General features: G+C 69.1%; 186 protein-coding genes, 5 tRNA genes, 3 rRNA genes and 1 other RNA gene (1 of these 195 running past the window's edge). 77 read left to right on the top strand and 118 right to left on the bottom strand.

Annotated features, from left to right (window positions below):
* Nucleotides 1-32: 32 nt before the first annotated feature.
* The 4 genes from EOV43_RS04835 to EOV43_RS04820 all read right to left on the bottom strand — a co-directional run bounded on the left by EOV43_RS04835 (nt 33) and on the right by EOV43_RS04820 (nt 3390).
* Complete coding sequence (locus EOV43_RS04835) at nt 33-746, bottom strand: SDR family oxidoreductase (RefSeq protein ID WP_239022237.1); 714 nt, start codon at nt 744-746, stop codon at nt 33-35.
* Nucleotides 743-1720 carry a zinc-binding dehydrogenase gene (locus EOV43_RS04830; protein WP_128219927.1) on the bottom strand — a complete coding sequence of 326 codons (978 nt, stop codon included), beginning with the start codon at nt 1718-1720 and terminating at the stop codon, nt 743-745. Before EOV43_RS04830 ends, EOV43_RS04835 begins: the two co-directional genes overlap by 4 nt.
* Nucleotides 1721-1741: 21 nt before the next feature.
* Nucleotides 1742-2929 (bottom strand): NAD(P)-dependent malic enzyme, encoded by a 1188-nt coding sequence (locus EOV43_RS04825; RefSeq protein WP_128219926.1) that lies wholly within the window; start codon nt 2927-2929, stop codon nt 1742-1744.
* A gap of 86 nt (nt 2930-3015) precedes the next feature.
* Complete coding sequence (locus EOV43_RS04820; protein ID WP_239022236.1) at nt 3016-3390, bottom strand: S24/S26 family peptidase; 375 nt, start codon at nt 3388-3390, stop codon at nt 3016-3018.
* Nucleotides 3391-3443: 53 nt separating this feature from the next.
* On the opposite strand from EOV43_RS04820, the gene sodN reads away from it, so the two are divergent.
* Nucleotides 3444-3845 (top strand): superoxide dismutase, Ni, encoded by a 402-nt coding sequence (gene sodN / locus EOV43_RS04815; RefSeq protein WP_128219925.1) that lies wholly within the window; start codon nt 3444-3446, stop codon nt 3843-3845.
* A gap of 316 nt (nt 3846-4161) precedes the next feature.
* On the opposite strand, the gene EOV43_RS04810 is transcribed toward sodN, so the two are convergent.
* Nucleotides 4162-9639, bottom strand: coding sequence for an ExeM/NucH family extracellular endonuclease (locus EOV43_RS04810; RefSeq protein ID WP_164878725.1), 5478 nt, complete (start codon nt 9637-9639; stop codon nt 4162-4164).
* Between the two features lie 256 nt (nt 9640-9895).
* Here EOV43_RS04810 and EOV43_RS04805 point away from each other — a divergent pair, with 256 nt between their 5' ends.
* Entirely contained in the window at nt 9896-10312 is a 417-nt protein-coding gene (locus EOV43_RS04805) for an ATP-binding protein (protein ID WP_128219923.1), read from the top strand.
* The gene (locus tag EOV43_RS04800) at nt 10309-11142 is read left to right on the top strand and encodes an RNA polymerase sigma factor SigF (protein WP_128219922.1); all 834 of its coding nucleotides are present in this window, start codon (nt 10309-10311) and stop codon (nt 11140-11142) included. The genes EOV43_RS04805 and EOV43_RS04800 overlap by 4 nt, the downstream gene beginning before the upstream one ends.
* Nucleotides 11143-11206: 64 nt before the next feature.
* Here EOV43_RS04800 and EOV43_RS04795 read toward each other — a convergent pair whose 3' ends face one another.
* On the bottom strand, nt 11207-11596 hold the full coding sequence (locus EOV43_RS04795) for a hypothetical protein (RefSeq protein ID WP_128219921.1): 390 nt from the start codon (nt 11594-11596) through the stop codon (nt 11207-11209).
* Nucleotides 11597-11812: 216 nt separating this feature from the next.
* On the opposite strand from EOV43_RS04795, the gene EOV43_RS04790 reads away from it, so the two are divergent.
* Nucleotides 11813-12064: a WhiB family transcriptional regulator gene (locus EOV43_RS04790; RefSeq protein ID WP_128219920.1), complete on the top strand. Its 252-nt coding sequence runs from the start codon at nt 11813-11815 to the stop codon at nt 12062-12064.
* Nucleotides 12065-12099: 35 nt separating this feature from the next.
* Here EOV43_RS04790 and EOV43_RS04785 read toward each other — a convergent pair whose 3' ends face one another.
* From EOV43_RS04785 to EOV43_RS04760, 7 genes are all read right to left on the bottom strand, one after another.
* Nucleotides 12100-13638: a sensor histidine kinase gene (locus EOV43_RS04785; protein ID WP_128219919.1), complete on the bottom strand. Its 1539-nt coding sequence runs from the start codon at nt 13636-13638 to the stop codon at nt 12100-12102.
* A gap of 140 nt (nt 13639-13778) precedes the next feature.
* On the bottom strand, nt 13779-13853 hold the full coding sequence (locus EOV43_RS15940; protein WP_369759046.1) for a 50S ribosomal protein bL37: 75 nt from the start codon (nt 13851-13853) through the stop codon (nt 13779-13781).
* A gap of 136 nt (nt 13854-13989) precedes the next feature.
* On the bottom strand, nt 13990-14250 hold the full coding sequence (gene rsrA / locus EOV43_RS04780) for a mycothiol system anti-sigma-R factor (RefSeq protein ID WP_128219918.1): 261 nt from the start codon (nt 14248-14250) through the stop codon (nt 13990-13992).
* Nucleotides 14247-14885, bottom strand: a complete 639-nt coding sequence (locus EOV43_RS04775) for a sigma-70 family RNA polymerase sigma factor (RefSeq protein ID WP_128222152.1) — start codon at nt 14883-14885, stop codon at nt 14247-14249. The genes rsrA and EOV43_RS04775 overlap by 4 nt, the downstream gene beginning before the upstream one ends.
* Before the next feature lie 218 nt (nt 14886-15103).
* Complete coding sequence (locus EOV43_RS04770) at nt 15104-15778, bottom strand: alpha/beta hydrolase family protein (RefSeq protein WP_239022235.1); 675 nt, start codon at nt 15776-15778, stop codon at nt 15104-15106.
* Complete coding sequence (locus EOV43_RS04765) at nt 15775-16590, bottom strand: SOS response-associated peptidase (RefSeq protein WP_128219917.1); 816 nt, start codon at nt 16588-16590, stop codon at nt 15775-15777. Before EOV43_RS04765 ends, EOV43_RS04770 begins: the two co-directional genes overlap by 4 nt.
* Nucleotides 16591-16636: 46 nt before the next feature.
* The gene (locus EOV43_RS04760; RefSeq protein ID WP_128219916.1) at nt 16637-17392 is read right to left on the bottom strand and encodes a nucleotidyl cyclase domain-containing protein; all 756 of its coding nucleotides are present in this window, start codon (nt 17390-17392) and stop codon (nt 16637-16639) included.
* A 272-nt stretch (nt 17393-17664) separates the two neighbouring features.
* Between EOV43_RS04760 and EOV43_RS04755 the strand changes: the two genes are divergently transcribed.
* The 5 genes from EOV43_RS04755 (at nt 17665) to EOV43_RS04735 (ending at nt 23377) form a co-directional block, all read left to right on the top strand.
* Nucleotides 17665-19485 (top strand): sigma-70 family RNA polymerase sigma factor, encoded by a 1821-nt coding sequence (locus EOV43_RS04755; protein ID WP_164878724.1) that lies wholly within the window; start codon nt 17665-17667, stop codon nt 19483-19485.
* A 60-nt stretch (nt 19486-19545) separates the two neighbouring features.
* Complete coding sequence (gene aroA / locus EOV43_RS04750; protein ID WP_128219914.1) at nt 19546-20862, top strand: 3-phosphoshikimate 1-carboxyvinyltransferase; 1317 nt, start codon at nt 19546-19548, stop codon at nt 20860-20862.
* Entirely contained in the window at nt 20859-21863 is a 1005-nt protein-coding gene (gene rsgA, locus EOV43_RS04745) for a ribosome small subunit-dependent GTPase A (RefSeq protein ID WP_128219913.1), read from the top strand. The genes aroA and rsgA overlap by 4 nt, the downstream gene beginning before the upstream one ends.
* Nucleotides 21864-21919: 56 nt before the next feature.
* On the top strand, nt 21920-22795 hold the full coding sequence (locus EOV43_RS04740; RefSeq protein WP_128219912.1) for an inositol monophosphatase family protein: 876 nt from the start codon (nt 21920-21922) through the stop codon (nt 22793-22795).
* 162 nt (nt 22796-22957) lie between these two features.
* Nucleotides 22958-23377 carry a CBS domain-containing protein gene (locus EOV43_RS04735; protein ID WP_128219911.1) on the top strand — a complete coding sequence of 140 codons (420 nt, stop codon included), beginning with the start codon at nt 22958-22960 and terminating at the stop codon, nt 23375-23377.
* A gap of 77 nt (nt 23378-23454) precedes the next feature.
* On the opposite strand, the gene EOV43_RS04730 is transcribed toward EOV43_RS04735, so the two are convergent.
* The gene (locus EOV43_RS04730) at nt 23455-24816 is read right to left on the bottom strand and encodes a TrpB-like pyridoxal phosphate-dependent enzyme (RefSeq protein ID WP_128219910.1); all 1362 of its coding nucleotides are present in this window, start codon (nt 24814-24816) and stop codon (nt 23455-23457) included.
* Nucleotides 24817-24996: 180 nt separating this feature from the next.
* Between EOV43_RS04730 and EOV43_RS04725 the strand changes: the two genes are divergently transcribed.
* The gene (locus tag EOV43_RS04725) at nt 24997-25365 is read left to right on the top strand and encodes an FKBP-type peptidyl-prolyl cis-trans isomerase (RefSeq protein WP_128219909.1); all 369 of its coding nucleotides are present in this window, start codon (nt 24997-24999) and stop codon (nt 25363-25365) included.
* 82 nt (nt 25366-25447) lie between these two features.
* On the opposite strand, the gene EOV43_RS04720 is transcribed toward EOV43_RS04725, so the two are convergent.
* Nucleotides 25448-25693: an RNA-binding S4 domain-containing protein gene (locus EOV43_RS04720; protein ID WP_128219908.1), complete on the bottom strand. Its 246-nt coding sequence runs from the start codon at nt 25691-25693 to the stop codon at nt 25448-25450.
* Nucleotides 25694-25762: 69 nt separating this feature from the next.
* Nucleotides 25763-27064 carry a DUF445 domain-containing protein gene (locus tag EOV43_RS04715; RefSeq protein WP_206611394.1) on the bottom strand — a complete coding sequence of 434 codons (1302 nt, stop codon included), beginning with the start codon at nt 27062-27064 and terminating at the stop codon, nt 25763-25765.
* A gap of 36 nt (nt 27065-27100) precedes the next feature.
* On the opposite strand from EOV43_RS04715, the gene EOV43_RS04710 reads away from it, so the two are divergent.
* Nucleotides 27101-28456 carry an MXAN_6640 family putative metalloprotease gene (locus EOV43_RS04710; RefSeq protein ID WP_128219907.1) on the top strand — a complete coding sequence of 452 codons (1356 nt, stop codon included), beginning with the start codon at nt 27101-27103 and terminating at the stop codon, nt 28454-28456.
* A gap of 28 nt (nt 28457-28484) precedes the next feature.
* Here the strand turns inward: EOV43_RS04710 and EOV43_RS04705 are convergent, their stop codons facing one another.
* Nucleotides 28485-30164, bottom strand: a complete 1680-nt coding sequence (locus EOV43_RS04705; RefSeq protein ID WP_128219906.1) for a long-chain-fatty-acid--CoA ligase — start codon at nt 30162-30164, stop codon at nt 28485-28487.
* A 110-nt stretch (nt 30165-30274) separates the two neighbouring features.
* Here EOV43_RS04705 and EOV43_RS04700 point away from each other — a divergent pair, with 110 nt between their 5' ends.
* A complete protein-coding gene (locus EOV43_RS04700; protein WP_128219905.1) occupies nt 30275-31309 on the top strand; it encodes a patatin-like phospholipase family protein in 1035 nt (344 codons plus the stop codon).
* Nucleotides 31310-31339: 30 nt separating this feature from the next.
* Here the strand turns inward: EOV43_RS04700 and EOV43_RS04695 are convergent, their stop codons facing one another.
* The 3 genes from EOV43_RS04695 to EOV43_RS04685 all read right to left on the bottom strand — a co-directional run bounded on the left by EOV43_RS04695 (nt 31340) and on the right by EOV43_RS04685 (nt 34180).
* On the bottom strand, nt 31340-32473 hold the full coding sequence (locus EOV43_RS04695) for a sensor histidine kinase (protein WP_128219904.1): 1134 nt from the start codon (nt 32471-32473) through the stop codon (nt 31340-31342).
* A gap of 271 nt (nt 32474-32744) precedes the next feature.
* Entirely contained in the window at nt 32745-33038 is a 294-nt protein-coding gene (locus tag EOV43_RS04690; RefSeq protein ID WP_128219903.1) for a chorismate mutase, read from the bottom strand.
* Between the two features lie 107 nt (nt 33039-33145).
* Nucleotides 33146-34180 carry a MaoC family dehydratase gene (locus tag EOV43_RS04685; protein ID WP_128219902.1) on the bottom strand — a complete coding sequence of 345 codons (1035 nt, stop codon included), beginning with the start codon at nt 34178-34180 and terminating at the stop codon, nt 33146-33148.
* Nucleotides 34181-34340: 160 nt separating this feature from the next.
* Here EOV43_RS04685 and EOV43_RS15340 point away from each other — a divergent pair, with 160 nt between their 5' ends.
* From EOV43_RS15340 to EOV43_RS04675, 3 genes are read left to right on the top strand one after another with little or no spacing between them, the layout of a single operon-like run.
* On the top strand, nt 34341-35699 hold the full coding sequence (locus EOV43_RS15340; RefSeq protein WP_164878723.1) for a MurL-like N-terminal domain-containing: 1359 nt from the start codon (nt 34341-34343) through the stop codon (nt 35697-35699).
* Nucleotides 35686-37023, top strand: a complete 1338-nt coding sequence (murD, locus tag EOV43_RS04680) for a UDP-N-acetylmuramoyl-L-alanine--D-glutamate ligase (protein ID WP_164878722.1) — start codon at nt 35686-35688, stop codon at nt 37021-37023. The genes EOV43_RS15340 and murD overlap by 14 nt, the downstream gene beginning before the upstream one ends.
* An 8-nt stretch (nt 37024-37031) precedes the next feature.
* On the top strand, nt 37032-37808 hold the full coding sequence (locus EOV43_RS04675; protein ID WP_128219900.1) for a hypothetical protein: 777 nt from the start codon (nt 37032-37034) through the stop codon (nt 37806-37808).
* Nucleotides 37809-37820: 12 nt separating this feature from the next.
* On the opposite strand, the gene EOV43_RS04670 is transcribed toward EOV43_RS04675, so the two are convergent.
* A complete protein-coding gene (locus tag EOV43_RS04670; RefSeq protein WP_206611393.1) occupies nt 37821-39053 on the bottom strand; it encodes a YibE/F family protein in 1233 nt (410 codons plus the stop codon).
* Between the two features lie 208 nt (nt 39054-39261).
* Between EOV43_RS04670 and EOV43_RS04665 the strand changes: the two genes are divergently transcribed.
* The 3 genes from EOV43_RS04665 (at nt 39262) to EOV43_RS04655 (ending at nt 42489) form a co-directional block, all read left to right on the top strand.
* Nucleotides 39262-40269: an AraC family transcriptional regulator gene (locus EOV43_RS04665; RefSeq protein WP_128219899.1), complete on the top strand. Its 1008-nt coding sequence runs from the start codon at nt 39262-39264 to the stop codon at nt 40267-40269.
* A 151-nt stretch (nt 40270-40420) separates the two neighbouring features.
* Complete coding sequence (locus EOV43_RS04660; protein WP_128219898.1) at nt 40421-41749, top strand: lipase family protein; 1329 nt, start codon at nt 40421-40423, stop codon at nt 41747-41749.
* Between the two features lie 101 nt (nt 41750-41850).
* Complete coding sequence (locus tag EOV43_RS04655; protein ID WP_128222148.1) at nt 41851-42489, top strand: GTP pyrophosphokinase; 639 nt, start codon at nt 41851-41853, stop codon at nt 42487-42489.
* 8 nt (nt 42490-42497) lie between these two features.
* Here the strand turns inward: EOV43_RS04655 and EOV43_RS04650 are convergent, their stop codons facing one another.
* The 4 genes from EOV43_RS04650 to EOV43_RS04635 form a co-directional block, all read right to left on the bottom strand.
* Nucleotides 42498-43046, bottom strand: a complete 549-nt coding sequence (locus tag EOV43_RS04650; RefSeq protein WP_128219897.1) for a MarR family winged helix-turn-helix transcriptional regulator — start codon at nt 43044-43046, stop codon at nt 42498-42500.
* The gene (locus tag EOV43_RS04645) at nt 43043-44665 is read right to left on the bottom strand and encodes an FUSC family protein (RefSeq protein WP_128219896.1); all 1623 of its coding nucleotides are present in this window, start codon (nt 44663-44665) and stop codon (nt 43043-43045) included. The genes EOV43_RS04650 and EOV43_RS04645 overlap by 4 nt, the downstream gene beginning before the upstream one ends.
* A gap of 125 nt (nt 44666-44790) precedes the next feature.
* Nucleotides 44791-44864: transfer RNA gene (locus tag EOV43_RS04640), tRNA-Met, on the bottom strand.
* 83 nt (nt 44865-44947) lie between these two features.
* On the bottom strand, nt 44948-46144 hold the full coding sequence (locus EOV43_RS04635; protein WP_128219895.1) for a helix-turn-helix domain-containing protein: 1197 nt from the start codon (nt 46142-46144) through the stop codon (nt 44948-44950).
* Nucleotides 46145-46309: 165 nt separating this feature from the next.
* On the opposite strand from EOV43_RS04635, the gene EOV43_RS04630 reads away from it, so the two are divergent.
* Genes EOV43_RS04630 through EOV43_RS04615 form a run of 4 tightly spaced genes read left to right on the top strand, consistent with a single transcriptional unit; the run spans nt 46310 to nt 50638 of the window.
* Nucleotides 46310-47689 carry a flavin-containing monooxygenase gene (locus tag EOV43_RS04630; protein WP_128219894.1) on the top strand — a complete coding sequence of 460 codons (1380 nt, stop codon included), beginning with the start codon at nt 46310-46312 and terminating at the stop codon, nt 47687-47689.
* Nucleotides 47686-48549 (top strand): SDR family NAD(P)-dependent oxidoreductase, encoded by an 864-nt coding sequence (locus tag EOV43_RS04625; protein ID WP_128219893.1) that lies wholly within the window; start codon nt 47686-47688, stop codon nt 48547-48549. The genes EOV43_RS04630 and EOV43_RS04625 overlap by 4 nt, the downstream gene beginning before the upstream one ends.
* Nucleotides 48546-49937 (top strand): MFS transporter, encoded by a 1392-nt coding sequence (locus tag EOV43_RS04620; protein WP_128219892.1) that lies wholly within the window; start codon nt 48546-48548, stop codon nt 49935-49937. Before EOV43_RS04625 ends, EOV43_RS04620 begins: the two co-directional genes overlap by 4 nt.
* On the top strand, nt 49934-50638 hold the full coding sequence (locus tag EOV43_RS04615) for a TSUP family transporter (RefSeq protein ID WP_128219891.1): 705 nt from the start codon (nt 49934-49936) through the stop codon (nt 50636-50638). Before EOV43_RS04620 ends, EOV43_RS04615 begins: the two co-directional genes overlap by 4 nt.
* Nucleotides 50639-50772: 134 nt before the next feature.
* On the opposite strand, the gene EOV43_RS04610 is transcribed toward EOV43_RS04615, so the two are convergent.
* Nucleotides 50773-50846, bottom strand: a tRNA-Met gene (locus EOV43_RS04610).
* Nucleotides 50847-50928: 82 nt separating this feature from the next.
* Nucleotides 50929-51864 carry a LysR family transcriptional regulator gene (locus EOV43_RS04605; RefSeq protein ID WP_128219890.1) on the bottom strand — a complete coding sequence of 312 codons (936 nt, stop codon included), beginning with the start codon at nt 51862-51864 and terminating at the stop codon, nt 50929-50931.
* A 76-nt stretch (nt 51865-51940) separates the two neighbouring features.
* Here EOV43_RS04605 and EOV43_RS04600 point away from each other — a divergent pair, with 76 nt between their 5' ends.
* Nucleotides 51941-53278 (top strand): FAD-dependent oxidoreductase, encoded by a 1338-nt coding sequence (locus EOV43_RS04600; RefSeq protein ID WP_128219889.1) that lies wholly within the window; start codon nt 51941-51943, stop codon nt 53276-53278.
* Nucleotides 53279-53342: 64 nt separating this feature from the next.
* Here EOV43_RS04600 and EOV43_RS04595 read toward each other — a convergent pair whose 3' ends face one another.
* The 3 genes from EOV43_RS04595 to EOV43_RS04585 all read right to left on the bottom strand — a co-directional run bounded on the left by EOV43_RS04595 (nt 53343) and on the right by EOV43_RS04585 (nt 54452).
* Complete coding sequence (locus EOV43_RS04595) at nt 53343-53975, bottom strand: trimeric intracellular cation channel family protein (protein ID WP_128219888.1); 633 nt, start codon at nt 53973-53975, stop codon at nt 53343-53345.
* 165 nt (nt 53976-54140) lie between these two features.
* Nucleotides 54141-54214 (bottom strand) — tRNA-Met (locus EOV43_RS04590).
* A gap of 164 nt (nt 54215-54378) precedes the next feature.
* Nucleotides 54379-54452: transfer RNA gene (locus tag EOV43_RS04585), tRNA-Met, on the bottom strand.
* A 111-nt stretch (nt 54453-54563) separates the two neighbouring features.
* Here EOV43_RS04585 and EOV43_RS04580 point away from each other — a divergent pair.
* Nucleotides 54564-55430, top strand: a complete 867-nt coding sequence (locus tag EOV43_RS04580; RefSeq protein ID WP_128219887.1) for an SDR family oxidoreductase — start codon at nt 54564-54566, stop codon at nt 55428-55430.
* A gap of 91 nt (nt 55431-55521) precedes the next feature.
* On the opposite strand, the gene EOV43_RS04575 is transcribed toward EOV43_RS04580, so the two are convergent.
* The 4 genes from EOV43_RS04575 to EOV43_RS04560 are packed head-to-tail and all read right to left on the bottom strand — an operon-like array spanning nt 55522 to nt 60534.
* Nucleotides 55522-58524 (bottom strand): UPF0182 family membrane protein, encoded by a 3003-nt coding sequence (locus EOV43_RS04575; protein WP_128219886.1) that lies wholly within the window; start codon nt 58522-58524, stop codon nt 55522-55524.
* On the bottom strand, nt 58521-59132 hold the full coding sequence (locus EOV43_RS04570; RefSeq protein WP_239022234.1) for a PPA1309 family protein: 612 nt from the start codon (nt 59130-59132) through the stop codon (nt 58521-58523). Before EOV43_RS04570 ends, EOV43_RS04575 begins: the two co-directional genes overlap by 4 nt.
* Before the next feature lie 3 nt (nt 59133-59135).
* On the bottom strand, nt 59136-60182 hold the full coding sequence (locus tag EOV43_RS04565) for a YlbL family protein (RefSeq protein WP_128219885.1): 1047 nt from the start codon (nt 60180-60182) through the stop codon (nt 59136-59138).
* Nucleotides 60183-60213: 31 nt separating this feature from the next.
* The gene (locus EOV43_RS04560; protein WP_206611392.1) at nt 60214-60534 is read right to left on the bottom strand and encodes a hypothetical protein; all 321 of its coding nucleotides are present in this window, start codon (nt 60532-60534) and stop codon (nt 60214-60216) included.
* Nucleotides 60535-60599: 65 nt separating this feature from the next.
* Between EOV43_RS04560 and EOV43_RS04555 the strand changes: the two genes are divergently transcribed.
* Together EOV43_RS04555 and EOV43_RS04550 are read left to right on the top strand one after the other, a co-directional pair.
* The gene (locus tag EOV43_RS04555; RefSeq protein ID WP_128219884.1) at nt 60600-61928 is read left to right on the top strand and encodes a zinc-dependent metalloprotease; all 1329 of its coding nucleotides are present in this window, start codon (nt 60600-60602) and stop codon (nt 61926-61928) included.
* Complete coding sequence (locus tag EOV43_RS04550; protein ID WP_239022233.1) at nt 61925-62515, top strand: NUDIX hydrolase; 591 nt, start codon at nt 61925-61927, stop codon at nt 62513-62515. The genes EOV43_RS04555 and EOV43_RS04550 overlap by 4 nt, the downstream gene beginning before the upstream one ends.
* 33 nt (nt 62516-62548) lie before the next feature.
* On the opposite strand, the gene EOV43_RS04545 is transcribed toward EOV43_RS04550, so the two are convergent.
* The 3 genes from EOV43_RS04545 to EOV43_RS04535 are packed head-to-tail and all read right to left on the bottom strand — an operon-like array spanning nt 62549 to nt 65015.
* Complete coding sequence (locus EOV43_RS04545) at nt 62549-63055, bottom strand: M48 metallopeptidase family protein (RefSeq protein ID WP_239022232.1); 507 nt, start codon at nt 63053-63055, stop codon at nt 62549-62551.
* Nucleotides 63056-63098: 43 nt separating this feature from the next.
* The gene (locus tag EOV43_RS04540; RefSeq protein WP_128219882.1) at nt 63099-64160 is read right to left on the bottom strand and encodes a PHP domain-containing protein; all 1062 of its coding nucleotides are present in this window, start codon (nt 64158-64160) and stop codon (nt 63099-63101) included.
* 6 nt (nt 64161-64166) lie between these two features.
* Nucleotides 64167-65015, bottom strand: coding sequence for an enoyl-CoA hydratase/isomerase family protein (locus EOV43_RS04535; RefSeq protein ID WP_128219881.1), 849 nt, complete (start codon nt 65013-65015; stop codon nt 64167-64169).
* 192 nt (nt 65016-65207) lie between these two features.
* Here EOV43_RS04535 and EOV43_RS15335 point away from each other — a divergent pair, with 192 nt between their 5' ends.
* Together EOV43_RS15335 and EOV43_RS04530 are read left to right on the top strand one after the other, a co-directional pair.
* Nucleotides 65208-65366, top strand: a complete 159-nt coding sequence (locus EOV43_RS15335; protein ID WP_164878721.1) for a DUF5679 domain-containing protein — start codon at nt 65208-65210, stop codon at nt 65364-65366.
* 176 nt (nt 65367-65542) lie between these two features.
* A complete protein-coding gene (locus tag EOV43_RS04530) occupies nt 65543-66442 on the top strand; it encodes a hypothetical protein (RefSeq protein ID WP_128219880.1) in 900 nt (299 codons plus the stop codon).
* Between the two features lie 8 nt (nt 66443-66450).
* On the opposite strand, the gene EOV43_RS04525 is transcribed toward EOV43_RS04530, so the two are convergent.
* From EOV43_RS04525 to EOV43_RS04515, 3 genes are all read right to left on the bottom strand, one after another.
* Nucleotides 66451-68496 carry an ATP-dependent DNA helicase UvrD2 gene (locus EOV43_RS04525; protein ID WP_128219879.1) on the bottom strand — a complete coding sequence of 682 codons (2046 nt, stop codon included), beginning with the start codon at nt 68494-68496 and terminating at the stop codon, nt 66451-66453.
* Between the two features lie 111 nt (nt 68497-68607).
* Nucleotides 68608-69864 (bottom strand): MFS transporter, encoded by a 1257-nt coding sequence (locus EOV43_RS04520; RefSeq protein ID WP_128219878.1) that lies wholly within the window; start codon nt 69862-69864, stop codon nt 68608-68610.
* Nucleotides 69865-69888: 24 nt separating this feature from the next.
* A complete protein-coding gene (locus tag EOV43_RS04515) occupies nt 69889-70431 on the bottom strand; it encodes a hypothetical protein (protein ID WP_128219877.1) in 543 nt (180 codons plus the stop codon).
* Nucleotides 70432-70565: 134 nt separating this feature from the next.
* On the opposite strand from EOV43_RS04515, the gene EOV43_RS04510 reads away from it, so the two are divergent.
* On the top strand, nt 70566-70820 hold the full coding sequence (locus EOV43_RS04510; RefSeq protein WP_128219876.1) for a mycoredoxin: 255 nt from the start codon (nt 70566-70568) through the stop codon (nt 70818-70820).
* 33 nt (nt 70821-70853) lie between these two features.
* Here the strand turns inward: EOV43_RS04510 and EOV43_RS04505 are convergent, their stop codons facing one another.
* The 6 genes from EOV43_RS04505 to moeZ all read right to left on the bottom strand — a co-directional run bounded on the left by EOV43_RS04505 (nt 70854) and on the right by moeZ (nt 81451).
* Entirely contained in the window at nt 70854-71540 is a 687-nt protein-coding gene (locus EOV43_RS04505) for a hypothetical protein (protein ID WP_128219875.1), read from the bottom strand.
* 35 nt (nt 71541-71575) lie between these two features.
* Nucleotides 71576-72559, bottom strand: coding sequence for an NAD(+) diphosphatase (gene nudC / locus EOV43_RS04500; RefSeq protein WP_239022231.1), 984 nt, complete (start codon nt 72557-72559; stop codon nt 71576-71578).
* Complete coding sequence (locus tag EOV43_RS04495; RefSeq protein ID WP_239022230.1) at nt 72556-75987, bottom strand: ATP-dependent DNA helicase; 3432 nt, start codon at nt 75985-75987, stop codon at nt 72556-72558. The genes nudC and EOV43_RS04495 overlap by 4 nt, the downstream gene beginning before the upstream one ends.
* Nucleotides 75984-79304 carry an ATP-dependent helicase gene (locus tag EOV43_RS04490; protein WP_128219874.1) on the bottom strand — a complete coding sequence of 1107 codons (3321 nt, stop codon included), beginning with the start codon at nt 79302-79304 and terminating at the stop codon, nt 75984-75986. Before EOV43_RS04490 ends, EOV43_RS04495 begins: the two co-directional genes overlap by 4 nt.
* 76 nt (nt 79305-79380) lie before the next feature.
* Nucleotides 79381-80049, bottom strand: a complete 669-nt coding sequence (locus tag EOV43_RS04485; protein ID WP_128219873.1) for a lysophospholipid acyltransferase family protein — start codon at nt 80047-80049, stop codon at nt 79381-79383.
* Between the two features lie 202 nt (nt 80050-80251).
* On the bottom strand, nt 80252-81451 hold the full coding sequence (gene moeZ / locus EOV43_RS04480) for an adenylyltransferase/sulfurtransferase MoeZ (RefSeq protein ID WP_128219872.1): 1200 nt from the start codon (nt 81449-81451) through the stop codon (nt 80252-80254).
* Between the two features lie 201 nt (nt 81452-81652).
* Between moeZ and EOV43_RS04475 the strand changes: the two genes are divergently transcribed.
* Nucleotides 81653-82294 carry a TetR/AcrR family transcriptional regulator gene (locus tag EOV43_RS04475; protein WP_465263384.1) on the top strand — a complete coding sequence of 214 codons (642 nt, stop codon included), beginning with the start codon at nt 81653-81655 and terminating at the stop codon, nt 82292-82294.
* Between the two features lie 115 nt (nt 82295-82409).
* Nucleotides 82410-82625 (top strand): DUF3107 domain-containing protein, encoded by a 216-nt coding sequence (locus EOV43_RS04470; RefSeq protein ID WP_128219871.1) that lies wholly within the window; start codon nt 82410-82412, stop codon nt 82623-82625.
* Between the two features lie 110 nt (nt 82626-82735).
* Here EOV43_RS04470 and EOV43_RS04465 read toward each other — a convergent pair whose 3' ends face one another.
* Nucleotides 82736-83437, bottom strand: a complete 702-nt coding sequence (locus EOV43_RS04465) for a ferritin-like fold-containing protein (RefSeq protein WP_128219870.1) — start codon at nt 83435-83437, stop codon at nt 82736-82738.
* 241 nt (nt 83438-83678) lie between these two features.
* Here EOV43_RS04465 and EOV43_RS04460 point away from each other — a divergent pair, with 241 nt between their 5' ends.
* The gene (locus tag EOV43_RS04460) at nt 83679-85088 is read left to right on the top strand and encodes a DEAD/DEAH box helicase (protein ID WP_417626680.1); all 1410 of its coding nucleotides are present in this window, start codon (nt 83679-83681) and stop codon (nt 85086-85088) included.
* Nucleotides 85089-85243: 155 nt separating this feature from the next.
* The gene (locus tag EOV43_RS04455; protein WP_128219868.1) at nt 85244-86047 is read left to right on the top strand and encodes an SDR family NAD(P)-dependent oxidoreductase; all 804 of its coding nucleotides are present in this window, start codon (nt 85244-85246) and stop codon (nt 86045-86047) included.
* Nucleotides 86048-86096: 49 nt separating this feature from the next.
* Here EOV43_RS04455 and EOV43_RS04450 read toward each other — a convergent pair whose 3' ends face one another.
* The 5 genes from EOV43_RS04450 to EOV43_RS04435 all read right to left on the bottom strand — a co-directional run bounded on the left by EOV43_RS04450 (nt 86097) and on the right by EOV43_RS04435 (nt 93705).
* Nucleotides 86097-87176, bottom strand: coding sequence for a hypothetical protein (locus tag EOV43_RS04450; protein WP_128219867.1), 1080 nt, complete (start codon nt 87174-87176; stop codon nt 86097-86099).
* 378 nt (nt 87177-87554) lie between these two features.
* Nucleotides 87555-87731 carry a DUF5302 domain-containing protein gene (locus EOV43_RS15330; RefSeq protein WP_164878720.1) on the bottom strand — a complete coding sequence of 59 codons (177 nt, stop codon included), beginning with the start codon at nt 87729-87731 and terminating at the stop codon, nt 87555-87557.
* A gap of 144 nt (nt 87732-87875) precedes the next feature.
* Nucleotides 87876-89072, bottom strand: coding sequence for an acyl-CoA dehydrogenase family protein (locus EOV43_RS04445; RefSeq protein ID WP_128219866.1), 1197 nt, complete (start codon nt 89070-89072; stop codon nt 87876-87878).
* A 142-nt stretch (nt 89073-89214) separates the two neighbouring features.
* Nucleotides 89215-91395 (bottom strand): acyltransferase family protein, encoded by a 2181-nt coding sequence (locus EOV43_RS04440; RefSeq protein WP_164878719.1) that lies wholly within the window; start codon nt 91393-91395, stop codon nt 89215-89217.
* Nucleotides 91396-91551: 156 nt separating this feature from the next.
* The gene (locus EOV43_RS04435) at nt 91552-93705 is read right to left on the bottom strand and encodes an acyltransferase family protein (RefSeq protein WP_164878718.1); all 2154 of its coding nucleotides are present in this window, start codon (nt 93703-93705) and stop codon (nt 91552-91554) included.
* A gap of 243 nt (nt 93706-93948) precedes the next feature.
* On the opposite strand from EOV43_RS04435, the gene EOV43_RS04430 reads away from it, so the two are divergent.
* The 4 genes from EOV43_RS04430 to EOV43_RS04415 are packed head-to-tail and all read left to right on the top strand — an operon-like array spanning nt 93949 to nt 97302.
* Nucleotides 93949-95205 carry a magnesium transporter MgtE N-terminal domain-containing protein gene (locus EOV43_RS04430; protein WP_128219863.1) on the top strand — a complete coding sequence of 419 codons (1257 nt, stop codon included), beginning with the start codon at nt 93949-93951 and terminating at the stop codon, nt 95203-95205.
* On the top strand, nt 95202-95744 hold the full coding sequence (locus EOV43_RS04425) for a DUF1003 domain-containing protein (protein WP_128219862.1): 543 nt from the start codon (nt 95202-95204) through the stop codon (nt 95742-95744). The genes EOV43_RS04430 and EOV43_RS04425 overlap by 4 nt, the downstream gene beginning before the upstream one ends.
* A gap of 31 nt (nt 95745-95775) precedes the next feature.
* Nucleotides 95776-96939, top strand: a complete 1164-nt coding sequence (locus EOV43_RS04420) for an Mrp/NBP35 family ATP-binding protein (protein ID WP_128219861.1) — start codon at nt 95776-95778, stop codon at nt 96937-96939.
* Nucleotides 96940-96942: 3 nt separating this feature from the next.
* Entirely contained in the window at nt 96943-97302 is a 360-nt protein-coding gene (locus EOV43_RS04415; protein WP_128219860.1) for a sec-independent translocase, read from the top strand.
* A gap of 97 nt (nt 97303-97399) precedes the next feature.
* Here EOV43_RS04415 and EOV43_RS04410 read toward each other — a convergent pair whose 3' ends face one another.
* Nucleotides 97400-97963 carry a hypothetical protein gene (locus EOV43_RS04410; protein ID WP_128219859.1) on the bottom strand — a complete coding sequence of 188 codons (564 nt, stop codon included), beginning with the start codon at nt 97961-97963 and terminating at the stop codon, nt 97400-97402.
* Between the two features lie 205 nt (nt 97964-98168).
* On the opposite strand from EOV43_RS04410, the gene EOV43_RS04405 reads away from it, so the two are divergent.
* A complete protein-coding gene (locus EOV43_RS04405) occupies nt 98169-99215 on the top strand; it encodes a LysM peptidoglycan-binding domain-containing protein (protein WP_128219858.1) in 1047 nt (348 codons plus the stop codon).
* On the top strand, nt 99212-99736 hold the full coding sequence (locus tag EOV43_RS04400) for an Rv3235 family protein (protein ID WP_128219857.1): 525 nt from the start codon (nt 99212-99214) through the stop codon (nt 99734-99736). Before EOV43_RS04405 ends, EOV43_RS04400 begins: the two co-directional genes overlap by 4 nt.
* 129 nt (nt 99737-99865) lie before the next feature.
* Here the strand turns inward: EOV43_RS04400 and secA are convergent, their stop codons facing one another.
* The 12 genes from secA to EOV43_RS04335 all read right to left on the bottom strand — a co-directional run bounded on the left by secA (nt 99866) and on the right by EOV43_RS04335 (nt 115364).
* Nucleotides 99866-102661, bottom strand: coding sequence for a preprotein translocase subunit SecA (secA, locus tag EOV43_RS04395; protein ID WP_128219856.1), 2796 nt, complete (start codon nt 102659-102661; stop codon nt 99866-99868).
* A gap of 148 nt (nt 102662-102809) precedes the next feature.
* Complete coding sequence (locus EOV43_RS04390; RefSeq protein WP_239022229.1) at nt 102810-103490, bottom strand: response regulator; 681 nt, start codon at nt 103488-103490, stop codon at nt 102810-102812.
* Between the two features lie 117 nt (nt 103491-103607).
* A complete protein-coding gene (gene hpf / locus EOV43_RS04385) occupies nt 103608-104222 on the bottom strand; it encodes a ribosome hibernation-promoting factor, HPF/YfiA family (RefSeq protein WP_128219855.1) in 615 nt (204 codons plus the stop codon).
* Nucleotides 104223-104553: 331 nt separating this feature from the next.
* Complete coding sequence (locus EOV43_RS04380; protein WP_128219854.1) at nt 104554-105306, bottom strand: ComF family protein; 753 nt, start codon at nt 105304-105306, stop codon at nt 104554-104556.
* A 100-nt stretch (nt 105307-105406) separates the two neighbouring features.
* Nucleotides 105407-108700 carry an MtrAB system histidine kinase MtrB gene (gene mtrB / locus EOV43_RS15935; protein WP_422386151.1) on the bottom strand — a complete coding sequence of 1098 codons (3294 nt, stop codon included), beginning with the start codon at nt 108698-108700 and terminating at the stop codon, nt 105407-105409.
* Nucleotides 108701-108809: 109 nt separating this feature from the next.
* Nucleotides 108810-109517 (bottom strand): MtrAB system response regulator MtrA, encoded by a 708-nt coding sequence (gene mtrA / locus EOV43_RS04365; RefSeq protein ID WP_128219852.1) that lies wholly within the window; start codon nt 109515-109517, stop codon nt 108810-108812.
* A gap of 51 nt (nt 109518-109568) precedes the next feature.
* Nucleotides 109569-111014 carry an adenosylhomocysteinase gene (ahcY, locus tag EOV43_RS04360; RefSeq protein WP_128219851.1) on the bottom strand — a complete coding sequence of 482 codons (1446 nt, stop codon included), beginning with the start codon at nt 111012-111014 and terminating at the stop codon, nt 109569-109571.
* A gap of 179 nt (nt 111015-111193) precedes the next feature.
* Complete coding sequence (locus tag EOV43_RS04355) at nt 111194-112207, bottom strand: DUF808 domain-containing protein (RefSeq protein WP_128219850.1); 1014 nt, start codon at nt 112205-112207, stop codon at nt 111194-111196.
* Nucleotides 112208-112210: 3 nt separating this feature from the next.
* Nucleotides 112211-113266: an SIS domain-containing protein gene (locus EOV43_RS04350; protein ID WP_128219849.1), complete on the bottom strand. Its 1056-nt coding sequence runs from the start codon at nt 113264-113266 to the stop codon at nt 112211-112213.
* Between the two features lie 87 nt (nt 113267-113353).
* The gene (locus EOV43_RS04345; protein ID WP_128219848.1) at nt 113354-113524 is read right to left on the bottom strand and encodes a Trm112 family protein; all 171 of its coding nucleotides are present in this window, start codon (nt 113522-113524) and stop codon (nt 113354-113356) included.
* Nucleotides 113524-114903, bottom strand: a complete 1380-nt coding sequence (locus EOV43_RS04340) for a phosphomannomutase/phosphoglucomutase (RefSeq protein WP_128219847.1) — start codon at nt 114901-114903, stop codon at nt 113524-113526. Before EOV43_RS04340 ends, EOV43_RS04345 begins: the two co-directional genes overlap by 1 nt.
* A gap of 101 nt (nt 114904-115004) precedes the next feature.
* Nucleotides 115005-115364 carry a DUF3499 domain-containing protein gene (locus tag EOV43_RS04335; RefSeq protein ID WP_128219846.1) on the bottom strand — a complete coding sequence of 120 codons (360 nt, stop codon included), beginning with the start codon at nt 115362-115364 and terminating at the stop codon, nt 115005-115007.
* A 49-nt stretch (nt 115365-115413) separates the two neighbouring features.
* Between EOV43_RS04335 and EOV43_RS04330 the strand changes: the two genes are divergently transcribed.
* Nucleotides 115414-115881 (top strand): metallopeptidase family protein, encoded by a 468-nt coding sequence (locus EOV43_RS04330; protein WP_239022228.1) that lies wholly within the window; start codon nt 115414-115416, stop codon nt 115879-115881.
* A 34-nt stretch (nt 115882-115915) separates the two neighbouring features.
* Here the strand turns inward: EOV43_RS04330 and EOV43_RS04325 are convergent, their stop codons facing one another.
* The 3 genes from EOV43_RS04325 to EOV43_RS04315 form a co-directional block, all read right to left on the bottom strand.
* A complete protein-coding gene (locus tag EOV43_RS04325; protein WP_128219845.1) occupies nt 115916-117613 on the bottom strand; it encodes a DUF5719 family protein in 1698 nt (565 codons plus the stop codon).
* On the bottom strand, nt 117610-120525 hold the full coding sequence (locus EOV43_RS04320; protein WP_128219844.1) for a glycosyltransferase family 2 protein: 2916 nt from the start codon (nt 120523-120525) through the stop codon (nt 117610-117612). Before EOV43_RS04320 ends, EOV43_RS04325 begins: the two co-directional genes overlap by 4 nt.
* A 224-nt stretch (nt 120526-120749) precedes the next feature.
* Nucleotides 120750-121004, bottom strand: a complete 255-nt coding sequence (locus EOV43_RS04315; RefSeq protein ID WP_128219843.1) for a WhiB family transcriptional regulator — start codon at nt 121002-121004, stop codon at nt 120750-120752.
* A gap of 189 nt (nt 121005-121193) precedes the next feature.
* Between EOV43_RS04315 and cofD the strand changes: the two genes are divergently transcribed.
* The 3 genes from cofD to EOV43_RS04300 are packed head-to-tail and all read left to right on the top strand — an operon-like array spanning nt 121194 to nt 123979.
* On the top strand, nt 121194-122192 hold the full coding sequence (cofD, locus tag EOV43_RS04310; protein WP_128219842.1) for a 2-phospho-L-lactate transferase: 999 nt from the start codon (nt 121194-121196) through the stop codon (nt 122190-122192).
* Nucleotides 122189-123184: a coenzyme F420-0:L-glutamate ligase gene (gene cofE / locus EOV43_RS04305; RefSeq protein WP_128219841.1), complete on the top strand. Its 996-nt coding sequence runs from the start codon at nt 122189-122191 to the stop codon at nt 123182-123184. Before cofD ends, cofE begins: the two co-directional genes overlap by 4 nt.
* Nucleotides 123185-123241: 57 nt before the next feature.
* Entirely contained in the window at nt 123242-123979 is a 738-nt protein-coding gene (locus EOV43_RS04300) for a DUF3105 domain-containing protein (protein WP_128219840.1), read from the top strand.
* Between the two features lie 92 nt (nt 123980-124071).
* On the opposite strand, the gene EOV43_RS04295 is transcribed toward EOV43_RS04300, so the two are convergent.
* Entirely contained in the window at nt 124072-125178 is a 1107-nt protein-coding gene (locus EOV43_RS04295) for a mannose-1-phosphate guanylyltransferase (protein WP_128219839.1), read from the bottom strand.
* A gap of 57 nt (nt 125179-125235) precedes the next feature.
* Here EOV43_RS04295 and EOV43_RS04290 point away from each other — a divergent pair, with 57 nt between their 5' ends.
* Entirely contained in the window at nt 125236-125994 is a 759-nt protein-coding gene (locus EOV43_RS04290) for a TIGR03089 family protein (RefSeq protein WP_128219838.1), read from the top strand.
* An 83-nt stretch (nt 125995-126077) separates the two neighbouring features.
* On the opposite strand, the gene EOV43_RS04285 is transcribed toward EOV43_RS04290, so the two are convergent.
* The 8 genes from EOV43_RS04285 to EOV43_RS04250 all read right to left on the bottom strand — a co-directional run bounded on the left by EOV43_RS04285 (nt 126078) and on the right by EOV43_RS04250 (nt 137707).
* Nucleotides 126078-128948 carry an FG-GAP-like repeat-containing protein gene (locus EOV43_RS04285; protein ID WP_128219837.1) on the bottom strand — a complete coding sequence of 957 codons (2871 nt, stop codon included), beginning with the start codon at nt 128946-128948 and terminating at the stop codon, nt 126078-126080.
* A 339-nt stretch (nt 128949-129287) separates the two neighbouring features.
* Nucleotides 129288-130094 (bottom strand): ABC transporter ATP-binding protein, encoded by an 807-nt coding sequence (locus EOV43_RS04280; protein WP_128219836.1) that lies wholly within the window; start codon nt 130092-130094, stop codon nt 129288-129290.
* Nucleotides 130094-130984, bottom strand: coding sequence for an ABC transporter permease (locus EOV43_RS04275; protein ID WP_128219835.1), 891 nt, complete (start codon nt 130982-130984; stop codon nt 130094-130096). The genes EOV43_RS04280 and EOV43_RS04275 overlap by 1 nt, the downstream gene beginning before the upstream one ends.
* Nucleotides 130984-133038 carry a glycosyltransferase gene (locus EOV43_RS04270; RefSeq protein ID WP_128219834.1) on the bottom strand — a complete coding sequence of 685 codons (2055 nt, stop codon included), beginning with the start codon at nt 133036-133038 and terminating at the stop codon, nt 130984-130986. The genes EOV43_RS04275 and EOV43_RS04270 overlap by 1 nt, the downstream gene beginning before the upstream one ends.
* Entirely contained in the window at nt 133035-134246 is a 1212-nt protein-coding gene (gene glf, locus EOV43_RS04265; RefSeq protein WP_239022227.1) for a UDP-galactopyranose mutase, read from the bottom strand. Before glf ends, EOV43_RS04270 begins: the two co-directional genes overlap by 4 nt.
* Nucleotides 134247-134291: 45 nt before the next feature.
* The gene (locus EOV43_RS04260) at nt 134292-135245 is read right to left on the bottom strand and encodes a glycosyltransferase family 2 protein (RefSeq protein WP_128219832.1); all 954 of its coding nucleotides are present in this window, start codon (nt 135243-135245) and stop codon (nt 134292-134294) included.
* On the bottom strand, nt 135242-136174 hold the full coding sequence (locus EOV43_RS04255; protein ID WP_128219831.1) for a glycosyltransferase family 2 protein: 933 nt from the start codon (nt 136172-136174) through the stop codon (nt 135242-135244). The genes EOV43_RS04260 and EOV43_RS04255 overlap by 4 nt, the downstream gene beginning before the upstream one ends.
* A 75-nt stretch (nt 136175-136249) precedes the next feature.
* Complete coding sequence (locus EOV43_RS04250) at nt 136250-137707, bottom strand: LCP family protein (RefSeq protein WP_239022226.1); 1458 nt, start codon at nt 137705-137707, stop codon at nt 136250-136252.
* A gap of 145 nt (nt 137708-137852) precedes the next feature.
* Between EOV43_RS04250 and EOV43_RS04245 the strand changes: the two genes are divergently transcribed.
* Complete coding sequence (locus EOV43_RS04245) at nt 137853-139079, top strand: LCP family protein (RefSeq protein WP_128219829.1); 1227 nt, start codon at nt 137853-137855, stop codon at nt 139077-139079.
* Nucleotides 139080-139168: 89 nt separating this feature from the next.
* Here EOV43_RS04245 and EOV43_RS04240 read toward each other — a convergent pair whose 3' ends face one another.
* The 5 genes from EOV43_RS04240 to EOV43_RS04220 all read right to left on the bottom strand — a co-directional run bounded on the left by EOV43_RS04240 (nt 139169) and on the right by EOV43_RS04220 (nt 144375).
* Entirely contained in the window at nt 139169-140398 is a 1230-nt protein-coding gene (locus tag EOV43_RS04240) for a Dyp-type peroxidase (protein WP_128219828.1), read from the bottom strand.
* A gap of 1 nt (nt 140399) precedes the next feature.
* Complete coding sequence (locus tag EOV43_RS04235) at nt 140400-140984, bottom strand: copper chaperone PCu(A)C (RefSeq protein WP_128219827.1); 585 nt, start codon at nt 140982-140984, stop codon at nt 140400-140402.
* A 78-nt stretch (nt 140985-141062) separates the two neighbouring features.
* Complete coding sequence (locus EOV43_RS04230; protein ID WP_128219826.1) at nt 141063-141794, bottom strand: hypothetical protein; 732 nt, start codon at nt 141792-141794, stop codon at nt 141063-141065.
* Between the two features lie 107 nt (nt 141795-141901).
* Nucleotides 141902-142915, bottom strand: coding sequence for a hemolysin family protein (locus EOV43_RS04225; RefSeq protein WP_128219825.1), 1014 nt, complete (start codon nt 142913-142915; stop codon nt 141902-141904).
* On the bottom strand, nt 142915-144375 hold the full coding sequence (locus EOV43_RS04220; protein WP_128219824.1) for a hemolysin family protein: 1461 nt from the start codon (nt 144373-144375) through the stop codon (nt 142915-142917). Before EOV43_RS04220 ends, EOV43_RS04225 begins: the two co-directional genes overlap by 1 nt.
* Before the next feature lie 571 nt (nt 144376-144946).
* On the opposite strand from EOV43_RS04220, the gene EOV43_RS04215 reads away from it, so the two are divergent.
* From EOV43_RS04215 to EOV43_RS15540, 3 genes are read left to right on the top strand one after another with little or no spacing between them, the layout of a single operon-like run.
* Complete coding sequence (locus EOV43_RS04215) at nt 144947-146128, top strand: RCC1 domain-containing protein (RefSeq protein WP_164878717.1); 1182 nt, start codon at nt 144947-144949, stop codon at nt 146126-146128.
* The gene (locus EOV43_RS15325) at nt 146125-155145 is read left to right on the top strand and encodes a hypothetical protein (protein ID WP_164878716.1); all 9021 of its coding nucleotides are present in this window, start codon (nt 146125-146127) and stop codon (nt 155143-155145) included. Before EOV43_RS04215 ends, EOV43_RS15325 begins: the two co-directional genes overlap by 4 nt.
* 52 nt (nt 155146-155197) lie before the next feature.
* Entirely contained in the window at nt 155198-158932 is a 3735-nt protein-coding gene (locus tag EOV43_RS15540; RefSeq protein ID WP_128219822.1) for a hypothetical protein, read from the top strand.
* A gap of 237 nt (nt 158933-159169) precedes the next feature.
* On the opposite strand, the gene EOV43_RS04200 is transcribed toward EOV43_RS15540, so the two are convergent.
* On the bottom strand, nt 159170-160348 hold the full coding sequence (locus EOV43_RS04200) for an acyl-CoA dehydrogenase family protein (RefSeq protein ID WP_128219821.1): 1179 nt from the start codon (nt 160346-160348) through the stop codon (nt 159170-159172).
* Between the two features lie 156 nt (nt 160349-160504).
* Here EOV43_RS04200 and EOV43_RS04195 point away from each other — a divergent pair, with 156 nt between their 5' ends.
* A complete protein-coding gene (locus tag EOV43_RS04195) occupies nt 160505-160921 on the top strand; it encodes a CoA-binding protein (protein ID WP_206611391.1) in 417 nt (138 codons plus the stop codon).
* A gap of 7 nt (nt 160922-160928) precedes the next feature.
* Complete coding sequence (locus EOV43_RS04190) at nt 160929-161762, top strand: serine aminopeptidase domain-containing protein (protein WP_128219820.1); 834 nt, start codon at nt 160929-160931, stop codon at nt 161760-161762.
* Nucleotides 161763-161822: 60 nt separating this feature from the next.
* Here EOV43_RS04190 and purE read toward each other — a convergent pair whose 3' ends face one another.
* The 6 genes from purE to EOV43_RS04160 all read right to left on the bottom strand — a co-directional run bounded on the left by purE (nt 161823) and on the right by EOV43_RS04160 (nt 166460).
* Nucleotides 161823-162371, bottom strand: a complete 549-nt coding sequence (gene purE, locus EOV43_RS04185) for a 5-(carboxyamino)imidazole ribonucleotide mutase (protein WP_277745788.1) — start codon at nt 162369-162371, stop codon at nt 161823-161825.
* A 54-nt stretch (nt 162372-162425) separates the two neighbouring features.
* Nucleotides 162426-163580, bottom strand: a complete 1155-nt coding sequence (locus EOV43_RS04180; protein ID WP_128219819.1) for a 5-(carboxyamino)imidazole ribonucleotide synthase — start codon at nt 163578-163580, stop codon at nt 162426-162428.
* 10 nt (nt 163581-163590) lie between these two features.
* Complete coding sequence (locus EOV43_RS04175) at nt 163591-163917, bottom strand: winged helix-turn-helix domain-containing protein (RefSeq protein WP_239022225.1); 327 nt, start codon at nt 163915-163917, stop codon at nt 163591-163593.
* Nucleotides 163918-164044: 127 nt separating this feature from the next.
* Nucleotides 164045-165022, bottom strand: a complete 978-nt coding sequence (locus EOV43_RS04170) for an adenylate/guanylate cyclase domain-containing protein (protein ID WP_128219818.1) — start codon at nt 165020-165022, stop codon at nt 164045-164047.
* Nucleotides 165009-165536, bottom strand: a complete 528-nt coding sequence (locus EOV43_RS04165) for a PH domain-containing protein (protein WP_128219817.1) — start codon at nt 165534-165536, stop codon at nt 165009-165011. Before EOV43_RS04165 ends, EOV43_RS04170 begins: the two co-directional genes overlap by 14 nt.
* 135 nt (nt 165537-165671) lie before the next feature.
* Nucleotides 165672-166460: a biotin--[acetyl-CoA-carboxylase] ligase gene (locus EOV43_RS04160; protein WP_164878715.1), complete on the bottom strand. Its 789-nt coding sequence runs from the start codon at nt 166458-166460 to the stop codon at nt 165672-165674.
* A gap of 109 nt (nt 166461-166569) precedes the next feature.
* Here EOV43_RS04160 and EOV43_RS04155 point away from each other — a divergent pair, with 109 nt between their 5' ends.
* From EOV43_RS04155 to EOV43_RS04130, 6 genes are all read left to right on the top strand, one after another.
* A complete protein-coding gene (locus tag EOV43_RS04155) occupies nt 166570-168177 on the top strand; it encodes an acyl-CoA carboxylase subunit beta (protein ID WP_128219815.1) in 1608 nt (535 codons plus the stop codon).
* Between the two features lie 16 nt (nt 168178-168193).
* Nucleotides 168194-168445: an acyl-CoA carboxylase subunit epsilon gene (locus EOV43_RS04150; RefSeq protein WP_128219814.1), complete on the top strand. Its 252-nt coding sequence runs from the start codon at nt 168194-168196 to the stop codon at nt 168443-168445.
* 206 nt (nt 168446-168651) lie between these two features.
* Entirely contained in the window at nt 168652-169326 is a 675-nt protein-coding gene (locus EOV43_RS04145; protein ID WP_128219813.1) for a CDP-alcohol phosphatidyltransferase family protein, read from the top strand.
* Nucleotides 169326-169787: a hypothetical protein gene (locus tag EOV43_RS04140; RefSeq protein WP_128219812.1), complete on the top strand. Its 462-nt coding sequence runs from the start codon at nt 169326-169328 to the stop codon at nt 169785-169787. The genes EOV43_RS04145 and EOV43_RS04140 overlap by 1 nt, the downstream gene beginning before the upstream one ends.
* A 52-nt stretch (nt 169788-169839) precedes the next feature.
* Nucleotides 169840-171588, top strand: a complete 1749-nt coding sequence (locus EOV43_RS04135; RefSeq protein ID WP_239022223.1) for a DUF885 domain-containing protein — start codon at nt 169840-169842, stop codon at nt 171586-171588.
* Entirely contained in the window at nt 171585-172232 is a 648-nt protein-coding gene (locus EOV43_RS04130) for a Maf family protein (protein WP_239022222.1), read from the top strand. Before EOV43_RS04135 ends, EOV43_RS04130 begins: the two co-directional genes overlap by 4 nt.
* Before the next feature lie 30 nt (nt 172233-172262).
* Here the strand turns inward: EOV43_RS04130 and EOV43_RS04125 are convergent, their stop codons facing one another.
* Both EOV43_RS04125 and EOV43_RS04120 read right to left on the bottom strand, forming a co-directional pair.
* Nucleotides 172263-172802, bottom strand: a complete 540-nt coding sequence (locus tag EOV43_RS04125) for a GtrA family protein (protein ID WP_128219811.1) — start codon at nt 172800-172802, stop codon at nt 172263-172265.
* 121 nt (nt 172803-172923) lie between these two features.
* Nucleotides 172924-174141 (bottom strand): acyl-CoA dehydrogenase family protein, encoded by a 1218-nt coding sequence (locus tag EOV43_RS04120; protein ID WP_128219810.1) that lies wholly within the window; start codon nt 174139-174141, stop codon nt 172924-172926.
* Nucleotides 174142-174319: 178 nt separating this feature from the next.
* Here EOV43_RS04120 and EOV43_RS04115 point away from each other — a divergent pair, with 178 nt between their 5' ends.
* The 3 genes from EOV43_RS04115 (at nt 174320) to EOV43_RS04105 (ending at nt 178304) form a co-directional block, all read left to right on the top strand.
* Complete coding sequence (locus tag EOV43_RS04115; RefSeq protein WP_128219809.1) at nt 174320-176140, top strand: acetyl/propionyl/methylcrotonyl-CoA carboxylase subunit alpha; 1821 nt, start codon at nt 174320-174322, stop codon at nt 176138-176140.
* A gap of 108 nt (nt 176141-176248) precedes the next feature.
* Nucleotides 176249-177238 carry a hypothetical protein gene (locus tag EOV43_RS04110; protein WP_128219808.1) on the top strand — a complete coding sequence of 330 codons (990 nt, stop codon included), beginning with the start codon at nt 176249-176251 and terminating at the stop codon, nt 177236-177238.
* A gap of 55 nt (nt 177239-177293) precedes the next feature.
* Nucleotides 177294-178304: a hypothetical protein gene (locus EOV43_RS04105; protein WP_128219807.1), complete on the top strand. Its 1011-nt coding sequence runs from the start codon at nt 177294-177296 to the stop codon at nt 178302-178304.
* Nucleotides 178305-178388: 84 nt separating this feature from the next.
* On the opposite strand, the gene EOV43_RS04100 is transcribed toward EOV43_RS04105, so the two are convergent.
* On the bottom strand, nt 178389-179603 hold the full coding sequence (locus tag EOV43_RS04100; protein WP_128219806.1) for a SpoIID/LytB domain-containing protein: 1215 nt from the start codon (nt 179601-179603) through the stop codon (nt 178389-178391).
* 198 nt (nt 179604-179801) lie between these two features.
* Between EOV43_RS04100 and EOV43_RS04095 the strand changes: the two genes are divergently transcribed.
* A complete protein-coding gene (locus tag EOV43_RS04095) occupies nt 179802-180059 on the top strand; it encodes a biotin/lipoyl-containing protein (protein WP_128219805.1) in 258 nt (85 codons plus the stop codon).
* Nucleotides 180060-180160: 101 nt separating this feature from the next.
* Here the strand turns inward: EOV43_RS04095 and EOV43_RS04090 are convergent, their stop codons facing one another.
* On the bottom strand, nt 180161-181606 hold the full coding sequence (locus tag EOV43_RS04090; protein WP_277745793.1) for an NAD(P)H-quinone dehydrogenase: 1446 nt from the start codon (nt 181604-181606) through the stop codon (nt 180161-180163).
* Nucleotides 181607-181849: 243 nt separating this feature from the next.
* Nucleotides 181850-183256 carry a dihydrolipoyl dehydrogenase gene (gene lpdA, locus EOV43_RS04085; protein ID WP_128219803.1) on the bottom strand — a complete coding sequence of 469 codons (1407 nt, stop codon included), beginning with the start codon at nt 183254-183256 and terminating at the stop codon, nt 181850-181852.
* Between the two features lie 173 nt (nt 183257-183429).
* On the opposite strand from lpdA, the gene EOV43_RS04080 reads away from it, so the two are divergent.
* Nucleotides 183430-183882 (top strand): gamma-glutamylcyclotransferase family protein, encoded by a 453-nt coding sequence (locus EOV43_RS04080; RefSeq protein ID WP_128219802.1) that lies wholly within the window; start codon nt 183430-183432, stop codon nt 183880-183882.
* Between the two features lie 32 nt (nt 183883-183914).
* Here EOV43_RS04080 and EOV43_RS04075 read toward each other — a convergent pair whose 3' ends face one another.
* Nucleotides 183915-185024 (bottom strand): FUSC family protein, encoded by a 1110-nt coding sequence (locus tag EOV43_RS04075; protein ID WP_164878714.1) that lies wholly within the window; start codon nt 185022-185024, stop codon nt 183915-183917.
* A 247-nt stretch (nt 185025-185271) separates the two neighbouring features.
* Between EOV43_RS04075 and EOV43_RS04070 the strand changes: the two genes are divergently transcribed.
* The gene (locus EOV43_RS04070) at nt 185272-186072 is read left to right on the top strand and encodes a purine-nucleoside phosphorylase (RefSeq protein WP_239022220.1); all 801 of its coding nucleotides are present in this window, start codon (nt 185272-185274) and stop codon (nt 186070-186072) included.
* Nucleotides 186072-186881 carry an NAD-dependent epimerase/dehydratase family protein gene (locus EOV43_RS04065; protein WP_128219799.1) on the top strand — a complete coding sequence of 270 codons (810 nt, stop codon included), beginning with the start codon at nt 186072-186074 and terminating at the stop codon, nt 186879-186881. Before EOV43_RS04070 ends, EOV43_RS04065 begins: the two co-directional genes overlap by 1 nt.
* Nucleotides 186882-186988: 107 nt before the next feature.
* On the opposite strand, the gene EOV43_RS04060 is transcribed toward EOV43_RS04065, so the two are convergent.
* The 6 genes from EOV43_RS04060 to EOV43_RS04035 all read right to left on the bottom strand — a co-directional run bounded on the left by EOV43_RS04060 (nt 186989) and on the right by EOV43_RS04035 (nt 194368).
* Nucleotides 186989-188641: an Ig-like domain repeat protein gene (locus EOV43_RS04060; protein WP_128219798.1), complete on the bottom strand. Its 1653-nt coding sequence runs from the start codon at nt 188639-188641 to the stop codon at nt 186989-186991.
* A 110-nt stretch (nt 188642-188751) separates the two neighbouring features.
* A complete protein-coding gene (locus EOV43_RS04055) occupies nt 188752-190197 on the bottom strand; it encodes a hypothetical protein (protein WP_128219797.1) in 1446 nt (481 codons plus the stop codon).
* Complete coding sequence (locus EOV43_RS04050; RefSeq protein WP_128219796.1) at nt 190181-191347, bottom strand: hypothetical protein; 1167 nt, start codon at nt 191345-191347, stop codon at nt 190181-190183. Before EOV43_RS04050 ends, EOV43_RS04055 begins: the two co-directional genes overlap by 17 nt.
* Entirely contained in the window at nt 191329-192210 is an 882-nt protein-coding gene (locus EOV43_RS04045; protein ID WP_128219795.1) for a heme ABC transporter ATP-binding protein, read from the bottom strand. The genes EOV43_RS04050 and EOV43_RS04045 overlap by 19 nt, the downstream gene beginning before the upstream one ends.
* The gene (locus EOV43_RS04040) at nt 192210-193271 is read right to left on the bottom strand and encodes a FecCD family ABC transporter permease (RefSeq protein ID WP_239022219.1); all 1062 of its coding nucleotides are present in this window, start codon (nt 193269-193271) and stop codon (nt 192210-192212) included. Before EOV43_RS04040 ends, EOV43_RS04045 begins: the two co-directional genes overlap by 1 nt.
* Nucleotides 193268-194368 carry a heme/hemin ABC transporter substrate-binding protein gene (locus tag EOV43_RS04035; protein ID WP_128219793.1) on the bottom strand — a complete coding sequence of 367 codons (1101 nt, stop codon included), beginning with the start codon at nt 194366-194368 and terminating at the stop codon, nt 193268-193270. The genes EOV43_RS04040 and EOV43_RS04035 overlap by 4 nt, the downstream gene beginning before the upstream one ends.
* Nucleotides 194369-194553: 185 nt before the next feature.
* Between EOV43_RS04035 and EOV43_RS04030 the strand changes: the two genes are divergently transcribed.
* From EOV43_RS04030 to EOV43_RS04000, 7 genes are all read left to right on the top strand, one after another.
* Nucleotides 194554-195228 carry a biliverdin-producing heme oxygenase gene (locus tag EOV43_RS04030; RefSeq protein WP_128219792.1) on the top strand — a complete coding sequence of 225 codons (675 nt, stop codon included), beginning with the start codon at nt 194554-194556 and terminating at the stop codon, nt 195226-195228.
* A gap of 103 nt (nt 195229-195331) precedes the next feature.
* The gene (gene tpx / locus EOV43_RS04025; RefSeq protein WP_128219791.1) at nt 195332-195829 is read left to right on the top strand and encodes a thiol peroxidase; all 498 of its coding nucleotides are present in this window, start codon (nt 195332-195334) and stop codon (nt 195827-195829) included.
* Between the two features lie 123 nt (nt 195830-195952).
* Entirely contained in the window at nt 195953-197617 is a 1665-nt protein-coding gene (locus EOV43_RS04020) for a phospho-sugar mutase (protein WP_128219790.1), read from the top strand.
* A gap of 134 nt (nt 197618-197751) precedes the next feature.
* A complete protein-coding gene (deoC, locus tag EOV43_RS04015; protein WP_128219789.1) occupies nt 197752-198771 on the top strand; it encodes a deoxyribose-phosphate aldolase in 1020 nt (339 codons plus the stop codon).
* Nucleotides 198772-198781: 10 nt separating this feature from the next.
* On the top strand, nt 198782-200248 hold the full coding sequence (locus tag EOV43_RS04010; protein ID WP_206611390.1) for an aldehyde dehydrogenase family protein: 1467 nt from the start codon (nt 198782-198784) through the stop codon (nt 200246-200248).
* Nucleotides 200245-201132: an aldehyde dehydrogenase family protein gene (locus EOV43_RS04005; RefSeq protein WP_128219788.1), complete on the top strand. Its 888-nt coding sequence runs from the start codon at nt 200245-200247 to the stop codon at nt 201130-201132. Before EOV43_RS04010 ends, EOV43_RS04005 begins: the two co-directional genes overlap by 4 nt.
* Before the next feature lie 260 nt (nt 201133-201392).
* Nucleotides 201393-201467: transfer RNA gene (locus tag EOV43_RS04000), tRNA-Thr, on the top strand.
* 626 nt (nt 201468-202093) lie between these two features.
* On the opposite strand, the gene rrf is transcribed toward EOV43_RS04000, so the two are convergent.
* The 3 genes from rrf to EOV43_RS03985 all read right to left on the bottom strand — a co-directional run bounded on the left by rrf (nt 202094) and on the right by EOV43_RS03985 (nt 207387).
* A 5S ribosomal RNA gene (rrf, locus tag EOV43_RS03995) occupies nt 202094-202210 on the bottom strand.
* A 162-nt stretch (nt 202211-202372) separates the two neighbouring features.
* Nucleotides 202373-205475: ribosomal RNA gene (locus tag EOV43_RS03990) — 23S ribosomal RNA — on the bottom strand.
* 395 nt (nt 205476-205870) lie between these two features.
* A 16S ribosomal RNA gene (locus EOV43_RS03985) occupies nt 205871-207387 on the bottom strand.
* Together the 16S, 23S and 5S rRNA genes form the textbook arrangement of a ribosomal RNA operon.
* A 578-nt stretch (nt 207388-207965) precedes the next feature.
* Between EOV43_RS03985 and EOV43_RS03980 the strand changes: the two genes are divergently transcribed.
* Entirely contained in the window at nt 207966-208550 is a 585-nt protein-coding gene (locus tag EOV43_RS03980) for a hypothetical protein (RefSeq protein ID WP_128219787.1), read from the top strand.
* Here EOV43_RS03980 and EOV43_RS03975 read toward each other — a convergent pair.
* Together EOV43_RS03975 and EOV43_RS03970 are read right to left on the bottom strand one after the other, a co-directional pair.
* Nucleotides 208532-209581 carry a YihY/virulence factor BrkB family protein gene (locus tag EOV43_RS03975; RefSeq protein WP_206611389.1) on the bottom strand — a complete coding sequence of 350 codons (1050 nt, stop codon included), beginning with the start codon at nt 209579-209581 and terminating at the stop codon, nt 208532-208534. The two genes, EOV43_RS03980 and EOV43_RS03975, sit on opposite strands and share 19 nt — an antisense overlap.
* Nucleotides 209582-209662: 81 nt before the next feature.
* The gene (locus EOV43_RS03970) at nt 209663-210658 is read right to left on the bottom strand and encodes a glycoside hydrolase family 6 protein (protein ID WP_128219786.1); all 996 of its coding nucleotides are present in this window, start codon (nt 210656-210658) and stop codon (nt 209663-209665) included.
* A 72-nt stretch (nt 210659-210730) separates the two neighbouring features.
* Between EOV43_RS03970 and EOV43_RS03965 the strand changes: the two genes are divergently transcribed.
* Together EOV43_RS03965 and EOV43_RS03960 are read left to right on the top strand one after the other, a co-directional pair.
* Nucleotides 210731-211609, top strand: coding sequence for a mechanosensitive ion channel family protein (locus EOV43_RS03965; protein WP_239022218.1), 879 nt, complete (start codon nt 210731-210733; stop codon nt 211607-211609).
* Nucleotides 211602-212093, top strand: a complete 492-nt coding sequence (locus EOV43_RS03960) for an Rv3103c transmembrane domain-containing protein (protein ID WP_128219784.1) — start codon at nt 211602-211604, stop codon at nt 212091-212093. The genes EOV43_RS03965 and EOV43_RS03960 overlap by 8 nt, the downstream gene beginning before the upstream one ends.
* Before the next feature lie 75 nt (nt 212094-212168).
* Here EOV43_RS03960 and EOV43_RS03955 read toward each other — a convergent pair whose 3' ends face one another.
* Nucleotides 212169-213383, bottom strand: a complete 1215-nt coding sequence (locus tag EOV43_RS03955) for a PucR family transcriptional regulator (protein WP_128219783.1) — start codon at nt 213381-213383, stop codon at nt 212169-212171.
* A gap of 150 nt (nt 213384-213533) precedes the next feature.
* On the opposite strand from EOV43_RS03955, the gene EOV43_RS03950 reads away from it, so the two are divergent.
* Complete coding sequence (locus EOV43_RS03950; protein ID WP_128219782.1) at nt 213534-214379, top strand: esterase/lipase family protein; 846 nt, start codon at nt 213534-213536, stop codon at nt 214377-214379.
* A 79-nt stretch (nt 214380-214458) separates the two neighbouring features.
* Here the strand turns inward: EOV43_RS03950 and EOV43_RS03945 are convergent, their stop codons facing one another.
* The 4 genes from EOV43_RS03945 to EOV43_RS03930 all read right to left on the bottom strand — a co-directional run bounded on the left by EOV43_RS03945 (nt 214459) and on the right by EOV43_RS03930 (nt 219912).
* A complete protein-coding gene (locus EOV43_RS03945; RefSeq protein ID WP_128219781.1) occupies nt 214459-217224 on the bottom strand; it encodes a zinc-dependent metalloprotease family protein in 2766 nt (921 codons plus the stop codon).
* A 141-nt stretch (nt 217225-217365) separates the two neighbouring features.
* Nucleotides 217366-217806 carry a hypothetical protein gene (locus EOV43_RS03940; protein ID WP_128219780.1) on the bottom strand — a complete coding sequence of 147 codons (441 nt, stop codon included), beginning with the start codon at nt 217804-217806 and terminating at the stop codon, nt 217366-217368.
* 86 nt (nt 217807-217892) lie between these two features.
* Nucleotides 217893-218258, bottom strand: a complete 366-nt coding sequence (locus tag EOV43_RS03935; RefSeq protein ID WP_128219779.1) for a hypothetical protein — start codon at nt 218256-218258, stop codon at nt 217893-217895.
* 28 nt (nt 218259-218286) lie between these two features.
* The gene (locus EOV43_RS03930) at nt 218287-219912 is read right to left on the bottom strand and encodes a CpaE/TadZ family protein (protein ID WP_128219778.1); all 1626 of its coding nucleotides are present in this window, start codon (nt 219910-219912) and stop codon (nt 218287-218289) included.
* A gap of 288 nt (nt 219913-220200) precedes the next feature.
* On the opposite strand from EOV43_RS03930, the gene EOV43_RS15315 reads away from it, so the two are divergent.
* Entirely contained in the window at nt 220201-222366 is a 2166-nt protein-coding gene (locus EOV43_RS15315) for a CAP domain-containing protein (RefSeq protein ID WP_164878648.1), read from the top strand.
* Nucleotides 222367-222430: 64 nt separating this feature from the next.
* On the top strand, nt 222431-222583 hold the full coding sequence (locus EOV43_RS15310; RefSeq protein WP_164878647.1) for a hypothetical protein: 153 nt from the start codon (nt 222431-222433) through the stop codon (nt 222581-222583).
* 126 nt (nt 222584-222709) lie between these two features.
* Here EOV43_RS15310 and ssrA read toward each other — a convergent pair.
* The 7 genes from ssrA to ftsE form a co-directional block, all read right to left on the bottom strand.
* Nucleotides 222710-223080: a transfer-messenger RNA gene (gene ssrA, locus EOV43_RS03920) on the bottom strand.
* Nucleotides 223081-223143: 63 nt separating this feature from the next.
* Nucleotides 223144-224136: a hypothetical protein gene (locus EOV43_RS03915; RefSeq protein ID WP_128219776.1), complete on the bottom strand. Its 993-nt coding sequence runs from the start codon at nt 224134-224136 to the stop codon at nt 223144-223146.
* Between the two features lie 335 nt (nt 224137-224471).
* Nucleotides 224472-225437 (bottom strand): amidohydrolase family protein, encoded by a 966-nt coding sequence (locus EOV43_RS03910; RefSeq protein ID WP_239022217.1) that lies wholly within the window; start codon nt 225435-225437, stop codon nt 224472-224474.
* A 63-nt stretch (nt 225438-225500) separates the two neighbouring features.
* A complete protein-coding gene (gene smpB / locus EOV43_RS03905; RefSeq protein WP_128219775.1) occupies nt 225501-225980 on the bottom strand; it encodes an SsrA-binding protein SmpB in 480 nt (159 codons plus the stop codon).
* Nucleotides 225981-226060: 80 nt separating this feature from the next.
* Entirely contained in the window at nt 226061-227341 is a 1281-nt protein-coding gene (locus tag EOV43_RS03900; protein WP_128219774.1) for a M23 family metallopeptidase, read from the bottom strand.
* A gap of 69 nt (nt 227342-227410) precedes the next feature.
* Nucleotides 227411-228322 (bottom strand): permease-like cell division protein FtsX, encoded by a 912-nt coding sequence (ftsX, locus tag EOV43_RS03895; protein ID WP_128219773.1) that lies wholly within the window; start codon nt 228320-228322, stop codon nt 227411-227413.
* Nucleotides 228323-228376: 54 nt separating this feature from the next.
* Entirely contained in the window at nt 228377-229066 is a 690-nt protein-coding gene (ftsE, locus tag EOV43_RS03890) for a cell division ATP-binding protein FtsE (RefSeq protein WP_128219772.1), read from the bottom strand.
* A 143-nt stretch (nt 229067-229209) separates the two neighbouring features.
* Between ftsE and EOV43_RS03885 the strand changes: the two genes are divergently transcribed.
* Nucleotides 229210-230686: the 5' portion of a zinc-dependent metalloprotease family protein gene (locus tag EOV43_RS03885; protein ID WP_128219771.1), read on the top strand. Its footprint extends 1295 nt past the window's final position; the window shows 1477 of its 2772 coding nt (coding positions 1-1477); the start codon lies at nt 229210-229212; the stop codon falls past the right edge of the window.

Genomic DNA, 230686 nt, shown 5'->3' with positions numbered 1-230686 from the left:
CCGTTGACGTCTCTCCGCTTGTCCCAGGACGGCTACGTCGACGTCCTGATCGTGAGGTCCGGGATCGTTGCGTCGACCGGGAGGTCGAGCACGTGAAGCACGGACGCTGCCACCGAGCTCGGCTGCATCCAGTCGGCCGCCCGGTAGGGGCGACCTTCCTGCAGGTGGACCTTCGCCTGCATGTCTGTTGCTGTGCGCGAGGGGTACACCGAGGTGACCCTCACGCCTGTTCCTGCCTCCTCGGCGCGGAGTGCGTCGGCCAGAGCCCGCAACCCGTGCTTGGAGGCGGCGTATCCGGCCCAGTCAGGGTTTGCGACCCTGCCTGCCCCGGAATTCACCATGACCACGGTTGCATGGGCCAATCGGAGGTTGGTCATCAGGTCCCGACAAAGCAACGCGGGTGCGGTGAGATTCACATTCAGTTGACTCAGCCACGATGCTGTGTCGAGGTCCGCGACCCGTCCGAGTTCAACGACGCCGGCGCAGTGGACGAGCGAGTCGATGCGCGGATGGGCCTGGGCGATCTCAGCACCCAGACGCTCCACCTGCGCGACGTCGCCGAGGTCGGCGACCTCGACGACCAACTCCCCCGGCCCAGCGTCCGCGAGGTCTGCTCGGACCTCGTCGGCACGGGCTGCGGACCGAGCCACCGTGACGACGGTGTCGCCACGGCTCAGCAGCATGGCGGCGAGAGCGCGGCCGATGCCCGCTCCCGCCCCGGTGAGGACGTGGATGCGGGGCGTCACTGGGTGAAGACGATCTTCCCGAAGACGTCGCCGGCAGCCATCGCCGCGAAGCCCTCCCGGGCGTCGGCGAGCGGGATCTCGCGGTCGATCAGCGGGCGAGTCCCTGTGGCGTCGAGGAGTCGCACCAGGGCAGCAAGTTCCTCGCGGGTGCCCATCGTGGAGCCGATGACCTGCAACTGCAGGAAGAAGATGCGGGTCAGCTCGGCGTCGTCGAGGTTGGGCCCGGACGTGGTGCCGGAGATGACGATCTTGCCGCCGGGACGCAGCGCACGAATCGAGTGCGACCAGGTCGCGCGTCCGACGGTCTCCATCACGGCGTCCACCTTGACCGGAAGACGGGCGCCGGACTCGAAGACCTGGTGCGCGCCGATCTCGACGGCGCGCTGGCGCTTGGCCTCGTCGCGGGAGGTCGCCAGGACGGTGAGCCCGCCCGCGCGCGCGAGGGTGATGAGCGCGGTGGCGACACCGCCGCCGGCGCCTTGTACGAGCACCGTGTCACCGGGCTTGAGGCCACCTTGGGTGAACAGCATCCGGTAGGCGGTCAGCCAGGCCGTCGGCAGGCAGGCTGCTTCAGCGAAGGAGAGCCCGGCCGGCTTCGCGACGACGTTGCGTCGCGGCACCACGACCTTCTCGGCGAACGTTCCCTGGTGACGCTCCGAGAGCAACGAACGCTTCGGGTCGAGGGTCTCGTCGCCGCTCCAGGACGGGTCGGAGATGACGGCGTGGACGACCACCTCGTTGCCGTCCTCGTCGATGCCTGCAGCGTCGCAGCCCAAGATCATCGGCAGCGCTTCCTCGCGCAGCCCAACGCCGCGCAGCGACCACAGGTCGTGGTGGTTGAGGGAGGCGGCCTTGACCGTGACGGTCGTCCAGCCTTCGGGGGCGACCGGGTCAGGGCGCTCCCCCAGGACGAGACCACTCAGCGGGTCGACAGCGTCGCGGGCGGCGAACGACGAGGCGTAGACGGCGAACATGGCGCCGAGACTATCTGGTGCCTACTTTCGCGCGACCCCGTCCCGACGGGCAGCCTCGGCGACCGCGGCAGCGACCGCAGGTCCGACACGGGGATCGAAGGGCGAGGGGATGATGTGATTTGCCCTGAGGTCGTCGCCCACGAGCCCGGCGAGCGCCTCGGCGGCCGCGAGCTTCATGCCCTCGGTGATGGAACGCGCGCCGACGTCGAAGGTGCCCCGGAAGATGCCGGGGAACGCCAGCACGTTGTTGATCTGGTTGGGGAAGTCGGAGCGTCCGGTCGCGACCACGGCTGCGTACTTGTGCGCGAGGTCGGGGTGGACCTCCGGGGTCGGGTTGGCCAGGCCGAAGATGATCGCGTTCTCTGCCATCGAAGCGACGACCTCCTCGGGAACGGAACCGCCGGAGACGCCGATGTAGACGTCGGCCCCCTTCATCACGTCGGCGAGCGAGCCGCAGCGCAGGAAGTTGTCGGCGGTGGCACGTGCGATCTCGGACTTGATCGGCGTCAGGTCAGATCGCTCAGAACTGAGCACGCCCTGACGGTCCAGGACGGCAATGTCGGCGTACCCGGCGCCGAGCAGGATCTTCGCGACCGCGACGCCGGCGGCTCCGGCCCCTGAGATCACGACGCGGGTCTCGGCCGGGGTGCGGCCGGTGACCGTGAGGGCGTTGGTCAGGGCGGCGAGGGCGACCACTGCGGTGCCGTGCTGGTCGTCGTGGAAGACGGGGATGTCGAGGGACTCCTTGAGGCGCGCCTCGATCTCGAAGCAGCGCGGCGCGGAGATGTCCTCCAGGTTGATGCCACCGAAGGAGGGAGCCATCCGCTCGACGGTCTCGACGATCTCGTCGACGTCGGTGGTGGCCAGACAGATCGGGACGGAGTCGACGCCGCCGAACTCCTTGAACAGGACTGCCTTGCCCTCCATGACCGGCATCGCTGCGGCCGGGCCGATGTCGCCCAGGCCGAGCACGGCGGTGCCGTCGGTGACGACGGCGACGACGTTGGGGACCCACGTGTACTCCTGCGTCAGCGCAGGGTTCTCGGCGATCGCGGTGCAGACCCGGGCCACACCGGGGGTGTAGGCCAGCGACAGTTCGTCGGCTCCTGCGAGCCTGACCCGGGAGACGGTCTCGAGCTTTCCACCGACGTGGAGGTCGAAGACCGGGTCACCGGCCAGGGGGTGCGTGGACAGTTCAGGGCTCACCATGCCGGCGAGTCTCACACGATCCTGCAGCCTTCAACAGAGCGTCCGGATGCGGGACAAGGGGTGCCGAAACCAGCCCTGACCTGTGATCATGTGCGCGCGTCCGCCCCCGGCGCAGCCAGTCCACGGGCGGTCCGCGGGCTCGGCCAGACTCGACACAGAACGCGCGCCAGGACGTCGGCGGACGGGACGACGCCCCGGTGACGGGAGTCGATGCCCTCGGCGGGGTTGTCGCTCAGCACCCACCAGCCCGGCTCCCCACGACGATCGATCCGCACCTCGACCGCACGCTTGACCGCGAGGGTCCCGTCGACGAAACGCACGACGACGACGTCGCCGGGTCGGACGTCACAGCCGTACCGGACCACCAGGCGGTCTCCGGCGTGCAGAGTCGGCTCCATCGAACGCCCCACGACGCGGGCGAATCCGAACACGTGGCCTCCCCCGCTTCCCTGTGCGCTCACGCCGAGTAGTCTCACAGGAACCAGTCAATGCATCACCACCGAGAGGAAAACGGATGTTCTCCCGTCTCTTCGCTCCGACCGTCGAGGTCTCCGCCCACTGCGACCTGCCCTGCGGCGTCTACGACCCCGCCCAGGCTCGCATCGAGGCTGAGTCGATCAAGGCTCTCATCGCCAAGGTCGAGGCCTCCGACGACGCCGACTTCCGCACCCGCGCCATCCTGATCAAGGAGCAGCGCTCGGAGGAGGTCAAGAAGCACCTGTGGATCCTGTGGACCGACTACTTCAAGGCTCCGCACTTCGAGAAGTACCCGAACCTGCACACCCTCATCAACGACGCCACCAAGCTTGCTGGCGCCGGTGGCACCAAGGGTGGCCTGAACGCCGAGGTCGCCGACCAGCTCCTCGCCAAGATCGACGAGATCGCTGAGATCTTCTGGGAGACGAAGAAGGCCTGAGCCTGAGTGGCGAGCCCGCTCGTCACTGAGCCGAGGCTGGCAGGTCACTGACCCGCCGTTCTCTCCACGAACGCCGTCCCGGTCGCAGCACGTGCTGCGACGGGGCGGCGTTTGTGCTTCGGGAACTGCTCAGGAGCAACTGAGCCGTAACTGTGCGCTCAGAGGGCTCCGAGAGCCTCCCACGACGCGCAACTGCACAGTTACGGCCACTTCTCGACCCAGGCGTCGGCGCGGGGTGGAGACGACGAGCAGGGCCCGCCCCGGAGTGATCCGGGACGGGCCCTGCTGCGTTGGGTGGTGCGTGTGGCGTGTCGGGTCAGCGCACGGCGCGGACGACCTTCACGACCTTCTTCTTCGACGTCAGCGCGTCACCGCGGTAGGTGATGACGACGCGCTTCTTGCCTGCGTTCGCGAAGGGCTTGAGCTTCAGCGTGACGGTGCCGCGCTTCAGCTTCACGACGCGTGCCTTCTGGCCCGGCGCCTTGACGACGACGGAACCGGTGGCTCGGGCCCCTCCGGCACGGGTCACGGTGACACGCACGGTGGCCTTGCCCGAACCGAGGGTGACCTTCTTCGGAGCGGTCACCTTGACCTTGGCCGCAGCCTTCTTCACGGTCAGCGTGATCGAGGCGCGGGCGGCCGTGTGGCCGGCGTCGCCGGCATAGACGACCGTCAGCACGGACTTGCCCGGGCGGACCTTGCCGGCCGGGACGGTGATGGTTGCGCGGCCCTTGACGATGGCGGCCGAACCGAGCACCTGGGTGCCCCGACGCAGCTCGACGCGGCCGGTGGCACCGGACGTGACGGTCACCGGGACGGTGATCTTCGCGCCGTAGACGGCCGTGACGGCCTTCGCGGTGAGACGGGTGGCCACGGGCTTCGGCGTCGGCGTCGGCGTCGGCGTCGGCGTCGGCGTCGGCGTCGGGGTCGGGGTCGGGGTGACCGGCGTCGGCATCGGGACGACGAGCGGCACCGTGGTGCCGGTGCTGTCGCCGACCAGGGTCAGGCCCTCGACGTTCGCCGGGAGCTCGAAGGAGACCGCAGCGGTTCCTGCGGTGTCGTACGGCGCGGTGGCGCGGTCGTTGGTGAGGGCGAAGCGCCCCAACTCGACGTCGCCGTTCTTGACGACGACCTCGGAGTCGACCAGGTCGCCGTCGGCCGTCATGGCCCAGGACTTGATGCCGAAGGCGACGGTGTCGCCAGACTTGTACTCAGCCGGGGCGTCGGCCGGGAACTGGACCTGGACACCGCGCTGGGAACGGTCGACCTTCAGCGGCTTGGACGCGTCGTGCGCAGCCATGAAGTCGACCATCGCGGCGAGGTCGACCTTGCCGGTGTCGACGACGTTCTTGGCGTCGGCGAACGCCCAGAAGTTGTCTCCACCCGCTCCGAGGAACGAGTTGGCGGTGACCGAGTAGGTCTTGTCCGCCTCGATCGCGACGCCGTTGAGCCACATGCCCGTCACGGCGCCGACGAAGGTGTCGACCGGTGCAGCGTTGGCGACGGCCACGCGCTGCGGGGTCTCGGAGTAGGTGTAGACGAAACCGTTCGAGACACCGAGGCGCTGGAACGGACGGCTCGGAACGCCACCGAGGGCGTTGCGCTGCCACTGCTGCTCGAGCAGCGTCTTGATCTGAGCACCCGTCAGGTCCATGTTGACCAGCGTGTTCGCGAACGGCTGGACGTCGGCGGCCTCGCGGTAGGAGAGCTCACGCAGGTCGCCCTTGGCGGTGCCGGGCATGTCCGCGCGCAGACCGCCGGGGTTCATGAATGCGATGTCGGTCGTGAAACCGGCCTCGGCCGTCGCCCACCGCTGGGCCTCGGCGACGAGGTTGCCCAGGACGGACTCTCCGCCACGGTTCTCCACGGCCGCACCGCCTGCGGTGTAGACGGCGCGGTTGGCCTCGGCGTCCATGACACCGAGGACCTCGGCACCGGCGACGTCGGCGTGGGCGACGGCAGCGTCCACGATCTCGGCGACGTCGGCACGCGGGGCGTGGCCGACACCGGCAGCAGCGATGACCTCGGAGTCGACGCCCACCAGGGCGTCGGTCTCGGTGTCGAAGGTGAACACGATCTCGTTGAGGTTCGTGCCGTACTGACCGGCCGAGACGACGGGACGCTTGGTCACGTCACGCTTCTCGTCCGCCCACTTCTCGACGGGGAAGCGGCAGTTGTAGGCCAGGTGCGTGTGGCCCGAGACGATCGCGTCGACGTCGGCGGACGTGTTGGCGACGATGTTGCCGAAGGCAGTGGCGCTGTCGGTGAACGTCGGCGACAGGCAGGACGACGACGACGAACCCTCGTGGACGAGCAGGACGACGATGTCAGCGCCGTCCGCCTTGAGCTTCGCGGCAGCCGCGTTGGTGGCCTCGACGACGTCAGTGACCTGGACGCCCTCGATCAGGTCGGGGTTGACCAGCGAGGGAAGGTCCTCGGTGACGGCACCGACGAAACCGATCTTCACGCCGTCGCGGACCGTGGTCCAGGTCTCGGCGAGCTCGTCGCGGCCCTCGGGCTCGACGACGTTGGCGGCGATGTACTCCCAGTCGGCGCGGTCCTTGATGCGACCGACGAGGTCCTCGTAGCCGCGGTCGAACTCGTGGTTACCGGCAGCCGAGACCTCGAGGCCCATGGCGTTGAGGGCGTCGATGGTCGGCTCGTCCTTCTGGATGAAGGACTCGAACGTCGAAGCGCCCACGAGGTCACCGGCAGCGACGAAGACGCTGTTCGGGTTCTGCTCGCGCAGCTCGTCCACCGCAGTAGCGAACGGAGCGGCCCCGGCGGCGCTGCCCGCGTCGGGCAGGAGACGGCCGTGGAAGTCGTTGGTGGCGAGCACCGCGACCTTCTTGTGGCTCGTGGACGCGAACTCGGGGACCTTGATGCCGATCACGTGCGGGTTGTGGTCCGACGTGGCGAACGGCAGCTCGGGCTGGAAGAAGTCGACGACGTTGTAGTTGTGACGGCTGTACTGGAACGCAGCCGACTCGTTGGCGTTGATCTGCCAGACGTCGGATCCGGTGACCATCTTCATGGCCTCGGCGTTGCCCAGGACGTGGTCGAGCGAACCGGAGAGACCGTCGTAGGAGTAGGAGTGGTCGTTCTCCTCGTCGGAGGCGATCGGCGTGAAGCCACCCTCGGCGAGCTTCTCCAGCGGCTCCTCCTTGGCGTAGGCGTTGAAGTCGCCAGCCAGGAAGACGGGGCCGATGCCGCGCTCGGCGGCGAAGTCGTCGGCGAACTTCACCAGGCGGGCAGCCGCCCGGACGCGGTCGCCGTTGAAGGCGCCGACACCGGTGAGCTCGTCGGCAGCGTTGTCGCCGCTGGCCTTGGGAGCGCCGGGAGCGGAGTTGTCGCCCTTGGACTTGAAGTGGTTGCCGATGACGGCGAACGCGTCGGAATCCGGAGCACCCTTGGCCTTGAAGGCCTGGGCCAGCGGCTCGCGGGCGTTGGCGAACTCGTCGGTGAAGAGCAACAGGTCGGACTGACCGACCGTCTCCACGAACTCCTTCTTGTAGATGAACGCCGAACGGATGACGTCCTGCTCGGCGATCGCCGCAGAGGTCAGCGCGGAGCCCGGGCTGCGGACGTACGCCCAGGTGCCCGGGTTCGCCTCGTTGAGGAGGCGCACGAGGTTGGCCAGTGCCGCGTCACGGTTGGTGCCGCCGGGCAGCTTGATCGAGTTCTCGACCTCCTCGAGCGCGATCACGTCGGCGTCGAGGGTGTTGATGGTGTTGACCAGCTTGGCTTCCTGACGCGCACGCGACGCCTCGGTCGCGGCGCCGCGGGGACCGCGGCCGTCATTGGGGTTGCTGCTGGTGTAGGTCTCACCGGGCTGCTTCACACCACAGGAGTTGTTGGTGATGCGGTTGCCACCGCGGTCGGTGTAGTAGGTGCAGTGCGTGTCCTGGGACGGCTTCTGCTCCTTGCCGCTGGCCGCGTAGGCCTCACCGGTGGTCTGGAAGTAGTTCAGGACGTTGAAGGAGGCGATCTTGAGGTCGCCACCGACGTTGCGCGGCGCCAGGTTCGTGGCGCGCTCGTCGGAGAAGGCCACCACGTCGGCACCGTTGGTGGTGACCGGACGGGTCGGCTGGAACTTCCACGCACTGTTGCGCCAGTCCAGGATGACCGGCTGCTTGAACGTGACCTGGGCACCGACACGGACGTTGCCCTCGACCGAACCGTCGGCCTTGGTCAGGTACGGCAGCGGCTTGGACTTGTTCTCGGCGTTGCCCAGGTAGTTGAGCGACGAGCCGTCGTCGAGACCGATCCGACGGGCCTCGTTCTCGGCCCGGACGGCCTTGACGGCCTCGGTGTCCTTCGGCGAGACGTGCTCGGTGGGCTGCTTCAGCGGCTCAGTGCCCGCGGCGAGGCCGATCTCGGCGTACTGGTTGGCGCTGTAGGCGTTGGTGACGGTGTAGGCGCCGCGCGGGTCGAGGAGCATGCCCTCGAGCGTCTCGCGCTCCTCGTCCGTCGCGGGCCAGACGGTCTGCAGCGGGGTGACGGGGGCCAGCGGTGCGTCGAGTTCGACGACGCCGCCGTCCAGCGCGCTGATCTGGGTGTGGTCGTAGTACTCAGCGACCCGGCCGGTCACGCGGACGGAGTCACCGATGGTGATTCCGGCGGCGGCGAAGTCGCGGGAGTAGACGAAGATCGCGTCCGAGGCGTCGGCAGTCTTCGAGGTGCCACCGGTGCCGGCGGTCTGGACGAAGAGTCCGTTGAACCCTCCGGTGGAGTAGTCGGCAGTGACGACGCCCTCGACCGCAACGATCTGGGAACCGGTGTCATTGCCGGACTTCGGTGCGAACGGCGAGCGGGCGCCGGTGCCCTGGATCTCGGCGATGGTCGTGACGACCGCGGCCGGGAAGACTCGGAAGGTGAACTCCGAGGTGACGCTCGCTGCCGGCTCGGCAGCGTCGGTCACGGTGACGGTCACGTTCATGTCGCCGGCGGCGGTGGGGGTGCCGGAGAGCTGACCGGTCGCTGCGTCGAACACGATGCCGTCGGGCAGCGTCGACGTTGAGATCGTGTACGGGGCGGTCCCACCGGCGGGCGTCAGCGCAACGGGACCGAAGGGGAGGCCGACGTTGCTGTTGAGCGTCTTGGTCTCCAGCGTGAGCGGCTGGGCCACGGCGTCAGCCGCAAGCGGGGTCGGCTCGGCGGCGGGCGCGAAGTCAGCAGCGTTGTCGTCGGTGTCGACGACGACGCCGCCCACGATCTTGCGCGAGATCGAGAGGCTGTTGCTGGGTGCGTTGGCCGGACCGGTGCCCTCGAAGCTGCTCGCGGTGCCGAAGCCCACGTAGTCGACGACGTCGGCGTGGCTCACCGCACGGGGACCACCGGGGTTGACCGGCGTGGTGACGCGGGCCAGGTAGATCGAGCCGTTGGAGCCGGCCAGGTTCATGGCGGTGCCGCTCGACGCCGCGTCCGGCTTCGGCAGGGCCGGCAGGGAGGCGTTGTTGCCCGGCGACAGCTGGACCAGGAACGATCCGCCGGGAGCGACGGTGGCGTCGGGGAGCGCGAAGACGCCGGAAGCGCCGGGCGCGGAGACGCTGGTCGCGGCGCGGTACTGCAGGCTCATTCCGGCCAGGCTGAGCGGCTTGGCGGTCGGGTTGTAGAGCTCCACGAAGTCGTGGGTGTAGACGGCACCGCTGTTGCCGCCACCTCCGTAGACCTCGTTGATCACCAGGTGCGTGGGCGAGTCTGCCAGGGCGGGCGCCGCGGGCAGCGTGAGGGCACCTGCGGCAGCGACGGCGGTCGCCAACGCTGCGGGCAGGCGCCGTGAGGAACGTTGCATGAAGTCGTTTCTCCAACGATTGAGGGGGAAGTGGTCCCGCCGCAGGCGGGCCGCGACCATCGTATGTTCCCCAACCGTTACAACTACCCTTCAGTAGGTCTCGGACCCGTAACAGCGTGGTGTCGGTGCTCACACTCTTCCCCCGGCACCCCGGAGCCCGCGAGCCCGCGCTCGGCCCGGCCGAGCTCAGGGCAAGATCAGCGGGACCGCGCCGATCGCATAGTGTCGCGGTGAGCACGCACCCGAGGAGCGCCCGATGACCGACGTCCAGCACACCCCTGACGCTGAGCCCGCCCGGGTGACCCTGAGCGTTCCGGCCAAGAGCGCCTTCGCCTCCGTGGTGCGTTCGACCGCGACCGGGCTCGCGGCACGCCTCGACTTCACGATCGACGAGGTCGAGGACCTTCGGATCGCGGTCGGCGAGGCCGACGCACTCATGCTCGAGGTTGCGGCGCCCCGGGCGTCGCTCGACACCGTCTTCACGCTGGCGCCCGGCTTCATCCAGGCCCAACTCACCGTCGCCACGGTCCCCGGGGCCGAACTCGACATCAACTCGTTCGCCTGGCAGGTGCTCAACACCCTGGCGGACACCTGCACCCACGACACCGTGGACGACACCATCACCCTCACCCTCACCGTCACCTCTGCCCTCTCGGACCTGCTGGAGCGATGACCCTCCCCGACAACGAGCCGGACGCCACCCACGGCGACCCCGCTCCCCCCCAGCCACCCACCCGTTCCACCGGCGAGGCGGTACGAGCCGCCAGCGCCGCCCTGTTCGCCCGCCTGGAGTCGCTCTCCCCCACCGACCCCGCGCATGCCGCCGTCCGCGAAGAACTGGTCCACCTCCACCTCCCCCTGGTGGAGCACTGTGCCCGGCGTTTCCGCAACCGTGGCGAGCCGCTCGAGGACCTCACCCAGGTCGGCACCATCGGCCTGCTCAAGTCCATCGACCGGTTCGAGACGGCCCGCGGCGTGGAGTTCGCCTCCTACGCCACCCCGACCGTCATCGGCGAGATCAAACGGCACTTCCGCGACCGCGGCTGGGCCATCCGGGTTCCGCGTCGCCTGCAGGAACTGCGCCTGCAGATCACCTCGGCCACCGCCGAGATCTCCCAGACCCTGGGCCGCTCCCCCACGCCGCGTGAGCTCGCCGAGCACATCGGGTGCAGCGTCGACGAGGTCGTGGAGGGCATCGCCTCGGGCAACGCCTACGCGACCCTCTCCCTCGACGCCACCGACAGCGACGACGAGCGCGGCTCGTCGCTGGCCGACGTACTCAGCGCCGACGACGACGCCCTCGAGCACGTCGAGATCCGGGAGTCGGTGATGCCCCTCCTGGACCGCCTCGGCCCCCGCGAGCGGCAGATCCTGGTGCTGCGCTTCTTCCGCAACATGACCCAGTCCCAGATCGCGGCCGAGGTCGGCATCTCCCAGATGCACGTCTCACGACTGCTGGCCCGCACCCTGGAACAGATGAGGCACATCCTCGAGGACGTCTGAGCGACGTCTCCGGCGACGTGCCTCCTCGGTGGATCCCCGGGCGACCCGGGGGTTCGGGTGGGGCTCAGTCCTCCTCGAACCAGGCCAGGCTGCTACGCCAGAAGACGCCGATCAGCACGACCAGCGCGGTCGCGCCCAGCGCCCCGGCGAGGTCAGGGGTCGAGTCGCGGTAGCTCCAGGCAAGGCCCAGTTGGATCAGCTGCCCCAGGACGACGAGGCTGCGCCCCGATGAGTTCTGCTTCCACATCAGGACGCTGCAGGCCGCCAGGACCGCACCCCAGCCGAGGAAGAAGAGCGCGGTGGTGAGGCCCATCGCCAAGCGGTCGGAGTTCAGCGAGAGCAGCTCTGCCACCCCGAGCACGACCAGGGCGACGACTTCGACGAGGACGATCGCCAGGGCCACACGGAGCGGCCACGGCACGCCCGTGGGGCGCTTGCCGAGAGGGGCGATCACATTTTCTCCAGATGCGGGGCTCACATCACCAACTGTAGTTGTGACTCACGTGACGCCCCGAAAGGGTTGTGAAACGTCCGATATCTTGGGAGATTGGTATGCACTCTGTGGCGGACGACTCGGTGTCCCGCCCAGTTCTCATGCCCCGACAGGGGGTCCACCGACCCCCAACTCGGCCTTCTCCCCCCAAACCCCAGGAATGAGGAACCCTCAGCCATGGATTGGCGTCACCGTTCTGCCTGCCTCGACGAGGACCCGGAGCTGTTCTTCCCGATCGGTAACACCGGACCTGCGATCCTCCAGATCGAGGAGGCCAAGCAGGTCTGCCGCCGGTGCGACGTACGCGAACTGTGCCTCTCGTGGGCACTCGAGGCTGGCCAGGACCACGGTGTCTGGGGCGGCCTCTCCGAGGACGAGCGTCGCGCGCTGAAGCGCCGCAACGCCCGCGCTCGCGTCCGCACCGCCTGAACCACCCGTCGACGTCCGTGGCCTGAGCCGGGGGGTCAGTCCACCGGAACGTCGACAGCCACCCGGGTCCCCACGCCCTGCGGGCCTTCTCCCATCTGGAGGTGGCCCCCCAACTCGGACTCCACCAGAGTCCGGACGATGGAGAGACCCAGGTTGGTCGAACCGTCCAGGCTGAATCCGTCAGGCAGACCCACACCGTCGTCCACGACCTCGATGTGAAGTCGCTGGCCGGCCTTGACCGCCGACAGCACGATGCGTCCGTGATCACCCTCGGACAGCAGGTCGACACCGCTCGCCGCCCCCGTTGCGCCCTCGGCGCCGGGGGCGGAGTCGGTGGTGAGGTCGGGATACCCGTGCTCCACTGCGTTCTGCAGCACCTCGGTGACCACCATCGCGAGCGCCGTCGCGCGCTCCGAGGTCAGACGACCGAACGTGCCCTGGCGCTGGATCCGCACCGGAGTGTCGACGGCCGACACGTCGGAGACCATCCGCGCCAAGCGGTCGGCGATCTCGTCGAAGTCGACGTGTTCCTCCACGGCCTGACTGAGCGTCTCGTGGACGATCGCGATGGAGCCGACACGTCGGACGGCCTCGGTGAGCGCTGCACGGGCCTCAGGGCTTTCGATACGACGCGCCTGGAGGCGCAGCAGGGCCGCGACGGTCTGCAGGTTGTTCTTCACCCGGTGGTGGATCTCGCGGATCGTGGCGTCCTTGGTGACCAGCTCACGTTCACGACGACGCAGGTCGGTGACGTCGCGCAGCAGCACCAGGGCACCGATGTGCTCACCCCGAGGACGCAGCGGAACAGCCCGTACGATCACGGAGACCTCGTCGGTGACGATCTCCGCGTCCCGATGCCACTTGCCGCTCAGGACGGCGCTGAACGTCTCCTCGTCGTTGCGACGGTTCGACGGCACCAGAGAACGTGTCAAGTCGCCCAGCAGCATCCCCGCCAGGTCTCCCTGGAGGCCGATGCGGCGGTAGACCGACAGGGCGTTGGGGCTGGCGTAGGTGACGCGCCCAGCGGCGTCGACGCGCATGAAACCGTCACCCACGCGTGGGGTGTCGGCGGCGTCGCTGCGCTGGGCGTCGGTCGGGAAGTGACCGCGCGAGATCATCTGCGCGAGGTCGGAGGCCGTCTGCACGTAGGCGAGTTCCAGGCGAGACGGGGTGCGGACACCGAGGAGGTTGGTGCTGCGCGCGATCAGCGCGATCACGCGGTCTCCACGGCGCACCGGGATCACCTCGACCCGGACCGGGACGTCCTCGCTCCAGTCGGGGTCACCCTCACGGATCAACCGCTGCTGCTCCCACGCCTGGTCGAGCATCTTGCGACGTCCCACGGGCAGGAAGGTTCCCACCACGTCGTCGAAGAGCGCGGTGGGACCGGTGGTGGGGCGCATCTGGGCCGCGGCCCAGTAGCCGCGGTCCTCGTGGTCACGCAGCCACAGCACCAGGTCCGCGAAGGACAGGTCGGCGATGATCTGCCAGTCCGCCATGAGGCGGTCCAGCCAGTTCACGTCGTCGGCGTCCAGCGTCGTGTGGGCTCGTACCAGTTCGTTCAGCGAGGGCACACTTCACACACTAGGCCCCCACCTCGTCCCCCTCTGCGTCAGGGACTCCCTCGGCTGACCGACGGCACGGAATGGCGCGGAATGGCGCGGAAATGCAGAGGACCCCCGGCCGAAGCTGGGGGTCCGATGCTCTTACGCGCTCAGGCGTTGGGGCGCTTACCGTGGTTAGCGCCCTTCTTCTTACGAGCGCGGCGCTTGCGGCCGGTCTTGCCCATGGTGTTCCTCCTGGAATGTCAGAGGTACCCATCCTCTCAAACGAGAGGTGGGGGACGCTAATCAGCCCCGGGAAACGGACACCCGGAACCTCACGCCCGACCCGTCACGACGACGCACCAGACGTCGTCGAACGGCTCATTCGTTGGTGATGCGGACCTGGACCTGACGGATCTCCACCAGCAGTCGGTCCCGCAGCGAACGCGGAGCGACCTCGGAGCACGACCGCGCGACGACCGACTTCACGGTCTTCTGCAGGTCGTACTTGCTCAGGCACGGACCGCACTCCTCCAGGTGGCTCCGGACGGCGTCGCAGTCGGCGTCGTCGAGCTCGTTGTCGAGGAAGTACACGATGCGCTCGAGGTAGTCGGCGCAGCCTTCGGTGTGGTCGTGACTCATGCCTTCTCGTCCTTCTTGGAGGCCTTGGCGGCGGCCTTGTCCACCGTCGAGGTGGGCAACAGGTCGTTCTCTCGGACGTAGTCGCTGAGCAGGTCGCGCAGCTGACGACGGCCACGGTGGAGTCGCGACATCACGGTCCCGATGGGGGTGTCCATGATCTCGGCGATCTCCTTGTAGGCGAAGCCCTCGACGTCGGCCAGGTAGACGGCCAGCCGGAACTCCTCGGGGAGACGCTGCAGCGCCTGCTTCACCTCGGAGTCAGGGAGGTGCTCGAGCGCCTCGGTCTCGGCGGACTTGAGACCGCCCGAGGTGTGCGACTCGGCCCGCGCGAGCTGCCAGTCCTCGACGTCCTCGGCCATCGACTGCTGGGGCGCGCGCTGCTTCTTGCGGTACGTGTTGATGAACGTGTTGGTGAGGATGCGGTACATCCACGCCTTCAGGTTCGTGCCCGGCTTGAACTGGTGGAACGCCTGGAACGCCTTGGCGAAGGTCTCCTGGACCAGGTCCTCGGCATCGGCAGGGTTGCGGGTGAGCCGGAGCGCAGCCGAGTACAGCTGGTCGAGGTGCTGCAGGGCGTCACGCTCGAACCGCTCGGCGCGCTGGGTGTCGGTCTCTTCGACCACGGAGTCACTCATCGGGTCCCACACTAGCGTCGAACCGGTGGACTGGGAGTCCTGTCGCGTCGGCGGGGCGGGCTGGACGGTGGTGCCGTCGAGCTCTGCTGCGAGGTCGACGACGCCGGGCTGGGGCGCGGTCATCGTGGTCACGTCTGCACAACACGTCCCCGGCCCGGGTTCATTCCCACCGCCGTCCGCGGACGCGGCGAGACATGGGTCTCAGCGCACGAGTCCGATCAGGCCCCGGCGGCCTCGCGCGTCAACCACTCCAGGGTGGCCTCCACGATCACGGCCAGCGCCTCGTCGGCAGAGACACCCGATCGCTTGGTCACCCGGAAGGAGTGGTCACCGTCGGGGACGACGGCGAGGTCGACGTCGTCGGGGAACTCCTCGGGACGGCCGAAGGTGTCGCGCTCCCCCTGCAGCACCAGCGTCGGCAGACCAGCGGCGCTGGGCAGACGCAGTTCGTCCAGGCGCGACTTCTCCGGTCGGCCCGGCGGGTGCAGCGGGAAGGCGAGCGGGAGCGCCGCGACGGCACCGACCTGGTCGGCCGTGCGGCAGGCCGAGCGGGCACCGGCGGACCGGCCACCCACCACCAGCGGCACGTCGGCGAAGCGTTCCCGGAGCGCTGCGGCCGCGGCCACGAAGGCGACGTCGAGGGTCGCGGGTGGGGTGGCGAGTTTGCGCCCCGCCACTCGCCAGGGCTGTTCGAAGAGTGCGACGACGACGTTCTGCGCCGGGAGCGCGAGGGCGAGGGCCTGCAGGTCTGCGGTCTCGACACCGTTGCCGGCGCCGTGGCTGAGCAGCAGCACTGCCTCGGGCGCAGCACCGCCGGGCACGAGGTGCAGGTGCAGGCGGCCCTCGCCCTGCGGGGTCTCGACCCGCATCGCCTCGGGGGCGTTCGTGTTCACAGGTCCTCCTCCAGCAGCGACAACTGTTCCCCGGGCACCGCGGCCCGGCCGTTCTCCACCGGGAGCGGTGCGAGCAGGTCGGGGCCGTTGTTGCGGACGCTGTTGACGGTCCGGGCGACGGGGTGAGCCGTCATCGTGCCCGCTCCTGCCGGCCTGACCAACGCCACCACCTCGTCGACATCGGTGAGCGCCGGGTCGAGCCAGGCGTCACGGAGGTCATCGGGAACCGTCAACGGCATCCGGTCGTGGACGTGGGCGAGGTCGGGGGTCGCCTGCGTGGTCAGCACCGTGCAGGTCCACACGAAGGGGTCCGGGTGGTCCGACGGCAGGGCCGGATCGCGCCAGATCTCGAAGAGGCCGGCCATCGTCAACGGAGATCCGTCGGCCGGGCGGACGAACCACGGCTGCTTCGGCACCTTCGCCCCAGCCGTGCCAGCCCCGTCCCTGCTGAGGTCCTGCCACTCGTAGTACCCGTCAGCAGGCACGAGGCAGCGTCGGGCGCTGAACGCACGCCGGAAGGCCGGCTTGGTCGCAGCGCTCTCACTGCGCGCGTTCACCATCCGCGCGCCGACGCTGACGTCCTCGGCCCACCCGGGGACCAGCCCCCAGCGCAGGGTCCGCAACTGACGCGCCCCGGGGACGTGGAGACCCTCGGAGGTGACGCGGTCGGGACGCTCGAGGACGACCGGGACCTGCGTCGTCGGGGCAACGTTGTAGTTGGGGTGCAGCGGTGTCCGCACCAGGTTCTCGACGACCTCGTACTCATCGACGAGGTCCTCGGCACTGCTCGAGGACGCATACCGGCCGCACATGGCGCCCAACCTACGCCCACGCGCCGACACTGATGGGCGGGGAGAGTCAGCCGCGGGAGAGTTCGTCGACGAGGAAGGCGCAACTGCTCTCGGTGGCCGGCAGGCCCTCGATCCAGATCCGGACGTCGCTCGCACCGGGTCCGAGCGCACCGGGGATCAACGTGCGCAACACCTTGACCCGACGCCCCAACCGGTCGTCGCGTTCGACGAGGGCGATCAGCCGGGCACGACGGACCCGCACCACCACCTCGTCACCACCGAAGACGGAACGGATGACCTCGCCGGTGGTCGTCACGCGGAGAGTCACCGCGAACGGGTCCACGGCCTGGCCCGTCAGCTCGGGGAGATCCACCACGACGAGCGCGTGGCTCTCACGCGGATGCACTCCCCCGGCCCGATGGCGACGGAACGAGGTGTCGAGCAGGGTCCGCAGGTGGGCACGGGAGGCGAGTCCGGTGAGCGGGTCCTCGCAACTGATGGTGTTGACCGCCGACAGCGTCGTCTCGCTCCACGCCACGACCAGGGACCGCACGGCGTCGAAAGGAGGTGGGGTGCCGACGGTCTCCATGAACGCGGCGTGAATACCGGAGAGTGCCTCCGCTGCGGAGACGCCGTCCAGGGCCAGTTCACGTCCCAACGACTCGCAGGCTGCCAACGGGCTCTCGCACGCCACCAGAGCTTCGCGCACCGCCTCCGTCGCACGGGGTGCGACCGGGCTCGGATCTGGAGGGACCTGCCCTGAGGTGCTCCGGGGAGCGGGCGAGGTCGGCTCTCCGTCGACGCCGCGGGCGAAGAATCGCATCTCGCACCTCCTGCGGGTCTGTGGGTTCGTCCGGAATTGAATCCGGGGCCGAACACGCTGTCATCGAGGGGACGGGCGCACCGGGCGACCATGACGCGGTTCGAGGGGAGAATCTTCTCCCGCCCCGCTGACTCCCCCCGTTGCGGGGTGCGCCGATAGGCTGGAGAGCAGCGGCTCTCACCCGAGAGCCTCGCGCCGCCACCAGCACGCCCACACCCCCATTCGGGGGCGTGCTCCACGGCCTCATCGCTCGAGCAGTCCGCAGGAGAACCGTGAGCAGTACCTCGCAGGTCGTCGGCGAACCCAGCGACGCCGAACTGATCGCCGCCGTCCGCGGTGGCGACCTGGCCGGGTACGGCCTGCTGTACGAACGTCACGTGGAGGCGGCCCGTCGGCTGGCCCGCCAACTCTCCCCCGGCCCCGACGCGGACGACCTCGTCGCGGACGCCTTCGCCAAGGTGCTGGGCACCTTGCAGCGTGGCGGCGGACCGGACGTGTCGTTCCGTGCCTACCTGCTGACTGCGGTGCGCAGCGTCAAGGTCGACGGCATCCGTGCCTCCTCGAAGGTGCAACCCACCGACGAGATCGAGGCGTTCGACCCGGGCGTGCCGTTCCGTGACACCGCCGTGGAGGGCTTCGAGAACGCTGCCGCGGCAGCCGCCTTCGCGTCGCTGCCCGAGCGGTGGCAGCTGGTGCTGTGGCACACCGAGGTCGAGGGCCAGAAGCCCGCCGAGGTCGCGCCACTGCTCGGCATGAGCGCCAACTCCGTCGCCGCGCTGGCCTACCGCGCCCGCGAGGGTCTGCGTCAGGCGTTCCTGACCCAGCACGCAGCCGAGGCCGACGACGACACCTGCCGCTGGGCACACCAGACGATGGGTGCCTACGTCCGCAAGGCCACGTCGAAGCGCGACACCGCACGGATGGACGAGCACCTCAAGGACTGCGTCAGCTGTGCCGGCATCTACGCCGAGCTGGCCGAGGTGAACTCCAACCTCGCCGCGATCCTCGCTCCCCTGCTCCTGGGCGGTCTCGCCACCGGCTACCTCGCCACTGCCGGCGCCGCCTCAGCTGCCTCCGGTGGCGTGCTCGCCATGCTCTTCGGTCGAGTCCGGGACGCCGCCACGTCCAACGTGCCGGCCACCGTCGCGGTGGGCGTCGCGGGCGTCGCGACTGCAGGCATCGCGGCCGCTGCTGCCGCGGGCTTCATGCCCTTCCTCGGCTTGTCCGGCGGCCCCGAACCCGACCAGTCCTCGGTCGCGGCTCCTCAGGCGCCTGCGACGTCGTCATCCCCTGCGTCCCCGTCGTCCCCGTCCTCTGCTGCTCCCTCGCCCGGAGCCACTGCTCCCGCGCCCAGCGCCACGACCACGGAGAAGGCAGAGACCCCGACGCCGGTGGCGGCCCCCGAGCCGATCCTGCCCGACGCCGTGGTGCCGAGCCCGGACTTCACCGCGCCGGTCGCACCGCAGGCCACGCCCCGACCGACGCCGACCTCGCGCCCCACCCCGCCCCAGCGCCCCGAGCCCTCGGCGCAGCCGTCACCGCGCCCGAGCGCCACCCCCACTCCTTCGCGTCCGACACCGACCCGGGTCCCGACGCCGACGCCGACGCCCACCCCCATCCCGACCCCGACGGTCACGCCCACGCCCACAGTCACTCCCACCCCGACGCCGACGCCGACGCCGACGCCGACGGTCACGCCCACGCCCACGCCGACGGTCACGCCCACGGTCACTCCCACCCCGACCCCGACGCCGACGCCCGAGCCCGCTGCGGACCTCGCGATCACGGCGACCTCGGTCTCCGACGGCTCCCTGGGTCACGAGGTGACCGTGACCGTGACCGGTCTCCGAGTGGGCGCCGAGGCTGAGGTCCACTTCAGCCTGGACAGGTTCCTGACCACCATCACGGCCGACACCCCCGGCTGCAGCACGTCGGGCTCCACCGCGGTGTGTCGTCTCCAGGGCACCGGTACCGACATTCGGGTCGTCTTCAGCGTGACCACCCTGATCGGCGCCACCGCGAGCATCAGGATCGTCGGCGCCGACGACCCCAACCCTGACAACGACGTCGTCCACCTGACCCTGGCTCGCTGACGCCTGTTCCCGAGCCACGCGGGCTCACGCCTGCGCGCGAGCGCCAACTAGGGTGGTGGGGTGAGCCTGAGCACGGAAACCCTCCTGGACCCTTGGCCCGCTCCGCGCGCCGTCACGCCTGTCGACGTCACGGTCGCGCTGCCGGGCAGCAAGTCGCTGACCAACCGCGCCCTGCTGCTGGCTGCGATCGCTGACGGACCCAGCACCGTGCGCCGTGCTCTGCGTTCGCGCGACACCCTGCTCATGGCCCGGGCGCTGACCGCCCTGGGGTGCGAGGTCGACACCTCCGGCGCCGACTGGCGCGTCACTCCCGGACTCGACGCCGCGGGCCCCGCCGAGCGCAGCATCGACTGCGGTCTGGCCGGCACCGTCATGCGTTTCGTCCCGCCGGTGGCAGCCCTGGCCGCCGGATCCACGGCCTTCGACGGCGACGCCCACATGCGCAACCGTCCCGTCGGAGCGATGCTCGAGGGTCTGCGTGCCCTCGGTGTCACCGTCGAGGACGACGGCCGTGGCGCCCTGCCGTTCACCGTGTGCGGTGACGGCACCGTCCAGGGTGGCCACGTCGTCATCGACGCCTCCGCCTCCTCGCAGTTCGTCTCCGCGCTGCTGCTCGCCGGCGCCCGCTACGAGAACGGCGTCGACGTCGAGCACCGCGGTGCCCCGGTCCCCTCGCTGCCGCACATCGAGATGACCGTCGAGATGCTGCGCGAGCACGGCGTCGTCGTCGACGACTCCGTCAAGGACCGCTGGACCGTCTCCCCCGGCACCGTGAAGGCCATGGACCACGAGGTCGAGCCCGACCTCTCCAACGCTGCCCCCTTCCTGGCCCTGGCCGCCGTCTCCGGCGGACGGGTCGTGGTGGAGGGTTGGCCGCAGCGCACCACCCAGGCCGGCGACGTCCTGCGTGAGGTGCTCACCGCGATGGGCTGCACCGCCCGCTTCGTCGAGGCAGGCCTGGAGGTCACCGGCCCCGCCGACGGCCAGCGTCTCCAAGGCGTCGAGCTCGACCTGCACGACCACGGCGAGCTCGCCCCCGCGATCGCCGCGCTGTGCGCCCTGGCCGAGACCCCGTCGCGTCTGACCGGCATCGCCCACATCCGTGGCCACGAGACCGACCGCCTCGCCGCCCTCGCCACCGAACTGAACGCACTCGGCTCCGACGTCGACGAGCTCGAGGACGGCCTCGTGATCCGTCCCGCGACCCTGCACGGCGGCGTCTTCCACACCTACGCCGACCACCGCATGGCGCACGCCGCGGTGATCATCGGAGCGGCCGTCGACGGCGTGGAGGTGGAGAACGTGAACACCACCTCGAAGACCTTCCCCGACTTCGCACCGTTCTGGTCTGGCCTGCTGGTGGAGGCCCGACGATGAGCCGCCGCTACGACGAGACCGACCACGAGAGCTACGAGCGTCCGCGCCGTCGCACCCGTCCCCGCACCAAGGACCGCCCCAGCTACGACGAGGCCGTCGAGGCGCTCGTCGTCACCGTCGACCGTGGCCGGTTCACGCTGCTCCTCGAGGGACGCATCGTGATGGCGATGAAGTCGCGTCCGCTGGGCCGCAAGGGCGTCGTGGTGGGCGACCGGGTCCGCGTCGTCGGTGACGTCTCCGGCGACGACGGCACCCTGGCCCGCATCGTCGAGGTCGTGCCCCGCACGACGACGTTGCGCCGCACCGCCGACGACGACGACCCGGTGGAGCGGATCATCGTCTCCAACGCCAGCCAGTTGGTGATCGTCACCGCCCTGGCCGATCCCGAGCCGCGCCCCCGCATGATCGACCGCTGCCTGGTCGCCGCGTACGCCTCGGGCATGCAGCCGCTGCTGTGCCTGACCAAGGCCGACCTGCGCGACCCTGAAGAGCTGCTCTCCACCTACCGCTCCCTCGGTGTGCCGTGGGTGGTCACGAAGCGCGGCGACGACGTCTCCGCGATCCGTGAGCAGTTGGCCGGGCACACCTCGGTGATGGTGGGCCACTCCGGCGTCGGCAAGTCGACCCTGGTCAACGCCCTCGTTCCCGACGCGCACCGCACCGTCGGCCACGTCAACGCCGTCACCGGACGCGGGCGCCACACCTCCACGTCTGCCTACCTGCTGGCGCTGCCCGAGACCGAGGGCCAGGAACCCGGCTGGATCATCGACACCCCCGGCATCCGGTCCTTCGGTCTGGCCCACGTCGAGCCCGAACTGCTGATCGAGGCGTTCCCCGACCTGGAGGAGATGACCGAGGACTGCCCGCGCGGTTGCACCCACGGTTTCACCGAACCCGAGTGCGGTCTCGACGCCGCTCTGGAGGCCGGAACCACCGACCCGGCACGCGTGGAGTCGTTCCGTCGGCTGCTTGCGGCACGTGAGTCGAAGCACGAGGACTGACCCCGCACCGGCACGCCTGTCCGGAGTACCGGGGTACGGGGAATAGCCTGTACCCCATGACCTCCAGCGCCACCCCCGACTACACCGACGACCTGCGTCTGGCCCACGTGCTGGCCGACGACGCGGACTCGCTCACCATGGCGCGGTTCAAGGCCCTCGACCTGCACGTCATGAGCAAGCCGGACCTGACCCCCGTCACCGACGCCGACAAGGACGTCGAGGCCGGGATCCGCCGCACCCTGTCGCGTGTCCGCTCCCGTGACTCCGTGCTCGGCGAGGAGGAGGGCACCACCGGCACCTCGTCGCGTCAGTGGATCGTCGACCCGATCGACGGCACCAAGAACTTCGTCCGTGGCGTCCCGGTCTGGGCGACCCTGATCGCTCTCGCCGTCGACGGCGAGGTCGTCGTCAGTGTCGTCTCCGCCCCGCAGCTCAACCGTCGCTGGTGGGCCTCGAAGGGCAACGGCGCGTGGACCGGCAAGAACCTGCTCAAGGCGACCCGCTGCGAGGTCTCCGACGTGCGTCGTCTCGAGGACGCCTCGTTCTCCTACTCCTCGCTCTCGGGCTGGGAGGAGCGCGGCCTGCTCGAGGACTTCGTCCAGCTCTCGCGTCGCGTGTGGCGCACCCGCGCCTACGGCGACTTCTGGTCGTACATGTTGGTCGCCGAGGGCGCCGTCGACATCGCGGCCGAGCCCGAGCTCGAGCTCTACGACATGGCGGCGCTCGACATCATCGTGCGCGAGGCCGGCGGCCGGTTCACCTCCCTGGCCGGGGAGGACGGCCCGTGGGGCGGCAACGCCGTGGCCTCCAACGGACACCTTCACGAGGCGGCCCTCGCCTTCCTGGGCTCGCGTCGCGACGACAACGACCCCGACGAAGCCCCCCGCACCGGTGGTTCGGTGACCGAGCTGCGGCCCCGTCCGATCGACTGATCCTCCGCGACCGGGTGACTCCCTGATCGACGTCCGACGCCGCTCCTGCCATCCGGCAGGGGCGGCGTCATCGCTTCTCAGCCCTCCTGTGACCTGAGCGTGCTTCCACCTCACGCCTCCCCCGCCTACCGTGACGGAAACACGACTGTCGAAGGAGGACCGATGACGTCATCCACGATCGACGTGGGTCAGGTGCTGAGCACCAAGACGAGTGGCACGGTCGCCACCGTCAGCCCGGACGTGTCCCTGCAGGACCTGCTGGACCTGCTCGTCCACCACGACGTCGGTGCGCTGGTGGTCAGCCGCGACGGCGAGACGGTGCTGGGCATCGTCTCCGAACGCGACGTGATCCGTCGTCTGCAGGTCGGCCGTGCGGTACTGGGGCTGCAGGTCGCCGCAGTGATGACCGAGGCGGTCCACACCTGTGAGCTCTCCACCCCGCTGGAGCAGGCAGCACGACTGATGACGGTGCACCGGGTGCGCCACCTGCCCGTCATGGAGGACGGGAAACTGGCCGGGATCGTGTCGATGGGCGACGTGGTCGCGCACTGGCTCGACAACCGCTTCGACGCGGACGTCTGAGACCGGCGTCCGACCCAGCCGGACGACGAAGGCCGTACCCGGGCGGGGTACGGCCTTCGTGCTCGTTCAGGAGCGGATCAGCCCTCGATCACCGGGACGGTCGACAGCGACGTCGCGAGCTCCTCGTCGGAGAGCTGGGAGTCGCCGCTCAGGTTGCCCTTGAGGTAGGAGTCGAAGGCACCCAGCTCGAGCAGGCCGTAGCCGGAGAGACCGATCACGATGACCGGCTCGGTGCCCTCCTCGTTGGCCTTGAGCACCTCGCGCTTGGCCTGGGCCAGGGCGTGCGAGGACTCCGGGGCGGCGACGATGCCCTGGGTGCGGGCGAACTCGACGGCAGCAGCGAAGCACTCGTCCTGGGCCAGGGCGACGGGCTCGACGTACCCCTCGTGGACGACGTGGGAGACCAGCGGAGCCATGCCGTGGTAGCGCAGGCCACCGGCGTGGATCGGGGACGGCACGAAGTCGTGGCCCAAGGTGTACATCTTCATCAACGGCACGAGGCCGGCGGTGTCACCGAAGTCGTAGGCGAAGGTCCCACGCGTCATCGTCGGACACGAGGCGGGCTCGACGGCGACCAGACGGGCCTTCTTGCCCTCCACGAGGTTCTCCCGCAGGAACGGGAAGATCAGACCAGCCAGGTTGGAGCCACCGCCGGCGCAGCCGATGACGATGTCGGCACCGGTCTCGCCGGCCTTCTCCAGCTGCTTCACGGCCTCCTGGCCGATGATCGTCTGGTGCAGCAGCACGTGGTTGAGCACCGAACCCAGGGCGTACTTGGCGTCCGGAGCGGCCGCGGCCACCTCGACTGCCTCGGAGATCGCGATGCCCAGCGAACCCGGGTGCCCCTCCTCGAACGCACGGCCCGACTCGGTGTCCTGGGACGGGGAGCGGTAGACCTTGCCGCCGAAGACCTCGATCAGGGTGCGGCGCTGCGGCTTGGTGTCGAAGGAGTGACCGACCTGCCACACCTCGCACGTCATGTCGTAGAGCGAGCAGGCGTAGGACAGCGCGGTGCCCCACTGGCCGGCACCGGTCTCGGTGGTGAGGCGGTTGATGCCGTTGATCTTGTTGTAGTAGGCCTGCGGGACTGCGGTGTTGACCTTGTGCGAACCGGCCGGCGAGCCACCTTCGTACTTGACGTAGATGCGGGCCTTGGTGCCGAGCTTCTCCTCCCACTTCCGGGCGCGGATCAGCGGAGCCGGACGGTACTGGGCGTACACCTCCTGCACTGCCTCGGGGATCTCCACGTACCGCTCACCGGTGACCTCCTGCTCGATCAACTCCGGCGGGAACAGCGCGGTGAGGTCGTCGGGGCCGACGGGCTGGTGCGTGCCGGGGTGCAGCGGCGGCGCCGGAGGGGTCGGGAGGTCGGCGACGATGTTGTACCAGTGCGTGGGACGCTCGTCGGGTTCGAGGTGGAAGGTGACCTGCTCGGTCATGTGTCACTCCAAGTCGTTGCGGGGCTTGACCCGTGGCAGAGCCGGGGGCCGGTGGAGGAAGCGTACGAGCCCCACGGGGTCGTGCGTGGCGCGACCCTCGTGGGATGCTGGTTCCCGCGGTCGTCGCCTCCACAGTGACGGCCCCCACAACGTCCGAACCCTCTGACAGGAGAGTCCGTCATGGAGAAGCCCGAAGTCGACCCGCACATGGGTGACGCCCCCACCGACCTGGAGATCACCGACCTCGTCGTCGGCGACGGCGACGAGGCCAAGGCCGGCAGCACCGTCTCGGTCCACTACGTCGGAGTTGCTCACTCCACCGGTGAGGAGTTCGACGCCTCGTTCAACCGCGGCGCCCCGCTCCAGTTCCGCCTCGGCATCGGCCAGGTCATCTCCGGCTGGGACACCGGCGTGCAGGGCATGAAGGTCGGCGGTCGTCGTCGTCTCGTCATCCCGCCGCACCTGGGCTACGGCAACCGTGGCGCCGGTGGCGTCATCAAGCCCGGCGAGACCCTGATCTTCGTCGTCGACCTGCTCGAGGTCCGCTGACCTCCGCACGTCACTGAACGACGAGAAGGCCCCCACGACGCAGCAGCGTCGTGGGGGCCTTCTGCTGTTCGGGGTGAGGACCTCACCAGGGGAGGTTGTCCTCCACCTCTCCGTGCACGACGCGGGCCGAGAAGCCGCCGCGGGCGACGATGTCGCCGTCGACGAGCTGACGGCCGCGCCGCGTGTCGACGTCACCGTTGACGGTGACCTCTTCGTTCGCGAGCACGGCCTTGGCCTCGCCGCCGTGCTCGACCAGGTTGGCCAGCTTGAGGAACTGACCGAGACGAATCGTGTCGTCCTTGATGCTGACGTCCATGGGTGCACTCATGGGCTCATTCTCCCCCGTGCCCGCGCCGCACGGCGATTCACCACGTCGTGGCGGGCCGACGTGGCCCGCTCAGCCCAGGAACTGGCTCAGGGCGTGGATCAGGAGCCCCACCAGACCACCCACGACGGTGCCGTTGATCCGGATGAACTGCAGGTCCCGACCGACGTGCAGCTCGATCTTCTCCGACGCCTCCGCGCCGTCCCAGCGCTCGATGGTCTGACCGATCACGCCGGTGACCTCACGTCCGTACCGCTCCACCAGGAACGTCGCGGCATCCTGGGCCAGCACGGTCAGACGCTCACGCAGCACCGCGTCGGTGCGCAGCCGGGCACCGAAGGCCGTGACCTCGACCAGGGCGCGCTCACGGACCGCGCCCTCGGGGTCGGCCAGGGAACCGACCAGTGCACGACGCAGGGCGGTCCAGAGCGAGACCGCGGTCTGGGTGAGCTGGGGGTGGTCCAGGAGCCGGTTCTTCAACGCCTCGGTGCGGTCCTGGGTGGGACCGTCGGCGAGCAGGTCGGTGGCGAGCTGGGCCAGCAGCGAGTCGAGCGCCTGACGCGCCTCGCTGTCGGCGTCGTCACGAATGTCCTCGAGCCAGCGCAGTGCGTACTCGTGCAACTTGCCGATGACGGCCTCGTTGACCTTCGGCGGGGACCACCATGGTGCCCGCGACTCCAGCATCGAGGTGAACGACTCCGGGTTGGCGACGAGCCACCGGTGCAGCTCGACGACAGCGAGGTCCACCAGTCCGTGATGGGCACCGTCCGCGACGACCTCGGCGAGCAGGGTGCCGACCAACGGCGAGATCGGCTCCTCACGGAAGCGCGGCACGAGCCCCTGGACGATGAAGTCGCTGACGTGCTCGTCACGCACCTTGGCCAGCGCCGCACCGAGCACCTCGGAGCCTTCGTCGACCACCTTCTTCGCATGCGCCTCGTCGGCCAGCCAGTCACCGACCCGAGCCGGGATCTCGGCACCGGCCACGGCGTCGCGCACCACGTGCTCGGCCAGGAAGTTGTCCCCGACGAAGTCCTGCAGGCCTCGCCCGAGGTCGTCCTTGCGGCGCGGGATCAACGCGGTGTGCGGGATCGGCAGCCCCAGGGGGTGACGGAACAGTGCGGTGACCGCGAACCAGTCCGCGATCGCACCGACCATCGCGGCCTCGGAGGCGGCGTTGACGTAGCCCCAGGCGCCGTCGCGGCCGTGGGTGAGCACGTAGACCAGTGCGGCGAGGAGGAGCAGCGTGGTGGCGACGCCGCGCATGATCCTCAGACCACGACGGCGAGCCGCATCCTGGTCGGGGTCGGGGGTGGTGATCGGCGTCGGCCCGGCGGCGGCACCCGTCGGGGACACAGCAGTCTGTGGAGTCATCACGCCCATCATGGCAGCGCGTGCGAGGATTCCCCCATGACCCGGGCCGTGAACCGCCCCCCTCGCGGCGCCAGAACCCCCCGACGCACCCTCATCGGCGTCGCGGCTGCTCTCGCCCTCTCGACGTTGGCTGTCCTGCCGGCCCCGCCGTTCGCGGCGACGCCGGCCGCTGCTGAACCTGCGTGGGCCAGCACGGCCCACGACTACGGTGTCGGTGTCGCGACCGCCAGCACCTGCTCGGCGAAGATCTGTGTCCACCGTGCCCTCAGCGGCCCCGACGCCGCCTCGGCAGCGTGGGCCGAGAAGACACTGCGTCACGCCGACACCGCGTGGCGCACGCTCGTCGACGGCCACGGATACCGGGCCCCGGCGGCCAGCCCGTCCTCCGACGGAGACGAGCGCTTCGACGTCTACCTGGCCGATCTCGCTCCCCAGGGCCAGTACGGTCGGGCGATGTCGGGCGACGACGTGCCGGGGCAGACCCGCCGTTCCCGGTCGTACCTCGTGATCGAGAACGACATGGCCGGGATGGGGCGCCATGCAGCCGCCGACCTGGCGGCGACCGTCGCGCACGAGTTCTTCCACGCCGTCCAGCTCAACATCGACGACGCCGAGGACACCTGGTTCATGGAGGCCAGCGCCACCTGGGCCGAGACCCAGGTCTTCCCGCACCTCCCCCGCAACCGCCAGTACCTGATGCACGGCCAGGTCGGACGTCGTGGCCTGCCGCTCGACAGCCCCTCCGGCGCGTACGGCAACCACGTCTTCGTCGAGCGTCTCGCCGCGGTCGCAGGACGCGACGCGGTGCGTCAGGTCTGGAACCGTCTGGACGCCTCGACCGGTTCCCGCGACGAGAATCCGTTGCAGGCCGTCGCGGCCGTCCTCGCGGCCCGGGACATGACGTGGCGTGACTTCTACACGGGTTTCGCGGTCGCCAACCTCACCCCGGGACGTTCCTACCCCGCTCACGTGGGCGGGACCATGCAGCGCCCCGACACCACCGTGAAGCTCGGGCCGCGACGTCGGTCCACTGCGCAGACGGCCCGGCTCCCGCACCTGACCTCACGCGTGACGGCGTACAAGGTGGCGTCCTCGGCCAAGAAGCGACGCCTCCGGATCACGATCACCAGCACCGATCCCGAGCGCACCGGAGCGATGGTCCTGGTGGAGCGCAAGGACGGGTCGTTGCGCCGGGTCCCGGCCCGCCTCTCCGCCTCCGGACGCGCCACCGTGACGGTGCTGGCCAAACGCAAGCGCGTGAAGAGGGTTCTGGTGGTCACCACCAACACCTCGCGCGCCTTCCGCGACTGCGGCAACGACTCGGGCTGGACCTGCGGCGGTATGCCCGTGCATGACCGGACCAAGGTCACCGTCAGCGCGAAGCTCCGCTGAGGCCGAGACCTCAGAGAGCCTCAGCGCCTCAGAGGTCGCGAATCATCTCCACGACCTCACGGCGCAGGACCTTGCCCATCGCGTTCAGCGGCAGTTCCTCCACGACGAAGAACCGACGCGGCACCTTGTAGGGCGTCAGCGCCTCACGGCAGAACGTCTTGAGGTCGGCGCCGGTGATCTCCACCCCGAACTCCGGGACGACGGCGGCGACGACCTGCTCGGATCCGTCCGGGCCGGTCAGGCCGACGACGGCCGCGTCGGCGACCGCGGGGTGCTCACGCAGCACGGCCTCGACCTCGGAGGGGTAGACGTTGAAGCCGCCGGTGATGACGACCTCCTTGATCCGGTCCACGACGGTGATGAAGCCGTCCTCGGCCATCGTCACCACGTCGCCGGTGCGGAACCAGCCGTCGTGGAAGGCCTTCGCGGTCTCCTCGGGCAGGTCCTTGTAGCCGTCGAAGACCTGCGGTCCCTTGACCAGCAGCTCACCGCGCTCGCCCAGGGCGACATCGTGGTCGAGGTCCTCGCGGTCGACGATCCGGACCTCGGTGTCGGGGAACGGCACACCGATCGAACCGGGACGACGCCCCTTCGACATCGGGTTGCCGACGATCACCGGAGAGGTCTCGGTGAGGCCGTAGCCCTCGCAGAGCACGCCCCCGGTGAGGGATTCCCACTGCTCGACCAGCTCGGCCGAGAGCGGCATCGCACCGGAGAGGGCGTAACGGACACCCTTGATCGAGATGCCACGCTCCACCGACGCGTCAGCGATGCGGCGGTACAGCGGCGGCACGGCCGGCAGGAACGAGGGGACGTCACGCTTGATCGCGTCCATCACCAGGCCGATCTCCGGCTTGGGCAGCAGCACCAGCTTGGCCTTGACCGAGAGGCCCAGCAGCACCGAGACGGTGACGCCGTAGGCATGGAAGAGCGGCAGGCACACCATCACGCTCTCCTGACCGGGCACCATGCCGGAGACCCAGTGCTGGCCCTGGATGACGTTGGCGATCAGGTTGCGGTGGCGCAGCGGCACACCCTTGGGGGTGCCGGTGGTGCCGGAGGTGTAGAGCAGCAGCGCGACGTCGTCCTCGGCGGGACGGGGGTGCGCGGCGCCGAGCGGCTCACCCTTGAGCAGCGTGCTCCACGGGATGGCGTCGGGGGCCGGACCGGTGAGCGCGTCGCGGCTCTCGCGGGCCTTGGCGATCGGCAGGCGCAGCGCGACCCGCTTGAGCAGCGGCAGTTCGGCGGTCATGTCGACGGCGACGACGTCACGCAGGGCGGTGCTGCCACGCAGCGACTCCACGACACCGACGACCTTGTCCCACACGATCGCGACGGTTGCACCGTGGTCGACGAACGGGCCGCGCAACTCGGCGGCGGTGTAGAGCGGGTTGTGCTCCACCACGGTCGCTCCCAGGCGCACGACCGCGAGGAAGGCGACGACGTTCTGCGGGCAGTTCGGCATCACCAGGGCGACGTTGTCGCCGGCCTTCACACCCATCCGACGCAGCGCACCGGCGACCCGGAGCACTTGGTCGGCCACGGTGCGGTAGTCGGTGACGCGACCCAGGAAGTCGAAGGCCGGACGCTCGGCGAACTCCTCCAGGCCGTCCTCGAAGACGTCGACCACGGTCCGACCGGCGTAGTCGACGGTGAGCGGGACACCGGGGGCGTAGGACTGGGCCCACAGCGGGGACGGAGCGTTCATGGCGACCTTCTCGAACAGGGGGGATCGATCCCGACCAACCTACCCGTCCCGGCAGGCCCCGTGGCGCGGACACTCGGGCACACCCTCGCCGGCGTGGCTACCATCACCGGATGGACAGCACACCCGCCCCGGCCCGGACCTCGGTCACACTCGCCCTCGGCGGCGGCGGAGCCCGGGGATACGCCCACATCGGCGTGATCCAGGTCCTCGAGGAGAACGGCTTCGACGTCGTCGGTGTCGCTGGCACGTCGATGGGTGCGCTGATCGGGGGCCTGCACGCAGCGGGTCATCTCGACGCCTACGCCGACTGGGTCTCGTCCCTGACCCCGCGCGACATCATCCGGCTGATCGACCCCAGCCTGCGCTCCCCCGGCGCGATCAAGGGCGAACGGATCATGGCCAAGGTGATCGAACTCCTCGACGGCGTCCGGATCGAGGACCTGCCGGTGCCGTTCACGGCCGTGGCCACCGACCTGCTCCACCGCAAGGAGGTGTGGTTCCAGGAAGGCCCCCTCGACATGGCGATCCGCGCCTCGATCGCGCTGCCCAGCTTCTTCGCCCCCGTCGTGCTCAACGGCCGCCTCCTCGCCGACGGCGGGATGACGAACCCGGTCCCGATCGCGCCGCTGTCCGGCCAGCCCAGCGACCTCACCGTCGCGGTCAACCTGTCGGGTCCCCCGTCGGGACGCGAGAGTCTGGAGTCGTGGACGAGAGCGTCCTCAGAGCCGGGACAGAGCGGCGACTGGCAGGAGAAGCTGGCCCGCACCGCCACCCAGGTGCTCGACAACGAGGCCGGTCGGCGGATCTCGCAGTGGCTCACCCATCGCCGCCATGACGACCACGACCAGGACGAGTCGGCCTCCCCCACCCTCGCCTCCAGCGCCCCGGAGGTGGGTGTCAGCGAGGCGTTCGAGGAACTCCCCTCGGCACTCAACATGATCGACGTCGTCGAACTCTCCTACGACGCCCTGGAGTCGGTGGTGCTGCGCTACCGGCTCGCCAGCTATCCGCCGGACCTGATGGTGACGCTGCCCAAGAACATCTGCCGCACGCTCGACTTCCACCGGGCAGCGGAGATGATCCAGGTCGGACGCGAGTACACCGAACGAGCACTCGCCGAACGCGAACGCGCTGCCGGCTTCTGACACCGGGCAACGTGGCCCACATCGGTCGGCTCAGGGCAGACCGATCCTGAGCACCGCCCTCAGCCCGCGCACGCTGTTGTCCTCAAGTTTGAGGCTTCCTCCGTGGGCGAGGGCCACCGACCGAGCCACGGCCAGACCGAGCCCCCGGCCCGCGGGCGAGGTCAGGTCGGTGTCGCCACGTTCGAAGGGCTGCAGCAGACGGGCGCGCTCACGCACCGGGATCCCGGGGCCGCGATCGGCGACCTCCATCACCAACTGGTCCTCCGCCACCCTGACCTGCACCTCGACCGCAGTCCCGCTGTCGGTGTGCCGCACGGCGTTGTCCACCAGGGCGCTGAGGGCCCGACGGGTCTGGACGACGTCGACCTCCACCACCGCACGGGGAGCGGCGAGGACGACCTGGACGTCGGCGCGTGAGCGGGCACGGTGCCGCTGGACCACCTGGTCGGCGAGATCGGCGACCTCGATCGGCTGCCGTTTGACGCGACCGGCGCTCTGCAGGTCGACCAGGTCGGTGACCGTGTCGGCGATGTGCCGCAGACGCTCACCGGCGGTGCGTACGGCGGTGCGTACGGCGGTGAGGGACCGGACCGCCTGCACCGGCAGCACGGCGACGAGTTCGGAGGAGAGGTCTTCGAGCACCTCGGCATGACCCAGCAGTGAGGTGAGCGGGGTGCGCAGTTCGTGGTTGAAGGTCTCCACGAGGCGGTCCCGCAACATCTCCTGGTCGCGGGTGGCCTCGTACTCCCCAGTGACGTCGTTGAACAGGACGATCCCGCCCAGAGGGGCGCCACGCCGGTCCCGCAGTGGGCCGCCGCTGCAGCGCAGGAACCGCAGCGTCCCGTCCTCACGGAGCAGACTGACCAGCTCGTCACGAAAGGCTTCCCCGGCCCGGGCCCGGGTGAAGGGGTCCTCGTGACGGTCCAGGAGTCGGGAACCGTCGGCGGAGCGGACACGGAAGCGGCAGCGCGCCGCGTCCCCCGGAGCGAACCTGACCTGGGCCAGGTCCTCCAGAGTGGGGCTCATCATGGTCATGATCCCGAACGCGTCGGTCACCGCGATCGCCAACGCGGTGTCGCGCATCAGTGCGTCGAAGAGGATTCCACCGTGAGCATTCGTGCAGTGCTCAGGCTGGCTGCACGCGTCGTCGGCGGTCTGGTCCATGGCCCAGAAATATCACGCAGGAACGGCCCCGGAGAGGGGCAGAAAACCGTTTCCCCAACTCCGGTCACCACGGCTCAGGCGGCCCGCACCCGCGCGTGACACGGGCGTGATCGAGGCGTGATGGTGGCGCCGCCACGGACTCATCCCTCAGGCATGACCGCCGCGCTACCCCCCGTCAGTCGGGGTACTGACACGACAGTGGGCCGCACCCTGCGTGGGATGCGGCCCACTGTGCGGGGCGTTCAGGGTCAGGGACGTGTCGCGGGTGGCGTCACTGGTCGCGCAGGGACACGTGGTTGCGGATGACCTCGGAGATGATGACGCCCAGGATCTTCTCGGCGAACTGCGGGTCGAGGCCGGACTCCTCGGCCTTCGCACGCAGGCGCGCGATCTGGTACTCCTCACGCTTCGGGTCGGCCGGCGGCATGTCGGCGCTGGCCTTCAGCTCTCCCACCCGCTGCGTGCACTTGAAGCGCTCGGCGAGCAGGTGGACCAAGGTGGCGTCCAGGTTGTCGATGCTGGCGCGCAGGCGGGCCAGTTCAGCAATGGCCTTCTCGTCACTCATGGGGCCAATGCAAACAGGCCGCGGGCCCGGACGCAGCACCGGGTCCGCCCCGCGAACAGCCGACGGCTGTGCGCGACGAGGACCCGGTGGTCGTGGCGCAAGGTCGATCAGCGCGGGACGAAGGCCCAGTAGTCGAGGTCGAGGAGAACGCCGGGGGCGTACTTCCCGTCCTCGCCACGCAGCGTCATCGACTCGTCACGACCGCTCGTGGCCACCAGACGCAGGCGCAGGGCGCCGACGCCGGGGGCATCGGTGTCGGCCTTCTCCAGCACCTCGCTCCAGGCGTAGACGGTGTCGCCACCGAAGGCCGGGGCGACGTGCGAGCCGGCGTTGATGGCCGCGATCAGCTGGGCGTTGGCGAGCCCGTTGAAGGAGAGCGCACGGGCCAGGGAGATGACGTGGCCGCCGTAGACGAGGCGGCGGCCGTCAGGGCGGGCCTCGGTGTTGAAGTGCACCTTGGCGGTGTTCTGCCACAGACGGGTGGCCATCATGTGCTCGGCGTCGGTGAGCGTCACGCCGTCGACGTGGTCGATCTTCTCCCCGACGGTGTAGTCGTCGAAACGGTGCTCTTCACCGGCGGAGGCGAAGTCGTACTCGGAGAAGTCGAGGCCCTCGGGGATGATCAGGCTCTCGGGAGCCACGGAACCGGCGAGGTCGGGGATCACGGTCTCGGGGGCGGGGGCGTCGACGTCGCGCTTGTGCACCATCACCCAGCGGGCCCACTCGATCGCGATCTCCTCGCGCTGGTTGACCGCGGTGGAGCGGACGTAGACGACGCCCGACTTGCCGTTGGAGTTCTGCTTGAGGCCGATCACTTCCGAGGTGGTGGTGAGGGTGTCACCGGCGACGACGGGACGCTTGAACCGACACTCGGCGTACCCGAGGTTGGCCACGGCGTTGAGGGAGATGTCGGGGACCGTCTTGCCGAAGGCGACGTGGAAGGCGATGAGCTCCTCCACGGGCGCGTCGGTCAGGCCCACCTGGTGGGCGAACTCCGACGACGACGGGAGCGCGAAGCGGGTCGGGTAGATCGCCCCGTACAGCGCTCGGTCGCCCTCGGTGATCGTGCGCGGCGTGGCGTGCTCGATCACCTGTCCGACGGTGAAGTCCTCGAAGAAGTTGCCTGCGTTCGTCTTGGCCATGCGCGCCATTGTGCAGGCGCACCCCCACCCTGCGGGCCGAACTCGTGGACGTCCCACGTCTCGGGCACGTGACGCGGTGCGGAGTCACGGTGATGACTGGTGCGCCACACCCGGTCCGGCGAGACCGGGCGGCGCCCTGCCCAGCAGTAGGCTGGCAGGCATGCGTCAGTGGTTGTCCGAGCCGTCCGACCGGTTGGTCTTCACCGCACTCGAGCCCTCGGCCCACGCCGACGGCACGGTGCTGCTGCCCTTCCGGATCACCTCCCGTGATCACGAGGGGGCGCTCGAGTTCACCGAGCGGATCACCTTGCCCGGTGACGGCACCGACGCATCGACCGGCGCCGATCTCCCCACCGACGTGCTGCGTCTGCTGTCGCTGGCCGCGAGCTTGTCCTACTACAAGGCGCTGGCCCCGACGACGTACTCGGTCCCGGCCGGCCTGAGCCCGCGTGAGCGCACCTTCCTGGCCGAGGTGATCCTCAACGGTCTGGGCGAGTACGCCTACCGCAACCAGGTGCCGCACGCGCTGCGCCCCACGATCGAGGCTCCCGAACTGCCCAACGCGGTCGCGCCGACCGACTCCCGCACTCCGCAGGCCCCGACCCGTCCGCTGGTCGCGGTCGGTGGCGGCAAGGACTCGATCGTCACGATCGAGCAGCTGCGTGACCTCGGCGTCGAGTCCACTCTGTTCTCGGTCAACTCCTACGAGCCGATCGAGGCCACTGCTGTCGAGGCCGGTCTGCCGCTGCTGGTGGCACGCCGCACGCTGGACCCGCTGCTCTTCGAACTCAACGCCGCCGGTGCGCTCAACGGCCACGTCCCCGTCACCGCGGTGAACTCGCTCGTCGGCGTGCTCACCGCGCTCCGCAACGGCCAGGACGCGGTGGTCTTCTCCAACGAGGCGTCGTCGTCGTTCGGCAACGTCGCGTGGGAGGGCATCGACGTCAACCACCAGTGGAGCAAGGGCATCGGCTTCGAGCGTCTGCTCACCACCGCGATCGAGGGCCACCCGGTGCGGTACTTCTCGTTCCTGCGTCCCCTCACCGAGCTGGCGATCATGCGCCACTTCGCCCGGCTGGAGGACTACCACCCGGTCTTCACCAGCTGCAACCGTTCCTTCCACCTCGACGCCTCCAAGCGTCGCCGTTGGTGCGGCGAGTGCCCCAAGTGCCACTTCGTCTTCCTCTGCCTGGCCCCGTTCATGGGCCGCACCGAACTGCAGGCGATCTTCGCCGGACGCGACCTGCTCGCCGACCCCGCGCAGCGCGAGGGCTTCCTGGAGCTCCTCAACGTCGGCGGTCGTCTGAAGCCGTTCGAGTGCGTCGGCGAGCCCGACGAGTGCCGCGCCGCACTGACCCTGCTGCGTGACCACGCGGACTGGAAGGGCCATGAGTTCTTCGAACTGCCCGAGGTCGCCGACGCGTTCCTCGACGCCGTCTCGGTCGACGCCGCGTTCGGGTTCTCCGACGACCACCTGCTCCCCACGTCGTACGAGAAGGCTGCTCGTGAAGTTCTCTGACCTGTCCGGCCAGCGCGTCGTCGTCTGGGGCCTGGGACGCGAGGGCGCCTCCGTCCTGGAGCACTGCCGCGCCCTCGGCGTGGACGTCTCCGGTGCCGAGCCCGACCGTGAGGCCCCGACCGACGGCAGCGCGAACCCCGAGGCTGCCTACGGTGCTGCGGGCCGTGAGCGTCTGCTCGGCGCCGACGTCGTGATCAAGTCACCCGGCGTCCCGAAGGTGCACGAGCTGTACACCGCGCTGGTCGAGTCCGGGGTCGCGATCACTTCCCTCACCGATCTGTGGATCAGCGAGAACGCCGCCCGCGTCGTCGCCGTCACCGGCACGAAGGGCAAGTCGACCACTGCGACGCTGGTGCACCACGTGCTCACCCACGCCGGGTTCCGCTCCTCGTTGCGCGGCAACATCGGCACCTCGGTGCTCACCGAGACCGACCCACCGGCCGAGGTCGTCGTCATGGAGCTCTCCAGCTACCAGGCGCAGTCCCTGACGGTGAGCCCGCGCATCGTCGCGGTCACCTCGCTGTTCCCTGAGCACCTCACCTGGCACGGAGGTCTGGAGGAGTACTACTCCGACAAGCTCAACGCCGTCGCGCACGACCCCGAGTACGTCGTCGTCCCCGGTGACGACGCCCGCGTGCTGACCCGGGTCGCGGCGCAGATCTCCCCCAACGCACGTCTGCTCGTGACCGGCTACGACACCGACGAGGACGGCACCGACCCGAACTGGGTGGGCGTCGACGAGGAAGGTGCGCTGGTCTGGGCCGACGGCTCGTGGCTCGACGCCCTCGACCTGCCACTGGTGGGCCGCCACCACGCCGGCAACATCGCGATCGCACTGCGGATCACCGCTCTCTTCGGGGTGACGCGCGAGACCGCGGTGGAGGCGCTGGCGACGTTCACGCCGCTGCCGTACCGGATGGAGCGGATCGACTCCGCCGACCACCGCACCTGGATCGACGACTCCCTGGCCACCGCTCCGGAGGCCGTGATCGCCTCTCTGGCCGGTGTCGCGGGCCGTCGGGTCAGCGTCGTGGTGGGTGGCGACGACCGTGGCCTCGACTTCACCCCGCTGCTCGACCACGTGCGCGACAACAACGACGTGACGCTGCTGCTGATCGGGCCCTCCGGTGCCCGGATCGAGGCCGAGCACCCGGGTCTGGGACGACGGTTCGACTCCTTCGACGCTGCCGTGACGTGGGCCCGCTCTGACGAGAACACCGCCGAGGTGGTGCTGCTCTCCCCCGGCGCTCCCAGCTACGACGAGTTCGCGAACTACGAGGCTCGCTCCAAGGCGTTCCGCGCCGCGGCCCTCGTCGTCGACTGACACGCGCGGTGACTCAGACGCAGTGGTTCGAGGACGGCCGACGGGTCGCCCTCGACCCGCGCCTGTGGAGCGTGCGTGTGGGTGAGTTCCTGGGCTGCGGCTTCCGGGTCGCGGTCCCTGCGTGCGCCCCGCACCTCCGTGCCGAGGCGGTCGGGTTCGTCCGGTCCCAGGTCGGTGAGATCGCCGCGTTGCTGGGCGCCGCCGTCGACGACGCCCCGTTCGACGCCGCGCTGGCGGCCACCGGTCCGGTGCTGCTCGAGGGTGGCTGGGAGCCGGTCTTCCGGGGCCCGCTCGGGCCGCAACTCACGCGTCTCTCCCCCGGCCCGATGCCGAGCGATCCCGGTGCCCCCGGCCGGGACGGGGCACGGTTCCACCTCCTCCCCTGGCCCACGCCGGTCGGTTCACCGCTGACCAGCCTGCCGATGATCTCCACCCACGAGCAGGTCCTGGCCACCCGCCACCTCACGACGCTCGAGCCGACGGCGGGCGTCCGTGCCGTCGGGCTGTGGGCCCGCCCTGACGGCACCGTCGCCTCCAGCACTGCAGGAACCCTGTTCACCCACCACGACGGGGCATGGCGTCATGCGGCGCCGGGACCCGGCGTGGTCCCGACGTGGCTCGGCATCCGGGTGACACAGCAACTGCGCTCACGTCCCACTCACCTCCGCCACGACGACGCCATGCGCACTGCATGGGCGAGCGCCGACGGCTGGGGGCGCGTGACCTGCACCGACCCTGAGGCAGCACTGGACGACGTCGTCCGGACCTCGCTCGAACTCCCCTGACCTGCCGAGGCGTCAGTCCCGGTAGGCCTCTTCGATGTGCAGCGCACGATCGTCGGAGTAGTCGTCCTGCTCGGCGGCGAAGCCGCGTCCCACCCAGGCCGCGAGCAGCGTCGTCATCGGGACCGCAGCGACGAGACCGACGGTCGCCACGACGCTGCGGACCACTTCCTGGGCGATCAACTGGTCGGTGACGATCGCGGTGAAGGAGTCGTTGTTGGCCATGATCAGCACCAGCAGCGGCAGCGAGGATCCGGCGTAGGCCAGCACGATCGTGTTGATCACCGACGCGATGTGGGCACGGCCCACCCGGGCTCCGGCGGCGTAGAGGTCGCGGGTGCGGTGCTCGGGGTTGGCCCGGGCGATCTCGGCGACCGTGGCGGACTGGGTGACCGTCACGTCGTCGAGGACTCCCAGGGAGCCGATCATGATGCCGGCCAGCAGCAGCCCCTGGGCGTCGATGCCGTGGTTGAGGGTGATCGCCATCGAGAGGTCGTCGGTGACGCCGCTGAGATGCAGCGCGGAGACCGCTGCCCACGACAGCAGCCAGGTGACGGCGAGGCTGGCCAAGGTCCCGAGCACCGCGACGGTCGCGACCAGTCCGGTGCCGTGGGTGAGCGGCAGGACCACCAGCACGACGGCCGCACAGGTGATGAGGGCGGCCAGCACCGGAGCGGTCCCGGCGAGCACGGCGGGGACGAAGAAGAGGGTGATCAGAGCGAAGGTGACGCCGAGCCCGAGCAGGGAGCGCAGTCCGCGCAGGCGTCCGAAGGCGAGGACCGCGAGGGTGAATCCGATGGCGAGCAGCCAGAGGCCGCCGCCACGCTGGTGGTCAACGACGCCCCACACCGCATCGACGCCGACACTGTCGGTTCCGGTCGCCACGACGTCGTCCCCCGCGGAGACGCTGACCGCTCCGGGGCCGTGCGGCAACGGGACCTCGATCCGGTCACCGTCCGCGACACCGGCCGAGGCTGCCGCGTCGTCGCCGGGGTGCATCTCCAGTACCGCGGTGCCGCAGGGCTCCTGCGCGGTGGAGAGGTCCTCAGGACAGCCCTCCGCGTCGACGCTGAGGACGTTCGCGGGGATGTGTGCGGGCTGATCACGTTCCTCACGCTCGATGGAGCCGGGCCAGAGCCAGACCAGCGCGACGAGGGTGAGCAAGCCCAAAGGCACCATGACGGCCAGTGCCGCCTGGCGCATGCGGCGGGTCTCCACGGTCGGGGTGTGGGCGTGGTTGCCTCCCACGGTGCCTCCTGTTCTCCGGGATCGGTCGGTGGAACGGTAGTCGCCCCCAGTGGTACGAACCTCTTCGAGGCTGGCCCTGCGTCCTCGCCTGCGTCCTCGCCTGCGTCCTCGCCTGCGCGCCGCGGCTGAGCGCACGGAATCCGAGACGGCTGTCTCACCACATGAGGTGTCCATTGTCAGCCGTGCAGCACGCCTCCATCCTGAGCCCATGGCACTGGTGAGGTCGGCGGGCATCCGCGGCTTCCGCGGCTTCGTCGCCGAACTCGGCGGGGACGCGGAGGAGATCGCCGTGCGCTGCGGCCTCCCGGTCGACGCCCTCGACACCGGCGAGATGCTGGTCCACGACTCCGCGGTCGCGCTGGCGCTGGAGGTGGCCGCGACCGAACTGGACTGCCCCGACTTCGGGGTCCGCTTGGGGAGTCGCCAGGACATCAGCCTGCTCGGCCCGCTGGGGGTCGCGGTGCGGCACGCCGCGACGCTGGCCGATGCCGTCGAGTCGGTGACCTCCTACCTCTTCGCCCATGCCCAGGGGATGCGGATCCAGTCCGTCGACGACCCGCAGGGCACTCCCGGCGTGGTGGCGCTGCGCTACGACGTGGGCCCCGGACGTCCCACCGCGGTGCAGGCCACCGGCCTGGTGCTCTCCTTCATCCATCGCGCGGGCCTGGAACTCAGCGGTGGGCCGTACGGTCTGCGGACCGTCGACCTGCCCCACCGTCCCCCGGCGTTGGAGTCCTACGAACGCCACTTCGGGGTGCCGGTGCGGGTCAACCGTCCCACCGCGTTGATGCGGGTGGCCTCCAACCTCTCGACCGCTCCGCTGCCCGGACGCGACGACGAGATGCGCCGTCTGGCCGAGGCGATGCTGGCGCGCCAGACCCGCCACCCCGAGACCGAGGTCGTGGACCTGCTGCGTTCGTCGTTGGCCTCGTTGCTCAGCCAGGGGACGCCGACGCTGGCGCGGGTCGCCACCCAGCTGGCGGTCCATCCCCGCACCCTGCAGCGCAGCCTGGAGAACTCGGGCACGACGTTCGGTCAGGTCCTCGACGACCTCCGTCGCCAGACGGCCCGGCACTTGCTCACCTCCACCACCCTGCCGATGGGTCAGGTGGCCCGCGAGGTGGGCTACGCCGAGGCGGCGACGTTCTCCCGCAAGGCTCGAGCATGGTGGGGCATGTCGCCGCTGGCTGTGCGCAAAGGCGTCGCCTCGTCGTGATCCGACAAAATTGTGTCGCAGTACGACAACGATGGTGATCCTCGTTACGCGACGGTTGACCCGGGAGAAACGAACACCAGCGCTCCCGGGAAACGCATCGACACGGTCCTGACCTGTCGGCCCCGGGACGCTCGTCCGTCAGGGAGAGAACATGAATCGCACCACCCGCGCAGGCATCGCGGCACTGAGCGCAGCACTGGGACTTGGGAGCGTCCTGGTCGCCGGCCCCAGTGTCAACGCAGCAGACACCACGAGCGCCGGCGCAGGGACGTCCTTCTACGACGTGCCCTCGACGCTGCCCGCCCAGGACGGCACCGTGGTCAAGACCGAGGCCATGAAGCTGGGGATCACGTTCCCGCAGCTCGGCAAGGACACCAAGCTGCCCGGCACCGCCACCCGGATCATGTACAAGTCCACCGACGACGGCGGCCAGCCGGTCGGCGTCTCGGGCACCTACATCGAGCCGAGCAAGAAGTGGACCGGCAAGGGCGCCCGCCCGCTGGTCTCCTACTCCGTGGGCACCCAGGGAGTCGCCGATGCCTGTGCTCCGTCCAAGACCTTGGAGTCGTTCCTCAACGTCGAGGACAACAAGTTCATGGTCGGCTACGAGGTTCCCTCGATCTACGGCCTGCTCAGCAAGGGCATCGCCGTGGTCGTCACCGACTACGTCGGCCTGGGCACCACCAACCGGGTCCACACCTACATGAACCGCCGCGACCAGGCCCACGCCGTCCTCGACGCCGCCCGCGCCGCCCTGTCGCTGCCCAACACCTCGATCTCGGCCGCGTCCCCGATCGGCCTCTACGGCTACTCCCAAGGTGGTGGCGCCGCTGCCGCGGCCGCCGAGTTGGCCCCCACCTACGCCCCCGAACTCAACCTCAAGGGCGCCTACGCGGGCGGCCCGCCGGCCGACCTCTTCAAGGTGATGGAGTCGATCGACGGCACCCTGCTCACCGGCGCGATCCCGTGGGCGATCAACGCCATGGCCACCTACCGCACCGACCTGCACCCCTACATCGGCAAGCTGGTCAACGCCAAGGGTGCTGCCTACCTGGAGAAGGCCAAGGACCAGTGCATCGTCGACACCGTCCTGGCCGCAGGGTTCACCAAGACGTCGACCTGGACCCAGTCGGGCAAGGCTGCCTCCGTCGACGTCGGCAAGTCCCCCGAACTCGTCGCCGCGGTCGACCACAACCGGATCGGCAAGCTCAAGCCCCAGGTCCCGGTCATGGTTCTCACCGGCACCAAGGACGACGCCGTCGCTCACGGCCAGGCCAAGCAGCTCGCCGTCGACTGGTGTGGACGTGGCGCCAACGTCACGTACAAGCCGGTCACGCAGCTCTTCTCCAGCGGCGGCCTGCTGCTGACCCACATGACCCCGATGATCACCGAGATGAGCAGCTCACAGAAGTGGCTCGTCGAGCGCCTCGAGGGCAAGTCGGTGACCTCCAACTGCTCCGCCGTCAGCCGAATGCAGTGACCCCACACGGAGGGCGGGCCCGTACGGGTCCGCCCTCCGTCGTGCCGTGACCACCTCGGCGGCCGCCATGGCGGACCGGGCACACTGGTGGAGTGAGCGAGATGCAGGAGACCCGTGTGACACCGGACGAGGACTGGTCACGCAGCGACACGCTCGCGGACCTGGTGCTCCCCTACCGGTTCGGGCTGGCGGAGGTGCTCACCAAGATCACCATCCTGCGCGAGGAACTCACCCACCGCGGCGAGGGCAACCCGATCGAGCACGTCAGCTCCCGGCTCAAGACGCCCGCCTCGATCCAGTCCAAGGCCGCCCGTCTGGGGATCACCCACCCCGCCGACGCCGTCGCGAGCCTCAACGACGTCGCCGGAATCCGCGTGGTGTGCAGCTTCATCTCCGACGCGTACCGCGTCCTGGAGATGCTGACCCGTCAGCCCGACCTGACGGTGCTCGCGGTCAAGGACTACGTCGCCCACCCCAAGGAGAACGGCTACCGCAGCATCCACCTGATCGTGCAGATCCCGGTCTTCCTCTCCACCGGCGTCGAGCACCCCCGCGTCGAGGTGCAGATCCGCACCGTCGCGATGGACTTCTGGGCCAGCGTCGAGCACAAGATCTACTACAAGTTCGACAAGGCGATCCCCGACGAACTCCGCGAGGAGCTTGCTCATGCCGCGCAGGTCTCCCACGATCTGGACCAACGCATGATGGCGTTGCACCGGGTGGTCCACGGCACCATCTGAGTCACGCCTCAGTACGCGACGTTCTCCTCCAGACGCGTCGTCAGCTCCGAGAGCAGACGCACCAGGGCCACGTGGTCGTCGTCGTCGAGCCCTGAGAGGAGCTCCCGGTCGATCTCCAACTGCCGGGAGAAGTGCTCGGTGTGCAGGGCCAGACCGGCGTCGGTGATCCGGGCCCAGATCACCCGACGGTCGCGCTCGTCGACGATCCGGTCCACGAGCCCCCGGGCGTGCAACACCTTGAGCCGTTTCGTGACCGCCGCCCCCGAAACGGCCGTTTCCCGGGCGAGGTCGCCGGGGGTGACGTCGCGTTGGAGCCGACGCAGCGTGCCCAGCAGGTCGAACTCGCCCCGGTTGAGCCCGGTGGGTTCGAGGTGCGAGTCGATCCCGACGAAGATGGTGCTGAGTCGGTGGATCCTGGCGATCACCTCGACCGCTGAGATGTCGAGTTCGGGTGCCACGTGCCGCCACTGCTGGATGAGTCGAGCCACGGCGTCGGGTCCCGTTCCGGGAGCAGGATCAGCCGAGGGCGCGGACGGGAGGTGCGGAGTGGCATTCATCGCCGCCCATCATGACCCACCTCCAGCAGCGCCCGGTAGGCATTCTGCTCAGCTGCGGCCACAGCCTCCTCGTCGTGACGCTGCTGCCACCACTCACCCGACGCAGAGGCGACGGCACCACGGAGCGTCGCGTGGGCCTCGTAGACCCGGCGCCGCGCGAGCTGCAGTTGCTCAGGCGTGGACTCCTCGCACTCCCCCACCGACTCCGCCCAGACGGCGGCCTCGTCGAGCGCCGCGGTCGTCTGGACGACACGGCGGTGCAGGTGCGGGTTGGGGACGGCGAGGCAGACCAACAACGCCACCGCGACGCCGACCACGGTGTCGAGGAGGCGGTCTCCGACCAGGTCGGAGACCGGGGCGTCCTGACCGAACTCCGACATCAGCAGCGCCATCGGGGTCACCAGCGCCATGCCGAACACGTAGGTGCGGGGCACCACGAACTCGACGACGGCGTTGAGGCCCAGGATCAGCACCACCGACCACATCGGGTGGATGTCGGTCAGTGGCGCCAGCGCCATGAACACGAACACACCCACCACGGTGCCGAGCGTGCGGGCCGGGAAACGCTGCCAGGTCAGAGTCAGGTTGACCTGCACCATGGACGCGGCGGTCACGATCGCCCAGTAGGGGCGACCCACACCGAGTGCGTGCGAGAGCAGACCGGCGAGCAGGGTGGCGAACAGGGTGCGGACCAGGTACGGAGTGGCGGGCGAGCCGGGACGGAAGGCGCCCAGGACCGCGGAGGAGACCAACCCTGTGGCCATGCAGCGGGGAGCCAACGAGACGCCGTGGGTGCGGTGCGCGGCAGCAGGCGCTCCGGCCCAGCCGCGGGCGCGTCCTACAGCAGCTCGCAGGTCGACGGCCAGCACGGCGCGGGGTTCGGTGGTCACGCGCTCGGCCAGCATCAGCTCCGCGACGAGTGCGTCACGGGTGCTGGAGGGGTGCGCGTGGGCGAGAGCGCCCCAGGCGTCACGCAGAGCGCCGACCAGCGTTGCGGAGGTGGCGGCCGTGGGCCCCTCGGCGTGGGCGGCAGCTGCGAGCAGGGCAACGGAGACGGTGCGGCGCTCAGGTCCGTGACGACGCACGAGGGCGGGCGCCATCACCACCGACCAGGCCAGGACGGCGCCGGCGATGCCGAGCCCGGCGTGACCCCAGACGTCGTTCCAGTTCTGGGAGGAGAACACCAGCCCGGAGAAGACGAAGATCGGGAGCAGCGGGCCGGGCGCTCCGACCGTGGAGGCTTCGAATGCAACCTTGACGACGGCGCTGAGCACCGCGGCGACGACGATCTGGAGCCAGACGTTGTCGGTGGCCGCACCCACGCAGAGGCTCACGGCCAGGCCCACGCACCAGAGTGCGACGAACTGCCCCATCAGGACCGCGCGGCGTCGGTAGGGGACGCCGTGGCCGTAGACCGCGACGAGGCCTCCCGACAGCGTGTAGAGCGCGAGCTCGACCTGACCGAGGGACCAGAGCAGGAGCGCGGGCAGCATGCCGGCGATCACGGTACTGAGGGCCGGCTTGTGCCAGGGGTGGTGCGGGAGGCTGCGCACCTTCCAGGTGGGGGCGACGGAGAGGTCGGGGCGGATCCGCTCCGCCTGCGCTGATGGGGACGACATCAGTCCATTGAACCAGATCTTTTACCTGTAAAAGGATCGCTGTCCCCGGCGGCACAGGCCCTGGTCTCCTGCACGAAATGCACCAGAGGCCCGGATCCTCGAAGGATCCGGGCCTCTGGCCTTTGTAGCGGGGACAGGATTTGAACCTGCGACCTCTGGGTTATGAGCCCAGCGAGCTACCGAGCTGCTCCACCCCGCGTCGGTGAAACCAACGGTACACCGACGATCCCAGGAAGTCACATCCGCCCCGCCCGTCGCACTGAGCGGGCCTCCCTGGGCGACCTACTCCTCGAGGTCGTCCCAGGCGCGCGCCAGCCACCACGCCTGCATGCCGCCCAGCGCCGACCACGGATCGATGTCGGTCACCTCCGCGAACCGCTGCACACGGTTGCGCACGGTGTTGGGGTGCACGAACAGCTCCCCCGCCACCGCCACCGCGTCCCGATCACACTCCGCCCACCGGCGCACGGTGCGCGCGACTGCTGCACGGGAGGGCCCCAGCGCGCGCCCAGCCCCTTCCTGACCGGCCACCAGCACCTGCTCCAGGTCGGGGCGCGAGAGCAACGCCGCCACGGCGGCGACCTCGGCGACGTGCACCACACCTGCACGACGCACCGCTTCGGCCGCGGTCAGCGCAGCCAAGGCCTGACGATGCGCCGCACCGAGTTCGTCCGCGGCCACCGGACCTGCCACCGCGACGACGTCCGCCTCCGGGCCCGGACTCGCCGGGGCCGCCCCCAGCACCGCGACGAGGGCGCCACCCACTCGCCCGCGCACCCCGAGCGTGGTGACACCGCGGGTCTCCCCCGCGACCCGGGCCAACCGCCTGAGCCCGCCGTCGCCATCACCCCGCGTCACCGCGACCCACACACCGGAGGAGGGCAGACCGAGTTCGGCCGCGGCCAGCGCCGCCACCGACCCGCCCTCCAGCAGGCGTCGCAGCAGCACGGCACGGCGGTCACGCCCCGGACCGGCAGCAGCCGCGTCGGCCTCCCGGTGGGCCCGGATCAGCCGCGAGCGGACCACGCCGGCCCAGTCGTCATAGAGTTCCCGGGCATCGAGCAGCACTTCCGGCGGCAGGCCAGCGGCGGCCGCCGTCTCCCGGGCCCGGCTCCACACCACGCGTTCGGAGACGTGCACCGCACTGAGCAGCACGTCGACCGGAATGCCCTGGGCAGCCCGGGCCACTCCGAGCTCCTCCACGAACGCGAGCTCGGCCTCGGTGGGTCCGCGGCGTCCAGCCAAGGCACGTGTGCCCGCAGTCAGCAGCGCACGGGTGTGGCCGGCCATGTCCGAGACCGGCAGGAAGGCGACCTCGGTGACCATCGAACGGACCCCCGCCACCACCTGCGGCAGCAAGGTCTCGTCGGCCAGGACGTGCTCCATGAGCTCGACGAAGGCCGCCCACCCAGCTGGCTCTCCTGCCCCTTCGGGACGTCCCGAGGTCAGGCCGGCCCCGTGCGTGACTGCTGCGCTCATGGTCCCAGCGTGCCGCAGAGCACCGTCCGGTTGTGACTGAACACAAGTACACACTCTTTTCGGGTGCCGGATTCCACCCTCGCCGGCCTTTCGGGGCCCTAGCGTTGTGCCTCAGACCACACTGACTGCGGCCACCCCCGCCGGTCGTCCTCCGAGGAGCCTGAGATGAACCACCCCGTGCGCGTCGCCGTCATCGGCGCCGGAGCTGCCGGACTGGCCGCCACCAAGGCCTTGGTCGGCATCGGCGCCGACGTCGTCACCTACGAGAAGGGCGATCGCGCCGGAGGACTCTGGGTCCGCGGCAACTCCAGTGGCCTGTCCCCGGCCTACGACTCCCTCCACCTCAACACCAGCAAGGGACGCACCGAGTTCGCCGCCTACCCGATGCCGGCGGCGTGGCCCGACTACCCCTCGGCCGACCTCGTCGCGGGCTACCTGGCCGACTACGCCGACGCCTTCGGCGTCACCGAACGGATCCGTTTCTCCACCAGCGTCGAGCAGGTCACCCGCCTCGCCACCGGCCGCTGGGCCGTGACCAGTGACGACGCCACCACCGAGGAGTTCGACTCCGTCGTCGTCGCCAACGGCCACAACTGGGACCCCAAGTGGCCCTCGCCGGCCTACCCGGGCGCGTTCGACGGCCTCCAGATGCATGCCCACGACCACCGCAGCGCCGAGACCTACCGCGACCGTCGCGTCGTCGTGGTCGGCATGGGGAACTCCGCGATGGACATCGCCGTCGACGCCTCCTACGTCACCGAGCACCCGGTGATGCTCTCGGCCCGCCACGGCGTGCACATCCTGCCCAAGTACCTCTTCGGCAAGCCCGCCGACGCCACCGGCGCCGCCATGGCCGCGCTGCCGTGGAAGGTCCGGCAGCGGATCGCGGAGACCACGCTGCGTCTGGCCGTGGGACGCCCGGAGCAGTACGGCCTCCCCGCTCCCGCCGGTGGCTTCTTCCAGAACCACCCCACGATCTCCGACACGATCCTGCACCGCCTCACCCACGGCGCCGTGGTCTCGCGTCCGGGCATCGAGCGTCTCGACGGCGACGCGGTGGTCTTCACCGACGGGCGCCGCGAACAGGCCGACGTCATCGTCTGGGCCACCGGCTACCGGGTGACCATCCCGTTCCTGGACAGCACCTGGCTCGGCGACGACCCGCAGACGATGCCACTGCACCACCGCGTCTTCCACCTGCAGGACCCCTCGCTGGCCTTCGTCGGACTCATGCAGTCCACCGGTGCAGCGCTGCCCGTCGTGGAGGCGCAGGCGAACCTCGTCGCCGCCCACCTCGCTGGCCGATACGCCCTTCCCTCCCCCGCCGCTCAGCAGGCCCGGGCTGCCGCCGACCTCGTCGCCGCCCGCGAACGGTGGGGCGAGAAGCGCCCCGCGATGCGGATCGACTTCGACCGCTACCTGGCCGACACCACCCGTGAGCTCGACGCCGGACGACGCCGTCTCGCCGAGGGTTCCGCCCCGTTCGTCCCCGTCACCACGACCGACGCCTCGACCACCACCGCCACGCAGGAGACCTCCGCATGAACCTCGACACCCTCCTCGGCGGCGGACGCCGCTCCGCGACCGGCCTGCGCGTCGTCATCACCGGCGCCTCGGGCACCTTCGGACGTGCACTCAGCACCACCCTCACCAGCATGGGTGCCCACGTCGTCGGGCTCGACGTCGCTCCCCGCGAGGACGACCCCGTCACCGTGCTGGCCTGCGACGTGACCGACGACGAGAGCACCAGCTCCGCGGTCGCCCGGGCGATCGAGATCCTCGGCGGGCTCGACCTGCTGGTCAACAACGCCGGCATCGGCGGCCCTGCCCCAGCAGAGCTCGCGCCGAGCGCCGAGGTCCGACGTCAGCTGGAGATCAACCTGCTGGGGACGTGGCGGGTCAGCGCCGCCGCGTCACCGGCCCTGGTCGCCTCCCGGGGCCGCGTCGTCATGGTGGCCTCCCGGATGGCCGTCATGCAGTTGCCGCTGGCAGCCGCCTACGGAGCGTCCAAGCGCGCGATGGTGGCCTACGCCGACGCCCTGCGGATGGAGTTGGGCGGACTGGTCGGCGTCAGCTGCGTCTACCCGTCCTCGGTGCGGTCCCCGATCCACGACTCCACCGCCGCGGCCGGCCTCTCCCTGGAGGGAATGAGTTCGTACGAGTCGGTGGAGGGCGTCGTCGACACCGTCCTGGCGGCTGCCCTGTCGAAGCGTCAGCGCCGCGACCTGCCCACCTCTCCGCGCGGCCGGGTCGAGTTCTTCCTGGCCCGGCACTTCCCGCTGTTGACCGACCGGATCGTGCGCACGACGTTCGTCTCCCGGGTCGCGTCGGGTGCCTTCGACGACGCCGAACTGGCCCAGGGCGCCGTCGCCCGTCGCGACCTCGTGGCCGGGGCCGAGCGATGAGCAGCACCGACGTCGCCGCTGCCTCCCCCGAGGACGCCGCGGCCGCGAGCAGCTCCGGCACCGAGGGCAACCGCGCCCGCCCCGCGGATCTGGCCGCCTACGCGACCGGCTCCCTGGGCATGGGTGTCTGGGTGACGGTGCCCGGCATGCTGCTGCTCTACTTCATGACCAACTCGCTCGGGGTCTCGCCGTTCTGGGCCGGTCTGGCACTGCTGCTGCCCAAGATCCTCGACGCCGTCGTGCACCCGACCTTCGGCACCTGGTCGGACCGGCTGGCCCGACGTCACGGCCACCGGCGCTCGATGCTGCGCTGGGGCGTGCTGCTGGCTGTCGCCATGGGTGCGATGTTCGCCGTCCCGGCCGGACTCACCGGCGGCTCGGCGGCACTGTGGGTGGCCGGCTGGTACGTGGTGGGCAACCTGCTCTTCGCCTCCTTCCAGGTGCCGTACCTGACGACGCCGTCGGACATGGAAGTCGGCTACCACGAGCGCACCCGCGTCTTCATGGTGCGGATGGTGTTCCTGACCGTCGGTCTGCTCGCAGCCGGTGTCGTAGCCCCGGCGATGGTCAAGGACGGCGCCCGCTCGAGCTACTCCATGATGGCGGTGTGCTTGGGCGTGGTGATGGTGCTCAGCGCACTGGTCGCGATCCGCGGCGTGCGTCATCTCACCGAGACCTGCGGCTTCCGCACCCCCGACGACGCCGGACACCGCTCCACGTGGAGCGACGTGAAGGTGGCGTGGGCCGACCGCGACTTCCGCCTGTTGGTGCTCTCCTACCTGTTCACCGGAACCACCACCCACCTGGTGCTGGCGGCCGTGCCGTTCTACGCCGAGTTCGTGCTCGGTCGCAGCGGCCTGACCGCTGTGCTGATGGGCGGCTTCCTGGCTCCGGCCCTCTTCGCCTCGCCGGTCTGGATGCGGGTCTCGCGCCGCATCGGCAAGCAGCGTGGACTGGTGCTGAGCCAGACGATGTTCATCGTCGGGACCGCCGTGCTGGTGGTCGGTGAGCGTCTGGGCGTCGCCGTCACCGTCGCCGTGGTGGTGCTGCTCGGCGTCGCGTTCGCGGGCCTGCAGCTCTTCGCGTTCTCGATGGTTCCCGACGCCGTGGCCGCCGCCGAGCGCAGCGGCTCCTCGCGCGCCGGGTCCTACACCGGCGTGTGGACGGCGACCGAAGCCGTCGGCACCGCGATCGGCCCCTACGTCTACTCGGCCGTCCTCGCCGTCGGTGGATTCGCCGCCGCGGTGAACGGCGACAGCGTCCCCCAGACCGACGGCGCGGTCGACGCCGTGCTGATCGGCTTCACCCTCGTGCCGGCGGTGCTGATGACGGTGGCGGTGCTGTTCCAGCGCCTGTGCCGCCTCGACGCCTCCGCACCGTTGAAGTGACGGGGCTGCTCCTGGGTCTCGCACTGCTGGGCATCCTGCTCGGCGCGGTCGCCCAGGCGGCCACCGGCATGGGCTTCTCGCTGGTGGCGGCCCCGATGCTGGTGGTGCTGCTGGGCCCGCGTGAAGGCGTGGCCGCAACCCTCGTCCTCGGGGCCCTCAGTTCGGTGCTCCCGCTGGTCCGCGACGGGCGCCACGCCCAGCCCCGGACCGTCGCAGGGATGCTCGTCCCGACGCTGCTGTGCACTCCGCTGGTGGCCTGGGCGGTCAGCGACCTCGACGTCCGGTGGATGGCGCTGGCCAGTGGCGTCGGGATCGTGGCGGCGGTGACCCTGCTGGCCTGCGGTCTCCGCTCCCCGCGTCTCGGCACCCCCACGGCGGCCGCCGCGGCGGGCGTCGCGAGTGCCGGACTGAGCGTCGTCGGCGGTGTGGGTGGTGCCGCGATCGGCATCTACGCCGCCAACGCCGGATGGTCGCCGCGCGTGGCTCGGGCCAACCTGCACTGGTACTTCCTCGTGCAGAACTCCGCGACGGCGGTGCTGCTCGGCGCGCACCTGCCCTCACCGGCACAGGTCGCGACGCTGTGCACAGGCACCGCGGTGGGCATGGTCGTCGCCACCCGGGTCGCCGATCCCGTGATCCGGGGCGGCGTCCTCGCGCTGTCGATGGCGGGTGGCCTCGGACTGATCGGCGCCGCCTGGTGAGCGGCTGGTGACCGGCTGGTGAACGTCTGACGCGTCGCAGTGGACAACTCACAGCGGCCAACTCGCAGCGGCCAACTCAGAGCGGACAGCAAGAAGGCCCTGATCCGTGAGGACCAGGGCCTTCTGCATCTGTGTAGCGGGGACAGGATTTGAACCTGCGACCTCTGGGTTATGAGCCCAGCGAGCTACCGAGCTGCTCCACCCCGCGTCGGTGATTCAGAACCTACACGTTGCTCGGCCAGATTCCCCATCGGCGCGGCCAGCCCGTCTCCTCGGCGTCCGCGGCGGCGTCAGCCGACGACGGTCGAACGCCACGCCGCAGCCAACGCGACGAGGTCGCGCGCGGGGCCCTCGGGTGGCTGCTCACCACCGGCCCACACTGCGTGCAGGACCCGGGTGAGGTCGACGTCGGAAACCTCGATCTGCAGCAGGCGGCCCTGGGCGATGTCGTCACTCACCGCCTGCGCGCCGAGTGCCGCGGGGCCGGCTCCGGCAGCGACCGCCGAGCGGACCGAGGCAGTGGTGGAGAGTTCGATCGCCGGCGGGACCGTCTCCAGCCCGTCGAGTGCACGCTCCAGGACGGTGCGGGTGCCCGACCCGGCCTCGCGCACCACCAGCGGCGTCATCGCGAGCTGGGCAGCGGTCACCGAGCGGGAACGCAGCCGCGCCCACGGATGATGGGGCCCCACCACGACGACGAGCTCGTCGACTCCCACCTTGCGACTGCCCAGGTCGGCAGGCGCCTCCGGCCCCTCGATGAAACCGAGGTCGACCGCACCGGAGCGCACCAGGTCGACGACGCGTGCGGAGTTCGCGGCCGTCATCGTCAGTTCAGGGGCCGAGCGCCCCAGCGCGAGGTGGCGTGAGCGTAGGGCGACCATCCAGCCGGGCAACATGTGCTCGGCGATGGTGAGGCTGGCGGCGACGTCGAGGTGGGCGTTGCGTTCGCGATTCAGGCCACGGATGCCGGCGTCGAGCACCCGGGCAGCCTCGACCACCGGGAGCGCGAGGTCGGCGAGACGTCGTCCGGTCTCGGTGAGGCGCGAGCCGTGGCGCGAGCGCGCCAGCAAGGTCTCACCCACGAGCCCCTCCATCGTGCGCATCCGCGACGAGGCCGCCTGCTGGGTGATGCCGAGCTCTGCAGCCGCCATTCCCAGTGATCCATGTCTCATGACGGCAAGCAGCAGTTCGAGAGAACGCAGGTCCGGGACATGGCTGCCAAGCATGGCACAAGGCTACCTTGTGACAACCCAGTCACAATGGCTTTGTGTGAGGTTGGTGCAGGGGCGAACAATGGGAGGCATGACTCTCCGCGTTGCTGTGGTCGGTGCCGGTCCTGCCGGAATCTACGCCGCCGACATCCTGACCAAGTCCGACGTCGACGTCTCCGTCGACCTCTTCGAGCGCCTCCCCGCACCGTTCGGCCTCGTCCGCTACGGCGTCGCCCCGGACCACCCGCGGATCAAGGAGATCATCAAGGCTCTCCAGCGCGTCATGGCCAAGCCCGAGGTCCGCTTCGTCGGCAACGTCGACTTCGGCACCGACGTCAAGCTCGAGGACCTGGCTGAGTTCTACGACGCCGTCATCTTCTCCACCGGCGCCATGGCCGACCGCGACATGCGCATCCCCGGCGAGGACCTCAAGCGCTCCTACGGTGCCGCCGACTTCGTCTCCTGGTACGACTCCCACCCCGACGTCCCCCAGACGTGGGACTTCGGCGACGGCACCCACACGGCCGTCATCGGCGTCGGCAACGTCGCCCTCGACGTCGCCCGCGTGCTCGCCAAGACCGGCGACGAGATGCTCGTGACCGACATCCCGGCCCAGGTCCACGCCGGCCTCAAGGCCAAGAAGATCACCGACGTCCACGTCTTCGCCCGCCGCGGCCCGGCGTACGCCAAGTTCTCCCCGATGGAGCTGCGCGAGCTCAACCACTCGCCCAACGTCGAGGTCATCGTGCACCCCGAGGGTTTCGAGGTCGACGACCACTCGATGGAGCACATCGCCAAGCACAAGACCCACAAGCTGGTCCTGGACATCCTGGCCAACTGGGTCGGCCGCGACATCGAGGGCAAGGACCACCGCATCCACCTCCACTTCATGGAGGCCCCCAGCGAGATCCTCGGCGAGAACGGCGAGGTCGTCGGCATCCGCACCGAGCGCACCGAGCTCGTCGGCGACGGCTCCGTGCGTGGCACCGGCGAATTCACCGACTGGCCCGTCCAGTCGGTCTACCGCGCCGTCGGCTACGCCTCCTCCCCGCTCCCGGGCCTGCCGTTCGACGAGAAGAACTTCGTCATTCCCAACGACGGCGGTCGCGTGATCGGCATCGACGGCGAGTTCGTCCCGAACACCTTCGTCACCGGCTGGGTCAAGCGTGGACCGGTCGGCCTCATCGGTCACACCAAGTCCGACGCCGCCGAGACCGTCGGCCACGTCCTGGAGACCACCACCGAGACCGCCACGGCTCGCTCCACCGAGGACGTCGACGCGTTCCTGCGCGAGCGCGGCGTCGACTTCATCACCCTGACCGACTGGGAGAAGATCGACGCCGCCGAGATCGCCCTGGGTGAGGCCCAGGACCGTCTGCGCGTCAAGCTCCCCACCCGCGAGGACATGATCGGCGCCGCTCGCGCCTGATTCCCCGGCAGCAGCACGAAGGGCCCCGTCCTGACGGACGGGGCCCTTCGTCGTTCACGCACGTTCAGTCCTCGTGGTGCGGCGCACGCAGAGGCTTCGGCGCGTGCAGGTCGAGAACGACCGCCACCATCCGCCACGTGAAGCAGATCAGCGCCGCGGTGACCGGGACGAAGAGGCCCCAGCCGAACGACGGCACCAGCACCACCAGCGCCGCCGCCGCGAGCGCCGGGATCGCGTACAGCTCCTGACGCAGGACGGTGGGGACCTGGCGCAGCATCATGTCGCGGATCGTTCCGCCGCCGACGCCCGTCACCGCGCCCAGGATGATCGCCTGCACCGGGCCGAGTCCGAACTCGACCGCCTTGTGCGCGCCGGTCACCGCGAAGAGGCTCAGGCCGGCGGCGTCGAGGACGGTGATCGGCATCGTGAGCCGGTCGAGCCGGCTGCCCAGCACGAACGCGACCATCGAGCCCAACGCAGCCACCGCGAGATAGCGCCAGTCGCTGAACGTCGCCGGTGGGGTGTCGCCGATCATCAGGTCACGCACGATGCCGCCGCCCACGGCGGTGACGGTGCCCAGCGTGAGGACGCCGATGATGTCGACGTTGGCCAGCCGGATCGCCACCAGAGCCCCGTTGAGGGCGAACGCGAAGGTGCCGATCAGGTCGAGCGTGAGAAGAACAGGGTCGAGAGTCACCCCGCCATCATCGTTCCCCCGTGCGGCTATGACGCCCCGCGTGCCCCGACGTCACCCCCAAACGTGGGCCCGCACACACCCCAACGCCTCACCAGCACCACGCAGCCTCACCGGCGTGAATGACAGAAGGCCCTGATCCGTGAGGATCAGGGCCTTCTGCATTTGTAGCGGGGACAGGATTTGAACCTGCGACCTCTGGGTTATGAGCCCAGCGAGCTACCGAGCTGCTCCACCCCGCGTCGGTGAAACCAACCGTACACGGGGCCCGGTCAAACACCTATTCGGGCCCTCCTCGGCCACACGTCCGGGCAGTCGAGGCGATGCCCGTCGATCCGGGTCGATCACCCTGACATGAAATGACAGAAGGCCCGGATCCGTGAGGATCCGGGCCTTCTGTGCTTCGTAGCGGGGACAGGATTTGAACCTGCGACCTCTGGGTTATGAGCCCAGCGAGCTACCGAGCTGCTCCACCCCGCGTCGGTGAAACCAACCGTACACGCCTCCTCGCGCAACACCTATTCGATCGGCGCCCCACCCGCCCTGATTGACTGACAGTGCCCCCACCCCCTTGCCAGGAAGTGACACACCATGACGCACGTGGACGACACCGCGTTCCCGGCCCAGCAGCAGGAACTGCCCGGCCTCACCACCGCCATGACCCCCACCCCCGACCACGGCGAGAGCTCCTACGTCGGGCACGGACGCCTGGCCGGCAAGCGTGCGCTGATCACCGGCGGGGACTCCGGAATCGGACGCGCGGTCGCGATCGCCTACGCCCGTGAGGGCGCTGACGTCGCGTTCACCCACCTGCCGGTGGAGGCCGAGGACGCCGCCGAGACCGCGCGCTGGGTCCGTGAGGCAGGCGTGCGCTGCGTGGCGATCGAGGCCGACTTCACCTCCTCCGCCGTCTGCGACGACGTCGTGGCGCGCACCGTCGAGACGTTCGGCGGCCTGGACGTCCTGGTCAACAACGCCGGCTACCAGGAGGCCCGGGTCTTCGGGCTGGAGGCGATGGACGACGCCCGGATCGAGCGCACCGTCACCACCAACCTGTCGGCGCTGATGTGGATGACCCGCGCCGCGCTCCCCCACTTGGAGGCCGGCGACAGCGTCGTCAACAACTCCTCCATCCAGGCGTTCACGCCGTCGACGACGTTGCTCGACTACGCCGCGACCAAGGCTGCGGTCAACAACTTCACCGTCAACCTCGCGGCCGACCTGGGCCCCCGCGGGATCCGGGTCAACGCCGTCGTCCCCGGCCCGGTGTGGACTCCCCTGCAGCCGGCCTCGCAGCCGGCGTCGAAGATCGAGCAGTTCGGTCGCAACGTGCCGTTCGGGCGGGCAGCCCAGCCGGCCGAGCTGGCCGGGGCGTTCGTGTTCCTGGCCGACCCGGTGGCTGCGAGCTACGTCTCGGGCACCGTCCTGGGCGTGACGGGCGGCAAGCCGGTCTTCTGACCTCCCAGCCAGCAACGACGCAGGCCCGACGACGACACAGGCCCGGTCCCCTCGCGGGGGCCGGGCCTGTGTCGTGTACTGCAGGAGAAGGTCAGTCCTTCTTCTCCTCGGCCTTCTTCGTCTCGGCCTTCTTCGTCTCGGCCTTCTTGGTCGCGGCCGCGGCGGCAGCCTTGGCCTTGTCCGAGAGGGTCACGGCGTCGTTGATCGACTTCTTGGCCTTCTCGATCTCGGTCGCCCAGGTGACGGTGTCGCCCGAACGCTGAGCCTTGTCGGCCGCGGTGAACGCCTTCTCCGCCTCGGCGAGCTTGGCGCGGATCTGGTCGTCGACCGACCCGACCGGCTTCTCCTCGCCCGGCGTACCGGGGTCGGTGGGCGTCGGGGACGCCGCGTCCTCGACGCCGAGCACGTCAGCGATCGCGCCACGCAGGGTGGGAGCGATGCCGACCTTGCCGCCGTAGGAGACCAGCACGAAGCTGAGGATCGGGTACGACGACTCCGAGGCGTTGCGGGCCGCGTAGAGCGGCTGCACGTACATCAGACCGTCCCCGACCGGCAGCGTCAGCAGGTTGCCGTACTGCGGGGTGATGCCACCCTGGTCGAACGAGAACAGCTCGTCACGGACGTCCTCGTCCGAGGCGATCTCGTTGGCCACCAGTGCCGGACCGTTGGTCCGCTCGTCGGCGAGCTCGAGCACCTGGATCTTGCCGTAGTCCGGGCTCGTCGCGTCGGAGTTGACCGACACGAACGCGGAGAGGTTGTTCTTCTCGCGCGGCACGAAGACCGAGGTCAGGCTCCAGACCTGCTCGGCGTTCGGGTCCTCGTCACCCTGGGGGTTGGTGAAGAGTCGGTACGGCGGCTGCAGGTTGCCCTGGGAGTTCGGGTCCTCGGGGACCTCCCAGCGGTTGGAACCGGCGTACCAGTCCTTCGGGTCGGTGACGTGGTACTTGGCGAACTGGTAGCGCTGCGCCTTGAACAGGTCCTCGGGGTAGCGCAGGTGGCTCATCAGCGACTCGGGGATCTCAGACTTGTCCTTGACGGTGTCGGGGAAGACCTCGCGCCACACCTTCAGCACCGGGTCGGAGTCGTCCCAGGCGTAGAGGGTGACGGTGCCGTCGTAGGCGTCGACCGTCGCCTTGACCGAGTTGCGGACGTAGTTGATCTCGTCGGTGGGAAGGGTCTGGAAACCGGTGTTGGTCTGCAGGGAGTCCTTCGTCATCTCCTCGAAGGAGGCCTTCTGGCTCAGCGGGTACTTGTCGGTGACGGTGTAGCCGTCCAGGACCCACTGGATGCGCCCCTCGGTGACCACCGGGTACGGGTCGGAGTCGACGGTCAGCCACGGGGCGACCTTCTCCACCATCGTGCGGGGGTCACGGTCGTAGAGGACCTTGGAGTTCTCGTTGACACGCTTGGAGAGGATGAAGTTGGGCTCGCCGAACTTCAGCGCGTAGAGGCTCTTGGTCAGGATGTTGCCGACCGGGACGCCGCCCTTGCCGTCGTAGGTGACGGTCGGGTTGGCCTTCTGGTCCTCGTCGCCCGAGGGCAGGTCGAGCTCGACGGACTTGTCGCCCGCCCCCTTGCCGACCACCGAGTAGGCGGGGCTGTTCTCACCGAAGTAGATCCGGGACTCGACCTCACCACCGTTGAGCTCGGTGAGCGCGTTCTGGTTGGCCTCCTGACCCTCGGCCCACTGGATCACCGACGCCTGGGACTTGTTGTCCCCCGGGCGCTGGTTGGCGTAGGCGGCGATCATGCCCGTGCCGTGGGTGTAAACCGTGGCCTGGTTGGTCCAGTTCTGGTCGCTGGCGGCCAGACCGGCCTGGTTGATCTCACGGACGCCGAGGACGAGCGCACGCTCCTCGCCGTCCAGCTCGTAGCGGTCGACGTCGAGGACGTCGGCCACCGAGTAGTAGGCACGGACCTGCTGCTGCTGCTCGAAGGTCTTGCGCACCAGCTTGGGGTCCACCAGCGGCACCGAGGAGGTGCCCTTCTCGAGGTCGGTCAGTGCCGTGCCCAGGTCGGGGGCCGACTGGTAACGGCTGACCTCGATGTCCTCGAGGTCGTAGGCCGCGCGGGTCGCCTCGATGTTGCGCGAGATGTACTCCGACTCCTTGTCGGCCTTGTTGGGCTCGACCTGGAAACGCTGGACGATGCCGGGCCACAGCATGCCGAGCAGCACGGTGGAGAGACCCAGCAGCGCGACACCGACGGTGGGCAGCACCCAGGTGCGACGCCACACGTTGAGGAAGAACAGGACCGCACAGATCAGCGCGATGCCGGCCAGGATGTTCTTGGCCGGGAGCACCGCGTTCTCGTCGGTGTAGTTCATGCCCGTGATGAGCGCTCCGGACTCGCTGAGGAGGTCGAAGCGGTCGAGGTAGAAGTCGAGCGCCTTGGCCAGGACGAAGAAGCCCAGCAGGATCGAGATCTGGACCTGCGCGGCCGGGGACAGCTTGTCCGCGCCACGGGCGGCGAGGCTGATGCCGCCGTAGACGTAGTGGACCAGGATCGTCACCACGAGGGCGACGACGGTCAGCGACATCGTGAAGTCCACCAGGAAGTGGAACCACGGCAGCTGGAAGACGTAGAACCCGGCGTCACGGTCGAAGAACGGGTCGGTGGTGCCGAACTTCTCCGCGTGGCGCCACATCTGGAACTCACGCCACTGGCCCGAGGCGCTCATCGCGGCGAGCACGCCTGCGATGACCGCGACACCGGCCAGGGCCCAGCCCTTGATCGGCGCAAGCGTCTGCCGGTAGCGCTCGGTGGGGTCCTGGTCAGGGTGAAGCGAGCGGAAGAACGGACGGAACCGGTGGGCAGTCCACGCGCTGACGCCGATCACCAGCGCCGCGAGCACGCCGAAGGCGAGGCCCAGCAGGATCCGGGTCACCACCAGGGTGGTGAACACGTCGGAGAACTCCACCGAGGAGAACCACAGGCGCTCGGTCCAGAAGCCCGCGAAGGCGCTGAACGCGACGAAGAGGACCACCAGGACGGCGGCCGTGATCACCAGACGGCGCGAACGGCGCTGCGTCTCGGGCGAGGGGCCCACCGGGCCGCGGGGGCCGCGCTGGGCGTTGCCGAAGGGGTCACTCACGGCTGGTCACCTGCGCCGTCCGGAGCACCCTCGTGGAGGGTGGAGAGGACGAGCTCGACGAGCTCGGGCACCATCTCGGTGCCGTCGACGACCGCGAAGTCGTCGTCGTGGGCCTTGAGTCGGAGCGCGCAGTAGGTGTTGCCGGCGCGGGTCGCGCCGGCTGCCATGCGGACGATCTGGGCCTGCGGGTGGTTGCGGGCGTAGGCCGCACGCTCCTCGGGGTCCTCGGGCATCTCGGCGTCGGCCTCCGGCGGGAGCGCGAGGCGCTCGAGGACGACGGCACACCCGTCGACGGTCTCGGGCCACACGATGCCGGCCAGGACCTCCTCGATCTGACGCTCGGGGCCGTACTGCTCCTGCTCGACCGCGGTCAGCGAGCCGGGCACGGCGTTGGTGTCCAGACCCATCGCGGCGGCCATGCGCGGCTCGGCCTCGATGAAGCGCAGGGTGTCGACCAGCGCGTAGAGACGGGCCGGCTGCTCCCAGCCCTCCTGGGCGACGTGGGACTCGATCTCGAGGACGGCGGACGCCAGGGCGGGGTCCTTGATCGTCTGCTCGAGCAGTTCGGTGTCGTTCTCGGGATGGGGGACGGTGGCGTCGGAGCTCACGGCTCAGTTCCTCTCACAGGTGGGAAGGGTTGCGTCGTGGTTCTCGCCCCACGACCGGACGGACGCAAGTGCGTCGTCGAAGCTCTCGACCCTCACGAGTCGCATGTCTCCGGCCGGAGCCCCGAGGGCTTCGGCGCAGTTGGCGGCAGGGACCAGGAAGATGCCGGCGCCCTGCTCACGCGAGGCAGCGATCTTCTGGGCGATGCCGCCGATCGGACCGACCGCGCCGTCGCCGGCGATGGTGCCGGTACCGGCGACCGTGCCTCCCCCGGTGAGGGAGCCGTCGGTCAGGGTGTCGGTGATGCCGAGCGCGAAGACCAGCCCGGCACTGGGCCCGCCGATGGCGGGGTTGACGTTCAGGGTCACGTCGACGGGCAGGTCGAAGTCCTGGCCCATGGTCACGCCGACGCGGTTCTTGCCGTCCACGGTGGCGGGGACCACCGCGACCTTCTTCTCGACGTCATCACGCTCGACGACGAAGGTGACCGGCTCACCGGGGGTGGCCGCGTCCACGAGCTCGCCGACCGTGGTCGGGTCGTCGACCTGCGTGCCGTCGACGGAGACGATCACGTCGCCCTGCTGCAGACGTCCTGCGGCAGGCATGTCCTGGGCGACGTCGGCGACGGTGACGACCTCGGGGACGTCGTAACCCAGGGAACGCAACGCCACGGCGGCGGCGGTGTCCTGCGACGACGCCATCTCGTAGGCGGCCTCGGCCTCGGCCGACTCGCGCGTCTCGTCAGGGGCGTAGACGGCCTCGTAGGGGTAGACCGCACGGTCGCGGTCGAACCACGCCTCCATCACGCCGAAGAAGTTGACCCGACGCTCGGGCCGGGTGACGTAGACGGTGGTCAGCAGCAGCGTTCCGTCGTCGGTGTGGGTCTTCGCGCCCTCGACCTCGATCCGCGGCTCACCGTCGTCGGCTGCCAGCACGTCGACCGTCAACCCCGGTGAGTAGGTGACGTACGGGAGGGGGACGAGAAGCGCGGCCAGCCACAGGGCCAGCACGAGGGGAACGGCGAGCACGCCCGCCAGGGTCCGCTGACTCATGCGTCACAGCCTCTCAGACGGAGGCAACCGGTCATGCCTGCGGTCCCGGGGCGTCGCTGCCCGGCGTGACGGGCGCGTCCGGCGGCGGGACCTGACGCAGGGTCTGGCGCGGGGGCTGGCGAAGGGGCCGCACCGCGATGCCGGTGCTGCGGTCGCGGGGACGCTGCTCGGCCGGCGAGGGCTTCGGTGCACCCTGACGGACCGGGTGCTCGTGCTCCAGCGCGCGGGCGAGCCGAGCCACGGACTCGTCGCGGTCCTGGACGCCGTGCCCGTCGCGACCGACCCACGTCACCCACACGATCGCCAACAACGTCGTCACCCCGGCAGGGGCGAGCCACCACAGGATGTCCACCTCGCCAAGCCTAGTGCGACGGCGCGACAAGTGGGGTACGACCGGCCGGGCAGTAGGCTCGGGTCATGAACGAGATGCCTGGCAACTCCGGTCCCGACGACCAGAACCCGTTCAAGGGAACGCCCTTCGAGCAGTTCTTCTCCGGCGCCGCGGGTGGCGCTGCGGGTGGATTCCCCGGCCTGCCGCCCGGGATGGACCTCAACTCCCTGATGGCACAGGTCCAGAAGTTCATGCAGCCCCACGACGGTCCGATCAACTGGGACAACACCCTCGACATCGCGCGTCACACCGCCGCCCAGAAGCCCGACCCGACGCCCACCAACACCCAGCAGAACGCCGTCGCCGACGCCGTGCGTCTGGCCGACCACTGGCTCGACGAGACCACCTCCTTCCCCTCCGCGGTCGTGACTGCGACCGCGTGGAGCCGTGCGGAGTGGATCGTCGAGACCGCCGACGTGTGGCGCAAGCTCGTCGAGCCGATGGCCGCCTCGGCCAGCACCGGCCTGGCCGCCGCACTCCCCGAGGAGATGCGCGCCATGGCCGGCCCCCTCATCGGAATGCTGTCGCAGGCCTCCGGCGCGATGGTCGCCCAGCAGGTCGGCTCCGCCCTCGGCGGTCTGGCCGACGAGGTGTGGGGCGCCACCGACGTCGGCATCCCGCTCAACGCCTCGGGCAAGGCAGCCCTGGTGGTCGGCAACATCGAGGCGTTCGCTGCCGGACTGGACGTCTCGTCCGAGGACGTCCTCCTCTACCTGGCTCTGCGCGAGGCCGCCCACCAGCGTCTCTTCGCGCACGTGCCGTGGCTCTCGGAGCACCTGATCGGCGCTGTGCGCGACTACGCCACCGGCATCGAGATCGACACCGCGGGCATCGAGGAGAAGATGCGCGGCCTCGACATGTCCGACCCGGCGAAGATGCAGGAGGCCTTCTCCGGCGGTCTCCTCAACCCCGAGCCGTCGGCGAAGCAGCGTGCTGCTCTCGAGCGTCTCGAGGTCACCCTCGCGCTCGTCGAGGGATGGGTGGACGAGGTCGTCGCCCAGGCCGCGACCCCGCGGATGCCGTCCGCGGCCAAGCTGCAGGAGGCCGTGCGTCGTCGTCGTGCCTCCGGCGGTCCGGCCGAGCAGACCTTCGCCAATCTCGTCGGCCTGGAACTGCGCCCGCGTCGTCTGCGTGACGCATCGACCCTGTGGGGCGCGCTGCGCACCCGTCAGGGCATTGAGGGTCGCGACGGCGTGTGGATGCACCCCGACCTGCTGCCGACCGCGACCGATCTCGACGACCCGCTCGGTTTCCGTGAGGGTTCCACGACCACCGAGATGAGCGACGAGGAGTTCGACGCCGGTCTGCGTGACCTCCTCGACGGTGGCCCCGGCGACCGCCCCACCGAGGCGTGAGCACTCCCGGAGCCCCGAGCGGCACTGAACTGAACAGTTCTGACCTCCACAGCGACGCCCTGGCCTGCCTGCAGGCCTGGGCGTCGCCCGCAGGACGTCAGACGCGGCTGCGTGACCGGTTCGTGGCGCACCTTCAGGAGCACCCCGACGGCACCGCGCGTGGCTGCGTCCCGGACCACCTCACCGCGGGTGTCCTGGTGCTCTCTGCCGACCTCGACCACGTCCTGCTCAACCTGCACCGCAAGGCCCGACGTTGGTTCCACTTCGGTGGCCACATCGAGCCCGGTGATCTGACCCTGAGCGGTGCCGCCCTGCGCGAGGGCCGCGAGGAGTCCGGAATCGACGACCTCGACCTCGACCCGGTCCCGGTGCACGTCGACGAGCACACCGTCTCGTTCTGCGGCGACAACGCCTCGGTCCAGCACCTCGACGTGCGCTTCACCGCTCTGGCTCCGACCGACGCGGTGCACGCGGTCAGCGAGGAGTCCCTCGACGTCCGCTGGTGGTCGTTGAACGCGCTGCCCGACGACCTCGAGGACGAGATGCACGAGATGATCGCTGCGGCGCGGTCGCGCTGGCTCACCTGAGCCTGACCTGACCTGATCGGGGCGGGCCTGTGGTCAGTCGACGTAGCCGTCGGTGCCGGCGCCCTCCCGCGAGGACCAGCCCAGCAGGTAGCCGCGGGCCCGTTCGGAGCGGTCGTAGCGGTTGACCCAGGCCCAGAACTCGTCGTCGTGACCAGGCACCAGCAGGTGCGCGAGCTCATGAACCAGGACGTAGTCGATCACCCAGGTCGGCATGCCCTGCAGGCGTGAGGAGAGCCGGATCGAGCGGTCTCCCGGCGTGCAGGATCCCCACCGCGATCGCTGGTTGTCGACCCATCGCACGGTGGCGGGATCGGCGAGGCCGCCGAAGATCTCGTCGTTGAGCTGACGCGCCCTGGCGAGGAGCTGTTCGTCGGTGGGACGGGTGCGGGCCTCGGAGCGTTCCAGACGGCTCACCATCTCCTCCACCCAGCGTTCCTCCTCGCCACGCGAGAGCGTGGCGGGGACCAGGACGATGATGGTGTCGCCGTCACGGTAGGCGGAGACGGTGCGGCGTCGGCGCGCGCTTCGTCGTACCTCCACGGCCGGCTCCCGGACGGCCCCACCCCTGTCCATGTGACGGACCTTACTGCGTCGACCACGCCAGTAGTTGCTGCTTCGGCCACGTGTTCACGATCCGTTCGGCCGGAATCCCGGCCTCCTCGGCCCGTGCGCAGCCGTGGCGCACCAGCTCCAGCTGCCCCGGCGCGTGGGCGTCGGAGTCGATCGCGAAGAGGCAGCCGAGGTCCCTGGCGAGTTCCAGCAACCGGGTCGGCGGGTCGCGTCGTTCGGGGCGAGAATTGATCTCGACGGCGACGTCGTGGTCCCGGCAGGCAGCAAAGACGGCCTCGGCGTCGAACTCGCTCTCTCCTCGGGTGCCCCGCGCCCCGGTGACCAGCCGGCCGGTGCAGTGCCCCAGGACATTGGTGAGCGGGTTGCGGACCGCGGTGAGCATCCGTGTGGTCATCGTGACGGCGTCGCTGCGCAGGTGCGAGTGGACGCTCGCGACCCGGACGTCGAGTTCGGCCAGCAGCGCCTCGTCCTGGTCAAGGCTCCCGTCGGGGAGGATGTCCACCTCGATCCCCCGCAGCACAGACAGACCGGTGTCGGCCAGCGCCGCGGTGAGTGCCGCGATCTCCTCGCCCTGGGTCCGCAACCGGTGCGCGGACAGCCCGTGCGCCACCTTCAACGAGGGCGAGTGGTCGGTGACCACCAGGTACTCGTGACCGATCTCGAGTGCTGCCAGGGCCATCTCCTGCACCGACGATCCGCCGTCGGAAGCGTCGGTGTGGCTGTGCAGGTCGCCCCGCAACGCAGCCCGCAGCGACCCGCCGCCGGCAGGGAGGCTCGCCGCGGCCAGGTCCGCCGCGCGTCGGAGACGCTGCGGGACCCGCCCGTCGAGGACGTCACCCACGACGCCGGCCGTGCTCGCCCCGAGGCCGGGGAGTTCGGTGAGGGTGCTGCCACGGTGTCGACGCAGGAGTTCGTCGTCGTCAGTGGCGACGACGGTGGCCAGTGCCGTGCGGTAGGCGCGGACCTTGTAGGTGTCCTCGCGGGCAAGCTCGAGCAGGAACGCTGTCCGGCGCAGTGCGTCCTCCGGCCGGGCACACCACCTGCGCAGGTCGCTGGTCTCCACGTCGTCCCCCATCGTCCTTCAGCGTCCTTCGAAGACCGGACGACGCTTCTGCTGGGCCGCCGCGATGCCCTCCTGCAGGTCAGCGGTGGCCAACGTGATCGGTTGCGCCATCGCCTCCCACTGCAGGGCGTGCTCGAAGTCGCCGTGGCCGCCGTCGCGCAGCGCCTGCTTGGTCAGTTTGGTGGCGATCGGTGCCGCCGCAGCGATCGCAGCAGCAGCGTCGAGTGCCTCGTCGAGGAAGCGTTCGGGCTCGATCACCCGGGAGACGAGTCCCAGCCGCAGCGCTTCGTCACCCTCGATGATCCGGCCGGTGAGGAACAGGTCGCGAGCCACCGCGGCACCGACGGCCTCGGTGAGCAGGTAGGTGCCGGCCATGCCGGGGTGCAGACCCAGCTGCGTGAACGGGACGCCCATCTTCGCGCCGCGCGCGGCGAACCTGAGGTCACAGGCCAGGGCGAAGCAGAGCCCGGCGCCGATCGCGGGCCCGTTGATCGCCGCGACCACCGGCACCTCGAGGCGACGCACCTGCAGCCAGGACCGGTAGAAGGGCAGCATCCTCGACCGCAGTCGATCGACACCGGCCTCCGGTTCGCTGGCCAGCCAACTGAGGTCTCCCCCGGACGAGAACGCCGTGCCCGCTCCGGTGATCACCACGGCCCGCACTTCGGGGTCGTCGACGAGTTCGTCCACGCAGTCCACCCACGAGGCCGTCATCTCGTCACTCATGGCGTTGCGCTGGTCAGGATTGTCGAGCGTCACGAGCACAACACCGTCGCGGGGACGGGTCACGCTGAGGTGAGGACGATGCTCGGGTCCGGGCTCGGGACGTGCCTCGGACGACGACGAAGGGGCCTGCGGCTGGGTCATGCAGCGAGGCTAGCGACCAGCGCGCTCGTCACGGTGACGTAACGACACGACACGCGAAAGGGTGCTGTGCGCGCGCCTGCGCTCAGGCGTGGCGTACTGTGACGGAGTCCGGGTGCCCAAGACCCGGATTCCGGCGGGCTTCATCGAATCCCCGCGGCGACCGAGACATTCGAAACAAGCAAGGAGGCCGTCATGGCGGAGACCTGGAGCGGCGAGTTCTACTGCGTGAAGTGCAAGGAGAAGCGCGAGGCCACCGGCGAGGTGAAGGTGAACGAGAAGGGCACCCGCATGGCCAAGGGCGTCTGCCCGACCTGCGGCACCAACCTCAACCGCATCCTCGGCAAGGCCTGAGACAGCCCCAGCGGTTTCTCGACGGCGTCGTCCCCTCCGGGGGACGGCGCCGTCGACCATTTCAGGGATGGGCGTCGCCGACCGTGTCGGTCCGCCCCCTCACGGTCCATGTCCCGCCCTTCCAACCTGTGGAGAGCCGCAGCGGCACCCACCCGTGCGCTGGGACGCTGGGCCGCATGAGCGGGTCGATGAAGGTCTCCAGCACTGCAGCCGACGTGGACGTCCCGCGCCTGCTCCGGCTCCGGCGCGGCACCCGGGTCCAGATCCGTTCAGACGGGCTGATCCAGGTGGGCTGCGACCCGGTGCGGCGCGCGCTGCTCCCGGACACCAATGCGGTGCGCGGCACCCTGCACCTGCTCGACCGGGGTGCCCGGGTGTCACCGGCACCCGGGACCGACGGCGTGCTGGCGGCGCTGCGAGAAGCCGGTGTCCTCCTCGATCCCGAGACCGACCGTCTGCTCAGTGAGGCCCGTTCGTGCACGCGGGTGCTGCTCGACGTCCCCGAGCCGTGGGCCGACTCCGTGTCAGCCACCGTGCGGACCGCAGGTCTGACGCCGGTGCTGCGCCGCCGGGCGCGCACGCGCCGCTCCGAGGAGCACCCCACGCCGGACCTGACGCTGAGGATCGAGATCGGTGACGGCCCCCAGACGACCGGAACTGCCACTGCCGGCCGCCCCGCCGCAAGCACGGGCGGGAGCACGGGCGAGGACGTCCCGACGCTGCACCTACGTGTCGAGGACGCCCGGATCCGGGTCGGACCGTTCAGCAGTCCCGGCGCCACGGCCTGCCCCGAGTGTGTCGAGATGCACCTGCGCGACCGCGACCCGCACCGCCCGGTGCTGGTGCCCGGCCCGGACCGTTCGCTGCTGCCCTGTGGAGCCGGTGACGTCGACGAGGTCGACCCGGTGCTGCTGCAGTTCGCCCTGGTGACGGCCGTCAACGACCTGCGTGCGTGGGCCGAGGGGCATCAGCCACGCACGTGGTCGGCGACGCTGTGGGTGGAACGCAACCTGCGCACCCAGCAGCGCGCCTGGAGCCAGCACCCGCGCTGCGGCTGCAGCTGGTCCGCGGGCTGAGCGCCGCCTCAGACGTACTCGCGCACGATCGCCAAGATGTCCTCGGCGTACTGCTCGATCTTCTTCGGTCCGACGCCCTGCACCGCACCGAAGGCCGACTCGCTGGTGGGTCGGTGCTCAGCGATGAGCATGAGGGTGTCGTTGTTGAAGACCACGTAGGGCGGCACCTGGTCGTCGGCGGCGCGCTGGCGACGCCACAGCGTCAGGGCCTCGTAGAGCGCCTCGTCGTAGGAGGCAGGGCAGTCGGCGCAGCGGTCGACCTTCTTCTCCGCCGCGGTGCGCAGGGCCTTGCCGCACTCGCGGCAGTGGCGGGCCTTGCGGGCCGTCTTCTTCTCCGGGCGCTCGGCGCGAGCCCCTTCTGCACTCTCCCCCACCAGGGCATCGAGGAAGCGGGACCGCTTGCGGTTGCCGCGCTGCCCGGGGTTGCGGGCGTGCGCCCACGAGAGGAAGAGTTCCTTGCGGGCTCGGGTGAGGCCGACGTAGAGGAGCCGGCGCTCCTCCTCGATCTCCTGCGGGGTCTTGGCGTAGATGATCGGCAGGGTGCCCTCCACGAGGCCGCACAGCAGGACGGCGTCCCACTCCAGACCCTTGGAGGTGTGCAAGGTGGCGATCGTGACGCCCTCGGCGACCGGGGCGTGCTGTTCGGTGGCACGGCGGTCGAGGTCGTCGACGAAGGCGCCCAGGTCCGGGGCGACGTCGCTGGCGAACGCGTTGGCCTGGTCGACCAGGGCCTGCATCGACTCCCAACGGTCACGGACCTGCCCACGGGTGCTGGGCGGGGTGGAGGTCCAGCCCATGCCGGCCAGGGTCGCATGGACGGTCTCGAGCATGTCGGCCGCAACGCCGGAACGCGCCGAGCCGCGCAGCAGCGTGATCGCCTGCTTCACCTCGGCACGGTCGAAGAACCGGCCCGCTCCACGCACGACGTACGGGATGCCCTTGGCACTGAGAGCGTCCTCGAACGCCTCGGACTGGGCGTTGATGCGCAGCAGCACAGCGATCTCGCTGGCCGGGGTGCCGGCGGCGATGAGGCGCTTGACGTGGGCCGCGGCGCCGGCCGCCTCGGCGACCTCGTCGGGGTAGCCGGTGGCCGTGATCGGGGCGCCGGAGGGTTGGGTGGCGCGCAGGTCGACGCCCTTGCTGACGGTGCCGTCGAGCAGGAGGTTGGCGGCGTGCACGACCTCGGGCGTCGATCGGTAGTTGCGGACCAGTTCGATCGAGGTGGACTGCGGGTACTTGGCGGTGAAGTGACGCAGGTGGTCGGCGTCGGCACCGGCGAAGGAGTAGATCGTCTGGGCGGGGTCGCCGACGACGCAGAGTTCGTCGCGGCCACCGAGCCAGAGGTCGAGCAACGCAGACTGCAGCGGGGAGACGTCCTGGAACTCGTCGACGACGAACCACTTGTACTGGCTGCGGACCTGCGCGGCGACGCGTTCGTCGTCGGCGAGCATCCCGGCGTTCCAGAGCAGGACGTCCTCCATGTCCATCCGGCCCATGGAGCGCTTGACCTCTTCGTAGGCCTCGTAGACGTGCCCGACGGTCACCTCCTCCAGGTCGGCGACCTTGCGACCGCGACGGATCGCGGTGAGGGCGTAGGCGTCCGGGGAGACGTTGGAGACCTTGGCCCACTCGATCTCGGAGGCGAGGTCGCGCAGGACGGCCTGGTCGGGGGCGATCCGTTGACGTCGGGCAGCCTGGGCGAGCATGCCGAGCTTGGACTCGGTGAGCTGCGGCAGGTCCTTGCCGTGGACGCGGGGCCAGAACCAGCGCAACTGACGCAGCGCGGCGGAGTGGAAGGTACGGGCCTGGACGCCGGGCGCACCGAGCTGACGCAGACGGGTCCGCATCTCGCCCGCTGCACGGGTGGTGAAGGTGAGCGCGAGGACCTCGGTGGGGGCGTAGACGCCGGTCGCCACGCCGTGGGCGATCCGGTGCGTGATCGCGCGGGTCTTGCCGGTGCCGGCACCAGCCAGGACGCGCACCGGGCCACGCAGGGTCTCGGCGACGCGTCGCTGCTCGGGGTCGAGGGCGTTGAGCAGTTCTTCGGGCGTCACGCGGGTCTTTCTCCTGCCACCGTTGTTCGGTTCGTACCGCCCCCGGAGCCGGGCCCCGGGGCTCGATCGAGCCTAGTCCGGGTCGCCGACAGCGATGCAGTCGTGCCGTCCTCAGCTGTGGACGACGCCGGCACGCAGCGTGCGTGCCGAGACCAGTCCAGCCACCGCGAGCAGGGCGATCAGTGCGGCGTAGCAGTCCACCACCGGTCCCAGACCCAGCGCCGGGACCGCCAGTCCGGCGACGAGCGTCGGGAGGCCGAAGGCGACGTAGGCGACCAGGTAGAGCAGCGACAGCGTGCCGCCGCGCTCCGACGGCACGGTGACGGCCATCAGCACCTTCACCCCACCCTGGAACCCGCCACCGAACCCGACGCCGCCCACGACACTGGCGACGCAGAAGAGCGCGAAGCTGGCCGTGCTCACCGCGACCACCATCAGCGCCACCCCGACCACCAGCGCGACGCTGCCGACCCGGAGCATCCGCTCCCCGGAGACGCCGAAGGTGGTGGCACCCAGCACTGCAGCAGCCCCGGAGACCAGCAGCACCAGGAGCCCGGCCATCGACGGGGAGGAGACGTCGAAGAGTTCCCGGGCAATGGTGGGCCCGACGCCGAGGTAGAGACCGAGCAGTGCCCAGCTCGCACACAGAGCCCACGCCGCGACCCCGAACCGCGACCGCGACGACGGAGGGCACAGGAACGTCGGGAGCATCGCGCGCAGGTTCTTCGGGCGTCGTTCGGAGCGTTCGGGGATCACCCAGACACCCACCAGCACGATCGCGGAGAGGACCGCCACCACTGCGTACCCCAGCCAGAACGGGTGCGGCAGGAACTCGACCGCGAGACCGCTGACGAGGGCACCGATGCCCTGGGCGAGCGGCGGGACGGAGGAGTTGATGACCGCGACGGCGTGGTGACGGTGTGGCGGGGACTGGTCCAGGAGCGCGGCTCCCAAGGTCCCGAAGCCGAGTCCTGAGGCCAGGCCCTGCAGGGTCCTGCCCCAGAGCAGGTCGCCGAGGCTGTCGGCGGTGGCGAGCACGACGGCGGCCACGACCACCAGCCCCACCGCGATCACCGAGACCGGCTTGCGCCCCACGAAGTCGCTCAGCGATCCGAAGAGGAAGAGCATCACGCTCTGGGAGGCGATGTAGACGGTGAAGATCTGCGAGGTGGTGAAGTCGTCGAACCCCCACCGCTCGGCGTACAGCGGGTAGAGCGGGGTCGGGGCCGCGGCCTGGGCAGCCATCAGCACGAGCGCCGAGGCCACCACCAGGAACGGGAACAGCGGTGTGCGTCGCCCGGTGGCGACGCCGGGTGGTGCGGTGACGGGCTGCGCGGTGACGGGCGGTGTGGTGACGTGTGGGGGCACGGTCCTCCTCGGATCGTCGTCACGCTACCTCCGGCCCGCGTCCCTCCCCGACTCGGTGCGACCACCCGGCATGCACCCTGCACCGCTCAGCACCACCCTGCCGGCCAGAGCGCCCAGCAGCGCCCCGACACCGTTGCGGGACATGTCGCCGACCTCGCAGGTGCCGACGTCGATCCACTTCTGGAGGCACTCGACGGCCACGACGAGCACCAGGAACACCGTGGTCGTCGCGAGCAGGCGACGGGTGGCCAGGACGGCGAAGAAGGCCGCGGGTGAGTAGAGCACCAGGTTGAGGGTCTCCTCTGCAGTGCCCGGGGCGATCCCCGGGTTGCCCAAGCAGTACCAGGGGCGCCCGAACGTGACGTCCTCGCGCACCAGCACGATCGCGAGCGCCGTCCCGAGCGCCGCGGATCCGAGGACGACGGCTGCCCGACGCCAAGGACCCCAACCCCGGCCCCGGACCAGCCAGAGCCAGACCGCACCGATCACGAGAGCCACGCCGACACCGGCGACGAGGGTGAGCGGGTCCCGGAGCACGATCCGTGTCAGCGCGAGGACGTCGTCCATCGATCCTTCCCGTGGCCACCACCGTGGCGGGCACACGCGACGGTACGTCGGGAACAGACGGTGGCTGCGTAGAGTTGGAGAAGTCGGACGCCGCCGCCGCGGTGTCGCCCACGAACCGTTCCGAGGAGTCCCTGATGGCCCTGTTCACGATGTACTCGACCCCGTGGTGCGGCTACTGCCACCGCCTCAAGAGCGCTCTGGAGCGCGAGGGCATCACCGACATCGAGATCGTCGACATCGAGCAGGTCCCCGAGGCCGCCCAGATCGTCGAGAAGGTCAACAACGGCAACCAGACCGTTCCGACCCTCGTCTACTCCGACGGCACCGCACAGACCAACCCCAGCGTCGCGCAGGTCAAGGCGAAGCTGACCGAGCTCGGCGAGCTCTGAGGTCACTCCCCCAGGCAGAGCGTCGCGAGGCCGTCACCCCTGTGGGGTGGCGGCCTCCTGCGTGTCACGCCCTGCCAACGCCTCCACGACGCAGTCCACGGGCTGGCCCGAGCGCGCACGTCCCAGACGCCAGCCGAGAGCGAGCAGGAACAAGGACGCAACGACGAGCGAACCCACCAGCAGCCCGAACACCTGGTGACCGGACTGCTGCCCCACGTTGAACCCCAGCACGGCACAGGTGATCCCGGTCAGGGTCCACACCAAGGCGCGCCCCTCGGCGGAGAACCCGCCGCCACGGACCCGTACCGACCGGCCGGAGGCGCGGTACCCCGTGGTCGAGGAACGAGGAGCCAGCAACACCAGCGCGGCTGCAGCGATCACGGCCTCGGTGAGCGTCATGCCCACGGTGTGGCTCAACCACACGAACCGGAAGTCCTGGACGAAGCCGCCCGCGACCAGCGCCAGGACCAGAGCGGCGTTGAGGAGCCCGAGGCACTGCCGGGCGACCGGATCAGGCATCGCCACCGCACACGAGATGCCCCACAACGCGAACGCCACCACGGCCGAGGCCTGGCTGCCCGGATCGACCACCTCCGAGCCCGCTCCCAAACACTCGCCCACGACCAGCACGAGCAGGGCGACTGCCCAGGTGGAGAGGCCGAGCACGGTGCGCGACATCGTGAAGACCGCTGGCGGGCCGTACCGTGCGTGCTTGTCCACCGTTCCCCCTCGCTCACGCGGCGCAGGCGGCCGGCTCAGTCGCGCTGCTGCAGGACATCCTTCCCCGTCAGGGGCGCTCCGAACCACCTGGTCAGCAACGAAGACGAGATCGAGACACTTCTGGGCACCCCGATGCTGCCCTCACGCAGCCCTGCAGCGAGTTCGGCGCGGGTGAACCAGCGCGCGTCGGCGATCTCTGCCTCGTCGACGTGGATCTCGGTGCTCAGGGCACGGGCCTCGTAGCCGACCATCAGGCTCGCGGGGAGCGGCCACGGCTGAGAACCCACGTAGGTGACCTCACCGACACGGACGCCGGTCTCCTCCATCACCTCGCGGCGTACTGCGTCCTCGAGCGTCTCACCGGGCTCCACGAAACCTGCCAGCGTGGACCACTGCGTGGCGGGCCAGGAGGCCTGACGCCCCAGCAGGATCGCCTCCTGGTCGCTGCCCGGCTCGCCGTGCGCGACGCTCATGATCACTGCGGGGTCGGTGCGAGGGAACTGTGCGCGTCCACATCCGGTGCAGAGCAGTTCGTGTCCTGCGGAGCGCGGTTCGAGGCGCCCGGCACAGCGAGGGCAGAACCGGGTCGAGCGACGCCACTCCGCCATCCCGACGGCGTGGAAGAGCCACGGGGCGAGGTCACTGGCCCGTTCCTGTGCTTCGGGGTCTCCGCCGCCCAGCAGACCGAAGAGCCCGCGCAGCCCCACCCAGTGCTCGGTGCCCGTCGGTACGTCGTGTGGTTCGACCAGGAGCGCGAACCGGGTGACGCCGTCGCGGTGCCCGAGCAGCACGCGCTCGCCGGTGCGTTCTCCCAGGACGAGGACGGAGGTGAGTTCGGAGGGCGCGTACCAGCGCAGCCCGGGTTCGGTGCGGCCGTCGGCCAGGACCAGGACCCGCGTGGACGGGTCTGCCCAGCGTTCGTCGAGCCACGCCTCGTCGGTGCGGTGCAGCGCCTCCCGGTTGTGGGCGCGCACCGACAGCGCCAGGTGCGGCAGCGACCTCATCTCCTCACGACTCACTCCTCGAGGCTAACCCCGTCGGCGTGGGTGCCGTCCAGGATGGCGATGAGTTCCTCCCGCGTCGCGAGGTTGGTGGGACGCACCGTCCGGCCGGAGCGGACGTAGTGGAACGCGACGTCGACGTTCTCGGGCGGCACCCGATGCAGTTCGGCCCAGGCCTGGCGGTACACCGAGAGCTGGAAGGAGTCTGCGGTCTCGCTGCGGTGGGTCTTCCAGTCGACCAGGAGCCAGCGGGTGCTCCCGTCGGGGGCGTCGGGCTCCTGGTAGACGGCGTCGATCCGGCCTCGCACGACGTGCGGACCCACGGCCAGCGAGAACGGGGCCTCCACGGCGCTGGGACGGCGGGTGCCGAAGACGCTCTTCTCGAACGCCTGCTGCAGCGCAGTGAGGTCGGAGTCGTCGACGATGCCGGCGTCGGCCCGGCCCGGGAGGTCCTCGGGGTCGAGCAGCATCTGTTGCTCGCACCGGGCCTCGATCCAGGCGTGGAAGGCGGTGCCGAACCGGGCTGCGGGAGCGGGCGGCTTGGGCATCGGGCGCAGCAGTTCCTCGGCGTAGGCCTGCGGGTCCTGCCGCAGCTTCTGCACCGCGGTGGTGGAGAGCGAGGCCGGCACCTCGATCTCGATCACGCTGCGACGGCGGGTGCGTTCCTCCAGCAGCAGCCGCTCGATCTCGGCGTCCCACCGTGCGACGGTCTCAGCGCCGGTCCCACCGTCGGGAGCCTCGACACCTGCCAGGCGTTCGACGTCGTCCGCGGCCTCGACGTCAGCGGCCAGGACCCGCCGGGCGGCCTCCTCACGTCGTTCGCGTTCGCGGGTGCGGTCGGTCGAGGGCCAGCCGACGCGCTGCGACTCGGCGTGGACCGGGTTCTCCTCGTCCTCGCCGGGGACGTACCACTCGGCGAGCTCGCGCGGGTCTCCTGCCTCCTGCCAGCGCTTCTCGGCGTCGCGGACCACCTGCAGGTACGACGACGGCTTGAGCGGCTTCTGCCGGGTGCCCCAGACGTGGCTGGAGACGACGAACTCGTGGCGGGCCCGGGTGTAGGCGACGTACCCGAGACGGAGCTCCTCCATCGCGTGGTGAGCCTTGACGTCAGCCTTCAGCTGGGCCAGGCCGTCGGCGGAGCGTTCCTCCAACTGCGGCACGCTGTCGGCGTCGCCGCGCAGTCTGGCGGGGAGTTCGTGGCTCACGGCCGTCCACTGCGACCTGGCCCGCGAGCTCGGGAAGCGTTCCTCGGCGACCCCGATCATGAACACGACGTCGTACTCCAAGCCCTTGGAACGGTGCACGGTGAGCAGCTTCACCGAGTCGGACTCACTCGGCGGGGCGAGGTCCAGGCCCCCGCTCTCGGCGTCCTCGACCTCCAGCCAGGCGTTGAGGGCAGGCAGGGTGACGGTGCCGTCGACAGCCTGGAAGTCAGCCACCGCCTTGAGGAAGAGGTCGAGGTTCTCGCGACGCGCCTCGGCTGCCGGTGAGGTGGAGGCGGCCAGTTCGGTGTCAAGACCGGTGACGTCCATGATCCGGCGCATCAGGTCGAGGAGCGGGTCGCCCACGAACGAGCGCAGGTGCTCCAGTTCGGCAGCGAGCCGGGCGAAGCGCTCCTTCGCCTGCGGCGAGTAGGGCAGGTCCCCGGGCGAGGCCAGTGCCTCGTTGAGCGAGGCCATCTCGGTGGGGTCGGCTCCGGCAACGGCGTCGGAGAGTTCGGCGGCGATGCTCTGCGCGCCCTCGGGGGCGGCTTCGGCCCGGGCCAGTTCGGCGGAGCGCTGTCCGAGCAGGGCGAGGTCACGGACCCCGATCTCCCAGCGCGGACCGGCCAGCAACGTCAGCAGGGAGGCGTTGTCGGTGAGGTCCTCGAGCAGGCTGAGGGTGGCCACCACCTGGGCCACCTCGGGGAGCCGCAGCAGTCCACCCAGACCCACGATCTCGACCGGGACCCCGGCCGCGCTCAGGGCGTCGTAGGCATTGGCTCCCTCGGAGTTGGTGCGCACCAGGATGCCGATCTCACGCCAGCACAGGTCGGCCTTGGCCTCCAGCGCGCGGGCGTCGTCGAACCGCTTCTCGATCTTGGCCTGCTGGACGCGCGCCAGCGCCTCGTTGCGGATCCGGGTGTGGGCCGCCTTGACCTCCTCGACCAGCCAGGTGAGTTCGTCGGACTGGGTGCGATGCACCACCGAACGCACGACGCCTTCCTCAGCGTCGGGCTTCCACTCCAGCGGTTCGACCAGGCCCTCCTGCTCCTCCAGCAGCGGGGCGGCGAGTTCGTTGGCGACGTCGAGGATGCGGCGGTCGGAGCGACGGTTGACGGTGAGGGAGAAACGACGCGAGTCGGTGCCGTCGGCCATCGGGAACTGGGAACGGAAGTTGGCGATGTTGGCCACCGACGCACCACGCCAGCCGTAGATCGCTTGGTTGGGGTCACCGACCGCAGTGACCGCGTGACCGCGTCCGTGCTCGGCGTCGGGTCCGCTGAAGAGACGCGAGAGCAGCAGCGCCTGGGCCACGGAGGTGTCCTGGTACTCGTCGAGCAGCACGACCTTGAACTTGGCGCGCTCCCCCGCTGCGACCTCGGGGAACTCGTCCGCGACCCGGCAGGCGCCGACGATCTGGTCGGAGAAGTCCATGAGCCGGTACTTCGCCTTGGCCTCACGGTAGGCGAGCACCAGGTCGAGGAGTTCGCGACGCTGGTCCATCTTCTCCAGGACGGTGCGGATCGCGTCCTGCTTGGTCTTGTTGCGGGCCTTCTCCGCGATCAGGTCGGCCAGTTCGGCCTCGAAGAGCGGACGCTCGTTGCTCTGGAAGGCACGCACAGCGTCGGCGCTGACGAGGTGTTCGTTCATCGCGCCGTCCAGGGCCAGCAGCCACCCGATGACGGTGCCGGGGTGGTCGGAGAGGTGGCGCACCTCCCCGCGATGGTTCGCGATCACCCGCTGGGCGAGCTGGAACCGGGCGGCGTCGCCCATCACCCGGACGCCGGGCTCGTGCCCGATCCGCAGCCCGTGCTCACTCAGGAGGGACGCGGCATAGGCGTTGTAGGTGGAGACGGTGGGCTCGAGCAGGTCACCCGGGGCGCCGTCCTCCCCCATCGGCGCGCGGTCGAGACCGGCGTTGGCGAGGGCGCCACGGATGCGCTGGGAGAGCTCGGCGGTGGCCTTCGTCGTAAACGTCAGGCCGAGCACCTCGTCCGCGGCCACGAAACCGTTGGCGACCAGGAAGATGACGCGTGCCGACATCAGCTCGGTCTTGCCCGAACCGGCGCCGGCGATGACGACGCCGGGCTGCGGCGGCGCGGAGATCGCCTCCCACTGCTGGTCGGAGACGGTGAACGAGGCACCGGTGACGGCGCGCAGGTCGGCGGGGGTGGCGATCCGCAGCGGCTGCGACGTCGTGCTGGACGCGGTCTGGGCGGGCGTGGTCTGGGCGGGCGTGGTCACGAGATCACTCCGGAGGTGGTGCGGGCGGGGCAGAGCGAACGGAAGGTGCAGAAGTCGCAGTGCGACCCCGGGACGGCGGCGAAGTCCTCGGCCCGGATGGTCTGCGCGGTCTCGGCGAGCTGGCGCTCGGCGAGCACCCAGCCCTCGGGGTCCGGCTCCTGCTTCGCCTGGGCCTGGACCTTGGGGACGTCCTTCTTCGAGGCCCGCAGCTGCCACAGCTCCGCACCGCCGGAGAGACTGCCGGGTGCGACGTGATCGGAGAAGCCGCCCTGTTCGACGGCGTACTGGTAGATGCCGAGCTGGGGGTTCTCCACCAACGACTTGTCGCTCGGCGGGTACTTGCCGGTCTTGAGGTCGACGACGACCACCCGTCCCTGCGCGTCCAGTTCGAGACGGTCGGCGAAGCCGCGCAGCTGGACCTGCTGCCCGTCGGGCAGGGTCGAGGTGAAGTTGAACGCCACCTCGGTGCCCAGCACCGTGCGGGTGGAGGCGTTGTGGTGGTTGAGGAACCGTTCGACGGCCTTGCGGGCCTCCTCGCGTTCCTTCTCCCGCGACCACGGGGTGCGGAACGGCAGCTGGTCCCAGACCGTGTCGAGGAGCGCCATCAGCTCGTCCAGGGAGGCCTCGCCGACCTCCGGGTCGGTGACGTGCTCGGCGATCTTGTGGACCACGTTGCCGAAGGCGGCGCTCTGGCCGGAGAACGACGATCCGCCGGCCTCGCGCTCGAGGAACCACTTCGCCGGGCACTCGGCGATCGCCTGGACGGTGGAGGCCGACAACTTCACCGGGCGGTCGGCGGGCCGGACCGGGGTCGCGGCCAGGGTGGTGCCGGCGGTGCCCCACCAGCGGGTCGGGTCGGCGGCCGGGACCAGCGGTCGACCCTCGATCTCCTCGGCGGCGAGCAACGCCAGCCGCTTCGCCGCTGCGTCACGCAAGGCCTCGTCGACCTCGGGGTCGGCCACAGTGCGACGCAGGTCGGCCACGACTCCGGCCAGACTGAGCGGGCGCAGCGGTCGGCCCTGCTCGTGCACGACCCGTACCGGCTCGTGCCCGTCCTTCTCCTGCTGCGGCGTCGTGCAGACCTCGTCGACGAACCGGGACGGCATCTCGCCGTCCTCGGCGTTCGAGGCGACGGCGGTGATGACGAGGCGCTCCTTGGCACGGGTGCAGGCCACGAAGAAGAGGCGACGTTCCTCGGCCAACATCGCGGCTCGCGAGGCGTCCCCGACGAGCTGCAGGTGGCCGTACTGCTCCGAACCGAGTCGGTCAGCACCCAGGAGCGTGGCGCGGCGACGCAGGTCGGGCCAGTCGTCCTCCTGGACGTGGGCGACCACCACCATCGGCCACTCCAGGCCCTTGGAACGGTGTGCGGTGGTGAGGGTGACCGCTTCGGTGCGCACACCCTTGTCGGCGAGGCTGTCGGCCGGCAGGGCCTGGGAACCGACGAAGGCGAGGAAGCCGCGCACGTCGGTGCGTAGGCGGGGTTCCTCCAGACGTGCTGCGGTGTCGAAGAGGGCGCACAGGGCATCGAGGTCACGGTGGGCCTTGGGAGCGCTGGTGCCGCCACGGAGCACGGCTGCCCGGAGCCGGTCGCGCCAGGCGACGCCCTCCCAGAGGTGCCAGAGCAGCTCTTCGACCTCCTTGCCCTGACGCATCAGGTCGCGGGTCTCGTCGAGGAGTTGCTTGAACGCGACGGCCCGGCCGCCGACGTCCTCGGGGACGCCTTCGAAACCGTCGTCGGTGACGAGGGCCCGGGCGAGCAGTTCTCCCGAGGAGAGCGCAGGACGTTCCTCGGCAGCGGCAGCGGCGACCTCGCGCTGACGCAGCACCCGGCTGACCGAGCGCAGCTCAGTGGCACGCAGCAGCACCAGCGGCGAGGTCAGGAGGTCGTGGGCGGTGGTCGGGGTGGGGCTCCACTCCAGGGCACGCTGCTGGAAGTCGGAGAGTTCCAGACCTTCGTCGGCACGACGACGGGCCCGACGCTGCTCCTCGGCACTGACCAGGAGTTCCAGTGCCCACATCAGCGGACGCACGGCTGGTTCCTGGGCGAGCGGGATCTCGTCGGTGGCGGTCTCCACCGGGACGCCGGCGTTGGAGAGCATCCGGCGCAGTGCCGGGAGGGTGCTCGATCCGGTGCGGACCAGGACGGCCATGTCGTTCCAGGCCACCCCGTCGTCGAGGTGGGCGCGGCGCAGCAGGTCGGCGAGGCGTTCGGCCTCGGCACGTTCGGTGTCGTAGGTGAAGACCTCGACGCGTCCCGTGGCGGTCCCTTCGGCCGCACGCGGGTGCAGGAAGAGGTCGCGGGCCTGGGCTGGGATGGCACCGTTGAGCGGCAGGTTGCCCGCCACCCGGGTGGCGGCCTGCAGCAGCGTGGTCCCGAAGCGTCGGGTGGTGTCGAGGACGACCACCGGGGCGTCGGCGCCGTCGCGGGTGTGGAAGGTCTGCGGGAACTCGAGGATGCCGCGGACCTCGGCGCCACGGAAGCCGTAGATCGACTGGTTGGGGTCACCGACGACCACCAGGTTGCCGCCGCCTCCGGCGATCGCCTTGAGCAGCTGCACCTGACCGGGGTCGGTGTCCTGGTACTCGTCGACGAAGACGTACCGGAACTCCTCGCGCAGTTCGGCCGAGTGGGCGGTCGCCTCGATCACGGCACGACGCACCAGGTCGGCGTAGTCGGTGGCGGCGCGGTAGTCGAGGTGCAGGAGGTAGTTCTGCAGGAACAGTCCGGCCGCGAGGAGTTCGGGGGCGTCAGGGTGAGCCCGACCGATCGCGATCAGTTGTTCCTCGTCGGCACCGTGCTCGCGGGCACGGGAGATGACGGTGGCGACCTCGGCCGCGAAACCACGCGTGTTGACTGCCTCGCCCAACGACTCGGGCCACGGCAGCTCGTCGCGCATCTCGGTGAGCACCTCGTGCATGACCACGTCGGCCTCGGGTGCGCTGAGCAGACGCAACGCGGTGCCGTAGAGCTCGTCGGGCGTGTACCGACGCATCAGGGCGTGCGCGAACGAATGGAAGGTCATCGAGACCGGGCTCGCGACCGTGCGGCCCAGGCGCGCGGTGATCCGGTCGCGAAGCTGCTGGGCGGCCTTGCGGGAGAACGTCAGGGCGAGCACCTGTGACGGGTCGGCGCCACGGTTCTCGATCCGGTCGACGACGGCCTCGACCAGCGTCGTCGTCTTGCCCGTCCCCGGCCCCGCCAGGACCAGCAACGGCCCGTCCCCGTGCTCGACCACGGCACGCTGCGCGGCGTCCAGTGTCGGGACGACGACCTGGTTCGGCGGACGACGGAGCAGACGGATCGGGCTGGTCATGGGCACATGCCACCACACCGCACCGACAGTTTCCCCGTCCGGGCCGCGGCGGCTCACCTCATGACGAACCCGGGGATCAGGCGTCGGGCTGGCGCTCGTTGTAGACGCCGGCCTCCTCCTGACCGCTGAGGTCGCGGATGCGGGCCATGATCGTGTCGGTGACCTCGCGGCGGACCTTGCCCAACGGACGTCCCTGGACGGCGTCGGAGAAGTCGAGCGGCTCACCGAAGCGAACCGTCACCTTGGCCAGACGCGGCAGCTTCGCACCGACCGGCTGGACGTCGGGAGTGCCCTGGAGACCGACCGGCACCACCGGGACACCGGCGGTCAGCGCCAGATGGGCGACACCGGTCCGACCGCGGTACAGCAGGCCGTCGCGGCTGCGGGTCCCCTCGGGGTAGATGCCGAACGCCTCGCCACGGCCGAGTACCTCGAGTGCGGTGTCGAGGCTGTCGAGGGCGGCCTGGGCGTCGTCACGGTCGACCGGGAGCATGCCGAGGGACTCGAACCAGACCTTGGAGAGCTTGCCCTTGAGGCCGGTGCCGGTGAAGTAGTCGGACTTGGCGATGAAGACGACCTTGCGGGGCACCAGGACCGGGATCACGACGGAGTCGATGAAGCTGAGGTGGTTGCTGGCCAGGATCACCGGTCCGGTCGCGGGGACGTTCTCCAGGCCCTCCACCGTGGGCCGCCAGAGCGCGCGGGCGGTGGGCGGGACGACGCGCTGGAGGACCTCGTAGAGCATGGGCGTCATTGTGGTCGCAGGCGACTCGCGGGCGCACACCCGACGCGTACTGGCCAGTACTGCGCGGCCCTGTCAGAGCGACGCTGCGACGTGCACCACCGACACCGACCGCCGACGCGGACTCCCGGCTCAACGGCACGAGGGCGGCACAGCGGTCTCCCGCCACGCCGCCCTCGTCCCGGTCGAGCGTCCTGCTACCGGATCAGTAGACCGGCTGGGACGGGTCGATGACGTTGACCCAGGCGGCCGCGCCGCCACCGACGTGGACGGCGTCGGAGAAACCGGCGCCCTTCACGATCGCGAGGCACTCGGCCGAACGGATGCCGGTCTTGCAGTACAGGACCACCTGCTTGTCGGACGGGAGCTGCTCGAGCGCCTGGCCGTTGAGGAAGTCACCGCGGGTGATCAGCACCGAGCCCGGGATCAGGTTGATCTCACGCTCGTTGGGCTCGCGCACGTCGACGAGGACGAAGTCGCGGGTGCCCTCCTCGCGCTCGGCCATCATGGTCTCGAGCTGACGCACCGAGATGGTGGCGTCGGCGGCGGCGTCGGCGGCCTCGTCGGAGATGGCACCGCAGAAGGTGTCGTAGTCGATGAGGTCGGTGACGGTGGGGTTCTCACCGCAGAGCGCGCAGTTGGGGTCCTTGCGCATGCGCAGCTTGCGGTACTCCATCTCCAGCGCGTCGTAGGTCATCAGCTTGCCGATGAGCGGCTCGCCGGCACCGGTGAGCAGCTTGATGGCCTCGGTCGACTGGATCGAACCGATGGAGGCGCACAGGACACCCAGGACGCCGCCCTCGGCGCAGGAGGGGACCATGCCCGGCGGCGGCGGCTCGGGGTAGAGGCAGCGGTAGCAGGGAGCGTCGTCGACGAGGGTCGGCGCGAAGACCGACGCCTGGCCGTCGAAACGGTAGATCGAGCCCCACACGTACGGGATGCCCAGGAAGAACGCGGCGTCGTTGACCATGTAGCGCGTCGCGAAGTTGTCGGTGCCGTCGACGATCAGGTCGTAGCCGGCGAAGATGTCCTTCACGTTGTCGTTGTCGAGGCGCTCGTTGTGCACCACGACGTTGACGAGCGGGTTGATCTCGGCGATGGACTCCTGCGCGGAGACTGCCTTGGGACGGCCGATGTCGGACTGGCCGTGGATGACCTGGCGCTGCAGGTTGGACTCGTCGACCTCGTCGAACTCGACGATGCCGATCGTTCCGACGCCGGCGGCGGCCAGGTAGAGCAGCGCGGGCGAACCCAGGCCACCGGCACCGATGACCAGCACCTTGGCGTTCTTGAGGCGCTTCTGTCCGGTCATTCCGACGTCGGGGATGATCAGGTGTCGGCTGTAGCGACGGACCTCGTCGACGGTCAGCTCGGCTGCCGGCTCGACCAGCGGCTGGATGGACACGATCACTCCTCAGTGGTCTGTTCGTCTCTGTCGGCGGCCCGGAGTACACAGGGCGGGCCACCTCACGGGCTCCAACGCCCGGACGGACGCCATTCTTCCCGCTGCCTCGTCGCTGGACCGAACCGGGCCGCGCCACGGGTCGAACTGACGCCGGATCGCCGTCGCCCGATAGCATTCGACCCACGATCTAGGAGGACCCCCGTGACAACTGCACGCCACGACGTCGATCCCCGCCCCCGGGGAGCTCGGATGCCGCGACGTGAGCGCCGTGCCCAACTGCTCACCTCTGCCCTCGAGGTCTTCGTCGCCCACGGCTACCACTCGGCCGCCATGGACGACATCGCCGACCGTGCCGGTGTCTCCAAGCCGGTCCTGTACCAGCACTTCCCCGGCAAGCTCGAGCTGTACATCGCGCTCCTGGACCAGTCCTGCGAGAGCGTCGTCGGCGCGATCCGTGCCGCGCTGGCCAGCACCAACGACAACAAGCAGCGCGTGGGCGCCGCGATCGCCGCGTTCTACGAGTACGTCGCCAACGAGTCCGGTGCGTTCCGCCTGGTCTTCGAGTCCGACCTGACCAACGAACCGGCGGTCAAGGAGCGTGTGGACCGCGTCACCGACCAGTGCGCGGACGCGATCGCCGACGTGATCGCCCAGGACACCGGCCTTCCCCGCGAGGCCGCGCTCCTGCTCGCCGTCGGACTGGTCGGCATGGGCCAGGTCAGCGCCCGTTTCTGGCTCTCCGGCTCCGGGGCCAACGGCACGATCTCCCAGGCGGACGCCGGTGCCCTGGTCGCCGCGCTCGCCTGGCGTGGAATCGGCGGTTACCCCACCAAGGAGGCCTGAGAACTCCACCCTCGGAGGTCTCATCTCGGCGGCGACACTGACGCCGCCACCACCCGTCGGCCAGAATTGGCCGCAGCAGACAAGATCCGCACCACTTCTTCAGAAGGAGGCCTCGATGGAGGTCAAGATCGGCGTGCACAACGCCCCGCGCGAAATCGTCGTCGACGTGGACGCGACCCAGGAGGAGATCGAGGCCCTGGTGACCAAGGCGATCGCAGGCGGCGTCCTGGACCTCTCCGAGGCCAAGGGCCGTCGCGTCCTCATCGCCGGTGAGCGCATCTCCTACGTGGAGATGGGTCGCCAGGCCCAGGGCACGGTCGGCTTCCGCTGATCCGCAGCTGACGTCCCACCCGGGTGGGACGCAGAACGGCGCCCGTCCCCTCGTGGGGCGGGCGCCGTCCTGCATTTCACTGATGCTGGGGCAGGTGGCCCGGACGACTCTCAGGCGTCGAGGCCGAGCTCCGCCATCCGGTCCGCGTGCCGCTCAGTGAGCCGGGCGAACATGCGGCCCACGGCCGCCAGGTCCAGACCAGGTCGGTCCACTCCCCCGGCGAGCAGCGCCGTCATCGCCTCGCGTTCGGCGGCCACCGTCTGGGCCTGCACGAGCGCTTCTCCCATGATCCGACGCCCCCACAGCGCGAGCCGACCGCCGAGGCGGTGGTCCTCGGCGATCGCGCCCCGGACCCGGTCGACGACGAACGCCGAGCGGCCGGTGTCGGCCAGCGACGCGGTGACGGTCTCCCGGGTCTCGGCGTCGAGGTAGGCGGCCACCTCACGGTAGAAGTCCGCGGCCATTCCGTCGCCCACGTACGCCTTGACGAGCCCCTCGAACCAGTCCGACGGCTGGGTCCGGGCATGGAAGTTCTCCAACGGAGCACGGAAGGGTTCCATCGCCGCGTAGGGGTCGGCGCCGAGCGCCTCGATCCGGGCGGTGAGCAGCTGGACGTGGGAGAACTCGCCCGCCGCCATCCCCGACAATGCGACCCGGTCGGCCAACGTCGGGGCCAGTTTGGCGTCGTCGGCCAGACGCTCGAAGGCAGCCAGTTCTCCGTAGGCGACAGCACCCAACAGGTCGACGGCGGCCATGACGTATGCAGGGTCGGCGAGAGCGCCCTGCGGCGCGCCTGTGGGAGTTTCAGTCATGGCGTCAGGCTAGCGATACAGTGGGAGACAATCCGTGCGCGCCCAGCGCGCCAGATCCGCGGGCCGGAGCACCGCCCGCGAGCATGTGCGCGGCAGACCGCAGTTCGAGTCAGCCGCATGTGCGAGACGAACTTCAGAAAGCGACATACGCGTGACCACCTTCCGTGACCTCGGGGTTCATCCCGAGATCTGCGACTCGCTCGAGCGCGCAGGCATCACCACTCCGTTCGCCATCCAGGAGATGACCCTCTCGGTCGCTCTGGGCGGTACCGACCTCATCGGCCAGGCCCGCACCGGTACCGGCAAGACGCTGGCCTTCGGCATCCCGGTCCTGCAGCGCTCGACCCCGACCAAGGACGCGGCCTACGCCGACGTGGCCCAGGGCAAGCCCCAGGCGCTCATCGTCGCTCCGACCCGCGAGCTCGCGATCCAGGTCTCCTCCGACCTCCAGGTCGCTTCCAAGGACCGCGGCCTGCGCATCCTCACCGTCTACGGCGGTGTCGGCTACGACACCCAGGTCGATGCACTCGAGTCCGGTGTCGACGTCGTCGTCGGTACCCCGGGTCGCCTGATTGACCTCGCCAACCGCAAGGTCCTCGACCTGGGCCACGTCCACGCCCTCGTCCTGGACGAGGCCGACGAGATGCTCGACCTGGGCTTCCTGCCCGACGTCGAGCGTCTGCTCTCCCTCACCCCCGACACCCGCCAGACGATGCTGTTCTCGGCCACCATGCCGTCGGCGATCGTCGCGCTGGCCCGCACCCACATGCGTCAGCCGATGAACATCCGCGCGGAGTCCTCCTACGAGAACGCGACCGTCCCGGCGACCGCGCAGTTCGTGTACCAGGCCCACGACCTCGACAAGCCCGAGATCATCGGCCGCATCCTGCAGTCGGAGACCATCGAGAAGATGGTCGTCTTCACCCGCACCAAGCGTCAGGCCCAGCGCGTCGCCGACGACCTCGTCGAGCGTGGCTTCAAGGCTGCCCCGCTGCACGGTGACATGGCCCAGATCGCCCGTGAGAAGGCCCTGACCAAGTTCCGTGAGGACAAGCTGCAGGTCCTGGTCGCCACCGACGTCGCCGCCCGCGGCATCGACGTGCGCGGCGTCAGCCACGTCGTCAACTACACCTGCCCCGAGGACGACAAGACCTACGTGCACCGCATCGGCCGCACCGGTCGCGCCGGCGCGTCGGGCATCGCGATCACGCTGGTCGACTGGGCCGACGTGACCCGCTGGAAGGTCATCAACAAGACCCTCGACCTGCCGTTCGACGAGCCGGTCGAGACCTACTCCTCCTCCGAGCACCTGTTCACCGAGCAGGGCATCGCTCCGGGCACCAAGGGCCGCATCGTCCCGCCCGCCCCGGTGGAGAAGAAGGAGCGCCCCGAGCGCGAGCGTGACCGTACGCGCACCCGTTCCACCGACCGCCAGCGCACCCGCACCCGCAACGGCCAGAAGGTCGAGGGCGACGCCGCTGCTGTCGCCGAGAAGCCCGCCGCAGCCGAGGCTCCGACCGGTGAGGCTCCCGCCGGTGACGCTCCCGCCGGTGACGCCGAGAAGTCGGACCGTCCCCGTCGTCGTCGCCGTCGTCGCTCCGGTGGTCAGGGTGGTGGCGATTCCGCGGCTCCCGCCGGATCCGACGCCTGAGGCTGACGCCCGAGGATGACGTGGGTCCTCTGACCCGCACCACCTGAACATCCAGCAGGACCCCGGCCGACTGGCCGGGGTCCTGCTGCGTCCGGACCGCGAAACCTCCTCCGGACCCGCTCCGCACCACGGCACTTTCTGGTTGGCTGCACGTCATGAGCCCCTCAGCCCCACGCCCTGCCTCCGGCGCTCCCGTCTCCCCCGGCACCGCTCTGGTCACCGGCGGCACCGCCGGCATCGGCCGCGAGTTCGCCCACCAGCTGGCCGCTCGTGGACACGACGTCGTCCTGGTCGCCCGGGACGAGGCACGTCTGGTTCAGGAGGCCGAGGCGATCAGGGCCCGGCACGGTGTCGAGGTGGAGGTGCTGGTCGCGGACCTCACCGTGCGCGCCGACCTCGACCGGGTCGCGGCCCGCCTACGCAACACCGCACGGCCGGTGGAGCTGCTGGTCAACAACGCCGGGTTCGGTCTCAAGGGCCGTTTCCTCGACAACGACGTCGACGCCGAACAGGCGATGCTCGACGTCCTGGTCACCGCAGTGATGCGGTTGAGCCACGCCGCGCTGGGCGCGATGGCGGCCCGGGGCCACGGCGGCGTCGTCAACGTCTCCTCCGTGGCCGCGTTCCTGCCTCGGGGCACCTACTCCGCGGCGAAGGCGTGGGTGAACTCCTTCGGGGAGTGGGCCCACACCGAGTACCGCCCCCAGGGCGTCACGGTCACGACGCTGTGTCCGGGGTTCACCCGGACCGAGTTCCACGAGCGGATGGAGGTCGGACGCGACTCCGCCCCGGACTTCCTCTGGCTCGACGCCCACGACCTGGTCCGCACCGCGCTGGCCGACCACGCCAGGGGCAAGGCCTTCTCCGTCCCCGGCCTGCAGTACAAGGCGGTCGCCGGGGTGACTCGGTTCGTGCCGAAGCGGGTGTTGCAGGGGTTCCAGTCGCTCGGACGACGCTGACCAGACTCTGACGACGACGCAGCCGCGAGGGCTGCAACGCCGGAGGGTGTCAGCGCTGGAGTCGCAACCCCTTGCGCAGCGGACGCAGCATCTTGTCGGCGATGGCGCGACCGTTGGGGCGCGCGGCCAGCTCCGCCTCCAACTCGGCGACGCGTTGGCGCAACTCCATCACCCGTACAAGGGTCTCGGCCAGTGCCTCGGGCAGACCGTCGAGCTGCTCGGCATCGGTGGCCGAGTCCGGGTGGCGTGACGCGACGGCGCCACGCACTGGCAGGACGTCCTCGAGGTCTCCGTGCACCCGCACCCCACAGGCGCGCACGTGGTCGACCCAGCTCTGCGAGACGGGGGCGAACATCTCCACCACGTCCGGCGGCGCCTGGGCCTTGAACGACGAGGTCCGACTCAGCACCTGCTGGGCGAACCAGTGCTTGCGGATGGCGTCCCCGTGGGGTTCCACCAATCGGCCGGCCAACGCAGCGTTGACCTTGCGCAGGACGGTGACCTGGGCCGCCCCGATCGACTCGTTGGCCCGGGGAACCGCACCGACGTCGAAGAGGTCCAGCACCGATTCCGTCAGAGCGATCGCGTCCCCGAACCGGCGCCACAGGGCGTCGTCGGGTGCTCCCGCGGGTGGGGACGGGACGACGTGCACCTGGTCGGCGGGGACATGAGCCAGCCAGCGGTCCATGATCTCGGCGAGGTTCTGCAGGCGCCAGAACAGCTCCCCGGTGCCACGTTCGGGCAGTCGCGACGCCTTCAGTTCGACGAAGTCGTCGAAGGTGCCGCGCTTGCCGTTCTTCACCCACTCCTGCCATGCCGCCGGAATGACCCGACCCAGGTCGCGCACGGTGATCACCACGTGCAGTTCGAAGTCATCGGCCAGCTCCACGACACGCGCCACCTGCTCAGGCCTGGCCTGGCCGAAGATCTCGTGACTGATCACCACGTCGCCGCCGTGGGCACGTCCGACCTCGAGAAGCCGCGCGAACCGTCCCTCGACCTGCTCCGCGGTCCGTCCCCAGCGGGCAGCCTTGCCGGTCATCTCCAGCGCTGCCAGGAAGTGTCCGCCGTTCCCGGCGTACGGGTAGCACCACCCGTGCTGCGCGAGCAGGTCGCGGTGGTGACGCATCGTCTCCTGCAACGACGTGGTCCCGCTCTTGGGCAGACCGACGTGGAGATGGAGACGTGGCCGCGGGGAGGATCTCCGGCGAAGGCCGTCGGGGGCAGAGGGCCAGACAGACATGGGGCATCCGTTCGGGGTGGCTCGGTGCGGGGGTCAGGAAGCGGACTCCCAGGACGTTGAGTCCTCGGAGTCAGGACTCAACATTGCGCAACATCTTGCCCGGCAGAAGGGGTTCAGCGGCGGGTGCCGCCTGTGAATTCACTGTGGATTCACCATCGATTCACCTGCATTCACCCACTCACGCCCTTCGACGACGGTGCCCGGAGATCCCGGACCCGTCGCCGAAGGACGTCGGACACTGGAGGGTGGACGCCAGGAAACCGATCAGGCGCCCCCTCCTCCTGCCTTGCGGCGGTGCATCGGCACGGCGACGTTGCGGTCCGACACCTCCGAGCCGTGGGCCTTCTCCTTCGCCGGTCCGTCGGCGTGGACGCCCTGCTCGTGACCGTTCTTGCGGTCCAGGGCTTCCTTCATCCGGGCCTTGAGGTCTTCGTTGGCCATGGGCCCTCCTCTCCTCGTGGGTCCTTCCACGGTCCCACTCGGACGTGGCGCTGCCAACCACCCCGGAGAAGAAGACGCATGACGCCCCGACCCGTACAGGTCGAGGCGTCATGGACGACGTCAGGGGCGGGGCCCCTCACCAGGTCAGCGGATCGCGTACTCCTTGAGGAGCTGACGACCGATGATCATCTTCTGGATGTCGGAGGTGCCCTCACCGATCAGCATGAACTTCACTTCGCGCATGATCCGCTCGATCTCGTACTCCTTGGAGTAGCCGTAGCCACCGTGGATCCGGAAGGAGTCCTCGACAACCTCGTTGGCGTACTCCGAGGCGACCATCTTGGCCATGCCGGCCTCGACGTCCATGCGCTCGCCGGAGTCCTTCTTGCGGGCCGCGCGCACCATCATCGTGTGGGCGGTCTCGACCTTGGTCGCCATCTCCGCGAGGCGGAACAGGACGGCCTGGTGCTCGGCAATCGGCTTGCCGAAGGTCTCGCGCTGCTGGGCGTAGTCGACACCCAACTCGAAACCGCGCCAGGCCAGACCGCAGGCGCGAGCAGCGACGTTGACGCGGCCGACCTCGACGCCGTCCATCATCTGGAAGAAGCCCTTGCCCGGCTCGCCGCCCAGGATCTGGTCCGCAGAGATCTGGTGACCCTCGAAGATCATCTCCGTGGTGTCGATGCCCTTGTAGCCCATCTTGTCGATCTTGCCCGGGACGGTGACGCCCTGAGCGACCTCGCCGAAGCCGGGGGTCTTCTCCACCAGGAAGGTGGTCATGTTCTTGTAGACCGAGGACGCACCCTCGTCGGTCTTGGTCAGCACCGCGACCAGGGTGGAGGACCCACCGTTGGTCAGCCACATCTTCTGGCCGGTGATGGAGTAGGAACCGTCGGCCTGCTTGGTGGCCTTGGTGGAGACGGCCGAGACGTCGGAGCCCAGTCCGGGCTCGGACATCGAGAAGGCGCCACGGACCTCACCGGTCGCCATGCGGGGCAGGTACCTGCGCTTCTGCTCCTCGGTGCCGTGCTTCATCAGCATGTAGGCCACGATGAAGTGGGTGTTGATGACGCCGGAGACGCTCATCCAGCCGCGAGCGATCTCCTCGACGCAGAGCGCGTAGGTCAGCAGGGACTCGCCCAGACCGTCGTACTCCTCGGGGATCATCAGGCCGAAGATCCCGAGTTCCTTGAGGCCCTCGACGATGTCGGTCGGGTACTCGTCGGCGTGCTCGAGCTCCTGGGCGACCGGGATGATCTTCTCGTCGACGAACTGTCGTACTGCCTTGAGGATCTCCTGCTGGTCCTCGGTGAGGCCGTCGGTCTGACAGAGGCGGGCCATGGTGTTCCTTTCAGCGGACTGGGCACGGACGAGGGTCCGGGCGCACCGGATGCTACCTCCGGGTGACCGAACGTTAACCGTGGTGTGACGAGCACCACCGCAGGTGGGTCCCGAGACCCACGGGCAAGGCGCCTGCCGCAGCCTAGTGCTGGGCAACCACTTCCGGCAGGAGCATGCGTCGAGCGACCGCATCGCTGAGTTCGATGGCGTACTGCGGGGTGACGTGGTGCTCGTCGCGCATCGTGATCGTGCGCCCCACCACGGAGGGGCAGACGCCCTCGTCGCAGAACCAGGCGTACGCGTCGATGACGTTGGCACCCACGGCGTCGGCGGCCCGCTCCTCACGCTGTTCGAGGTCCAGCATCAACTGGCCCGGATGGTAGGAGCAGCGCCCCAGGTCGCCCCGGAGCGTGGTCAGGCAGTCGGCGGGGATCCCGTCGAGGTAGGGGAAGTCGGTCAGGACGTGGGTGCGAGTCGCGTTCTTCGAGAGTCGTCCGTACCAGCGGGTCCATCCGCGCTCAGCGGCGTCGAGGAACCGCTCGCCGTCGTTCTCGGGGGCGATCACCTCGCCGGTGAGGTCCTCACGCGCCCATCCGGCGTAGGAGGCCACCACGAGGTGGTCGGGCGCAAGGCGGTCGACCGTCTTCGCCGTCCAGCGCTTGAAACGCTCACAGGTACTCATCACCTGACCGGTGTCCGCAGCGACCTGCACGAGTGCGGTCGGGTGGCACCCGGCGAGGCCCAGAACGTAGACGCGGTAGCCGTGACGACGCCCGATCTCGACGAACGCCGGAGAGGCCGCGCGGGCATGGGAGTCGCCGACCAGGACGATCGAGCGGTCTGCGTCGGGGTCTCCCAGGGGGCACAACTTCTTGGTGACGCTCTTGTAGTTGCAGTCACCCAGGTCGGCGAAGGACCGTGGCGCGTCAAGAGCACTCGGCACGAGTCCGGCCGGAATCTCACGCCCCTCACGGGCGGCGAGCACCGCCGCCCGGACCGCGAGCACCTCCGGCTCGACAGCAGGCGTCCCGTCGCCGCCCCCGTCGCTCTCCTCGAGGAGCTCGGCGTAGTCGGAGACCCGGATCGTGGCACCGTCGGAGTCCAGCCGGGAGTCGACGACGGCCGAGGCGGCGACCACCACCACGGCCACCGCCAGCACCGAGCCGGGGTAGATCGAGAGGGCACGGCGCGGCGCACGCCACAGACGCGCCGTGCGGAAGGGCGTCTCCACCCAGCGGTAGGAGACCCAGCTCAGGAACAGGGAGAGCACCAGCACCCCGAGGATGCCGTCGGCCCCCAGGGCGTCGCGTCCGAGCGCCACCGGCACCAGGACGACCAACGGCCAATGCCACAGGTAGAGCGAGTAGGACCAGTCACCGACCGCGACGGCCGGACGGATCCCCAACAGGCGCCCACCCCAGGTCTGCGTCGGGTGCGGACCGTGCGGGCCGTGGGCGCTCGCCGCGCTGCCGGCGAGCAGGACCGCTGCCGTCCCCAGCGTCGGGAGCAGCGCAGCCGTGCCCGGGACGGCGACGTCACCCAGGAACAGGAATGCCACACCGACGGCACCGAGACCACCCCAGACGAGCACCTCCCGCACCGGACGGGAGAGCGCGGCCACCGGCAGGAAGGCGAGCAGGGCGCCCAGCGCGAGCTCGTGGACCCGGGTGAACGTGGAGTAGTAGGCCGTCGTCGGCGACGTGCCAGTGGCGTGCACCGACCACAGCAACGAGGCCACCAGAGCGATCAGCAACAGCACTCGCCCGGTGCGCAGGAAGCCCCGCAGCGGGATCGCCGCTCGCGCTCCACGCCCCACCACCACCAGGGCGACGACGGCCAGGAGCGCCGGCCACACGAGGTAGAACTGCTCCTCCACGGCCAGCGACCAGTAGTGCCGCAACGCCGACGGCGGTGCCGACTGGGTGAAGTAGTCGGTGCCCACCTGCGCCATCCGGACGTTGGCAGCGAACAGCGAGGCCCAGAGGCCGTCCACGAGCAGGTCCCGGGTGCGCGTCAACGGCAGCACGAGCAACGAGGCGAGGGCCGTCACCACGATCACCAGGGTGGCTGCGGGCACGATCCGTCGGGCACGGCGGGCGTAGAAGTCGGCCAGCGAGATGCGGCCACTCTCACGGAACTCGCGCAGGAGCAGTCCGGTGATCAGGTAGCCCGAGAGCACCAGGAAGACGTCGACGCCGGTGAACCCACCGGGCAGCACGCCCGGGGCGAGATGGTTGACGACGACGGCGAGGACGGCGACGGCGCGGAGCCCCTGGACGTCCCTGCGTTGAGCTGAGCGCGCGGCCGGCACGCTGGTCGGCACAGCTCTCGCCACATCATCCGGGAGGGCCTGTCGTCCTGCGTCGAATTCGTTCCCCATGCCCACCTCGTTGATCGTCACGCCAATGACCCGAGGTGTCGGGCCCCAGAGATTTTACCTTCAATCTCTTTTCGCAACCCCCACTTGGGGGAGTCCGGGTCAGCCGGCCGCGCGGGCCGAGGAGGCGAGGCCCAGTTCGCGTGCGAGCGGCACGGCGATCTGTTCGGCGTACTGCGGCGTCATGTGGTGGGTGTCGCGCAGGGTCACGTACTCCCCCACCACCATCGGGCAGCGGCCCCCGAAGCAGAACCACTGCGCGGCATCGACCACCTGGGCGCCCGCCTCGCGACCGGCGGCCATCAGGGTCGCGGCCTGGGAGGCCACCTTCTCGTCAGGGGTGAACGTGCAGTCAGCCAGCGTCGGCGAGCCGTCGGTGAGGCAGTCGGCCGGGCGCTCGGGGAGGCGCGGGGTGTTGGCGAAGACCGCCACTCGCTGCGCGTCGCGGCGCAGGTCGGTGACCAGGTCGCGCCACCCCGTCTTCGCGAGGGAGAGGTAGCGGGGGTCCGACTCCTTGACCACCGCACCGGTCTTCGGGTCCAGGACACGGTTGGCCGAGGTGGCGACCAGGACGATCTCAGGGCGCAGATCGGCGATCACGCTCCGGGCCCAGGCCTTGAAGTCCTCGCAGGCCTCCCACGGACGAGAACTGCCCCGTGCCGGCTGGACCAGGGTGGTGGCCGGGCAGCCCGCGTACCCCAGGACGTGCACCCGCAGTCCGTGGTCGCGGCCCATCCGCACCACGCCCGGCGACATCGCGCGGGCGAGGGAGTCACCCAGGACCACGACGTCGCGGTCGGAGTCGACGTCGCCGGCCGGACAGAGACGCCGCATCCCCTGGACGTAGTCGCACTCCCCCAGGTCCGCGACCGAGCTCTCCAGGTTGACCAAGGACGGGGTCAGCGTGCCCGTGATGCCGCGTCCCTCTCCTGCTTCGAGGACGGTGGCCTGGACCAGCGCAGCGACGCGGTCCACGTCGTCCTCGACGACGGTTCCCTCGGTGACCGCGGGCCGGTCGGCCAGGGTCACCGGGGCACCCCCACCCGGCTTCGCGAGTCGGTGGTCGACCACCGCTCCCGAGCCCACGACGACCGCGAGCGCCAGGGCGACGCTCACCGGGTAGACGACCAGGCCGCCCCGGACCGAACGGAACGGACGCGCACGCCGGAACGGATTCTCCACCCACTCGTAGGAGGCCCAACTGATCAACAGGCAGGCCACCAGCACGGTCGTCTTGACCGGCAGCGTCCAGTGTTCTTCGTCGAGGCTGGCCGCGACCAGCAGGATCACCGGCCAGTGCCAGAGGTAGAGCGAGTAGGACCAGTCGCCCAGGCGGACGGCGGGCGCCACTCCGAGGAGGCGGGAGCCGCTGGCATCCTCACGTTCGACGCCGGCCAGCAGCACCGCGACCGCACCCAGCGTCGGGACGAGTGCCCACACCCCGGGGAACGAGGTCGAGGAGTCGAAGAGGAAGGCCGAGACGGCGATCGCCGTCAACCCGGCCCAGACGAGGAGTTCGCGGGCCCGACGTGTCAGCCCCAACGTCACCGGGACGAAGGCGAGGAGGGCACCGATCGCGAGCTCGTGGGTGCGGGTGAAGGTCGAGTAGTAGGCGGTGGTCGGCGAGTGCTCGGTGGCCCACCAGGACCACGTCACCGAGGCCAGCACCGCGACCCCGAGCAGGCCGACCGCGACCCGACGCATCCGCACCGCCACGGAGGACTGACGCCGTGCCGCCCAGACCACGCAGGCCAGCAGGACCAGCGGCCAGACCAGGTAGAACTGCTCCTCCACCGCCAGCGACCAGTAGTGGCGCAGCGGAGAGGCCGGGGAGTCCTCGGCGAAGTAGTCGCTGCCCACCTGCGCCATCCGGACGTTGCCCAGGAACAACGTCGACCAGAACGCGTCCTCCAGGACCGCACGAGCCCGCAGCAGGGGCAGGACGAAGACCGACGCCAGAGCCGTCAGGACGAGCACCAGCGTCGCGGCGGGCAGGATCCTGCGCGCACGCCGGGCATAGAAACTGCGCAGGGAGAGCGTGCCGGTGCGGTCGACCTCGCGGAGCATCAGTGCCGTGATGAGGTAACCGGAGACCACCAGGAAGACGTCGACGCCGACGAAACCACCGGGCAGGACGTCGCCGAAGAGGTGGTTGACCACCACGATCCCCACGGCCAACGCCCTGAGACCCTGCACGTCACGGCGCAACCGGAACCCGGTCGCCGGGCGTTCATCGGTCGTACGCTCGCCTGCCACTGCTCCTGCTTCCGTCATGCGTCACGGCCCCGCCGCCGTGCCCCCGGTCCGGCATGGTCACTGCGCCTGCAGGAGGGGCGTCGAGTCCGCCTCCGAGACACCTGTCCGCGACGCGAGACGCTATCACCAGCGCCCCCTCAGCGCTCGGCACGACCGCGTGGTGCGCCGACGGTGCAGTCGCGAGAGGTACCCTCGGGGAGCACCCGATACCCGGTGTACGTCGTCCGCACAGGAGGAGCACCGATGAGCACCGCACCCGCCCGTGTCTTCGCGGCCCGCTTGGTCGGCCTCCCCGTCTTCGACCCCCGTGGCGACCAGGTCGGCAAGGTGCGCGACATCGTCGCCGCGGTCCGTTCGGAGAACAGTCAGCCGCGCGTCCTGGGGCTGGTGGCCGACGTCTTCGGACGACGCCGCATCTTCGTGCCGATGACCCGCGTCACCGCGATCGAGTCCGGTCAGGTGCACACCACCGGCCTGCTCAACATGCGCCGCTTCGAACTGCGTTCCACCGAGACCCTCGTCGTGGGCCAGATGTTCGACCGCACCGTCACCGTCCGCCCCACCGGGGTGGTCGGTACGGTCTACGACGTCGGCCTCGAACGTGCCCGCAACCGCGACTGGGTGATCTCCCGCGTCGCCGTCCAGGAGCCCGGCAAGGGCTTCCGGCGCAAGGGCCAGACCCACACCGTCGAGTGGCGCGACGTCGACGGACTGTTCCGCCGCGAGGACGGCCAGGGCGCCACGCACCTGCTCGCCGCGCTCACCGATCTGCGTCCCGCAGACGCGGCAGCCGTGATCCACGACCTCCCGGTGGAGCGTCGTTCCGCCGTGGTCGCCGGGCTCACCGACGAACGCCTCGCCGACGTCCTCGAGGAGCTGCCCGAGGAGGACCAGGTCGAGATCCTCGAGGCCCTCGACACCGAGCGCGCCGCCGACGTCCTCGAGGAGATGTCCCCCGACGACGCCGCCGACCTGATCGCCGACCTCTCCCCCGAGACCGCTGCGACCCTGCTCGACGCGATGGACCCCGCGGAGGCGAAGGACGTCCGCCGCCTGATGTCGTACGCCGATCTCACCGCCGGCGCGATGATGACGCCGGAGCCGGTCATCATCTCCCCCGACGCGACCGTCGCCGACGCGCTCGCGCACGTCCGCAACCCCGACCTCACCCCGGCGCTGGCCTCCTTGGTCTACGTCTGTCGTCAGCCGTTGGAGACCCCCACCGGTCGCCTGCTCGGCGCTGCACACATCCAACGCCTGCTCCGCGAACCTCCCTCGACGCTGGTCGCCGCCGCTCTCGACGACGAGATGGACACCCTGCGTCCGGACGCCTCGATCGAGCAGGTCGCGGCCCACCTCGCGACCTACAACCTGGTCGCGGCCCCGGTCGTCGACGAGGAGGGTCGCCTGCTCGGCGCCGTCGCGGTCGACGATCTCCTCGACCACATGCTCCCCGAGGGATGGCGTGACAACGCCCCGCGTCCGGGCGGTGCCCTGTGAGCGACCCGATCGACCGCCTCGACCAGCCCCGCGACCAGCGGCGCCTGGGCCGACGCCGCAACCACGATTCCGACCGCTTCGGCATCTTCGCCGAGGGCGTGGCCCGGTTCATGGGCACCGCACGGTTCCTGTTCTGGATGACGCTCTTCGTGCTCGTCTGGGTGCTGTGGAACATCGTCGCCCCGACGGACTGGCGCTTCGACGAGTACCCGTTCATCTTCCTGACGCTGATGCTCAGCCTGCAGGCCTCCTACGCAGCGCCGATGATCATGCTCGCCCAGAACCGGCAGGAGCAGCGCGACCGTGTCCTGGCCGAGCAGGACCGGCAGGCCAACACCCGCGCGCACGCCGACATGGAGTTCCTGGCTCGCGAGGTCGCCTCGCTTCGCATGAACCAGGGCGACATGGCCACCCGTGACTTCATCCGCTCCGAACTCCGCTCGACGGTCTCCGACCTGAGCGAGGAGATCCAGCGCCTCGCCCCCGACGACGACACCGACAACGACACGCCTGCATCCGAGGACCGGCCCAAGTCGTGAGGGCTGGCCTCGGCTCGTAGACTCAACGACCATGAGCACCCCGACCCTCGAGCAGATCCAGGCCGCGCTGGCCACGGTCATCGACCCTGAGATCAAGCGTCCGATCACCGACCTCGGCATGGTCGACACCGTCGAGGTCAGCGAGGCCGGCGTCGTCGACGTCACCGTCCTCCTGACCGTCGCAGGGTGCCCCCTCAAGGACACCATCACCCGTGACGTCAACGCCGCCGTGGGCAACGTCCCCGGCGTCACCGGCGTCAACCTCGAACTGGGCGTCATGACGCCGGAGCAGCGCGCCGGTCTCGGCGAGAAGCTGCGCGACGGCCAGGCCCAGCGCGAGATCCCGTTCGGCAAGCCCGGCAACCTCACCAAGGTCTACGCGATCGCGTCCGGCAAGGGCGGCGTCGGCAAGTCGTCGGTCACCGTCAACCTCGCCCTCGCCCTCGCCGCGCAGGGCCGCAAGGTCGGCATCGTGGACGCCGACATCTACGGCCACTCGGTGCCCGCGATGCTCGGCCTGGCCGACGCCCGCCCCACCCAGGTCGACGACCTGATCATGCCCGTCCCGACCGCCTCCGGCGTCTCGGTGATCTCGATCGGCATGCTGAAGCCGCGCCGCGACCAGGTCATCGCCTGGCGTGGCCCGATGCTCGACCGCGCACTCGTGCAGATGCTCGCCGACGTCTACTGGGGCGACATCGACGACCTCCTCATCGACCTTCCGCCGGGCACCGGCGACATGGCGATCTCGCTGGGTCAGCACCTGCCCGGCGCCGAGTTCGTCGTCATCACCACCCCGCAGGAGGCGGCCGCCGAGGTGGCCGAGCGCGCCGGCACGATGGCCTCGATGATGCACCAGCGCGTCATCGGCGTCGTGGAGAACATGGCCTACCTGCCGTGTCCCCACTGCACCGCCGAGGGCAAGGAGCACCGTCTGGAGATCTTCGGCTCCGGCGGCGGCAAGCGGGTCGCGGAGACCCTGGCCCAGCGCTTCGGTCACGACGTCCCCCTGCTCGGCTCGATCCCGATCGACGTCGACCTGCGCGAGGGCGGCGACATCGGCAAGCCGATCGCGGAGTCCGACCCGACCTCCCCGTCGGGCAAGGTGATCCACGAGATCGCAGCCAAGATCTCAGGACGTGGACGAGGTCTCGCCGGACTGCAGCTCGGACTCACTCCGACCAGTAAGTTCTGATCCATGTTCGGTATGGGTCTCGGCGAGCTGGCCGTCATCGCCTTCGTGGCAGTCATGATCTTCGGACCTGACCGTCTCCCGGAGCTCGCCAAGCAGGCGGGCGGCTTCGTCAAGCAGGCACGCAAGATGGCCAACTCTGCCCGCGACGAGCTGCGCTCGGAGCTCGGCCCGGAGTTCGCCGACCTCGAGTTGCGCGACCTCAACCCGAAGACGCTGGTGCGCAAGCACATCCTCGACGCGATCGAGGACGACGAGGACGACGCCGCCGGGACCTACCCGGGCACCCGCACGGTGCCGGCCCGTCCCGACGCGGTGCGTCTCCCGGCCGGGCAGGTCCCGCCGTTCGACGACGAAGCCACCTGAGCCCTCGCGCACCCCGTACCTCGGTTCAGCCCCTGTCCCCGCGTGGGACGGGGGCTGAACTCTTTTCGCCGGCCCGAGCTCCTGCGGGCCGCGCCCGTCATGCGAGGGAACGGATTCCCACCACTGCGTCCAGGGCGACGACCGTCGTGCCTGGTTCTCCGGCGATCCGGAACTCGACGAAGTCGGCTCCCACCCTCACCACGACGGCGTCCCCCACCAGCATCGCCTTCGCGGCGCCCACCTCGACGACCACGAGTGAGGGCACTGCCTCCTCCGCACTGCGACGCAGCACGGCCGCGAATCCCAGGCGAGCCAGGGCGCTCCAGGCCTGTTCGGGCACCGAGCGGTCAGCCAGCCCGCGGACGAGGCTGATCGCGCCCGTCCGGACAGACCACGCGTACGGTCCCGCACGCAGCCCCACCCAGCCGGTGCCGACGTTCTCCACGACCGCACGCAGCGGCCCGAGACCGCGCACCTCGAGGGCGATGCTCTGCCCCGACGTCGCCATCAGACGCGACGCCAGGGTCACCTCTGCGTAGGCGCTGCGCGAGCGGTCTCGCACCTCTTCGACCCGCTCACGGTGCTGCATCGCGCTGCCCCAGGCGTCGAGGTCGTCGAGGTACCCGAGCAGTGCCGCGTCCTGGTCGGCCGATTCACCCATGGCTGCATGCAAGCGCTTGCCGACGGACCTGACAACCCTCACCCCTCCCCCATCTCGGGTATCCCACCTCCCCTATCCACGACGCGTGATGCCCCTGCCCCCTCTCTTGAGCATTGACCCCACCCCACGCGTCGCACTTCGATGGACAACAGAGGCAAACGAACGCAAACGCAAGGCTCAAAGGAAAAACGGAGGGCAGTGAGCGATGAAGCAATCATGGGGAGGCTCCGGAACACGCTTCGGTGCGACGCACCTGGCCGGCCCCGCTCAGGGCACCCAGCAGCCCGCATCGGCTTGGCGTACCGCCCTGGTCTGGGCCAGCGGGAGCACCCTGCTGCTGGCGCTGGCCCTGCTCTGCCTGAGCGCAGCGTTGGTGCCGGCCACCCCGCTCCTGTCCGAGATCGACGGCGGCCTTCCCGAGCTCCTGCTGACGCTGGCCCAGGGATCGACCCTCACCGAACCCCAGTCCCCCGTCGCCGGCGCCGCGCTGCTGATCGCAGGACTCGCCGGAGCCCTCGCCACGCTGCGCCTCTGGTGGATCCTCACCACCACCTGCGCCTCCGCCGCGCGCGGTCGGGCAGCCCGACGCGACAGCCACACCCGACGCCTCGTCCTCGTTGCCTGCGGCGTCGCACTGAGCGCCGGAGCAGTCGCCCCGGCCCACGCCGCCGACCACAGCTCCCTCGACGGGCTCCCGCTGCCCGAACGGACCAGCACCACCGCCAGCTCACCGCAGGACGCTCCGACGGCCCCCACCGCCGCACCATCCCCTCGCACGGCCACGCCCGAAGACGCCCCCCGCACCGCCACCTCCCGCCCTACTCCGTCGACGCCACGGCCCACGCCCAGCACCGCACCGGCAGCCGCACCCGCGGCCACCACGACGACCGCCACCACGACCGCCACCTCAGCCGTCACCGCTACCAGCGAGACCGCCGTCCCAGCCGCCACCGGCGCGAACGAGGCGCTCCGTACCCACGTCGTCGCCCCCGGCGACACCCTCTGGGGCATCGCAGGCCGCACACCCAGCGACGAGGCCGCTCCCTCTGCGGCCCGGACCGCTGCCCTGGTGGCCGCGCTCCACCGAGACAACCGCACCGTCGTGGGCGACGACCCCGACCTGCTCCTGCCCGGTCAGGTCCTCACCCTCCCAGCGCAGGCCACGACAGCCGACCCCCGCACTCCGACCGCTCAGCCCGAACCCGCAGAGCCCCAGCCCACAGAGCCCCAGCCCACCGAGGAGACCCGATGAGCGCCATGACCTGGACCGCCAACGCCCACCACCCCGACACCGCACGCACCCACCGCACCCGTCCCACGACCGTCGCCTCCACCCTGCGACGGATCGAGGGCAACCCCGCCCCCCAGCGACCCGTCTGCGACCTCGTCGCCATCGACCCCCGACGACGCCGCAGCGTCCACCAGTGGGTCGACCGGTACGCCCGCACCGTGCTGGAGATCATCTCCGGCGAACGCCCCGCCACCCAGGTCACCCGTTGGACCACCGTCGCCGTCCAGCACGACCTCACCCGACGTGCCCACCTCGTCGCACGCGCCAGCAGCATCGGCGCCAGTGCACCCGCTCCCGCCAGCACCGGTGACCACCCCGGCGTCCCCCGAGCCACGGTCCGCTCCGTCCACGTCTCGTTCCTCGACCAGCACACCGTCGAGGCCTCGGTCCACGTCCGCCAGGGGCAGCAGTCGCGGGCCTTCGCCGCCCGCTTCGAGTGGCGACGTGAGCGCTGGGTCTGCACCGCGCTCGACTTCTGCTGAGTGCCGGGCAACGGTCTCCGGGAACGACGAAGGGCGCCTCCCCGCGGGGAGGCGCCCTTCGTGTGTCAGCCGGCCGCTCAGCCGATGCGGGCCGTGCGGCCGCTCAGCCGATGTGGGCCGTGCGGCCGCTCAGCCGATCCGGGCCGTGCGGCCCGAGCCACCACCGGTGGCACCGTGGCACTTCTTGAACTTCTTGCCCGAACCACAGGGGCAGTCGTCATTGCGACCGACGCCTGCGAACGGGTCAGGCTCGCCGGAAGCCTCGGTGTACTGCTCGGCGTCACCGTCCTCGGACGGAGCCGTGTAGGTGAGGTTGGCAGGCTTCTTGACCTTGTCCAGGCCCTTCGCCCTCACCTGCGGCTTCGCGAGCTCGACGCCCTCCGAGTCGACCTCGTCCTCGTGGTCGTGGTCGTGGTCGTGGTCGTGCTGGACCTCGACGCCGACGTTGAACAGGAACCCGACCGACTCCTCCTTGATCGCGTCCATCATGACGCTGAACATGTCGAAGCCCTCGCGCTGGTACTCGACCAGCGGGTCGCGCTGGGAGTACGCACGCAGGTGAATGCCCTCGCGCAGGTACTCCATCTCGTAGAGGTGCTCGCGCCACTTGCGGTCGATCACGGAGAGGACGACCTTGCGCTCGAGCTCACGCATGACCTCCTCGCCGACCTCCTCCTCGCGGGCGTCGTAGGCGGACTGGGCGTCGGCCAGCAACACAGCGAGCAGCTTCTCGCGCGAGACGGCACCGAGGCCACCAGCCTCGTCGACGAAGGCCTCCAGGTCGACGGAGAGCGGGAAGAGCTGCTTGAGCGCGGTGCCCAGCGCCTCCATGTCCCACTCCTCCTGGTGCGGAGCAGCGGTGGCGCCGTTGACGTAGTCGGTGACGACCTCGTCGAGGAAGAGGCGGACCTTCTCCTCCAGGTCAGCGCCTTCGAGCACGCGACGACGCTCGCCGTAGATGACCTCGCGCTGTCGGTTCATGACGTCGTCGTACTTGAGGACGTTCTTGCGGGACTCGAAGTTCTGTCCCTCAAGCGTGCTCTGTGCCTGGGCGATGGAGTTGGTGACCCGCTTGTGCTCGATCGGCATGTCGTCGGGGACCTTCATCATCACCAGCAGACGGTCGACGAGGTCGGCGTTGAAGAGGCGCATCATCTCGTCCTGCAGCGACAGGTAGAAGCGGCTCTCGCCCGGGTCACCTTGACGACCGCTTCGGCCACGCAGCTGGTTGTCGATACGACGCGACTCGTGACGCTCGGTACCGATGACGTAGAGGCCACCCAGCTCGCGGACCTCGTCGGCCTCGGCCTTGACCGTGGCCTTGATCCGCTCGAGGGTCTCTTCCCACTTGGCCTCGTACTGCTCGGCGGTCTCGCCGGTGGGCTCCAGGCCCGCCTCGCGCAGCTCCTGGTCGGCGAGGAACTCCACCGAACCACCGAGCATGATGTCGGTACCACGACCGGCCATGTTGGTGGCGACCGTGACGGCACCCTTGTGACCGGCCATCGCGACGATCTTCGCCTCGTTGGCGTGAACCTTCGCGTTGAGGACGGTGTGCGGGACGCCGGCCTTCTTCAGCAGGCCCGAGAGCAACTCCGACTTCTCGACCGAGACGGTGCCCACCAGGACCGGCTGACCCTTGGCGTTGCGCTCCTTGATGTCGTCGCAGACCGCCTGGTACTTCGCCTCCTCGGTGCGGTAGACGAGGTCGGGCTGGTCGACGCGCGCCAGCTCGCGGTTCGGCGGGATCGGGACGACGCCGAGCTTGTAGATCTTGTCGAACTCGCTCGCCTCGGTCATGGCCGTACCGGTCATGCCGGAGAGCTTCTCGTAGAGACGGAAGTAGTTCTGCAGGGTGACGGTCGCCAGGGTCTGGTACTCCTCGCGGACCTTCACACCCTCCTTGGCCTCGATCGCCTGGTGCAGACCGTCGTTGTAGCGACGACCGGACAGGATGCGTCCGGTGTGCTCGTCGACGATCATCACCTCGTCGCCCATGACGACGTACTCCTTGTTGTTGCGGAACAACTCCTTGGCCTTGATGGAGTTGTTCATGAAGGAGATGAGCGGGGTGTTGACCGACTCGTAGAGGTTGTCGATGCCCAGCTGGTCCTCGACCTTGGTGATGCCGGACTCGAGCACCGAGATGGTGCGCTTCTTCTCGTCGACCTCGTAGTCGACGTCCCGCTCCAACTTCGACGCGATCCGGGAGAACTCGCCGTACCAGGCGACCTCGTCCTGGGTGGGGCCGGAGATGATGAGCGGCGTACGCGCCTCGTCGATCAGGATCGAGTCGACCTCGTCGACGATGGTGAAGAAGTGACCGCGCTGGACGCACTCGGCCAGGTCGTCGGCCATGTTGTCGCGCAGGTAGTCGAAACCGAGCTCGTTGTTCGTGGCGTAGGTGATGTCGCAGGCGTAGGCCTCACGACGCTCCGCCGGACGCATCGACGGCAGGATCACGCCGGTGGTCATGTCGAGGAACGCGAACACGCGGCCCATCCACTCGGCGTGGTACTTGGCCAGGTAGTCGTTGACGGTGACGACGTGGACGCCCTTGCCGGCCAGCGCGTTGAGGTAGGCCGGAGCGGTCGCGACGAGGGTCTTGCCCTCACCGGTGCGCATCTCGGCGATGTTGCCCAGGTGCAGCGCGGCGCCACCCATGATCTGGACGTCGTAGTGACGCTGACCGATGACGCGCTTCGCGGCCTCGCGCACGGTGGCGAACGCCTCCGGCATGAGGTCGTCGAGCGTCTCACCGTCGGCCAGGCGCTTCTTGAACTCTTCGGTCATTCCGCGCAGTTCCTCGTCGCTCATCGCGACGAAGTCTTCCTCGATCGCGTTGACAGCCTTGGCGATGCCCTCGAGCTGACGGAGGATCTTGCCCTCGCCGAGGCGGAGCAACTTGTCGATGAAGGCAGGCACTGGTGTTGACTCCCAGACGTGTGCGGAGGTGAGCGGCCGGATGACCGCTTGCCATCGTACTCACCGCACCCGAGGCCCGAGCGTTTCCCACGCCTTCTCGCCTTCGCGACCTCTGCCCGGCGCCGCCGAGGAGCGCCCCGGGAAACTCTCAGGTGCCGGGAAGGTCCAGGAGCTTCTCGCGCACGGCGTACATAACTGCCTCCATGCGCGAGTGGAGCTGGAGCTTCTCGAGCATGTTGCGCACGTGGTTCTTGACGGTGTTCTCCGAGATGAAGAGACGCTTGGCGATCTCACGATTGTTGAGACCCTGCGCGACCAGACGCAGCACCTGCAGTTCGCGGTCGGTCAGCCGGACGGTCGCCCCCTGCCCGCGGTCGGGCTTGGACATCTGCTTGAACTCGTCGATCAGCTTCATGGCCATCGCCGGGGAGATCAGCGACTGCCCCTCGGCGACCACGCGGATGCCCTGGGCCACGTCCTCGATCGAGGAGTCCTTGAGCAGGTAACCGACCGCGCCGCCCTTGACGGCCTCGTAGAGGTCGACCTCCTCGTCGGAGACGGTCAGCATGATGACCTGGACCGACGGGCTGGCCTCCTTGATCGCCTTGCACGCCTCGATGCCGGTCAACTTGGGCATCCGCACGTCGAGCAGGACCACGTCCGGCGCGAGGGCGGCCACCTTGTCGACCGCGGCCAGACCGTCCCCGGCCTCGCCCACGACGGAGATGTCCGACTCCAGCTCGAGCAGCATCGTGAGCCCACGCCGGAAGAGCTCCTGGTCGTCAGCGACGACAACCCTGATGGCTTCGGGGGTCGAGGAGGAGTTCACCCCCGCATCATGTCAGAAGCAGACCCCGGGACGACTCACCTACGTCGTCCCGGGGTCTGCCCACGCGGCCTCCGGCCTGTCTCCCCGCCCCTCGCGGGCGGGTTTCACCTCATCTGCTCAGGTGGCCACGTCGAGCGCGATCACTCCGTAGTCGTACCCGCGTCGGCGGTACACCACCGAGGGCTTGCCGGACTCCTTGTCGACGAAGAGGTAGAAGTCGTGCCCCACGAGCTCCATCTCGTAGAGGGCGGTGTCGAGGGTCATCGGCGCAGCCACGTGCTCCTTCTCGCGGACCACGAGAGGGCCGTCACCGGTGACGGTGATCGAACCTTCCTTGCGCTCGGGGACGACGTCCTCGAACTCTTCCTCCGCCGGCGTCTCCATCGCGGACAGCGCCTCACCCACGGAGACCGGGGCACGACGGCCGTGGTGCACACGACGTCGGTCCGAGGCCTTGCGGAACTGGGTGACCATCTTGTCCAGCGAGAGGTCGAGGGCGGCCATCTTGTCCTCTGCAGCCGCCTCGGCGCGCACGATGGGTCCCTTGGTGTAGGCCGTCAGCTCGACGCGAACGGCCTGCTCGGCCAGGCGGGGGTTCTTCTCCAGTGAGACCTCGCACGCGATCCGCTGGATCCGTCCGTCGTGCTTGACGAGACGAGCGAGCTTGTCAGCCACGTGCTCCCGGTACCTGTCCGAGATCTCGATCTGTCGACCAGTGACCACTACGTCCATGTGAACCTCCCGATTCAGCGTTGACACTCACCTGCGATGACGGCACGTGCAGACGTCAGACGACGCCTCCACGGCTCGGCCGGAGTCGCTGGGGCCCGCGGCAGAGTGCCCGGGCCCTGGCTCGCGACGTGGCCCGAGAGGGCCAGGCGGCGGCGTTCCGGACGGCGGCGTCGGCAGGCGCACGACGCGCTCCGTGGCACAGGGAGAACCCCTGGGACGGACGACCACCGGACGGAACGGACTCCATGCACAGACGCTATCCCCCCGGTGGTGATCGCGTCACCACACCTGCTCAGTTGGTGGTCGAAATTCGTCCTCCGGCGTGGGGACCTCACGCCGTGGAGAGGACCACGCACCCGAGGACGTCGCAGCCCGCCTCCGCGAGTGCCGCGACCGCGGCACCGAGCGTCGCCCCGGTGGTGAGCACGTCGTCACAGAGCACCACCGCCGTCCCGGCATCGCCCAGGGCCCCAGCCTTGCGGCGCCACCACACGGACGACGGCGTCCGGACCCGGAACCGGCCCCTCACGTTGGCGTACCGCTCGGTGCGACTCAGGCCGGCCTGGTCCCGCACCCCGCGACGCATCTCCAGCGCGCCCTCCACCCGGACCGGGATCCCTCGGCGCCGCAGTCGGGCCGCGGCCTCGGCGCACACGCCCCGCCACGGGTCGTCACCCCTGGCGCGTCGTACCGAGGCACGGCTGGGCACCGGGACCAGCACGATCTCCCCCACCGGCGCCGTGGTCGGGTCGTCACGCACGACGCCGGCCACCAGAGCGGCCACCGACACGGCCAGGACATGGGCCAGCACGGGACGGAGCTCGCGCACCCCGTCCTCCTTGTGACGCACCACCGCGGACCGCCAGGCTCCGGCATGGCGCCCAGCAGCCAGGACGCGAGGGTGCGCCGGGGTGCTCGTCCATCGCGGGACGTGCGCCCGGGCCAGGCAGCCGGAGCAGAGCCCCGAACCGGGACGGGCACAGCCCACGCACCTGCTCCCCCACACCAGGTCGGCCAGCGCCTCGCGCCACCAGTGGCGGGCAGGACGAGGACTCCGACGGCGGGAGGTCAGTGGTGGAGGCACCTCGGGATCCCAGCAGGAGCCGACTCGCTCCGGGGCGGCGACGAGGCATGGCTGTGCACGAGGGGGCAGGTCGACGACGTCGGACCAGGTGGGGACGGGATCAGCCGGGATAGCCGAACCAGTCGGCTCCCTCGTGCAGGGATCCGAGGGGACGCTCCACATCGTCGAGGTCGCGCACGACGGTGCCGGAGTACACGTAGCTCTTCGCGCCGGGGATGGAGGTCATCGCCAGACCGCTGCTCCCTGGACGGGCGCGCACCCTCTGGATTCTGCTGAACGCGTCGGGAGCGCCTTCGGCCGCCACCAGGTGCACGGCCAGGACCTCCTCACCGGTGTCGAGGAGGACACCGAGGCGTGCACCGGTGGTCCACACCATGTCGAGGACAGGCTGCTCGGCCTGCAGGTGCTTGCCGACCGGCTGGGCCGCCGTGGTCCGCGCGTTGCGGTCCGCGTCGAAGACCACCCGGGCAACCGAGATCGTCGTGTGCGCCCCGGAGGGCTCCCCGGCGAGGAACGCCAACCGGGTGCCGTCCGGAGAGACCTGGATCGAGGTCACGTCGTCACGACCGGTGACCCCGGCGACGGCGACGGTCTGGACCCGTCTCCCGGACAGCATCAGCACCTCGGCGCCGGAGTCGGTGAGGTCCACCAGCCACGTCCGCCCCGCGGCGTCGGTGGTGGGCTCGAGCAGGTCGGTGCGCCCCGACAGCACGGTGCGGAGTCCGCCCCGCGGGAGCCGGACCGACTCCACAGGGCCGGTGTACACCTGGGTGCCCGTGGAGTCGACCGCGACGACGCTGCGCCCGTCGAGCCTGACACCCACCGAACGCACCGGCGTGAGGCCGGAGCCGAAAGGTCCGGTGGTTGCCACCGTGGACCGGTTGGGGAGGCCGCGGCGCAAGCGCCCGTCGACGAACTCGAAGGTGCCCGGCACCGACGCACTTCCGTAGGGGACGACCAAGGTCGCAGCATTCACCGAACGTCGGCTGCTGCCGTCAGCGAACGACAGGTGCCGACCGTTGAACGAGATGCTGAAGGAGTCGACCTCGTCGGCCTGGCGCAGGGTCCACGCCAGTTGTGCTGCTGCATGGTCTCCCACGATGCCGTCGAACGCGCCGGCGGGGCCGCGCAGCGCCAGGTGCAGCCTGCCCTGCTCGTCGGGACGGACGTCCTCCTGGGCGAGCCTCAACCCACTGGGGAGGGCGCTGCGCACCACTCCGGTCAGTTCCCGGCCGGGCCCCTTCAGGAGGCCACGCACGAGATAGCCCAACTGGGTCTCACCGGCCGGGTAGTGGGCAGGTTCGGGCACCATCAGCGACGAGGTGCTGTCGAGGAAGTAGAGCTGGACCCGTTCGACGTTCTCCGCGAACCAGGACTCCGAGACCAGGAGGCGCTGCGGCGCCTGGGCGATGCGCCACTCGCCGTGCTCCTGCACCATCGGCAGCTCGAACGTCGACTCGCTCCTTCCCAGGCGGCCCAGCCACGCGCCGTGGCCGTCGTAACCGTGGGCACCATTGAGCACCAGCACTGCTGTGTCGCCGGTGAAGGACAACGACACCGAGGCGAAGGTGGTGACGGTGTACTGGGGTTCCCAACGATCGGAAGCCTCGTCGGTGAGGTACTGCCGGCTCACGTCGGTGCTCAACGGCAGTGCTCGCATTGCCTGGAGGAACCCGTGGACGATCTCGCTCCGGGTGGCGTTGTCGGCCGGCGAGGGAGGCTGGTAGGAGGTCTCGTTGCTGCCGATCGTGTACGCGTCGACCCCGCTCTCCACCACCGGGCCGGCGCTGGGCATCCGGACGCAGCCGGTCAGCGCCATCGCGCTCAGCGCCATCGCCATGGCAGTCGCCACGGCGAAGGACGCGCTGCTGCGACGGATCACTGCGTGGCGTCCTCGTCGACGGGGACCAGGGGCAGCGGGCTGTGCCGCAGCAGTTGTCCAGAGTGGCGAGGCAGGGTGAGACGGAACTGGGCGCCCTCTCCGCGACGGCCCCAGGCCTGGAGCCAACCACCGTGGAGACGCGCGTCCTCCAGCGAGATGGAGAGCCCCAGTCCGGTGCCGCCGCTGGTGCGGGCCCGGGCCGGGTCGGCGCGCCAGAACCGGTTGAAGACCATCGCTGACTCCCCCCGGGCCGAGGCCGACGCCGTGGTCACGGACGGTGAGCGCGGTGGAACTGGCGTCGTGACCGATCCTGATCACGATGTCGCGTCCCTCGGCGTGGTCGATGGCGTTGGTGACGAGGTTGCGCACGATCCGCTGGACGCGGCGCACATCGGCCTCGGCGATGCCGGGGCCGTCAGGGGCCTCCACCAGCACGGCGACGTTGCGGGCATCGGCCAGCGGCTTGGTCACCTCCACCACGTGGTGGGCGACCTGGACCAGGTCGACGTCGTCGAGGTCGAGGACGGCGGCTCCTGCGTCGAAGCGCGAGATCTCCAGCAGGTCGGCCAGGAGCAGTTCGAAGCGTTCGATCTCGGTGTGCAGCAACTCGGCTGCGCGAGCGGTGACGGGGTCCATGTCGTCGCGGGCGTCGTGCAGCATGTCGCCGGCCATGCGGACGGTGGTCAGCGGGGTGCGCAGCTCGTGGGAGACGTCGGAGACGAAACGGCGCTGCATCCGTGAGAGTTCCTCCAACTGGAGGATCTGGCGCTGCAGGTTGGACGCCATGTGGTTGAACGACGACGCGAGACGAGCGAGGTCGTCCTCGCCGCGGACCTGGAGCCGCTCCTGCAGGTGCCCGGAGGCGAGGCGTTCGGCGACCTCACGCGTCTGGCGCACCGGCGCGACGACCTGACGGGCCACCACGAACGTGATCGCGCCGACCAGGAAGGCCAGGAAGATGCCCGCGGTGAGCACCGACCGCGTGACCAGTGCCAGCGTCTCGCTCTGTTGGGACAGCGAGAAGACGAAGTAGAGGGTGTAGGTCTTCCCGTCCGCCGGCAGCTTGAGCTGCTGGGCGACGACGACGCCCGGCCCCTCGGGAACACCCGCGATCTCCGAACCGGTGGAGACCACGTCGGTGAACTCGTGCGCGGTGCTGTGGTCGTTGGCGAACGCCCGACGCAGGTCGTCGGGGATGCTGCGCATGTCGAGGTCGTCGGTCTTGACGATGCCGCCGTAGGACAGCGGCTGCCCCTCCTCGTAGGGAAGGGTCAGCGCGACCGCGAAGCCACGCGCGGCGCCGCGTTCACGGATCGGGTCGACGACGGCCCGCTGCTGGGCGTCGACCTCGGTACCGATGCCCGGGGACGCCTCGAGGCGGTTGACCGCGTCCTCGACCTCGGCGACGGACTCGGCCACGACGCGGTTGACCCGCTGGTCGAGGAGGCCCTCCTTGACGTTCGAGAGGAGGAACCAGGTGAGGCTGCAGGTGACCAGCACGGTGAGACTCACCGTGCTGGCCACCACGCGGACCTGGAGCGAGCGTCGCCACAACGTCAGTGCGCGCCGGGGCCAGGGCCTCCGGGGGCTCGCGCTGGGGTTCTGCCCACTCATCGAGGGATCAGGCGGACTTGCCGGCCCTGTACCCGACGCCACGCACCGTCAGCACGATCTCCGGGTTCTCCGGGTCGTGCTCGACCTTGGCGCGCAGACGCTGCACGTGGACGTTGACGAGGCGCGTGTCAGCGGCGTGACGGTAGCCCCAGACCTCCTCGAGCAGCACCTCACGGCTGAAGACCTGCCACGGCTTGCGGGACAGGCAGACCAGGAGGTCGAACTCGAGCGGCGTCAGGGAGATCTCCTGGTCGCCGCGCATGACCTGGTGGCCGGCCACGTCGATGTGGAAGTCTCCGACGGTGAGGTTCTCACCGGCAGGCGCGTTCAGACGACGCACCCGCGCCCGGATGCGGGCGATGAGTTCCTTGGGCTTGAACGGCTTGACGACGTAGTCGTCGGCGCCGGACTCGAGACCGAGGACGACGTCCACGGTGTCGGACTTCGCCGTCAGCATGACGATCGGCACGCCGGACTCGGCGCGGATCTCCTTGCAGACGTCGATGCCGTCCTTGCCCGGGAGCATCAGGTCCAACAGGACCAGGTCAGGACGGTGCTCACGGAAGGCCGCGAGAGCCAGGTCACCGCGGGTGACCATGTGGCTCTCGAAGCCCTCCTGACGGAGCACGATCGTCAGCATCTCCGCCAGGGAGGCGTCGTCGTCGACGACGAGGATCTTGCCCTTGGCGGGTGCTTCAGTGCTGTGGGCGTTCACGCCCGAGATGGTGCCAGCCACGATTCCCCCGTGGTTGAGTGCGGAAAGCGGTCAGTAACGGTAGTGCTCGGGCTTGTAGGGGCCCGAAACCTCGACGCCGATGTAGTCAGCCTGCTCCTGGGTGAGCTCGGTGAGCTCGACGCCGAGGGCGTCCAGGTGGAGGCGTGCGACCTCTTCGTCGAGATGCTTCGGCAGGACGTAGACGCCCACCGGGTACTGCTCGGTCTTGGTGAAGACCTCGATCTGGGCCAGCACCTGGTTGGTGAAGGAGTTCGACATGACGAACGACGGGTGGCCGGTCGCGTTGCCAAGGTTGAGGAGGCGGCCCTCGGAGAGGACGATGATCTTCTTGCCGTCGGGGAAGATCCACTGGTGGACCTGCGGCTTGATCTCGGACTTCACGATTCCGGGGATCTTGGCCAGACCGGCCATGTCGATCTCGTTGTCGAAGTGGCCGATGTTGCCGACGATGGCCTGGTTCTTCATCTGCGCGAAGTGCTCGGCGCGGATGATGTTGAAGTTGCCCGTCGTGGTGACGAAGATGTCGGCCTTGTCGACGACCGACTCGAGGCGCTTGACCTCGTAGCCGTCCATCGCTGCCTGGAGGGCACAGATGGGGTCGATCTCGGTGACGATGACGCGGGCGCCCTGGCCACGCAGCGACTCCGCGGAGCCCTTGCCGACGTCGCCGTAGCCGCACACGACCGCGACCTTGCCGCCGATCATGACGTCGGTGGCGCGGTTGATGCCGTCGACGAGCGAGTGGCGGCAGCCGTACTTGTTGTCGAACTTCGACTTGGTGACGGAGTCGTTGACGTTGATCGCCGGGAAGAGGAGCGAGCCCTCCTTGAAGCGCTCGTACAGGCGGTGGACGCCCGTGGTGGTCTCCTCGGTGACGCCCTTGATCTCGGCCGCGATGGAGGTCCAACGACCGGGGTTGTTCGCGAGGGAGCGCTCGAGGACCCGGAGGACCTCCTTGAACTCCTCGTTGTCGGTGCTGTCCTGCGCGGGAACGGCGCCGGCCTTCTCGAACTCGACACCGAGGTGGACGAGCATCGTGATGTCGCCACCGTCGTCGAGGAGGACGTTGGGGCCGACCGAGTTGCCGGACTCGTCAGTGAAGTCGAAGACCTTCTCGGCCTCGTCCCAGTACTCGGCCAGCGTCTCGCCCTTCCAGGCGAAGACGGGGACACCGGAGGGGTTCTCGACGGTGCCGCCGTTGCGGCCGACGACGACCGCGGCAGCGGCGTGGTCCTGGGTGGAGAAGATGTTGCAGGTCGCCCAGCGCACGTCGGCGCCGAGGTCGACGAGGGTCTCGATCAGGACGGCGGTCTGGATCGTCATGTGCAGCGATCCGGCGATACGGGCGCCCTTGAGGGGCTGGGCCGCACCGTAACGCTCGCGCATGGCCATCAGGCCCGGCATCTCGTGCTCGGCCAGCTCGATCTCGGTGCGCCCGAAGTCGGCCAGGCCCAGGTCTGCGACCTTGTAGTCCATGAGTACCCCTCGTCAAGTGTGTGTGCTCGGGCGCCGCGACAGGCGTCCGGTCCCTCCGTTGGTCGAGACTAGGAGAGGCCGGCGAGTATCACGCAATCGTCACGGGGACGCACTCAGGCCTCCCGGGACGTATCCTCCCCGAGATCCGGTACGGGCGTAAGACCCTCTGGACCAGCCTTTCAGTGCTGGTCACCGGCAGCGTCGTCAGCCGTCAGGTCGGCACCCTCGTGGGCGTCGGCGTCGGCGTGGGCTCCGTGCCCCACGCCCAGGACATTGAGCAACGTCACGACGACAGCCCCCACCAGCAGGCCGACGACGGCGCTGCAGGCGGTGTTCGTCAGCCATCCGAACGCACCCACCGCGAACGGCACGGCGTGCTCGACCTCGTGCTGCAGGTCGTGCACCAGCGAGTAGGGCCAGTGCCAGCCGAGCTCGTCGACACCGACCAGCAGGATGTGGCCACCGACCCACAGCATCGCCACGGTGCCGACGGCGGAGATAGTCGCCATCACCGCCGGCATCGAGCGCACCAGACCGAGACCGAAACGGCGGGCCGCGGAGGTGCGTGCCTTCTGCGCCAGCATCAGACCGAAGTCGTCGGCCTTCACGATCAGGGCGACCGCGCCGTAGACCACGACCGTCATCGCGACAGCGACCACGAACAGCACCACGAGCCGGCTCCAGAACGCCTGGTCGGCGACCTCGTTGAGGGCGATCACCATGATCTCGGCCGAGAGGATCAGGTCGGTGCGGACCGCACCACCGATGATCTTCTTCTCGTCCGGCGCAGTCCTGGCGTCGTCGACGAGGTCGGAGGCGCTGGTCTCCTGGTCGCGGTGCCGGAGCTTCTCCCAGACCTTGTGGGCGCCCTCGAACGCCAGATAGGTACCGCCACACATCAGGATCGGGGTGAGCAGCCAGGACGCGAACTCGCTCAGCAGCAGGGCCGCCGGGAGGATGATCAGGAGCTTGTTCCGGATCGAGCCCTTGGCGATGCTCGCCACGATCGGGACCTCACGGCTGGCGGCGAGACCCTGCACGTACTGCGGCGTCACCGCGGCGTCGTCGATCACCACACCGGCAGCCTTGGAGCTGGCCTTGGCCGCGGCAGCGCCGACGTCGTCGAGAGATGCTGCAGCGAGCTTGGCCAACGCGGCCACGTCGTCGAGCAGAGCGAAGAGGCCACCGGCCATGGTTCAGATCCCTGTCTTTCCGGGTTCAGTGCTTCCGAGATTCAGGTACGCCGCGGCGTACCGGCCCTGCGACAGTAGGGACGAGTAGCGTGCCACGCCGCCTGCGCGGCCCTGCTCGCAGGTGATCGTCTCCACCCGGATCCGGCGCGAGTGCGCGGCGCGGACCAGCTGGGCACGCTCGGCGGCAGCGCGCTCGTCGTCGGCGCCGTCGTCGAGCAGCAGCAGGCTGGGGATCAGCAGCGACGGTGCGTCCGGGTCGTCCCAGGGGTCGTCGAAGAGGTCGCGCTGCGGAGCGGACTCGAGCACCGGCAACAGCTGATGGGTCTCCCCCGCAATCGCGGAGTGACCGGTCGCGTGCCGCAACGCCTCCGCGACCCGACGCGCCGCGCGGGCTGCAAGGACGCTGCCTCCCCAGACGACGGGGCGGGAATCGGCGAGGGCGATCGCGAGTCCCTTGGCCGGGTTGACCGCGAGGTCCCGGTGCGGGCTGCACGCCAGGGCCACGGTGTCCAGGGCGCCGGCCACCTCCTCCGGGTCACAGCCGGGCCCCAGGTCGAGGCGGTCGAGCAGGTCGAGGACGACGACCGCGGCAGCCAACTGGTCCCCGGTCACCACCGGCAGCAGACGGCTCCACCGCCCGGCGGCGTGCTGGGCCACCAGAGAACCCTCGGGGGCTGCGACGACCACCTGGGCACCACGACGCTCACCCTCGGCCACCGCCAGAGCAGCGACCTCGTCGTCGCCGTGCGGGGCCAGGACCACGACGAGGTCGAGTCCTCCCACCCAACCGGGAAGCCCGGCGTGCGGCCAGGCCACGAACGGGACCGGGCACCAGGGCTCCAGGACCGCACGCAGCAGGCGCGAGTCGGGGCCGGCTGCGACCACGGCACGCGGACGTGCGCCGGCCTGTTCCAGCACCGCGGCGACCACGGACTCCAGCGCCTCGACGTGGTCGCGGCGCACACGAGCGCCGGCCTCCGCCAAGGGACGCAGGACATGGTCATGCGCAGCCAACGCGCGTTCGTCGTCGAGTCTCGACTCGTCGAACAGGTCGTCCACGGCAGTTCCTCCAGGTCTCAGGGCCCGGAGCGTCTCCGGGACGAACCAGTTCGGCCGGGCCCGCGCAGGGCCCGGCCGTCAGGGGTGTCAGGCGGGCTTGCGAGCCTCGTCGACCAGCAGGACCGGGATGTCGTCGCGCACCGGGTAGGCGTAGGCGCAGCCCGTGCAGACCAGCTCGAGCGCAGCGGCGTCAGCCTCCAGCTTCGCGTGGCAGGCCGGGCAGACGATGATCTCGAGGAGTTCGGGAGCGATGTTCATCAGTTCTTCCTGATCGTGGAGAGAGCGGCGTCGCGGACCTCGGCCATGGTGGCCTCGTCCTTGCCCTCGCAGTTGAGACGGAGCAGGGGCTCGGTGTTGGAGGCGCGGACGTTGAACCACCAGTCTGCGTGGCTCACGGTCAGGCCGTCGAGTTCGTCCATCTCGACGCCGTCACGGTCGGCGTACTGCGCCTTGATCTCGGCGAGCACGGCTGCCTGGTCGGCGACGGTCGAGTTGATCTCACCCGACGTCGGGTAACGGTCGTACTCCGCCATCAGCTCCGAGAGCGGCACGTCGGTCTCCGACAGTGCGGCCAGGGCGTAGAGCGCAGCCAGCATGCCGGAGTCGGCGCGCCAGAAGTCGCGGAAGTAGAAGTGGCCCGAGTGCTCGCCACCGAAGACGGCGTCGGTCTCGGCCATCGTGGCCTTGATGAACGAGTGGCCGACGCGGGTGCGGACCGGCTTGCCGCCGAGCTCGGTGACGATCTCGGGGACCGAACGCGAGGTGATCAGGTTGTGGATGATCGTGGCGCCGGGGTTCTTGGCGAGCTCACGGGCCGCGATCAGCGCGGTGAGGGTGGACGGCGAGATCGCGCGGCCGCCCTCGTCGACGATGAAGCAGCGGTCGGCGTCGCCGTCGAAGGCAAGACCGATGTCGGCCTTCTCCGCGAGCACTGCACGCTGGAGGTCCACCAGGTTGGCGGGCTCGATCGGGTTGGCCTCGTGGTTGGGGAAGGTGCCGTCGAGCTCGAAGTACATCTCGACCATCTCGACCACACGGCCGATCTTGTCGAAGACCACCGGCGCGGTGAGGCCGGCCATGCCGTTGCCGGCGTCGACGACGACCTTGAGGCCACGGCCTCGGACCGGGGACAGCTCGAGCAGGTGGTCGGCGTAGCCCTCGAGGACGTCGTCGACCGAGAGCGAACCGGGCTGGTCGGCGGTGACGTAGGTGCCGGCGGCGACCACGTCGCGGATCTCGGCCAGGCCGGTGTCGAGGCCGACCGGCTGCGCGCCGGGGCGGCACAGCTTCATGCCGTTGTACTGGGCCGGGTTGTGGCTGGCGGTGAACATGACGCCGGCGTGACCCAGGTGACCCGAGGCGAAGTAGAGCTGGTCGGTGGAGGCCAGACCGATGATGACGACGTCGGAACCGGCCGCGATCACGCCTTCGGCGAAGGCCGACGCCATCGCCGGGGAGGAGGGACGCATGTCGTAGCCGACCACGACGGTCTTCGCGCCGAGCACCTGTACGAAGGCGTTGCCGGTGGCGCGAGCCAGCGCCTCGTCCATCTGCTCGGGCACGGTGCCACGCACGTCGTAGGCCTTGAAGATGGCGTGCAGGTTGGCCGGGTCCAGGGTGTTGCTGCCGGAAGTCATGGAGGCGAGCCTAGTGGCCAGCGTCCCGCGCACGACGCAGGGTCGGTCGGCGCGTCAGTCACAGTCTCGACGCGGTGGCCCCGAGGGAGCCGCGACCGGTCTCAGTCGGTGCTGAGGACCCGCAGGTGACCGCGGCGGGCACCTCGCGAGGGGCTGTCCGCAGGGTGGACCTCCGGAGCCGGCTGCTGCGGTCGGGCCGCCTCACGGACCGCGTCGGCCAGGGCCAACAGGTCGTCGTCGGACGGGCCGGGCGCCACGGGGTCACGCTTGAGCCGCAGGACCTCCCAACCACGGGGCGCCGAGAGGCGCTCACTGTGCTCCTCGCACAGGTCGTAGGCGTGCGGCTCCGCGAACATCGCCAGCGGGCCGAGCACCGCGGTCTGGTCGGAGTAGACGTACGTCAACGTGGCGACGGCGGCACTGCCACAGGCGGTACGCGAACAACGACGGCTGGGACTCACGGGAGTGACGTTACCCCGTGGCCGGTCTGATCCGGTCTAGGCTCGCGGCATGGTCGCTCCCACACCTGTTTCCGCCACCGGCGACGAGGTCGTTCCGATGCTCGTCCGCCGCCGCGGTCGGGAGCGTCGGGGACGTGGGATGAGAGGCCCCGGAGTGATGCCCGTCGCTCCCGGCCGTCCGGCGCGTCCCACCGACGGAGCCCGTTTCGACGCGGACGTCGTGGCCGCGGTCAAGCTGCTCGAGCACCGCTGGCACGACCAGTTGCCGTTGGTGGAGTACGCCGTCGAAGAGGTGCCGTCACTGCCGGCTGCCTGGGACGACGACGAGGTGCCGCTCTCCGTGCTGGTGCACGGGCACGGTGCGCGCCCGCACCGCGTGGTGGTCTACCGACGTCCGGTGGAGCGTCGCTCCTCGGGACGCCAGCAGCAGCGCGCGCTCGTGCTGACGCTGCTGGTCGCCCACCTGGCCGACCTCCTGGGCAAGGACGTCGACGAGGTGGACCCCCGCAACCACTGACCCGCCCTGCTCACTGCAGCGCGGGCCGCACCTGTCACTGCAGCGCGGGACGCACCTGAGGCACCGAGGTGCTGGTGGCGAGTTCCTCCAGGACCCGCACCTGCGCGGGGTTGCCCGCACTGGAGACCATCGCCGCGCGGACCGGCACGTCACTGACCTCGAGGACGAAGGTGCGTGCCTTCGACGAGAGATCGACCCGGGTGGCGGTCCCTGCTGCGACCTCGACCGAGACGTCCTTGAGCTGCTTCCCTGCACCGGTGCGCTGACGCAGCGTGACCCGGGTGTCCTCGGCGGCTCCGGCGAGGACGAGGTGTCCTCCGCCGCCGGGCACGACCGTGGCCGCGCTGGTACGGATCCAGCCCGCGCCGACGGTGTGCTGGACGCGCTTGCCCCGCACGGTGCGCAGGGTCGCGGTCACCGGGACCTCGGAGTCGAGCCTGACGCCGAGCACTCCCTCGGCCTGTTCACCGGCCAGGAGCGTGGAGAGGTCCACGGTGGTGGTGCTGCCGGGCGCGACCTCGACCTCGGCGGCGCCTGCAGGCACGAACTCGCCCTCGGACGTCATCAGACGCACGACGACGCGGGCCTGGTCGGCTCCGGCGTTGGCGACCACCAGGGTCCGCTCCCCCGACCCGCTCTCGACGCCGAGCAGGTGGGTGACCTTGCCGCGCGCGCGCTGCGGGCCGAGCCAGGCCCGGGCGCTGACGTTGCTGCCGATCTCGGCGAACGTGTCGGTCATCGACAGCGCGAGCCGACCCCGGGGCACGGTGACGTGCAGGCTCATGTCGTGTCGGGCCGGCACCACCTGGTCGAGGTCGACGACGATCTCGTCGTGGGCCGCGACGGTGAGTCCGCGCAGGGCTGGCACCTCCTGGGGGCCGTCCGCGGAGAGGACCGCGATGTCGGCGACAGCCGGACCCGAGTCGGGATTGACCAGCCGCAGGCGCGACGTGTGCTCGGGTCCCGAACCGACACCGGTGAACCAGATGTCGCTGCGCGGAGCGGAGCAGGCGGTGCCCAGGTCGGCGTCGCCGCGCACGGCGAAGAGACCGACCGCAGCCGCGTCGTTGCCTTCGAGGACGACGGTGCTGGAGGTGCGGCGCGACGCCACGGCGCCGGCGCTGACCGCGAGGGGATCGGCGCCCACGACGTCGAGCTCACCTGCGGTGGCGGGGTCGGCGAACGCAGCCGAGACGTCCTCACTGCCGGGCAGACCAGCAGGGCAGACCAGGAGCTGACGGATCAGCGGAGCCGTCCCCGGCGCCCGGTCGGGGGCGTCGGTGTCGGCCGGGTGGACGGTCGCGAGTGCGCCGAGGGTCGCCAGCGGGATGACGAACGAGAGCAGTGCGACCACGTCGACTCGACGGGTGCCCGGGACGCGGCGGCGGCGCCGGGCGCCGGGCTGTTCAGCGTCAGGCTGCTCTGATTCGAGCTGGGCGGCGTCGAGCTGGGCGGCGTCGAGACCGGGATCGACGGCCGGTTCGGGCGCGGGCTCGGGGTGCGTCTCCGACTCGGCGGAGAGGGCCGCCAGGACGTCGGGGGTCAGCGCCGGGAACTGTCCGGTGTGGTTCCCCTCGTAGGGCTCCGTCGCGGGCCCGTCCTGCACCACCGGGATCTCGCCGGTCCATCCGTCCTCGCCCGGCATCACCCGACGGCGACGCCCCGGCGCGCGGGGCGGGGCGGTCGGTTCGATCGGCTGGCCGGGTTCGGTGGGGTCGTGCGGGGTGTTCATGCGCGCCTCCGTGCGGAGAGGAAGGAGGGTCCGGCGGCCACCAGGGTGACCAGGAACAGAACGGCCTGGACGACCACCAACAGCACCCGACCGACGCCGACGTGGCTGCTGACGGCAGAGCCGTCCAGAGAGTGGTCGACGCGCCAGGCACGGGTGTTGCGGTCCCCCGCGCTGGCCTGGACGAGACCGTCCACGGCATCGAGACCACCGGAGACCCGGCCGTCGACCGGTCCGGGCATCACCACGTACTCGATCCCGAGACCGGCCAGCTCGATGACGTGCTCGGCGACCGGCGCGGAGGCGAGGCCCTGCACGACGCCGGTGAGGCGCTGGTCCTCGTCGGCCAGTCCGAGGATCTCGTCCTCCCCGACGGTCACACCGTCACCGCGGCGCACCCGGTACGTGAGTCCGTCCTCGACGCTTCCGCGCAGCACCAGGACGCCGTGCTCGTCACCGTCGAGCGAACTCTGGGCCATGTAGGCGGGGACGACCTCGACCTCGTCGACGCCGAACGAGTTGGGGGCCACCAGCCACCAGCCGAGGCCCGCGACCGGGACGACGGCGGCCGCAGCAGCCGCGACACCGGCGACACCACGCTGCCAGAGCGGGTACCCGGACGCGGTGGATCTGTGCAGGCGACGCACCATCGCACCCGCGCCGAGCGTGGCTGCGGTGAGGAAGGCGCCTTGGATGACGACGACGAAGAAGCCGAGGCTCGGCGGGGTGTCGGTGGCCGGCAGATGCAGCACCACGGCACCCAGGACAGCGACGACGACGGCAGCCGGCAGCGCCACCAGCCACCCGATCGTGACCGGGATCCGGGTGGCGCCCGGCACCAGGGCCAGTACCGCCAGCACCAGCACCGGGATGCCGAACCACCCGGGCGCACCGAGGGAGGAGAGACGGCCCGAGAGCAGGTCGGTGAAGTCGACGGCGGCGACCGGCAGACGGCCCGCCTCCAAGAAGAGGCCCGCGAACGAACCGGTGGCCACCAGCGAGAGCAGCCAGGGCAGCAGCAGCAGCGGAACCAGGCCGAGCGCCAACGCGGGCGGACCCCAGGCCGACCGTTCGCGCAGCAGTGCCGGAGCGATCGCGAAGCCTGCCGCGACCACGATCGCCGCGGCGAGCAGGGCGAAGAGCCAGACCGCGGGGACGAAGGCGGCGCTCAGGGCCAGCAGCAGGCCGGTACGCCAGGCCGCGCGCCAGCGGCGTGCGGGCTCAGGATCGGCGAACCCGAGGGCAGCGTGGGCGAGCCACGGCAGCAGAGCAGCCAGGACGACGGTGCCGAACCGGCCCTCTCCCCAGGCCCCCGAGGTCGCCGGGAGCAGGGCGTAGGTGACCGACCCCCACGTCAGGACCCACCGGTTGATGCCGTCAGGGTCGACAAGGCGTCCGACCAGGCGCAGGAACCGCCACGCCCCCCAGAGCGCCACCGGGACGGCGAGGAGCATCAGCGTACTCATGACCGCCACGGCGTTGCCGCCGGTGAAGATCCCGGCCAGTGCGAGCACCGCGACGTACCCGGGTGCAGGCACGTCGGTGCCGGTGCCGAGCGGGTGCCGACTCTCGACGTGCAGACGCCACCAGTCAGCAGTGCCGCCGGCCGGGACCGGCGAGAGCGCGCCGCCGGAGATGTCGCCGACGGCAGCACGTGCCGCCACCAGGCTGACCAGGACGAAGAGAGAGACCAGGACGGCGATCGGGTTGGTGAGGAACCGGACCACGATGCCGGTGTCGTCGTACATGTCCTCGTCGTCGTCCGCGGCGTCGAGCCCGGGAGCCGTGCGCGGTGCGACGACGGGAGCGGGCCCGTGGGCCGCTGCCTCCTCCGCCTTCGCGGCGCGCCGACGGTCGGCGACGTCGTGGGCCTGACCGACCACGGCGCTCGCGATCTCCTGGACGGCGTCGAGGCCGTGCCGGTACGGGAGCCACCAGGGCGGACGCAGGGCGTCGACGGCCTCGGCGCTGCCGCCACGGGCAGCACGACGGCGGGCCCGGGCCGCCCGGACGGTACCGGGGCGGGCGTAGACGTTGACGAGCGCTGCGAGTTCGTCCAGGGACTGCCCCACCTGACGGGTCAGCAGCAGGCCGAGGACACGGAGCACCGATCCCACGGCCAGGCGCAACGTGGTCCAGAGCAGGCGTCGCGACTCCACGTTCGAGAGCAGCACCAGCAGCGCGGCCCGGCGCTCGGCGTAGTGGGTGTGCTTGCCGGTCAGCGGAGTCCGGCGCAGGCCGCGGTGGGCGGCCTCGGCATGGAAGACGACCGCGCCGGGCGCGACCAGGGTGGTGTGACCGGCGGCAGCGGCACGCCAGCCGAAGTCGAGGTCGTTGCCGAAGACGCCCATCGCCTCGTCGAGGCCACCGAGCTCGTCGAGGACGGCACGACGCACCAGCATGCCGGCGGTGTTCACGGCGAGGACCTGACGCACGTCGTCGTGCTGTCCCTGGTCGAACTCGCCGAGTTCGAGGCCGGTCTCGCGACGCCCCGTGCCGGAGATCGTGACCCCGAGTTCGAGGAGGCGGCGCAGCGAGGGCCACTCGCGCAGCTTCGGTCCGAGGACGTCGGCCTCGGGGCGTTCGGCCACCACCCGGAGCAACTGCTCCAAGGCGTCGGGCGCGGGCGCGGAGTCGTCGTGCAGCAGCCAGACCCACTCGTCCTCGGGACGCTCGGCAGGCCCCAGGAGATCAAGGCCGAGGCGCACGGCGGTGGGGTAACCGGTGTCGACGGGGGCGGTGACGGTGCGCGACTCCCCGATCACGGGACGCAGGAGTTCGGGAGTCTCGTCACGACTTCCGGTGTCGACGGCGACCACTCGGTCGACGGGGCGCGTCTGGGACGCGAGCCCCTCCAGCACCTGGGGCAGCCACCTCGCGCCGTCGTGGGTGACGAGAACCGCGGAGACGATCATTCGGAGGACTCTAGGACCGCTCCCGGGGCGAAGTCACACGGGGGTTGTTCCGTCCTAGGAGGAGTACCCGCGTCACGCTGGCGACACGCCCGGGATGGCGCGGCATCGATTTTCTTCGTCACACGGGGGCCGGGCAGCACTCGCGGAAAATGCAGAAGGCCCCGATCCTCCGCCAGGAGGGTCAGGGCCCTGACACGTCGGCGTCGTCGCACGGGTGCGACGGGTCAGACGGCCAGCTTCTTCAGCTTGCGGCGCTCGCGCTCGGAGAGGCCACCCCAGATGCCGAAACGTTCGTCGTTCATCAGGGCGTACTCGAGGCAGTCAGTGCGGACGTCGCAGGTCAGACAGACCTTCTTGGCCTCCCTGGTGGATCCACCCTTCTCAGGGAAGAACGCCTCCGGGTCGGTCTGGGCGCACAGTGCGCGCTCCTGCCAACCCATTTCTTCGGCGCCGGAGTCCAGGAGAAACAGTTCCCTCATCAGTTCTCGCCCTCTCGACCTGTGAGCAACACCACTCCCCATCCGTGTGGTGCTGCGTTCAACACAGTTGGAATTACACGCCTGTCGTTCCGCGTAAGTCAAGCCAACGAGTGGTATTGGCGGCCGCCTGTGACCGAAGGTCCGGACCACTTGGTCACACCCCGGAGTACTCGGGCAAAGATATGCGGCATGCGCAACGTCACAGTGCTCTCCGGTGGTATGGGCGGAGCCCGCTTTCTCCGCGGACTTCTCCACGGCATCAGCACGTCCACCGTACCCGGGCTCACCAAGGACACCCACGTCACTGTCATCGGCAACACCGCCGACGACACGTGGCTCCACGGGCTCAAGATCTGCCCCGATCTCGACACCGTCATGTACACCCTCGGCGGTGGCATCGACGACGAGCGCGGCTGGGGCCGACGCGCGGAGACCTGGAGCGTCAAGGAGGAGCTGGCCGCCTACGGCGTCGAGCCCACCTGGTTCGGCCTGGGAGACCGCGACGTGGCCACCCACCTCGTCCGCACCCAGATGCTCGAGGCCGGCTACCCGCTCTCGGTGGTCACCGAGGCACTCTGCCGCCGTTGGAACCCCGGCGTCACCCTGCTGCCGATGACCGACGACCGGGTCGAGACCCACGTCGCCGTCACCGACCCCGACTCCCCCTCCGGCCGACGCGTCGTCCACTTCCAGGAGTACTGGGTCCGGATGCGCGCCGAGGTGCCCGCCGAGGCCGTCCTCACCGTCGGCCTCGACTCCTCCACCCCCGCGCCGGGCGTCGTCGAGGCGATCACCGGAGCCGACCTCGTCGTCCTCCCACCGAGCAACCCCGTCGTCTCGGTCGGCACCATCCTCGGCGTGCCCGGCGTCCGCGAGGCCCTGTCCTCCACCACCGCCAAGGTCGTCGGCCTCTCCCCGATCGTGGCCGGCAGCCACGTGCGCGGCATGGCCAACCAGCTCCTCACCGCCACCGGCGTCGAGGTCTCCGCAGCGGGCGTGGGCCTGCACTACGGTGCCCGCAGCAGCGGTGGAGTGCTCGACGGCTGGCTGGTCGACACCGCCGACGCCGACGCCGTGCCCGCCCTGCAGGGCGCCGGGATCGCGGCCGCCGCGGTGCCGCTGATGATGACCGACGAGACCGCCACGGCGGCGATGGTCTCCGCCGCGATCGAGCTGGTGTCGGCATGACCGCACGCAGCGGCGAGATCACCGTCACCGCACCCGACGGCCTCGGCGAGATCGTCCCCGGCACTGACCTGGCCGTCGTCGTGGCTGACCTGATGGACCTGATGGACGGCGACGTCGTCGTGGTCACCTCCAAGATCGTCTCCAAGGCCGAGGGCCGGATCCGCCCCAGCGACGACGCCTCCTACGAACAGGCGTTCGCGGACGAGACCATCCGGGTGGTGGCGCGCCGGGGCATGACCCGGATCGTGCGGAACCGTCTCGGTCTGGTGATGGCCGCGGCCGGGATCGATCGATCCAACGTCGAGGCCGGCACCATCGTGCTGCTGCCCGCGGACCCCGACGCCACCGCGCGCACCCTGCGTGAGCGACTGGCCGAGCTGGCCGGGGTCAACGTCGGGGTCGTCGTCACCGACACCGCAGGACGAGCCTGGCGTGACGGCCAGACCGACATCGCGATCGGCGTCGCCGGGCTGACCCCGGCCGAGGTGTTCGCGGGCAGCGTCGACTCCTACGGCAACCCGCTCGCCGTCACCCTCCCGGCCGTGGCCGACGAGATCGCCGGCGCCGCAGAGCTGGCCCAGGGCAAGCTCGGGGGACGTCCGCTGGCCCGTGTGCGGGGACGCGCCGACCTGGTGCTCCCGCGCGGCGACCACGGCCCGGGGGCTGTCTCCCTGCAGCGCGGCGAGGGCGCCGACCTGTTCGGCTTCGGTGCCCGCGAGGCGGTGGTGACCGCCCTGGCCACCGACGAGACCTGGTGGCACGTCTTCGGAGCAGCCGCCGCGAGCGAGGAGTTCACGACCGCCCTGCGTCGGGTCTTCCCCGACCTGCAGACCACACGTCTCGAGGAGGATCTCGTCGAGGTCCAGCTCGCCGCCCCGGCTCCCGCCTCGGTGCTGCGTGCCGTCGCCGTCAGCCACGGTTGGCGGCCGGTCGAGGCCACGCCCGAGGCCGCTCTGGTCACTTCGGCGTGCTTCTCACCGACTCGTCCGTAGACTCACCCCGACCGGTCCGCGCCGCGGACCCCGAACGACCACCGGAGAAGAGCCACAGTGGCCAAGCAGGAGAAGAACGACCGGCAGGCGAAGCTCGATGCCATCCGCAAGCAGCAGAAGTCTGCCGCTCGCCGCGGCAACGTCATGATCATCGGTGTGGCCAGTGCTCTCGCACTGCTCATCATCGTGGCCGCTGCGTGGAAGCCCGTCACGGATTCGATCGACCGCAAGAAGTTCAGCTCCAAGGACTTCGCATCCATCGGCGCGAAGGCTGACGTGTGCGGCGAGGTCATCACCCGCGAGGACGGCGACGAGGGCGTCAGCAACCACGTCGAGCCGGGCACCCCGATCGACTACCCGGACGCGCCGCCGGCCTACGGTCAGCACTTCTCGTCCTGGGACACCAACTTCGACCGCAAGTTCTACTCCGACGACCGTCCCGACCTGGGCTACCTGGTGCACAACCTGGAGCACGGCTACACCGTCCTCTGGTACGACGAGACCATCGCCGGCGACGCCGACAAGCTGGCCACCGTCAAGGGTCTGGCCGCGAAGTTCGACGGCAACTCCATGCGCAACAAGTTCAAGGCCGTGCCGTGGACCAAGGCCGACGGCGAGGCGTTCCCCAAGGACCAGCACGTCGCCTTCACCCACTGGTCCAAGGGCGGCCAGGACAACACCGACATCAAGACCGTCGGCGTGTGGCAGTACTGCTCGGAGCCGAGCGGCGCCGCTCTGGAGAAGTTCATGAAGGACTACCCCTACATGGACTCCCCGGAGCCCGAGGCCGGCTGATCCCGGCTCGATCCTCAGCAGCGTGCGCGAGGGCCCGTCACCGCGAATGCGGTGACGGGCCCTCGTCGTAACGGGTGGCCTGCTGCGAGGCCTCAGGTCAGGTCGGCGCGTCCGTCGGCAGTGAGACCGGCGACGATCGCCTTGACCTCCTGGGCCCGCTCACGCGTGGTGACCAGCAGGGCGTCGGGGGTGTCGACCACGACCACGTCGTCGAGGCCGATCACGGCCACCGTGCGACCGGAGGCAGGAACGACGAGGCCACCGGCGTCGACGGTGCGCACCAGCGCCGCGTCACCGATCACCTCGACGTCAGGAGCCTGCTGTCCCTGTCCCGCACGCAGGTCGCGGAGCAGGTCGCCCAGGGAGGCGAAGTCACCGACGTCGTCCCACCCGAAGCCACCAGTGACGCTGGCGACACGTCCGGCCGCGGCTGCGGGTTCGGCAACGGCGTGGTCGATCGCGATCTTGGGCAGCGTCGGCCACACCTCGGGCAGCGTCGACGGGTCGGCGGCGATGCCGCGAAGGGCCTTGGCGAACGCCGGGTCGGTCTCGGCCAGCAGCTCCAGCAGCACCCCGGGGCGCACCACGAACATGCCGGCGTTCCAGCGGTAGGCGCCGGTGGCGAGGTACCCCTGGGCCACCTCTCGGCTCGGCTTCTCGACGAACTGCTCGACGACGCGGGCTGCGGTGCCCGCGATGTCAGCGCCGGAGCGGATGTAGCCGAAGCCGGTGGCGGGGCCGGTCGGCTGGATGCCGATGGTCACCAGCCAACCGAGGCGTGCGGCCTCGACGGCCTCGGTGACGGCACGTTGGAAACCGGCGGTGTCGGTGATGACGTGGTCGGCGGCGAAGGAGGCCATCACCGCGTCGGGTTCACTGGCCTCCAGGAACGCGGCCGCGAGACCGATCGCTGCCATCGAGTCCCGCGGGGAGGGTTCGGCGACCACACGGTCGCCGTCGATCTCGGGGAGCTGGGCGCGCACGGCGTCGGCGTGCACCGCGCCGGTGACCACCATGACGCGGTCGCCAGCCAGGGGGGCCAGACGGTCCACGGTGCTCTGGAGGAGCGTGCGGCCGGCACCGGTGAGGTCCAGCAGGAACTTGGGGGCGGTCCTGCGCGAGAGCGGCCAGAGGCGGGTCCCGGCGCCACCGGCGGGCACCACGGCCCACAGGTCGGGGAGCTGCTGCGTGTCGGTCATGTCCGCGAGGGTAGACCACGCCCACGCCATTCCCCGCGTGCTGCCTAGGCTGACGGCATGAGCGCCTCAGCCCCCACCACCTTCTCCGCCGCCCTGTCCAGTGTCATGCGGCTCTCCCCCGGCGAACCGCTGGTCACCTTCTACGACCACTCCACCTTCGAGCGCGTCGAGCTCTCCGTCATCACCTACGCCAACTGGGTCTCCAAGGCCGCCGGACTGCTCGCCGACGAGCACGATCTCGAGCGTGGCGCCCGGATCCGTCTCGACCTGCCCACGCACTGGCTCGGCACCGTCTTCCTGGGTGCGGCGTGGACGGTCGGACTCGACGTGGTCCTGGACGACTCCGTGGCCGACTCCGAGCTCGACGCCGTGGTCTGCGGCCCCGACTCCCTGGAGCGTTGGGCAGAGATCGCCGACGACGTCCCGGTGCTGGCCTGCAGCCTGCTCCCCCTCGGCGTGCGTTTCCGTGAGCCGCTCCCCGCCGGTGTCCACGACGTCGGCGTGGAGGTGTGGGGCCAGCCCGACGCGTTCACCGCATGGGACGCCCCCACGGGCGCCGACGCAGCCGTCACGACCGCTGCGGGGACCCTCACCCAGGCGCAGACGTGGGAGACGGCCGCGTCCGGGAGTCTCCTCACCGACCGCGGCCGTCTCCTGACGACGCTGAACCCGACTTCCCCATCAGGTGTCAACGTCTTCACCGAGCCGCTCGTGCGAGCGGGTTCGGTGGTTCTGGTGGCTCGTCCGGACGCCGACCGTCTCGACGCCGTGGCTGCTCAGGAGCGGACGACCAGCGTCCTGGTCAATCCTTCCTGAGGCCGGGCGCCCAGAGACGGTCGGTCTTCCCCGCCCGGTCCGAGCCACACGTGCGTGGGGCCTGCCTCAGCAGGCCCTCGACCTCACCCGGCCAGGTCGTAGACCCCGAGGCCACGACCCAGGTAGCGGCGCGATCCGATGCCCTTGGCGGTGTTCTCGAAGACGTGGAGGCGGCCCGTGGTGCGCTCACGGACGACGAGGTCCGTGGTGCCGGCGCCCAGGCGAAGGTCGCTGACCGTCAGCTTCCAGTCGTACTGGGTGGGGTCGTAGGCCGAGGCCGTCTTCAGTCGGGCCAGCGGCGCCTTGAAGTTGGGTGCGGCAATGGCCGCCTTCAGCTTCGCGGTGCCCTGGCCGGGCCAGATCTTGGTGACGCCACCCTGGGTGCCCATCAGGTCGGGGTGACCGTCACGGGTGACGTCGCCGACGGCCTGGATGTTGGTGACGCCGGTGAAACCGGAGCCGATCACGATCGCCTTGGAGAGACCGCCGGTCCCGTCGCCGGTGCGCAGGATCAGCTGACCGTTCTCACGCACGGCCATGACGTCGCCCTTGCCGTCCTTGTTGAAGTCGCCGGCGTTGACGATCGCGGTGGCGGTCGGCATCGAGATCTTGAGGCTGACCGGGGTGCCGAGCTCGAACTTGCCGGTGTTCTTGAGGACGACGACCGACTTGCCCACGCGGCCCAGGACGTCCGGGTTGGAGGTGCCGTTGAGCGGGGCGGTGCTCAGTGCGCTGACGGCGGTGTTCTTGGCGATCGGGCCCAGAGCGGCGCTCTCGAAGGTTCCGTTGCCGAGACCCGGCAGGACCCAGACGTTGCCATCGGTGTTGCGGAAGACGATGTCGGTCTTGCCGTCCTTGTCGAAGTCGACGCCGCCGACGATGTCGCGGAGCTTGCTCCAGTCACCGGCCAACTTCTTGGCCGGGGCGTAACTGCGCGAGCCGGTGCTGCGGATGATGACGAGGGCCTTGTCCTTCTTGCGCCGTGCCAGAAGGTCGGGGTAACCGTCGCCGGTCACGTCGCCCACGGGGTAGAGAGCGCTCACGGTCTTGAACGTGCGGTTCAGCTTCACCCGTGCGAACTTGTTGTGCTTGTTGCGCAGGAAGGCGATTCCCTGGCCCTTGGCGTCGCGGCCCACGAGGTCCGCGCGACCGTCACGGTTGATGTCGCCGGCGGCGACCAGGAGGCTGTACCCGGCGGTGCCGGCGTGGGTCGACTTGCCGGCGGTGAACTTGCCCTTGCCGTTGCCGTACCGAACCGTGGTGGCGCCCTTGCCCGAGATGCTGACGAGGTCGGCCTTGCCGTCGCCGTTCATGTCGGGGGTGGTGAAGACGCGGGTGGTCGTCGCCATCGACTTGTAGAGGGTCGTGGGGGCTGCCAGCTCGGAGAGGCCACCGGTGGGGATCGCGAAGAGCTTCTTGTCCGACGTACGGCGCACCAGGATGTCGGGGTGCGCGGTGCCGATCAGGTTGGACTGGATCACCGGGTCGGCGAACTGCGGGACGGCCGGGGTGGTCGGTGCCGGAGTGGTCGGTGCCGGGGTCTGCGGGGTGTTGGTGGAACCGGTGGTTCCCTGCAGTGCCTTGGCCTTCTTCCGGATGTCGCCGATCTTGGCGTAGAGGTGCTGGCCGGGGCAGGCAGTCGCGGCGGAGTCGCGGTGGCCGCTGATGGCCTGGAACGTGGCGCCGTTGATCTTGATGTTCTTCGCGTCGGCGGCGACGCCGTTGAGGCCGAGCTTCCAGGCGAAGAGGGAGGCGTAGGCGTCGATCATCGCGCTGGTGGGCTGCACGGTCTCGAAGTTGCCGATCGCGGAACCGGCGAACGAGTTGGAGTTGCGGTTGACGGTGTGGGCACCGACGACGGCCTTCTCCACCCCGCCGTAGCGGCCTTCCCAGATGCGGCCGAAGCGGTCGACCAGGAAGTTGTAGCCGATGTCGCTCCAGCCCTTGGACTTCACGTGGTACGCGTAGATGCTGCGGATGATGCCCGGCACCTCGGCAGAGGTGTAGTCGTTGGCGTTCACCGTGTGGTGCACGAAGCCGGCCTGGACCTTGCCGTAGTGGAGCGAGGACTTGTCGCGGATCGACTCGTCGGCACCCCACTGGGCACGCGAGTAGATCAGCGGCTTGGGTGCGGTGACGGCGGCAGCCGCCACGAGAGGGACGTCGGAGGCGACGGATCCGCTGCTCAGCGCGATGCTCTCGGCGGCCGGGACCGCGACGGGGGCGGCAGCGCTGTCGGCGGTGTCGATCGCCGGGGCCTCGGTGCGGGTCTCGACGGCGCCCGGGTCCACGACCGAGAGAGTCAGGTCCTCGGGGAGCGCACCGACACCGTCGACGCGTACCTCGACCTCGTCGACGTTGCCGACGACGGTGGCCTCGGTGCCGGCGCGGATGCCCTGGCCCTCCGCGCTCTCGGGGTCGGGGGCGTGCTCGTCGTGGTAGGCCAGCGCGTCCCAGTCGCTCCACTCCTCACCGACGCGGGTGCGGACCTGCAGCGCGATCTCGGCGTCGGACACGACGGCGTCGCCACCCCAGGTGACACCGACGGCGCCGTAGCCCTCGACGGGTGCGGACACCGCAGCCGTGACGACCTCGTCCGGCGCGACGTCGGAAGGCAAGCCGTGGCTGTGCCCTGCGTGGGCGTCCGTCTCGTCGGCGTGATCGCCGTGGTCGTGGTCGGCGTGCGCCTCGACCGGGAGGGACTCGGCCGCGAGGGCGTCCGCCTGCTCGCCGATCTCGATCGCGTAGTCGTTGACCTGCGGCTCGACGCTCTCGACGGGCACGGCAGCGCTCAGGACCGCGCCGGCCGTCGCCGACGAGGAGGGTGCGTCCGGCCCGGAGGTGACGACGTCGAGTTCGATGACGGTCGCTGCGGGTGCGATCAGGGCAACGGCTGCCACGACTGTCAGCGTGCGCTGGCAGGCGGTGCTCAACCGGTTCTTGATGATGCTCATTTGGGTACTCCAGTGCGGGGGAAGATTCACACGGAACACAAGTTTCACATCTGCCCCACCCGTTTCGTAAACCAAAGTGAGTAACTACAACGGTGTAATTTCCAGCCGACACGCCGGGCAGACTCAGAACACTGCGTTCCAGAGAGGAGAATCACCCCATCTTGAGCGTTCGAAACCCATTTCGCGGCGAGATTCACACATCTCCGCCCCGCAAGGCCACTGGTCTGCACCGGGACGTCACCGGTCAACGACGTGCAACGCTCACGCACCCCGTCCGCCAAGACACCGCGAGCCGGCCCCGTCGGGACCGGCTCGCGCGCGTTGACCTGCCAGGACGTCTCAGACGTCCTCCTCCAGGTCTCCGTTGACGTTCGTGACCGTCGCGCCGCCAGCCGTGGCCGCAGCGCCCTTCTTCGGCTTGTCGTCGTACTTGAGCAGTTGGATTCCCTCGTCCACTCCCCCGTCGAAGACCAGACGGCCCTTCTCCAGGACCAGGACACGCGAGCACAGGTCACGGACCGCACCCGGCGAGTGGGAGACGTAGAAGATCGTGGTGCCCGAGGCCTTGATCTCGTCCATCTTCTTCTTGCACTTGCGCTTGAAGGGACGGTCACCGACCGCCAGCGCCTCGTCCGCGATGAAGATGTCGGAGTCGACGTGGATCGCCACCGCGAATCCCAGACGGGCCTTCATGCCCGAGGAGTAGTACGTCACCGGGGTCTCGAGGAACTTCCCGAGATTGGCGAAAGCGACGATCTCGTCGAACTTGCGACGTGTCTCCGCCTCGCTCATGCCCAGGATGGCCGCCTGGAGCCACAGGTTCTCGCGTCCCGTCAGGAGCGGGTCGAACCCGGCACCGGTGGCGATCAGGCCGGCGATGCGTCCACGGGTCAGCACCGAACCAGCGTCGGGTCGCATCACGCCCGAGACCAGCTTGAGCAGCGTCGACTTGCCCGAACCGTTGAGTCCCATCAGGCCGATCGCCTCGCCCTGCTCCACGGTGAAGCTGACGTCGTCGACCGCGTTGAAGACGTCGTGGGTGCGCTGACCCTTCACCTTCGCGATCGCCATCTGCTTCATGGAGCGGTGGTACTGCATGCGGAAGGTCTTGGTGGCGTTGCGCACCTCGATGAAGTTGGCTGCCATCAGAGTCTCTCCACCACTCGTGCCTCGTACTTCTTGAACCACAGCGTCGCCAGAGCCAGCATCAGCAGGCTGACGGCGAGCATGACGAAGCCGCGCTCCCACAGGTCCGACGGCATGTGCCGCTCGGTGAAGCCGGCCGGGTCGTGGGTCGAGCCGACCCAGAAGCAACGCTGCATCAGCAGCACCGCCTCAGCGACCGGGTTCAGCAGGTAGGCCTGCGTCCAGGTCTCACCGTGGGCGGTGATGAACGTGAACGGGTAGATCATCGGGACGCTGAAGGTCACCAACTGGGTGATGGTGCCGATCAGCTTGCCGAAGTCGCGCCAGAAGACGTTGAGGATGCTGAAGAACATCGCCAGGGCCAGACCCAGCGGCAACAGGATCGCGAAGCCCAGCAGACCCGCGCCGATGCCCACCATGTCGGGACGCCACCCCACCAGGACGTCGATCACCACGAGGATGACCAGCATCGGGAAGGTGTGCCACAGAGCCACGATCGTCTTCGCGACCGGGAACAGTGCCTTCGGCATGGGCAGCTTCGACAACAGTCGACGGCTGCGCAGCAAGGACTGCGTGCCGCCGCTGAAGGCCTCGGTGAAGAAGTGGACCATCACCATGCCGCAGACCATGTGGATGGCGAAGTTGGGCAGGTCCTCCCCGCCGCGCGCCATCATCACCTGGAAAAGGAAGTAGTAGATCGCGAACCGGATGCCCGGCTGCACGTAGCTCCACAACCATCCCAGGAACGTTCCCTGGTAGCTCGACTGCAGGGTGTTCTTGACCAAGGTCTTCAGCAGGTAACGCTGCCGGAAGACCTCGAACAACCCGCCGCCCGGCGCCGGAGGCGCGAGCGGCGGGAGGTCCTGCTCGTCGGTGACGACCGAGCTCATCAAGCCTCCGAGGGGGCGTCCGCCGCAGCGGTCCAGGGACGGAACGTCTCCTCCCACGCCTCGGGCGAGGTGATGTCGCCCAGGGCGCTGCGGTACTCCGCAGCCAGGGACGACCACTCCTTGCGCAGGCGCAGGTGGATGTCAACGGTGCGCTTGAGCAGGTCGTTGAACTTCGCCGGGTCACGCTGGTAGAGCGCCGACGACGTGCCGTCGGGCATCGAGACGACGACCGAGTCGAACTTCGTCAGGCGGTACCACTGCGAGTCCATGGCCGGGATCTCGGCCTCGGGGTGCTGACGCGAGGTCGGGCGGACCGGGAGCAGCTGACGGATCGGCGCCTTGAGGGCAGCGAGCCGGACCTGACGACCGGTCGGGACGCCGGTCTCGTCGCGACCCTTGCGCGGCGGCTTGTGGCGACGCACGGCCGGGAAGGCGTCGGGGTCGGCCTGGAGCTGCGCGTCACTGAACGGCTTGACGAACTCGCGGATCTCCTTGAGCTTCGTCGGAAGGTCGGCGTGCAGCTGACCCGGTCCGGCAAGGACGTCCTCGAGTGCCTTGTGGCGCAGTTCGACGGTGGAGTACTGCATCGACACCAGGTGCTTGACCTGGTGGTTGAACGACTCCTGCACCATACGGCCACCCTTGGGGTAGACCGAGTGCAGCAGCGCCGCGACGAAGCGGTTGCGCTGGTGGAAGTAGGACTGCCAGTCGAGACCGTCGTTCTTGTCGCTCCACGGCACGTGCCACACGGCAGCACCGGGGAACGAGACGGTCGGGAAGCCGGCGGCCTTGGCGCGCAGGCCGTACTCGGAGTCGTCCCACTTGATGAAGACGGGCAGTGAGAGGCCGATCTCCTCGATCACCTGACGCGGGATCAGGCACATGAACCAACCGTTGAAGTCGACGTCCACGCGGCGGTGCAGCCAACGCGTCGAACGCAGGTTGCGGGCACCGAGGTCCCAGTCGCCGAAGACGCCCGGGGCCGACTCCCACCAGAAGCGGTAGGGCTGGACGATCTCGCCGAACGAGTGCAGGCGCGAGCGCGAGTAGATGCTGAACATGTGACCACCCACGATCGTGGGGCGGCGCGCGAGGTCACCGAAGGTGACCGAACGGATGACACCCTCGGGCTCGGCGATCACGTCGTCGTCCATGCACATCATGTACGTGGCGCTGCCCTTGCGGACCGACTCCAGCTGACCGCGGGCGTAACCGCCCGAACCGCCCAGGTTGCCCTGGACGATGACGCGGAGCTTGTCGCCCAGCGCGGCCTCGGCGGAGGCGAAGACCTCGGACTCGGTGACGAGCTGGGTGCCCTGCTCCATGACCAGCACCTCGTCGAGGTAGGGGCGCAGGGCCTCGTCCTCGCCGAGCTGGGCGATCAGGTTGGCGCAGAAGTCGGGGCGGTTCATCGTCGTGATGGCGATGTCCACGGTGCCGTGCTGGGCACGGTCCTCGGGGACCTCGGCGGTCCACTCGGCCGACTCGACGACGACGTCGGAGTCACCCGCGACGACGTCGTACCAGTACCAGCCACCGTCGACGAACGGCTTCAGCGGCAGGTCGAAGGAGTAGGTGCCGCTCTCGGCGTCGCCGGTGAAGGCGTCGTCGACGCGCTGCGAACGACCGTTGGCCATCGAGCGGTAGACCACGAGGTGGGCGCCCTTGCCGCGCAGGGTGACGGTCAGGGTGACCTCGGAGACGATCGTCCAGCGACGCCAGTACGACGCCGGGAAGGCGTTGAAGTAGGTGCCGAACGAGATCTCCTCGCCCGCGGGGAGCTTGAACTCGGTGCGGGTCAGGAACTGGTCGGGGTGGACCTTGGCGCCGCTCGCCATCGACTGACGCATCGCAGCGGCGTTGAGCTGCTGCGCGTTGCGGTTCGAGCCGACCTCGTACTTGTCGGCATCGAGGACAGCGGCCTCGAGGTCGACGTACAGCGGGTAGACGCTGGAGTCGCTCTGCTGCGGCAGGATCTGACGCTGCAGGAGACGAGTCACCGTGGCGGTGGACTCAGTGGCGGACTCAGGGGTGTTCTCAGGGGTGGCGCTCACGCGTCCACACCTCCGCTCTTGAACTCCTCGCCGTCGGCGAAGTGGGGCTTGATCTTGTTGTCGAACATCGACAGCGCGGCACCGATGGCCATGTGCATGTCGAGGTACTTGTAGGTGCCCAGGCGGCCACCGAACAGCACCATCGGCTCGGCCTTGGCCAGCTCGCGGTACTTGAGCAGCTTGGCGCGGTCCTCGGCGGTGTTGATCGGGTAGTACGGCTCGTCGCCCTCCTCGGCGAAGCGGCTGTACTCGTGCACGACGATCGTCTTGCCCGGGGTGTGCTTGCGCTCGGGGTGCAGGTGCTTGAACTCGAGCACGCGGGTGAACGGCAGCTCGGGGTCGTTGGCGTTGACCACGCCGGTGCCCTGGAAGTCGTCAACGTCGAGCGTCTCCTGCTCCAGGTCGATGGTGCGCCACGAGAGGCGACCCTCGGAGTTGTTGAAGTACTCGTCGACCGGACCGGTGTAGACGACCGGGATCTTGCCCTTGTACTCGTCGGCGACCTCGAGGAAGTCGACACCCGTGCGGATCTCGATGTTCTCGTGCTCGGCCATCTTGTTGAGCCACGCGGTGTAGCCGTCGACCGGCAGACCCTCGAAGTCGTCGTTGAAGTAGCGGTTGTCGAAGGTGTAGCGAACCGGCAGACGCGTGATGATGTCCGGGCTCAGCTCCTTCGGGTCGGTCTGCCACTGCTTGCCGGTGTAGCCCTTGACGAACGCCTCGTAGAGCGGGCGACCGATCAGGGAGATCGCCTTCTCCTCGAGGTTCTTCGCCTCGGAGGTCTTGAACTCCGACGCCTGTTCTGCGATCAGGGCACGGGCCTCGTCCGGGGTGTGGGCCTTGCCGAAGAACTGGTTGATGAGACCCAGGTTCATCGGGAAGGAGTAGACCTGCCCCTGGTACTTCGCGAAGACGCGGTGCTGGTAGTTGGTGAACGAGGTGAAGCGGTTCACGTACTCCCACACGCGCTTGTTGGAGGTGTGGAACAGGTGGGTGCCGTACTTGTGCACCTCGATCCCGGTCTCCTCGTCGAACTCGGAGTACGCGTTGCCACCGATGTGGTCGCGACGCTCGAGGACGAGGACCTTGAGGCCCAGCTCGTTGGCTGCGCGCTCGGCGATCGTGAGGCCGAAGAAGCCGGAGCCGACGACGACCAGGTCAGGGGTTTCGGTCTGGTCGACGGTGTTCGACGGGGCGGACTCTGACAACTTCTCTGCTCCTCGGTTGAGTGTGTTCATGAAGCGGCGTCGAGTCTACCGGCGGGGTCGGGACTCGGCCGGGACGGCGCGCATGCCGCGAGCGTCCCTCATGGCTCGGATCACGTTGCCCGCCTCCGCCCGGCCACCACGCAGGGGGCTCAGGGCGACGACGGCAGCGGTGATCAGCCACGGCTTGAGGCGCACCAACGGGTTGGTCCCGTGGCGCAGGTGGACGACGAACAGGTTGCGGTACATGTAGTACCCCTTCCAGCCCGCCAGGTCGTGCTGCTGGTTGAAGTCGAGCTGGCGCACCAGGACGGCGTCGCGCAGCGCCCAGATCGTGAAGCCGGCGGCTCGGGCCCGCACGGCGTAGTCGACGTCGTCGTAGAAGATGAAGAACGACGGGTCGGGCAGACCGATCGTCTCGGCGACGACGCGGCGGTACATGAAGCCTTCGAAGGCCACGTTCTCGACCGCCACGCGCTCGGGCATCTCGGCCCGCGAGGCGTGGACGCTGTCGACGCTGGCGGTCTTGGGGCGGATCGCGAGCGGGTTGGTGAGGTCGAAGCGGATCGCAGCCTTCTCGCACAGCGCACCTGTGAGGTCCTCCCGGACCACCATCAGCGTGTCCTCGTCGGCCGCCATCAGCACCGCGAGACAGTCCGGGGCCGGGACGACGTCGTCGTCGATCAGCCAGGTGCGGTCGAAGCCGCCGTCGAAGGACTCCAGCGCGCCGCGGTGGAAGCCACCGGCGCCACCGAGGTTGTCGGGAGAGGTGATCACCTGCAGCGGCAGGTCGCCGACCTCGGCACGGGCCGCGAGCACGGCGGCGGTGTCATCGGTGGAGGCGTTGTCGACCACGATCACGGCGTCGGGGCGGTGCGTCTGGGCGGCCAGTCCGTCGAGCATCCGGGTGAGCAGCTCGGAACGGTTGTACGTCACCACGACGACCGCCACGGTCTCGTGCGTGCCCGTCTCGTTGCTGCGCTCAGTGGGCTGGGCGGTCATGCGAGGAACCTCCGGTGGCCGGTGAAGTCGCCACGCACCGCTGCGGCGAACGCGGAGAAGCTGAGGCGCAGGCGGGCGAGCGACGGCTTGGTGAACGTGTAGAACCAGACCGTCTTGGCGACGAAGGCGAGCGCGTGCAGCTTGCTGCGGTACTCGGCCAGGTTGAGCAGGTTGTTGCGCGCCATGCAGTAGTGCTTGAGGTCGGAGTCGGAGTGGTTGTACGTCCCTCCGAGCGTGGGGGTGCCGAGCTCGCCCACCGACGGGTGACGCACGACGGTGTCGACGACCGTGCCGATCCGGGCACCGGCGCGTTCGGCGCGCAGACGGTACTCGTGGTCGTCTCCCCAGATGAAGAGTTCGGCGCGCACCGAACCGATCCGCTCGACGAGTTCGCGGGTGACCAGCACACCGTTGAACGGGATCACGACGTCGCGCAGGAGCCCGTCGGGTGCAGCGGCGGCGAGCTCGGTGGTACTGGTCAGCACCCGGGCCGAGTTCGGCAGCCGGATCGGGAAGACCAGACGCTCGGGGGCGTCCTTGTCGACCACGGCAGGGCCCCAGAAGTCGAGCTGACCCTCGAACTCGAGCAGCCGGGACAGGGTGTCGACGTCGGGCAGACCGTCGTCGTCCATCAACCAGACCAGGTCGGCGTCACGATCGACGGCCCAGCGCAGACCCGTGTCGAATCCGCCGGCACCACCGAGGTTGTCGGCCAGGGTGCGGCCCACGACCGGCGTTCCGCCCACGCCGGCCTGGGCGGCGAGCCAGTCGCCGGTGCCGTCGGTCGAGGCGTTGTCGACGACGAGGATCTCGGCCAGGCCGGGCACTTCACGGAGACGGTCGACGAGTTCGCGCAGCAGAGCGATGCGGTTGAACGTCACCACCGCGGCGACGACGCGCGCGGCTCCGACAGGGTGGGACGAAGTCACGTGCTCAGCCTAGGCCCACGGGGGTGAGGGAGCCGCTTCGTGCCCCTCCCCGGGCGGCGCGTCCCCGGCCCGAGGTCAGCACGACGCAGCGAGGTCGTCGGCCTCGTTGGCCTCGTACCCCTGCTTCTGCGAACCCTTGGAACCGCCGGTGACGGTCGGCTGGCCCGCAGGCGAGGGAGAGACGGACGTTCCGCTTCCCTTCTTCTTGGCCTTCTTCTTCGGGTTCTCCGAACGGTCGATCGCCTTGGCGACCATGCGCTGGGCCTTGCCGATGTCGGGGTTACCGGTGTTGATCGCCGGCGGAACCAGCGAAACGGTGGAGACCTTCTCGTTGCGCGCCTGGAGGGCGAGCTCGACGAAGGTGTTGAACTTCGAGGACGGCATCGAGGTGGAGAGCATCTCCGAGGACGCCTCGGCGATCTTGCCGATGTTGCGGACGGCCTTGGTCGGGTCCACCTGGGCGAGCATCGCGGCCATGACGCACTTCTGGCGCGCCATGCGGGAGTAGTCGTCGGAGCCCTCGCGGGCGCGTGCGAACCAGAGCGTGTCCTCACCGTCGAGGGTGCGGATGCCCGGCTCGATCCAGCGGAACCAGGGGTCGACGTTCGGCAGGCCGACGGGGATCCGGTCACGGACGTTGAGCTCGACGCCACCGAAGGCGTCCACGAGCTTGGAGAATCCCTTGAGGTTGACCAGCGCCCAGTACCCGATCTCGAGGTCGGTGATGCCTTCCACGGCCTGGACGGTGGCCTCCATGCCGACGTTGTCGACGTCGCCGAAGAGGTCGGGGTGGTCGAACGCCCAGGTGGAGACGCCGTTGAGCATGCACTCGTCGCAGTTCCAGCCGTCGGGGAACTGCTCGGCCATCGTCGATCCCTCGGCGAAGGGGAAGTTGGACATGTTGCGGGGCAGGCCGATCAGCACGGTGCGGCCGGTCGCAGCGTCGATGCTGGCCACCGTCAATGAGTCGGGGCGCAGGCCGACGCGCCCGTCGCCGGCGTCGCCGCCCGCGAGGAGGACGTTGAAACGACCTTCGACGGCGGCCTTGTTGCCGGCGGTGCCGCCGACCTCGTCGAGGAAGGCGTGCTGGATGCCGGCCAGGTGCGCGGCGAAGAGCAGCACCGACATGACCGAGGTGAGGGCGACACCGTTGGTGAGCACCACCGCGAACCGGTGCTGGCGGCGCAACGACTCCGGGCGTCCGCCTCGCCAGGCGTCCACGAAGAGGTAGGCCCAGCCCAGGGCCAGCAGCACCAGCACGACCCGCAGGGTGAGCATCAGCCACTCGCGGGTCCCCATCCACAGCAGCGTCGAGGGCGAGACGAGGGCGGTGACCCCGATCGCCACGAGCGCCAGGACGCAGAGGAACCAGGTGAGCAGGGCGACCGTGCCCAGACGACGGCGTCCGGCGAAGAGCTGGGCCGATCCGGGAACGAGCAGTGTCATGAACGCCATCGCCATTGCGCGGCGGTAGCGGACCCGGGCGGCCCGTTCAGGGACGTCGAGGTCGATGCGTTCAGTGGGCGCGGACAATGCGGTTCTCCGGGGTACGTCGTACGACGCCGGTGTGCCGACGCCGAAGCAAGTATCACCAGCAATCGTGGCCGAGCGCGGACAGAGACCCGGCGTGTTGGATGACGGACACGAGTCCTGACCCGTGCGAGGGTACGTTCTTGCCATGGCAGAACGACCCCGCCCCGGCTCGTCCCCCGCAGAGGGGACCCCTGAATACCGGTGGCTCTACGGCGACGGGAAGACTCCCGACGACGCCGAACGCACCCAGTACCTGCGGACCCCACCGCCCTCGCAGCAGCCCGCTCCCCCGGCACACCAGTCGCCGCGGGCACCCCAGCCTCCGCGGGCGCCCCAGGCTCCGCGGGCACCCCAGCGTCCAGCACCTCAGCGTCCAGCACCTCAGCGACAGACCGCACCCGTCGAGCCCCGCGAGGCCCGCCGCTCGCGTCCCCCGGTCTGGCGGATCGTGAAGATCGCGCTCCTGCTGTGGCTGGTCTTCCTGGTCGCGGTGCCGTTCTACGCATGGTCGAAGATCAACCGGGTCGAGGCCTTCAGCGTCTACGAGGGGCGGCCGGCCGAGCAGGGCGGCACCACCTACCTCGTGGTGGGCAGCGACTCCCGTGCCGGACTCACCGAGGCCGAGCAGAAGGAGCTCGGGACCGGACCTGACGACGTCGGTCAGCGCACCGACACGATCATGCTGCTGCACACCGGTTCGGGTCCGAACGTGCTGACCTCGATCCCACGCGACTCCTTGGTGGAGGTGCCCGGGCGCAACGGTCGGAGCAAGATCAACGCCGCCTTCGCCTGGGGCGGCGCGCCGTTGCTGGTGGAGACCGTCGAGCGTTCCACCGGCATCCGGGTCGACCACTACGTCGAGATCGGTTTCGGTGGTCTGGTGAAGATGGTCGACGCCGTCGGCGGCGTCGAGATCTGCCCGGCCAAGAAGATGAAGGACAAGCAGGCCAACCTGAACATCCAGGCCGGCTGTCAGGAGGCCGACGGTGCGACCGCGCTCGGGTACGCCCGCAGCCGCAAGACCTACAAGGCGCTCGGTGACGTCGACCGCGCCAAGGCCCAGCGTGAGGTGGTCGCAGCCCTCGGCAAGAAGGCCCTCTCGCCGATGACTGTGGTCAACCCGGTCCGCTACTTCAACCTGGCCACCGCGACGGCGTCGTCGTTCACCGTCTCCGAGGGCAGCAGCGCGCTGTCGATCGGCAAGTTCGGGATCGCGATGACCCGTGCGGAGATGAGCTGCGGGGTTCCGCTCTCCGACCTCAGCGTCCGCTGGGACGCGAAGCGTTCGGAGGAGTACTTCTCCTACCTCCGTGCCGACAGGACCGGAGACATGCCGAAGGAGCTCTGCACGCCGTCGGGGTTCCCTGACTGAGACACCTGCACTGCTCGGGCAGCACGCACGACGAGAGGGCCGTACCCATCGGGTACGGCCCTCTCTGCACGGAACGGTTCGCCGCGGGGTCAGAGTCCCAGGACGCGTTGCCCCAGCCACTCCCCCTCGACGAAGCCGGGCAACACCGCGAACTCTGCCGAACCGATCGCGGTGGTCCACTCGTTGAGTTCGTCGCCCTCGTCGAGCATCTGCTGGATCGGGACGAACTGGTCGAGCAGGTCGGCCTGGTAGGAGCTGAAGATCAGCCCTGCCTCGGACGTCCGCCCGTCGGTCGTCTCGTAGTTGGCGCCCTTGCGGAAGATCCGTCGGCCGCCGTGGGTGGAGGGGTGCGAGCGACGCACGTGCGCGAGCGGGTTGATGACGTAGCGCTCGCCGTCCTTGGCCGAGAGCCGGACGTCGTCGAGTTCCTCCCCACCGGTCAGCGGTGCCCCGGTGGGCAGGTCGCGTCCCACCGACCCCTCCTGCTCGGAGCGGGTCAGGGTGTCCCAGACCGGCAGGTCCATCCGGATCCTGCGCACCACCAGGGAGGTTCCTCCGGCCCAGACACCGTCGCGGATCCAGACGGTGGTGTCGAACAGGTCGGTGCCGGGACGTGGGTTGGCCGAACCGTCGACCTGACCGAAGACGTTGCGTCCGGTCATCTCCTCACCCGACGGCGTGTACCCGTTCCAACTACCGCTCTGACGCCACCGCTGACGTGCCCACGGAGTGGCGTCGGCGACCATGCGACGCACCACGTGCCCGACGGTGGTGCCGTCACGTCCGGAGACCGCAACGAAGAGGTCGCCGCCGCTCCAGGCGTCGTCGAGTTCGTCGTGCTTCATCGCCGGGACCCGACCGAACCCGGCCGGGGCCTCGATCCCCCAGGCGGTGGTGAACAGGCGCGGCCCGAGCCCCACGGTGATCGTCAGGTCGGTGTCGGCAGCCACGAGCCAAGGGGCGGTGTCGCCGGGAGCACCTCGTCCTCGGGTGAACGCCTCCACGTCTCCGGTCCACACCCGGAGCAGCCGCGCCAGGGCGTCGACGTCGGCGCTGCGGCGCAACTCGGAGGTCAGGTCCAGGGCGACGAGCTCGGTGAACGACGACGGGTGCGCCGCGACACCGGGCTGGTGCGCGCCCCACGGACTGATCTCGCGGCCGAGGCCGGACGGCGCCGACGTACTGACCCGTCCTTCCTCGCCTGCTCGCGCGGTCGCGAAGCCCGCTCCGGCGCCGACGACGGCACCCGCCGTCGCGGAACCGAGGTAGCCGAGGAACCCGCGACGACGCACCCCGCTGCTGTCCAGTTCAGTGCTCACGTCAGTGGCTGTGCTCGGCGGTGCCGGGGGCGTGGTAGTGCCCCTCCTCCTCGGTGAACGCCTTCACCGGGGCGTCGACGGCGACGGTGGAGCCGTCGGAGAACTCCAACGTCAGCGCGACCTCGTCGCCGGGCGCGAGTTCGGTCTGCATGTCCATCAACATGACGTGGTTGCCACCGGACTGGAGCAGCTGGGCGCTGCCGGCGCGGACCTGGAGTCCGTCCTCGACCTGCTGCATGACGGACTTGCCGTCGACCATCACCATCTCGTGGATCTCGGCCCGGCCCGCCACCTCGGTGCGGGCACCGGTGAGGGTGACGTCGGTGTCGCCGGTGTTGTCGATGACCATGAACGCGGCGCTCATGGTGGTGTCCTTCGCGCCGGCGGTGGCACGGACCCAGGCGTCGCTGACCTCGACGCTCGACTGGTTCGTCGTCTGGGTGGCAGAGGCGTTGGGTGTGTCGTCCTTCTCCTCCTCACCGCACGCGGCGACGGTGGTCGCGAGGGTCAGTCCGAGCGCAATCGCGCTGAGGCGGCGTGCGGTGGACTTACGGGTGGAGTGGGCGATCTGGATGAACGTCTTCATGGTCGTCTCCGTGGAGCGGGCGCGACGAGGCGCGCGAACGGGCGTGCAGGTGTGAGTGCGGGCGCGTGAGGGCAGGCCTCAGGCAGCGAGCACGAACGGCGGAGCACGCCCACGGTCGACGCCGGTGGCGAGGACCTGGGAGTCGAAGGTCTGCGGTCCCTCGGTGTGGAGTGGACGGCGGGCACGGGTTCCGCATGCGGCGGCGAGGACACTGGCCCGACGCAGGGCGTACCGCGCACGGGCATCGGCACGCACCGCCGCGAGGGCGAGCAGGCGCCACAGAGCGTCCTCCCCCACAGCGAGGAACAGGCCGATCGCTGCTGCCGCCCCCACGTGGGCCAGGAGCATGAACGGGCCCTGGGCGGTGAGGTGGTCGACCTGGTGCGGGATCCAGTCGTCGGGTGCGTAGGTGTTGGCGGCGTCGGTGCTGGCCCGGAAGCGCTCCAGGAGGCTTCCTCCACCGGTCGGTGCCCCCAGCGACGCCGGTGCGAGCGGCGGGAACTGTTCCGCCACCTCGCCACGGTGACCAGCGGTCGCGGAGAGCACACCGTGCACCCAGGTCTGCCCGGCCAGGAGCATCACGACGATCCGGGGTGCGGAGGCCCGCACCATCAGCAGCAGGGCCGACCCGAGCAGGCAACTCCCCCACAGCAGCGTGAGCGCGAGTGCCCCGGGAAGACGACCGTCGGCCAGGGCGTGCGAGACCACCCCGGCCAGGAGCGCGACGGACGCAAGCACGGCAGCACGACCCCACACCAGTCCCGGCGTGAGGGCTGCTCCACCAGAGGTGGGTCGTCCGCTCAGGTCCACGCCGTCATCGTAGTCGCGCAGGGGTGAGCCGTCCGGCGGTGGACGCGACGACGGCGTGACCCCGATGGGATCACGCCGTCGTACGCAGTGCTGAGCAGTGCAGTGGATCAGTTCATCGTCTGCGCGATCGGGAACAGTCCCTTGAGCAGGTCCGCCATGGTGATGACACCGATCGCCTTGCCCTCGGCGTCGTCGACCAGCACGAGCTGGCTCTTGGTGCGACGCATGTGGGCGAGGGCGTCGTAGACCTTGGTGTCCAGGCCCAGGTGCTGCACCTTGCGCAGGTACGGGCTGAGGCCCTCGGCCGGGTTCACGGTGAGCGTGTCCCGCACGTGGACCATGCCGACCACCGAGTGCTGGTCGCCCACGAGGATCCGCAGGTGGCCCGAGGAGAGCGACGCGGCCTGGACGTCCCCGACCGTGGCGACACGCGGCACGGTCGTGAGGCGGCTGTGGCGGACGACGTCGCCGAGGGTGAGCTTCTCGAGCTGGAGGGCACCGGTGAGCTGCGCGGTGTACTCCTCCTCCAGGGCACCGACCTCGGCGGAGTGCTCCACCAGGTGCAGCAGCGCAGCGGGGCTCTGACCTGCCTCGAGGTCGTCGGCGGCCTCGACCCCGACCTTGCCCAGGAGCCAGTTGGCGATCCCGTTGAGCGCCTTCAGGACGGGGCGGAAGATCCACATGAAGGCACGCATCGGGAGGGCCAGCATGATCGCGGACTTCTCCGGGTGCGCGATCGCCCACGACTTCGGCGCCATCTCACCGATCACCAGGTGCAGGAAGGTGACGATGAAGAGCGCCAGCACGAAGCCCGCCACGTCGGCCGGCCACAACGGCATGCCCCAGCCCTCGAGGACGGGGGTGAGCCAGTGGTGCACGGCGGGCTTGGTGATCGCACCGAGCGCCAGGGTGGCGACGGTGATGCCGAGCTGCGAGGCAGCCAGCAGGATCGTGAGCTCGGAGGAACTGCGCAGGGCAGCACGGGCCGAGGCGCTGGTGGCCGCGGCGTCCTCCAGCCGGTGGCGTCGGGCCGAGATCAGGGAGAACTCGGCTGCGACGAAGAACGCGGACAGGACGATGATGATGACGGTGGCGGCGAGCACCACCCACGGGTTCTCCATCAGGCGTCCCCTTCCTTCTCGGCGCGCGCGTGCTCGGCGTGCCATGCGTCGGAGCCGCCGGTCATGTGCGCCTCGGGCTCCTCGTCGGGGCCTTCGGGCTCGACGTGGGCAGCGGACTCCTCGGCGGAGACCAGACGGAGCCTGACCATGCCGGGGATGTGACGGTCCAGCTCGATGACCTCGATCTCGGCCTCGCGCCAGTCCGGCTCACCGGGCATCAGACCGAGGTCCTCGCCCAGGTCGACACGGACAACGGTGCCGATGTCGGGGAAACGACCGTGGAGGTCGATGACCAGACCGGCCACCGTCTCGTAGTCGCCCTCGGGCAGGTCGCGGTCGATGGCTCGCTCCACCTCGTCGACCGGGGTGACGCCGGAGATGAGCCAGCCGTCCTCGGACGCCTTGACGTAGGGCTGGACGGTGTCGTCGTCGTGCTCGTCGGTGATCTCACCGATGAGCTCCTCGGCGAGGTCCTCGATGGTGATGACGCCGTCGAAGCCGCCGTACTCATCGATCACGCAGGCCATCTGCTGCTTGGCGCGGGCGAACTCGCCCACCGCCTCGGGCAGACGCATCAGCGTGGGGACGAGCAGTGCTGGGTGTGCCAGGTCGGCTGCGGTCAGCGTCTCGTCGCGCGCCGCGAGGACGTCGACGAGGTCGACGATCCCGACGATGTGGTCCTCGTCGTCGAGGATCGGGTAGCGCGAGTGCCCGCCCGACATCTCGACGCGGAGCTCGGCGAGGGTGGTCTCGGGGTCGACGGTGTCGACCCGCACACGCGGCACCATGGCGTGCTCGACGCTCTCCTCGGGGAAGTCGAGGATGCGGTCGAGCAGCAGCGACAGGCCCGGGGGCAGGTCGCCGGTGTCGCGGGAGTGGGCCACGATGTGCTCGAGGTCCGCGGCGTTGGCCGCGTGCTCGACGTCGTGGACCGGCTCGATCCTGATCGCCTTGAGGAGCAGGTTGGAGGCCTGGTCGAAGAACCAGATCACCGGACCCATCACCTTGAGGTAGACCAGCGTGGAGCGCGACAGCCACCGGGCCACGGGCTCGGGCCGGGCGATCGCGAGGTTCTTGGGGAACAGCTCGCCGAGGATCATCTGCACCACGGTGGAGAGGACGAGTGCGAACACCGTTCCCACCGCGATGCCGACGGCCTTCGGCACGCCGACGCCTCCGAGGAGGTCACCGAGTGCCTGACCGACGAGCGGTTCTGCGACGTAACCGACCAGGAGGCCGGTCACGGTGATGCCCAGTTGGGCACCGGACAGCATGAAAGAAGTGCGACGGGTGACCGCCAGCGTGCGTTCGGCGACCGAGTCGCCCTCGCTCGCAGCGGCACCCAGCGTGGAGCGGTCGACCGCCATGTAGGCGAACTCCTGCGCCACGAAGTACGCGGTGGCTGCGGTGATCACGACGATCACCACGAGGCCTGCGACGAGGGACAGCAGCGACATCATGCGCGTGCCTCCGTCAGCGGGCGGACCGCACTCGACTCGTCAGGGGCTGCGCTTGGCCCGGGCCTGTACCCGGGTCTTTGATGTTGATCCATCTCTCTTCTCTGGACTGGGGGGACGTCTCGGCGTGACAACGTCTCGGGACACGTCGGTTCCCGTATCGAGAATTGTCTCCGGTGCAGTCAAGTCCTTCAACTCGACCCGCGAAACTCGTTCCGCCCGGCCCCAGACACAGCGCGTCACCCACCCGCCGACGCCACTGACGGTGTCGATGCGAATGGCCGGAAACCGCCGAGAACGGTCAAGAATGGGACAGAAGAAAGCGCCTCCGATGACTCCTGTAATAAATCGGACTGAATGGATAATTTAGTCCTCAAGTTATAGACTTCGCCGGCAGTCGTGGCTGTGCCGCATTCCGCCAACTGATGCCGCACACGAGCACCACGAGCCCCCCGGGGAGCGCCAAGCGTGACCCACGACAAGGGACACCGCTTTGTTCTCCCTCCTCCCCGTTCCGCAGTCGGTCATGCCTTCGGGCGACACCGCCCCCCGACACGTACTCCCCCTCCTGGTCGTGCTGCTCGCCCTGGTCCTGGGCGCGTCCCCGGCCCACGCCGCACCTGCGAGCGACCAGGACGCTGACGCCCAGGTCTTCCCCGGACTGGTCGCCACCGGACCCGAGCACACGTGCGGCGTCCTCTCCCCCGACGAGGTGACCTGCTGGGGTCGCGGCCACGTCGGCCAACTCGGCCAGGACTCCGACCAGAGCATCGGCGACGGCATCGGCCCCGCGCTCGACGCGACCGCGCCCGTGGCCCTGCCCGGCAAGGTCACCGCCGTCGCCGTCGGCGACCTCCACTCCTGCGCCCTGACGTCGAAGGGTGGCGTCCACTGCTGGGGCAAGGGCAACGACTCCCGCCTCGGACGACGCGGCACACACCACGTCGGGGACTCCTCCGCGCACTCCGTCACCCAGGCACCGGGGGTCGCACTCAGTGGCCGGGCGACCGCACTCGCCGCAGGAGGAGACGCCACCTGTGCCGTCCTCGCCGGCGGCGACGTCGAGTGCTGGGGACGCACCTCCGGGCCCCGGCCGGTGGCTCTCTCCGGCCCGGCCACCACGCTCGACGCCTCGGCGCAGCAGTCCTGCGCCGTGCTCGAGAACGGAACCGTCGAGTGCTGGCTGCCGGGGCGTGCCCCGCAGCGGGTCACCCTCGGCGACACCGCCGCGAGCGTGTCCGTCAGTGACTCCTCCGCGTGCGCCGTCCTCGACGGCGGCGAGGTCGAGTGCTGGACCCGCGGCTCCGACGCCGTCTCCCAGCCCCTCCCCCACGCGGCCGCCGCCGTCTCCGTCGCGGACGAGCAGTCCTGCGCCGTGATCGGCGCGGGCGACGTCTGGTGCTGGGCCTCGGGCGAGGACGCCTCCGACACCGGGGTGCAGGCGGTCTCCCTCAGCGTCACCTCGACGTCGGCCTGTGCCGTGACCACCTCCTCCGCGCTCCTCTGCTGGGGCGACGGTGCCTGGGGCAAGCTCGGCCACGGCGACGTGGACGACCGCACCCCGACGCTCGAGATCCCGGCTGTCCCGTCCAGCGCCGTCGACACCACGACCGTCTCCTTCGGAGGCGGTTCTGCCATGTCCGACGACCAGCACGACGGCGGCCTCAGCCCCTGGTGGCTGACCCTCCTTCTTCTTCCCTGCGCAGGCGCCGTCTGGTGGCTGCGTTCCCGTCGTCCCCAAGGAGAGCGCGCATGATGCGCCGTTCCACGACCCTCGCCACAGCATTGGTGGCCCTGGTCTCGAGTGCGCTGACCATCTCGGCCGCACCGGCCCAGGCCGACGACGTCGTCCAGTGGTACGCCTGGACCAACCAGTCCGGCGACAACACGTGGTCGAACCCGAAGAACTGGAACGTCGGGGACCTCTCGTCCCCCGACGCCGAGATCGTGGTTCCCACCATCGCGCCCGGTGCCGGCTCCGCGTCCCAGGACGCGGTGCGCATCGACGCCAGCCGACTCTCCGGGCCCACCGCACGGGTCCGCGTCGACGCCGCCGCGCCGCCACAGATCGACCGCCTGGTCACCGTCGGCGACGTCACTCTTTCGGGCGGCAGCATCGTCGTCGAGGAGGTCGAGCTCACCGGCAACGGCGAGGACGAGGGAGAAACCCCGGCCCAGGTCCGTGTCTCGACCCAGCTGCTCGCGCCCTCGGACGCCGTGACCGGTCGCACCGTCATCCGCAGCGTGGAGGGCGAGGGCACCCTGACGCTGACCAAGTCGGCGCTCACCACCTACACCCACCTCATCAACAAGGGCAGCTTCTCCGGCCTGGTCCTCCAGGAGGCCTGCCCCTGGACCGAGACCGACCTGGAGGACGAGTACACCCACCTCGAGAGCGACACGTCCGGTTCTTCGGTGCTGGTGCTCGACGGCACCCAGCCGACCTACGACTGTGACGGATCCACCGCACCGGTCGTCGAGGCTCCGCGCGCCGTGAAGGCCGCGGCCGGCGACTCCGGCATCACGATCAGTTTCGAAGCTCCCGTGAACGAGCCCACCGACTCCTCGGTGATCCGCGACTACCTCGTCACCCGCTACACCGACGTCGACGACGACGGCCTCCCCGTCGCCGCGACCGGTGTCGAGCTCGCTGTGGTCTCGGTGGATGGTTCGGTCGTCTCCGGTTCCGGCCAGCCACTCGTCCTGGCACCTGACAAGGCACCGAAGCGGTACGAGGTCACCGACTCCGCGAAGATCGTCCTGGGCAGCGTGGCCGAGCCGATCCTCTTCGACCCGCTCGCCTCGTACTACTACACGGTGCGCACCCGCACCGCGACCGAACAGAGCGCCGAGTCCGCGCCGGTCAACGCAGAGATCGTCGAGGACGGCAAGGTCGAGGTCAGCGTCTCCACCCGTGCCACGCCCCGCCCCGGCCTGACGGTCCCGATCGACGCCCGCGTGGTGAACTCCGGCAAGGAGCGCTTCGGCACCGTCGACGTCACCGTTGCCCTGCCCGCGAACTCCTTCCAGACCCTCCCGGTCTCCGAGGACCTCCTGCCCTCCGACGGCTCGACGGACCGCGGATGGACCTGTACCACCGCCGTCATCCCCGATCAGTACACGCTGGTGAACTGCTCGAACCCGGCCAAGCTCAACGCCGGCCGTGCCTACCCGCTGCTCAGCCTCCACGTGGACGTCCCGAAGGACGCCGCGCTCACGACGTTCGACGTCAACTACTCCGCCACCACCACCCGTGACGTCGACGGTGTCACCACCCCGATGCCGCTGTCGAGCCAGGTGCCGATCGGGTTCGAGGTCCTGGAGCCCCACCGCGCCCACCTGAGCGCGGAGGTCGGCGTCCCCGGGCAACTCCCGGCCCTGGACGAGGGCGGCAAGACCGCCTGGGAGCCGGTCACCGTCCGTGTTGCCAACGACGGCAAGGCCGAGACCACCGGACCGGTCACCGTGACCGTCCCGCTGGCGTTCCCGCACGAGAAGTCCGCAGGCGCCGTGGTCGCCGGCCCCGGTGCTGTCGCATGGAACGCCCAGGAGGACGTCAAGGACCCGACGCCGGGGTGGACCTGTTCCGCCGCGCTCAGCGATGCCGAGCAGAGCGTCACGTGCGTCACCGACGCAGCAGTCCTGGCTGGATCCGCCACTCCCGACCTGCTCCTCCCGCTGGCTGCCGTCCCCGTCGCCGAGGGCACCGCCCCCTACGACCTGGCCGTCCAGGTGGAGTCCACCGACGCCTTCGGTCCGGTGGCCGCCCCCGCCCGTGCCTCGGTCAAGCTCCCCGTCCTCTCCCCCGCGCTCCTCCTGCCGAACGCCGAGAAGCAGGACGTCGCCGAGTGGACCCCCGAGGGCGCCCTGGTGGACATGGCGTCCACCACGAACGTCACCCTTCCCGAGGAGGGCCGGACCGCAGCCCTCTCCGAGAGCGCCGTCCTGACCCTGGGCGCCACCAACAGCGGCCAGGTCGCCTTCTCCGGAGCCCTCACCTTCGTCGAGACCGTCCCGATGGCCTCCGAGGTCCGTCTGGTCGAGACGGGCGGGTGGTCCTGCGACCGTGACGCGACCACCGTCACCTGCACCGACGACGACGTCGAGGTCAAGGCCGGTGGCACCGTCACCGGTCCGACCCTCGTGGTCAGCCCCGTTTCCACCGCCCCGGTGATGCCGGCCTCGGCCTTCGCCGGTTCGCTGCACACGATCTCCGTCGCCACCGGCCAGTCGGCCACGCACAGCACGCCGATCACCACCGATCTCAGCACTCCTGCCGGTCAGGCCATCCCCCCGCTCTCGACGCAGGGGACGCTCGAGTCCGCTCCGCTGACGCCCGGTTTCCACACCGAGGCCACGTTCTCACTCAAGGGACACCCGACCTTCGGTGACGTCGACGCGGGCGTGCTCGCGTTCCTCGTCCCGAGCCAGGTCACCCTCGACGACGACGCCGACAAGCCCGCGATCACCATGACCGGGTTCGCCGACGACGCGCCGCAGCCGGTCTGCGAGTCCTACGGCGACACCTTCCCCGGCGGCCACGAGGGCGTCGTCCTGTGCGACTTCGACCAGGTGATCCCCTCGGGCAGCCAGGGCGACGCAAGCGTGGGCATCACCGTCGGAGACAACGTCGCCGGTGCGCTCCAGTTCCCGATCGGCCTGCTCGACGTGGCCGGCGACACCCCCGCCGAGCGGTTCATCGCCGCCTGGGACGTGCTGCGTGCCCGAGGCGCCTCCGCGCTCCAGAGCTCCAGCGTCCTGAGCGCCGAGTCCGTGCTGATCGCTCCCGCCGCCGGTGAGGACCAAGAGGTCGAGGCCTCCACCCCCGACGAGGACGGTCTCCCGAACCCGACCCAGGTGAACCTCGACGCCTCCGCATCGGTCTCGATCGGACGCCCCTTCACCTACACCTGGACCCAGGTCGCCGGCCCGGCCGTCACCTGGCTCGACACCGACGGGAAGGCGACCGACGAGAAGCCGAAGAGCGCCACCGGTGAACGTCCTTCGTTCCTGGCGCCCGGCGTCTCCTCCCCCACCGCCCTGACCTTCTCACTCCTGGCGAAGGACTCCCAGGGGCCGGCCACCGGCACCGACACCGTGAACGTGGTCGTGAACCCGGCTGCTCCCAGCGCTCCGGTGATCAACCAGATCACGCTGCTCGACGCCGAGGGAGCGCGCGAACTGAACGCGCTCAAGACTCCTGAGGCCGGCACCGAACTCACCCTCGCGGTGCGCTACAACGACGCCGACAGCGACCTCGTCACCGTCACCCCGAAGGTCGCGGTTCCCGCCGAGCTCGCGAACCTCCCGTTCTCCGAGCTCTCCAACGCCAAGACCGGCATGACCGGACGGGCGACCTACCGCTTCGTGTGGCCCCGCGACGTCCAGCGTCTCGCCCTCTCCGTGCAGGCCAGCGACGGCACCGTCGACACCTCCGGCACGTCGTCGGGCACCCGCGCGGACTTCGCGATCGGCCCGGACGCCAGCACCCTGGGCATCTCGGTCGCGGGCCCCGTCGAGACCGTCTCCCCCGGTGCCTCGGTCGACCTGACCGTGGACCTGGTCAATGACACCTTCGAAGGTGCCAGCACGCAGCTGACCTGGAGCCAGGTCTCCCGCACCCAGTCCTCCAGTGCCCGGGGCACGCTCACGCCCGACGAGGACGGCCGCACCGCCGTTCTCACGGTGCCTGCCACCGCGCGGCCCGGTGACGAGATCACCGTGCGCACCCACGCCCGTCGTGGTTCGGGCTCTGCCTCCGCCACCGCGACCGACACCACCACGGTGACCGTCGGGGCCCCGGACCCGATCGCCATCGGCGATTTCTCCCTCGAGGGAGCTTCGGGTCAGGACGACGAGTTCGTCGAGGGCGACGCCGCCACCTTCGCGGTGGAGATCTCCGGTGGCGTGGCCCCCTACGAGACCGAGTGGTCCACCATCATCGGCGACACCGAGATCGAGGCCGTCACCGACGACGAGGGCGAGGGCAACGTTTCCCTCGTCCGCGCCACCACCGCCGAGCTGCCCGTCGGCGTGGCCGCCTTCCAGCTCGACGTCACCGACGCCATCGGACAGACCAGCGGCCAGGTCGTCGAGTTCACCGTCGGCGAGTACGTCGAACCCGAACCCGACTCCCCCGCCTGCGCCACCGACGGCCCGCTGGGCATGGTCCTGACGATGGCTCGTTCCTTCGTCGAGACCGGCGTCGACGTCACCAACCACGTGGTCGTCACCTACGGCGACGCCGTGGTCGACTTCGGCGAGGCCGGCGCACTGCTGTCCGGTCTCCCCGACAAGGTCGTCTGCAACGACGAGCTCGTGATCGGTTTCACCGATGCGGGCATGACCTACCGAGGCATCGGCCTCACCGGCCTCAAGGGCTCCCTCAGCACCGAGGGCATCACCCTCGACGAGGGCACGGTCGCACTCCCGTCGGCCTGGAACCTCGGCTCGGTGACCCTGGCCGAGGTCAAGATCTCCTTCGAGGACTACGCCGTCACCGGCACCCTCAGCGCCGCTGACCTCCCGCTGCTCTCCGACACCGGTCTCGACCTGAGCCCGGTCACCACCACCCTCACTCTCCGCGAGGACGCCCTGCTGATGCAGGCCTCGGTGTCCCAGGTCGAGGGCTCTGGCCAGGCAGGCGTCACCGGCGCCTACTGCTGGCCCGACTCCGAGGGCTGCGGTGACATCCCCGGACTGATCAAGGACGCCGAGGAGACCGCTGAAGACGAAGGCTCCGAGGAGAAGAACGATGAGGACGACGACCTGAGCGGGGACCTGGTTCCCGGCGAGCTCTTCGTCCACGTCTCCGCCGAGGACTTCGAGGCCTTCGACGCCGCGTTCGGCGGCACGGGCCTGCTGCGCCACACGACCGGCAGGACCACCGGCTCGGTCTCTCTGGAGCTGAGCGACGGTGAGGTCGAGCTCGGCACCGACGCCGTCGTCATCGACGGCGCCTCCCTGGAGTGGACCCCGAAGGAGCTCGGCTTCGAGCTCTCCGGTGTCGTGGCGTCCAAGGCCGCGATCAGCATCGAGGGCAGCTTCGAGGACAAGCACAACTGGTCCGCGACCGTCACCGGTGGACTCGCCGAGGACTGGGAGGCCGCTCCCGGCCTGAAGTTCACGAAGTACGACGCCGAGGCGAAGACCGGAGCCTCCGTCACCGGAACCATCGCCAGCTCCACCGAGGAGGACGCGGAGGAGGACGCGGACGCTGCGCCGGCTGCTGCCCCCGCCAAGGACGTCGACGCGAAGGACGACGACGCGAAGGACGACGAGAAGAAGGACTGCGCGCCCTCCCCCAAGGAGGACGACGAGAAGAAGGACGCTGACGCCAAGGACGGCACGAAGGACGACTGCGAGGAGGACGAGGTCGAGGCCACCCTCTCGATGTCCCTCGCTCTGGCCTACGAGGGTCGCTGGAAGGTCGGCGCCATGAGCGTCGAGCGTCTGGGCGTCCAGATGGGCCTGCGCGCCGCTGCCCCGGTCGTCTGTGGCCTCGACGAGGACACCGTCGTCGACGACGTCTACTTCGCCGTCGACGGTGTCGCCAACGTCAAGACCGGCAGCACAGCGGTCGACATCGGCGCCGAGTTCTGCGTCGTGCCCGGCACGTCGTGGCGTGCGGTCACCACCGCCAGCGCTCCGTCCCTGACCCCGGTCCAGGGCCTCACCCTGACCTCGGTCCAACTCGCCGCCCAGCACACCGCCAAGCCGAAGACCACCTCGATCTCGCTGGCTGCGTCCGGCTCCGTCGTCGGTGTCCGCGGTGCCGCGGTCGTGGCCGTCGACGCAGACGCCGAGGGCACTGACCTCGCCGCCAGCGTCACCGTCAACCTCGGCGACATCACCGGCGCCCTCAGTGGCACCGGACGCGTGATCTACACCAGCAAGCCGATCGCAGACCTGGGCTCCTCCGTCCTCAACGCCGGTCTCGGCGGCGTCGCCAAGGACGCGGCCAGCTGCGCCGACCGCACCAGCAACCCGACCGTGAACGGCATGAAGGTGCCGGCCGGTTTCACCGCGATCGGCCAGTTCTCGCTCGGCCAGGACGCCTGCGAGTTCCTGTCGAAGAAGCTGGACTTCCCCGCCGCCACCAACGTGGTCGCGACGGTCTCGCTGAGCGGCACCACCCGCACCGTCGAGCTGGCCCTCTCGGCCGGCAAGAACGGCGTGAAGATCTTCGAGAAGTCCGACGGCACGCGCCTGCAGCTCAACACTGCGTCCCTGCGTCTGGCCACCGACGGATCACTCTCGATCCTGGGTGCTTCCTCGCTCTTCATGCCTCGCCCCGACGAGGTGGGGGGCAAGAACCTCGCGCGCCTCGACGCCACGGCCGGCCTGTCGATCAGGCTCGCCGGGGTCCCCAGCGTCACCGCTGCGCTGACCGTCGACGGCGACAACTGGACGAACGCCCTGGGCATCGAGGGTCTGACCCTCTCCCGGGCCGCCATCCAGGTGGGCGTCGTGTTCTCCGCGATCCCGACTCCGTCGGTCGGCATCGCGGCGACCGCCACGAAGCTGCCCACGCAGTGGAAGAACGCCCTCGGCGTCGTGGCGGACGAGAAGGTCTCCTTCGCGCTCAACATCTCCGTCGACTCCCCCATCGTCTCGCTGACGCTGGGTGAGCAGGACGGCCGCACGTTCATGAAGCCCGTCCCGGGTCTTCCTGATGCGCTGCAGATCGATGCAGCCCAGCTGACGATCGCGCCGTTCGGCGGGAAGATCGGTGAGGTCGTCTTCCCGGCCGGCTTCACGGTCTCCTTCGACACCCAGGTGCTGGGTGTGGGCGTGCACTTCAACGCCGCCCTCGACATGGCCACCCCGTCCTTCGAGGCGGACGCCAACGTCGGCGCCTTCAGCGTCGGACCGGTGGCCCTGGACGAGACGACGGTCCACCTGAGTGTCGCCCCGAAGGAACTGAAGTTCACCTTCACCGGTGGCTTCACGATCAACGCCACCCCGGGCAGCAACGCCTCGACCTCCGCCACCCGCGTCACGGCGAAGGTCGACGTCGAAGCCCTCGCGTCGGGTTCGTTCAACCTGGCGTTCTCCGCAGCGGGTCGCAACATCCCGCTCGGCACCGTCGCCACGATCGAGAACCTCGCGCTCAACGCCTCGGTCAAGCTCGCCAAGGGAACCGACGCCGCGCGCAACGGTTTCTCCCTCGACGGTTCGGGCCAGATCAAGGTCCTGGACAAGCGTTTCGTCCTCGGCGGATCGGTCGTCTACTCCAGCGGTTCGCTGCAGTCCCTGGACGCCGTCGCCGCCTCCGACCCGTTCTCGCTCGGAGGCCTGGAGGTCACCGGCAACGGCTGTTCGCCGACCGCCCTGAAGTCGCTGCCGGTGAGCCTCACCAGCGGCCCTGACAAGATCACGTTCCCGGCCACCGGTCCCTGCCTGCAGGTCGGTGTCCACCCCGGAACCACGACTCCCGTCATGATCGCGATCAGCGCCAAGGTGGCCGTGACGGGGCTCTCCGTCGAGCTCGACGGCAGTGTCGACGCCACTGGCGTCGCGATCAACACCGCGCAGGTCCAGCTGACCGACCAGGCAACGGCGACGATCCACAACTCGCGTCTGTACTTCTCCCCCACCAACACGTTCGGTGGCGCGACCATCACTTCGCCGGTCACCGGACGTTCGCACCCGGTGCAGAACGGAGACTTCCGTCTCCAGGGTGCGGCCGCGGTGAAGCTCGCCGGCTTCGTGGAGGGCGACCTCCAGGTGGACGTGGGTCGCATCGGCGCAGCCAGCGACGTGTGGGCCAAGGGAACGCTGGCGGTGGGTCTGCTGCAGTCCGCCTCGTCCCCGATCCACGCCGACCTGAAGCTCGACGGCAACTTCGCCAAGACCGGCAACACCTACGACTGGGCGATGGCGGGCAAGTCCGACCTGATCCTGGGCGGTACCCGGAGCGGCAACGGATGGGTCAACGGCTACCGCGTCGCGAGCGCCAGCTTCAGCCTGAAGCCGTCCGGCTTCACCGCTGCCGGCACGCTCGACGCCGGGATCGTCCAGGCCGACGTGAACGCTGACCTCGCATGGTCGAACGGTTTCTCGTTCACCGTCCAGGGCCGCGGCCGGATGACCCTGCTCGGTACCGGTGTCGACGCAGCGGTGCTCGTCACCAACCGGAGCACCCAGGGTGCCGGCGTGATCGTGGCCAGCGCCGACGTCAACGCCAACATCGGCCAGTTCGTCAACGCCCGTGTCTCGGGAACGTTCACGACGACCGGCGCGACCTGCCTGTCCGGCAGGGGCTCGCTCAACGTTCCCGTCGGTGCGGGTGCACCGAACCTGGCTGACGTCGCGGCCTCGGTCTGCACGACAGGCGTGCCCAACCAGGCCGCAGGCTTCAAGGCGAACGCCTCGGCGTTCAACGGCACGATCAACCTGGGTGTCCAGATCACCGACGCCTCCGGGTTCCACGTGTACGGCACGGCGTCGCTCCCCCACCGTTCCATCGGCGGCATCGAATGCTGGGCATGGGGCAGGATCTGCGGCGGCGCCGAGGGGGCGCTCAACGGCACCGTGATGCTCTCGATCTCCAGCCAGCCGCGCTCCTTCTCCGCGGGTGGCCAGAACTGGAACGTCGGCAGCGGTATCGCTGTGGCCGGCGTCGCCAACGCCTACCTCAAGGTCTGCGTTGCCGGCTGCGGCTCCATCCACATGGGTGCCTCGATCTCGTACAACCCGACCAGGTTCTGCGCGACCGCGTTCGGCGAGGGCATCTGCTACACCCCGCCGGCATCCCTGAGCTGGGCCTGACATGGACCGTTCCCGTTCTCGTTCCTCCCGTTCACCTCTGAAAGGTCTTTCGGTGAAACTCCCTCTCTCCCCCGCTCGCGGGGCCCGGCGCGGCCTGGTCGCGCTCGCGGCCGGCGCGCTGCTCGTCGGGGGCCTGAGCACCGCGGTCGTCGCGCAGATGCAGGCGTCCGACCCTGACCCGGTCACGGGCTGCACCACCAACACCACGTTGGTGTGCTCCACCCCGTTGATCACCGCTGTCGCGACGCCCGCCCCGGGCGAGACCACGCAGCGCCCGCGCGGCGACCAGAGCTTCTCCGGCACCCTCCCCTCGGGGAGCACCGGTTGGTTCACCTGGCCTGCCCCGCAGGCCGGTCAGACCCTTCTGGTCCCCGGTCAGAGCACCGGCCAGGCGGCCACGTCGGTCCAGGTGCGCGCCCTGCCCGCAGGCGTGCTCCTGGCCGACGCCAAGGAGTCCGACCTTGTCGCTGTCGACGTCACGACGTCGACCGGCGGGGCCGGCTCGGCCGCGGCCGCTTCCTTCACCGCCCAGAAGGACGTCGTCTACGTCTTCAGCGTGGCCGCAGCCGCGAAGGACGGCGCCTCGAGCGCCTTCGTCTACACGATCTGGCAGACCTCCCCGGGCGGCCCGGCCAACGACCACGTGGCCTCGGCCGTCTCCCTGGACCAGGTCGTCACCCGCACCGGTGACTCCGCCGACGCCGCTCTCGGCGAGGGCTCCTTGGCGGGTGCCACGCTGGAGGACGGCGAGGACACCGGTCACGGCAGCAGCTCGGTCTGGTACGCGTGGACCGTTCCCAACAAGGGCGCCGAACTGGCCGTGACCGGCACCGGCGGAGTGAAGCTCACCGGCTACGCGATGGCCGAGAAGCAGCCCGACGTCGACCCCGACGCCACCACCGCGCCGTTCCCGCGTCTGGAACGGGTCGGCGCCCCCGGTGCGTCCACGACCCTGTCCGGCCCGGCCGGTTCGAGCGTCCTGCTGCGCGTCTCCGGTTCCCAGCAGTCGTTCACCCTCACCGCCACCCGCACCGGATTCAAGGAGCGCGACCTCACCGCCCCCGTCGTCACCTGTGACCAGCCGAAGGGCTGGGCCCGCAAGGCATCGGTGACGTGCACCGCCACCGACACCGGTTCCGGTGTCGAGAAGGCCAAGGGCCTCACCCTCTCCGAGGACGGGACCCGCGCCGAGTTCACCCTCGCGGTCGAGACCATCGACGGCATCGTCACCACCAACGCCACCAGCGCGCAGCGTTCGGTCTGCGACCAGGACGGCAACTGCACCACCGCCGGCCCGGTCGGCGGGATCATGATCGACACCGTTCCCCCGGTCGTCGCCTGCGCCCCGGTGCCCACCACGTGGCAGAACACGACGTCGGTCCAGGTGGAGTGCACTGCCGCCGACGGCACCGACGAGAACCCGGGCAGTGGTCTCGCCTCGGCCGAGGACGCCTCGTTCACCCTCAGCACGCGGGCCATGACCGCGGGCAAGCAGAGCGACAGCGTGCCGTTCGAGCCGCGTGGCAAGAGCACCAAGAACGCGCCGCTGGGTCAGGTCTGCGACGCGGTCGACAACTGTGCCGCGATCGTCGTCCCCACCGCGGACGCCACCGAGGCGGGCAAGCCCGCGACCGCCAAACTCGACCTGACCGCCCCCGAGGTCACCTGCGAGCAGCCCCGCACCCGGGGCTGGGTCGCAGCGAACGCCATCGTCGAGTGCACCGCCACCGACACCGGTTCGGGCATCGCCGAGGGTTCGGCGAGCGAGTTCCAGCTCACCACGCTGGTCGGTGAGGGTTCGGTGGACGCCGACGCCTCCACCAACTCCGTGGCAGTCTGCGACCTCACCGGCAACTGCACCACCGCCGGTCCCTTCACCGGCTTCAAGGTGGACCGCAGCGCCCCGACCGTCTCCTGCGACGTCCCCGCCGCCGGTTCGTGGCTCAAGGGTGCTCGCCACGACGTGTCCTGCACCGTCGTCGACGCCGGTTCCGGTCTCGACGGCAAGTCCGAGCAGAAGGTCACCGTGGCCACCTCTGTCCCGGCCGGCACCGAGTCGTTCGACCTCGACGTGAAGATGCCGAAGCTGTGCGACACCGTCGGCAACTGTGCCCAGGCGCCGAACGTCAGCGGGTTCGGTCTCGACGACCGCGCCCCCGACGTGACCTGTGGGCAGACGCCCCAGACCTGGACCAACACCGACGTCGTCGTGGAGTGCGTCTCCGACCCCGGTGCCGGGTCCGAGTTGGTCGAGGCGAAGACGGCTGACTTCACCCTCACCGCCTCACTCGAGGACGGCAAGAGCAGCGACAAGGTCGCCTTCTCCACCCACGCCGACGTGTGTGACGCAGCCGGCAACTGCACCCCGGTCCCGGCACCCGCTCCGGCGAAGATCGACCGTGTCGTTCCCGCCGTCTCCTGCGAGATGCCGAGCGATGCCGCACGCGAGGCCGGTTTCGCTGCCGAGGTCGTCGTCGCCTGCACCTCGACCGACGCCGACTCCGGTCTGGCCAGCCCGGCCACCGCGTCGTTCACCCTCGCCACCTCGGTGGGTGCGGGCAAGAAGGCCGACGACGCCGCGCTCTCCACCGTCGTCGTCAACGACGCCGCGGGCAACACCTTCCTCGCCGGCAACGTCACCGACTTCGGCACCTTCTCGGTGAACCGCTCCACCACCCCGGCCGCCCCGCGCTGGGTCGAGGTGCCGTCGAAGGTGACGGTCCTCGACGCCCGCGCCACCGGCAGCGAAGGCGGCATCAGCGTGCCGTTCCAGCTCCCGCGTGCCGACTCCACCGTTTCGGTGGTGACGGGGTGCTCCCCCGACGCGACCGGCGTGTTCCCGACCGGCGAGACGATCGTCTCCTGCTCGGCCCGGGACGGCGCCGAGCAGACGATCGACACCCAGTTCGTCCTGGACGTGAAGGCTGCTCCGTCTCTGGCCGTGAGCAAGAAGCTCAGCACCGGTGGCACCGTCCCGGTCCGCGCCTCCGGCTTCTCCGGCCCGGTGGCCGTGGAGTTCGACGGCGTGGCGCTCACCAGCCTGACGCCTGAGGCTGGTCAGGTCTCCGACGACGTCGCGGTTCCCGCCGACGCTGTCGTGGGTGAGCACACCGTGGTCCTACGTGGACGTGGCGCCGACGCCCAGCCGCGCCTGGTCGTGATGCCGATCGTCCTGGAGGGTGGCACCGTCCCGACTCCGACTCCGGACCCCACCCCGACTCCGGACCCCACCCCCACCGTCGATCCGACCCCCACCGTGGACCCGACCCCCACCGTGGACCCGACGCCCACCGTCGATCCGACGCCCACGGTGGACCCGACGCCCACCACCCCGGTGACGCCGACCAACCCGACCGCGACGAGCACTCCGTCGACGCCGGCCAAGCCGAAGCCGATCCCGACGAAGGTCGTCATCCGCCACCTGACCGTCCACGACTCCGTGTCGCGTCGTTCTGACCGGACCTCGCCGTACACCTTCACCCACAAGGTGCGCACGAGCGGGATCGACCGGTGCGTCGGCACCGCGAAGACCTCGGTCGCGATGAAGACGACCAAGAAGGTCAAGGAGAAGGTGAAGGGCAGGACCGTCACGAAGAAGGTCACCGTCTGGAAGACCTTCACCTCGAAGACTGCCAAGGTCTCGAGCTGCAAGATCGACGCGAAGGTCTCCTTCACCAAGAAGCAGATGCCCAAGCACAAGGGTCGCCAGACCGTGCGCATCCGCACCGCCTACACCGACGTCTCCGGTTTCCGGATCGTCCGCGAGGAGAAGGTCAAGGTCGGTTGATCCACTGACCCGGACACTCCACCACCCGGCCCCCGCCTCACCAGCTCCACGAGGCGGGGGCCGGGTGTTTCCGGAGCATCCTCTCCGGCCCCGCACCCCACCGTTCTGGGTCGTCTCCCAAGCCCCGGGCGGACCCGAACCGGTGGGGTCCGCAGCCAGTGCGTCCTTCGGACGCGCAGAAGCCCGGCCCCCTCACGGGGACCGGGCTTCTGTTGACTCGCTCTCAGGCGCGCAGGATCAGAGCTGCGACTGGACGCCGGCGAGGAGCTGGCGGGCCATGACGATGCGCTGGACCTGGTTGGTGCCCTCGTAGATCTGGGTGATCTTGGCGTCGCGCATCATGCGCTCGACCGGGTAGTCGCGGGTGAAGCCGTAGCCACCGAGCACCTGGACGGCGTTGGTGGTGACCTCCATCGCGACGTCGGAGGCGAAGCACTTGGCTGCGGCACCGAAGAAGGTGAGGTCGGAGTCGCCGCGCTCGGAGCGGGCGGCAGCGGCGTAGGTCATCTGGCGCGCGGCCTCGACCTTCATGCCCATCTCGGCCAGCAGGAACTGCAGGCCCTGGAACTCCGCGATGGACTTGTTGAACTGCTTGCGCTCCTTGGCGTACTCGAGCGCGTAGTCGAGCGCACCCTGGGCGACACCGACGGCCTGGGCGGCGATGGTGACGCGGGTGTGGTCGAGGGTCTTCATGGCGGTCGCGAAACCGGTGCCCTCCTCGCCGATCATGCGGTCGGCGGGGATGCGGACGTTGTCGAAGTAGACCTCGCGGGTCGGGGAACCCTTGATGCCGAGCTTCTTCTCCGGGGCACCGAACGAGACGCCCTCGTCGGACTTCTCGACGACGAACGCCGAGATGCCGCCGCGGGTCTTCTTCTCCGGGTCGGTGACGGCCATGACCGTGTAGTACTCCGACTCACCGGCGTTGGTGATCCAACGCTTGACGCCGTTGAGCACCCAGAAATCGCCGTCCTTGACCGCGCGGGTGGTCATGCCACCGGCGTCGGAGCCCGCCTCGGGCTCGGAGAGGCAGTAGGAGAAGCCGCCCTTGCCCTGCGCGAGCAGCGGCAGGTACTTGGCCTTGAGCTCCTCGGAACCGGACAGCATGACCGGGAGGGAGCCGAGCTTGTTGACGGCCGGGATCAGCGAGGAGGAGACGCACGCACGCGAGATCTCCTCGATCACGAGGACGGTGGCCAACGCGTCAGCGCCGGCGCCGCCGTACTGCTCAGGAACGTGGGGGGCGTGGAAGTCAGAGGCGAGCAGAGCCTCGGCGGCCTCGTGCGGGTAGCGGGCCTCCTCGTCGACGACTGCCGCGAAGGGAGCGATCTTGGCGTCGGTGAGGTCGCGGACGGCCTCGCGGATCGCCTTGTGCTCCTCGGAGAGCTGGTACAGGTCGAAGTCAGGGTTGCTCATGCGCTTCTCTCTGGGTGGTGCGGAACGGTGTGACAGAGCATACGGTACTCAATACCGAATTGCACGGTACTGAGTACCGCTGCGGTGGTGTGCGGGCAGGACGATCACCCCGCAAGGCCCCTGACACCGTGAGGACCGAGGGGTACATTCACGTCCATGAGCGTCTTCCCGTGGCACGACCAGGCCGACATCGACTTTATGCTCGACGAGACCGAGACGTGGGCCGTCGTCGGCCTCAAGGACGACCCCACGCGCACCGCCTACTCGATCGCGGCGACGCTGCAGTCCAAGGGCAAGCGGATCGTCCCGGTCCACCCCAGCGCCGAGACCGTGCTGGGCGAGCAGGGCTACGCGACCCTGGCCGACATCCCGTTCCCGGTCGACGTCGTCGACGTCTTCGTCTCCACCGCCAACGCCGGACCGGTGGCCGACCAGGCCGTCGAGATCGGCGCCAAGGGCGTCTGGTTCCAGCTCGGCGTCCTCAACCAGGACGCCTACCTGCGCACCAAGGAGAAGGGCCTGGCCATGATCATGGACACCTGCCCGGCGATCGAGTGGGGCAAGCGCCGATGAGGCGTGGGTGACCCAGCCGAGGAACCGCAGGACCAACCGTGGCGTCGCTCTCATGGGCGGCGGCCTCGTCCTCGGCATCGGACTGGCTGCGCTGGTCAGCACCTGCACCGGGTCCGACGCGGCCCGCTCGGTCGCCGCTGACGCATCCTTCGCCGACCAGTGCGACTCCGTCCCCGACGGCGCACACCGCCTGACGGTCACCGCCGGAGACGGCGCGCGTCTGGGCGGAGCAGTCGGCCGCGCATCTTCCGAACAGACTGGAAGCCCGGTGGTGGTGCTGCGCCACGGCGCCTCGCACACGCTCTGCGACTGGCTCGACAGGTCCGCGGCGATCTCTCAGGAGACCGGCGCCGACGTCGTGCTCCTGGACCGTCGCAGTCAGGGCTCCTCCCCCGGCGACGCCGACCTCTCCCGCGACCCGTCCGACGCACTGAGCGCCCTCGACGCAGCCACGCAGGCAGATCTGGTGGATCCTGCCACGGCCGTCGTCGTGATGGGTTCGTCGATGGGCAACGCCTCCGCCTTCACGCTGGCCGCGCAACTCCCCCGGCCCGCGTGCGTGGTCGTCGGGGTCTCCCCCGTCCCCGTGACGGGCCCACTGGACGGTGTCGCCACCCTGGCCTCGTCCGGCCCCCGCTCCCCCGAGCGCGTCCACCTGACCTGGGCCACCGACGACGGCAAAGTACCCGCCCACGTCGCCACCCTGCGCCGTGCCGCCGACAGCGCTGGCGTCACGGTCACCACCACCGAGGTCGACGGGGACGCGCACGCCCGAGCCGTCCTCGACCAACACGAGGACGCCCAGCGCTCCGTCGTCGAGGCGATCTCCGCCTGCTCCTGACACGACGACGCCCGGCCTCCCTGACGGGAGACCGGGCGTCGCAGGTGGTTCAGCGCGGAATCAGAAACCGAGCTTCGGACGCGGGTTCGACGCGGCCTCACGGACCTTCTCGCCCTTCGCGGTGGCGGCGTCACGCAGCGACACCTGGAAGTCCAGCATCTTCTGGGTCAGCTCGGCGTCACCGACGGCAAGGATGCGGGCCGCGAGCAGACCGGCGTTGCGGGCGTTGCCGATCGAGACCGTCGCGACCGGGACTCCGGCCGGCATCTGCACGATCGAGAGCAGGGAGTCCATGCCGTCGAGGTACTTCAGCGGCACCGGGACGCCGATCACCGGGAGCGGCGTCAGGGACGCGAGCATGCCGGGCAGGTGGGCAGCGCCACCGGCACCGGCGATGATGACCTCGATGCCACGGGCGTGGGCCTCGCGACCGTAGGCCACCATCTCCTCGGGCATGCGGTGCGCGGAGACGACGTCGGCCTCGTAAGCGATGCCGAACTCCTTGAGCGCCTCCGCGGCAGCCATCATCGTGGGCCAGTCGGAGTCGGAGCCCATGACGATGCCGACGCGGGGAGCGCCGGCGGGGGTGGTCACAACGTTCTCGGACACGGTGTTCTCTTCTCGGTCAGTGCGGGGAGCAGGCGGGGAGGTCGTGGACGGACGTCACTCGGAGTGGTCGCCGAGGTCGCCGCGGAACCAAGCCACGGCGTGACGGGCGCGCTCGAGGCAGTCGTCGAGGTCGTCGCCGAAGACGTTGACGTGGCCGACCTTGCGGCCCGGACGCCACTCCTTGCCGTACAGGTGGACCTTGAGGTGCGGATCGCGGGCCATGACGTGCGGGAACCCGTCGTAGAGACGACCGGCGTCGTTCGGACCGCCGAGGATGTTGCCCATGACGCTCCAGCGGGCGCGCGGTGCCGGGGAACCCAGCGGCAGGTCCATGACCGCACGCAGGTGGTTCTCGAACTGGCTGGTCTCGGCACCGTCCTGGGTCCAGTGACCGGTGTTGTGGGGACGCATCGCGAGCTCGTTGACCAGCACCCGACCGTCGTTGGTCTCGAAGAGTTCGACGGCGAGGATGCCGGTGACACCGAGCTCGCCGGCGACCTTGAGGGCGATCTGCTGGGCGTGCGCGGAGAGCTCGTCGGAGAGGTCCGGCGCGGGGGCGATGACCTCGGAGCAGACACCGTCGACCTGACGCGACTCCGCGATCGGGTAGGCGGCGGCCTGGCCGGAAGGGGAACGGGCGACGAGGGCGGAGAGCTCACGACGGAAGTCGACGAGCTCCTCGGCCAGCACCTCGACACCGGCGGCTGCGGCGGCGTCGAAGGCCTCCTGGGCCTGGGAGATCTCACGGACCATCCAGACGCCCTTGCCGTCGTACCCACCACGGGTGGTCTTGAGGACGCACGGCAGACCGAACTCCTCGACCTGCTCAGGCGTGGTGACCAGCGCGTTGCGCGGGCACGGGACGCCGATCTCGGTGAGCTTGGCACGCATCAGGCCCTTGTCCTGGGCGTACACGAGCGCGTCCGGGCCGGGACGCACGGCGATGCCGTCCGCGACCAGGGCGTGCAGGTGCTCGGTGGGCACGTGCTCGTGGTCGAAGGTGACGACGTCGCAGCCGGTCGTGACGGCACGGAGGTCGTCGAGACTGAGGTGGTTGCCCACCTGCTGGTCGACGATCACCTGGGCAGCGGAGACACCTTCGGCCTCGGCGAGGAGACGCAGCGGAAGCCCGAGGGCAATGGCAGGCTGAGCCATCATCCGGGCGAGCTGACCGCCTCCGATGACAGCAAGAGTGGGAGCGAGCGGCACAGGGAGAACCCTAGCCGCCCACCTCGAGGCGCAGACCACGGCCACGGACGGTGGTGATCAGCGACGGCCCGGCAGGGTCGTCACCGAGTTTGCGACGCACCCATCCGAGGTGGACGTCGATCGTCTTCGTCGACGTCCAGAACCCCACGCCCCAGACCTCCCGCATCAGCTCGTCACGCCGCACCAACTGCCCCGGCCGACGCGCGAGAGCGAGCAACAGGTCGAACTCCATGCGCGAGAGGCGCACCTCGCTGCCGGCACGCCACACACGGCGGCCAGTCGGGTCGAGCACGACGTCCTGGACCTCGATCACGCATCCCCCTCCCGTGGAGATCACGAGAGTGATGGTGGCGTGGATCACATCGCGCGTCGAGCATGACCAGACCAGACCCGCAGACCCCACCGTTTCGGGTCGTGAATCAGCCCGATTCACGACCCGAAACGGTGGGGTTCGACGAAACGGGTCAGCGCCTGCTGACTGCGAGCGGCTCCACGATGCCGAAGCCACGCACCGGACGGGCCGGGAGACGGCGGGTGATGAAGATGCTCGGCAAGAGGTCGGCCGTGGCCTGGTCGATGATGATCCGGTTGCGGCGCGCGACCGCAGTCAGGCGCGCTGCCATGTTCACCGGCGGACCGAAGACGTCACCCATACGGGTGACCACCGAACCGGACGCGATGCCGACCCGGACGTCAGGCAGGCGCGGGTCCCGACCGATGACGCGGATGATGCCCTCGCCGATCTCGATCGCGGTCTGGGCGCGGTCGGAGACGAAGAGGACGGCGTCACCAATGGACTTGATGACGCGGCCACCGAGGTTGGAGACGACGTCGTAGCAACGCGCCTCGAAGACCTCCACCAAGTTGCCGATGCCGTCCTGGTCGAGGGTGTTGCTCAGTGCCGTGAACGAGACGATGTCGGCGAACCCGACGCTGACGTGGGTGGCGTGCAGGTCTTCCTCGGCCTCACCGAGTGCCTCCATCCGGCCCACCGCAGCGGCCAGGTGACGGCGCCAGGCGTAGACGAGGAGCTGCTCGAACGCAGGGTTGACCTTGCTCAGCACCTCGGCGGCGGAGTCCATACGGCTGCCGTCGGCGGCCTTCGCGAGCTCCTCGACGCGGTCGAGCAGCGTCGCAACCTCCCAGTCGGCCAGCTTCGACATCGTCTGGCCCAGAGCACGGATCAGCGCGACCGCGGTGTCGAAACCGATCGCGCCGGAATCGACGGTGGAGAAGACGTCCCCGACCGCCGCGACGTCGTGGGGAGTGAAGATGACGTCCTGATCGACCTCGGCGAAACCGAGTGCACGCCACAGACGGCGGATCGCGTCAGTGCTGACACCGGCACCCTCCGCGACCTCGGCGGCGGTCATGTCAGGGGTGGCTCCGAGGATCTGGCGCTCCAGCTCCTCACGGCTGGTCCGACGCTCAGGCACCGTCATCACCTCGTCCACGCTGGTCGGCGAAGCCGCCCATGCGGTGCAGTTCCTCGGCCACCAGCAGGTGCACGGCCTCCACGTCGGGGATGTCGTGGACACGCTCGGCGCCACCCACGGAGGCGTCGGTGACGACCAGAGTTCCGCAGCCGAAGAGGCGGTCGGTCAGATCGATCTCGAAGTCGATTCCGCTGATCCGGTTGAGCGGAATGCTGCGCCCCTCGGTCGCGATGAAACCGGTGCGGGTGATGAAGCGACGGTTGGTGAACGTGTAGGTGGTGGTCAGCCACGCCACGAACGGTCGCAGCACCCACCAGACGAACGCGACCAGGAAGACGACGCCGACGACGCCGTTGGTCACAGTGCCGGTCGTGCCGTCAGGGGAGAACACGAGCGCGGCCACTGCGACAGCGATCAGCAGGACCAGGATCAGCACCGGCCGAAAGAGGGCCTTGACGTGCGTACGCGTCGAGACGAGGACGGTCTCGCCCTGATTCAGGTACTTCGCAGGAATCGCCACTCCCCGATCCTCTCATCCGGCACCGCCCGGTGTGTCGTACGGCACGCCCGCGGAGACACGACGTGGGTGTGACCCCGCCCTCAGCGCCTCCGCGCGGGCGTGCGGAGGCGCCGTGCGGCGGCCCGGCGGTACGGCTCAGGAAGCCGGACGGACGTGCACGACGTCACCGGCGTGCGCGGTGAACGTGCCCTCGCCGGTGCTCATCACCAGGGCGCCGTGGGTGTCGATGTCGAGGACCTCGCCACGCACGGTCTCGCCACCGGGCAGGTGCACGTCGACGACCTGTCCGATCGTCGAGCAGGTGTCGGCGTAGACGGCCCGCAGCACCTCGGCGTCCTCCAGCAGCGGCAGCAGCGCCCGGATCGACCCGAGCACCTGCTCCAGTACCTGGTTACGGTCGAAGGACTCACCGATCTCGGCGAGCAACGACGTCGCGGTCGGCACGGGGAGCTCGGCGCGGGTCTGGTTGACGTTGATGCCGATCCCGATCACCGCCGCCGGACCCTCGGGCGTCTCGACCCGCTCGACGAGGATGCCGCAGAGCTTGCGGCCCTCGTACAGGACGTCGTTGGGCCACTTCAGGGTCACCTCGGGGAGTCGGTCGGCCAATGCCGCCTGGACCGCGACACCGGCCAGGAGCGGGATCAGCGTCCAGTTCGGGGTGGGGATCGAGGGACGCAGCAGGATCGAGAACGTCACCGCTCCCCCGCGCGGCACCTCCCACGCTCGGTCGAGTCGCCCCCGGCCCGAGGTCTGGTGCTCGGCGGCGATCACCAGCCCCTCCGGCTCACCCGCCTTGGCGCGGGCCACGACGTCGGCGTTCGTGGACGGGGTCTCGTCGACCACCTCCACACGCAGGGGGTGGGGCATCTCGAGGAAGTGGTCGGGATCGAGGGCTGGGCGCGGTGCAGGGACTTCTTCCATAACCATTAGATTGCTCTATGGCGTCCGCGAAATCACGCGCGGCCCGCCCGGAGGTCGACGGCGTCGCCCCCGGGATCCCCACTTGCAGCACAGCCGAGGAGAACTACCGGTGAGCGCCGAGAAGACCGAACAGCCCGAGATCGACATCCACACCACCGCGGGCAAGCTTGCTGACCTGGACCGCCGCATCGACGAGGCCGTCCACGCCGGCTCCGCCAAGGCCGTGGAGAAGCAGCACGCAAAGGGTCGCCTGACCGCCCGCGAGCGCATTGCCCTGCTGTTCGACGAGGGCACCTTCGTCGAGATCGACGAGCTGGCCCGCCACCGCTCCATCGCCTTCGGCCTGGAGAAGAACCGCCCGTACGGCGACGGCGTCGTCACCGGTTACGGCACCGTCAACGGCCGTCAGGTCTGCGCCTTCTCCCAGGACTTCACCGTCTTCGGTGGCTCCCTGGGCGAGGTCTACGGCGAGAAGATCACCAAGATCATGGACCTCGCGGTCAAGACCGGTTCCCCGCTGGTCGGCATCAACGAGGGCGCCGGCGCCCGTATCCAGGAGGGCGTCGTCTCCCTGGGTCTGTACGGCGAGATCTTCAAGCGCAACGTGCACGCCTCGGGCGTCATCCCGCAGATCTCGATGATCATGGGCAACTGCGCCGGTGGTCACGTCTACTCCCCCGCGGTCACCGACTTCACCGTGATGGTCGACGGCACCTCGGGCATGTTCATCACCGGCCCCGACGTCATCAAGACCGTCACCGGCGAGGACGTCACCATGGAGGACCTCGGTGGTGCGCGCACGCACAACACCAAGTCGGGCAACGCCCACTACATGGCTTCCGACGAAGAGGACGCCTTCGAGTACGTCAAGGCCCTGCTGAGCTACCTGCCGCAGAACAACCTCGACGCGCTGCCGACCTACGACGAGGCCTCCGACCTGGAGTTCACCGACCTCGACCGTACGCTCGACACGATCATCCCGGACTCCCCGAACCAGCCGTACGACATGAAGGACGTCATCGCGGCCGTCGTGGACGACGAGGACTTCCTCGAGGTCCAGGAGCTGTTCGCGCCGAACATCATCGTCGGCTTCGGTCGCGTCGAGGGTTCGCCGGTCGGCGTCGTCGCCAACCAGCCGATGCAGTTCGCCGGTTGCCTCGACATCGACGCCTCCGAGAAGGCTGCTCGCTTCGTCCGCTTCTGCGACGCGTTCAACATCCCGGTCCTCACCTTCGTCGACGTCCCGGGCTTCCTGCCGGGCACCGACCAGGAGTGGGACGGCATCATCCGCCGTGGCGCCAAGCTGATCTACGCCTACGCCGAGGCCACCGTTCCGCTGGTCACCGTCATCACCCGTAAGGCCTACGGCGGCGCGTACGACGTGATGGCGTCCAAGCACCTCGGTGCCGACATGAACATCGCGTGGCCCACCGCCCAGATCGCCGTCATGGGTGCTCAGGGTGCGGCCAACATCATCCACCGCCGCACGCTCGCTGCCGTCGAGGCAGAGGGTGGCGACGTGGAGGCCAAGCGTGCCGAGTTGATCGACGAGTACGAGCGCACCCTCGCGAACCCGTACATCGCCGCTGAGCGTGGCTACGTCGACGCCGTCATCCCGCCGCACGAGACCCGCGCCGAGATCGTTCGTGCGCTGCGCCTGCTCAAGACCAAGCGCGCCTCGCTGCCGGCCAAGAAGCACGGCAACATCCCGCTGTGATCGGGGGATGACCGCCATGACCGAAGAGAACGCGGCCTCCACCGAGGCAGTTGTCGACAAGGCCCCTGCTGCCCCCGTGCTGCAGGTGGTCACCCCCGACGCCACCCCCCAGGAGATCGCGGCCCTCGTGGCCATCTTCTCCGCGATGGGCGGCGCCGAGGCTCCGAAGCCGAAGGCACGTTCGGAGTGGGCCAACCCGGCCCGCGCCGTGCGTCCCTCGCTCTCCAGCGGCTTCGGCGGCTGGCGCGCCAGCGGCCTGCCCCGCTGAAGCAGCACTGCTGAACCGGCTCTGCTGAACCGGCTCTGCCGGAACTGATCGAAGGCGGTCGTCCCCACCGGGACGGCCGCCTTCGGCGTTCGCACGGAGCCGGGAGGCGGGTTCCTCACCGGCTGCCCCAGCGTGTGTGTGACACCCGCACACCAGTTGATGGACTTCCCTCCCCCGTCGGGGCGGAACACCTAGGCTCGTCGACCGTGGGGATCACTACTGAGACGACCGATCGCGACCGTTACGGCATCCTCGAGGAGAAGCTCCTGACGGGGGCCACGGTGATCACCGCGGTCCGCACCATCGCATCTCTGGTCCTGGTCGGGATCGCCGCCCAGCGTGAGGACCTCACGTGGTTGGTCGCAGGACTCGTCGTGTACTGGATCGGCGACATGGCCGACGGTGCGTGGGCCCGGTGGCGCAACTGCGAGACCCGGATCGGTGCCGTCATCGACATCCTCTGCGACCGTGCCAACTGCGCAGGCTTCTACGTCGGCCTGGCGTGGATCATGCCTGAGGTCGGCCCTGCGGTGTGGGTCTACCTGTTCAACTTCATGGTGATCGACTGCTTCCTCTCGATCGCGTTCCTGGCCTGGCCGGTGCGCAGCCCGAACTACTTCCACGTCATCGACGAGCGCATCTACCGCTGGAACTGGTCGAAGCCGGCGAAGGCCGTCAACAGTGCCCTGTTCGCGGTGCTGCTGCTGGTGACCGGCTGGATGTGGGTCGGTCTGGTGATCGCGCTGGCCCTCACCGTGTTGAAACTGGTCTCGTTGAAGTGGCTCGTCCAGTTGGGACTGCCCACTCCGACCGACTGGGACGCGCACCTCACGGCGGCGTCGACCGCCCAGTCCGGCACAACGCACCCTCACCCCGCCTGATGGGCGTCCTGCTGAGCCTTCTCCTCAGCGCCTTCGCCTCAGCGTTGATCCCGGTGATCAACATCGAGGCGATCCTGGTCGTCGCTGACGCGAAGACCGACGTCCCGATGTTCGCACTCGCCCTGGCCGCAGGCGTGGGACAGATGGCCGGCAAGTGGCTCTGGTACTGGGGCGGCACCAACGTCGAGCGCGCCTCGTGGGTCCGCACGTACATGGAGAAGCCGAAGGCGCAGGCGTCCTTGGCGAAGTGGCAGGAACGCGCCGAGGGCCGGCCGGTCTTCACCGGCGGCCTGCTGTTCCTCTCCGCGTGGGGAGGCATCCCCCCGTACGCCGTGTTGTCGGTCCTGGCCGGCGTGATCAAGGTGCGCCTGTGGGTGTTCCTCGTGACCGGGCTGGCCGGACGCACCCTGCGTTTCTGGACCGTCCTGGGGGGCGTCGAACTGATCCGCAGCTGGTTCTGAGCCCGTCGGGGGAGGTTCGGGAGAGCCCCTGCGGCGGCATAGGCTCGGCATCGTGAATGCCGAGCACCCCACCTCCCTGCCTGTTGACGTGCCTTCTGACGAGCGCGCCGACGAGCGCACCGTCGACGCCCGTTGTGACGCCTACGTCGTCGAGTACGCCGCGCTCGACCCGATCGCGGCGACCTACTACGGCATCGAGGGGTACGACCACCTCCTCACCGACTACTCCCCCGCCGGGTTCGCCGCGCGCGAGGAACTCGCCCGCCGGGCTCTGGCCGACGTCGCGGCGCTGACCCCGGTCGACGCCCGCGAGGCCGTGGCGAAGGCGGCGTTCCTGGAGCGCGTCGGGCTGCAGGTCGAGCTGAGCGAGGCCGGTCACGAGCGCTGCGCCCTGAGCGTCATCGACTCCCCCCTGCACTCGATCCGCTCGGTCTTCGACCTGATGCCGACCGAGGGCACCGAGGCGTGGGAGAAGATCGTCGCGCGTCTCGAGGCCGTCCCCGCCACGTTGGAGGGGTACCGGGTGACTCTGGCCGAGGAAGCTGCCCGCGGCCACGTCGTCGCAGCGCGGCAGTACACCGAGGTCGCGGCCCAGGTGGAGCGCTGGACCGGCCAGACCGGCTCGGGAGACTTCTTCGTCGACCTGGCAGCAGGTGCCGACGCCGAGGGAGCACTGCGCACCGGGCTGGAGAAGGCGGCCCGTGCCGCGTCGCGTGCGCTGGCCGAGTTCGGCATGTTCCTCGACGACGAGATGGCACCCCAGGGTCGTCGCAACGAGGCGGTGGGCCGTGAGCACTACGCCCTCGCCTCCCGTGCCTTCCTCGGCGCGGAGATCGACCTCGAGGAGACCTACGCCTGGGGCTGGGCCGAGCTGGCCCGGATCAAGGCCGACATGGACGTCACGGCCGACGCGATCGTGCCCGGCGCCGACCTCGCCGCGGCCGTTGCCCACCTCGACGCCGACCCGGCCCGTCGAATCGAGGGCGGCGAGGCGTTCCGCGCCTGGATGCAGGATCTGGCCGACCGCACCGTCGAGGCACTGGCAGACACCCATTTCGACATTCCTGCCCCGGTGCGCACCATCGAGTGCTGCCTGGCCCCGACCAACGACGGCGGCATCTACTACACCGGCCCCAGCGAGGACTTCTCCCGCCCGGGACGCATGTGGTGGTCGGTGCCCGAGGGCATCACCTCCTTCACCCCGTGGCGCGAGACCACCACCGTCTTCCACGAGGGCGTCCCCGGTCACCACCTGCAGATCGGCCAGACCGTCCACCGTGCTGAACTCCTCAACCGTTGGCAGCGCACCATGTGCTGGGTCTCGGGCCACGGCGAGGGCTGGGCGCTGTACGCCGAGCACCTGATGGACGAACTCGGTCACCTCTCCGACCCCGCCGACCGTCTCGGTTTCCTCGACGCCCAGGCGCTGCGTGCGGCCCGCGTCGTCGTCGACCTCGGCATGCACCTGGAGTTGGAGATCCCGACCGACAACCCGTTCGGTTTCCACCCCGGCGAGACCTGGACCCCCGCCCTGGGCCTGGAGTTCATGGGCGAGCACACCCAGCTCGACGCCGCGACGTTGAAGTTCGAGGTCGACCGCTATCTCGGCTGGCCCGGACAGGCACCGTCGTACAAGGTCGGCGAGCGTATCTGGCTCGCAGCCCGCGACGAGGCCCGTGCTCTGGCCGGCGACGCCTTCGACCCCAAGACCTTCCACTCCCGCGCCCTCGACCTCGGGTCGATGGGCCTGGACCCGCTGCGCGCCGCCCTGCGCGCCCTCTCCGAGGAGAACGACGCATGAGCACCCCCACCACCGGCGTCCGGCCCTCCATGACGCTGGTCCTGGCCTCGCAGTCCCCGTCCCGGCTCAAGACGCTGCGCACCGCCGGCGTCGAGCCGGTCGTGATCGTCTCCGGCGTCGACGAGGACCAGCTGAGCGGGCTCGCTCCCGCGCCGCTGGCCCAGGCATTGTCGGAACTGAAGTGCGCCGCCGTGGTGGCCGTGCTGCCCGAGCACGACGAGGTGCCGGAGGGTGCCCTGGTGCTGGCCTGCGACTCGGTCCTCGAACTCGACGGCGAGGCGCTCGGCAAGCCGGAGTTCCCCGAGGTCGCGGTGCAGCGGTGGCAGCAGATGCGCGGGCGCTCCGGTGTCCTGCACACCGGTCACACCCTCACCGACACCGCCTCGGGCCGCACCGTCACCGCGACCTGCTCGACGACCGTGCACTTCGCCGACGTCGACGACGACGAGATCGCTGCCTACGTGGCCACCGGCGAACCGCTCTGGGTGGCTGGTGCCTTCACCCTGGAGGGGTACGCGGCGGCATTCGTCACCGGGATCGAGGGCGATCACCACAACGTCGTCGGGGTGAGCCTGCAGACGGTGCGCACGCTGGTGCGTGAGCTGGGCCATTCCTGGACCGGGCTCTGGACCCCGCAGAGTTGAACGTCAGGGTTGAACGTCAGGCGTGAGAGATCACGCCGTGCGGCGGGCCGGCGCGGACTCCGCGTCGGTCTCACCGGTCGCGACGGCGCCGTCGAGGGTGACCACCGGCTGCGAACCGGTGGTGACGGCCAGGCCTTCACGCGGGAAGACGTACTGACGCAGCAGCGCGAACCGGGCGGCGGTACCGATACCAAGACCGATCACGTTGGCCGAGATGTTGTCCGAGACGGCGTCGTCGAGGCCCAGCGCGCCGCGACTGATCCAGAGGCAGGCCATCGGGATCAGCATGGTCGCGAAGTTGATGACGATGAACGCCGTGCGGCCGCCGTCCTTGTGCCGTACGTCGCGCTCGGCGAAGGCCCAGTTACGGGTGCCGCGGAAACTGATCACCATGCCGACGGTGTTGGCCAGCACGTAGGCCAGCTGCGGGTGACCGTTGAGCGGGGCCTCGAAGAAGGGGCCACCGTGGACCAGCGCATTGAAGATCACGAAGGCCACAGCAGTGGCGAGAGCACCGACGGTGAGGAACTTGCTGAGCTCCCCAGCGAGTCGTCGACGCAGATCTGCCATGACTCGATGGTAAGCGTCGGGTTGCGCCGAGACGGCAACGACGTGGCTGTGACGTGAACATCTTGTATGAGCAATGTCCCCGAATTCAGCCACGCCGTCGCAGGTGGTCAGCGTTCGCCGTTCACTCGACCGGCAGCCCCAGACCTCGCGCGATCAGCATCCGCTGCACCTCGCTGGTCCCCTCACCGATCTCCAGGATCTTGGCGTCACGGTAGAAGCGCGCCACCGGGTACTCCTCCATGAATCCGTACCCGCCGAAGACCTGGGTGGCGATCCGCGTGGCGGTCACCGCCGACTCCGAGGTGTACAGCTTCGCCACCGACGCGGCCTGCTTGAACTCGGCCACCTGGGCGGCGGAGAGTGCGCGACCCTGCGCGACGACGGCGTCCATCCGGTCCTTCATCGAAGCTGCCCGGTAGGTGAGCAGGCGCGAGGCCTCGAGCATCACCTGGAGGTCGGCGATCTGGAACGCGACGCCCTGCTTGCGTCCGATCGGCCCACCGAACGTCTGGCGCTCCCCGGCGTAGGTCAGTGACATGTCGAGGCAGGCCTGGATGCATCCGAGCGCGAGTGCGGAGATGGCGACGCGGCCGTCGTCGAGCGTCGCGAGGAATTGGGCGTAGCCACGCCCCCGGGCGCCGAGCAGGTTCTCCTCGGGCACGCGGACGTCAACGAACGACAACGGATGGGTGTCGGAGATGTGCCAACCGAGCTTGTCGTAGCCCGGTTCGGCAGTGAATCCGGGGGTGCCCGCGGGCAGCATGATCGCGGAGATCTCGGGCCGTCCGTCGGGACGGGTGCCGGTGCGGGCAGTGACCGTGACGAGCGAGGTGATCGCGGAGCCGGAGTTGGTGATGAACTGCTTGGACCCGTTCACCACCCACTGGCCGTCGATGATCTCCGCCCGCGTGCGGGTGGCACCGGCGTCGGAGCCAGCACCGGGTTCGGTGAGACCGAAACCGGCCAGGCGCTGGCCGGCGACGAGGTCGGGGAGCCACTCCTTCTTCTGCGCCTCGGTGCCGTAGGTGAGGACCGGGTTGATGCCCAGCCCGACCGCTGCTTCCAGCGTGATTCCCATGGCCTGGTCGACGCGGCCGATCTCCTCGATCGCGATGCACAGGGAGGTGAATCCGCCGTCCTCGCCCGCCAGGCCGGCGCCGCCGAACTCCTCGGGGGCAGTGAGCCCCATGAGGCCGAGGTCGCCCATCTTCTGCACGACGTCGCTCGGGAAGTGGTGGTCGGAGTCCCACTGCGCGACGTGAGGTGCGATCTCGGCCTCGGCGAACTCCCGGACACTGCGGCGGAACTCTTCGTGCTCACGGCTCAACTCGTACGTCATGGCGGCAGCGTAGAGCACTAGTTAGCGTTCGTTAACCCATCTCGGCAGATCACGTGACGGCGGTCTCGATCTCACGCCCAGTTGGGGGTGATAACGGTTTGGTGACCGACCAGTACCCGAACCCTTGTCGGAGTACCCCTGTGAGCGGCCATACAATCGCCAACGGCGTGCCCCACGCATGCCTCACAGATCGGTACTCCGAGGAGATTTCGTGCCCGAGATCAAGCCCCTGCAGAAGGTTCTCATCGCCAACCGCGGTGAGATCGCCGTCCGCGTCATCCGCGCCGCCAAGGACGCCGGCATCGCCTCCGTGGCTGTCTACGCCGACCCCGACCGCGACGCGCTCTTCGTGCGTCAGGCCGACGAGGCCTACGCGCTCGGTGGCGCCACCCCGGCCGAGACCTACCTCGACATCGCCAAGATCATCGACGTCGCGAAGAAGTCGGGCGCCGACTCCGTCCACCCCGGCTACGGCTTCCTGGCCGAGAACGCCCAGTTCGCCCAGGCCGTGCTCGACGCCGGTCTGATCTGGATCGGCCCGTCCCCCGAGGCGATCGACGCCCTCGGCGACAAGGCCAAGGCCAAGCACATCGCCCAGAAGGCGAACGCTCCGCTGGCCCCCGGCACCAAGGACCCGGTCGAGAACGCCGACGAGGTCGTCGCGCTGGCCAAGGAGTTCGGCCTCCCGATCGCCATCAAGGCGGTCTTCGGTGGTGGCGGTCGTGGCCTCAAGGTCGCCCGCACCCTCGAGGAGATCCCCGAGCTGTTCGAGTCCGCCACCCGCGAGGCCATCGGCGCCTTCGGTCGCGGCGAGTGCCTCGTCGAGAAGTTCCTCGACCGTCCCCGCCACGTCGAGACCCAGTGCCTGGCCGACCAGTACGGCAACGTCGTGGTCGTCTCGACCCGCGACTGCTCGCTGCAGCGTCGCCACCAGAAGGTCGTCGAGGAGGCTCCGGCCCCCTTCCTGACCGACGAGCAGGTCGAGCGCCTCTACGAGTCGTCCAAGGCCATCCTCAAGGAGGCCGGCTACGTCGGCGCCGGAACCTGTGAGTTCCTGGTCGCCGCCGACGGCACCATTTCCTTCCTCGAGGTCAACACCCGCCTCCAGGTGGAGCACTGCGTCTCCGAAGAGGTCACCGGCATCGACCTCGTCCAGGAGATGTTCCGCATCGCCGCTGGCGAGGAGCTCGGCTACGGCGACCCGGAGATCAAGGGCCACGCCATCGAGTTCCGCATCAACGCCGAGGACGCCGGTCGCAACTTCATGCCGGCCCCCGGCACGCTGACCGAGTGGGCGCCGCCGAGCGGCCCCGGTGTCCGCCTCGACTCCGGTTACGAGAAGGGCGAGACCATCCCGGGCGCGTTCGACTCCCTGGTGGCCAAGCTCATCGTCTCCGGCAAGGACCGCACCCAGGCGATCGCTCGTTCCAAGCGCGCCCTGAGCGAGTTCAAGGTCGACGGCATGCCGACGATCATCCCGTTCTTCGAGAAGGTTCTCGACGTCCCGGCCTACGTGGGCTCCTCGAACAAGTCCGGTGAGGGCTCGTTCGACGTCTACACCACCTGGATCGAGGCCGAGTTCGTCAACGACATCGCTCCCTACGGTGGCGAGGCCGGAGAGGCCGAGGAGGCCGGCGAGCGCCAGAAGGTGGCCGTCGAGGTCGACGGTCGTCGTATCGAGGTCGTCCTCCCCGCCGGTCTCGGTGGTCTGGGCGGCGGCGCTGCTGCGTCGTCGGCCAAGAAGCCGAAGCGCGCGGGCAAGAAGGCCGGTGCCGCTGTCTCCGGTGACGCCGTCGCCTCCCCGATGCAGGGCACCGTCGTCAAGATCGCCGTCGAGGAGGGCCAGGAGGTCGCCGAGGGCGACGTCGTCGTGGTCATCGAGGCGATGAAGATGGAGCAGCCGCTCAAGGCCCACAAGGCTGGCGTCGTGACCGGCCTCAAGGCCGAGGTCGGCGCCACTGTCGGCAACGGCGAGGTCATCTGCGAGCTCAAGGACTGATCCACCTCGGATCGTCGCGAAGGGCCGTCTCCTGCGGGAGGCGGCCCTTCGCCGTTCCGCCCCGTTCCCCCCTCTCCTTCCCTCCCTCGCTTCCCACCAGGAGTTCCCGTGACCGCGAACGACACCCCCCTCTCCCTGCGTTACTTCCTCGACGAGCGTGGCGTCCTCGCCGGTGCCCACACCGTCCCGAGCACCGCCGACGACGCTGCCGCACAGGCCTCCGGTCAGGCCTCCCCACAGCTCGCCCTGCTGCTGGCCGACGACGCGTCCCAGCTGCGCCTGACCGCCAACGAGTCCCACGGCCTGCTCACCACCTGGTACGCCCTGCTGAGCGGCCCTGACGGCCTGCCCGCCGAAGAGATCCAGGTCGTCCTCCCCAGCGACTCCAGCCGCCTCGACGTCACCTTCGCCGAGCCCGTCCCCGCCTCCTCGCTGGCATGGGTGGAGTTGCCCGACGAGACCCCGGTGATCGTGGCCGAGCACCGGATCACTGCCCCGGAGCCCGCCGCCGCAATGCTCGAGCCGTTCGCCGCCGCCGCCACCGCTCTCGCGGACAAGCTGCACGCCCTGGCCTCCATGCCGCCGGCCCAGAATCAGGAGTTCATCGCAGAGCAGCCGTACGGCGTCGCGACCCCGCTCGTGGACGCCGTCCTGGCGAGCGTCCCCGCCTGCGACGTCACCCAGGTCGTGGCCAGCCACTTCATCTGGAGCGGCATCATGGAGCAGGGCTACCGCCCCGACATCAGCTTCAACACCCTGGAGACCCTCGCTGCGCGCGCGGGACGTTCCGCGGCGATGCACGCGGCCTTCGGTGCCGCCAGCGACCTCGCGGTCGAACTCCTCGGTGGCCAGGGCCCTTCGCCGCTGTTGCAGGAGGCGACCTCGCTGGTCGCCACCGCCACCGGAGTCGAGGAGGACAAGGTCCTCCCCCTCACCGAGAGCGTCGCGGAGCACTTCTTCCGTCACCTGCAGGTCGTGGTGGCCAGCGCCGTCCTGTACGACGTCGCGAGCCCCAACGACATGCAGCCGCCGCTGCGTGCGTGGCTGATGGCTCTGGAGGGACCGGGCGAGGAGTTCGGCGACTCCACGGCCGACTGACACGATGGCACCGAACGCGTCGTCCCCCACACCCTCCACCCACAGGAGTCCTTCCGTGCCCGACCAGCCCGACCAGTCCGACCAGACCGCGTCCGAGCCCGCCCTGTCCCTGCAGTTCTTCCTCGCCGAGGACGGCTCCCTGGCCGGCGCCCACACCGTCGGACTCGCCGCCCGTGGCGTGCCCGAGGTCCTGCTCCCGATGCGCGGCACCGACGCACCCCAGGGCTGGGCGCTGACGGTCGGCGAAGTCCACGACCTGCTGCACGGCTGGATCGACGACGCCGTCACCGGTGAGTTCACCGCTGGCACCTCGATCGACGCCGTGCTCCCCTCCGACGACGCCACCCTGCACCTGCGCGTCTCCGCCCCGCTCACCGTCGGCGACGTCGAGGGCGCTGAGGGAACCGACGACCCGACCCGTACGGTCCACGTCGTCGAGTGGACCGTCACCCCGGGCCCCTCGCCCCGCCCGTTGGCCCCCGAGATGGCCGACTACCTCGTCGGCGCCGTCAACGGCCTGCGTCTGGCGGCGGGTCTGGCAACCGTCCCGGAGGACGAGTTCGACTTCTCCGCGACCGCTCCGTACGCGATCGGCACCCCGATGATCGAGGCGCTCTCCGCGTCCGTGCGATCCATGTCCCCCTCGCAGGTCTCCACCTGGCACGCCGCCTGGATGGAGCTGCTCGACGGCGGCTACCGCCCCGACATCGCGCTGGCCACTTGCGACACCCTGGCCCGCCGCGTGGGTCGTGGAGACGCCTGGGACGCCGCCTACGCCCACGCTGACGAGGTCGCGAAGGAAATCCTGGGCTCCGACGGCCCCTCGGAGACCCTGATGGAGACCTGTGCACTGCTCTTCGAGCAGGTCGGCGTCGAGGACGAGGAGACCCAGCAGCTGCTGCTGGGCCGGATCGCCGTCATGCTGCACGACCAGGTCCGCACCCTGCTGACGTTCCCCGTGGTCGAGGACGTCGCCGACGAGGAGGTCAGCGTCCCGCCGCTGCAGGCGTGGTTCGCGGGCCTCACCCTCGACAACTCTCCGCTGGTGGCCTCCGAGGAGGAATGACCTCCAGCCACGTACGACGACAGGGCCGCCGCTCCCGAGAGGAGTGGCGGCCCTGCCGTTCGTGGTGGCTGTGGCTGTGGCCGGTCAGTCGACGATCGTGAAGTACGTCGAACGCAGACCGAGCGCGGTGCGGAACTGGTCTCCGGTGACCTGCACCTTCGACTTCGCGCCGATCAGCGTCATCGCCTCGACCCGACCACCGAACTCGCCAGTGCCGCTGCGGCGGGTGACGGCGATCTGGGTGAGGGTGCCGATCTTGGGCCAGGCCTTCTGGACCTGGGTCAGCGGGACGGCGGTGCTCCACGAACGGACCGGGTTGCCGGTCCACGTGTCGTAGGGGTCGCTCTGCTGGATCTGGTAGGGCAGCGATCCCGCGGCGGAGACGCCACCGTTGCTGGAACCGAACTGGGTGAAGGCCGGCTTGCCGTCGTAGGTGACGATCTTCTTCGCGGTCGACTTGATCGCTGCGTCGGAGAGCTTGTTCTCCGCGCTCGCGCCGCCGTAGACCTGGCACCGGGTGGTGTCGCAGATCTGGTAGTTCTTCGACATCGGCGAGCGACGCTCGAACGCGGCGTAGGTGCGCGCGGCCACCGACTGGGCTGCCACGGCCTGCGGGTGCCAGGAGGCAGGCATCTCGAGCGGGACGACCCCACGCAGGTAGGTCTCCATGGTGACCACGTTGACGGTGTCGCGGCGGGTGGTCCCGGAAACGATCGACGAGCGCAGGGTGCCGCGGTACTGCACGACCTTGCCGGTGGGCAGGACGAGGCTGATCGGCTTGTTGGCAGCACCGAACTGGGCGTTGGCGGCCATCTTCTTCCAGGTCTTGAACGACGCGGTGGTGCTGGTGCGGAACTGGAGTGCGGTGGTGCCCTTGGCGGTGGACACGAGACGCCACTCAACGGCTCCGTTGGCCGGAAGGGTGTAGACCTTCTTGGCCTTGAGGTCGCGCACCTTGAGGCCCGAGCGGGAACGGACACGCAGTTCGTTGTCGTTGTCTGCGCTGATCTGGACCGAGACGTTGCCGCTCACGGTGCCCCAGTCGGTGCCGGGGTAGTAGAACTCGATGATCTCTGCGCTGCTGAGACCGGACTTGGCGGCTCCCTGGGCACCGTACTGGGAGAGGCCGCGGCCGTGGCCGTACCCCTTGCCCTCGATGGTCAGGGCCGGGCCGGCTGCCGGGAAACGCTCGGTCTTGGCGGTGGCGTGGGGGGCGGCCTGGAGCGGCAGCAGCAGCGCGGTGACAGCAGCGACGGCGACACCGGCGAAGCGGCGACGGCGGGGGAAGTTCGCGTTCAAGGAGTTACCTTCTGCTCATCTGTGGGACAGTCGTGGCTCCCGTGGGATGTGATGCACAAGAGAACATCACATCGGCGTGTCGCAGGTGAAATGAACGCGGTAACTACATACTTGTAGTTTTTCTTCGCCGCCTCAGCATCCCCGCCTGAGCGCTCCCCTCACGATCGACCCACAGGGCCAGGGCACTACGCTGACGACGTGACTTCGCCCACTTCCCCGCCGTCGACGGACTTCGCCCCGTTCCCGCGCGCCAGTGTGAGCGCTCCTTTCCACGGCCTCGCCACCCTGCTCATCGAGGTCGGCGAGCCGGTGCAGAGCGGCCAGGTCGTCGCGGTGCTGGAGGCGATGAAGATGGAGGCCCCGATCACCGCGCCCCGCTCCGGCGTCGTCACCGAGGTGGCCTTCGACACGAGCGCGACCGTCCAGGGCGGGGACCTCCTCCTCGTCATCGACTGACCGCAGCAAAGATCGCCCGCGCCACACCCCCAGAACGCCACAGGGCCCGACACCGTGAAGTGTCAGGCCCCGTGGCTACGCCCTGCAGAGGGCGGCGTGGATCAGAACTTGTACTCGTCGACGTGGTGCAGGCGGCGGGCCGCCTCCGCGATCGAGCCCGACATGGACGGGTAGACCGTGAACGCCTGGGCGACCTGGTCGGCGGTCAGACCGTGCGCGACAGCCAGCGACAGCGGGTGGATCAGCTCCGACGCCTTCGGGCCGACGACGACGCCACCGATGACGCCACCGGTGCCGGGACGGCAGAACAGCTTCACGAATCCGTCCTGGACGCCCTGCATCTTCGCGCGCGGGTTGCCGGCCAGAGGCAGCATGACGACCTCGGCGTCCACCTTGCCCGCGTCCACGGCCGCCTGCGAGACACCCACGGTGGAGATCTCGGGAGCGGTGAAGACGTTGGAGGAGACGGTCTTGAGGTCGAGCGGCGCGACAGCGTCACCGAGGTGGTGCCACATCGCGATGCGGCCCTGCATCGCAGCCACGGAGGCCAGCATGAAGACGCCGGTGCAGTCGCCCGCGGCGTAGACGCCGGGAGCAGAGGTGCGCGAGACGCGGTCGACGCGGATGAAGCCGCCGTCGTCGAGCAGGACACCGGCGTCCTCGAGGCCGAGGTCAGCGGTGTTCGGGATCGAGCCGAGCGCCAGGATGACGTGCGAGGCCTGGACCGAGCGGCCGTCGGAGAGGGTCACGGTGACGACGTCACCGTCGCGGGTGACGGACTCCATGCGGGACTTCGACAGGACCGTCATGCCCTTGCGCTTGGCCACGTCCTCGAGGACCGCCGAGGCGTCGGCGTCCTCGCCGGGAAGGACGCGGTCACGCGAGGAGACCAGGGTGACCGGGATGCCCAGCGCGAGGTAGGCGCAGGCGAACTCGGCACCGGTGACACCGGAACCGACCACGACCAGGCTCTCGGGGGTCTCGTCGAGGTCGTAGACCTGCTCCCAGGTGAGGATGCGCTCGCCGTCGGGCTGCGCGCTCGTCAGGGTGCGCGGGGCGGCGCCGGTGGCGACCAGGATGCTGTCGGCCGCGAGGGTCTCGGTACCACCCTCGGCGAGGTCGACGACAACCTTCTTGGCGCCGTCGAGACGGCCACGGCCACGGACGATGCGCACGCCGGCACGCTCGAGACCGGCCTGGATGTCGGCGGACTGCTCAGCGGCCAGAGCGAGGACGCGCTGGTTGATCTTCTTGAGGTCGACCTTCATGTGGCCGGTGTCGGCATCGGCGTGGTCGTCGTGGAAGGTGATGCCGAGGTCGACGGCGTGGGCCACCTGGTCCATGACCTCGGCGGCAGCGATGAGCGACTTGCTCGGCACGCAGTCAGTGAGGACGGCCGAGCCGCCCAGACCATCGGTGTCGACGACGACGACGTCCGCGCCCAGCTGGGCCGCGACGTGGGCAGCCTCGTAGCCGCCCGGGCCTCCGCCGATGATGACGACTCGGTTCATGTCGGTGCCTCTGTTCCTCTGTAGTGCTGTGTGCAGTGCTGGGGAGTGCAGTGCTGGGGGGGGAATGCAGGATCTGCTGCAGACCGGTCCTGGTGGTGACGGTACTGCGGGTGACGCATGTCGAGCAGGTCGTGCTCCTGTGGCCTCCCCCTCGGACTCGCTGAGATCACGGCCCGGGGGATACGAGGTCACGGCCAGGTCACGGCCTTGGTGCCGGAACGGGACCGGCTCCCCGCCTGCAGATGCAGGTGGGGAGCCGGGTCACGCGGTGGCCTTCGATCAGAAGTTGATCATGTGGCCGGCGATGCCTTCGACGGCCTCCTTGACGGCCTCCGACAGGGTCGGGTGCGCGAAGATGTTGCGGCCGACCTCGTCAGCGGTGAGGTCGAAGCGCTGAGCCAGGGTCAGGACCGGCATCATCTCGGTGACGTCCGGGCCGATCATGTGGGCGCCGAGGATCTCGTTGTACTTGGCGTCGGCGACGATCTTGACGAAACCAGCGGTCTCGCCCAGGCCGGCAGCCTTGCCGTTGGCGGAGAACGGGAAGACCGAGGTCTTGACGTCGTAGCCCTTGTCCTTGGCCTGCTGCTCGGAGTAACCGAACGAGCCGATCTGCGGGTGGCAGTAGGTGGCGCGCGGGATCATGTCGAAGTCGATCTCCATGGTCTCGACACCAGCCATGGTCTCGGCGGCGACGACGGCCATGGCCTCGGCCACGTGAGCGAGCATCATCTTGCCGGTGACGTCACCGATGGCCCACACGTTGGGGACGTTGGTGCGACCGCGGGCGTCGACCTTGATCGCGCCGCGCTCGGTCTCGACACCGATGGTCTCGAGGCCGTAGCCGGTGATGCGGGGAGCGAAACCGAAGGCGGCGAGCATCTTGTCGGCCTCGATGACGGTGGACTCGCCACCGGCAGCCGGGGAGACGGTGACGCGGACGCCGGAGCCGGTGTCCTCGACCTTCTCGACCTTGGTCGAGAGGAGGATCTTGACGCCCAGCTTCTTGTAGTGCTTGAGGAGCTCCTTGGAGATGTCAGCGTCCTCGGCCGGGACCATGCGGTCCGCGAACTCGACGATGGTGACGTCCACACCGAAGTTCTTCATCACGTAGGCGAACTCGACGCCGATGGCGCCGGATCCACCGATGACGATCGACTTGGGGAGCTCGGCGTCGAGGATCTGCTCCTCGTAGGTGACCACGTTCTGCGAGACCTCGATGCCCGGGAGCATGCGGACGGTCGCGCCGGTGGCGATGATCAGGTCGTTGAAGGTGAGGGTCTGGGTCTCACCGTTGTTGAGCGCCACCGAGAGGGAGGTCGGGGACGTGATGGTGCCCCAGCCGTCGACCTCGGTGATCTTGTTCTTCTTCATGAGGAAGTGGATGCCCTTGACGATCCCTGCGCTCACCTGGCGCGAACGCTTGTGCGTCGGGCCGTAGGACATGGTGGCGTCACCCTCGATGCCGTACTTGGCCTTGTCGTGGGTGAGGAGGTGCGCCAGCTCGGCGTTCTTGAGGAGAGCCTTGGAGGGAATGCAGCCAACGTTGAGGCAGACACCGCCCCAGTACTGCTTCTCCACCACGGCAACCTTCTTGCCGAGCTGGGCGGCGCGGATGGCGGCAACATAACCACCAGGGCCAGCGCCGAGGACAACAACGTCGAAGTGAGTCGCGGAGTCAGTCACGCCCACAAGGATATGCCCTCCCCTCCCAGACGCAGCACCCCCGCCCCACTCCGCACGCGCGCACGTGCGACCTGCACCACTCGCCACCCCTTCGCGCAACGCGGCTCCCCCGTTCGGGGTAGGCGTCGGTCCCTTGCGCTCACCAGGCGTGCGTCGGCGCTACGCTGCCGGACGTGAGCCTCTACGCCGCCTACGGCACCAACCTCGACCCCGCTCGGATGGGCAGCCGGTGTCCGCACTCCCCCCTGCGTGGCACGGGCTGGCTGACGGGCTGGCGCCTGACGTTCGGCGGGGAGGAGCACGGGTGGGACGGATCGCTGGCCACCCTCGTCGAGGACCCGATCGATCAGGTGTTCGTGGCGCTCTACGACGTCACCGAGGAGGACGAACTGGCCCTTGACGGCTGGGAGTCCGCCGACACCGGCCTCTACCGCAAGGCCAAGGTCCGGGTGGCGACCATGAACGGCGAGGTCCTGGCATGGACCTACGTCCTCGACGCCTACGAGGGCGGCCTGCCGAGCGCCTCCTACCTCGGCGTCATCGCAGACGCCGCCGAGGCGGCCGACGCCCCCAAGGACTACGTCGCCGCACTGCGCAACCGCCCCTGCCGCTCGATCGGCCACTGACTCCTCGGCTCCCCGAGGGACGGCGGCCGACCTCAGAACCGCAGGCGCACGTCCAGCTCGTCACGGGTCATGCCACCGGCGAAGAGCACGTCTGCAGCCAGCGAGCGCACCTGCGCCGCCACCGCGGCCCGATTGAGGGTCATCTCGTCGGTGAGCGCATCCATCGCGATCTTCACCGAGTTGATCAGCGCCTTCTCTGCCCGGGCCCGCTCGCCAGGGTCGGCGAGGACGTCCTGGAAGACGCCGACGCCTTCGGCGAGACCGTCGACGGCGGCAGCGAGGTGGGCTCCGGGGTTCTCCCCCAGTCGCATCATCGTGCCGACCCGGCGCGCCAGGACGCGGGCGTCCCGGATCGCGTTGTCGATGTCACCGAGCACGACCGTGTAGCGCTCGATGTCCTCGCGCTGGCGCCATCGGGTGGGCGAGAGGTTCGCGGCCTCGCGCGCATTGGCCGCAGTCGTGATGGCGGAGTTGATCTTTCCCTGCAGCCCACGGGCTCGCGTCAGGGCGGCCTGCGCCGCAGCGGGGTCGGCGTTGCGCATCGACTCGGCCAGGGTCGTCAACACACCTTGGAGCGAGGCGAGCAGGGGGCGAACCTCCAGGTCGAGGTCGCGTCGGGCGTTGCGGGGGAACAGCACCAGCAGCACGAGTGCTGCCAGACCACCGACGAGCGAATCGGCGAAGCGGGTGACGGCAGGGTTGGCGGCCCCCACGACGGGGACGATGGCCGTCAGCAGCACACCTGAGTTGGCGGCCTGGGTGAGAGCGACGCCCTTGAGGCCACTGAACACGGCCGAGGCAGTGACCAGCACGACGACGAGAGCCAACTGCCAGGTGCCTCGGCCGATGACGTGGATGAGGCCCTCGGTGACGAGGACACCGATCGCGACACCGAGGATCAGGTCGACGAGCATGCGATGCCTCAGTCCGACGCCTCCGAGCAGCACCACCACGGCTGCCACGGGCGCGAAGAATGCCTGTTCGTGGCCCAGCACGTGGGTGGAGAAGGCGTAGGCCAGAGCGGTGGCGCCTGCGAGGCGCACCAGCAGTCGCCACCGTCCGCGAACCAGACGGAGGCGTTCTGCCAGCGTCAGTTTGGGGAGGACGGCGGGCAGGTGGGGGAAGGGTCGGTCTGCTGCCACGCCCCGATCCTCCCGCTGCGGCGCGAGCACGCGCAAACGTTTGGCCCCGGCGTAACCCCGGCGTGACACGGCGGGAGTGACCTCAGGCGCAGGCGAACGACTCCTGTGGCGAGCGCCACAGATGGATGAAACATGGACGACATCGGACAGAGGTCGAGAGGCCCCACGTGTAACGACTCCGCATCGGCACCTCACGGAAGGCTTCGCCGGCGTGCTGCTGCAGCACTCGCCTGCCTACGATCGACCCGTGACCGAGAACGATCCCTTCGCCCTGGCCGACCAGGCCGCCGCCACCCTCCGGGAACTGACCGGAGTCGAGAGCCACGACACTGCACTCGTCCTCGGGTCCGGCTGGCTCCCCGCCGTCGACGCGCTGGGACCCGCCACCGCCGAGATCAACACCACCGACCTGCCCGGCTTCCACGCTGCCGGTGTCCAGGGACACTCCGGCAAGATCCGCTCGATCAAGGTCGGCGACAAGAACGTCCTCGTCTTCCTGTCCCGCACTCACTTCTACGAGGGCAAGGGCGTCCGCGCCGTCGTCCACCCGGTCCGCACCGCTGCCGCCGCCGGGTGCCGCGCGATCGTGCTGACCAACGGCTGTGGCGGACTCAACCCCGCCTGGGCCCCCGGCACCCCGGTCCTGATCAGCGACCACATCAACTCCACGGGCCACTCCCCCATCGAGGGCGCCAACTTCGTCGACCTCACCGACCTGTACTCGCCGCGCCTGCGCGAGATCGCCCAGCAGATCGACCCGACCCTCGACGAGGGCGTCTACGTCCAGACCCCGGGCCCGCACTACGAGACCCCGGCCGAGATCCGCATGTTCCGCACCTGGGGCGCTGACCTCGTCGGCATGTCCACCACGCTGGAGGCGATCGCCGCCCGCCAGTCCGGTCTGGAGATCCTGGGCATCAGCCTGGTCACCAACGCCGCCGCCGGCATGACCGGCGAGCCCCTGAACCACGAAGAGGTTCTCGAGGCCGGCCGGTCCGCCGCCACCCGCATGGGTTCGCTGCTCACCCAGCTGGTTCCGCAGATCTGATGCGCGTCCTCCTGACCGGTGCGGCCGGCTCGATCGGCCGCACCGTCGGACCCGCGCTCGTCGCGGCCGGCCACGACGTCGTCGGTGTCGACCTCGTCGACGCCTCGTGGAGCGGTGCGGTGGCGTGGCACGTCGGGGACTGCTCCGACGCTGCCTGGACCGACTCGGTGCTCGCGGCCGTGGTGCCCGACGCTGTGGTCCACCTCGCCGGGCACCCCGACGAACTCGACCTGCTCGGGTCGTTCACCTCGCACGTGCTCACCACCACTGTCCTGCTGGACGCGATGGTCGCGCACGGTGTGCAGCGCTTCGTCTACGCCTCCTCCAACCACGCGGTGGGGCGTACGGTCCGCACAGAGCTCACCGACGGCGTCCTCGGCGTCGACGCCCGTCCGCGCCCCGACACGTTCTACGGAGTGGGCAAGGTGGCGGCCGAAGCGGTGATGAGTCTCTACGCCGACCGCCACGGCATCGACGCGGTGGCCTGCCGGATCGGTTCGTTCCTGGAGCGGCCCACCACGCGTCGTCACCTGGCGACGTGGCTCTCCCCCGGCGACTGTGTCCGGATGGTCGTCGCGGCGCTCACCGCCGAGGCTCCGGGCTTCGCGGTGTTGTACGGCGTCTCGGCCAACACCGACGGCTGGTGGGACCTCGAGCCCGGCCTGGCGTTGGGCTACTCCCCCGTCGACGACGCGGCTGTCTTCGCCGACGAGCTGCCCGCGCGCGACGAGGACGAGTTCGAGGCTCTGCACCCCGGTGGCCCGTTCGCCGGGGAGCAGTACCACCGCCGCGGCGTCCCGCTCACCTGAGCCGACCTGCAGGCCATCCCCGCAGGCCAGTCCCGAGAACGACGAAGGGCCGGAACTCCTCGGAGTTCCGGCCCTTCGTGCGTGCTACGTCAGATCACGTGGTCAGGTCACTTCTTGACCTTGTAGGTCTTGGTAACCTTCTTGGCAGCCTTCAGGTTCTTGTCGCCTGCGTAGGTGACGGTCACCTTGTAGGTGCCCTTCTTGCCAGCCTTGGGAAGCGCGACGGTGACGGTGCCCTTCTTCAGCGAGGCCTTCTTGACGACGGCCTTCTTCTTGTTGGGGGCCTTGATCGAGACCTTCACCTTGCCGGTTGCCTTGAGCGAGCCCGACGCGACGGAGACCTTGACCTTGCCGGCCTTCTTGATCGTGGCCTTCTTGGTGACCTTGAGAGTGGTCTTGGGGGTGGCCTTCACGACGGTCGCGGTGATGTTGCCCGCAGCCGATGCGGTGAAGCGGCTGCCGGCAGCCGGAGCGAACGATGCGGTGTAGGTCTTCTTGCCGGGCGTGAGGCCGGTGAGCTTCAGGGTGGCGACGCCGCCCTTGACGGCTGCGGAGCCGACGACCTTGCCACCGGTCTTGAAGGAGACCTTTCCGGCGACGCCCGGGGTGACCTTGGCGGTCAGGGTGACGGCACGCGGGGTCTTGACGTTGGCGCTGAGCCCGGTCTTCGTCGCGAAGCTGACCGCGAACGCCGGAGTGCGGCCCTCCTGCAGCGGGCTGACCTTGCCGTGGGCCGGCGCGGTCAGGATCTCGTACTTCTTCGACGGGTCGATCTTGGAGGTGGGCACGGTGACGAACCCGGTGACGTTCTTGCCGACGAACGCGGCAGTGGTGAGGTAGATGGTGTGGATCGTCGAAGCGGTACCGGTCTCGGTGTCCATCTTCCAGTCGATACGGCCGCCGGCCTCGACCAGCGAGGCGTAGATACCGGCGTTGCCGGGGTCGACGTTGGTGCCCTGGATCTTGATGGTGGTGAAGTCATCGTCGACGGAGTCGACCGAAGCAGTCACGGTCGGCTTGGAGACCGGGGCGAAGGCCGACACCGATGCCTGGATCTCAGCGGGCGCCTTGTTGGCGTCACTGGTCGCCCCGGACTTGTAGAACGAGCCACGCAGGTCGGCGTGGAGGGCACCGAGGAACTCGGGGTGGAAGGAGGCACCCTCGTTCGGCAGTGCCGGCTTGGTGTCGGTGGCCGGAGCGGAGACACCCAGCGCGATCGCCTCGGCGGAGCCGTGCGGAAGCACACCCTCGAAGTCGGGGGTCGCGGTGATCGAGCCGTTCTCGTCAACCACGGCGTCGGAGAACTCGGCAACGACGACGCGCTTGGCCGGCATCGCGAAGGTGGGATCGGTGCGGGTTCCGGTGGAGCCGACCGTGGCCTCGAGGCGGCCGTCACCGTCAGCCTCGACGACCAGACGGGGACGGACGATGTCGATCGAGTACAGCATCGAGCCGCCGAAGCCGAAGCCAGCGTTGACCGCGCCGCCGAACTGGATGATGCGGTCGCCGTCCGGCGCCACCTCGGCCGCGACGACCGGGAAGACCAGCTGCTTGGCCGCGTTGTCGACCGATGCCCCGCCGGTGGCGGTCTTGGTACCGAGGTGGCCGTACGCCATGGTCGACAGGCCCCAGCGCAGATCGTCGGTGACGACCGCGTCAGCGTTGGCGGGCGCAGCGAGAACTGCGCCGGTGCCGACGACGAGAGCGCTCGTCACAGCGGCAGCGATTCCGCGCCGCAGGGTGCTCGTGGTGGTCTTCATTGGTTTCCTTTCAGGGTTCCGGCTCGGGCCGCAGCAGGAGCCGCTGTGATCGCAACCGGTCCCCGAGGGAACGGTTGTCGCGGATTTCACCGGCGAACCGGTGGGAGGGGTCAGGAGGGGCGCCGACGCGGAGTCGGTGCCAGGAGCACGGCGGCGGCGGCGAGGAGGAGGCCGCCTCCGACCCACCACCCCGCCTCGGCGTCGGTGGTCGCGGAGGTGAGGGTGGCGTGCAGAGCACCGACGTCGGACGTCACCGTGGTGTGCGGTCCGAACGCCTGGTACGACGGCTCAGCAGCCGACGGCACGGGGCCGCTGGCGGACGGGACCGTGGTGGGCTGGCCTGCGGTCTGGGCCGACGGCAGCGGATCCGGGACTGCCGGACCGGGCGAGGGCACGACGTTCCCGGTCGGAGCAGGAGTCGTTCGGCCGGGGGTGTCGACGTCCGACGGGGCGGGCGGCAGGACCACCGCGTTGCTGGGCTTGGCGCTCGGCTTGCTCTTCGGCGGGACGGTCTCCCCCGGCACGTCGGGCAGGCGGCCGTTCCACCCGGCCTGGATGGGCGCCGGGAGCTTGGTCCAGTCGGACTGCAGTCCGGTCGAGTACCAGAACTGGTCGGTGTTGAGCGGCACGAGATAGGTGATGAGGCTCTGCGGGAATGATCCCCAGCCTTCGCCGGTACGACGTTGCGGCTCGGAACCCTTGATCTTGACCCCGGCGTAGTCGGGCGTGACGACCACGCCGTCCTCGGTCACGTCGACGTCGCTGAGGTCCGCCACCGTGACCCGCTTGGGCACGGCAGGGTCCCACTGCTTGGGGTTGTTGCGGTCGGCGATCCATCCACCTGCGGTGGCGGTCACGGTGCCCTTGCCGTTCGTCACGCGCATCTCGGGGTCGGTGAGGGTGAAGACGGTGTTGCCGCCGTAGTAGACGACCGTGAACGTGCCCTTCCACCGGATCGAGGCGTCGTCAGCAGCCGGGTTCACCGTGCCCTGGCCGGACACGAAGTTCACCCGGTGACCACTGAAGGGACCGTAGAGGCCGATGGGCGCGTCGTGAGCGTCGGTACGGATGCCCTTCCACGTGGCGGTCCGCCACGCACCGGAGGCGTCCTGCTTCTGGACCGTGACGTTGCCAGCCTTGGCCGACCAGCGGCTCTCGGTCAGCTCGACGCCACCTCGTCCCGGGTTGGCCACGCCAGCGCCCAGGAAGTTGGGAGCTCCGACGTTGTGCGACATCGCATTGGTCTGCTGCGACAAGGCCCAGTTGAACTGGGCGTCATCGACCACCAGTTCGGTGTCCGCCTCCTCCGGCGCGGGGTCCTCCGTCGGTACGGGAGAGGCCGTGGGCGAGAGCGAAGGCGAGGGTGAGGGTGAGGGCGCGTCGGTGGGCAGCGGCTCAGGGCTCGGGTCGTCAGAGGGCTGCGCGGGCTCGGTGACGACGGGCGTCTCCACCGCACCGGCCGACGTCGTTCCGGCCAGGCCGAGGCCGAGCGAGCTGATTCCCAGGACCAGCGCAGTCAGACCCGCGCCGAGTCGGAGGTCAGGAGTTCTGCGCACGACGGCCCCCTCGCAGTCGGAACAGGGTGAAGACGACCGCGCCGACGAACAGGAGCCCGGCTGCGCCGGCGAAGATGTTGGCCGCGGTGAAGAAGTTCTTCTCCTCCTCGGCTGCCGCCGGCGTCCCCGCATCGGTGCGCTGGACGCCGAACTTGACGGTCGCGTCGGCCGAGGCGCCGAAGAGACGCAACTGGTGGGTCCCGCCCGCGGTCTCTGCGGGGATCTGGATGACACCGCTGGCCCGACCGTCCGCACCGGCCACGAACGGGCCGACCGCGGCGGCGCCGTCGTCGAGAACGACGGTGAACTGCTCACCGGGCACGAGGTTGGTCCCGGTGAACGACATGGCACGCCCGGAGACAGCCGCAGCGTGGTCCACGGTCAGGGCCGGCTGGACCGACCCCGTGGGGGCACTCTCGTCCTTCCCCTTCTTCCCGGTGTCAGCAGCCGTTTCGGGGGCCGTCCCGGAGCTCGGGGCCACGGACGGTGCCGTCGTGGGAGCAGCGGTGGGCGCGGTGCCGGGCGTCTGGGCGGTCCCTGCGGGGGCCTGCGGCTCGTTGCCGCGCGCGAGGTCGGTGAGCTTCACCGGGGTGAAGGTCTCGTTCGATGCGTTCTTGACTCCGTGGGCGCCGATCGTGATGACACCGCAGGTGACCTTGCGGCAGTCGACGGTGGTGGCGGAACCGTTGCGGCCCACAGCCTGGAACTTCGGGCCGGGGACGACGATCTTCGTCGACCAGTTGCCGTTCTTGTCCATGGTGCCGCCGTTGGCCGCCGCGGCGGTGTTGGAGCCCGGGAAGGCGACGTAGCGCTGGAATCCGGCGTTGTCCTTGGTCTCCTCGTCGGGGACGTAGACGTAGTTGACGCCGGACTTGCCGCCCTGGGACGGCTTCCACTTGCCGTTGACGGTGCCGAACCAGACGTACACACCGCCGTGGCCGCCCTTGAGGGACTGGAAACCCTTCCCGCTCACGGTGAGGGTGGTGGAGTAGGTGGAGTCCATCACGGCACCCTTGCCGTCGGCGTCCACAGTGACGTTGCCAGCCGCCTGGGCAGGGGCCGCCATGACGACGGAAGCGGCTGCGAGACCGAGGGCGCCGCTCAGCGCGACGCGGCGTCCCGGGCGAGTGTTCAGCGAGCGATGCTGCACTGTTCCTCCTCAGCGGTGCGGTGCTCGGTGGTGCGGTGGTCAGTGGTGCGGTGGACGCTGGTGCGCAGTGGGACGACCATCAGGTGTCCGGCGTGCTCGACCACGTGGCAGGGGTGCTCGTAGACCTCGGAGACGAGCTCTGAGGTGAGGACGTCGTGCGGGGTTCCGCAGGCGCGGATCCGGCCGCCGGAGAGGACCGCGATGCGGTCGGAGTAGGCGGCGGCGAGGCTGAGGTCGTGGAGCACCACGACGACCGCTGCACCGCGGTCGGCGCTGTCGCGGGCCTGACGCAGCAGGCCTTCCTGGTGCTTGATGTCGAGGGCGGCGGTGGGCTCGTCGAGCAGGTGCACCTCGACGTCCTGGGCCAGGAGGCGGGCGAACGCGACGCGGGCCTGCTCGCCACCGGAGAGGGTGGGGACGACGCGGTCGGAGAGGTGGGTGACGTCGGCGACGTCCATCGCCCAGTCGACCATCTCGTCGTCGGCGTCGGCCTTCTCGGTGCGATGCCAGACCGATCGGCCCATTTCCACGACCTCGCGGGCACGGAAACCGAACGCCAGGGACTGCTTCTGCACCAGGACGGCGCGGCGGCGGGCCAGCGCGAGCGGCTTCTGACCGGCGACGGCGACACCGTCGAGCTCGACGGTGCCTGCGGTCGGCTCGAGGTCTCCCGACAGGACCGACAGGAGGGTGGACTTGCCGGCGCCGTTGGGGCCGACGAGTGCGACGACCTCACCGTGGCGGATGTCGAGGTCGACTCCGGTCAGGACGTGGTTGCTGCCGAACGTCACCTCGACGCCACGCGCGCAGAGCGCCGCGGTGTGCGTGCGGTCGGTGTGGGTTTCAGTGGTGCGCGTGGACATCAGGCCCAGCCTCCTGCGCTGCGACGGGCGCCACGGAGGAGCCAGAAGAAGATCGGTCCACCGACCAACGAGGTGACCATGCCGATCGGCAGGTCGGCGTAGGCGATGGCGTTGCGGGCGAACTGGTCGGCCAGGACGAGCAGCAGGGCGCCGCCCAGGGCACTGGCCGGGACGAGTGCGCGGTGTCCGGGTCCGACGACCATGCGGAGCAGGTGCGGGACGATCAGACCGACGAACGCGATGATGCCGGCGAAGGCGACGGCACCGGCGGTGAGCACGGCAACGACGACGATCGCGACACCTCGCAGGCGGTCGACGTCGACACCGACGTGACGGGCCGACTTGTCGCCGAGGGCGAGCAGGTCGAGCTTGCGGGCGATCAGGCAGGAAGCCACCAGTCCGACCAGGACGACCGGAACGACCACCCAGAGCTGAGCGGTGCGGGCCCCGTTGAGGGAGCCCATCTGCCAGAAGATGATCTCCTCACGCGAGGAGGTGTCGCCGGCGAACATCAGGAACGCCAAGGCGCCTCCGGCCATCGCGTTGACCGCGACGCCGGTGAGGACGAGGGTGACGACCTCGGTACGGCCGTTGCTGCGGGCCATCAGGTAGACGAGGACAGTGGTGAGCAGGCCGCCCACGAAGGCGCCGATCGCAACCGTCCACTCGCCGAAGAAGTCCCAGCCGAAGACGATCGTCGCTGCGGCCACGACGGCCGCACCGGAGGAGACACCGACGGTGCCGGGCTCGGCGAGTGGGTTGCCGAAGACGCCCTGCATGACGGCACCGGCGGTGGCCAGGGCGGCACCGACGAGGGCCGCCATGAGCAGACGCGGGAACCGGACGTTCCACAGCGTGCTGTCGCCCTGCGGGTGTGTGGGGACGGTGCCCCAGTCGAGACCGATCTTGTGCCAGATCGACCCCAGGACCTCGCCGGCCGGGATCTCGAGCTGGCCGGTTCCTGCGCCGATGACCATGCAGACGGCCAGCACGGCCGCCAGGACGAGCAGCACGCCACGACGGTTGCCCGCAGTGGGTGCGAGCGGAAGCTGCAGACTCACTCGAACGCCTCCGGGGCGATCACGGCGACGGCGAGCGCGTTGAGGACCTCCGCGGTGGCCGGGCCGTAGCCCAGCACCAGGGAGTCCGCGACGGTGACGATGCGCTTGTTCTGTCCGGCTGCGGTGTTGGCCAGCGCGGGCCACTTCTCCAGCAGGCCGTCGACACCTCCGGCGGACTCGAGTCCGCCGGTCATCATGACGATCAGTTCGGGCGCGGCAGCGACGAGACCCTCGCTGGTGACCGACTTCATCCCGCTCCAGTCGATCTCCTCGGCGACGTCGTAGGCGCCGATCGAGTCGATGAGGTCGTCGGCGGCCGAGCCCTTGCCGAACATGTAGTAGACGCCGGCGTTGCCGCGGGCGTAGAGGAAGATCGTGCGCAGACGCTGGTTCTTGTCGGCGGGCGCCTGGGCCTCGATCTGGGCAGAGACCTCGGCGATCTCGGCGTCGACGCGCGCGGCGAGCTTCTCACCGGCCTCGGGGATGCCCAGGGCGGTGGCGGTGGTGCGGGTGAGGTCACCGACGTTGGCCAGGCTGCGGTCGGACTCGACCCAGACCACGGGGATCCCGGAGTCCTCCATCTGCCGGAGGACGTCGACGGGGCCCAGGGTGGTGTCGGAGAGGATCACGCTGGGGTTGAGCGCGAGGATCGCCTCGGCGTTGAGGTCGTGGGCCGACGGGGTGACCAGCGGCAGGTCCTTGGCCTCGGGGAACGTGGTGGAACGGTCGCGTCCCACGACGTTGTCGCCCAGGCCGAGCTCGAAGACGGTGCGCGCCAGGGTGCCGTAGAGGTCGAGGGCGAGGATCCGCGAGACGTCGGTGACGACGACCTTGTTGCCCTGGGCGTCGGTGACCTTCGCGGGCAGGGCCGGCGTGGGGTTCTCGACGACGGGGACGACGGCGCTGTCAGCGATCTCGGCGTTGATGACGCCGCTGTAGGAGCGCGGGTCGGCGGCGGGCGTGACGTCCGCGATCGCCGGAGCGACCTTCCCTTCAGCCCGCTCCCCCTGCTCTCCTCCGCCGCCACCGCACGCGGTGAGCACCAGTGTCGTCGCCACGAGGGCGGCGACGGTCCTGAAGGAACGCAGAGCGGACATTGAGTCTCCGTGAGGGGTAGGAGCCAGCGGTGCATATACGATTGGGAACGTCAGTGCTTCTTGCTTAGGTTAGCCTAACAGCAGTTAGGGCAGCCTAATCAGCCCCTTCAGCAAGGGTGTCAGGCATCACCAGCCCCCGACGCAGCACGGCCACACACTCCGTCAGCACCTTCAGAGAGCGACCCATGAGCATCACCGAAACTGCCCCCGCCCTTCCCCTCTCGGCAGCCTTCAAGGAAGGCTCTCGCCTCCTGCACGACGAGGCCGAGTCGGCCACGTTCATCGAGGAGCTCATGGGCGGCAAGCTCAACCTCTTCGGCTACGTCAACTACCTGAAGTCGCTCCGCGTCGTCTACACCGCACTCGAGGAGACCGCGCGCGCCCAGGCCGCCGACCCCATCTTCTCGGTCCTGCACGACGAGCGTCTCGAGCGTCTCGCGGCCCTCGACGCCGACATTGCCACCCTCTCGACCGGCGCCCCGGAGGAGGACCTGTGCCAGCACGAGGTCGCCACCGAGTACGCCGCCCGCATCCGTGAGGCCGGCAACGAGTCCGGTGTCCGCCTGGTCGCGCACCACTACACCCGCTACCTGGGTGACCTGTCGGGCGGCCTGGCCATCGGCCGCATCGTCGGCCGCACCTACGGCATCACCGAGGGTCTGGACTACTACTCCTTCGCCGACATCACCGCGAAGACCTACAAGGACACCTACCGCGAGAACCTCGACAACCTGCCCCTGGACGAGGAGCAGCGCGAGATCGCCGTCGACGAGGTCCAGAAGGCCTTCATCTTCAACCAGCGCATGTTCGCCGAGCTCGGCAAGCACCTCGACGTCTACCGCGTGAAGGCCGAGGCCTGAGCCTCACCTGATCGTCCCGGGCGGCACACGCCCGGACCCGCGAAGGCCCCGTCCGACGGACGGGGCCTTCGTCGTCCACGGGGTCGATGCGAGGATGTGCGCCATGGCTACCACTGCGTTCAAGGGCAACCCCGTCTCCACCGTCGGCGAGCTTCCGGCCGTCGGCCAGAAGGCCCCGGAGTTCACCGTCGTCGGCGAGGGTCTTGCCGACGTCACCACCGCTTCCCTCGCGGGCAAGCGCGTCGTCCTCAACATCTTCCCGTCGGTCGACACCGGCGTCTGCGCCGCTTCGGTGCGCACGTTCAACGAGCTCGCCTCGAAGCTCGAGAACACCACCGTCCTCAACGTCTCCGCCGACCTCCCGTTCGCCCAGGCCCGCTTCTGCGGCGCCGAGGGCATCGAGAACGTCGCCGTGGGTTCGACCTTCCGTTCCACCTTCGGCGCCGACTTCGGTGTGTCGATGGTCGACGGTCCTCTGGCCGGCCTCCTGGCCCGCTCGGTCGTCGTCCTCGACGAGTCCGGCGTGGTCACGCACGTCGAGCTGGTCGACGACATCACCCACGAGCCCAACTACGACGCCGCCGTCGCCGCTCTGGGCTGATCCATCGGGACCACGGTCCCCTCGGAGTTCCTCCACGAGGTCGTTCACCCCGCTCGGGGGTGAACGACCTCGTGTCCGTTCCGGCCATTTCCGACGCCTGCCCCTCGGGGCTACCTTGGAGCGATGAGCACCTCGCACGATGCCCTCATCGCCGACGCCCGCGCCTGGCTGGTCGAGGACCCCGACCCGGCCACCCGCGACGAGTTGACCGCCGTCCTCGCCCAGGCCGAGAACGGCGACGCCGACGCCCTGGCCGACCTCGCGGACCGCTTCTCCGGCACCCTGCAGTTCGGCACCGCCGGTCTGCGCGGAGCCCTCGGAGCCGGACCCAACCGGATGAACCGCGTCGTGGTCACCCGCGCCGCCGCCGGCCTGCTGGCCTACCTCAAGGAGCAGGGCGCAAGCAGCGAGGACTCCGTCGTCATCGGCTACGACGCCCGCTACAACTCCGACGTGTTCGCCCGTGACACCGCCGAGGTGGTCACCGGTGCCGGCCTGAAGGCGTACGTCCTGCCGCGTCCGCTCCCCACTCCCCTGCTGGCCTACGCGATCCGCGACCTGGGCTGCGCGGCGGGCGTGATGGTGACCGCGAGCCACAACCCGCCCCAGGACAACGGCTACAAGGTCTACCTCGGTGACGGCTCGCAGATCGTTCCCCCGGCCGACTCCGGCATCGCCGCCCAGATCGACGCGGTGGGCTCGCTGGCCGACGTCCCGCGCGGCGACGGTGGCGTCGTCCTCGGCGAGGACGTCATCGAGCGATACCGCTCCTGCGTCGTCGACCTACTGCCCGAGGGCCCCCGTGACCTCAAGGTCGTCTACACCGCCATGCACGGCGTCGGGGGCGAGACCGTCACGCGCGTGCTGGAGGCCGCTGGCTTCCCGGCACCGGCGCTGGTCGAGGCTCAGTTCGCTCCCGACCCGGCATTCCCGACGGTCGCGTTCCCCAACCCCGAGGAGCCGGGCGCGATGGATCTCTCCCTGGCCCTGGCCGAGGAGGTCGACGCCGACCTGGTGATCGCCAACGACCCCGATGCCGACCGGTGCGCCGCAGCCGTGCGCGGACCGCAGGGCTGGCGGATGCTGCGTGGCGACGAGGTGGGTGCGCTGCTGGCCCACCACCTGCTGGGCCGCTCCAAGCCCGGCATCTACGCCACGTCCATCGTCTCCTCCTCGCTGCTGGGCCGCCTGGCCGCAGCCAAGGGCCAGGAGCACCGCGAGACGCTGACCGGGTTCAAGTGGATCGGTCGCCTCGAGGGTCTGGCCTACGGCTACGAGGAGGCGCTGGGCTACTGCGTCGACCCGGCCAACGTCCGCGACAAGGACGGCGTCTCGGCTGCACTCGTGCTCTGCGAGCTCGCTGCCGAGACCAAGGCTGCGGGACGCACCCTCATCGACGTCCTCGACGACATCGCCCGCGAGCACGGTCTGCACGCCACCGACCAGCTCAGCGTCCGGTTCTCCGACCTGGCCGGCATCGGTGCCGCGATGGAGCGTCTGCGATCCACTCCCCCGACTGCTCTGGGCGGTCTGGCCGTGGAGAAGGTCGAGGACCTCTCCCTGGGCACCGTCGACCTCCCTCCGACCGACGGTCTGCGCTACTCGCTCGCCGAGGGTGCCCGCGTGATCGTGCGTCCCTCGGGCACCGAGCCGAAGGTCAAGTGCTACCTGGAAGTCGTCGTCGCAGTGGAGGACGAGACCCCCGAGGCGATCGACGCTGCACGCATCGCCGCTGCCGGTCGTCTGGACGCGATCAAGGGTGACGTGAAGGTGGCCGCCGGGCTCTGAAAGGCCCCCGAACACACTCGACAGACCCACTTCGAGACCGGTCCGTGACCTTCTGACACTTGACAGTCAGGGACGCGGGCCGGTCTCACACTTCGGATTGCCCGGCCCCCTTGGCGCAGACCTATGCTGATGAAGTGACAGCGACTTCTGCCTCAACGCCGAGTGCAGGCCACGGCTCTGCCGCTCCCTCCGCTGCGTCCGTCACGGACCAGTTCGCGGAGATCACCAGCGACAACGCCTCCCTGCGCCGCTTCCTCCACGGCCTCCCCGGGGTCGACCAGGTCGGACTGGAGGCGCGCGCCGCCTCCCTCTCGACCCGCTCGATCAAGGCTGACGCCAAGGCCCGACTCATCGACCTCGCCATCAGCATGGTCGACCTGACCACGCTCGAGGGCAACGACACCGTCGGCAAGGTCCGCTCGCTCGCCTCCAAGGCCGTGCGTCCCGACCCGACCGACCTGTCGACCCCCTCGACCGCCGCGGTCTGCGTCTACCCCGACATGGTGGCCACCGCGAAGGCTGCCGTCGGCGACTCCGGCGTCCAGGTCGCCTCCGTGGCGACCGCCTTCCCGTCGGGTCGTGCCGCCCTCGAGGTCAAGCTGGCCGACACCCGCCAGGCCGTCGAGGCCGGCGCCGACGAGATCGACATGGTCATCGACCGTGGCGCGTTCCTCTCCGGCGACTACAAGCTGGTCTTCGACGAGATCGTCGCCGTGCGCGAGGCCTGCCGTCGTGTCGACGGCACCGAGGCGCACCTCAAGGTGATCTTCGAGACCGGTGAGCTCCAGACCTACGACAACGTCCGCCGCGTCTCGTGGCTGGCGATGATGGCCGGCGCTCACTTCATCAAGACCTCCACCGGCAAGACCCAGCCTGCTGCGACCCTCCCGGTGACGCTGCTGATGCTCCAGGCCGTGCGCGACTTCCGTCTGCAGACCGGTCACATGGTCGGCGTGAAGCCGGCCGGCGGCATTCGCACCACCAAGGACGCGATGAAGTACCTGGTGACGGTCAACGAGGTCGCGGGCCCGGACTGGTTGAACCCCGACTGGTTCCGTTTCGGCGCCTCGTCGCTGCTCAACGACCTGCTGCTGCAGCGCACCAAGCTCTCCACCGGTCGCTACACCGGTCCCGACTACATCAGCATCGACTGAGGACTACGCCATGGTGAAGGTTCCCGAGAGCGCGCCCGTCGCCTCTTTGTTCGAGTACGCCCCGGCCCCCGAGTCCCGCTCGGTGGTCGACATCAAGCCGTCCTACGGCCTCTTCGTCGACGGCGAGTTCGTCGACGGCACCGGTGAGTCGTTCGCGACCATCAACCCGGCCACCGAGGAGCACCTGGCGCACGTCGCCGAGGCCTCCGAGGCCGACGTCGACCGCGCCGTGAAGGCTGCCCGACGGGCCTACGACAAGGTCTGGTCGAAGATGTCGGGCCGCGAGCGTGCGAAGTACCTCTTCCGCATCGCCCGGATCATCCAGGAGCGTGCCAAGGAGTTCGCCGTCCTGGAGACGCTGGACAACGGCAAGCCGATCAAGGAGACCCGCGACTTCGACGTCCCGACCGTCGCGGCGCACTTCTTCTACTACGCAGGCTGGGCCGACAAGCTCGCCTACGCCGTCCCCGGCAACCCGGCCCCGAAGCCGCTCGGCGTCGCCGCCCAGGTCATCCCGTGGAACTTCCCGCTGATGATGCTGGCCTGGAAGGTCGCCCCGGCTCTGGCTGCGGGCAACACCGTCGTCCTGAAGCCGGCCGAGACCACCCCGCTGACCGCGCTGCTGTTCGCCGAGGTCTGCCAGGAGGCCGGTCTCCCCAACGGTGTCGTCAACATCGTCACCGGTGCCGGCGCCACGGGTGCTGCGCTGGTCGCGCACCCGGACGTCAACAAGGTCGCGTTCACCGGTTCCACCGACGTGGGTCGCACGATCGCGCGTCAGGTCGCCGGCACCTCCAAGCGTCTGACGCTGGAGCTGGGCGGCAAGGGCGCCAACATCGTCTACGAGGACGCCCCCATGGACGAGGCCGTCGAGGGCGTCGTCAACGGCATCTTCTTCAACCAGGGCCACGTCTGCTGCGCAGGTTCGCGTCTGCTGGTCCAGGAGTCGATCCAGGACGAGTTCCTCGAGCGTCTCCAGCGCCGCATGGAGACCCTGCGCGTGGGCGACCCGCTCGACAAGAACACCGACATCGGCGCGATCAACTCCGCCGAGCAGCTGGCCCGGATCACCGAACTGGCCCAGGCTGGCGAGGACGAGGGTGCGAACCGTTGGTCGCCGTCCTCGTGCGTGCTGCCGGAGAAGGGCTTCTTCTTCGCCCCGACGCTGTTCACCGACGTCTCCCAGACGCACCGCGTCGCCCGCGAGGAGATCTTCGGACCCGTCCTGTCGGTGCTGTCCTTCCGTACGCCCACCGAGGCCGTCCAGAAGGCCAACAACACCCCGTTCGGTCTTTCCGCAGGCGTGTGGAGCGAGAAGGGCTCCCGCACCCTGTGGACCGCCAACCAGCTCCGTGCCGGTGTCGTGTGGGCCAACTCGTTCAACAAGTTCGACGCCACGTCGCCGTTCGGTGGCTACAAGGAGTCCGGTTACGGTCGCGAGGGCGGCCGTCAGGGTCTGGAGGGATACCTCAAGTGAGCACCCAGAACACGTCTGCACGCGCCCAGGTGCGCAAGACCTACAAGCTCTATGTCGGTGGCGCGTTCCCCCGCTCGGAGTCCGGTCAGGTCTACCCGGCTCTCGACTCGAAGGGGGCCCTCGTGGCCAACGTGGCTCTGGCGTCCCGCAAGGACGCCCGTGACGCCGTCTCCGCGGCCCGCAAGGCCTTCGGCGGCTGGTCCTCGAAGACCGCCTACAACCGCGGCCAGGTGCTCTACCGCATCGCCGAGGTCCTGGAGGACCGTCGCGCCCAGTTCGTCGAGTCCGTTGTCCAGGCTGAGGGCGTCGACGCCAAGCGCGCCAACGCGATCGTGGACGAGAGCATCGACCGTCTGGTCTGGTACGCCGGATGGACCGACAAGATCACCCAGGTGCTCAGCGGCGCCAACCCGGTGGCCGGCCCGTTCTTCAACCAGTCCTCCCCCGAGCCGACGGGGGTGGTGGCCGTCGTGGCCCCGCAGGCCTCCTCGCTGCTCGGCCTGGTCTCGGTGATCGCTCCCGTGATCGCGACGGGCAACACCGTCGTCGTCCTGAGCTCGTTCGAGCGTCCGGTCGCCGCGGTCAACCTGGCCGAGGTCCTGGCCACCTCCGACGTTCCTGGTGGCGTGGTCAACATCCTCACCGGTGACTGGCGCCCGGTCGCTCCGTGGCTGGCCACGCACATGGACGTGAACGCCATCGACCTCACCGGTGTTGCCGCCGACGCCGACGCCGCGTTCGACCTCGAGCAGGCTGCTGCCGCCAACCTCAAGCGCGTCCTGCGCCCGGGCAACGTCGAGGAGGACTTCTTCCTCGAGCCGCACCTGAGCCGTATGACGACGTTCCTGGAGACGAAGACGGTGTGGCACCCGATCGGCAAGTGATCGCACTCCACGCCGCTGCATGCAGCGACTGAGGAAGGCCCGGCCCGAAACTTCGGGGCGGGCCTTCGCTCATTCCTGCAGGTCAGAGACGTGTTTCCTCGGCCAGGCGAACAACCGCGAGGAACGGACGCAACCCCACGACAACGCAAGGTGCACCCCGATTTGCGTACTCCCCGGGGGTCTCTAGTAATGTTCTTCTTGTTGGAGCGGTTCGGCCAGAACGAACTGGGACAACGAAGGAAACACATACGAAACACAGTGCCGCCTTAGCTCAGTGGTAGAGCGCGTTCTTGGTAAGAACGAGGTCATGAGTTCAATCCTCATAGGTGGCTCCACGACGAGAAGCCCCTGACTCCGGTCAGGGGCTTCTCGCATTTCACGACGCCCCCACTCCTCATCTCGAGCTGACGGTGCGGCTTCCCTGAACCCAGACCGGGCTCAGCAAGGCTCACGGAGTTCTCAGGGGTCTTCTCAGCGGTCTTCGCAGGGGCCTACGAGTGCTCGGGGAGCTCCGCACCAGCGGTTGTCCCCCGAGAGGGCTCCTGAGGACGCAGAAACCGTTCGCCGGCCCTTGAGAACACGCGGAGTCCCGTCTGCCACCGCAAGGCCGTCGAGCTGACTCACGCACACCCTGGCGCCTCGGGGAATCATCTCTCCCCCACTGTGGCCCACTGTGAAGGAATCACGATCCCCCTGCGACACGTAGCAGGCCGAGAGCGGCGCGATCGCTCACGCAGTGGACTTCTGGTCCACCGCGGCTCTCCGAGGCCCTAGGCCGCTCTCCACGCGAAGGTCGCGTGGGCCCTCACGAGATGTAGCCATCCAACGAACGATCAGACGTCTTGTCGACAAAGCACTCTGTGACTCCTGGGCCCAGCGTCGCTGGAGCTCGCACCAGCCAGGAGCCGTGAAATGACCGGAGGCCCCCACCCGAAGGTGGGGGCCTCAACGGCGAATAATTGTCCGGCGGCGTCCTACTCTCCCACGACCTCTCGATCGCAGTACCATCGGCGCTGAAAGGCTTAACTTCCGGGTTCGGGATGGGACCGGGTGTTTCCCTTTCGCTATGACCGCCGTAACCCTTCAACCACACCCACAAAAAAAGGGGCGGGTAGTCTGTGTTACGAAGACAAGCATATCAACTTGTATCGTGCATTCCAAAAACAACGCTTGTTGTCTGGGAACTGAACAGTGGACGCGTGGCAATAACTCTTGTTGGTCGAGTTGATTTGTACGGTGTTGGGACAAGCCCTCGGCCTATTAGTACCGGTCGGCTAGGCATTACTGCTGTACACCTCCGGCCTATCAACCCAGTGTTCTGCTGGGGGCCTTAACCACTCAAGGTGGTGGGAAACCTCATCTTGAAACATGCTTCCCGCTTAGATGCATTCAGCGGTTATCACTTCCGAACGTAGCCAACCAGCCGTGCTCCTGGCGGAACAACTGGCACACCAGAGGTTCGTCCACCCCGGTCCTCTCGTACTAGGGGCAGCCTTTCTCAAGTTTCCAACGCGCGCGGCGGATAGGGACCGAACTGTCTCACGACGTTCTAAACCCAGCTCGCGTGCCGCTTTAATGGGCGAACAGCCCAACCCTTGGGACCTACTCCAGCCCCAGGATGCGACGAGCCGACATCGAGGTGCCAAACCATCCCGTCGATATGGACTCTTGGGGAAGATCAGCCTGTTATCCCCGGGGTACCTTTTATCCGTTGAGCGACGCCGCTTCCACATGCTGGCGCCGGATCACTAGTTCCGACTTTCGTCCCTGCTCGACATGTCTGTCTCACAGTCAAGCTCCCTTGTGCACTTACACTCGCCACCTGATTACCAACCAGGCTGAGGGAACCTTTGAGCGCCTCCGTTACATTTTAGGAGGCAACCGCCCCAGTTAAACTACCCATCAGGCACTGTCCCTGATCCGGATTACGGACCTAGGTTAGACATCTAGTACGACCAGAGTGGTATTTCAACGTCGACTCCACAAACACTGGCGTGAATGCTTCACAGTCTCCCACCTATCCTACACAAGCCGAACCAAACACCAATACCAAACTATAGTAAAGGTCCCGGGGTCTTTCCGTCCTGCCGCGCGTAACGAGCATCTTTACTCGTAGTGCAATTTCGCCGAGTCCATGGTTGAGACAGCGCCCAAGTCGTTACTCCATTCGTGCAGGTCGGAACTTACCCGACAAGGAATTTCGCTACCTTAGGATGGTTATAGTTACCACCGCCGTTTACTGGGGCTTAAGTTCTCAGCTTCGACTTGCGTCTAACCGGTCCCCTTAACCTTCCAGCACCGGGCAGGAGTCAGTCCGTATACATCGTCTTACAACTTCGCACGGACCTGTGTTTTTAGTAAACAGTCGCTTGGGCCTGGTCTCTGCGGCCATCACCGCTTCACACCGCACGGGTGCTAACGGATCCGGCCCCCCTTCTCCCGAAGTTACGGGGGCATTTTGCCGAGTTCCTTAACCATGGTTCACTCGATCGCCTTAGTATTCTCTACTTGATCACCTGAGTCGGTTTGGGGTACGGGCGGCTCGTATCTCGCTAGAGGTTTTTCTCGACAGCATAGGATCACCCACTTCACCAAACGGCTCCCCATCAGGTCTCAGGCCTATGTGTGGCGGATTTGCCTACCACACGCCCTACACCCTTGGCCGCGGACTACCATCGCCGCGGTTGGACTACCTTCCTGCGTCACCCCATCGCTTGACTACTACTGAATCGGGTCCCGTGCTCCACACACACGCCTCCACCCCGAAGGGCTTTGGTCACGGTGCTTCGGACGGTTAGCATCAACAGCCTCATCATGGGCGATACTTCGCCGGTACGGGAATATCAACCCGTTGTCCATCGACTACGCCTGTCGGCCTCGCCTTAGGTCCCGACTTACCCAGGGCAGATTAGCTTGACCCTGGAACCCTTGATCATTCGGCGGAAATGTTTCTCGCATTTCATTCGCTACTCATGCCTGCATTCTCACTCGTGTGGCCTCCACAACTGGATCACTCCGCTGCTTCACTGCCCACACGACGCTCCCCTACCCATCCAGACGCCTGGACCACGAAGGCCTAGCTTAATATCTGAATGCCATAGCTTCGGCGGATGACTTGAGCCCCGCTACATTGTCGGCGCGGAATCACTTGACCAGTGAGCTATTACGCACTCTTTCAAGGGTGGCTGCTTCCAAGCCAACCTCCTGGTTGTCAATGCGACTCCACATCCTTTTCCACTTAGTCACCGCTTAGGGGCCTTAGCTGATGGTCTGGGCTGTTTCCCTCTCGACTACGGAGCTTATCCCCCGCAGTCTCACTGCCGCGCTCTCACTTACCGGCATTCGGAGTTTGGTTAACGTCAGTAACCCGCTAGGGCCCATCGGCTATCCAGTGCTCTACCTCCGGCAAGAAACACACGACGCTGCACCTAAATGCATTTCGGGGAGAACCAGCTATCACGAAGTTTGATTGGCCTTTCACCCCTATCCACAGGTCATCCCCTCAGTTTTCAACCTAAGTGGGTTCGGTCCTCCACGCGGTCTTACCCGCGCTTCAACCTGCCCATGGATAGATCACTTCGCTTCGGGTCTAGAGCGTGCAACTCAATCGCCCTATTCGGACTCGCTTTCGCTACGGCTACCCCACACGGGTTAACCTTGCTACACACCGCTAACTCGCAGGCTCATTCTTCAAAAGGCACGCCGTCACCCTTTAACAGGCTCCGACGGATTGTAGGCACATGGTTTCAGGTACTATTTCACTCCCCGCCAGGGGTACTTTTCACCTTTCCCTCACGGTACTTGTCCGCTATCGGTCACCAAGGAGTATTTAGGCTTAACGGGTGGTCCCGCCAGATTCACACGGAATTTCAGGGGTTCCGTGTTACTTGGGGTGACACTCCAGAGATGCTGACTTACACGTACGGGGCTATCACCCTCTACGGCCAGGCTTTCCAACCTGCTTCGGCTTCATCAACATTTTCTTACTCTGTACCAGCACGGCAGTACTGATCGAGTGGCCCCACAACCCCACACCTGCAACCCCTGCCGGGTATCACACAGATGCGGTTTGGCCTCATCCGATTTCGCTCGCCACTACTCTCGGAATCACTTTTGTTTTCTCTTCCTGAGGGTACTGAGATGTTTCACTTCCCCTCGTTCCCTCCACTCACCCTATGTGTTCAGGTGAGGGTAACTGGACATGACTCCAGCTGGGTTTCCCCATTCGGACACCCCCGGATCACAGTTCGTTTACCAACTCCCCGGGGCTTATCGCAGGTTACTACGTCCTTCATCGGCTCTTGGTGCCAAGGCATCCACCATGTGCCCTTAGTAGCTTGTTCCAACATCGTCAAAACAACTCGAACTACAAAGACCATACAATTCTGCTTATTGCACATACACACTCAATAAATTGAGTATGTGATGCTCGCGTCCACTATTCAGATCTCAAACAACAAACCCACCAACCCATCCAGCCAACCGCAAGCAGTTGTCCTTCAGCGAAAGAGGCCAGAGCAAACCAGTCACACCCCACAGGGTGTGGCCTGATCCCTCAGGACCCAACAGTGTGTCTCGACCCTCCCCCTACCAACAACACATCCACTTTCCACGCTCAAAGAGCAGTACTAAGAACAAGCTGCCAGCCAGGTTCAAGTCATTCATCGACGATTCCACTAGTGAGACACCACCATGCGCAACCAAACATTCGTTGGTTGTCGGGGTGTGTGCTCCTTAGAAAGGAGGTGATCCAGCCGCACCTTCCGGTACGGCTACCTTGTTACGACTTCGTCCCAATCGCCAGCCCCACCTTCGACGGCTCCCTCCACAAGGGTTGGGCCACCGGCTTCGGGTGTTGCCGACTTTCGTGACGTGACGGGCGGTGTGTACAAGGCCCGGGAACGTATTCACCGCAGCGTTGCTGATCTGCGATTACTAGCGACTCCGACTTCATGGGGTCGAGTTGCAGACCCCAATCCGAACTGAGACCGGCTTTTTGGGATTCGCTCCCCCTCACGGGATCGCAGCCCTTTGTACCGGCCATTGTAGCATGCGTGAAGCCCTGGACATAAGGGGCATGATGACTTGACGTCATCCCCACCTTCCTCCGAGTTGACCCCGGCAGTCTCCTATGAGTCCCCACCATTACGTGCTGGCAACATAGAACGAGGGTTGCGCTCGTTGCGGGACTTAACCCAACATCTCACGACACGAGCTGACGACAGCCATGCACCACCTGTATACCGACCAAAAAGGGGCACCTATCTCTAGGTGTTTCCGGCATATGTCAAACCCAGGTAAGGTTCTTCGCGTTGCATCGAATTAATCCGCATGCTCCGCCGCTTGTGCGGGCCCCCGTCAATTCCTTTGAGTTTTAGCCTTGCGGCCGTACTCCCCAGGCGGGGCGCTTAATGCGTTAGCTGCGGCACGGAATCCATGGAATAGACCCCACACCTAGCGCCCAACGTTTACGGTGTGGACTACCAGGGTATCTAATCCTGTTCGCTCCCCACACTTTCGCTCCTCAGCGTCAGGTAATGCCCAGAGAACCGCCTTCGCCACCGGTGTTCCTCCTGATATCTGCGCATTTCACCGCTACACCAGGAATTCCGTTCTCCCCTGCATACCTCTAGTCTGCCCGTATCGGAAGCAGGCCAGGTGTTAAGCACCTGGTTTTCACTCCCGACGTGACAAACCGCCTACGAGCCCTTTACGCCCAATAATTCCGGACAACGCTCGCACCCTACGTATTACCGCGGCTGCTGGCACGTAGTTGGCCGGTGCTTCTTCTGTAGGTACCGTCACTTTCGCTTCGTCCCTACTGAAAGAGGTTTACAACCCGAAGGCAGTCATCCCTCACGCGGCGTTGCTGGATCAGGCTTTCGCCCATTGTCCAATATTCCCCACTGCTGCCTCCCGTAGGAGTCTGGGCCGTGTCTCAGTCCCAGTGTGGCCGATCACCCTCTCAGGCCGGCTACCCGTCGAAGCCTTGGTGAGCCATTACCTCACCAACAAGCTGATAGGCCGCGAGCACATCCTTCACCGCCGGAACTTTCCAACCACCTCCATGCAGAGGCAGTTCATATTCGGTATTAGACACCGTTTCCGGTGCTTATCCCGAAGTGAAGGGCAGATTACTCACGTGTTACTCACCCGTTCGCCGCTCGTGTACCCCGAAGGGCCTTACCGCTCGACTTGCATGTGTTAAGCACGCCGCCAGCGTTCGTCCTGAGCCAGGATCAAACTCTCCATTGAAATTTCAAAGAAAAGCCAATTCCCGACAGAACAAACCCCGACAATGTTGTTGTCAGAATTTATTGTCAAAAGAAATCCGTTAACTGTTCTTCCGAAGAAGACCAGTCGACGGGGCATATCAAACTAATTCGTCGACTATGACACACTGTTGAGTTCTCAAGGATCAAGCACATCCAGATCCCGCACCCACTCTTTCGAGCGGCTACTTCGTTCTGGAGCAACCCGACTAAACTTAGTCGGTGTGAATCTCTCAGTCAAACCGAGCGACTCAGGCGATTTCGGAGAAACCTAAGTTTCTCTTTGATCAAGTGGCCGCCTGGCAACAAGACCCGGTCAAGCAACCCTTCTGGGCTGCGTCCGTGTCCCTTGCGGCGACAGGTGAAACCTTAGCACCACGACCTCGGAACCAGCCAAATCGAGGCGCATCCACAGGCAAACGCACCACAAAACCGCAGGTCAGGCCTGCTCGCTGCGCCGACGTGGAACCCGTCCGCCCCTCCCCCACACCCGGCCACAGGCCTACTCTGGCCGTTCACGGGCGCACATCGGGGTGCGTCCCTGTGCCTGGAGGCTTCCTCGTGCGCACTCGCCCACACCGTCCTGTCCTCGCCGCTGCCCTGGCAGCAGTCGCCCTCACGCTCGGCGTCGTCCCGGCAGCGCATGCCGTCGTCGGCCAGTCCCGGGCTTCGATCACCACCATCACCATCACGTCGACCGGCTGCTCGGGATGCCGCGTCGTCGCCTCGTGGACCCCACGTCTGGAAGGACAGCCGTCGTTCTACAGCGGTGACGTCAAGGGCGGTCGCGCCGTGCTGCGGGTCCCGACCGGCCGCACGAAGGGTCTGGCCTTCACCGTCGTGCACCCGCGTCCTCAGGGGAAGGTGTACGGACTCCCCCTCGTCGCGGTGAAGTACCAAGGCGTCGCGACCGGCACCAAGGTCACGCCCGCACGCGCCGCCAAGGCCCGCAGAGCGAAGGTGTGCTGGGCAGGGACCAGCGCCAGGACCGTCTCCCTGCGGATGCGCACCGCACGCGATCCGAAGCTGGCCTCCGTCGGCGGGTACCGGCACTGGTTCAGCGCCACCCCTGCCGCCACCGGCTCCTGGCGTGCGGCTCCGCGTGGATCGGTGTCCGTCCGCAGCGACTACGGGGTCTGTCTCTGACCCTCGTCGACCTGGTGGACTTGGGGGTGGTGGACGTCGGGGTGGTGGACGTCGGGGTGGTGGTCGTCGCTCCACTGGACGTGCACCATCTCGAACCCCTTGTGCCGCTGCATCCGGGCGTAGGAGACGTAGGCACGGCGGTCCGCGTCGGTCAGACGCACGTTGTCGGTGAACGGCGTCAGCAGGGCGCGCGGCCACAGGCGCCGGGCCAGGACCACGTTGATCTCGCTCGCCAGTACCGCCATCACCGCACCGATGAAGATGAAACCGACCAGCCCCAGCACCAGGCCGAAGGTCTTCGTCATCGAGCTGCGCTCCACCAGCACGTGCTGGACGTACTCGGCTCCACCCAGTTGGAGGAGCTGCCACATCACGGCCAGGGCGAAGCCTCCGGGCGCCGCCCGACGGAACGAGTGCTGCCCGGTTGCCGCGAGCCGGAACAGCGCCGTCAGGAAGACACCGACGATGACGACGGTGAGCAGAGTCAGCAGGTGCTTCACCGCGCCCGGCAGGAGATGGGAGACCAGGTCGGTCGTGGTGACCACGGTGGAGACCACCGAGACCACCAGCAACGTCACCCCGGCCGTGAGCAACAGGCCGAGCGTCTTGATGCGTGCCTTGATCGGGTTGGGCCGACTGTTGCGCGGCACCGACCACGCCACGTGCTGGGTGTTCTGCATCGCCTGCCCCAGCCCGAGGCTTCCGTACAACGCGACCAGTGAACCGACGACCACGCCGGTGAAGGAGCCCTGCAGGCCCTCGGGTCGGCCCAGCTGGTCACCGATGATCGGGAACTGGGAGAGGGCCGAGTCGAGGATCGCCTCCTGCCACTGCGGCTTGCCCTCCAGGACGAGCCCGAGGATCGACGTCCCCAACAGCATCAACGGGAAGATCGCGACGAACGCGTAGTAGGTGAGGATCGCGGCCAGGTAAGGGCCTTGGTCGTCGAAGTACTTGTAGACGACGCCGATCGGAAACCCGATGACCGTGTGTCGACGCTGAAACTCGTCGATCGTCGTGACCGCACCCACCCCCGCAGGGTAACCGCCCGGTCGTCCGCGTGGGGTGGGTCATCGTGACGATCGGACAACGGCTGCTTCGACCCAATCCCGTCAACGCATCAGGTTGAGCGCGGCCCACTCCCACCACTGGCCCGCCTCCGGACCTCCGTTGCACCAGCCGTCGGACTCGCCGGGGCGCTTGATCCACAGATAGGCGTCGAGCCCCTTGCGGCCGTTGATCACCCGGGGACGGGGACCGACCTTGGCCGAGGTGTTGTTGCACCAGGTGTTGGCCGCGTCGGGACCGACACCGTTGCGTGAGGTGTCGATGACGAAACGCTTCCCCGGAATCCCACGCTTCTTCAGTTGTGCACGGACCGCACGCCCGAAGGCACGCTCGCTGGCGGTGGCGCGGTGGTTGGAGACGTTGGTGACGAATCCCCGGGCGTGCTTCACACCGGCCAGTTTCAGTCGCCGAGCCGCCTCGGCCGGAGTGTGCCAACCGGAGTGCCCCGCGTCGAGGTAGACCCAGGCCCCTGCCGCGGTCAGCTTCTTGGCGGCGTAGCGCAGCAGTGCGGCACGGTCCCCCTGACCGGCGCAGTCCCCCAAGGAAGCAACCGCGTCGGGCTCGAGGACCACCATCGGGCGGGTCCCCTTGAGCCCCTTCGCAACCGCGCGGATCCACCGCTTGTAGGTGGTCGACTCGTAGCCACCGGCCGACCACAACCCGCAGTCACGTCCCGGGATCGCGTAGAGCGTGAGCACCGGCGTCCGGCGGGATCGCTTCGCCGCCAGCACGTAGGACCGGGTCAGGGCCGTTGTCTGGTTCACCGGAGCCGTGCGATCGGTGAACCACCGTGCCTGCGGGGTCGCGGCCAACCGGTTCAGGCGCCGGTCCCGGCCGGCTGACCGCGCCGCCTGGGACGACGGATCGACGTGGAAGGGACGCGTGAGGCGGACGTCCTTGCCCGATTTCGTGGCCGCAGCGACCATCCTCGGCGACGCCTCGGGAACACCGGCACGAGCAGGCGCCACGGGGCCGAGCAGGCCGATGACGACGCCCAGCGCCGTCACGAGGATCCAAGAGAGCGCGGGGTGGGGGGACACGGGCCAAGTGTGCCCCGCGTCGTCCGTCACGGTCGGTGTTCTGGCTCAGGAGCGACGAGTACGGTGGCAAGCGTGTCAACTGCCCTCGACGACATCTCGTACTGGGCCCGGGGAACGGGCCTGGAGATCGTGCTGCTCGTGACCGGTGCGGTTCTGCTGGCCCGCTTCGTCGCGTGGTACGGCGCCCGGTGGATCGAACGCGTCGACCCCGAGGACGCCGAGACCGAGAACCTCGTCCGTTCCGAGGACGCCAAACGTCAGCACGCCCTGATCCAGCTGCTCACCTGGGTGCTGGTGGTGGTCGTCTACGTCCTCGCAGGCATCACCCTGATCCAGACCCTTGGCTTCTCACTGACCGCGATCGTCCCGGCCGCCACCGTCGCCGGTGTCGCGATCGGCTTCGGCGCCCAGCGGATCGTGCAGGACCTGCTCGCGGGCTTCTTCATCTTTGCCGAACGTCAGTACGGCTACGGCGACCTCATCCGGATCGCAGTGCTCGGCGTCAGCCAGCCCGTCCTCGGCACCGTCGACGAGGTCAGCCTGCGCACCACCACCGTCCGCACGCCCGCCGGCGAAGTGGTCATCACACCGAACGGGCAGATCGTGCAGATGACCAACCTGTCGCGCGGTTGGGCACGCACCGTGATCGACGTGCCGGTGCCCTCCACCGTCGACGTCACCCACGTCAGCGACGTCCTGCGCGCCGTCGGCAGGGCCGCCTACGACGACGAGGAACTGCGTCCGTTGCTGCTCGACGTCCCCACCGTCATGGGCGTGGAGTCGATGGAGGTGGACCAGTTCCAGGTCCGCGTCGTGGCCCGCACCCAGCCCGGCAAGCAGTTCGTGGTGGGTCGCGCGGTGCGCGAGCTGATCGCGCGCGAGTTCCTCGCCGAAGGCATCGGGACCGCTGCCCAGGTCAACGACGAGGGAACGGCAGGACGCGATGACTGAACGTGACGACGTGGCCCGCACCTCCCCCGGCGACGTCCCGTCCCCTGGCTCCCGACCGTCGTGGCCGGCCCGCTTCCCCAGGATCTCGACGGTCGTGCTGGCCGTCGTCTTCGTCGTGGCCCTGGTGACCTACCTCAACGTGCGTCCCCCGGCCCCCGCTGCGCAGCAGGTGGACGAGGGTCCCCGACCCACCCGGACCACCGAACCCACCTCCGCCCCACGTCCCAGCCAGGAACCCGAACCCTCGGAGGACGTCGAATCCCCCGAGCCCACGTCGTCTCCGAGCAGTTCACCGACCTCGACGCAGCGTCCCGTCCCGAGCGCGACGCCGCGGCCGACGCCGTCGCGAGAACCCAGCTCCAGCGCGACCCCGGACGAGACCGACGAGCCGTCCCCGTCGGCATCACCCACGCCCAGCGCGCCGACCGAACCCGAGCCGACCAGCGACACCGACGAGCCTTCTGACCCCGACACGTCCCCTTAGGTCGACGAGGGCCAGCGAGAGGCGATCTCAGCGGGGCGTGCTCCGGTCGAAGCCAGCAGCTCCCTCCTCACCGTCCTACTCGCCGTCCTGCTCACGACCCTGTTCGGCACCGTGCGCCAGCATCGCCCCGACCAAGGTCACGACGTTGCGGCTCTCGGTGACCTCGATGCCCAACATCTGGGTGACCCGGTTGAGTCGGTAGTCGACGGTGTTGGGGTGCACGTGCAGCCGAGCCGCCGTGGCGCGTCGGTCCTGGCCCGTCCGGAGGAAGATCCGGAGCGTCTCGAAGAGTTCGGGGCGACCCGCCACCGGGGCGACGGTCTCCGCGAGCAGCGACCGCGCGGCCCCCGGCCGGGTCATCTGGTACTCGACCACCACGTCCTCGATCCGGTAGGTGCCCGGCGGGCGGCCCAGCCGGATCACCAACTGCAGGAGTTCTTCGGCGATCTCGGCCGCGGAGGCCACCGTCGTGGTGGCCGGGGCGACGGTGCACGCGACGTACAGCGGCGCCTGGGCTGCCGCCTCGAGACGAGCCACCAGCGCCGGCACGCGTGCGGCTGCAGTTGCCAGGTCACCGTCGCGGACCAGCAGCACCAGCAGACCGCCGTCGCCGGTCATCGTGCCGAGGACGTGGTCGTCCTCCTCGCGCAGCCGAGCACGGAGACGACGCAGTTTGCGGCGGGCCGCGATCTCGACGCTCAGCCCCTCCCCTGCTTCGTCGGGATGCTCGCCCAGTGCGAGTCGCAGGACCAGGTGGGCCGGGGCAGCGTCCTCAGGTCGGGGATCGCCGTCCAGGACGCGGCGCAGTCGTTCGGCGGACAGATCGGCATCGGCGTCGGTGATCGCGACGCGCTCCTCCAGATAGCGATCCGCGACGATCTCCGAGGCCGCCGCCAGGAACCGCATCGCCAGCACCGACGCGGCAGCCACCTGGGGCTCATCACCGGGGATCGCGAGCGGCACGACGTCCTCGAAGATCAGACGAGTTCCGACGTGGTAGGCAGCGAGCACCGCAGCGAGCGGGACCCCTTCCTCAGCCCGCCGCGCCGCTGACTCGCTCAGGTCCGCCCATTCCTCACCCACCGGGAGCCGGCCCCGGGCGAGGGAGTCCAGGAAGAGGTCGAGGGCCAACGTGATCGCGCGGACGATGTCGAGGTTGAGCGCCTCCTCCGGCATCTCGCGGTAGGTGAGGATCTCCTCGGCGAGGCCGGCGAGGACACGGGCGTTGAGATCGCGTCTGCGCCGTGCGAGGAGCACCCCCACCTCCACACCGCCGAACCTCAACTCCATGGGCCGCTCTTGTGCTGCCGTCACAACTCCCCCTCATGAAGTCTGGGTGAGGTCCTATGACCGCCCCGCTCCAAAGCGCCGACGATAGAGGAACGTGACGGGGCTCACCCCGGTTTGCATCGGTCGAGAGAGATTCGTGAGGGAGCGGCAATGCGCAGGCACTTCTGGAAGAGAACCACCACCGCAGCACTGAGCCTGGCGCTGGCGTTCAGCGCCGTCGTGGTGGGCGCTTCGTCGGCCCAGGCCGCGACCAGCGGCGTCAACAACTGGTCGTGCAAGGCCACGCCGGGCAAGGACCCGGTGATCATGCTGCACGGTCTCGGCGCACCGAGCGCGATCAACTGGTTCTCGAAGGCCCCGTTGATCGCGGCCGACGGTTTCTGCGTCTACACCCCCACGTACGGCGTCAACATCCTGCCCGGATTCAAGTCCATGAGGGACAGCGCAGCCGAGGTCAGCGGAATCGTCGACAAGGTGCTCGCCTCCACCGGCGCGACGAAGGTCAACCTCGTGGGACACTCCCAGGGCACCACCGTCTCGGCGTACTACATGAAGTTCCTGGGCGGCGACACGAAGGTGAACCGGTTCGCCGGCTTCGGCTCCAACTTCAAGGGCACCAGCCTGTACGGCGTCAACAAGCTCGTTCGGGCGATCCCGGCGATCACCCCGGTGCTGCGCGCCGTCTGTGCGTCGTGCGACGAGTACCTCCCCCCGAACCAGTTCCTCACCGACCTCAACGCCGGCGGCGTCACCGTCCCGGGGCCGAAGTACATGTCCATCGTGTCGAAGTACGACGAGGTGGTCCTGCCCTACACCAGCGGCGTGCTGAACGAACCCGGCGTCACCAACGTCGTTCTGCAGGACGCCTGCGCCCTCGACCTCGCCGGCCACATCACCCAGGCGGTCGACCCGAACGTCACCCGCTTCGTCCTGTGGCACCTCAACGGGCAGCAGACCAAGCGCCCGACGTGTGTGCCGTGGTTGATCCCGGGATGATCCTCGGCTGACGCCAGCTCCCACGACGAAGGGCCCCACCTCACACGGCGGGGCCCTTCGTCACGTACACGGCGCGGCGTCAACCAGCCGGGTCCAGCGTGACCGTGCGAGCCGGACCGACTCCAGCGGCGTTCACCGGTTGCAGGGTGACCCGGAGCGTGCGGTCACCGCGGAAACCAGTGAGGTTGAGGCCCCCGGCCGAGGCCGGCACCTCGACCGCCCGGCCCCCGATCGTCACGTGCCAGCCGGTGAGCGCTCCGGTGACGGGCTGCTGGGTGTAGCGGTCCCAGACCAGAGAGGTACCCGTGGCGCCCTCACGGATCTCGACCCCTGTCGGTTCACCGGGCAAGGAGTCCACAGGAACGACGACGGTGGCACTGGCCTCCTCGCCACCCTGCGTGCGTGCGGTGAGGATGATGGGAGCGGCTTCCGCGAGGATCCGGTCAGGCAGGGTCACGCTGGTGGCGTCGTCCTCGACGTCGAGCACTTCCGAGCCGCTTCGCACGGTGTACCCGGCCAGAGGCGTCGCCCACTTACCGTCTGGAACGGTCCAGTGCAGACGCGTGCTGGTGGTGGTGGAGACCAGACGCAGGTCCGACGGCGCCACGAGCGGGACCGTCGTGGAGGCTGTCGGTCCGCGGTAGGTGTAGGACGTCCTGGCGCTGGGGTGGCCGTCCCGCACGACCACCACGTCTGCCGTACTCCCGGCCGCTGGTTGATAGTCCCCGGAGAATTGGAAGGAACGTTGGACTGCAGGGAGGTGGAAGTAGAAAGATTTCCCGTCTTGGGCGTTCACGAACCACAGCTGCACCATCGGCATGGAGGCGGGGTCCCAAGCACCTGCCTGGGCGAGCCAGCGCGGGTCGTGAGTGATGGTGGCCTCCGCGCCCCCGGCGGTCGAGACCACGCGAACCTCGAGTGGCGCGATCGGCGCCGTGCCGACGACGACGGGCTCGGTCCAGACAGATGCCCCGACAGCACTGCGCGAACGTATGCGCACGGAGACACCGTCCGGCGTGGCCGGGAAGACGTGACTGTGCGCCGCAGCGTCCACCGTGACGGTGCGACGGCCGTCGAGAGCGATCTCGAAACCTTCGAGACCATCTGCTGCCTGAGCGGTCGCGCCGAAGATGCGCGGCGCCTCCCACGTGACGGCGATGGTGCCGTCCGGCGCCGTGTCGGCATGCACGCGAGTCGGCGCAGGTGTCGCGTCTCCGCAGGTGACCAGGTCGAGGGCGTAGGTGCCCGAGGAGTGTGAGCCGGGCCGCGCCGAGGCGACCCGCAGGTCAGCCGGCTCGACCCCGCCCTCAGCCGGGCTGGAACCACTGACCACCAGGTAGAGGTCACCGGGGGCCGCCACTTCCCCCGAGAGCGTCGCGGACGTGCTGTCGGTCGGGGCGTCGAGGCCGATCTCGGTCCCGGAGGCGTCGCGCAGTGAAAGTTTGAGGTTGAGGTGGCTGTTACGACTCAGCGGTCGAGCAGTGGCCAGGACGGTGGCGCACTCACCGACGCTGTACCAGTCCTCGTCCGGAGCCGAGGCGGGGATGGGGACGTCCCCGACGGTGGGCTTCAACGGATAGGTGCCGCTCGTACGCGCCGTGGGCCCGGGCTGGTCGGGCAGGTTGAGCGTGGCCTCGACCGGTTCCCCGACCCGGATCGGCTCAGCCTCGTCCCGGGTGTTGCGGATGCTCGGCAAGAACTGCCAACTGTTCGACTGCGTTCCCGTGGGGCCGGGACGCCAGAACCAGAAGCTGGCGTGGCGGCGCTCCTCCAGACTGAAGGTGGCACTCCCACCAGCGGCGTAGGACATCGTCCGCGACGGATCGTTGTGCAGGAGCCCGACGTCGAACGTGTGATTGAGGCCTACCGAGTGGCCCACCTCGTGGTTCACGATCCACGCCACAGCAGCGCCCGTCGCCTGCCCGAGGTTCAGCGAGGCCCCGTTGGTCTTGGTGCGAAACTGGTCGATGTAGGCCAGTCCCACCGTTCCGCCCTGATTTTCCGTGACGCATGGGGCCCTCGTGTTGGGGGGGATCAGACCGCGGTCACCGGAGACCACCGCACGGTGACCGAAGTGCACGTCCTGGCTGGTCCCGTCCCAGCGCAGCGCCTCACGTCCAGGATCTTCGGTGGTGACGTCGACGTCGAAGGCTTCGTAGTGCGACGCGACTCGGCGCCACAGGTCCTGCACCTCTTTGCGCTGCTTCGCCGTGAAGGCGGCCTGACCGACGTTGCCGAACCAACCACAGAAGGTCAGTCCCGTGTGCCATCCGTCCGCATCCGTGAACGTGTGCCCGTCGAGGTCGAGGTAGATGGTGCGTGGCGACCCCGGCCGGCTGTGCAGTTTGAAGGTGTCAGCCAGCGGGAACTCCGGCCCGTCCGTGCTGACCAGCGGAGTGCCACTGCTGGCATCGGCCCGCGACGAGGGCGCGTCCGCGCCAGCGGGCACCGGCTCGGAGTGACCATGGCCATCGGCATCGGCGAGGCCGTCGAAGGAATCGACGTAGAAGAGACGGCCGTCAGCCGCGAGGTGGAGGCTGTCGTCGGCGGCCAGCGTCTCAGCAAGGTAGGTGGGCGTCATCCGGTGAGCCGCCGCGACTGCGGCCAGATCCGCGCTGCCTTCCCCGCCCAGCATCGCGAGAGCCTGCTCGCCGCTCACCCCGAGGGGAGCGTCGTCGAGGCTCTCGAACGCGTCCGTGAGATCGACGACCGGCCCGTCGTGATGCACCGCCTGCTCTGCGGCGAGCCCGGCCGCGCCAGGGCGTGCCTCCGATCCCTCCAGTGCACCGAGGGTCACCGGGACCGCGAGAGCCGTCAGTCCCAGACAGGCAACGAGCGTGACCACGGTGCGCGCCCCCGGGGCACGACGAAGGGCTTCAGCAAATTTCACACAGCCACATTAAGGAAATAAATGCACTCTGTCTCAGAAACTGTGAGTTGGCCCGGCGTTGACACACTGCAGCGATCAATCAGGGTGCCGCGACACTCAGGTGCCATCGCCCCGGCGACACAACAGACGTAGGGCCCCACCAGATGGTGGGGCCCTACGTCGTCGTTGAACAAGAGGGGATGAGGACTCACGAACGAGCGTGAGCACCTCCGCTGTGTCGGCCATTCGCTCATCCTCCACCTCGTCAACGATGGTGAAAGAGATCTGCATCTCGCGCGGATTGAGGGTCTTGTTCTCGGCGCGCAGGGAGAGCGGGATGGACTGCTCGTAGTCCTCAGGTCGCACGACGGGGACGAGCTCGTCGGTCATGAAGACGCCACCTGAGGAGTTCAGGCCAATGATGACGTCAGTGGTGTCGAACTCTGCGTTCTCGAACAGCTCCTGAAGCAGCGAGATGACCTTGCGTTCCTGCCCGGGGGCGACGCGACCGTCTCCGATGGTTCCGCGGGGAACTGCAATGGAGGCCTGCTTCTCCACCTCAAAGGTGCCCGGCCCGGTCGTCAAGCCTTGGACGGCCTTGATGGACGCAGCACCGAAGTCGATTCCGACTACTCGGTTTCTCACTAGATGTTCCTCACAATGGGCTCGATGGCGGGTGCAGCGTCGTGGTAGGCCTTCAGAACTTCGTAGGCCTGTGCGACGGCAGCTTTACCGTCCGCGACGTCCTTGCGTTGCGCACGAGGTAGTGAAGCGAGGACCTCGTCCGCAGTTGTGCGGGCGATGTCGACGATCTCCATGTGGTGCATGAGGTTCGCTGGACTCCACAGCTCGGTGTATCCAGCGAGGATTTCTGAGGCAGCGTGGGCTTCCTCGAGGAGTTCCTCCGGTGTGGGTGCAGCTGCTCGGCGACCTCGACCGGTAGCATCCTTGCTTTCCTCGCCGCCGTGTCGAGCATGCCCAGGGGCGGCTTTGATGACCTTGTTGCTCACGTATTCTCCTGTGCTCGGTGCTCGCCAGTCAGCGTCGGAACAGGCGCAGGAAGACGCTGTCGGAAGTCATGGTGACCTTTCCAGTAGCAGACTTTGCCGGTTCAGAGGCGCCCACCTGGTCTGCGTCCGCGAATAGGTCGGCGCCCTTCTTGGGTGGCTTCGGCTTCTTCGACTTCTTGGGCTCCTTCGGGTCGAGCATGGAGGGAGGTGCTTGCGTGTCGCCGCCCAGGGGAGCGAATGCGACGGCGTCTCCGCTGATGGAGAGCGCTACTTCGCGCAGCGGGTTTCCGAACTCTTGAACTCGGTCCGCTGGTCGGCCCTGGTGGACAGTGCCTGCGATGTTGGCTTTCTCTTCAATGGTGCCGACGTGCTGGGCCCACTGGCTGATGGCGCCGACCATGCCTGGGACGTCCTTGGTGGAGCAGGACTGGACGCGGTTCATCAGGAACAGTTGGCGCTGCTCGGGAACCCCTTGGCCGGCGAAGAACTTGAGGCGGCTCAAGAGGTTGTCAATCGCCTGCGGCGACGGGTCGGTGAGTGCGAGGCCGTATGAGTTCGTAGTGAGCAGGAGAGGCAGGATGAAGTGCCCGACCATGTTGTTCCGGTCGAGACTCTCGGTGATCTGGGTATCGATGACGACGTAGTCATAGTTCGCGCGGGCGTGAGCGATGATCGAGCGGTAGGTTTCCGGGCCGACGAGGTCCGGGTCGGGCACCAGGTCGGAGGGCGCAAGGACTGCAGCGAACTTCAGTGGCTCGAGCTTGAGGGAGCGGCTGGCGTTGAGGCGGCTGGCGCTGACGACGCCCATGCCTGGGTCTTCTGAATAGGCAGCCTGGTAGGCGGACGGCAGGCTCCCTTCGCCGACGCGTGTTGCTGAGCGAATGTCGCCCTGTCCAATGTTGGCGTCCACGAGGAGGGTGGAACCTCCAGATGAGCCGAGGAGTTGGGCCAGGGACATTGATGCGGTGGTCTTGCCCACTCCGCCCTTGGCGGACCACAGCACGATGACGGTGCCGGGGCCGCTCATCTCATGCGCGTAGGCGAGGAGTGCCGACTCGTCGGGCCATGACGTCCGTACCCGGCGGGCACTGGTGTCATCGACGACTGCAGGGGCCGGCGCGTGCGTCACGGGTGAGCGCACTGCGGCTGGCGGTTCCTGCGGCTCCGGGGGGACCACCTGCTCTGAGGCCGGGGTTGAGTGGTCAACCTGGAGCTGTGTCGGGGCTGGGTCCGCGTCGGGCGGAGTGGGGGTCTGTGTGGCCTCGGTCCAGACGTGTCCGTCGGGGCCGATGGCGATTTCGGAGATCTCGGGCGGGAAGCCTGAGTATCCGGAGATGGTGAGGAGTTCACCGAGGGAGGTTGGGATGTCTGCGACCTGGGCGGTGATTCCTTCGGGGAGTTCCACGCGGCTGGGGTCGGTGGAGACGATGACTACGTGGGCGGTGTGGGCCAGTGCGGGTAGCCAGGCGATGATGCGTGGGATCGTCTCTTCGTGCAGGAGGACGGGGAAGCTTGCGGTTTCGAGTGCCTGCTGGATGGCGACGACAGCTGTGGGCGGGTGCTCGTTGTGGATCGGCGTGAGGCCGATCTGGCTGAATGGCTCGAGTAGTCCGGGCAGGCCTACGAGCCCAATGGGGGCAGTGTTGGTAGTCATGCGATGCGTGCTCCTGAGGTAGGGAGCTGTGCTCGGCACCCCTGCCAAGCTGCTGCTCCCGGTGGACGTCGCATCGCGACAGTGCGCGCCTGGTCGCCTTCGTCAACCCTCTCGAATGCTTTGCGGATGGCGCAGACATACAGTTTGGGCGTCCGTTGTGCGCGGTCACGGTGTGTCGGGTCATGAGGAGCGGCAGGTGTGGGGTTTCCCTTCCGTGCAGCTGCTCAAGTTTCCGTCCCCAATGGAAGAGAGGGCATCAACATGGGCTACAGGTCCACAGTGCGTGGGGTGGTCAGCGTCATGCTGACTGCCGCACTAGGGGTTGGCGCAGCTGGCCTCACTCCCGCAGGTCAGGCTGCGACCACGAGTGTCGGCGCTTCTGCCGTCGACCCTTTCGATCGCGCTTCTGTTGTTTCTGCTTTGCAGAACGAGTGGATCGCGAGTCAGGAGTTGATCAACTCCTCAACCTGGAACGGTGATGCTGCCACCTGCAAGGCGGGTTCAACGCCGGCTGCTGTGCAGCTGGCTGCAGCGAAGCAGATCAACTTCGTCCGCGGACTCGTAGGGGCCATGCCCGTGGCACTCGACAGCAGCAACGCTGAGCAGCAGGCGGGAGCCCTCCTGGTTCACGTCAACAAGTCCACGCACCACAGTCAGCCACAGTCGGCTAAGTGCTGGACGACTACAGGAAACAATGGCCTTGGTGCTTCACTGCTAGCGCGCAACATTCACCCAGACTCGGCAATCGGAGCATTCCTGGATGACGCCGGGTCTGGAAACGAGAACGTTGGTCACCGACGCTTTCTTCTGGACCGCAACCTCGGCAGTGTCGCCGTTGGGGTAGCGGGAGAGGGCTGGGCCGTGCGACCTGACATCCTCGGCCGGCCGGACGCCAACCAGCCGGGATACAACCCGATCTCAGCGTGGCCCAACCCAGGCTATGCCCCACAGGCGGTATATCCGGCTTCGAGCAATAGGTGGTCTCTGACCACTGCTATCGGTGCCGGCGAAGTGAGCCTCGCTCGCGCTACGGTAAAGGTGACCAAGCTCTTTGGCCACATGGTTTCCAGCAAGGACACACTGATGGGGATTACCATCGAGGAGCAAACGGGCTCATCCTTGGTTTTTTTGACTCAGGGATACGGCAGTTCCAGTGGGCACGCCGGTCGTGACGTGACATTCCGAGTGGAGGTATCCAACCTTTACGACGACTACGGCAAGCGCGTTCCTGACTACGTCTATACGACTACGTCATTCGACCCGACGCGCGCACTGACCGACTGGACTTTGAAGCCGCAGTTGAACGGTCGGCCCGAGGTCAACAAGCCCTACGCGGTCATTGCCGGGCAGAACAGTGCCCTCGCTGCCGCGCCGCACAACTTCGTCACCTACGACTGGCTGGTCGATCAGAACATCGTGGGTCAGGGAGCGTCATTCACTCCGGCAGTGGAGCACGCGGGCAAGAAGCTCAGTGTCCGCGCCACAATCCGCGACATCAACGGATACACGCTCGCCGCAGCGACGGTCAATGCGCCTTACGCCATCTACCAGGAGAAGGCGCCTACCAGCCTGAACCCGCCGACCATCGCCGGCGTGGGAATGGCAGGTCAGACCTTGACCGCCACCCCTGGAACCTGGTCTGGAACCCTCACCAACACCACCTACCAGTGGTTCCGAGGCGGTGCACCCATCCCGGGAGCAACCGCGGCGACCTACAAGGTCAAAACAACCGACTCTGAGTCGCAGATCCGGGTCCAGGTCGTCGGCCACGGCATCGAGGGCTTCACCACCGCAGCCATGTCAGAAGCCATCAACATTGGCCGAGACGAGGAGGCATACAAGAACCCCGAGGTGATCAACCTGCCGGTCATCACCGGGACAGCCCAGGTCAACCAGACCCTCAAGGTCTCCAGCGGTACCTGGACCAATGCGGGATCGTTCGAGTATCAGTGGCTGCGCAACGGAACCGACATTCCTGGAGCAACAGGCACTTCTCGCAAGCTCACTGCGGATGACGTCAACGCGACGATCACCGTCCGAGTCACGGCACGGAGCCTGGGTGGCTACACGATCGCCACCACTGCTGCAGTCGGGCCGGTGGCTTCCATTCCGGTGGTCACTCCGCCTCCAGCAACGCCGGAGCCACCCGCGCCGACTCCGCCTCCAGCTCCACCGAAGGCGAAGGCGATCAAGCTGACCGGCAAGGCCAAGATCTCGGGAACTGTGAAGTCTGGCAAGGTCCTGACTGCCAAGAAGCCGAAGGTCAACGTCTCTGACGCGAAGGTCACCTACCGTTGGTATCGAGCCGGCAAGGCGATCTCGGGTGCCACCAAGGCGAAGTACAAGCTGACGAAGAAGGATGTCAAGAAGCAGATCAAGGTGAAGCTCGTCTTCACCAAGACCGGCTACACCAAGGCATCGTCAACGTCGGCGGCTGTGAAGCCGAAGAAGTGATTCTCCACTGAGAACACCTGTGGGCCCCGCACTCATTGGGACTGCTGCACGGATAGCTCAACTCATGTGGGCCAAGCGCCACGACGTCACTCTGATGTCACCGCTCTTCAACCACGCCTCACCCGACGACGACACCCGGGTCTTCCTCCCCCGCAGCAAGGAGGAACTGGCCGCCTACATCGACCTGGCAGAAGAGTTCGAGAAGCGCAGCGCCTGACCAAGCAACAACGACGAAGGGCCCCACCGTACGGTGGGGCCCTTCGTCGTTGGTTGTGCCAAGAGGGCTGGTCTGAGGCGCGAACTTTTTCGCGAATGGTTCAGGCACTATTTCGCGAACGCCTCTGTGTGGAGCTGCGGGGAATCGAACCCCGGTCCTCGAGCGCCGATCCAGGTCTTCTACGGGTGTAGTCGGTGCTGGCGCTTTTCTCGGCCCCGATGCTTGCACAGACACATCATCGACAGGCTCAGCCGGGAAAAAGTCCCGCGGACACCTCCCGGCAGGGAGTCCGCAGCAAGTCCTCTAAATGAGGCCTGGGTCCGGGACGAGGACAGATGCCCGGTCAGACCCTTCGATCACTGCTCAGGCAGCGAGAGCGAAGTCGTTGCGCTTGGAGTTGGCAACTATTGGTTTCCAGCGATCGTTAACGAGATAACGCTGGCTTCTCGACCCGCTTCCCCTGGAACTAACGTCCCAAGTCGAAACCGATCAGCCCCTCTTGAGTTTTCAAACTGTGGCCAGCATACCCCTCGTGGCAAGGAGCCACGACCTCGACAGCGTCATCGTCCGTCCCAGAACGGCCCGAACACGTGGGTCCGCTCGAGCGTGCGCCCCTGGCTCTTCACCTTCACCACCAGACGGACCTTCTTGGTCCGCCACGCATGACGCACCGTGAGGGACCGTCCGGTCGTGGCGAGGCGACGCTTGCCGACGTACCAGGTGCGGGACACCTTCGCCCCGGGCGCCACGACAGTCTTCGCCACCTTGATCCGACGCCCGGTGTAGAGCGGGTCCTCCATGACCTCGCCCCACCTGTCCACCGCCCAGGTGGCGTCGGCCGCCTTGTTCTTGCCCGAGCACTTCACCCAGTAGCGCCGCACGTCGGGCGCCGCTCCGGCACGGGTCACGGTGGTCTGCAGGTAGGTGCCTCGGAACGGGCCCACCCAGTCCACACCCCGCTTGCGATCACGCTTGAGGTCCCACTGGAAGGTCTTGGTCTTCGGCACCCTGGTGACGGCCGCCTTCACCGTGCCGTCGCACGCGTGCCAACTGAAGGTGAATCGCGTGCCCGGGACGAACCTAGACACCTTGCCTCTGGTGACCCGACCCCAACCGTCGTCGTAGATCGCTGCCGAGGGCATCCCCTTGATCCGAGCCCGGAACCCGATCGACCCCAACTCGGGCCGGTACTCCCACGCCTCCCACCACTCCTCAGTGGTGTCGTGGACGCGCTTGAGGTACGAGGCACTGGTGTGCGTCTCCCCCTTGGCCCGGTTCGGTGTGGGCACCGCGGGCGCGTTGGCCACGTCCTGCAGGAACTCGACGTCCTCGGGGTCGATCTCCTCGGGGTCGATCTCCTCGCTCGTTCCCGGGGACAGATGCCGGGTCCACGTCAGCCTGACCACGTCCGCCTCGAGATCCATCACCCACGCCTGGGAGAACACGAACGACGTCAAGCCCGCTTCCGTGACGTAGCCGTTGTGCCGTGCCATCGAGGAGGCCAGATGCATCCGCCACTTCCCCGCCGGTACCTCGGCGATGACGAACGTCACCGTTCCTGGGGCATGCACCACCGCGCGCTCCTGCAACGCGCGCCCTCCGGTTCCCGTGAGCGACGGCACGACCGCGGCCCCCGACTTCCCCGGACTATCCAGGCACTCCGTGGCACACAAGGACAGCGTCACCGTCTCTCCGACGGGGACGGCCACCCCTGTGAAGGTCATGGTGAGCGTCGCCTCTGCATGCGCTGGAGCCACCGCCGGCACGGAGAGCAACAGGGCAACCAACACCGACAGGACCAGCGCTGCCGGACGTCGTGCTTCAGAATTCCTGGACCGGATCACCATGGCCAGAATCTCCCGCACCACCAGCGAACCGGACCACCCGTTCAGCAGATCCCGAACAGATTCCGGACGTTCTCGCGGCACACGGCGCGCAGCCACCGCTCCCCCAGACCGAGGCGCTCCAGAGCGTCCAACTGTTCGACGTAGGGGTAGGGGATGTTGGGGAAGTCCGAACCGAGGAAGACCTTCCCGGCCAGCCCTACCTCCCCCAGCGCCGGAACGAGGTCGGGCGGGTAGATCCCACCCATCTCGTCGAAGTAGGGAGTGAACGCCATCGTCGTGTCGAGCCCGACGTGCTCGTACCGCACCGCCAGATCGAGGAACTCGCGGTACTCGGGCGCCCCGGCGTGCGCGATCACCAGCCGCAGCCGCGGGTGCCGCCGCAGCAGCTCGGCCACCGGTCCCGGCCCGGTGTGCTCGGTGGGGATCGGCCCCGACCCGGCGTGCAGCACCACCGGCGTCCCGGCCTCGGCGATGACGCCCCAGGCGTCGTCGATCAGCGGGTCGGTGACGTGAAAGGCACCCACCTGGACGTGCACCTTGAAGAGCTTCAGCCCTGAGGCGATCCGCTCCGCGACGTAGCTGGCGGCCGATCCATCGGGCTCGGGGAAGAACGTCCCGCAGCGCAGCACCTCGTCGTGCTCGGCCGCGAACGCCGCAGCCCAGTCGTTGAGGAACTCCGCCATCCCGGGGCGGTGCGCGTACGGCAACGCCGAGAACGTCTGCACCCCGAAGCGGCGCAGGATCTCCACCAGCCCCGGGTTGGTGTCGCGGTAGCGCAGCGGCCACGGGCGCCCGATCAGCGGACCCGCAGCGTCGAACTGCTCGCGAACCTTGCGGAAGACCCGCGGCGGCAGCAGGTGGGCGTGGATGTCGACCAACCCCGGCAGCCCGTGCCGCGCGGTCCACGCCCGCACCGCGTCGACGTCGGCGTCGAGCGCAGCCCCGGTGACGTGACCGGGACCGGTGGCGACGTCGACCTCAGGATCGATCTGGTGGTGCAGGCACACGGCGGGGCTCCCTCCTGACGCCGGACGGCGTGGAGGGAACGTACCCCTGCAGGGTCGAGGACGTCAGTCCTTGAGCCCCTTGAGACGACGCTGCACCGCAGCTTCCTTCTCCCGGTTGGCCTGCTGGGTGGCCAGGGTGTGGCGCTTGTCGAACTGCTTCTTGCCCTTGGCCAGAGCGATCTCGACCTTGGCGCGGCCGTCCTTGAAGTAGAGCGAGAGCGGGATCAGGGTGTAGCCCTTGTCCATCAGCTTGCGCTCGATCTTGTCGATCTCGTGGCGGTTGAGCAGCAGCTTCCGCTTGCGACGCGACATGTGGTTGGTCCAGGTGCCCTGGGAGTACTCCGGGATGTGGGCCTGCAGCAGCCACGCCTCACCGTTGTCGATCTCGCCGAAGCCGTCCACCAGCGACGCGCGTCCCTGACGCAACGACTTCACCTCGGTACCCACCAGGACGAGGCCCGCCTCCCAGGTGGTCTCGATGTGGTAATCGTGGCGCGCCTTCTTGTTCTGCGCGATCAGCTTGGTGCCCTGCTCCTTGGCCATTCACCCATCCTCCCAAATGTGGGCCCGGAAGTGTCAGACGGGCCTCTCCACCCCATGCGGAGAAGCCCGGACGACGACGTTCAGAGCCAGTCGCGCGGGTCGGCAGTGGCGCCGTTGACCCGCACGGTGAAGTGCAGGTGGCAGCCCGTCGACCAGCCGGTGCTGCCGACGTACCCGACCAGCTGACCACGCTTGACGCGCTGCCCGACGCTGACGACGTAACTGGTCGCGTGGTTGTAGTTGCTGCTCACGTTGACGCCGCGCAGACGGCCGTGGTCGACGAAGAGTCGGTTGCCGTAGACGCTGTCGGCGTAGCGGGCCACGACCTCGCCGTCGGCAGTGGCGTACATCGGAGTCCCGCAGCCCACCGCCCAGTCCTGGCCGTCGTGCATGCCCCAGTAGCCGTAGATCGGGTGCTGACGCATGCCGTACGGCGAGGAGAGACGTCCACCCTGGACGGGCGCGTAGAACGTCCCACCTCCGGTGGCGACCGTCGGGGTCTTGCGGGCCTCACCCTGCTTCTTGGCGCGGGCGGCGGCACGCTTGCGGAGCAGGTCCTCGATCCGGGACTCCTCGCGCTTGAGTGCCTGGAGCGCGGCCTCGTCGGCGGCGCGAGCCTTCGCTGCGGCCGCGGCGGCGGACTCACGCTGGGTGACCAGTGCGGCCACGTCGTCACGAGCACGCTGGGCTGCGTCCTCGAGTGCCTGCATCGCGCTCAGGTGGGCAGCTGCAGCCTTGCGCTGGACCTCGACGGCGTCGCGGGCGTCCTCGACCTGTCCGCGCTGCACCTCGAGCAGGACGCGCGAGGCGACCAACTCCTGGTAGGCGCCGGCCTCACGGTCGACGATGGCCTGCTTCATCTCGCTCTGACGAGCCAGGTCGGCGGGGGTCTTGGCGTCGAGCAGGGACGCGAACGCGATCAGCGACGGGTCGCCCTGCTGGTACATGTCGGTGATGGTGGCCGCGACCGACTCCTGCTGCTCGGCCGTGCGGGCCTCGCCGTCGGAGAGCGCCTTCTCGGCCCGGGCCAGCTCAGCCTCTGCTGCGGCCAGCGCGAGACGCATCCGTTCGTCCTCGGCCTTCGCGGAGGACACCTTCGCCTCCGCAGCAGCGAGAGCCCCCTGTGCGGAGGCCAACTTCTTCTGTGCCGCGGCCAGCCGGGCGCTCGCCTCACGAGCCTCCTTGCTGGAGGAGTGCAGGTCGTCCTCGGCGTGGTCGATGTCCTTCTCGACCTTCTTCTGCTTGTCCTTGAGGTCGTCGGCCAGCGCCGACGTCGAGGCCGACATCAGCGAGGTCGCCATCACGGCAGCGAGCAGCGCGGACGCCGCACGACGACGGCCGGTACGGGGGAAGGAACGCACCAGAGGACCTTTTCTGCAGCAGTGGTCAGGAGAAGGAAGACGTACCTGTGCGACGGTACCCGCGAGGCCTCACACCTTGAGGTATTTGCGCGTCAGCACGAGTGTCGGGAGCAACGTCAGCACCGGGCCGAGGATCGCGATCGCAGCCAGCGCGACGCCGAACTCGCCCGAACCCACCCACGGCATGAACTGCAGGTTGTCGGCCGCGAGGTCACCGACCACGAAGTGCATGAAGGCAGCGAGCGTGCCGCCGGCCAGCGCCACACCCAGCAGTGCCGTCACCAACGACTCCAGCAGGAACGGCAACGCGATGTAGACGGTCGAGGCGCCCACCAGACGCATGATGCCGATCTCCTTGCGACGCGCGAACGCCGCCAGACGGATCGTGTTGCCGACCAGCAGCAGGGCTGCGAGCACCAGGAACGCAGCCGTTCCGATCGCACCCCACTTGAGGGCGTCGAGGGCGCCGTAGATCGGCTTCAGGGTGTCGCGCATGTCGCGGATGCCGGAGACACCGTCGAGACCCTCCACAGCGGACGTGATGCCCTCGTACTGCTCGGGGTCCTTGAGCTCGATCCACACCGACTCCGGCATGTCCTGGGCCGTCGCGGCCGGGTTGGGGCCCTCGAAGCGCTCCTCGCCGAGCAACTCCTTGACCTTCTCGAACGCGACCTCCTTGGACTCCAAGTGATGTCCCGCGACCTCAGGGTTGTCCTGGACGACCTTCACGATCGCGTCGCGCTGGACGTCGGTGACCTCACCAGTGCAGCCGGGGCTGGAGTCGTTGGCCTTGCACAGCCAGACGGTGATCTGGAGCTGCGAGCCCCAGTGCTCCGACGCCTTCGCGGCCTGCTGATTGAGCAGGACACCCAGACCGACCAGGGTCAGGGAGACGAAGAGCGTGAGCACGACGGCGACGTGCATCGACAGGTTGCGGCGCAGGCCCTGTCCGAGTTCGGAGAAGACGTATCGCGACTGCATGGGAGTGGGGTGACCTCTCGGTGGTGGTTCAGGGGAACTGGATCGGGAACGGACTCAGCCGCGGGCGCCGTAGACGCCCTGGGACTGGTCGCGCAGCATCCGGCCGTGCTCCAGCTCGATGACGCGCTTGCGCATCTGGTCGACGATCCCGGCGTCGTGGGTGGCCATGACCACCGTCGTGCCCTCGCGGTTGATCCGGTCGAGCAGCTTCATGATGCCGACCGACGTCGTCGGGTCGAGGTTTCCGGTGGGCTCGTCGGCGATCAGGATCATCGGACGGTTCACGTAGGCGCGGGCCACGGCCACACGCTGCTGCTCACCACCGGAGAGTTCGTCGGGCATCCGGTCGGCCTTGCCCTCCAGACCCACCAGTTCGAGGGTCTCGGGAACGAGCTTGCGCACGTCGGCGCGCGAACGGCCCGTCACCTGCATCGCGAACGCGACGTTCTCGGCCACCGTCTTGTTGGGCAGCAACCGGAAGTCCTGGAAGACCGTGCCGATCTGACGACGCAGCGCAGGCACCTTCCAGTTGGAGAGGCGGTTGATCTCCTTGCCCGCGACGTACACACGACCCGCCGTGGGGCGGTACTCCCGCAGCACCAGACGCAGGAAGGTCGACTTGCCCGAGCCGGACGAACCGACCAGGAAGACGAACTCGCCCTTCTCGATCTCGACCGAGACCTGGTCGAGCGCGGGCTGGGCGTGGCCCGGGTAGGCCTTGGTCACCTTCTCGAAGCGAATCACGTGGATCGACGATACGTGAGCATCCGTCACGGTGTGGGGACGCTCGCCGTGACGGACGCCGCGTGCCGGGACCTAGGTCCCGAAGACGGCCCTCATTTGCCCGAACCTCTCCCGATGCTGCACGCGCGACCGATCTGGTCGAGGTGACCAAGGCGTCGAATTTCCTGAGGTTCAGCCCGCGTCTCGCCGCGGGGATCGCAGCCGCGCTCGTGGGCGGTACCGTGCCGTTCGCCCTCACCGACGACATCCCGCACCCGCCGAGCACGACCGCGGCCGCGACGCCGGTGGTCGAGACGCCGGTGGTCGAGACGCCAGTGGTGCGGCTCGACTCCCCCGTCTCCGGGGTCGAGGCGGTGGAAGCCCTGGGCGGCGCCGAGAGCGACGCCCTCGCTGCCGTGGCCGACGCCCACGGGCTGGAGCCCGAACGTCTGGCCGCCACCCTGGCCGCCGACCCGACCGTGCACGTCAACACCGAGGGACGACTCTTCGTCGCCGACGACCTCGCGACCCACGCTGCCCAGCACGGCGACACCGACGTCGACGGCCACGCACACGATGCGACTCCCTCGCCGGCCACGGCCCACGCCGAGACCATCCCCGGAACCGGGGCCGCCGACGCCGGCACCTGGCTGGCCACCCGAGCCCCCGCATCGGAGTGGGCAGGCGTGGCCGGCCCCGGCCGGTTCACCTCCGAGCAGGGACCGCACGCGCCGCTCGCCTCGACCTTCGCGCTGCACAGCAACCCGGGTGCCGCCCGCACCCTCTTCCTCGACGTCGACGGCCACGACCTCACCGGCACCGGCTGGGGCGGCGGGTACGACGTCACCGACGCCGAGGTCGCGACCTTCCACGAGGGCTGGGACCCCGCCGGGGACGGTCCGGCCTTCTCCGCCTCCGAGCGCACCCTGCTCCAGGAGGTCTGGGCCCGCGTCGCCGAGGACTACGCCGCCTTCGACGTCGACGTCACCACCCAGGACCCGGGCACGGCAGCCCTGACCCGCAGCAGCGCCAGCGACACTGTCTACGGTGCTCGTGCCCTCTTCAGCGACAGCGCCGCACTGGCCCAGGCCCGCACCGGCAGCACCTCCCAGAACGGCACCGTCGGCATCGCCTACGTCGGCACCTTCTCGACGGTCGCGTCGAAGTACCAGATCGCGCCCGCGCTGGTCATGACCGGCAAGATGCGCGGCTACGACGCCGACACCCTCGCCTGGACCGCATCCCACGAGTTCGGACACAACCTGGGTCTGTGGCACACCTTCGACACCACGAACCCGCTCGGCTCCGAGGACGACTCCAGCGCACTGCACACCCGCACGATGGACTACGCCAACTCGCGTGCACTGTCGGTCTTCTCCCAGCCCGAACGCGGCGTCATGGAGACGAACGGACTGCCGCTGCGCCGCGACGAGGCAGGCGACACGGCCACCACCGCCCGCGCTCTCGACCTCCCCAACGTGAACGCCACGATCACGTCGGGCACCGACGAGGACTGGTACGCCCTGTCGGGCTGCACCGACCTGCGCGCCCGCGCCGTCGTCGCCGGGACCACCCCCGGACTCGATGTCGCGGTGGAGATCCGCGACGCCTCCGGCGCGCTGCTGGGCACCGACAGCCCCG

The organism is Nocardioides yefusunii (genome assembly GCF_004014875.1).
GTDB classification, from domain to species: domain Bacteria; phylum Actinomycetota; class Actinomycetes; order Propionibacteriales; family Nocardioidaceae; genus Nocardioides; species Nocardioides yefusunii.
The sequence above is the reverse complement of the archived record's forward strand: the minus strand, read 5'-3'. Positions and strand labels throughout refer to the sequence as shown.

Excerpts from the sequence above, each read along its gene's own strand:
- EOV43_RS04635 (WP_128219895.1), bottom strand. The coding sequence starts at position 46,144 with ATGAGCGCAGCAGTCACGCACGGGGCCGGCCTGACCTCGGGACGTCCC.
- EOV43_RS04235 (WP_128219827.1), bottom strand. The coding sequence starts at position 140,984 with ATGAAGACGTTCATCCAGATCGCCCACTCCACCCGTAAGTCCACCGCA.
- EOV43_RS04400 (WP_128219857.1), top strand. The coding sequence starts at position 99,212 with ATGAGCGCCATGACCTGGACCGCCAACGCCCACCACCCCGACACCGCA.
- EOV43_RS04260 (WP_128219832.1), bottom strand. The coding sequence starts at position 135,245 with ATGACCGCCCAGCCCACTGAGCGCAGCAACGAGACGGGCACGCACGAG.
- EOV43_RS04715 (WP_206611394.1), bottom strand. The coding sequence starts at position 27,064 with ATGACTCCACAGACTGCTGTGTCCCCGACGGGTGCCGCCGCCGGGCCG.
- EOV43_RS04730 (WP_128219910.1), bottom strand. The coding sequence starts at position 24,816 with ATGACCGAGCAGGTCACCTTCCACCTCGAACCCGACGAGCGTCCCACG.
- EOV43_RS04420 (WP_128219861.1), top strand. The coding sequence starts at position 95,776 with ATGAGCACCCCGACCCTCGAGCAGATCCAGGCCGCGCTGGCCACGGTC.
- EOV43_RS04735 (WP_128219911.1), top strand. The coding sequence starts at position 22,958 with ATGACGTCATCCACGATCGACGTGGGTCAGGTGCTGAGCACCAAGACG.
- EOV43_RS04170 (WP_128219818.1), bottom strand. The coding sequence starts at position 165,022 with ATGACGGTGCCTGAGCGTCGGACCAGCCGTGAGGAGCTGGAGCGCCAG.
- EOV43_RS04030 (WP_128219792.1), top strand. The coding sequence starts at position 194,554 with ATGAGCATCACCGAAACTGCCCCCGCCCTTCCCCTCTCGGCAGCCTTC.
- EOV43_RS04320 (WP_128219844.1), bottom strand. The coding sequence starts at position 120,525 with ATGATCGTCTCCGCGGTTCTCGTCACCCACGACGGCGCGAGGTGGCTG.
- EOV43_RS04130 (WP_239022222.1), top strand. The coding sequence starts at position 171,585 with ATGAGCACCCCCACCACCGGCGTCCGGCCCTCCATGACGCTGGTCCTG.
- EOV43_RS04540 (WP_128219882.1), bottom strand. The coding sequence starts at position 64,160 with ATGGGGGACGACGTGGAGACCAGCGACCTGCGCAGGTGGTGTGCCCGG.
- EOV43_RS04325 (WP_128219845.1), bottom strand. The coding sequence starts at position 117,613 with ATGAACACCCCGCACGACCCCACCGAACCCGGCCAGCCGATCGAACCG.
- EOV43_RS04275 (WP_128219835.1), bottom strand. The coding sequence starts at position 130,984 with ATGAGCTCGGTCGTCACCGACGAGCAGGACCTCCCGCCGCTCGCGCCT.
- EOV43_RS04655 (WP_128222148.1), top strand. The coding sequence starts at position 41,851 with ATGCAGGAGACCCGTGTGACACCGGACGAGGACTGGTCACGCAGCGAC.
- EOV43_RS04490 (WP_128219874.1), bottom strand. The coding sequence starts at position 79,304 with ATGACCAGCCCGATCCGTCTGCTCCGTCGTCCGCCGAACCAGGTCGTC.
- EOV43_RS04830 (WP_128219927.1), bottom strand. The coding sequence starts at position 1,720 with ATGTTCGCCGTCTACGCCTCGTCGTTCGCCGCCCGCGACGCTGTCGAC.
- EOV43_RS04565 (WP_128219885.1), bottom strand. The coding sequence starts at position 60,182 with ATGAGTCAGCGGACCCTGGCGGGCGTGCTCGCCGTTCCCCTCGTGCTG.
- EOV43_RS04740 (WP_128219912.1), top strand. The coding sequence starts at position 21,920 with ATGACCTCCAGCGCCACCCCCGACTACACCGACGACCTGCGTCTGGCC.
- EOV43_RS04430 (WP_128219863.1), top strand. The coding sequence starts at position 93,949 with ATGAGCACCGCACCCGCCCGTGTCTTCGCGGCCCGCTTGGTCGGCCTC.
- EOV43_RS15340 (WP_164878723.1), top strand. The coding sequence starts at position 34,341 with ATGCGTCAGTGGTTGTCCGAGCCGTCCGACCGGTTGGTCTTCACCGCA.
- EOV43_RS04660 (WP_128219898.1), top strand. The coding sequence starts at position 40,421 with ATGAATCGCACCACCCGCGCAGGCATCGCGGCACTGAGCGCAGCACTG.
- EOV43_RS04630 (WP_128219894.1), top strand. The coding sequence starts at position 46,310 with ATGAACCACCCCGTGCGCGTCGCCGTCATCGGCGCCGGAGCTGCCGGA.
- ftsX (WP_128219773.1), bottom strand. The coding sequence starts at position 228,322 with ATGCAGTCGCGATACGTCTTCTCCGAACTCGGACAGGGCCTGCGCCGC.
- EOV43_RS04465 (WP_128219870.1), bottom strand. The coding sequence starts at position 83,437 with ATGACTGAAACTCCCACAGGCGCGCCGCAGGGCGCTCTCGCCGACCCT.
- EOV43_RS04765 (WP_128219917.1), bottom strand. The coding sequence starts at position 16,590 with ATGTGCGGCCGGTATGCGTCCTCGAGCAGTGCCGAGGACCTCGTCGAT.
- EOV43_RS04115 (WP_128219809.1), top strand. The coding sequence starts at position 174,320 with ATGCCTCACAGATCGGTACTCCGAGGAGATTTCGTGCCCGAGATCAAG.
- EOV43_RS04760 (WP_128219916.1), bottom strand. The coding sequence starts at position 17,392 with ATGCGATTCTTCGCCCGCGGCGTCGACGGAGAGCCGACCTCGCCCGCT.
- EOV43_RS15325 (WP_164878716.1), top strand. The coding sequence starts at position 146,125 with ATGATGCGCCGTTCCACGACCCTCGCCACAGCATTGGTGGCCCTGGTC.
- EOV43_RS04290 (WP_128219838.1), top strand. The coding sequence starts at position 125,236 with ATGAGCGCCTCAGCCCCCACCACCTTCTCCGCCGCCCTGTCCAGTGTC.
- EOV43_RS04295 (WP_128219839.1), bottom strand. The coding sequence starts at position 125,178 with ATGACCGACACGCAGCAGCTCCCCGACCTGTGGGCCGTGGTGCCCGCC.
- cofD (WP_128219842.1), top strand. The coding sequence starts at position 121,194 with ATGCGCAACGTCACAGTGCTCTCCGGTGGTATGGGCGGAGCCCGCTTT.
- EOV43_RS04510 (WP_128219876.1), top strand. The coding sequence starts at position 70,566 with ATGGCCCTGTTCACGATGTACTCGACCCCGTGGTGCGGCTACTGCCAC.
- EOV43_RS04150 (WP_128219814.1), top strand. The coding sequence starts at position 168,194 with ATGACCGAAGAGAACGCGGCCTCCACCGAGGCAGTTGTCGACAAGGCC.
- EOV43_RS04140 (WP_128219812.1), top strand. The coding sequence starts at position 169,326 with ATGGGCGTCCTGCTGAGCCTTCTCCTCAGCGCCTTCGCCTCAGCGTTG.
- EOV43_RS04470 (WP_128219871.1), top strand. The coding sequence starts at position 82,410 with ATGGAGGTCAAGATCGGCGTGCACAACGCCCCGCGCGAAATCGTCGTC.
- EOV43_RS04530 (WP_128219880.1), top strand. The coding sequence starts at position 65,543 with ATGAGCGGGTCGATGAAGGTCTCCAGCACTGCAGCCGACGTGGACGTC.
- EOV43_RS04625 (WP_128219893.1), top strand. The coding sequence starts at position 47,686 with ATGAACCTCGACACCCTCCTCGGCGGCGGACGCCGCTCCGCGACCGGC.
- EOV43_RS04330 (WP_239022228.1), top strand. The coding sequence starts at position 115,414 with ATGGTCGCTCCCACACCTGTTTCCGCCACCGGCGACGAGGTCGTTCCG.
- EOV43_RS04600 (WP_128219889.1), top strand. The coding sequence starts at position 51,941 with ATGACTCTCCGCGTTGCTGTGGTCGGTGCCGGTCCTGCCGGAATCTAC.
- EOV43_RS04485 (WP_128219873.1), bottom strand. The coding sequence starts at position 80,049 with ATGCTCTACGAGGTCCTCCAGCGCGTCGTCCCGCCCACCGCCCGCGCG.
- EOV43_RS04340 (WP_128219847.1), bottom strand. The coding sequence starts at position 114,903 with ATGACTTCCGGCAGCAACACCCTGGACCCGGCCAACCTGCACGCCATC.
- smpB (WP_128219775.1), bottom strand. The coding sequence starts at position 225,980 with ATGGCCAAGGAGCAGGGCACCAAGCTGATCGCGCAGAACAAGAAGGCG.
- EOV43_RS04580 (WP_128219887.1), top strand. The coding sequence starts at position 54,564 with ATGACGCACGTGGACGACACCGCGTTCCCGGCCCAGCAGCAGGAACTG.
- EOV43_RS04620 (WP_128219892.1), top strand. The coding sequence starts at position 48,546 with ATGAGCAGCACCGACGTCGCCGCTGCCTCCCCCGAGGACGCCGCGGCC.
- EOV43_RS04445 (WP_128219866.1), bottom strand. The coding sequence starts at position 89,072 with ATGGCCCGCCTCTGTCAGACCGACGGCCTCACCGAGGACCAGCAGGAG.
- EOV43_RS04245 (WP_128219829.1), top strand. The coding sequence starts at position 137,853 with ATGGCAGAACGACCCCGCCCCGGCTCGTCCCCCGCAGAGGGGACCCCT.
- EOV43_RS04195 (WP_206611391.1), top strand. The coding sequence starts at position 160,505 with ATGAGCGTCTTCCCGTGGCACGACCAGGCCGACATCGACTTTATGCTC.
- EOV43_RS04460 (WP_417626680.1), top strand. The coding sequence starts at position 83,679 with ATGACCCTCTCGGTCGCTCTGGGCGGTACCGACCTCATCGGCCAGGCC.
- EOV43_RS04775 (WP_128222152.1), bottom strand. The coding sequence starts at position 14,885 with ATGAGTGACTCCGTGGTCGAAGAGACCGACACCCAGCGCGCCGAGCGG.
- EOV43_RS04045 (WP_128219795.1), bottom strand. The coding sequence starts at position 192,210 with ATGTCCACGCGCACCACTGAAACCCACACCGACCGCACGCACACCGCG.
- EOV43_RS04725 (WP_128219909.1), top strand. The coding sequence starts at position 24,997 with ATGGAGAAGCCCGAAGTCGACCCGCACATGGGTGACGCCCCCACCGAC.
- EOV43_RS04650 (WP_128219897.1), bottom strand. The coding sequence starts at position 43,046 with ATGAATGCCACTCCGCACCTCCCGTCCGCGCCCTCGGCTGATCCTGCT.
- EOV43_RS04535 (WP_128219881.1), bottom strand. The coding sequence starts at position 65,015 with ATGACCCAGCCGCAGGCCCCTTCGTCGTCGTCCGAGGCACGTCCCGAG.
- EOV43_RS04720 (WP_128219908.1), bottom strand. The coding sequence starts at position 25,693 with ATGAGTGCACCCATGGACGTCAGCATCAAGGACGACACGATTCGTCTC.
- EOV43_RS04415 (WP_128219860.1), top strand. The coding sequence starts at position 96,943 with ATGTTCGGTATGGGTCTCGGCGAGCTGGCCGTCATCGCCTTCGTGGCA.
- EOV43_RS04035 (WP_128219793.1), bottom strand. The coding sequence starts at position 194,368 with ATGTCCGCTCTGCGTTCCTTCAGGACCGTCGCCGCCCTCGTGGCGACG.
- rsgA (WP_128219913.1), top strand. The coding sequence starts at position 20,859 with ATGAGCCGCCGCTACGACGAGACCGACCACGAGAGCTACGAGCGTCCG.
- EOV43_RS04405 (WP_128219858.1), top strand. The coding sequence starts at position 98,169 with ATGAAGCAATCATGGGGAGGCTCCGGAACACGCTTCGGTGCGACGCAC.
- EOV43_RS15335 (WP_164878721.1), top strand. The coding sequence starts at position 65,208 with ATGGCGGAGACCTGGAGCGGCGAGTTCTACTGCGTGAAGTGCAAGGAG.
- EOV43_RS04825 (WP_128219926.1), bottom strand. The coding sequence starts at position 2,929 with ATGGTGAGCCCTGAACTGTCCACGCACCCCCTGGCCGGTGACCCGGTC.
- EOV43_RS04200 (WP_128219821.1), bottom strand. The coding sequence starts at position 160,348 with ATGAGCAACCCTGACTTCGACCTGTACCAGCTCTCCGAGGAGCACAAG.
- cofE (WP_128219841.1), top strand. The coding sequence starts at position 122,189 with ATGACCGCACGCAGCGGCGAGATCACCGTCACCGCACCCGACGGCCTC.
- EOV43_RS04280 (WP_128219836.1), bottom strand. The coding sequence starts at position 130,094 with ATGGCAGCCAACTTCATCGAGGTGCGCAACGCCACCAAGACCTTCCGC.
- EOV43_RS15330 (WP_164878720.1), bottom strand. The coding sequence starts at position 87,731 with ATGGCCAACGAAGACCTCAAGGCCCGGATGAAGGAAGCCCTGGACCGC.
- EOV43_RS04345 (WP_128219848.1), bottom strand. The coding sequence starts at position 113,524 with ATGAACATCGCTCCCGAACTCCTCGAGATCATCGTCTGCCCGGCCTGC.
- EOV43_RS04450 (WP_128219867.1), bottom strand. The coding sequence starts at position 87,176 with ATGCGTCACCACCGCGACCTGCTCGCGCAGCACGGGTGGTGCTACCCG.
- EOV43_RS04120 (WP_128219810.1), bottom strand. The coding sequence starts at position 174,141 with ATGACGTACGAGTTGAGCCGTGAGCACGAAGAGTTCCGCCGCAGTGTC.
- EOV43_RS04160 (WP_164878715.1), bottom strand. The coding sequence starts at position 166,460 with ATGGAAGAAGTCCCTGCACCGCGCCCAGCCCTCGATCCCGACCACTTC.
- EOV43_RS04555 (WP_128219884.1), top strand. The coding sequence starts at position 60,600 with ATGAACGAGATGCCTGGCAACTCCGGTCCCGACGACCAGAACCCGTTC.
- EOV43_RS04665 (WP_128219899.1), top strand. The coding sequence starts at position 39,262 with ATGGCACTGGTGAGGTCGGCGGGCATCCGCGGCTTCCGCGGCTTCGTC.
- EOV43_RS04225 (WP_128219825.1), bottom strand. The coding sequence starts at position 142,915 with ATGGAGAACCCGTGGGTGGTGCTCGCCGCCACCGTCATCATCATCGTC.
- EOV43_RS03930 (WP_128219778.1), bottom strand. The coding sequence starts at position 219,912 with ATGACTACCAACACTGCCCCCATTGGGCTCGTAGGCCTGCCCGGACTA.
- EOV43_RS04010 (WP_206611390.1), top strand. The coding sequence starts at position 198,782 with ATGGTGAAGGTTCCCGAGAGCGCGCCCGTCGCCTCTTTGTTCGAGTAC.
- EOV43_RS03950 (WP_128219782.1), top strand. The coding sequence starts at position 213,534 with ATGCGCAGGCACTTCTGGAAGAGAACCACCACCGCAGCACTGAGCCTG.
- EOV43_RS04410 (WP_128219859.1), bottom strand. The coding sequence starts at position 97,963 with ATGGGTGAATCGGCCGACCAGGACGCGGCACTGCTCGGGTACCTCGAC.
- EOV43_RS04700 (WP_128219905.1), top strand. The coding sequence starts at position 30,275 with ATGGACAGCACACCCGCCCCGGCCCGGACCTCGGTCACACTCGCCCTC.
- EOV43_RS04125 (WP_128219811.1), bottom strand. The coding sequence starts at position 172,802 with ATGGCAGATCTGCGTCGACGACTCGCTGGGGAGCTCAGCAAGTTCCTC.
- EOV43_RS04065 (WP_128219799.1), top strand. The coding sequence starts at position 186,072 with ATGCGCGTCCTCCTGACCGGTGCGGCCGGCTCGATCGGCCGCACCGTC.
- EOV43_RS15310 (WP_164878647.1), top strand. The coding sequence starts at position 222,431 with ATGTGGGCCAAGCGCCACGACGTCACTCTGATGTCACCGCTCTTCAAC.
- rsrA (WP_128219918.1), bottom strand. The coding sequence starts at position 14,250 with ATGAGTCACGACCACACCGAAGGCTGCGCCGACTACCTCGAGCGCATC.
- EOV43_RS04695 (WP_128219904.1), bottom strand. The coding sequence starts at position 32,473 with ATGGACCAGACCGCCGACGACGCGTGCAGCCAGCCTGAGCACTGCACG.
- EOV43_RS04285 (WP_128219837.1), bottom strand. The coding sequence starts at position 128,948 with ATGAGCATCATCAAGAACCGGTTGAGCACCGCCTGCCAGCGCACGCTG.
- EOV43_RS04315 (WP_128219843.1), bottom strand. The coding sequence starts at position 121,004 with ATGAGGGAACTGTTTCTCCTGGACTCCGGCGCCGAAGAAATGGGTTGG.
- EOV43_RS04020 (WP_128219790.1), top strand. The coding sequence starts at position 195,953 with ATGAGCACCTCGCACGATGCCCTCATCGCCGACGCCCGCGCCTGGCTG.
- EOV43_RS04060 (WP_128219798.1), bottom strand. The coding sequence starts at position 188,641 with ATGAAGACCACCACGAGCACCCTGCGGCGCGGAATCGCTGCCGCTGTG.
- EOV43_RS04455 (WP_128219868.1), top strand. The coding sequence starts at position 85,244 with ATGAGCCCCTCAGCCCCACGCCCTGCCTCCGGCGCTCCCGTCTCCCCC.
- EOV43_RS04705 (WP_128219906.1), bottom strand. The coding sequence starts at position 30,164 with ATGAACGCTCCGTCCCCGCTGTGGGCCCAGTCCTACGCCCCCGGTGTC.
- tpx (WP_128219791.1), top strand. The coding sequence starts at position 195,332 with ATGGCTACCACTGCGTTCAAGGGCAACCCCGTCTCCACCGTCGGCGAG.
- sodN (WP_128219925.1), top strand. The coding sequence starts at position 3,444 with ATGTTCTCCCGTCTCTTCGCTCCGACCGTCGAGGTCTCCGCCCACTGC.
- EOV43_RS04355 (WP_128219850.1), bottom strand. The coding sequence starts at position 112,207 with ATGGCCGGTGGCCTCTTCGCTCTGCTCGACGACGTGGCCGCGTTGGCC.
- EOV43_RS04810 (WP_164878725.1), bottom strand. The coding sequence starts at position 9,639 with ATGCAACGTTCCTCACGGCGCCTGCCCGCAGCGTTGGCGACCGCCGTC.
- EOV43_RS04800 (WP_128219922.1), top strand. The coding sequence starts at position 10,309 with ATGACCCTCCCCGACAACGAGCCGGACGCCACCCACGGCGACCCCGCT.
- hpf (WP_128219855.1), bottom strand. The coding sequence starts at position 104,222 with ATGGACGTAGTGGTCACTGGTCGACAGATCGAGATCTCGGACAGGTAC.
- EOV43_RS03960 (WP_128219784.1), top strand. The coding sequence starts at position 211,602 with ATGACTGAACGTGACGACGTGGCCCGCACCTCCCCCGGCGACGTCCCG.
- EOV43_RS04515 (WP_128219877.1), bottom strand. The coding sequence starts at position 70,431 with ATGGACGACGTCCTCGCGCTGACACGGATCGTGCTCCGGGACCCGCTC.
- ahcY (WP_128219851.1), bottom strand. The coding sequence starts at position 111,014 with ATGGACTACAAGGTCGCAGACCTGGGCCTGGCCGACTTCGGGCGCACC.
- EOV43_RS04690 (WP_128219903.1), bottom strand. The coding sequence starts at position 33,038 with ATGAGTGACGAGAAGGCCATTGCTGAACTGGCCCGCCTGCGCGCCAGC.
- EOV43_RS03955 (WP_128219783.1), bottom strand. The coding sequence starts at position 213,383 with ATGGAGTTGAGGTTCGGCGGTGTGGAGGTGGGGGTGCTCCTCGCACGG.
- EOV43_RS04605 (WP_128219890.1), bottom strand. The coding sequence starts at position 51,864 with ATGCTTGGCAGCCATGTCCCGGACCTGCGTTCTCTCGAACTGCTGCTT.
- EOV43_RS04805 (WP_128219923.1), top strand. The coding sequence starts at position 9,896 with ATGACCGACGTCCAGCACACCCCTGACGCTGAGCCCGCCCGGGTGACC.
- EOV43_RS04645 (WP_128219896.1), bottom strand. The coding sequence starts at position 44,665 with ATGTCGTCCCCATCAGCGCAGGCGGAGCGGATCCGCCCCGACCTCTCC.
- EOV43_RS04220 (WP_128219824.1), bottom strand. The coding sequence starts at position 144,375 with ATGATGTCGCTGCTGTCCCTCGTCGCAGGCCTCGTGGTGATCGTCGTG.
- EOV43_RS04790 (WP_128219920.1), top strand. The coding sequence starts at position 11,813 with ATGGATTGGCGTCACCGTTCTGCCTGCCTCGACGAGGACCCGGAGCTG.
- EOV43_RS04685 (WP_128219902.1), bottom strand. The coding sequence starts at position 34,180 with ATGGCCAAGACGAACGCAGGCAACTTCTTCGAGGACTTCACCGTCGGA.
- EOV43_RS04710 (WP_128219907.1), top strand. The coding sequence starts at position 27,101 with ATGACCCGGGCCGTGAACCGCCCCCCTCGCGGCGCCAGAACCCCCCGA.